The 230,686-nt window shown below is 40.7% G+C and carries 198 protein-coding genes and 3 tRNA genes (2 of these 201 running past the window's edge); 104 read left to right on the plus strand and 97 right to left on the minus strand.

Annotation, left to right across the window (positions count from 1 at the left end; all coding sequences use genetic code 11):
- Positions 1-771, plus strand: partial view of an FG-GAP-like repeat-containing protein gene (locus tag RIC88_RS09690; RefSeq protein ID WP_350217341.1) — the 3' end only. 6,918 nt of this gene lie to the left of the window's left edge; the window shows 771 of its 7,689 coding nt (coding positions 6,919-7,689); its start codon lies beyond the left edge, outside the window; its stop codon occupies positions 769-771.
- Positions 772-834: 63 nt separating this feature from the next.
- Here RIC88_RS09690 and kbl read toward each other — a convergent pair whose 3' ends face one another.
- Together kbl and RIC88_RS09700 are read right to left on the minus strand one after the other, a co-directional pair.
- Positions 835-2,022, minus strand: a complete 1,188-nt coding sequence (gene kbl / locus RIC88_RS09695; protein ID WP_350217342.1) for a glycine C-acetyltransferase — start codon at positions 2,020-2,022, stop codon at positions 835-837.
- 1 nt (position 2,023) lies between these two features.
- Entirely contained in the window at positions 2,024-2,278 is a 255-nt protein-coding gene (locus tag RIC88_RS09700; protein WP_350217343.1) for a hypothetical protein, read from the minus strand.
- Positions 2,279-2,361: 83 nt separating this feature from the next.
- On the opposite strand from RIC88_RS09700, the gene RIC88_RS09705 reads away from it, so the two are divergent.
- The 16 genes from RIC88_RS09705 to RIC88_RS09780 all read left to right on the plus strand — a co-directional run bounded on the left by RIC88_RS09705 (position 2,362) and on the right by RIC88_RS09780 (position 25,839).
- Complete coding sequence (locus RIC88_RS09705) at positions 2,362-3,312, plus strand: NAD-dependent epimerase/dehydratase family protein (RefSeq protein ID WP_350217344.1); 951 nt, start codon at positions 2,362-2,364, stop codon at positions 3,310-3,312.
- A 44-nt stretch (positions 3,313-3,356) separates the two neighbouring features.
- Positions 3,357-4,145, plus strand: a complete 789-nt coding sequence (locus RIC88_RS09710; protein ID WP_350217345.1) for an enoyl-CoA hydratase/isomerase family protein — start codon at positions 3,357-3,359, stop codon at positions 4,143-4,145.
- 3 nt (positions 4,146-4,148) lie between these two features.
- Positions 4,149-5,621 carry a lipopolysaccharide biosynthesis protein gene (locus tag RIC88_RS09715; protein WP_350217346.1) on the plus strand — a complete coding sequence of 491 codons (1,473 nt, stop codon included), beginning with the start codon at positions 4,149-4,151 and terminating at the stop codon, positions 5,619-5,621.
- A 25-nt stretch (positions 5,622-5,646) separates the two neighbouring features.
- The gene (locus RIC88_RS09720; RefSeq protein WP_350217347.1) at positions 5,647-6,645 is read left to right on the plus strand and encodes a sugar phosphate nucleotidyltransferase; all 999 of its coding nucleotides are present in this window, start codon (positions 5,647-5,649) and stop codon (positions 6,643-6,645) included.
- A 5-nt stretch (positions 6,646-6,650) separates the two neighbouring features.
- Positions 6,651-8,360, plus strand: a complete 1,710-nt coding sequence (locus RIC88_RS09725; protein WP_350217348.1) for a tetratricopeptide repeat protein — start codon at positions 6,651-6,653, stop codon at positions 8,358-8,360.
- Positions 8,353-9,093, plus strand: a complete 741-nt coding sequence (gene lolB1 / locus RIC88_RS09730; RefSeq protein ID WP_350217349.1) for a lipoprotein insertase outer membrane protein LolB1 — start codon at positions 8,353-8,355, stop codon at positions 9,091-9,093. The genes RIC88_RS09725 and lolB1 overlap by 8 nt, the downstream gene beginning before the upstream one ends.
- The gene (locus RIC88_RS09735) at positions 9,080-10,273 is read left to right on the plus strand and encodes a murein hydrolase activator EnvC family protein (RefSeq protein WP_350217350.1); all 1,194 of its coding nucleotides are present in this window, start codon (positions 9,080-9,082) and stop codon (positions 10,271-10,273) included. Before lolB1 ends, RIC88_RS09735 begins: the two co-directional genes overlap by 14 nt.
- Positions 10,274-10,372: 99 nt before the next feature.
- Positions 10,373-10,573, plus strand: coding sequence for a twin-arginine translocase TatA/TatE family subunit (tatA, locus tag RIC88_RS09740; RefSeq protein ID WP_350217351.1), 201 nt, complete (start codon positions 10,373-10,375; stop codon positions 10,571-10,573).
- A gap of 4 nt (positions 10,574-10,577) precedes the next feature.
- Positions 10,578-12,011: an Asp-tRNA(Asn)/Glu-tRNA(Gln) amidotransferase subunit GatA gene (gene gatA, locus RIC88_RS09745; protein ID WP_350217352.1), complete on the plus strand. Its 1,434-nt coding sequence runs from the start codon at positions 10,578-10,580 to the stop codon at positions 12,009-12,011.
- A 3-nt stretch (positions 12,012-12,014) separates the two neighbouring features.
- The gene (locus tag RIC88_RS09750) at positions 12,015-13,373 is read left to right on the plus strand and encodes a lytic transglycosylase domain-containing protein (RefSeq protein ID WP_350217353.1); all 1,359 of its coding nucleotides are present in this window, start codon (positions 12,015-12,017) and stop codon (positions 13,371-13,373) included.
- An 88-nt stretch (positions 13,374-13,461) separates the two neighbouring features.
- The gene (locus tag RIC88_RS09755) at positions 13,462-14,544 is read left to right on the plus strand and encodes a DUF4837 family protein (protein WP_350217354.1); all 1,083 of its coding nucleotides are present in this window, start codon (positions 13,462-13,464) and stop codon (positions 14,542-14,544) included.
- 84 nt (positions 14,545-14,628) lie between these two features.
- Entirely contained in the window at positions 14,629-16,911 is a 2,283-nt protein-coding gene (locus RIC88_RS09760) for an NADP-dependent malic enzyme (protein WP_350217355.1), read from the plus strand.
- Positions 16,908-17,501 (plus strand): Holliday junction branch migration protein RuvA, encoded by a 594-nt coding sequence (gene ruvA / locus RIC88_RS09765; protein WP_350217356.1) that lies wholly within the window; start codon positions 16,908-16,910, stop codon positions 17,499-17,501. Before RIC88_RS09760 ends, ruvA begins: the two co-directional genes overlap by 4 nt.
- Positions 17,502-17,527: 26 nt before the next feature.
- Entirely contained in the window at positions 17,528-24,625 is a 7,098-nt protein-coding gene (gene sov, locus RIC88_RS09770) for a T9SS outer membrane translocon Sov/SprA (RefSeq protein ID WP_350217357.1), read from the plus strand.
- A 54-nt stretch (positions 24,626-24,679) separates the two neighbouring features.
- On the plus strand, positions 24,680-25,054 hold the full coding sequence (gene gcvH, locus RIC88_RS09775) for a glycine cleavage system protein GcvH (protein WP_350217358.1): 375 nt from the start codon (positions 24,680-24,682) through the stop codon (positions 25,052-25,054).
- A 107-nt stretch (positions 25,055-25,161) separates the two neighbouring features.
- On the plus strand, positions 25,162-25,839 hold the full coding sequence (locus RIC88_RS09780) for an energy transducer TonB (RefSeq protein ID WP_350217359.1): 678 nt from the start codon (positions 25,162-25,164) through the stop codon (positions 25,837-25,839).
- A gap of 64 nt (positions 25,840-25,903) precedes the next feature.
- On the opposite strand, the gene RIC88_RS09785 is transcribed toward RIC88_RS09780, so the two are convergent.
- Genes RIC88_RS09785 through RIC88_RS09795 form a run of 3 tightly spaced genes read right to left on the minus strand, consistent with a single transcriptional unit; the run spans position 25,904 to position 29,523 of the window.
- Positions 25,904-28,486: a tetratricopeptide repeat protein gene (locus tag RIC88_RS09785; protein ID WP_350217360.1), complete on the minus strand. Its 2,583-nt coding sequence runs from the start codon at positions 28,484-28,486 to the stop codon at positions 25,904-25,906.
- 2 nt (positions 28,487-28,488) lie between these two features.
- Positions 28,489-28,776, minus strand: a complete 288-nt coding sequence (gatC, locus tag RIC88_RS09790; protein WP_350217361.1) for an Asp-tRNA(Asn)/Glu-tRNA(Gln) amidotransferase subunit GatC — start codon at positions 28,774-28,776, stop codon at positions 28,489-28,491.
- A gap of 24 nt (positions 28,777-28,800) precedes the next feature.
- The gene (locus tag RIC88_RS09795; protein WP_350217362.1) at positions 28,801-29,523 is read right to left on the minus strand and encodes a lysophospholipid acyltransferase family protein; all 723 of its coding nucleotides are present in this window, start codon (positions 29,521-29,523) and stop codon (positions 28,801-28,803) included.
- A gap of 124 nt (positions 29,524-29,647) precedes the next feature.
- Between RIC88_RS09795 and RIC88_RS09800 the strand changes: the two genes are divergently transcribed.
- The 3 genes from RIC88_RS09800 to RIC88_RS09810 all read left to right on the plus strand — a co-directional run bounded on the left by RIC88_RS09800 (position 29,648) and on the right by RIC88_RS09810 (position 33,201).
- Positions 29,648-30,574: an ABC transporter ATP-binding protein gene (locus RIC88_RS09800; protein ID WP_350217363.1), complete on the plus strand. Its 927-nt coding sequence runs from the start codon at positions 29,648-29,650 to the stop codon at positions 30,572-30,574.
- 24 nt (positions 30,575-30,598) lie between these two features.
- On the plus strand, positions 30,599-31,915 hold the full coding sequence (locus tag RIC88_RS09805) for an ABC transporter permease (protein ID WP_350217364.1): 1,317 nt from the start codon (positions 30,599-30,601) through the stop codon (positions 31,913-31,915).
- Positions 31,916-31,983: 68 nt separating this feature from the next.
- Entirely contained in the window at positions 31,984-33,201 is a 1,218-nt protein-coding gene (locus RIC88_RS09810) for a sensor histidine kinase (protein WP_350217365.1), read from the plus strand.
- Here the strand turns inward: RIC88_RS09810 and RIC88_RS09815 are convergent, their stop codons facing one another.
- Positions 33,202-35,202, minus strand: a complete 2,001-nt coding sequence (locus RIC88_RS09815) for an amidohydrolase family protein (protein ID WP_350217366.1) — start codon at positions 35,200-35,202, stop codon at positions 33,202-33,204. It abuts the gene before it with no gap.
- A gap of 149 nt (positions 35,203-35,351) precedes the next feature.
- On the opposite strand from RIC88_RS09815, the gene atpD reads away from it, so the two are divergent.
- The 8 genes from atpD to RIC88_RS09855 all read left to right on the plus strand — a co-directional run bounded on the left by atpD (position 35,352) and on the right by RIC88_RS09855 (position 44,390).
- A complete protein-coding gene (gene atpD / locus RIC88_RS09820; protein WP_350217367.1) occupies positions 35,352-36,860 on the plus strand; it encodes a F0F1 ATP synthase subunit beta in 1,509 nt (502 codons plus the stop codon).
- 51 nt (positions 36,861-36,911) lie between these two features.
- The gene (gene atpC, locus RIC88_RS09825; protein WP_350217368.1) at positions 36,912-37,163 is read left to right on the plus strand and encodes an ATP synthase F1 subunit epsilon; all 252 of its coding nucleotides are present in this window, start codon (positions 36,912-36,914) and stop codon (positions 37,161-37,163) included.
- A 215-nt stretch (positions 37,164-37,378) separates the two neighbouring features.
- A complete protein-coding gene (locus RIC88_RS09830) occupies positions 37,379-38,119 on the plus strand; it encodes a GLPGLI family protein (RefSeq protein ID WP_350217369.1) in 741 nt (246 codons plus the stop codon).
- A 15-nt stretch (positions 38,120-38,134) separates the two neighbouring features.
- Positions 38,135-40,864 (plus strand): outer membrane beta-barrel protein, encoded by a 2,730-nt coding sequence (locus tag RIC88_RS09835; protein ID WP_350217370.1) that lies wholly within the window; start codon positions 38,135-38,137, stop codon positions 40,862-40,864.
- Between the two features lie 105 nt (positions 40,865-40,969).
- Complete coding sequence (locus tag RIC88_RS09840; RefSeq protein ID WP_350217371.1) at positions 40,970-41,512, plus strand: RNA polymerase sigma factor; 543 nt, start codon at positions 40,970-40,972, stop codon at positions 41,510-41,512.
- Complete coding sequence (locus RIC88_RS09845; protein ID WP_350217372.1) at positions 41,502-42,080, plus strand: hypothetical protein; 579 nt, start codon at positions 41,502-41,504, stop codon at positions 42,078-42,080. The genes RIC88_RS09840 and RIC88_RS09845 overlap by 11 nt, the downstream gene beginning before the upstream one ends.
- Complete coding sequence (locus tag RIC88_RS09850; protein WP_350217373.1) at positions 42,064-43,080, plus strand: hypothetical protein; 1,017 nt, start codon at positions 42,064-42,066, stop codon at positions 43,078-43,080. Before RIC88_RS09845 ends, RIC88_RS09850 begins: the two co-directional genes overlap by 17 nt.
- 53 nt (positions 43,081-43,133) lie before the next feature.
- On the plus strand, positions 43,134-44,390 hold the full coding sequence (locus tag RIC88_RS09855; RefSeq protein WP_350217374.1) for a CHASE2 domain-containing protein: 1,257 nt from the start codon (positions 43,134-43,136) through the stop codon (positions 44,388-44,390).
- On the opposite strand, the gene RIC88_RS09860 is transcribed toward RIC88_RS09855, so the two are convergent.
- Positions 44,362-44,973, minus strand: coding sequence for an aminotransferase class IV (locus RIC88_RS09860; RefSeq protein ID WP_350217375.1), 612 nt, complete (start codon positions 44,971-44,973; stop codon positions 44,362-44,364). The two genes, RIC88_RS09855 and RIC88_RS09860, sit on opposite strands and share 29 nt — an antisense overlap.
- Positions 44,974-45,028: 55 nt before the next feature.
- Between RIC88_RS09860 and RIC88_RS09865 the strand changes: the two genes are divergently transcribed.
- Positions 45,029-47,950, plus strand: a complete 2,922-nt coding sequence (locus tag RIC88_RS09865) for a CHAT domain-containing tetratricopeptide repeat protein (RefSeq protein WP_350217376.1) — start codon at positions 45,029-45,031, stop codon at positions 47,948-47,950.
- A gap of 144 nt (positions 47,951-48,094) precedes the next feature.
- Here the strand turns inward: RIC88_RS09865 and RIC88_RS09870 are convergent, their stop codons facing one another.
- Complete coding sequence (locus RIC88_RS09870) at positions 48,095-49,192, minus strand: fatty acid desaturase family protein (protein ID WP_350217377.1); 1,098 nt, start codon at positions 49,190-49,192, stop codon at positions 48,095-48,097.
- Positions 49,193-49,435: 243 nt separating this feature from the next.
- Here RIC88_RS09870 and RIC88_RS09875 point away from each other — a divergent pair, with 243 nt between their 5' ends.
- Positions 49,436-52,690 carry a WD40/YVTN/BNR-like repeat-containing protein gene (locus RIC88_RS09875; RefSeq protein ID WP_350217378.1) on the plus strand — a complete coding sequence of 1,085 codons (3,255 nt, stop codon included), beginning with the start codon at positions 49,436-49,438 and terminating at the stop codon, positions 52,688-52,690.
- Positions 52,691-52,843: 153 nt separating this feature from the next.
- Positions 52,844-53,308, plus strand: coding sequence for a hypothetical protein (locus tag RIC88_RS09880; protein WP_350217379.1), 465 nt, complete (start codon positions 52,844-52,846; stop codon positions 53,306-53,308).
- A 165-nt stretch (positions 53,309-53,473) separates the two neighbouring features.
- Here RIC88_RS09880 and RIC88_RS09885 read toward each other — a convergent pair whose 3' ends face one another.
- Genes RIC88_RS09885 through RIC88_RS09905 form a run of 5 tightly spaced genes read right to left on the minus strand, consistent with a single transcriptional unit; the run spans position 53,474 to position 56,017 of the window.
- Positions 53,474-53,761: a HigA family addiction module antitoxin gene (locus RIC88_RS09885; RefSeq protein ID WP_350217380.1), complete on the minus strand. Its 288-nt coding sequence runs from the start codon at positions 53,759-53,761 to the stop codon at positions 53,474-53,476.
- A gap of 1 nt (position 53,762) precedes the next feature.
- Positions 53,763-54,044 (minus strand): type II toxin-antitoxin system RelE/ParE family toxin, encoded by a 282-nt coding sequence (locus RIC88_RS09890; protein WP_350217381.1) that lies wholly within the window; start codon positions 54,042-54,044, stop codon positions 53,763-53,765.
- Between the two features lie 42 nt (positions 54,045-54,086).
- Positions 54,087-55,052: an aminodeoxychorismate synthase component I gene (locus RIC88_RS09895; RefSeq protein ID WP_350217382.1), complete on the minus strand. Its 966-nt coding sequence runs from the start codon at positions 55,050-55,052 to the stop codon at positions 54,087-54,089.
- Positions 55,036-55,347 carry a DUF6787 family protein gene (locus tag RIC88_RS09900; protein ID WP_350217383.1) on the minus strand — a complete coding sequence of 104 codons (312 nt, stop codon included), beginning with the start codon at positions 55,345-55,347 and terminating at the stop codon, positions 55,036-55,038. The genes RIC88_RS09895 and RIC88_RS09900 overlap by 17 nt, the downstream gene beginning before the upstream one ends.
- Positions 55,334-56,017, minus strand: coding sequence for an RluA family pseudouridine synthase (locus RIC88_RS09905; protein ID WP_350217384.1), 684 nt, complete (start codon positions 56,015-56,017; stop codon positions 55,334-55,336). The genes RIC88_RS09900 and RIC88_RS09905 overlap by 14 nt, the downstream gene beginning before the upstream one ends.
- 138 nt (positions 56,018-56,155) lie before the next feature.
- On the opposite strand from RIC88_RS09905, the gene RIC88_RS09910 reads away from it, so the two are divergent.
- Entirely contained in the window at positions 56,156-57,190 is a 1,035-nt protein-coding gene (locus tag RIC88_RS09910; protein WP_350217385.1) for a hypothetical protein, read from the plus strand.
- A 307-nt stretch (positions 57,191-57,497) separates the two neighbouring features.
- Here RIC88_RS09910 and RIC88_RS09915 read toward each other — a convergent pair whose 3' ends face one another.
- The 3 genes from RIC88_RS09915 to RIC88_RS09925 are packed head-to-tail and all read right to left on the minus strand — an operon-like array spanning position 57,498 to position 61,589.
- Positions 57,498-58,190, minus strand: a complete 693-nt coding sequence (locus tag RIC88_RS09915; RefSeq protein WP_350217386.1) for a LytR/AlgR family response regulator transcription factor — start codon at positions 58,188-58,190, stop codon at positions 57,498-57,500.
- Complete coding sequence (locus RIC88_RS09920; protein ID WP_350217387.1) at positions 58,190-59,953, minus strand: sensor histidine kinase; 1,764 nt, start codon at positions 59,951-59,953, stop codon at positions 58,190-58,192. Before RIC88_RS09920 ends, RIC88_RS09915 begins: the two co-directional genes overlap by 1 nt.
- A gap of 55 nt (positions 59,954-60,008) precedes the next feature.
- Positions 60,009-61,589 (minus strand): peptide chain release factor 3, encoded by a 1,581-nt coding sequence (locus tag RIC88_RS09925; protein ID WP_350217388.1) that lies wholly within the window; start codon positions 61,587-61,589, stop codon positions 60,009-60,011.
- Positions 61,590-61,704: 115 nt separating this feature from the next.
- On the opposite strand from RIC88_RS09925, the gene RIC88_RS09930 reads away from it, so the two are divergent.
- Together RIC88_RS09930 and RIC88_RS09935 are read left to right on the plus strand one after the other, a co-directional pair.
- Positions 61,705-63,309, plus strand: coding sequence for an AprA-related methyltransferase (locus RIC88_RS09930; protein WP_350217389.1), 1,605 nt, complete (start codon positions 61,705-61,707; stop codon positions 63,307-63,309).
- The gene (locus RIC88_RS09935) at positions 63,309-63,506 is read left to right on the plus strand and encodes a hypothetical protein (RefSeq protein ID WP_350217390.1); all 198 of its coding nucleotides are present in this window, start codon (positions 63,309-63,311) and stop codon (positions 63,504-63,506) included. The genes RIC88_RS09930 and RIC88_RS09935 overlap by 1 nt, the downstream gene beginning before the upstream one ends.
- A gap of 22 nt (positions 63,507-63,528) precedes the next feature.
- Here RIC88_RS09935 and RIC88_RS09940 read toward each other — a convergent pair whose 3' ends face one another.
- A complete protein-coding gene (locus RIC88_RS09940; RefSeq protein WP_350217391.1) occupies positions 63,529-63,780 on the minus strand; it encodes a hypothetical protein in 252 nt (83 codons plus the stop codon).
- Positions 63,781-63,917: 137 nt separating this feature from the next.
- Here RIC88_RS09940 and dnaK point away from each other — a divergent pair, with 137 nt between their 5' ends.
- Together dnaK and RIC88_RS09950 are read left to right on the plus strand one after the other, a co-directional pair.
- Positions 63,918-65,840, plus strand: a complete 1,923-nt coding sequence (dnaK, locus tag RIC88_RS09945; protein ID WP_350217392.1) for a molecular chaperone DnaK — start codon at positions 63,918-63,920, stop codon at positions 65,838-65,840.
- Between the two features lie 227 nt (positions 65,841-66,067).
- Entirely contained in the window at positions 66,068-66,226 is a 159-nt protein-coding gene (locus tag RIC88_RS09950; protein WP_350217393.1) for a hypothetical protein, read from the plus strand.
- Positions 66,227-66,767: 541 nt separating this feature from the next.
- Here RIC88_RS09950 and RIC88_RS09955 read toward each other — a convergent pair.
- Positions 66,768-68,213, minus strand: coding sequence for a flotillin family protein (locus tag RIC88_RS09955; RefSeq protein WP_350217394.1), 1,446 nt, complete (start codon positions 68,211-68,213; stop codon positions 66,768-66,770).
- Positions 68,214-68,798: a hypothetical protein gene (locus tag RIC88_RS09960; protein WP_350217395.1), complete on the minus strand. Its 585-nt coding sequence runs from the start codon at positions 68,796-68,798 to the stop codon at positions 68,214-68,216. It lies immediately after the preceding gene.
- 68 nt (positions 68,799-68,866) lie between these two features.
- Between RIC88_RS09960 and RIC88_RS09965 the strand changes: the two genes are divergently transcribed.
- Positions 68,867-69,979: a THUMP domain-containing class I SAM-dependent RNA methyltransferase gene (locus RIC88_RS09965; protein ID WP_350217396.1), complete on the plus strand. Its 1,113-nt coding sequence runs from the start codon at positions 68,867-68,869 to the stop codon at positions 69,977-69,979.
- 106 nt (positions 69,980-70,085) lie between these two features.
- Here the strand turns inward: RIC88_RS09965 and RIC88_RS09970 are convergent, their stop codons facing one another.
- The 5 genes from RIC88_RS09970 to queG form a co-directional block, all read right to left on the minus strand.
- Positions 70,086-70,580: a SixA phosphatase family protein gene (locus tag RIC88_RS09970; RefSeq protein WP_350217397.1), complete on the minus strand. Its 495-nt coding sequence runs from the start codon at positions 70,578-70,580 to the stop codon at positions 70,086-70,088.
- 103 nt (positions 70,581-70,683) lie between these two features.
- On the minus strand, positions 70,684-72,798 hold the full coding sequence (locus tag RIC88_RS09975) for a M3 family metallopeptidase (protein WP_350217398.1): 2,115 nt from the start codon (positions 72,796-72,798) through the stop codon (positions 70,684-70,686).
- Positions 72,799-72,846: 48 nt separating this feature from the next.
- Positions 72,847-73,449, minus strand: a complete 603-nt coding sequence (locus tag RIC88_RS09980) for a trimeric intracellular cation channel family protein (protein WP_350217399.1) — start codon at positions 73,447-73,449, stop codon at positions 72,847-72,849.
- A gap of 43 nt (positions 73,450-73,492) precedes the next feature.
- Positions 73,493-73,852: a VOC family protein gene (locus RIC88_RS09985; RefSeq protein WP_350217400.1), complete on the minus strand. Its 360-nt coding sequence runs from the start codon at positions 73,850-73,852 to the stop codon at positions 73,493-73,495.
- Positions 73,853-74,111: 259 nt separating this feature from the next.
- On the minus strand, positions 74,112-75,032 hold the full coding sequence (queG, locus tag RIC88_RS09990; RefSeq protein ID WP_350217401.1) for a tRNA epoxyqueuosine(34) reductase QueG: 921 nt from the start codon (positions 75,030-75,032) through the stop codon (positions 74,112-74,114).
- A 131-nt stretch (positions 75,033-75,163) separates the two neighbouring features.
- Here queG and RIC88_RS09995 point away from each other — a divergent pair, with 131 nt between their 5' ends.
- On the plus strand, positions 75,164-75,301 hold the full coding sequence (locus tag RIC88_RS09995; protein ID WP_350217402.1) for a hypothetical protein: 138 nt from the start codon (positions 75,164-75,166) through the stop codon (positions 75,299-75,301).
- A 136-nt stretch (positions 75,302-75,437) separates the two neighbouring features.
- Here RIC88_RS09995 and RIC88_RS10000 read toward each other — a convergent pair whose 3' ends face one another.
- The 4 genes from RIC88_RS10000 to ruvB all read right to left on the minus strand — a co-directional run bounded on the left by RIC88_RS10000 (position 75,438) and on the right by ruvB (position 82,719).
- Positions 75,438-77,402: a response regulator gene (locus RIC88_RS10000; RefSeq protein WP_350217403.1), complete on the minus strand. Its 1,965-nt coding sequence runs from the start codon at positions 77,400-77,402 to the stop codon at positions 75,438-75,440.
- A complete protein-coding gene (locus tag RIC88_RS10005) occupies positions 77,389-80,844 on the minus strand; it encodes a ligand-binding sensor domain-containing protein (RefSeq protein ID WP_350217404.1) in 3,456 nt (1,151 codons plus the stop codon). Before RIC88_RS10005 ends, RIC88_RS10000 begins: the two co-directional genes overlap by 14 nt.
- Positions 80,845-81,071: 227 nt before the next feature.
- The gene (locus tag RIC88_RS10010; protein WP_350217405.1) at positions 81,072-81,653 is read right to left on the minus strand and encodes a superoxide dismutase family protein; all 582 of its coding nucleotides are present in this window, start codon (positions 81,651-81,653) and stop codon (positions 81,072-81,074) included.
- A gap of 40 nt (positions 81,654-81,693) precedes the next feature.
- Positions 81,694-82,719, minus strand: coding sequence for a Holliday junction branch migration DNA helicase RuvB (gene ruvB / locus RIC88_RS10015; protein WP_350217406.1), 1,026 nt, complete (start codon positions 82,717-82,719; stop codon positions 81,694-81,696).
- Between the two features lie 71 nt (positions 82,720-82,790).
- Between ruvB and RIC88_RS10020 the strand changes: the two genes are divergently transcribed.
- From RIC88_RS10020 to RIC88_RS10030, 3 genes are all read left to right on the plus strand, one after another.
- Positions 82,791-83,819 (plus strand): FAD:protein FMN transferase, encoded by a 1,029-nt coding sequence (locus RIC88_RS10020; RefSeq protein ID WP_350217407.1) that lies wholly within the window; start codon positions 82,791-82,793, stop codon positions 83,817-83,819.
- 122 nt (positions 83,820-83,941) lie between these two features.
- Entirely contained in the window at positions 83,942-84,580 is a 639-nt protein-coding gene (locus tag RIC88_RS10025) for a ZIP family metal transporter (RefSeq protein ID WP_350217408.1), read from the plus strand.
- 58 nt (positions 84,581-84,638) lie between these two features.
- On the plus strand, positions 84,639-85,592 hold the full coding sequence (locus tag RIC88_RS10030) for a zinc dependent phospholipase C family protein (RefSeq protein WP_350217409.1): 954 nt from the start codon (positions 84,639-84,641) through the stop codon (positions 85,590-85,592).
- An 89-nt stretch (positions 85,593-85,681) separates the two neighbouring features.
- Here RIC88_RS10030 and RIC88_RS10035 read toward each other — a convergent pair whose 3' ends face one another.
- From RIC88_RS10035 to RIC88_RS10075, 9 genes are all read right to left on the minus strand, one after another.
- The gene (locus tag RIC88_RS10035; RefSeq protein ID WP_350217410.1) at positions 85,682-85,807 is read right to left on the minus strand and encodes a hypothetical protein; all 126 of its coding nucleotides are present in this window, start codon (positions 85,805-85,807) and stop codon (positions 85,682-85,684) included.
- Positions 85,808-86,275: 468 nt separating this feature from the next.
- On the minus strand, positions 86,276-87,106 hold the full coding sequence (gene tsf / locus RIC88_RS10040) for a translation elongation factor Ts (RefSeq protein ID WP_350217411.1): 831 nt from the start codon (positions 87,104-87,106) through the stop codon (positions 86,276-86,278).
- 102 nt (positions 87,107-87,208) lie between these two features.
- Positions 87,209-87,976: a 30S ribosomal protein S2 gene (rpsB, locus tag RIC88_RS10045; RefSeq protein WP_350217412.1), complete on the minus strand. Its 768-nt coding sequence runs from the start codon at positions 87,974-87,976 to the stop codon at positions 87,209-87,211.
- 6 nt (positions 87,977-87,982) lie between these two features.
- Positions 87,983-88,369, minus strand: a complete 387-nt coding sequence (gene rpsI, locus RIC88_RS10050) for a 30S ribosomal protein S9 (RefSeq protein ID WP_350217413.1) — start codon at positions 88,367-88,369, stop codon at positions 87,983-87,985.
- A gap of 6 nt (positions 88,370-88,375) precedes the next feature.
- Entirely contained in the window at positions 88,376-88,819 is a 444-nt protein-coding gene (gene rplM, locus RIC88_RS10055) for a 50S ribosomal protein L13 (RefSeq protein WP_350217414.1), read from the minus strand.
- A gap of 90 nt (positions 88,820-88,909) precedes the next feature.
- Positions 88,910-89,632 carry an RluA family pseudouridine synthase gene (locus tag RIC88_RS10060; RefSeq protein WP_350217415.1) on the minus strand — a complete coding sequence of 241 codons (723 nt, stop codon included), beginning with the start codon at positions 89,630-89,632 and terminating at the stop codon, positions 88,910-88,912.
- Positions 89,625-90,704, minus strand: coding sequence for a sensor histidine kinase (locus RIC88_RS10065; RefSeq protein ID WP_350217416.1), 1,080 nt, complete (start codon positions 90,702-90,704; stop codon positions 89,625-89,627). Before RIC88_RS10065 ends, RIC88_RS10060 begins: the two co-directional genes overlap by 8 nt.
- 13 nt (positions 90,705-90,717) lie before the next feature.
- The gene (locus tag RIC88_RS10070; RefSeq protein ID WP_350217417.1) at positions 90,718-91,404 is read right to left on the minus strand and encodes a response regulator transcription factor; all 687 of its coding nucleotides are present in this window, start codon (positions 91,402-91,404) and stop codon (positions 90,718-90,720) included.
- 176 nt (positions 91,405-91,580) lie between these two features.
- Positions 91,581-92,600 carry an aminopeptidase gene (locus RIC88_RS10075; protein WP_350217418.1) on the minus strand — a complete coding sequence of 340 codons (1,020 nt, stop codon included), beginning with the start codon at positions 92,598-92,600 and terminating at the stop codon, positions 91,581-91,583.
- A gap of 72 nt (positions 92,601-92,672) precedes the next feature.
- Between RIC88_RS10075 and RIC88_RS10080 the strand changes: the two genes are divergently transcribed.
- Positions 92,673-93,086: a hypothetical protein gene (locus RIC88_RS10080; protein ID WP_350217419.1), complete on the plus strand. Its 414-nt coding sequence runs from the start codon at positions 92,673-92,675 to the stop codon at positions 93,084-93,086.
- On the opposite strand, the gene RIC88_RS10085 is transcribed toward RIC88_RS10080, so the two are convergent.
- The 4 genes from RIC88_RS10085 to RIC88_RS10100 form a co-directional block, all read right to left on the minus strand.
- Positions 93,083-93,694, minus strand: a complete 612-nt coding sequence (locus tag RIC88_RS10085) for a SiaB family protein kinase (protein ID WP_350217420.1) — start codon at positions 93,692-93,694, stop codon at positions 93,083-93,085. The genes RIC88_RS10080 and RIC88_RS10085 overlap by 4 nt on opposite strands.
- A gap of 135 nt (positions 93,695-93,829) precedes the next feature.
- Entirely contained in the window at positions 93,830-96,439 is a 2,610-nt protein-coding gene (locus RIC88_RS10090; protein ID WP_350217421.1) for an ABC transporter permease, read from the minus strand.
- Positions 96,436-96,771, minus strand: a complete 336-nt coding sequence (locus RIC88_RS10095) for a PadR family transcriptional regulator (RefSeq protein WP_350217422.1) — start codon at positions 96,769-96,771, stop codon at positions 96,436-96,438. The genes RIC88_RS10090 and RIC88_RS10095 overlap by 4 nt, the downstream gene beginning before the upstream one ends.
- 226 nt (positions 96,772-96,997) lie before the next feature.
- Positions 96,998-97,222 (minus strand): hypothetical protein, encoded by a 225-nt coding sequence (locus RIC88_RS10100; protein ID WP_350217423.1) that lies wholly within the window; start codon positions 97,220-97,222, stop codon positions 96,998-97,000.
- A gap of 307 nt (positions 97,223-97,529) precedes the next feature.
- On the opposite strand from RIC88_RS10100, the gene recA reads away from it, so the two are divergent.
- Positions 97,530-98,525: a recombinase RecA gene (gene recA, locus RIC88_RS10105; RefSeq protein WP_350217424.1), complete on the plus strand. Its 996-nt coding sequence runs from the start codon at positions 97,530-97,532 to the stop codon at positions 98,523-98,525.
- A 57-nt stretch (positions 98,526-98,582) separates the two neighbouring features.
- Here the strand turns inward: recA and RIC88_RS10110 are convergent, their stop codons facing one another.
- Positions 98,583-99,842 (minus strand): ABC transporter permease, encoded by a 1,260-nt coding sequence (locus tag RIC88_RS10110; protein WP_350217425.1) that lies wholly within the window; start codon positions 99,840-99,842, stop codon positions 98,583-98,585.
- Between the two features lie 199 nt (positions 99,843-100,041).
- Here RIC88_RS10110 and queA point away from each other — a divergent pair, with 199 nt between their 5' ends.
- Together queA and ispD are read left to right on the plus strand one after the other, a co-directional pair.
- Positions 100,042-101,088, plus strand: a complete 1,047-nt coding sequence (queA, locus tag RIC88_RS10115) for a tRNA preQ1(34) S-adenosylmethionine ribosyltransferase-isomerase QueA (protein ID WP_350217426.1) — start codon at positions 100,042-100,044, stop codon at positions 101,086-101,088.
- Positions 101,089-101,093: 5 nt separating this feature from the next.
- Positions 101,094-101,735, plus strand: coding sequence for a 2-C-methyl-D-erythritol 4-phosphate cytidylyltransferase (gene ispD, locus RIC88_RS10120; protein ID WP_350217427.1), 642 nt, complete (start codon positions 101,094-101,096; stop codon positions 101,733-101,735).
- 28 nt (positions 101,736-101,763) lie between these two features.
- Here ispD and RIC88_RS10125 read toward each other — a convergent pair whose 3' ends face one another.
- The 4 genes from RIC88_RS10125 to RIC88_RS10140 form a co-directional block, all read right to left on the minus strand.
- A complete protein-coding gene (locus tag RIC88_RS10125) occupies positions 101,764-105,816 on the minus strand; it encodes an FG-GAP-like repeat-containing protein (protein ID WP_350217428.1) in 4,053 nt (1,350 codons plus the stop codon).
- Positions 105,813-106,901: a TIGR03032 family protein gene (locus RIC88_RS10130; RefSeq protein WP_350217429.1), complete on the minus strand. Its 1,089-nt coding sequence runs from the start codon at positions 106,899-106,901 to the stop codon at positions 105,813-105,815. The genes RIC88_RS10125 and RIC88_RS10130 overlap by 4 nt, the downstream gene beginning before the upstream one ends.
- A gap of 126 nt (positions 106,902-107,027) precedes the next feature.
- Positions 107,028-108,212: a T9SS type A sorting domain-containing protein gene (locus RIC88_RS10135; protein ID WP_350217430.1), complete on the minus strand. Its 1,185-nt coding sequence runs from the start codon at positions 108,210-108,212 to the stop codon at positions 107,028-107,030.
- Positions 108,209-111,529: a tail fiber domain-containing protein gene (locus RIC88_RS10140; protein ID WP_350217431.1), complete on the minus strand. Its 3,321-nt coding sequence runs from the start codon at positions 111,527-111,529 to the stop codon at positions 108,209-108,211. The genes RIC88_RS10135 and RIC88_RS10140 overlap by 4 nt, the downstream gene beginning before the upstream one ends.
- A gap of 128 nt (positions 111,530-111,657) precedes the next feature.
- Here RIC88_RS10140 and RIC88_RS10145 point away from each other — a divergent pair, with 128 nt between their 5' ends.
- Entirely contained in the window at positions 111,658-112,434 is a 777-nt protein-coding gene (locus tag RIC88_RS10145) for a response regulator transcription factor (RefSeq protein WP_350217432.1), read from the plus strand.
- Between the two features lie 60 nt (positions 112,435-112,494).
- On the opposite strand, the gene RIC88_RS10150 is transcribed toward RIC88_RS10145, so the two are convergent.
- Both RIC88_RS10150 and RIC88_RS10155 read right to left on the minus strand, forming a co-directional pair.
- On the minus strand, positions 112,495-112,716 hold the full coding sequence (locus RIC88_RS10150) for a DUF2795 domain-containing protein (RefSeq protein ID WP_089356648.1): 222 nt from the start codon (positions 112,714-112,716) through the stop codon (positions 112,495-112,497).
- 142 nt (positions 112,717-112,858) lie between these two features.
- Positions 112,859-114,058 (minus strand): DUF349 domain-containing protein, encoded by a 1,200-nt coding sequence (locus tag RIC88_RS10155; protein WP_350217433.1) that lies wholly within the window; start codon positions 114,056-114,058, stop codon positions 112,859-112,861.
- A 56-nt stretch (positions 114,059-114,114) separates the two neighbouring features.
- Between RIC88_RS10155 and ettA the strand changes: the two genes are divergently transcribed.
- On the plus strand, positions 114,115-115,797 hold the full coding sequence (ettA, locus tag RIC88_RS10160) for an energy-dependent translational throttle protein EttA (RefSeq protein ID WP_350217434.1): 1,683 nt from the start codon (positions 114,115-114,117) through the stop codon (positions 115,795-115,797).
- Between the two features lie 215 nt (positions 115,798-116,012).
- Here ettA and RIC88_RS10165 read toward each other — a convergent pair whose 3' ends face one another.
- The 4 genes from RIC88_RS10165 to RIC88_RS10180 all read right to left on the minus strand — a co-directional run bounded on the left by RIC88_RS10165 (position 116,013) and on the right by RIC88_RS10180 (position 119,407).
- Positions 116,013-117,200: a hypothetical protein gene (locus RIC88_RS10165; protein WP_350217435.1), complete on the minus strand. Its 1,188-nt coding sequence runs from the start codon at positions 117,198-117,200 to the stop codon at positions 116,013-116,015.
- A 103-nt stretch (positions 117,201-117,303) separates the two neighbouring features.
- Positions 117,304-117,993: a head GIN domain-containing protein gene (locus RIC88_RS10170; protein WP_350217436.1), complete on the minus strand. Its 690-nt coding sequence runs from the start codon at positions 117,991-117,993 to the stop codon at positions 117,304-117,306.
- Positions 117,994-118,235: 242 nt separating this feature from the next.
- Entirely contained in the window at positions 118,236-118,733 is a 498-nt protein-coding gene (locus RIC88_RS10175; RefSeq protein ID WP_350217437.1) for a CAP domain-containing protein, read from the minus strand.
- Positions 118,730-119,407, minus strand: a complete 678-nt coding sequence (locus RIC88_RS10180) for a hypothetical protein (RefSeq protein WP_350217438.1) — start codon at positions 119,405-119,407, stop codon at positions 118,730-118,732. Before RIC88_RS10180 ends, RIC88_RS10175 begins: the two co-directional genes overlap by 4 nt.
- Before the next feature lie 221 nt (positions 119,408-119,628).
- Between RIC88_RS10180 and egtB the strand changes: the two genes are divergently transcribed.
- From egtB to RIC88_RS10205, 5 genes are all read left to right on the plus strand, one after another.
- Positions 119,629-120,885, plus strand: coding sequence for an ergothioneine biosynthesis protein EgtB (egtB, locus tag RIC88_RS10185; RefSeq protein WP_350217439.1), 1,257 nt, complete (start codon positions 119,629-119,631; stop codon positions 120,883-120,885).
- Between the two features lie 7 nt (positions 120,886-120,892).
- Positions 120,893-121,849, plus strand: a complete 957-nt coding sequence (egtD, locus tag RIC88_RS10190; RefSeq protein WP_350217440.1) for an L-histidine N(alpha)-methyltransferase — start codon at positions 120,893-120,895, stop codon at positions 121,847-121,849.
- A gap of 64 nt (positions 121,850-121,913) precedes the next feature.
- Positions 121,914-122,693: a YHYH protein gene (locus RIC88_RS10195; protein WP_350217441.1), complete on the plus strand. Its 780-nt coding sequence runs from the start codon at positions 121,914-121,916 to the stop codon at positions 122,691-122,693.
- A 49-nt stretch (positions 122,694-122,742) separates the two neighbouring features.
- Positions 122,743-123,369 (plus strand): toxin-antitoxin system YwqK family antitoxin, encoded by a 627-nt coding sequence (locus RIC88_RS10200; RefSeq protein WP_350217442.1) that lies wholly within the window; start codon positions 122,743-122,745, stop codon positions 123,367-123,369.
- Positions 123,369-124,013 (plus strand): SCO family protein, encoded by a 645-nt coding sequence (locus tag RIC88_RS10205; RefSeq protein ID WP_350217443.1) that lies wholly within the window; start codon positions 123,369-123,371, stop codon positions 124,011-124,013. Before RIC88_RS10200 ends, RIC88_RS10205 begins: the two co-directional genes overlap by 1 nt.
- Before the next feature lie 61 nt (positions 124,014-124,074).
- On the opposite strand, the gene RIC88_RS10210 is transcribed toward RIC88_RS10205, so the two are convergent.
- The 4 genes from RIC88_RS10210 to RIC88_RS10225 form a co-directional block, all read right to left on the minus strand.
- On the minus strand, positions 124,075-124,347 hold the full coding sequence (locus RIC88_RS10210; protein ID WP_350217922.1) for a GIY-YIG nuclease family protein: 273 nt from the start codon (positions 124,345-124,347) through the stop codon (positions 124,075-124,077).
- A 17-nt stretch (positions 124,348-124,364) separates the two neighbouring features.
- Positions 124,365-124,448: transfer RNA gene (locus tag RIC88_RS10215), tRNA-Leu, on the minus strand.
- Between the two features lie 95 nt (positions 124,449-124,543).
- Positions 124,544-125,134 (minus strand): TIGR00645 family protein, encoded by a 591-nt coding sequence (locus tag RIC88_RS10220; RefSeq protein WP_350217444.1) that lies wholly within the window; start codon positions 125,132-125,134, stop codon positions 124,544-124,546.
- 76 nt (positions 125,135-125,210) lie between these two features.
- Positions 125,211-125,606, minus strand: a complete 396-nt coding sequence (locus RIC88_RS10225) for an RDD family protein (RefSeq protein WP_350217445.1) — start codon at positions 125,604-125,606, stop codon at positions 125,211-125,213.
- A 42-nt stretch (positions 125,607-125,648) separates the two neighbouring features.
- Here RIC88_RS10225 and RIC88_RS10230 point away from each other — a divergent pair, with 42 nt between their 5' ends.
- From RIC88_RS10230 to RIC88_RS10255, 6 genes are all read left to right on the plus strand, one after another.
- Positions 125,649-126,656, plus strand: coding sequence for an SRPBCC family protein (locus RIC88_RS10230; protein WP_350217446.1), 1,008 nt, complete (start codon positions 125,649-125,651; stop codon positions 126,654-126,656).
- 206 nt (positions 126,657-126,862) lie between these two features.
- Positions 126,863-128,815 (plus strand): OmpA family protein, encoded by a 1,953-nt coding sequence (locus tag RIC88_RS10235; protein WP_350217447.1) that lies wholly within the window; start codon positions 126,863-126,865, stop codon positions 128,813-128,815.
- A gap of 1 nt (position 128,816) precedes the next feature.
- Positions 128,817-130,880 carry a hypothetical protein gene (locus tag RIC88_RS10240; protein WP_350217448.1) on the plus strand — a complete coding sequence of 688 codons (2,064 nt, stop codon included), beginning with the start codon at positions 128,817-128,819 and terminating at the stop codon, positions 130,878-130,880.
- Positions 130,864-134,322, plus strand: a complete 3,459-nt coding sequence (locus tag RIC88_RS10245) for a CHAT domain-containing protein (RefSeq protein ID WP_350217449.1) — start codon at positions 130,864-130,866, stop codon at positions 134,320-134,322. Before RIC88_RS10240 ends, RIC88_RS10245 begins: the two co-directional genes overlap by 17 nt.
- Before the next feature lie 263 nt (positions 134,323-134,585).
- Positions 134,586-134,667, plus strand: a tRNA-Leu gene (locus tag RIC88_RS10250).
- A 314-nt stretch (positions 134,668-134,981) separates the two neighbouring features.
- Entirely contained in the window at positions 134,982-137,159 is a 2,178-nt protein-coding gene (locus tag RIC88_RS10255; protein WP_350217450.1) for a bifunctional alpha,alpha-trehalose-phosphate synthase (UDP-forming)/trehalose-phosphatase, read from the plus strand.
- Here the strand turns inward: RIC88_RS10255 and RIC88_RS10260 are convergent.
- Positions 137,149-138,933, minus strand: coding sequence for a glycoside hydrolase family 15 protein (locus RIC88_RS10260; protein ID WP_350217451.1), 1,785 nt, complete (start codon positions 138,931-138,933; stop codon positions 137,149-137,151). The two genes, RIC88_RS10255 and RIC88_RS10260, sit on opposite strands and share 11 nt — an antisense overlap.
- 283 nt (positions 138,934-139,216) lie before the next feature.
- On the opposite strand from RIC88_RS10260, the gene RIC88_RS10265 reads away from it, so the two are divergent.
- The 13 genes from RIC88_RS10265 (at position 139,217) to RIC88_RS10325 (ending at position 157,483) form a co-directional block, all read left to right on the plus strand.
- On the plus strand, positions 139,217-139,960 hold the full coding sequence (locus tag RIC88_RS10265; RefSeq protein WP_350217452.1) for a FadR/GntR family transcriptional regulator: 744 nt from the start codon (positions 139,217-139,219) through the stop codon (positions 139,958-139,960).
- 255 nt (positions 139,961-140,215) lie between these two features.
- Complete coding sequence (locus RIC88_RS10270) at positions 140,216-143,344, plus strand: SusC/RagA family TonB-linked outer membrane protein (protein ID WP_350217453.1); 3,129 nt, start codon at positions 140,216-140,218, stop codon at positions 143,342-143,344.
- Between the two features lie 19 nt (positions 143,345-143,363).
- On the plus strand, positions 143,364-144,818 hold the full coding sequence (locus tag RIC88_RS10275; RefSeq protein ID WP_350217454.1) for a RagB/SusD family nutrient uptake outer membrane protein: 1,455 nt from the start codon (positions 143,364-143,366) through the stop codon (positions 144,816-144,818).
- Positions 144,819-144,836: 18 nt separating this feature from the next.
- Positions 144,837-145,838 (plus strand): hypothetical protein, encoded by a 1,002-nt coding sequence (locus tag RIC88_RS10280; RefSeq protein WP_350217455.1) that lies wholly within the window; start codon positions 144,837-144,839, stop codon positions 145,836-145,838.
- Positions 145,839-145,881: 43 nt separating this feature from the next.
- The gene (locus tag RIC88_RS10285; RefSeq protein WP_350217456.1) at positions 145,882-148,281 is read left to right on the plus strand and encodes a PKD domain-containing protein; all 2,400 of its coding nucleotides are present in this window, start codon (positions 145,882-145,884) and stop codon (positions 148,279-148,281) included.
- Between the two features lie 112 nt (positions 148,282-148,393).
- Entirely contained in the window at positions 148,394-148,768 is a 375-nt protein-coding gene (locus RIC88_RS10290; RefSeq protein ID WP_350217457.1) for a cupin domain-containing protein, read from the plus strand.
- 20 nt (positions 148,769-148,788) lie between these two features.
- Positions 148,789-150,051 (plus strand): MFS transporter, encoded by a 1,263-nt coding sequence (locus RIC88_RS10295; RefSeq protein WP_350217458.1) that lies wholly within the window; start codon positions 148,789-148,791, stop codon positions 150,049-150,051.
- A gap of 26 nt (positions 150,052-150,077) precedes the next feature.
- Entirely contained in the window at positions 150,078-150,845 is a 768-nt protein-coding gene (locus RIC88_RS10300) for an SDR family NAD(P)-dependent oxidoreductase (RefSeq protein WP_350217459.1), read from the plus strand.
- A gap of 88 nt (positions 150,846-150,933) precedes the next feature.
- Positions 150,934-152,016, plus strand: a complete 1,083-nt coding sequence (locus RIC88_RS10305) for a polysaccharide lyase family 7 protein (RefSeq protein ID WP_350217460.1) — start codon at positions 150,934-150,936, stop codon at positions 152,014-152,016.
- Between the two features lie 11 nt (positions 152,017-152,027).
- Positions 152,028-153,065, plus strand: coding sequence for a polysaccharide lyase family 7 protein (locus RIC88_RS10310; protein WP_350217461.1), 1,038 nt, complete (start codon positions 152,028-152,030; stop codon positions 153,063-153,065).
- 11 nt (positions 153,066-153,076) lie between these two features.
- Positions 153,077-155,377 (plus strand): chondroitinase-B domain-containing protein, encoded by a 2,301-nt coding sequence (locus RIC88_RS10315; protein WP_350217462.1) that lies wholly within the window; start codon positions 153,077-153,079, stop codon positions 155,375-155,377.
- An 18-nt stretch (positions 155,378-155,395) separates the two neighbouring features.
- Positions 155,396-156,634, plus strand: coding sequence for an alginate lyase family protein (locus tag RIC88_RS10320; RefSeq protein ID WP_350217463.1), 1,239 nt, complete (start codon positions 155,396-155,398; stop codon positions 156,632-156,634).
- Positions 156,635-156,649: 15 nt separating this feature from the next.
- Positions 156,650-157,483 carry a hypothetical protein gene (locus RIC88_RS10325; protein ID WP_350217464.1) on the plus strand — a complete coding sequence of 278 codons (834 nt, stop codon included), beginning with the start codon at positions 156,650-156,652 and terminating at the stop codon, positions 157,481-157,483.
- On the opposite strand, the gene RIC88_RS10330 is transcribed toward RIC88_RS10325, so the two are convergent.
- Entirely contained in the window at positions 157,480-160,329 is a 2,850-nt protein-coding gene (locus RIC88_RS10330; RefSeq protein ID WP_350217465.1) for a polysaccharide lyase family 7 protein, read from the minus strand. The two genes, RIC88_RS10325 and RIC88_RS10330, sit on opposite strands and share 4 nt — an antisense overlap.
- A gap of 111 nt (positions 160,330-160,440) precedes the next feature.
- On the opposite strand from RIC88_RS10330, the gene RIC88_RS10335 reads away from it, so the two are divergent.
- From RIC88_RS10335 to RIC88_RS10360, 6 genes are all read left to right on the plus strand, one after another.
- Positions 160,441-162,675, plus strand: a complete 2,235-nt coding sequence (locus tag RIC88_RS10335; protein WP_350217466.1) for a heparinase II/III family protein — start codon at positions 160,441-160,443, stop codon at positions 162,673-162,675.
- Between the two features lie 69 nt (positions 162,676-162,744).
- Positions 162,745-163,410 carry an NUDIX hydrolase gene (locus tag RIC88_RS10340; protein WP_350217467.1) on the plus strand — a complete coding sequence of 222 codons (666 nt, stop codon included), beginning with the start codon at positions 162,745-162,747 and terminating at the stop codon, positions 163,408-163,410.
- Positions 163,411-163,486: 76 nt separating this feature from the next.
- Entirely contained in the window at positions 163,487-164,515 is a 1,029-nt protein-coding gene (locus tag RIC88_RS10345; RefSeq protein WP_350217468.1) for a PfkB family carbohydrate kinase, read from the plus strand.
- A 2-nt stretch (positions 164,516-164,517) separates the two neighbouring features.
- Complete coding sequence (locus RIC88_RS10350; protein ID WP_350217469.1) at positions 164,518-165,177, plus strand: bifunctional 4-hydroxy-2-oxoglutarate aldolase/2-dehydro-3-deoxy-phosphogluconate aldolase; 660 nt, start codon at positions 164,518-164,520, stop codon at positions 165,175-165,177.
- 2 nt (positions 165,178-165,179) lie between these two features.
- Entirely contained in the window at positions 165,180-165,548 is a 369-nt protein-coding gene (locus RIC88_RS10355; RefSeq protein ID WP_350217470.1) for a methylglyoxal synthase, read from the plus strand.
- A 112-nt stretch (positions 165,549-165,660) separates the two neighbouring features.
- Positions 165,661-166,764: an AI-2E family transporter gene (locus RIC88_RS10360; RefSeq protein WP_350217471.1), complete on the plus strand. Its 1,104-nt coding sequence runs from the start codon at positions 165,661-165,663 to the stop codon at positions 166,762-166,764.
- Between the two features lie 3 nt (positions 166,765-166,767).
- Here the strand turns inward: RIC88_RS10360 and RIC88_RS10365 are convergent, their stop codons facing one another.
- The gene (locus RIC88_RS10365) at positions 166,768-167,235 is read right to left on the minus strand and encodes a hypothetical protein (protein WP_350217472.1); all 468 of its coding nucleotides are present in this window, start codon (positions 167,233-167,235) and stop codon (positions 166,768-166,770) included.
- Positions 167,236-167,377: 142 nt separating this feature from the next.
- Here RIC88_RS10365 and RIC88_RS10370 point away from each other — a divergent pair, with 142 nt between their 5' ends.
- From RIC88_RS10370 to RIC88_RS10380, 3 genes are all read left to right on the plus strand, one after another.
- Positions 167,378-167,752 (plus strand): LytR/AlgR family response regulator transcription factor, encoded by a 375-nt coding sequence (locus tag RIC88_RS10370; protein ID WP_350217473.1) that lies wholly within the window; start codon positions 167,378-167,380, stop codon positions 167,750-167,752.
- 23 nt (positions 167,753-167,775) lie between these two features.
- Positions 167,776-169,419: a sensor histidine kinase gene (locus RIC88_RS10375; RefSeq protein WP_350217474.1), complete on the plus strand. Its 1,644-nt coding sequence runs from the start codon at positions 167,776-167,778 to the stop codon at positions 169,417-169,419.
- A gap of 105 nt (positions 169,420-169,524) precedes the next feature.
- Positions 169,525-171,171 (plus strand): PAS domain S-box protein, encoded by a 1,647-nt coding sequence (locus RIC88_RS10380; protein WP_350217475.1) that lies wholly within the window; start codon positions 169,525-169,527, stop codon positions 171,169-171,171.
- Between the two features lie 170 nt (positions 171,172-171,341).
- On the opposite strand, the gene RIC88_RS10385 is transcribed toward RIC88_RS10380, so the two are convergent.
- Positions 171,342-171,414, minus strand: a tRNA-Lys gene (locus RIC88_RS10385).
- Positions 171,415-171,509: 95 nt separating this feature from the next.
- Between RIC88_RS10385 and RIC88_RS10390 the strand changes: the two genes are divergently transcribed.
- Positions 171,510-172,226 carry an SH3 domain-containing protein gene (locus RIC88_RS10390; protein ID WP_350217476.1) on the plus strand — a complete coding sequence of 239 codons (717 nt, stop codon included), beginning with the start codon at positions 171,510-171,512 and terminating at the stop codon, positions 172,224-172,226.
- On the opposite strand, the gene RIC88_RS10395 is transcribed toward RIC88_RS10390, so the two are convergent.
- On the minus strand, positions 172,219-173,016 hold the full coding sequence (locus tag RIC88_RS10395) for an SDR family oxidoreductase (RefSeq protein WP_350217477.1): 798 nt from the start codon (positions 173,014-173,016) through the stop codon (positions 172,219-172,221). The two genes, RIC88_RS10390 and RIC88_RS10395, sit on opposite strands and share 8 nt — an antisense overlap.
- Positions 173,017-173,147: 131 nt before the next feature.
- Between RIC88_RS10395 and RIC88_RS10400 the strand changes: the two genes are divergently transcribed.
- The 8 genes from RIC88_RS10400 to RIC88_RS10435 all read left to right on the plus strand — a co-directional run bounded on the left by RIC88_RS10400 (position 173,148) and on the right by RIC88_RS10435 (position 182,608).
- Positions 173,148-175,640: a DUF5686 and carboxypeptidase regulatory-like domain-containing protein gene (locus tag RIC88_RS10400; RefSeq protein WP_350217478.1), complete on the plus strand. Its 2,493-nt coding sequence runs from the start codon at positions 173,148-173,150 to the stop codon at positions 175,638-175,640.
- A gap of 284 nt (positions 175,641-175,924) precedes the next feature.
- Positions 175,925-177,322, plus strand: a complete 1,398-nt coding sequence (gene rlmD / locus RIC88_RS10405) for a 23S rRNA (uracil(1939)-C(5))-methyltransferase RlmD (RefSeq protein WP_350217479.1) — start codon at positions 175,925-175,927, stop codon at positions 177,320-177,322.
- Between the two features lie 288 nt (positions 177,323-177,610).
- Positions 177,611-177,973, plus strand: coding sequence for a hypothetical protein (locus RIC88_RS10410; RefSeq protein WP_350217480.1), 363 nt, complete (start codon positions 177,611-177,613; stop codon positions 177,971-177,973).
- A gap of 126 nt (positions 177,974-178,099) precedes the next feature.
- Positions 178,100-180,136, plus strand: a complete 2,037-nt coding sequence (locus RIC88_RS10415; protein WP_350217481.1) for a tetratricopeptide repeat-containing sensor histidine kinase — start codon at positions 178,100-178,102, stop codon at positions 180,134-180,136.
- Positions 180,136-180,765: a response regulator gene (locus RIC88_RS10420; RefSeq protein ID WP_350217482.1), complete on the plus strand. Its 630-nt coding sequence runs from the start codon at positions 180,136-180,138 to the stop codon at positions 180,763-180,765. Before RIC88_RS10415 ends, RIC88_RS10420 begins: the two co-directional genes overlap by 1 nt.
- A gap of 113 nt (positions 180,766-180,878) precedes the next feature.
- On the plus strand, positions 180,879-181,088 hold the full coding sequence (locus RIC88_RS10425) for a LuxR C-terminal-related transcriptional regulator (RefSeq protein WP_350217483.1): 210 nt from the start codon (positions 180,879-180,881) through the stop codon (positions 181,086-181,088).
- Positions 181,085-182,026, plus strand: coding sequence for a hypothetical protein (locus RIC88_RS10430; protein WP_350217484.1), 942 nt, complete (start codon positions 181,085-181,087; stop codon positions 182,024-182,026). The genes RIC88_RS10425 and RIC88_RS10430 overlap by 4 nt, the downstream gene beginning before the upstream one ends.
- A gap of 168 nt (positions 182,027-182,194) precedes the next feature.
- On the plus strand, positions 182,195-182,608 hold the full coding sequence (locus RIC88_RS10435; RefSeq protein ID WP_350217485.1) for a hypothetical protein: 414 nt from the start codon (positions 182,195-182,197) through the stop codon (positions 182,606-182,608).
- Between the two features lie 163 nt (positions 182,609-182,771).
- Here the strand turns inward: RIC88_RS10435 and RIC88_RS10440 are convergent, their stop codons facing one another.
- From RIC88_RS10440 to RIC88_RS10505, 13 genes are all read right to left on the minus strand, one after another.
- Complete coding sequence (locus RIC88_RS10440) at positions 182,772-183,515, minus strand: DUF4382 domain-containing protein (protein WP_350217486.1); 744 nt, start codon at positions 183,513-183,515, stop codon at positions 182,772-182,774.
- Positions 183,516-183,624: 109 nt separating this feature from the next.
- Positions 183,625-184,206 carry a bifunctional phosphoribosyl-AMP cyclohydrolase/phosphoribosyl-ATP diphosphatase HisIE gene (gene hisIE, locus RIC88_RS10445; protein WP_350217487.1) on the minus strand — a complete coding sequence of 194 codons (582 nt, stop codon included), beginning with the start codon at positions 184,204-184,206 and terminating at the stop codon, positions 183,625-183,627.
- Positions 184,196-184,732, minus strand: a complete 537-nt coding sequence (locus RIC88_RS10450) for a GrpB family protein (protein WP_350217488.1) — start codon at positions 184,730-184,732, stop codon at positions 184,196-184,198. Before RIC88_RS10450 ends, hisIE begins: the two co-directional genes overlap by 11 nt.
- A gap of 11 nt (positions 184,733-184,743) precedes the next feature.
- The gene (hisF, locus tag RIC88_RS10455; protein WP_350217489.1) at positions 184,744-185,502 is read right to left on the minus strand and encodes an imidazole glycerol phosphate synthase subunit HisF; all 759 of its coding nucleotides are present in this window, start codon (positions 185,500-185,502) and stop codon (positions 184,744-184,746) included.
- Positions 185,499-186,206 carry a hypothetical protein gene (locus RIC88_RS10460; RefSeq protein WP_350217490.1) on the minus strand — a complete coding sequence of 236 codons (708 nt, stop codon included), beginning with the start codon at positions 186,204-186,206 and terminating at the stop codon, positions 185,499-185,501. Before RIC88_RS10460 ends, hisF begins: the two co-directional genes overlap by 4 nt.
- 7 nt (positions 186,207-186,213) lie before the next feature.
- The gene (hisA, locus tag RIC88_RS10465) at positions 186,214-186,933 is read right to left on the minus strand and encodes a 1-(5-phosphoribosyl)-5-[(5-phosphoribosylamino)methylideneamino]imidazole-4-carboxamide isomerase (RefSeq protein ID WP_350217491.1); all 720 of its coding nucleotides are present in this window, start codon (positions 186,931-186,933) and stop codon (positions 186,214-186,216) included.
- A 98-nt stretch (positions 186,934-187,031) separates the two neighbouring features.
- On the minus strand, positions 187,032-187,610 hold the full coding sequence (gene hisH, locus RIC88_RS10470) for an imidazole glycerol phosphate synthase subunit HisH (RefSeq protein WP_350217492.1): 579 nt from the start codon (positions 187,608-187,610) through the stop codon (positions 187,032-187,034).
- Positions 187,611-187,640: 30 nt separating this feature from the next.
- Complete coding sequence (hisC, locus tag RIC88_RS19775; RefSeq protein ID WP_502880000.1) at positions 187,641-189,248, minus strand: histidinol-phosphate transaminase; 1,608 nt, start codon at positions 189,246-189,248, stop codon at positions 187,641-187,643.
- 178 nt (positions 189,249-189,426) lie between these two features.
- Entirely contained in the window at positions 189,427-190,707 is a 1,281-nt protein-coding gene (gene hisD, locus RIC88_RS10485; RefSeq protein ID WP_350217493.1) for a histidinol dehydrogenase, read from the minus strand.
- A gap of 68 nt (positions 190,708-190,775) precedes the next feature.
- Positions 190,776-191,633, minus strand: a complete 858-nt coding sequence (gene hisG / locus RIC88_RS10490; RefSeq protein WP_350217494.1) for an ATP phosphoribosyltransferase — start codon at positions 191,631-191,633, stop codon at positions 190,776-190,778.
- A 207-nt stretch (positions 191,634-191,840) separates the two neighbouring features.
- Entirely contained in the window at positions 191,841-192,440 is a 600-nt protein-coding gene (locus RIC88_RS10495; protein WP_350217495.1) for a superoxide dismutase, read from the minus strand.
- Between the two features lie 302 nt (positions 192,441-192,742).
- Positions 192,743-193,195, minus strand: a complete 453-nt coding sequence (locus RIC88_RS10500) for a nucleoside deaminase (protein WP_350217496.1) — start codon at positions 193,193-193,195, stop codon at positions 192,743-192,745.
- Complete coding sequence (locus tag RIC88_RS10505; RefSeq protein WP_350217497.1) at positions 193,195-193,746, minus strand: hypothetical protein; 552 nt, start codon at positions 193,744-193,746, stop codon at positions 193,195-193,197. The genes RIC88_RS10500 and RIC88_RS10505 overlap by 1 nt, the downstream gene beginning before the upstream one ends.
- A 176-nt stretch (positions 193,747-193,922) precedes the next feature.
- Here RIC88_RS10505 and aspS point away from each other — a divergent pair, with 176 nt between their 5' ends.
- Positions 193,923-195,701 carry an aspartate--tRNA ligase gene (gene aspS / locus RIC88_RS10510; RefSeq protein ID WP_350217498.1) on the plus strand — a complete coding sequence of 593 codons (1,779 nt, stop codon included), beginning with the start codon at positions 193,923-193,925 and terminating at the stop codon, positions 195,699-195,701.
- A 50-nt stretch (positions 195,702-195,751) separates the two neighbouring features.
- Positions 195,752-196,687, plus strand: a complete 936-nt coding sequence (locus RIC88_RS10515; RefSeq protein WP_350217499.1) for a glycerophosphodiester phosphodiesterase — start codon at positions 195,752-195,754, stop codon at positions 196,685-196,687.
- Here the strand turns inward: RIC88_RS10515 and RIC88_RS10520 are convergent.
- Together RIC88_RS10520 and RIC88_RS10525 are read right to left on the minus strand one after the other, a co-directional pair.
- Complete coding sequence (locus tag RIC88_RS10520; protein WP_350217500.1) at positions 196,656-197,636, minus strand: tetratricopeptide repeat protein; 981 nt, start codon at positions 197,634-197,636, stop codon at positions 196,656-196,658. The two genes, RIC88_RS10515 and RIC88_RS10520, sit on opposite strands and share 32 nt — an antisense overlap.
- Before the next feature lie 5 nt (positions 197,637-197,641).
- Positions 197,642-199,288 (minus strand): amidohydrolase family protein, encoded by a 1,647-nt coding sequence (locus tag RIC88_RS10525; protein WP_350217501.1) that lies wholly within the window; start codon positions 199,286-199,288, stop codon positions 197,642-197,644.
- A gap of 54 nt (positions 199,289-199,342) precedes the next feature.
- Here RIC88_RS10525 and RIC88_RS10530 point away from each other — a divergent pair, with 54 nt between their 5' ends.
- On the plus strand, positions 199,343-199,900 hold the full coding sequence (locus RIC88_RS10530; RefSeq protein WP_350217502.1) for a thioredoxin family protein: 558 nt from the start codon (positions 199,343-199,345) through the stop codon (positions 199,898-199,900).
- A gap of 16 nt (positions 199,901-199,916) precedes the next feature.
- Here RIC88_RS10530 and RIC88_RS10535 read toward each other — a convergent pair whose 3' ends face one another.
- Positions 199,917-200,363 (minus strand): hypothetical protein, encoded by a 447-nt coding sequence (locus RIC88_RS10535; RefSeq protein WP_350217503.1) that lies wholly within the window; start codon positions 200,361-200,363, stop codon positions 199,917-199,919.
- A gap of 109 nt (positions 200,364-200,472) precedes the next feature.
- Here RIC88_RS10535 and panB point away from each other — a divergent pair, with 109 nt between their 5' ends.
- The gene (gene panB / locus RIC88_RS10540; RefSeq protein ID WP_350217504.1) at positions 200,473-201,288 is read left to right on the plus strand and encodes a 3-methyl-2-oxobutanoate hydroxymethyltransferase; all 816 of its coding nucleotides are present in this window, start codon (positions 200,473-200,475) and stop codon (positions 201,286-201,288) included.
- Positions 201,289-201,314: 26 nt separating this feature from the next.
- A complete protein-coding gene (locus RIC88_RS10545; protein WP_350217505.1) occupies positions 201,315-203,531 on the plus strand; it encodes an NADP-dependent isocitrate dehydrogenase in 2,217 nt (738 codons plus the stop codon).
- 53 nt (positions 203,532-203,584) lie between these two features.
- On the opposite strand, the gene RIC88_RS10550 is transcribed toward RIC88_RS10545, so the two are convergent.
- Together RIC88_RS10550 and RIC88_RS10555 are read right to left on the minus strand one after the other, a co-directional pair.
- Entirely contained in the window at positions 203,585-204,259 is a 675-nt protein-coding gene (locus RIC88_RS10550) for a hypothetical protein (protein WP_350217506.1), read from the minus strand.
- A 248-nt stretch (positions 204,260-204,507) separates the two neighbouring features.
- A complete protein-coding gene (locus RIC88_RS10555) occupies positions 204,508-205,035 on the minus strand; it encodes a TetR/AcrR family transcriptional regulator (protein ID WP_350217507.1) in 528 nt (175 codons plus the stop codon).
- 57 nt (positions 205,036-205,092) lie between these two features.
- Between RIC88_RS10555 and RIC88_RS10560 the strand changes: the two genes are divergently transcribed.
- From RIC88_RS10560 to RIC88_RS10570, 3 genes are read left to right on the plus strand one after another with little or no spacing between them, the layout of a single operon-like run.
- Positions 205,093-206,226 (plus strand): MBL fold metallo-hydrolase, encoded by a 1,134-nt coding sequence (locus tag RIC88_RS10560; protein ID WP_350217508.1) that lies wholly within the window; start codon positions 205,093-205,095, stop codon positions 206,224-206,226.
- A 42-nt stretch (positions 206,227-206,268) separates the two neighbouring features.
- The gene (locus tag RIC88_RS10565) at positions 206,269-207,543 is read left to right on the plus strand and encodes an aminotransferase class V-fold PLP-dependent enzyme (protein ID WP_350217509.1); all 1,275 of its coding nucleotides are present in this window, start codon (positions 206,269-206,271) and stop codon (positions 207,541-207,543) included.
- A complete protein-coding gene (locus RIC88_RS10570; RefSeq protein ID WP_350217510.1) occupies positions 207,540-209,186 on the plus strand; it encodes a DUF885 domain-containing protein in 1,647 nt (548 codons plus the stop codon). The genes RIC88_RS10565 and RIC88_RS10570 overlap by 4 nt, the downstream gene beginning before the upstream one ends.
- On the opposite strand, the gene RIC88_RS10575 is transcribed toward RIC88_RS10570, so the two are convergent.
- The 5 genes from RIC88_RS10575 to RIC88_RS10595 all read right to left on the minus strand — a co-directional run bounded on the left by RIC88_RS10575 (position 209,183) and on the right by RIC88_RS10595 (position 214,704).
- Positions 209,183-209,614 carry a hypothetical protein gene (locus RIC88_RS10575; RefSeq protein ID WP_350217511.1) on the minus strand — a complete coding sequence of 144 codons (432 nt, stop codon included), beginning with the start codon at positions 209,612-209,614 and terminating at the stop codon, positions 209,183-209,185. The two genes, RIC88_RS10570 and RIC88_RS10575, sit on opposite strands and share 4 nt — an antisense overlap.
- A gap of 163 nt (positions 209,615-209,777) precedes the next feature.
- The gene (locus RIC88_RS10580; RefSeq protein WP_350217512.1) at positions 209,778-212,057 is read right to left on the minus strand and encodes a Tex family protein; all 2,280 of its coding nucleotides are present in this window, start codon (positions 212,055-212,057) and stop codon (positions 209,778-209,780) included.
- A 119-nt stretch (positions 212,058-212,176) separates the two neighbouring features.
- On the minus strand, positions 212,177-213,022 hold the full coding sequence (locus tag RIC88_RS10585) for an LSm family protein (RefSeq protein ID WP_350217513.1): 846 nt from the start codon (positions 213,020-213,022) through the stop codon (positions 212,177-212,179).
- Positions 213,023-213,231: 209 nt separating this feature from the next.
- Positions 213,232-213,864 (minus strand): SET domain-containing protein, encoded by a 633-nt coding sequence (locus RIC88_RS10590; RefSeq protein ID WP_350217514.1) that lies wholly within the window; start codon positions 213,862-213,864, stop codon positions 213,232-213,234.
- 540 nt (positions 213,865-214,404) lie between these two features.
- On the minus strand, positions 214,405-214,704 hold the full coding sequence (locus RIC88_RS10595) for a GIY-YIG nuclease family protein (RefSeq protein WP_350217515.1): 300 nt from the start codon (positions 214,702-214,704) through the stop codon (positions 214,405-214,407).
- Positions 214,705-215,019: 315 nt separating this feature from the next.
- Here RIC88_RS10595 and hrpB point away from each other — a divergent pair, with 315 nt between their 5' ends.
- Entirely contained in the window at positions 215,020-217,500 is a 2,481-nt protein-coding gene (gene hrpB / locus RIC88_RS10600; RefSeq protein WP_350217516.1) for an ATP-dependent helicase HrpB, read from the plus strand.
- A gap of 287 nt (positions 217,501-217,787) precedes the next feature.
- Here hrpB and RIC88_RS10605 read toward each other — a convergent pair whose 3' ends face one another.
- From RIC88_RS10605 to RIC88_RS10665, 13 genes are all read right to left on the minus strand, one after another.
- A complete protein-coding gene (locus RIC88_RS10605; protein WP_350217517.1) occupies positions 217,788-218,183 on the minus strand; it encodes a DUF1761 domain-containing protein in 396 nt (131 codons plus the stop codon).
- 317 nt (positions 218,184-218,500) lie between these two features.
- Positions 218,501-219,592, minus strand: a complete 1,092-nt coding sequence (gene hisC, locus RIC88_RS10610) for a histidinol-phosphate transaminase (RefSeq protein WP_350217518.1) — start codon at positions 219,590-219,592, stop codon at positions 218,501-218,503.
- Between the two features lie 120 nt (positions 219,593-219,712).
- A complete protein-coding gene (gene paaI, locus RIC88_RS10615) occupies positions 219,713-220,126 on the minus strand; it encodes a hydroxyphenylacetyl-CoA thioesterase PaaI (RefSeq protein ID WP_350217519.1) in 414 nt (137 codons plus the stop codon).
- Positions 220,127-220,196: 70 nt separating this feature from the next.
- Positions 220,197-221,354 carry a 3-hydroxyacyl-CoA dehydrogenase NAD-binding domain-containing protein gene (locus RIC88_RS10620; protein ID WP_350217520.1) on the minus strand — a complete coding sequence of 386 codons (1,158 nt, stop codon included), beginning with the start codon at positions 221,352-221,354 and terminating at the stop codon, positions 220,197-220,199.
- The gene (locus RIC88_RS10625; RefSeq protein WP_350217521.1) at positions 221,354-222,133 is read right to left on the minus strand and encodes an enoyl-CoA hydratase-related protein; all 780 of its coding nucleotides are present in this window, start codon (positions 222,131-222,133) and stop codon (positions 221,354-221,356) included. Before RIC88_RS10625 ends, RIC88_RS10620 begins: the two co-directional genes overlap by 1 nt.
- 160 nt (positions 222,134-222,293) lie before the next feature.
- Complete coding sequence (gene paaD / locus RIC88_RS10630) at positions 222,294-222,755, minus strand: 1,2-phenylacetyl-CoA epoxidase subunit PaaD (protein WP_350217522.1); 462 nt, start codon at positions 222,753-222,755, stop codon at positions 222,294-222,296.
- A gap of 2 nt (positions 222,756-222,757) precedes the next feature.
- On the minus strand, positions 222,758-223,090 hold the full coding sequence (locus RIC88_RS10635) for a DUF5615 family PIN-like protein (protein ID WP_350217523.1): 333 nt from the start codon (positions 223,088-223,090) through the stop codon (positions 222,758-222,760).
- A gap of 1 nt (position 223,091) precedes the next feature.
- A complete protein-coding gene (locus tag RIC88_RS10640) occupies positions 223,092-223,316 on the minus strand; it encodes a DUF433 domain-containing protein (RefSeq protein WP_350217524.1) in 225 nt (74 codons plus the stop codon).
- Between the two features lie 34 nt (positions 223,317-223,350).
- Entirely contained in the window at positions 223,351-224,106 is a 756-nt protein-coding gene (paaC, locus tag RIC88_RS10645; RefSeq protein WP_350217525.1) for a 1,2-phenylacetyl-CoA epoxidase subunit PaaC, read from the minus strand.
- A gap of 67 nt (positions 224,107-224,173) precedes the next feature.
- Positions 224,174-224,455, minus strand: a complete 282-nt coding sequence (paaB, locus tag RIC88_RS10650; RefSeq protein WP_350217526.1) for a 1,2-phenylacetyl-CoA epoxidase subunit PaaB — start codon at positions 224,453-224,455, stop codon at positions 224,174-224,176.
- Between the two features lie 87 nt (positions 224,456-224,542).
- Complete coding sequence (gene paaA, locus RIC88_RS10655) at positions 224,543-225,484, minus strand: 1,2-phenylacetyl-CoA epoxidase subunit PaaA (RefSeq protein ID WP_350217527.1); 942 nt, start codon at positions 225,482-225,484, stop codon at positions 224,543-224,545.
- A 60-nt stretch (positions 225,485-225,544) separates the two neighbouring features.
- Entirely contained in the window at positions 225,545-226,609 is a 1,065-nt protein-coding gene (gene paaE / locus RIC88_RS10660; protein ID WP_350217528.1) for a 1,2-phenylacetyl-CoA epoxidase subunit PaaE, read from the minus strand.
- Between the two features lie 49 nt (positions 226,610-226,658).
- Positions 226,659-227,129, minus strand: coding sequence for a hypothetical protein (locus tag RIC88_RS10665; RefSeq protein WP_350217529.1), 471 nt, complete (start codon positions 227,127-227,129; stop codon positions 226,659-226,661).
- Positions 227,130-227,178: 49 nt separating this feature from the next.
- On the opposite strand from RIC88_RS10665, the gene RIC88_RS10670 reads away from it, so the two are divergent.
- From RIC88_RS10670 to RIC88_RS10695, 6 genes are all read left to right on the plus strand, one after another.
- Positions 227,179-227,805 carry an LON peptidase substrate-binding domain-containing protein gene (locus RIC88_RS10670; RefSeq protein WP_350217530.1) on the plus strand — a complete coding sequence of 209 codons (627 nt, stop codon included), beginning with the start codon at positions 227,179-227,181 and terminating at the stop codon, positions 227,803-227,805.
- A gap of 62 nt (positions 227,806-227,867) precedes the next feature.
- Positions 227,868-228,326 carry an NADH-quinone oxidoreductase subunit A gene (locus tag RIC88_RS10675; protein ID WP_350217531.1) on the plus strand — a complete coding sequence of 153 codons (459 nt, stop codon included), beginning with the start codon at positions 227,868-227,870 and terminating at the stop codon, positions 228,324-228,326.
- The gene (locus RIC88_RS10680) at positions 228,323-228,862 is read left to right on the plus strand and encodes an NADH-quinone oxidoreductase subunit B (RefSeq protein ID WP_089356732.1); all 540 of its coding nucleotides are present in this window, start codon (positions 228,323-228,325) and stop codon (positions 228,860-228,862) included. The genes RIC88_RS10675 and RIC88_RS10680 overlap by 4 nt, the downstream gene beginning before the upstream one ends.
- Positions 228,852-229,334 carry an NADH-quinone oxidoreductase subunit C gene (locus RIC88_RS10685; RefSeq protein WP_350217532.1) on the plus strand — a complete coding sequence of 161 codons (483 nt, stop codon included), beginning with the start codon at positions 228,852-228,854 and terminating at the stop codon, positions 229,332-229,334. Before RIC88_RS10680 ends, RIC88_RS10685 begins: the two co-directional genes overlap by 11 nt.
- 3 nt (positions 229,335-229,337) lie before the next feature.
- Positions 229,338-230,531: an NADH-quinone oxidoreductase subunit D gene (locus RIC88_RS10690; protein WP_502880001.1), complete on the plus strand. Its 1,194-nt coding sequence runs from the start codon at positions 229,338-229,340 to the stop codon at positions 230,529-230,531.
- Positions 230,532-230,536: 5 nt separating this feature from the next.
- Positions 230,537-230,686, plus strand: partial view of an NAD(P)H-hydrate dehydratase gene (locus RIC88_RS10695; RefSeq protein ID WP_350217533.1) — the start only. 1,341 nt of this gene lie beyond the right edge of the window; 150 of the gene's 1,491 nt are visible here — the first part of the coding sequence; the start codon lies at positions 230,537-230,539; its stop codon lies off the right edge, out of view.

Consider the following 230,686-nt stretch of genomic DNA (forward strand, 5'->3'; position numbering starts at 1 on the left):
GCTGCTGAGAATGTAAGTCAATCATTGCTTATCCATAAGGCAACTCAGACTATCACTTTTGATGCAATCGAAGATAAAGTGTTTGGAGACGCACCTTTTTCTTTATCAGCCACAACTTCATCAGGCTTGGCGATATCATTTGTAAGTTCTGATGAATCAGTTGCCACTATAACTGGAGATCAGGTCTCGATTTTGGCTGCAGGAAATGTTACGATTACTGCTACTCAAGAAGGAAATGCAAATTATGAGGCTGCATCAGATGTTGCACATGAATTTCTAATTGCTAAAGCAAACCAAACCATCACTTTTGAGACGATTGAAGATTTTTCCGTTGGTGGAACAATCAAACTTTCAGCTACTGCCTCCAGCGGATTGGATGTTTCGTTTGAGGTTGAAGGTCCTGCATCCCTGGATGGCAATAGTCTTACTATTCTAGATGAAGGGACAGTAACAATCACCGCCTCACAATCCGGAGATGAAAATTGGAATGCTGCCGAGTCAGTTAGTCAGATACTGGAAATTACAGAAACAACGCTTGGAATATCAAATGAGGTAATCTCAGTATACCCTAATCCTTTTATGAATGTCTTATATCTGGACTATCCGGAACCAGTAGACATTCGAATTTATTCTTTGAATGGATCTGAAGTAATATCCAAAAAAGCAGTTAAAGTTCAACTGGATTTGAGCTCGCTTGATGAAGGAATGTATGTTTTGGAGATAGAAAGCCCCAATGAAATTACACGAATGCGAATAAAGAAAGTAAACTAAGGCAGCTCCTACTTACTTGTTGAGTAGGACAAAAAAACGGCTCCAAGGGAGCCGTTTTGTTTTTTATATCACCCCTAGTTCTTTACCAACTTCAGTAAACGCTTTGATAGCTTTATCTAAATGTACTCGATCATGTACCGCTGAAATCTGTACTCGTATTCGTGCTTCACCTTTAGGTACTACAGGGAAGTAAAATCCAATCACATAAATCCCCTTTTCTAACAGCTTAGCAGCCATTTCTTGCGAAAGCTTAGCGTCATACAACATAATCGGAACGATTGGATGCTCACCTGGTTTGATGTCAAATCCAGCCTGAGTCATTTTTTCTCTGAAATACTTAGTGTTGTCCTCCAGCTTATCTCGAAGTTCTGTGGTCTCACTCAACATGTCAATTACCGCTATTGAAGCTCCTGTAATGGATGGTGCAAGTGTGTTGGAAAACAAATACGGCCTGGATCGCTGACGAAGAATATCTACGATTTCTTTTTTAGCCGCGGTAAATCCGCCGGATGCTCCCCCTAAAGCTTTACCCAACGTACCTGTGATAATGTCCACACGATCCATGCAATTCCTATATTCATGGACACCCCTTCCTGTTTTGCCAATGAAGCCAGTAGAATGACATTCATCTGTCATCACAAGTGCATCATATTTATCCGCCAGGTCACAAATTTTATCCAGCTGAGCAATGGTACCATCCATAGAGAATACACCGTCTGTAACAATGATTTTAACTTTTGCATCGGAAGCTGCCTTCAGCTGTTCTTCCAGATCAGCCATGTCATTGTTCTTGTATCGATAGCGAGCAGCCTTGCATAATCTCACACCATCGATAATGGATGCATGATTTAATGAGTCTGAAATGATTGCATCCTCCGGGCCTAAGAGTGGCTCGAAAACCCCGCCATTCGCATCAAATGCAGCAGCATATAGAATGGTATCTTCCATACCAAGAAACTCGGAAATCTTTTTTTCCAATTCCTTATGAATATCTTGAGTGCCACAGATAAATCGTACAGATGACATCCCGAACCCGTGTGAGTCTATGCTTGCCTTAGCTGCTTCAATCACCTTTGGATGAGACGAAAGTCCCAAATAATTATTTGCGCAGAAATTGATCACTTCAGAGCCATCTTGCAATTTTATATCCGCTCCTTGTGGTGAGGCAATGATTCGCTCTTGTTTATAAAGTCCTGCCTCTTTTATCTCTTCAATTTCATTTTCCAGTCTTGGCTTCAGTGATTTGTACATATTAGCTTGTTTTCGGTTTTAAAGGTTTCATTTTCGGTCGCATGGCTGGTTTAGAAGTGCTTTTTACAGCTTCTTCTGTATTCTCCAGTTTATAGATCCTGCGGATTTTATTAATCAAAAAAAGTTTTTGTTGGGTGAAGCTTTCCGGGTGGACCTGATCAAAGAGCTTCTTAAATTCAGCATATTGAGCACCTTCACCCTGCTTAAATTTTTCGGGATCAATCTTCTTTCCTTTCAGGTATTCATCAAACTTCATCGATGGCAAATTTAATAGAAGCAAGTTTTCTCATGACGTGTAAATTTGCAATCCCAAAAACAAAATAGACAACAAAATTACCCATGGATAAAATCCTGATTATTGGAGCTTGCGGACAGCTGGGAACGGAGCTGACATTAAAACTGAGAGAATTAAAGGGAACTGAAAATGTAATAGCATCGGATCTGAGGGATGAACCGATAGAATTGCTCACTGAAGGGCCCTATGAGAAGCTAAACATTATGAACAAAGAGGCTTTTCAAATCATTCTTGAAAAACACGAAATTAATCAGGTTTATCATCTAGCTGCTGTGTTATCGGCTAAAGGAGAGCAAAATCCACATTTCGCCTGGCAGCTCAACATGGAAAGCTTGCTTACGGTTCTGGAAGCGGGAAAAGACAAATTGAATAAGATTTACTGGCCTAGTTCTATTGCTGTTTTTGGACCGGACACGCCGAAAGAAAACACCCCTCAAAACACGGTGATGAGCCCAAACACAGTTTATGGGATTTCCAAGCTGGCTGGCGAGCGCTGGTGTGAGTATTATTTCGAAAAGTACGGAGTGGACGTGAGAAGCCTCAGGTATCCGGGACTCATAGGTTATAAAGCTATGCCGGGAGGAGGAACTACGGATTATGCAGTGGACATTTTTCACAAGGCAATAGCAGGAGAAAACTATGAGTGCTTTCTCTCAGAAAACTCCATGTTGCCGATGATGTATATGGATGATGCAGTGAAAGCGACCATTGATCTGATGGAAACCGATGCAGAAAATGTAAAAGTGCGGAGCTCTTACAATTTGGCTGCAATGAGCTTCACACCAAAAGAAATAGCTGCGGAAATTAGAAATCACTACCCGGATTTTAAGATCACTTACAATCCTGATTTCCGCCAAAAAATAGCCGATAGCTGGCCTGGAAGTATAGATGATAGTGCCGCAAGAAACAACTGGGGATGGCAGCATGCGTTTGGTTTGAAGGAGTTGGTGGACACGATGATCACTAATTTGAAAAACACAATTGTTTTTGATTAAGGCATTTTTCCCTTTTCTTTCCGTCTGAAATAATCAATCAACCAATGGAATCGTACGAAAATCTGGCCTTAGACTTAGTTGATGGTATTCTTACCATTACGATCAACCGGGAAAGTAAAATGAATGCATTGAACCGAGCCACCATGCTTGAATTGAGGGATGCATTTCAATACGTGCAGGATAATCCAAAGGACATCAGAGGAGTTATCTTGACAGGAGCCGGTGAAAAGGCTTTCGTGGCGGGTGCCGACATAACCGAATTTACAGGACTCAGTGAGATGCATGCGCGTAAGTTTGCCGAAGAAGGACAGGAAATATTCCAATCGATTGAAAATAGCCATACTCCGGTTATCGCCGTAGTTAATGGGTTTGCATTGGGAGGAGGCTGTGAACTGGCCATGGCAGCTCATATGAGAATTGCCGTATCAGCTGCCAAGTTTGGTCAGCCGGAAGTGAATTTGGGTTTGATTCCTGGGTATGGGGGTACGCAACGACTGACGCAGCTTATTGGTAAAGGGAAAGCCTATGAGTACCTGATGAGTGCGGATATGATTTCTGCTGAACAGGCGATGGCCATGGGGTTAGCCAATCATGTAGAAGCTGATAAAGAAGCTGCATTAACAAAGGCAAAAGAAATTCTTCAAAAGATAGCTACAAAAGCGCCAATAGCGATTGGGCTGGTGATTGATTCGGTCAATGCTCACTATGAAACAGGCGTAAATGGCTACCAAACTGAAGCGAATGCCTTTGCCGGGTGTTTCGGAACTGAAGATTTCAAAGAAGGCGTAGCTGCATTCCTGGAAAAACGAAAAGCCGATTTTAAAGGCGAATAATCCTTGTCGATACTTAAGAAGCTTGTAAGTCAGACGGCCGTCTATGGTCTGAGTAGTGTACTCGGACGGATGCTCAATTACTTGCTTGTTCCACTCTATACTTCCGTTTTCCTACCGGCCGAATATGGAATTGTCACAGAGCTTTACGCGTATGTAGCTTTTCTTAATATCCTATTCATATACGGACTTGAAACGGCCTACTTTCGATTTTCATCACAAGAAAAAGGGTACAATTACTTTAATCTCGCTTTTTCGAGTATCCTTATTTCATCTATTGTTTTTTCAGGTGTTATCTGGTTACTATCTGATTCAATTGCCCAGATGCTTGATTACCCAGATAAAGCACACTTTATTCAATGGTTGGCTGCTATTCTAGCTATTGATGCGATTGTAGCTATTCCTTTTGCTCGATTGCGGCAAGATGGAAAAGCGTATCATTTTGCGGTTTTCAAGCTTTCCAATATAGGGATCAATATCTTTTTAAACATCTTTTTTATTGTCCTGTGTCCACTCATTTTGGCAGATCATCCGGATAGCTTCATTCAACATATTTACAATCCTGATCTAGGTGTTGGCTATGTGTTTCTTTCTAACCTGATAGCAAACGGACTGTATCTACTCTTTTTCTATAAAGGTTGGCTGAAAGTAAAACTCACATTCAATACTGCCGAATGGAAGCGAATGATGAAATATGCCTGGCCGGTATTGATCATTGGGTTTGCCGGGGTTACAAACGAAATGCTGAGCAGGGCAATTTTAAAATATCGATTGCCTGAAGGATTCTATGAAGGGTATTCCAATCTGGAAATTTTAGGAATTTTTGGAGCATGTTATAAACTTTCAGTGTTTATGACCCTGGCGGTTCAGGCATTTCGATATGCTTTTGAGCCGTTCTTTTTTGCTCAGGCAAAGGAAAAAAATTCACCTCATTTGTTCAGCAGGGTTATGACCATGTTTGTTTTATTCACCTCTTTCAGCTGGTTGGTTCTGAGTGTTTTTATGCCGTATTACGCTCCTATATTTTTAAGACAAGAAAGCTATTTAATGGCATTAGACGCTGTGCCGTGGCTGTTGGGTGGAGGGCTTTTTCTGGGAGTATTTTACAATCTTTCTTTGTGGTACAAACTGACGGATAAAACACTTTATGGTGCATATATCAGTTTGATTGGGGCTTTTGCTACGTTCATCCTGAATTGGGCCTTGATCCCGGTGATGGGTTATATGGGCAGTGCATTTGCAACATTCGGCTCTTATTTCCTCATGGTGATCATTTCTTATTTGTGGGGCATCAAGCACTACCCTGTTCCTTATCAGGTTGGTAAAACATTATCCTATGTAGTTTTTGCGGGGGCAGGAATTTTGATAAATAGCCAATTCGAACAATCTGCTCTAAAGGCCACTTTGATCGTTTTAATCTTTCTAACTTTGCCGATCATTTTTGAACGACAATCTTTATTTAGAAAGAGAGCTAATTAGCTAGTAATCAATACGATTTCATTTTATGAACTTAATCATTCCGATGGCCGGAAAAGGGAAGAGACTCAGGCCACATACATTAACCACCCCCAAACCATTAATTCCTATTGCTGGAAAGCCTATAGTTCAACGCTTGGTTGAGGATATCGCAAATGTTACCCCGGAAAAAATTGAAAAGATCGGATTTGTGATTGGTGATTTTGAGGAAGAAATCAAAGATAAACTGAGAGAAATAGCAGCAGCAGTTGGAGCAAAAGCGTATTTTTTCATGCAAGAGACTGCTGAGGGTACAGCTCATGCCATTGCGTGTGCTAATGAAATTCTTGAAGGAAAAGTGACTGTGGCATTTTCTGATACACTTTTCAGAGCTGATTTTAAGCTCAATCCGGAAGATGACGGGATCATTTGGACCAAACAAATTGAAGATCCTAGCGCTTTCGGTGTTGTGAAAGCAAATGATGATGGAATCATTACGGATTTTATTGAGAAGCCAAAAAACTTTGTCTCGGATCAAGCCATAATCGGAATTTATTATTTTAAGAAAGGTGAAGACCTAAGGGATGAGATCAATTATTTGATTGAAAACAACATTCGTGCGGGTGGAGAATTTCAGCTAACCATGGCGTTGGAATCACTAAAAAACAAAGGCACCAACTTTACAATTGGAACTGTAAACGATTGGCTTGATTGTGGAAATAAAGAAATTACTGTTGAATCAAATTCGAGATATCTGGGGTTTTTAAAAGGACAAAACTTAATTTCTGATAAAGCGAAAATTCAAAACTGCGAGATCATCGAACCTGTTTTCATAGGTGACGGAAGTGAAATATCGAACGCAACCATTGGCCCGAATGTTTCTATAGGTAAAAATTGTAAAATCAGTAACGTTAAGCTCTCCGAAGCACTCATTCAAAATAACACCACGTTGGAAGACGTTGAATTAACCAACTCAATGATTGGAAACTTCGTTAATTTGAAAGGCAACCCAAAATCGGTGAGTTTGGGAGACTACAGTGAATGGTAAAATCGATGCGGTTACTTCTAATTTCCATCCTTATTTTAGGCACTTTTTCTTCTTTTTCTCAAAAAAGTAAGAAAGAAAAAGATGTGATCGTACCGCTGACTCAAGAGGATTCTTTGAAGTTAGAAGGCGTGCTTGTGGAAGCTGAGAAGCAATTGATTTTGGAGAATTACGCCAAGGCACTTGAAAACTTCCATGTTGCCATGGAAATGAATACGGAAAGTGCAGCTATCCACTTCAAAATAGCAGAAGTACTGGCAAAAAGTGATGAAGGACAAAAAGCACTTCCGTATGGTTTGGCGGCAATAGAGCTGGATCCTACCAATAAATACTATCGGTTAGGACTGGCACGCATTTATCAATCCATAGGATTTTACATAGATGCTGCAAAGACATACGAGGAGCTTTTAGAGCGATTTCCTTCTGAAGAAAATGCCTTGTACGAATTGGCGGAATTATACCAGTTGACAGGACGAAGAGAAGATATGTTTCGAATCTTTGACAAGATTGAAGCGCAGCTGGGAGTGAAAGAGGAGATCACGCGAGAGAAACAGCGCATTTACATGAAGGAAGGAAAGTTGGATCAGGTCATTTTAGAGTTCGAAAAACTCATTGATGCCTATCCAAATGAATCCTCATACAAGGCTGAACTGATAAATTTTTTGATTCAGAACAGGCGGCTTGAAAAGGCTGAAGAAGTGATAGCAGACTATGAGGAATCAGAAGCTGTTTCTTCCAGAATTACACTAATGAAGAGTGAACTGACCTGGATGAAAGGAGACAGAGCCAGATCCCTGGAATTATTGGACGAAGCGTTTGAAAATAGCTCCATTGATTTTCAATCTAAATTCCAGATTCTTTCTAATTATTTGGTCATGGATCCTTCCCCGGAGGAGCGAAGTAAACTGACTCAAATAGCAGTAAAGCTGGCCGATAAGCATCCGGATGAGTTTAAGGCTCAGGCATTTGTAGGAGATTTGCTTTATCAGGATGAACGAAGCAATGATGCCATTCGCTATTATCTCAAATCTGTCAAGCTAAGACCGGCCAATTATTCAGTGTGGCAAAACATCCTGAATATAGAAGCTGACTTGAATCAATACGACAGTTTGGTGGCTCACTCGGAAAGAGCATTAGAATATTTCCCTAATCAGGCTCTTTTATACTACTTCTCGGGTACGGGTCACCTAATCAAAAACAATTATAAGAAAGCGGTCAGGATGCTTGAGCAAGGAAAAAAGTACACTGTAGATCCTAATCTCTTAACCGTGTTTTACGGACAGATTGGTGATGCGTACAATGGCTTAAAGGAGCAGGAAAAATCTTTCAAGGCCTATGAAAAAGCTTTAGAAAATGGTCCCAACAACGACCATGTTCTCAATAATTACAGCTATTTCCTTTCCCTGGCAAACAAGGATTTAGACAAAGCCTTAGAAATGTCTACGAGACTTGTGGAGCAGCACCCAAACAACCCAACTTACTTAGATACCCATGGATGGGTCCTTTATTCCAACAGAAAATTTAAAGAATCCAGGAAGTTCCTCGAGAAAGCTGCAATGATGGATGAAGATGGCACAGTCATTGAACACTACGGGGATGTGCTGTACCAACTTGGCGAAGTGGAGGAAGCGATTAAGCAGTGGGAGAAAGCCAGGGACCTTGGGAATGCGTCTGAATTAATTGAAAAGAAAATTGCGGATCGAAAGCTGTATGAATAAGCTGATATTAGTGCTGGCTGGGGCAATAATGCTCACCTCCTGTAACAGGCAGGTAGGAGCTATTTTTGGTCGGAAAAGTGATAAGCTGGAGGTAGTAGATCCTGAGTTTGAATACTTTTCAGCAAAAGCAAAATTCAAATTCGATGACGGAGAGAAAGGCGTTTCCGCGACTGCTAATTTTCGCATAAAAAAAGACTCCATTATTTGGCTTAGTATAACGCCAGGGCTCGGCATTGAAGTAGCTCGTGTGCTCATCGACACTGAAAATGTATTTGTTTTGGACAAGTTGAATAAGCAATATTATGAATATACCTTCGAGGAGCTTTCCAAAGAATACGACTTTGATTTTAATTTCAAAATGATTCAGTCGGTCATTTTAGGAAACCTTGTAGAACCGTATAAAAAGGAGCGTGTTGAAAAAAGTGACAACTATTTCTCTTACACAGCTTCAAAAGGAGTGTATTTGTTCCATAATTTCATTGGTACCAAAAGTATGAAGCTTGAAAAAGTTAAAGTGTTTCATGGAGGTACAAGAAACACGATTTCAGTAAATTACGGTGATTTTATCTTGGTAGATGGTCAGATATTCCCGAATGAGATATCTGCAGTGATAGACTATGAAGCTGAAACAAAACCTAATACGGAGATCAGTATTTCCTACAACAAAATGGTCATTGAAGACAATCCTATTAGCTTTCCATATGCTGTTCCGAGCAAGTATGAAAAGAAATAGCCTCAGTTTCTTTCTGTATTTTTTTCTTGTTAGCCTTTCCTGCTTTAGTGTGGTTGGACAGACCAAAAACCAGCTAGAACAAGAAAAAAAGGAAAATCTAAGGAAAATTGCAGAAGCGGAGAGAATTCTCAATGAGACGGCCGATGAAAAGAAAGCTACACTTGGGCAGCTACAAGCACTTAATCAGCAGATAAATGCGAGGGAGGATTTGATCCGATCCATTGGTTCGGAAATTAGGATTCTGGATAGTGAAATAACTGATCTAAAAATTGTCGTTTCTTCACTTCAGAGTGACTTAATACATTTAAAAGAAGAGTATGCGATGCAAATCTACTCTTCCTATAAAGCCAATAGAGGCAACAGTAAATTGATGTTTTTATTTTCTGCCAGTGACTTTAATCAACTATTACAAAGGCTAAAGTATTTAGAGCAATATGCCAGTGCACGTAGACTTCAGGCAGAGCAAATTGAAGTTGTGGCTAAAGAATTGAATGATCAAAGAAGTAAAGTTGAGGCGAAAAGAGCCGAACAGCAACGATTGTTAAATCAGCAGGTGCGTGAAAGCAGAAAGTTGGCTAATTCAAAAAAGAAGCAGTCTGAATTGGTGGCCCAGCTAACAAAAAAAGAGCGACAACTAAGAAAAGAGCTGGAGGAGAGAAAAGAGGCAAACAGAAAGTTGAATACCCTGATTGCCAAAATTATTGAAGATGAAGCGAAAAAATCTTCTACAGTCTCTACAGCCGAAGCAGCCAGTGCGGCAGAGCTAACCCGCCTTTTTGAATCTAAGAAAAATAACCTCACCTGGCCCGTTGGTTCCGGTTTCATTGCTTCTAAATTTGGCCAGCAGCCTCACCCTGTCCTGAAGCGTATTATGGTTGTTAATGACGGTGTGGGCATACAAACGGAGAAAAACTCGCCCGTCCGAGCGGTTTTCGATGGAGAAGTGACCCTGATCGGGACCATTCAGGGAAAAAATAATATTGTTGTAATCCGTCATGGTGACTATCTAACAGTATATGCCCGATTGAAAACAATCAATGTAAAGAAAGGCCAGCGAGTGAGGGCCAATGATATTATCGGTGAAGTGTTTACCGATAGGGATGGGATTTCTGAACTTGAATTTCAGGTATATAAAGGCACAACTAAGCTAAATCCAGAAAACTGGTTGGCTATGAAATAGCATGTCCAACTATTTGTATACTGTTAGAATAAATTGTGTCATATAATTGAATGCTCCTTCGTTTAATTCTTATCTTTGTAATCTAAAAATTTAAAAGCAATGCATACATCATTATTATTTGCAATGCCAGGGTGGACGGAGATGTTGATCATCGCGCTGTTTATTATCATCTTTTTCGGAGCGAAAAAAATCCCTGAAATAGCACGAGGCATGGGAAAAGGCATCAGAGAGTTTAAAGATGCCACCAAGGAAATCAAGAACGAAATAAAGGAAAGTTCTAGCGAAGAGAAAAAGGCGTAAGACCTTGAAGACTTTTCAATCTCTCTCTGAAATTCAATCAGAGATCAGTTCAGGGAAGCTAACTGTTTCCTCACTGGTAGATTACCATTTGAAGCAGATTAAAGAAAAAAACGGAAGGCTCAATGCCTTCCTTTCTGTTTATGAAGATGAAGCCATCAATCAATCAAAAATTGTAGATAGCAAAATCCAGAACAAGTCTGCTGGAAAGTTGGCAGGGATGGTGATTGGCATTAAAGATGTTTTTGCCTATAAAGATCATCCACTTCAATGTGCTAGCACAATCCTTGAGGGCTTTGAATCTCAATACACAGCGACCTGCATTCAAAGATTAATTGATGAAGATGCCATCATCATTGGACGTCAAAACTGTGATGAATTTGCCATGGGCTCGTCCAATGAAAACTCGGCATTTGGTCCAACAAGAAATCCGATGGATGAAAGTCGCGTTCCGGGAGGTTCATCCGGGGGATCAGCAGCTGCTGTAGCTGCGGATATGTGCCAGGTTTCTATTGGTTCCGACACAGGAGGATCTGTACGACAACCAGCGGCTTTTTGTGGGCTGGTTGGTTTAAAGCCTACATATTCAAGAATTTCTCGTTATGGATTAGCCGCATATGCAAGCTCGTTTGATACCGTAGGGATCATATCAAAAAGTACTGAGGATGCTGCTTTGGTATTAGAAGTGATGGCTGGGAAAGATGATTTCGACAGCACTGTTTCACAGATGGAAGTTCCACAATTCTCCAGCTTCGAGTTAAACAAAAAATATAAAATCGGATTCATAGCGGAAACCTTACTTCACGATGGTCTCGATGAAGAAATTAAAAGCGCTGTTAGAGAAGTCATAGAGCATTTAAAAAGCAATAGTCACACTGTAGAAGAGGTACATTTCTCACATCTGGATTATGTACTTCCAACTTATTATGTGTTGACTGCTGCTGAAGCAAGCTCAAATTTGTCTCGATATGATGGAGTACGATACGGTATCAGGGCCAAAAGTGATGATTTGGAGGAAATGTATAAAGTGACAAGATCCGAAGGGTTTGGTGAAGAAGTGAAGCGAAGAATTATGACAGGAACTTTTGTGCTGAGTGCCAGCTACTATGATGCGTATTATACGAAAGCTCAAAAAGTGCGACGATTAATAAGGGACGAAACCGAAAAGCTATTTGAAGAATTTGATATTCTCATTTCACCCACAACACCTTCAACTGCTTTTAAAATTGGTGATATAAAAAATGATCCCATACAGATGTACTTAGAAGATTTATTCACCGTTCAGGCTAATGTGGTTGGAATTCCGGCGATTTCTATACCATGGGGAGTTGACAACCAAGGGCTGCCAATGGGCGTTCAATTGATGTCGAAAAGCTTTAATGAGTTAGAATTGCTGGATATTTCAAATCAAATCATTACTTTCAAAGATCAAAATAGATAGGATATGACACGAAAATGGTTCCTTTTAGGGATTATATTCATTTCATTAGCAGGGAAAGGACAGGAATTTCAACTCACAGAAGTTATCCCCGATAATACATATGATGAGATTGCAGATCGGATGACCTGCATAGAAAATGAAGTGCCACTGGTCTTCAATGAGCGCGTAATGGCCTTCATTGACTATTTCGCGATTAAAGACCGGGAGTACACCAAAGACATTATTCAAAAAAAAGAACTCTACTTTCCGCTTTTTTCAGAAACACTGGCTCGGCACAATATGCCTGATGAGCTTAAATACCTGGCTATCGTGGAGTCCGGTTTGCGTCCCAATGCCATTTCCCGAGCCAATGCAGTGGGTTTATGGCAGTTTATAAGCTCAACAGGTAAAATGTATGGGCTTACCAGTGATTGGTATGTAGATGACCGCATGGATCCGGAGGAAGCTACTGATGCAGCCGCCAGGCATTTAAAGGATTTATATCGCATGTTTGACAGTTGGGAGCTGGCACTGGCAGCCTATAACTGTGGACCGGGAAATGTTAGAAAAGCGATTAGAAGAAGCGGATACAAAAAAGAATTCTGGGAAATTTATAGATACCTCCCAAGGGAGACCAGATCTTACGTTCCACAATTTGTGGCCATTACCTATTTGTTCAATCATCTCGAAGAGCATGGATTCGATCCACAACCGGAATATTTTTATCCAGAAATGGATACAATTATGATTTCACAATATTTCCATATGGAGACATTTTGTAATCAATTAGGACTTTGTTTGGATGATATGCTTTTTTGGAATCCACAAATTAAAAGAGGTGCACTTCCAGAAGGCACTCAAAATTTCGCATTAAAGGTGCCAACAGAATGGAAGGAAGAGATTGTTGCTAATCGTGTTTCGCTTTATGACACAGCCTCTAAGGTAGGAAAAGAGCATCTGGATTATCTGGCAAGGAATACACCTGGTAGCACCTATGGTCGGGAAAGATTGTATTACAGAGTTAGAAGTGGGGATGTACTCGGAACTATAGCTCAGCAATACGGTGTGAGGGTTTCGGATATTCGCGAATGGAATGGGATAAGAGGAAATCTTATTCGTGTGGGTCAGCGATTAAGTATTTGGGTATTGCCAGCTTATAATTCCAGCAATAAAAACCTGTATACAGCATCGGCTTCATCAGCGCCATCGACCCCTAAACCCACGGTTCCACTTGCCGGAGGATCAGTTTACACTGTAAAATCGGGAGATTCTTTGTGGAGTATAAGCCGAAATAATAATACGAGCATTGAAAAGCTAAAACAGGCAAATCGACTTACTACGAATACGATTAAGCCCGGGCAATCGCTGGTGATCCCAAATTAATCTTACGTCTTTTCTCTTAAAGCCCTAAGTTTGGGATTCAAGGAACAGTTTTTGCTTTTTAATGAAGCAAAAGTGAAACGGGATTTTTATGCATAAATACATACTTCTTTTAATAGCTATATCATTTGGTTGCAGTGAAAGCGCAAGGGAAAGAAATAGAAAAGATATGCTTCCTACTGCGCGTGGTGAAGCAGATGAAATTATTCTGGTTGTGGACTCAACACAATGGGCCGATACGCTCGGCCTGGGAGCAGAACTGAGAAAAACATTCATGGCGCCTATGTTGGGGTTGCCGCAAGATGAATCACTTTTCAATGTAAGCAAGGTGAATCCAAGAAGGCTCAACTCAGTGCTTAAGTCAGCTAAGAATATGGTTTTTGTGATGACCCTCGATAGCAGAACATCAGATAGTCGGGTACTACAACAATTTTTCACTGATCAGTCTCTGAACCAAATAAAAAGGGACTCCTCAATCTTTATGCGGACACAACGAGATGTTTTCGCGAAAGGTCAAACGGTGATGTTTTTGTTCGGGGCAACTCAGGAACAACTTGCGAAAAAAATCAACTACAACAGATCTGAAATCCGAGAGTTTTTTGAAGCTTCTGCCCGGGAAACCATCAAAGGTCAAATCTTTAATAGCGCACAAAAACAATTGGCTGAAAGAATCAAAGAGAATCACAATGTCTCATTAACAATTCCCTTTGGATGGGAAAAAGCAAGAGACCTTAAAAACTTTGTTTGGTTAAGGAAGATGGATGCGGAGACTGAGCAAAGCGTTTTCATTTATTATGAACCTTATACTGATCAGGGCATTTTCAATGAGATTGGTGAATTCAGGGATAAGATCACTCAAAAAAACTTATTCGATGGTGAGAATCAGGATGTATATATCCAGCGACAAGAAATCATTCCGGTTTTTACCGAGCGGGTAAACTTCAATGGCCACTTTGCTGTAGAAGCACGCGGACTTTGGAAAATCAGTGACAATTCCCGTGGAGGACCCTTTGTGAGTTACTCCATTGTGGATGAAGAAGAGGGGTTGATCTATTATGTGGAAGGCTATGTGGATTCGCCCGGTACTCGTAAGAAAAATCTTGTTCGTGAGCTGGAGGCAATTCTTTCCACTTTCAAAACCAAAAGTGATCTTGAACCAAAAGATGCTTCTTAATCCAATCGAATAATTGCTTATTCCTTTTTAGTTGGTGACCTTTGAAGGTTGGACGTCTGTCCAGCCAACTTTAACCAACAAAGGATGAGTACAACGAAGATTAGGCCTAAGGAGGCATTAGATTACCATTCAAACAAACCTGCCGGAAAAATCGAGGTAAACTCGACCAAACCAGTCAGCTCCCAACATGATCTTGCACTCGCATATTCACCGGGTGTGGCAGAGCCCTGCAAAGAGATAGCTGCAAATCCTGAAGATGTTTATAAATACACAGCAAAGGGAAATCTTGTTGGTGTAATCTCAAATGGAACTGCAGTTTTAGGTCTCGGTAATATTGGACCTGCTGCATCGAAACCGGTTATGGAAGGCAAGGGGGTTCTCTTCAAAAAGTTTGCCGGGATAGACGTTTTTGATATTGAAATCAATGAAGAAGATCCGGACAAATTCATTGAAATCGTAAAATCGCTGGAGCCCACCTTCGGCGGAATCAACCTGGAGGATATAAAAGCGCCAGAGAGCTTCAAGATAGAACAGACGCTGAGGGAGCAGATGAATATCCCTATCATGCATGACGATCAGCACGGAACAGCGATCATTTCAAGTGCCGCGCTTCTCAATGCTTTGGAGGTTGTTGATAAAAAGATTGAAGATTTAAAAATCGTTGTGAGTGGGGCTGGAGCTGCGGCAATCGCTTGTACGAACCTATATGTTTCCCTTGGGGCCAAAAAGGAAAATATCCTCATGGCGGACAGTAAAGGGATTTTAAATGAGAGCAGAACTGGCTTGGACGAGATAAAGTCACAATATGTGACTAAGCGGAAGATTGAAACTTTAGAAGAGGCTATGAAAGGAGCGGATATGTTCCTTGGGTTATCTATTGCCGATGTAGTTACTCCTGAAATGCTGAAGGCAATGGCAGACAATCCGATTGTATTTGCATTAGCAAATCCTGATCCTGAGATTGCGTATGACCTGGCTATGAATACCCGCGAAGATGTGCTGATGGCAACCGGTCGATCTGATCATCCGAATCAGGTAAACAATGTTTTAGGCTTTCCATACATTTTTCGGGGTGCGTTAGATGTGCGATCCACTGCTATTAATGAAGAGATGAAGCTTGCTGCCGTTAAAGCAATTGCGGAGTTGGCCAAAGAGCAGGTTCCTGATATCGTTTTGAAAGCTTACGGAAAAGCGAGTATCAAATTCGGGAGCGAGTACCTGATCCCAAAACCAATGGATCCCCGATTAATCACGACTATTTCTCCGGCAGTGGCTAAAGCTGCTATGGATACCGGAGTAGCACGTATTCAAATAAAAGACTGGAAAAAATATGAGGACGAGTTGCTTGAGCGTGTTGGTTTAGATCAGCGTCTGATTTCTCGTTTTGTTTACAGAGCTCGTCAGAATCCGAAAAAAGTCGTTTTTGCGGAAGCTGATCATGTGAACATTTTGAAAGCTGCACAGATGACACTCGATTCAGGAATTGGAACGCCGATACTGATGGGTAAGCAAAAAATCATCAAGGGATTAATAGAAGAGCATGAACTCGAAGCAATAAAAGATTGCGATATCATTGATCCATATGAGCACATGGATAAGGTGGAAAAATTTGCCAAGGAATACACTGACATTCGCCAGCGAAAGGGAATGACATTTCACCTGGCCAAAAAAGCGATGCTCAGTAGGACCTATTTTGGAATGATGATGGTAGAAAAAGGAGAAGCTGATGTACTTATCTCCGGACTTTCCAATGATTATCCAAAAACTGTGCTTCCGGCTTTACAGATTGTGGGGATGGAAGAAGGAGTAAACCGTGTCGCAGGTATGTACATTATGAATACTCAACGCGGAAATTACTTTTTTGCCGACACGACGGTAAACATGAATCCTACCGCCGAAGAATTGGTAGAGATTATAGGCCTTACACATCGTGCTGTTCGGTTCTTTGATTATGAGCCTAAGATTGCCGGGCTATCATTCTCTAACTTCGGATCCGCTAAAGGGGATGTTCCTGAAAAAATGGCTAAAGCAGTTAAGCTTGCCAAGAAGCGTTGGCCGGAAATGATCATCGATGGTGAGATTCAAGCGAATGTAGCTTTGAATAAACATTTGATGGAAGAGCTATATCCTTTCAGTGACCTCAATGGTCATAACGTCAACACCTTGATTTTCCCTGATCTTCAATCCGGAAATATTGCATACAAGACTCTGATGGAAATTGGCGGTGCTGAAGTAATTGGCCCAATTCTGATGGGAATGAAAAAATCGGTGCAGGTATTACAACTGGGTAGCTCGGTTCGTGAAATTTACAATATGGTTGCGATAGCAGTTGTGGATGCAGGAGTTGAAAATCGGGAAGGTCTATGATTACATATTTGAAGGGGCGCCTGGCCTTTAAGGATCCAACCCATTTGGTTGTTGATGTTGGTGGTGTGGGTTATGAGGTAAAAATTAGCCTGATTACTTACTCACAGGTAAAGGACAAAGAGGATATTCTCATCCAAACATACCTTCATGTAAAAGAAGACTCTCATACGCTCTTCGGGTTTTTTGAACAATCTGAAAAGAAACGATTTCTGGATTTACTTTCCATAAATGGGGTTGGTCCAAGCACCGCACTGATGATTTTATCTTCATTGGATGCTAAAGAGTTGCAGGCCGCAATTGTTCAGGAAGATGTGAAAACCATTCAGTCTGTGAAAGGAATTGGAGGGAAAACAGCACAGCGAATTATCCTTGAGCTGAAGGATAAAATGAAAAAAGAGGGTTTACTGGACAAATCTGTAGAAATTCAGCCTCGATTTGATAATACACTGCGTTCTGAGGCGTTATCTGCCTTGACAACTTTGGGTATAAATAAGTCGACAGCCGAAAAAACTGTCGATAAGATTTTGAAAGAATACGGAGAGGAGATTAAACTTGAAGAATTGATCAAGCAAGCACTTAAGCGGTCATAACCTAATCTAATACTAAGCGCCTTTTTTTGAGAGTAAATCTGCATATACGATTCCTTTTTGCGTTTCTAATTTTGGGCAGCTGGTTGCAAACCAGTGCACATTTTTTTCAGGAACAGGACACGGTAAAAAATGATACGGTAGGTCCATATGAGCCTAGTAAAAAACCGACTTTTCAGCCAAGTTATCGGTTTGGAGATCCATTCTCCTTTAGAAGTTCGAGATCTCCACTGTTTTTAAGGGATCCTTCTCAGATAAATATGCAGGTGCAGTTTAATCCCGATACCACCTCTGAGGATGCTGGGGTTACTTATTCCGTATATGAAAACATTGGAGCACTGGATTTCCGGCCAGCCTCTTTCATGACTTTTAGTGAATTTAACCAATACAACAATTCACAGCTCAACAGGGAGTACTTCAAGGAACGTTCTGCAGGCCTGGATGGTGAAAGTGCGGTAAGTGGAAGAAGTTTGATTCCAAGATTATATATCAGTCCTGTCTTCGATAGAATCTTCGGTGGTAGCTATGTCGATATTCAGCCCAATGGATTTGTAAACCTTGATTTTGGCGCACGTTTCCAACGTATCGATAATCCAGCTATCCCTCTGCGACAGCAAAAGAACGGTTCATTCAACTTTAATCAGCAGATTAGTATGAATGTGGTGGGTAAAGTCGGGGAGAAGCTGGAGATCACCGCCAATTTTGATAACAACAACACTTTTGACTTTCAGAATAACTTGAAAGTCGTCTATACCGGTTATGAAGAAGACATCATCAAGAAGATTGAGATTGGTAATGTGAGCATGCCGGTTACCAACTCTTTGATGTCTGGTGCTCAATCGCTCTTTGGTATCAAAACAGAGTTGCAGTTTGGAAAACTCTATGTCACCACTATTCTGTCCCAGCAACGAGGACGAAATGAGACGCTGACAATCGAGAGTGGGTTTCAGGGCAGAGAGTTTGAGGTGCAAGCTTCCGATTACGAAGAAAATCGACACTTTTTCTTAGGACATTTCTTTAGAGACAATTATGAACAATGGTTATCTGCTCTTCCTCAGATTACCTCTGGAGTGAATGTGACCAGGGCTGAAGTATATGTGCTTAATCGAAACAACGATACGCAGACTACCAGGAATATTATGGGTTTTATGGACCTTGGTGAAGGTACTGTTATTCATCGACCCGAGGAGGTGGGAAATGGAAACGGAGGCCCAACCCGAAACAATGCCAATGATTTATTTCGAAACTTGACAGTTCAATCTGCAGATGCTGTAGATGCATTTATTCAATCCACATTCCCAACTTTTGAAAATTCAACAGACTATGTAAAAGTGACAACAGCTCGAAAGCTGGATGATTCTGAATATAGAATTAACAGAGAGTTGGGATACGTTACGCTAACCAGGAGTTTGGCCAGCGATGAAATCCTTGCTGTGGCGTATGAGTATACATTTAATGGAACAGCTTATAAAGTTGGTGAGCTCACAGAAGATTATCAAGGAAGATCGGATGACAAGATCATCTATTTGAAATTATTAAGACCCAATAAGATTAACACAGATGTACCTACCTGGGACTTGATGATGAAAAACATTTATAATCTGAATGCTGCTCAGGTAGGTCAGGAAGGATTTCAGCTGAGAATCATTTATCGGGATGATAATACGGGGCAGGATAATCCTTCGCTTCATGAAGGGCAGGCCTTGAAAGATCGACCATTAGTTGAGGTGTTTGATCTGGACAGGCTTAACCCAACAGGGGACCGCCAGCCGGACGGTAATTTCGATTTCATTGAAGGTATCACAATTGATCCACGAAATGGAAATATCATTTTTCCGGTGCTGGAACCATTCGGAAAAAATTTGGAGGAACAATTTCAGCCAAGCGAAGGCAGGCTGGTGGAAAAGTACGTGTATAACGAACTCTATGAAGAGCCTAAAGCAACCGCTGAGTTAGATGCAACCAAAAATAAGTTTGTGATAGCTGGTAGGTTGATGGCTGGTTCATCGAGTGAAATTACACTTCCGGGAATCAATATTGCAGAGGGATCAGTGATTGTAATGGCAGGAAATACCCCTTTAACGGAAGGTCTTGACTATACGGTGGACTACAATTTAGGCAGGGTTAGAATACTTAATGAAGGAATTCTGAGTTCAGGAAAAACCATTCAAGTGTCATACGAAAAAGCTGACCTATTCAATTTCCAAACAAGAACATTAACAGGAGCCCGTTTTGATTATCGCTTCGATGAAAATTTCAACATTGGAGCCACCGTGCTTCATTTGAATGAACGACCGGGTGGAATTTCAAGGTTTGCAGTAGGGAATGAGCCTACCAGTAACACGAAATATGGATTCGATATTAATTATCAAAATGAATCACGATTTCTTACCAAAATGGTTGATAAGCTACCATTGGTTAATACAAAAGCTCCGTCAACGATTACTTTCAATGCCGAATTTGCACAGCTGGTGCCTGGAACCAGTAACAAAGTAAATGGGGAGGGCACCTCATACATTGACGATTTTGAAAATGCAATCACACCAATTAACATCATGGGTTGGCAGGCTTGGAATCTTGCTGCAACACCCCGTGTGTTTCCTGAAGCTCAGAGTGGGAACCAAGAGCTAAACTATAATTACCGAAAAGCTAAGATTGCCTGGTATACAGTAGATAATAGTATTTTCTACCGTGCTGGAGGGAATAATCGACCGGGTAATATTTCTGATACCGACCTTGAAAATCATTACGAGAGAGCGGTGCTTCCTCAGGAAATTTTTAGACAGAGGGATCAAACGATTGTAAATTTCAATGAGCCGATTTTTGATGTGGCCTATTTTCCGCAGGAAAGAGGACAATATAACTACAACCCTGCCACAAGTCCGGACAACATTCTTCCAAACCCCGAACAAAACTGGGGCGGCATCACGCGCGCAATTACCAATGAAGTAAACTTCAATAAGACGAATATTGAATATCTCGAATTTTGGTTAATGGATCCATTTATAGAGGGTGAAAACGGAATTGTAAAAGATGGAAGAGTGAACGGAAATGCTCGTGAAGATCAGGATGGGGGCAAACTTTACTTTAACCTTGGAAGTGTCTCTGAGGACATTGCGCCCGATGATATGCATGCCTTTGAAAATGGGCTACCTGCCAACGGAGAAATCGAATCCATAAGCACCTGGGGACAAATAACTCAGGAACAATATTTGACGAACTTCTTTGAAAATTCACCGGGTGCCAGGGATAATCAAGATGTTGGGATTGATGGGTTGAAGGATGAAGATGAGGCTAGGATTCTTCAACAAAACAATATAAACCTTAACATTAATGATGATGACATTTCAGCAGACAATTTCCGGTATATTCTTGATCCAACTTATGATCAGGTGGATGCTAAAATTGTGCAGCGGTACAAGAATTGGAATGGGATGGAAAACAATTCACCCATTGCATCAGGAGGAGGATCATTTATCCCAGCATCTACAACCTTACCTGATAATGAAGATTTGAATCAAGATAATACGATTTCAGATTTAGAAGAATATTTTGAATATGAGGTTGATTTAAACCTTAGGGCTGGCGGATCAAACGAAGAAGGAAACCTCGAACTGAATGATTATATAGTCGATCAAATTGCAAGTGGGAATGATGAGTCTAACTGGTATCTATTTAGAATTCCCATTAAAAACGTAGGTAGACCAATTGGTAATCCAACTTTCGAAAACATCAAATATGTGAGGATGTATTTGACGGGTTGGAGTCAGCCTGTGGTTTTACGTTTTGCGCAAATGAGATTCGTTGGTAGCCAATGGAGGAAATTTGAAAAGGCACTCAATGAGCCAGGTTTAGATGCAATTCCGAACATTGAAACTTCTGATTTTTCAGTTTCTGTGGTAAACATTGAAGACAATAGTACTTCGACAACCGGTGGGACAAGGTATGTTCTGCCACCAGGCATTGATCGCGACATTGATAATACTACTGCGCAGAACAGGCGATTCAACGAGCAATCGCTGCAAATATGTGTAGAAGATCTGGACGATAAGGATGCAAGAGCGGTCTATAAAAATGTCTCGTATGATTTAATCAATTACGGCAGAATGAAGATGTTCTTTCATGCCGAGTCATATAATAATGACATGGTTATGGATGAAGATGTTTCAGCTTTTATTAGACTGGGAACAGATTTTGATCAGAACTATTATGAAATTGAAGTACCTCTTATCATAACTCCTGAGGATGTATCAGGTACTGAGGAACAAATAAGGAGGCTTGTTTGGCCTCTGGAAAATGAAATTGATGTTTCCATCAAAGAACTTCTTGGAATAAAATCAGAAAGAAACAGAGCTAACCTCGAGGAGAATATTCCTTATTCAGTACCATCCAATGATGAAAGATACATTTTCACCGTAAAAGGACGGCCGGACATAAGCGCTGTAAAAGTGATGATGATCGGTATAAAAAACCCCGGGGATGAATCCAACTCACAAAAGTCCATTTGTTTATGGGCAAATGAATTTCGGGTTACAGACTTTGACACCAATGCCGGATGGGCAGCCAATGCCAGGGTTAGTACCAAACTGGCAGATTTGGGAACTATATCTGCATCAACCCGATATACTTCCATTGGGTTTGGAAACATTCAACAGCGTATTTCCGAACGTTCAAGAGCAGAGACAACACAATATGACGTATCAGCCAACATGAATCTCGAAAAATTCCTTCGCCCGGATAAGACAGGATTGGTTGTGCCAATGTTCGTTTCATTTGAAAAGACCACTATCACTCCTCAGTTTGACCCACTGGATCCGGATGTTCCACTTGAAGCCTCACTTGAAGCGTTTGACAATATTGCAGAAAGAGAAAGGTATCGTCGGATTGTGGAGGATCGCACAACTCGACGGAGTATCAATTTCACAAATGTCAGGAAAGAAAAAGTGAATCCGGATGCCCGAAAAAGGATTTACGACATTGAAAACTTTTCTTTTAGCTATGCTTACAGTGATCGTGTTTCGAGCAATGTCAATACACAATCTTTGCTAAACAAAACAGTAAGCGGCGGCATTAACTACAATTACTCACCAGCTGCCTGGAGTTTGGAGCCTTTCAGTGAATCGGAGAAACTTTCATCTCCATATCTGGCCTTAATTAAAGATATCAACCTGTCACCTATCCCAACCAACTTTTCATTTTCTACTAACCTTAGGCGGGACTTTAGACTCACCCAATATTATAATGATGACCTTACTACTGAGGGTGTAAACCCACTCTACGAGCGGACATTCACATTTGCTCGTAATTATGGCCTCAGGTGGGACATTACTAAAAGTCTTGGACTGACCTACAGCGCTACTGCAAATGCTGTAATAGATGAACCGGAAGGAATTATTGAAGGTGATATAAACACAAAGCAGGAAAGGGAATACATCTGGGATCAGATATTTACACTGGGTCGAATGAAAAATTTCAATCAGAGCATCGCTTTGAACTATAAACTTCCTCTGGATAAAATTCCTTTTACCGATTGGCTTTCATCAGATGCCAGATACACAGTAGGATACGGATGGATTGCCGGTGCAATAAACAGGACAAGTAGCGATACATTGGATCGTGCCGATGACGACCTTTTCTTTGGAAACTTTATTAGTAACCAACGAACCATTGGATTAAATGCTCGTGTGGATATGAATAAACTTTATGATAAAGTGACTTTTCTGAAAAATGCAAATACACCAGTGGGTAGGGGAGAATCCATCAGTCCCGGGAATAAGGCTTTACGGTTTATGATGATGCTAAAATCTATAAATGGGTCGTACAACATCAATGAAAGCACCTCACTTCCGGGCTTTAAGCCCACCGCTTTTTTGTTTGGACTGGATAGCGGATTCAATGCCCCGGGGATTGAGTTCATTTTGGGTAGTCAGGATGCCGGAATAAAACAAAAAGCAGTCAGAAATGACTGGCTGGTTAAAAATGAGAACTTAAACTCTCCATTTCAGCAAACTTACGGAACCGACATAGACATAAAAGCTGATCTGGAGCCCTTAAAAGATTTGAGAGTTCAGCTCACCTGGAATCGAGGATTGAATAATCAATATCAGGAAATTTTCAGATTTGATACCGTGTCAAATGGTTTCGAAACACTGACCCCATCTCGAAGTGGAAGCTATTCTATTTCATTTCTATCCATCAAAACAGCCTTCCAAAAGGATGCAGCTGATGGTTCTTCAGATGCATTTTCACAATTTGAGGAGAACTTGGTTCAAGTCAGAGAAAGATTAAGTCGTTCAAATCCAAATGGAGACTATGATGCTATTTCGCAAGATGTTTTGATTCCTGCATTTTTGGCAGCTTATGCTGGTAAAGATGTGAATAGCATGGATTTAACACCTTTGCCGAAAACACCACTCCCGAATTGGCGAGTCGATTATGCCGGACTCACAAAAATTCCAGCAATATCTGAGTTGTTCTCTTCATTCACCATTTCGCATGGGTATAATTCTACCTATAGCGTGTCAAGCTTTACAAACTCCTTGAATTATGGAGTTGATGTAATCGGACTTCAAAATGATATTTTGGATTATCCACAAGCACAAGATGATAGCACTGGTAGGTTAGTCCCGGTCTACATCATTAACCAAGTGATGATTTCAGAGCAGTTTGTTCCTCTGATTGGTTTCAACGTCCGAACAAAAAATAATATTTCCACACGTCTGGAATTTAGAAAAAGCAGGAACCTTGCATTAAACATGTCCAATGCACAGGTGACAGAAACAGTCAATAATGATGTCACTTTGGATGTTGGTTATTCAAAAGTTGGTTTCAAACTCCCATGGAAATGGCAGGGAAGGACGCTTACACTAGAAAATGATTTGACCATGCGGGTGGCTGCTTCTGTACGCGATAGTAAGACTGTACAGCGAAAAATCAACGACAGAAGTCAAATCACCAATGGTAATCTTACCTGGCAGGTTCGCCCAACTATTACCTACAAAATCAATAACCAACTGGACTTTACATTCTACATGGAAAGAAACGTGACAGACCCGAAAGTTCTGAGCTCATATAAGCGTGCCACAACTGCTTTTGGAGTTCAGCTAAGATTTGGTCTTGCACAGTAGGGCAGTTCAAATCAAAACCTTATTTTTGACGCCCGTTATAAAACCAGAATTAAAATGAATATTCCTTCAGATTTACTTTATACCAAAGATCACGAATGGGTGAAAATAGACGGTGATATTGCAACCGTTGGTGTAACTGATTTCGCCCAGGGCGAATTAGGAGATATTGTTTATGTTGAAATTGAAACTGAAGGCGAATCATTGGATGCCGGTGAGGTGTTTGGTTCAGTAGAGGCAGTGAAAACTGTTTCGGATCTGTTCATGCCCTTATCAGGTGAGGTGATTGAAGTCAATGAAGGACTGGAATCAAATCCAGAGGCTGTAAACTCTGATCCGTATGGTGAAGGCTGGATGATTAAGATCAAAATTTCTGACAAAGGAGACCACCTGATTTCTGCCGAAGATTATAAGGCAGAAGTAGGGGGATAAGAAATTTTGGAATGTTTTTTGCAAGATATTACTAAATACCTTCGTCCTTTTGGTATATAAAAATTGAAGGACATATATTTGATGTTCAACTTCATAAAAGAAGGAATATGGAACCGAAAAAAAATCCAAAAATAGACCTTTCCAGACAATCAGGAATGTTCCTGAATATAGGAATGGCTGTAAGTTTATTACTTATTATAGTTGCCTTCGAGTGGAGGACCTATGATGACTCAGGTTTGATGGATCTGGGTAACGTGGATGATGATTTTGAAGATATCATCGACATTCCACCAACAGAGCAACCACCTCCCCCGCCTCCAAAAGTTCAGATTCCTGAAATCATAGAGGTTCCTGATGAGGAGGAAATCGAGGAAGAAATTGAGGTTGATCTGGATGTAGAGGTGACTGAGGAAACTGTGGTGGAAGACATCATATTCGAAGAAGCTCCTGAAGATGAGAATGTAGATGAGATTTTCACCATTGTGGAAGAGTCCGCAACATTCCCCGGAGGAATTCAGGCTTTCTATGAATATCTGGGAAGAGAGCTAAAGTATCCAAGACAAGCGCAGAGAATGGGTATTGAAGGTCGAGTATTCGTACAGTTCGTGGTGGAAAGAGACGGCAGACTCACTGATATCCATGTGGTAAAAGGAATTGGAGCAGGATGTGATGAGGAGGCAGTGAGAGTATTGAAAGAGTCTCCAAAGTGGAAGCCAGGTAAGCAACGAGGTAAGCCGGTACGCCAGAAAATGATTCAGAACATTCTATTCAAGTTCGCTAACTAGGAATAGAATGAATAGATATGAGAAGCCTCTTTGAGAAATCAAGAGGCTTTTTTTGTGTTCACAATTACCACTCCGTCTGTTCTAATTGCTCCTTCTTTTGCTTGTAGCTTTTTTCGAAATGCTCAAACTCCTCTTCTGAAATAAGAGCTTTCAGTTTCTCAAGTGTTTGGTCAGCGTAATCATTTAGGTTCCAATCTAGTGCAATGAGTGAATATTTCTTTAATAGTTTGACGCTGTACGGGTTTATTTCCGTGGCATCCACCAGAAGCTCATATCCACCAGAAGCTTCGCGTTGCTTCAATTCATCTACAACGGCAATCACCTGATCCTCATGGAAAGCATTACGTCTCCCAAGAGCTACCAATTCAGGATGTTTAAGCGTGTCTAAAAGCGGAACGGTTTTTTTTGGTATCGACGGAGCATCGTAGGAATCAAGATTTGAAAGAATAAGGTTTGCGCGTGTTGTCAATTCCGGATTCTTTTTTAAGCTCTTTAAAAGCTCCTCAGGTATTTGCTCCTTTTTTCCAAGCCTTGCCATGGCTTCCATCTTTCCAAAAATGGAGGAGGGATGTTTCATAACGATGGCTTGATCAAAGAAATCAATTGCCAGTTGATAAGCGTTTTGATCAATTGCCAATTTCCCCAGCGCGTCCAGATATTTTCCTTTATAATACTGATGAGCATTTGCTTGCAAATAATCTAGTGTTAAAAAAGCATCATTGATTCGACCCTTGTCATAAAGATGAAGGGCTAATGCCATTCTCAAACGTTTGTTAAAGGCAGCATCTGAGGATGCTTCTAACTCACGCCGGGCAAATGCTTCTAATGAATCATGGGCAAAAAGATACGATGCATTCATTAGATACGCTTGCCGATGTAAAGCACCCGCATTTAAAAGTTGATCATACGCAAACTGAAGCTGTGTTTCTTTTGTCTGGGTGGTAAGTATGTTGCTTTTGACCCCAAAGTTGCCATCAGCATAGTTTTTCAGAACAGATACTGAGTCCACTGCATCCATTTTCTTTAAAACATTCCATTTATTAATCAAAGGAGCATTGTTCCACTCACCTGAAGGGTCTGCCCCTTCAAAGTACTCAAGGGATTTTTCAACCTCACCTTTGTCTAAATGGATAATACCAAGGTTGTTTTCTATTTCAGAACTGGAAATATCCCTTAGAGCTTCTTCATAGATGGCTTGCACTTTATTGGGATTTATTTCAGCATCCAAATTTCCGTAATTAACGAGTGCGTAATCAGATGGATATCGTTGGGTAGCACTATAAAAGTAGGTTTTGGCTGGGTATTCTGCTCCTTTTTCTAACTCAAGTAACCCAAGTGAGTAGTTCGCATAGTGTGTATTATACCCTAAGTAGCTTGCCTGGAGTGTGTACTCCTTCGCTAATAAAGGATTTCCCTCAGTTTTGGCTTCCTCTGCCAGGTAATTGTAATAACCGGATTTTAAAAGATTGTAAGGCTCTTGCCCTGAAAGAAAATAGAAGGCTAGAACAGCAAATAAACCGCCTAAACGAGCACTCGCATAGGGAAAATTGCGCTCTTTGTAAGCAATTTTATGAACTTCAAAACCTTTAATCAGCGGATCAATGAAATTACCGATAATATACAGAAAGAAGAGTGCTCCAAATCCAATGTGGAAATAGAGAATAAAATAATGGAATGCCTGGTATACTGCATCATTCCCACGAATCATATGATACGATAGAAACGATAACGTTACAATGCCCAGGCTCACCATGATCAGATATAAGGTGTCAGCATGTAAGTACTTTGACAGAAATCCGGCCTTATGCCGGATACTCCAAAGGCTAATTATACAAGTAATAGCCAAAAGAATAAAAGGATCGAAGAAGAAAAAACTGTTTTCATAAAGCCCAGATTTATTTAGGTAGTATAAAACAAGATTCCCTAAATAAATTAACGAAAGGACAAGGAAATGAAGGTGATTGCTTTTTCCACCCTTACCGTTAGTCACCACATAAAGAATACTGAATACGACCTCTTCAGAAACGATGAAGAGAAAAATGAGTGAAAATATTGCAAATCCGAATAAAGAATGTGCAATCAGGTGATCCGTAAACAATGTCGGATTTTTGATTCCAAAAAGGAGTATCCCGCTAAGGATCATGAGAGTAATCAGCCGGATACTAAATGAAGTCGATTTTTTGTATTCATGAAAGATGACAAGCGGACTGATGAGTGCAACAAACGGAATCAGAATTATCATCTTTGAGTCCACCCCAAAAAGACCAACCTCAAATAAGTTGAGTCTGTTTAGGAACAGCGCAAATAGTGCAACAACGATGAAAAAGGCATATCGCTTAAGGTATGTGGATGCAACTAGCACCATGCATAACCCAACCCACATCAGTCCAAGAAATGCCTTGTCGATTGTCAGATTTCTATTTATCTCACTTCCGGAATAGTTTTCCTTCAGCAAATACTTCTCACCCATTATTTCATGGGTAATTAGATTCGTTTCTAACGTCCAGGCAGGAAATTCAATGATTTCGCCTGTTGTTGTTACTTCCCAGTTTATGGAACTATCGTACCCGGACTGATAAGACCATAGCATAGCTATCAGGCAGGCAATGAAAAATCCTGTTATGAATTTCAATATTGATTTACTCACAATTACTTGATCACTTTTGGGACTCTGAAATACTCAGAATCGTGTTTTGGTGCATTTTTGAATACTTCTTTGTAGGGTAGATGGGGTTTCGCTTCATCGGTACGAAAAGCATTAACTTGGAAAGACATGTTTGTAAGTGGCTCTACATGATCGGTACCTACCTCATTAAGTTTATCTACCCAGTCAACCATATTTTGCAAATCCTCAATCATTTGCTCTTCACGTGATTCTTCTATGTGAAGTCGAGCTAGATGAGCTGTCTTATGAACGATTTCTTTTGTGATTTTCATATTTGACTTAAAGATAAGTGATAGCTATTTGCACTTGATCAATTCCGTTTGGATCACACGAAAAACTTCATCTTTAAGTTGTCTGGCATGTGCATCTTCACTACCCTTTGGCCAGATCGGTTCGTGATAAATGATGCGACATTGCTTTCTACGGATGTTTAATAAATCATCATCCGGCAGAATCCGGTAGTTGTCTGGCATGGTCACGGGAATGATCGGAACGTTGTTTTCAACAGCCAGCTTGAAGGCACCATCTTTAAAGTCAACCATGTTTGGATAATTCTCAAGTCTAATGCCACCTTCCGGGAAGAAACCAAGATTATGTCCTTTTTTAATTTCTTCTCTGGCTTTCACCAAACTTTGGGCACGACTTCTGTAACTAGATCGATTTACGGTTATGTGAAGTGTGCGGTACATGTATCCAAATAAAGGAATCCTCGCCAGAGAGCTTTTACCAACAAATTTGAAAGCCACGGGAAACAAACCTAAGATTGGAATGTCCAGGTAAGAAAAATGATTAGCACATAGAATATACTGTTGTTTTTTATTGAGCTTAAACCGCCAGTCTTTTCGTACCGGGATGAATGACATCTTTAAAAAGCACCATGCCCACACGCAATTTATTTGCAGTGCTATTCTGTGCAATGGCTTAAACGGAACCATCATGATCATTGGAACAATGAGAATAAAGAAGAAGAAGGCCATGGAAAATACAGCCCAGAAGGAATAAAAACGTCTTAGAATCATTACGCCGGTTAGGTGTGCAATCGACCACTAAATTAGTCGCAAAATCCAGTCAGTAGAAAAAAATGTGTTGCTGTGGAATATTTTGATATTTTCGTGCACTAATGATCATAAAACCGAAATCACTGTGAGTCTATTAAAAGTAGAAAATGTAAGTAAATCTTATAGCGAACATCAGGCACTGACCAATGTGAGCATGGAAATCCCGGAACAAACTATTTTCGGCCTACTAGGCCCTAATGGTGCAGGAAAAACAACACTTATTAGAATTATTAATCAAATCATCGAAGCAGATCAGGGCGCGATTCTTTTTGATGAGAAACCACTCAACTTGAAGCACATTCGAAATATAGGATATCTCCCTGAAGAGCGTGGATTGTACAAGAAGATGAAGGTTGGTGAGCAACTGATCTACCTGGGACAACTGAGAGGGTTATCCTTGAAGGAGTCTTCGAAAAGAGGGAAAGCATGGTGCCAGAAACTGGACATTATGAATTGGTGGGGCAAAAAGATTGAAGATCTATCTAAGGGGATGGCGCAAAAAATTCAGTTTATTGCTACCGTTATGCACGAGCCTAAACTGATCATTTTGGATGAACCGTTTTCAGGTTTTGATCCGGTAAATGCAAATCTTATCAAAGATGAGATTTTAGAGCTTCGGAAAAAGGGAGCAACAATTATTTTTTCCACTCACCGAATGGAATCAGTAGAGCAGCTATGCGATCATGTAGCCATGATCAATAAGTCAGAAAAAATATTAGACGGCTCTAAGGTTGAGATCAAAGAGCAATTTCGAGATGGCACATATTTCGTTGAGTATAAAGAAGGTGAGGTAAAGTCCGGATCGGGCTTTGAACTTCTGCGTACAGAAGATATCGGCAGAGGATTAAAGCGATCACTTGTCCAGTATTCGCCGGATGGCAACCCAAATGAGTTGCTGAAGCAGTTAATTTCTCAGGTCGAAATTCATTCTTTCGTAGAACGTATTCCAAGTATGAATGACATTTTTATCAACCTGGTAAAAGGTGAAAATCCTGAATTAGTAGAAGCTTAATCACCAACCTAAAAAGACATCAAAATGAATAAAATATTACTAGTAATACAGCGAGAGTTCATGAGTAGAGTAAAGAAAAAATCTTTCCTGCTTGCAACAATACTGGTTCCTTTGCTCTTTCCGGCCATCATTGGTGGTATGGTTTATCTGGCTATTCAAAATGAGAAAAACAAGGAATTAGAAGTGGTCCATGTATTGGACGAGAGTGCACTTTTGAATTTTGAGGATACGGAGAGCTATGATTATCAGATGGTAGATGGTCCATTGGATTCTGCGAAGGCGAGGTTTAGTAAATCAGAGGATTTTGCTTTGATCTACATACCAAAATTTGAGATTGATAATCCAGAAGGCTTCAAATTTTATGCACACACTTCTCCGGGCGTCAATCTGGTTGATGGGTTTGAAAACAAAATTGAGGGTCAAATACGGGATGTGAAACTGACCAGGTCTGGTTTGACAGAAGAACAGCTTGATGAACTAAAAACTTCCGTTCGGATAGAGTCATTTAATCTAAGTGAAGCGGGAGATGAAAAGAAGAGCGATTCCGGAGTGACCTTCGGGATTGGTTATGTGATGGGCTTTTTGATCTACATTTTCCTGTTTGCTTATGGAGCGCAGGTGATGCAAGGTGTAATTGAGGAGAAGAACAGCAAAATTGTGGAAGTAATCGTTTCCACGGTGCGTCCATTCCATATGATGATAGGTAAAGTCGTAGGTGTAGCCTCAGTAGGTATTGTTCAGTTTGTCATCTGGATGGTATTGATGAGCGCCATTTCGTTTGCAGGAATGGCTGCTTTTGGTTTGAGCATGGATCCAACTGAAACAGCACAAATGATGCAACAAGCCGGAGACGAAGCTTCGTCGGTTCAGGCCAATGCCAAAGTACAGGAGCTCATGACCATCATCAATGACATTCCAATCACCAAGATTGTACTATTATTTGTATTCTATTTCCTGGGTGGCTACATGCTCTATGGAGCTCTTTTCGCGGCAGTTGGTTCAGCGGTGGATACACCAGCTGATGCTCAGCAATTTATGATGCCGATAATGATGCCAATCATTGTTGCTTTGATGGGCTTGATGATGTTTGTTTTCCCTGATCCACATGGCTCAATCAGTTTCTGGTTGTCAATCATACCATTTACCTCTCCTATTGTGATGATGGGAAGAATAGGGTTTGGAGTTCCGGCCTGGGAGATTGCACTAAGCATGGCCATGCTTATAGGAGGATTTATTTTCACCCTTTGGTTGGCTGGCAGAATCTATCGCATTGGAATTCTCATGCATGGTACAAAAGTGAACTATAAGGTACTGGCCAAATGGCTGATGCAGAAGAATTAAGCTGATCGTGCTTATTTTTAAACCTGACGAAAGCTTTCTTTTGTCAGGATTGACCAAACGATCACCTTTTGAAAAAAAAATTTAAAGAAGCAACAGGCAATACACTGGCCCCACTACGACCCCACTTAAAGTGGCTCGTGGTGGGGTTTGCTGTTTTTATAAGCTTTGGATCGATTTTGTACACCAATAGCCTGGTGGAACAAATCCGTGAGCGTGAGCAACGTCAAATTGAGATATACGCCAGCTCGTTGGAGTTTCTGGCCAATGAGAGTGAAAATGTAAATTTCTTTCTGATTTTGGATCAAATCGTGGCTGCAAACCACTCAATTCCTGTAATTCTTACTGACGAGAACGAGCGTCCGGAAGATTATCGAAACCTCATCGGAGCTGACAAGATCAAAGAAGGAGCTGCCCGGATGCAGTTTTTAAAAGCTGAGGTCGAGGAAATGAAGGATGCTCATCCACCAATTGAGGTAACACTTAAAGATGATCAAGATAATATTTACGGGTACAAGTACATCTTCTATAAAAACTCTTTCCTGCTCAACCAGCTCCGATACTATCCTTATATTCAACTTTCAGTAATTGCCTTATTTGGGATTGTTACCTTCATGATCCTTAATTATATCAGAAGAGTGGAACAAGACAGGGTTTGGGTAGGTCTCGCCAAAGAAACTGCGCATCAACTAGGCACTCCGTTATCCTCACTGATGGCATGGTCAGAGTACTTTAAAGGATTGTATCCTGACCAGCAGGAGCCACTTTTGGAGTTTGATAAGGATGTGGATCGTCTAAAAGTTATAACTGACCGCTTTTCAAGTATAGGAAGTGAGCCACAATTGTCCATGCTGAACCTTGCGGATGCTATTGATGAAATAATAATGTACCTCCAAAAACGGCTCTCTACCAAAATAACGATGACAGTCACTGCATTTCCAAATCGCGATATTAATGCACGGATTAATCAATCGCTGTTTGCATGGGTAATAGAAAATATTTGCAAGAATGCCGCCGATGCAATGGAGGGCAAAGGATCTATTCACATAAGCATTTTACGAGCCAATGAGGGTCGAATTGCAGTGGATATCCAGGATACAGGAAAGGGAATCCCAAAATCAAAGATCAAGAATGTTTTCCGACCCGGTTATACTACTAAGAAAAGAGGATGGGGTTTAGGGCTAACCCTTGTAAAGCGTATTGTTGAGCAATATCATGGAGGTAAAATTTTTGTTAAACAATCAGAAATAAATAAAGGAACCACATTCCGGATTTACCTGAATGGGTGATTATCGATAATGCTTTACTCCGACAGAATTGTAAAGCTTTTCCGAATCGTATAAAATTCCATCCTTTATTGTCACATCAACCTTTCGGATATCCGTGATATTCTCAAGTGGATTCCCATTGACCAGAATGAGATCTGCGATTTTACCTTCTTCTATTGAGCCCAATTCATTTTCTACTCCTGCTACCTGTGCTGATATAATTGTCGCAATTCTCAACGCTTGCTCATTTGGGATTCCAGCTCTGGCATAATTCTCCAGCTCTCTATGTAATCCGAAACCTGCCATAGCATCAGTGCCCGGAACCAATGTTATTCCACTTTCATAAAGCACACCCACCATGTCAATCAATTTCTGATATGAATTTTTATATGTCTCTCTCAAGTTATCTGGGATGGCCAATCCTACTCCATAAAAACCTCTTGAAATATTAATTGGCAGACGATCCAGTATCATGCTGAATGATGGGTCAGGGTCACTTTGACTGGAAGTTAACATTCCTTCAAAAATGGAAACCGTTGGATCCACGACTATATCGTTTTCCTTAAGTAAGGAAACGAATGATGTAAATGCCGTACCATTTAAGTCGATGTTAGCAGCACGCTCACCAACCATGGAAAATCTCAGAGGTGTTCTGGTATCCAGGGTGTCACCCAAAAAATTAAGAGCTATCATATTGATATGCTGAATTTCATCATATCCATTTTTCACTGCTTCTTCAGCAAGCATATAAGCAGGGATATGTCCACTTACTCGCATGCCAAGTTCTTTTGCCCTCTTGCTCAAGGCAGGAACCCATTCAGGTTTAATAGAACTATAGAGTTTGATTTGATTATATCCTAAATCTTTGTAAAATTCCACTGCAGCAATCCCTTCTTCAACGGAGCTAATTATTTTACCTGTTGGGCCAGCATAGGGCCCTGCACCATCTATGAATCCGGCCATTCCCACTAGCCTTGGTCCAACTAAGCTATTCGAATTGAACTGTTGAGCGAGATCCGGGAGGTCAGTTGAATTTGCTAAATCTCGAATCGAAGTTATTCCTGCTGCAATATGTAAAATCCCATCTTCTTTGCTGACGTGCGTGTGCATGTCAAATAAACCGGGCAACAAAGTTTTCCCACTTCCATCAATCACTTTGAAACCAGAACCTTCTATTTCACTAGCTGATATTTTTGAAATCCTACCATTTTCAACTAACACATTCTGATCATTGATAAGATTGCCCTCCTTGGTATTAAAGAGATTCACATTCTGGATTAGAATGCCGTTCTCTGGTTTTTCAGCTAGTCTGTCCGCTATTTGTTTTAAGTAGTTTTCTTCGTGCTTCTTCTGGATTTCCAGTAATTCCTCCTGCAAAGAATCGTATCCAGCAACAATGCATTTAAACCAAGGGCTCGTTGACGCAAACATGCGATTATCTTTTCGCATCCATAGATAAGAAGGAGTAAATGAAGCCCCCGTCATTTCCATTAATTTTAGCTCAAGTGTGTCCCCGATGGTATAATCAAACACATTGGTAAGATTGCATAAACCGCTAGGCAGTGTTGAGATTGAATTATCTGAGTCGTCTTCCAGTTTTCGAAGGATGTGTTCAAAAGTCGCGAACGAGCCATTGATGTTGTAATAGAAACTATTTCCATCAAATTTTTTTGACCCTGCTTCAGAAGGGCTCTTCCATGATGCCACTCCATCTATAACTTCAAATGTCTCCGCTATGGAATCTTTAAGATAGTTATACCCTCTTACCTGGTAATAATCAGGAACACCATTTTCATTTAGTGTGAATCTTTCCTCAAAATACGGGCCTCTTCCCCTGTCATTAAACTCGAATTCATATTTATAAACACCATCGATATCTTTTGAGGCAAACTGATATCCGGCTAAATTATCACCCATATAGATGTTGTACTTTATGGATTCGAATGAGGTGTCTTCAGGTTTAGGTGAGCAGCTTGCAAGTGCAAAAACCGCTAAGATTAGTGTCAGGTTGTAAGTTTTCATGGTTGGGATAGTTTCTATCGAATTTAACTAAAATTAAAAGAGCCTCATGTGCTAATCTTATTCCTTTAGAATTCCTTTTTTGACATATAATTTTCCCTTAATTTCGCACCAAATTTCAAACAACCCCATTAATATAACCACAAGAAGTAATGGCAAATAAAGGTAAGGTAACCCAGGTTATTGGTCCGGTAGTAGATGTAAGCTTTAGCGCTGAAGGATCAAAACTTCCTAACATCATGGACGCATTGAAAGTAGTACGTCCGGACGGCACAGTTGTAATATTAGAAGTGCAGCAGCATTTGGGAGAAGAAGCAGTGAGATCCATCGCGATGGAAGGAACAGACGGCCTGAGCCGTGGCACTGAGGTAATCGATCTTGGTTCACCAATTAAAATGCCTACCGGCGAAGCAATCAGAGGTCGCCTTTTCAACGTGGTGGGTGAGGCTATCGATGGAATGGAGCAGGTGGACAATACCAATGGTCTTCCAATTCACAGAGATGCTCCTCCATTCGAGGATTTATCTACATCTACAGAGGTACTTTTTACAGGTATCAAAGTAATTGACCTAATTGAGCCTTACGCAAAAGGAGGTAAAATTGGATTGTTCGGTGGTGCGGGTGTTGGTAAAACCGTATTGATCCAGGAGTTAATTAACAACATTGCAAAAGGGCACGGTGGTTTGTCTGTATTTGCAGGAGTAGGAGAAAGAACAAGAGAGGGTAATGACCTTCTTCGTGAGATGATCGAAGCAGGAATCGTGGATTACGGTCCGGAATTCAAGAAATCAATGGAAGCAGGTGGATGGGACCTTTCCAAAGTAGATAAAGAAAAACTTAAAGACTCTAAAGCAACATTTGTCTTTGGGCAGATGAATGAGCCTCCTGGGGCACGTGCACGTGTGGCACTTTCAGGACTGACTGTCGCAGAGCATTACAGAGATGGTGACGGTGAAGGAAAAGGAAAAGATATTCTTTTCTTCGTTGACAACATTTTCCGATTTACTCAGGCAGGATCTGAGGTATCAGCACTTTTAGGTCGTATGCCATCTGCTGTGGGTTACCAGCCTACATTGGCCACAGAGATGGGTCTTATGCAGGAGCGAATTACATCTACTAAGCGAGGGTCAATTACTTCCGTTCAGGCCGTTTACGTACCTGCGGATGATTTGACTGATCCAGCTCCAGCTACAACATTCTCTCACTTAGATGCAACAACGGTGCTTTCAAGAAAGATTGCTGAGCTTGGAATTTATCCAGCGGTAGATCCTTTGGATTCGACTTCCCGGATCTTGAGTGCAGATATTCTTGGAGCTGAGCATTATGATTGTGCTCAGCGAGTAAAAGAAATTCTGCAGCGATACAAGGAACTTCAGGATATCATCGCCATTCTTGGTATGGATGAACTTTCTGACGAGGATAAGGAAGTGGTACACAGAGCCAGAAGGGTACAGAGATTCCTTTCTCAGCCTTTCCATGTTGCAGAGCAGTTCACAGGACTTCAGGGAGTACTTGTAGATATCAAGGATACCATCAAAGGATTTAACATGATCATGGATGGTGAGCTTGATCACTTGCCGGAAGCAGCTTTCAACCTTGTTGGTACGATTGAGCAAGCGATAGAGAAAGGTGAGAAATTAATGGCTGAAGCAAGCGCCTAATTTTAAAAACGTCATTCCCGCGAATGCGGGAATCTCATTATTAGATAGTATATGTTTTTAGAAATAGTAACACCAGACGAGAAAGTATTTGAAGGAGAGGTAGAGAGCGCATCTTTTCCGGGAAGTGATGGTTCTTTTCAATTGTTGAACAATCACGCAGCGATGGTTTCAACGCTGGGAAAGGGTGACATTCGATACAAGCAGAAGAAGGAAAAGGAGGTACACATCCTCGTAGAAGGTGGGGTAGTAGAAGTGATGAATAATAAAGTAAACGTGCTCGTTGAAAAGATTATCACTGAATAGGTACTTCATAAAAAAACTTTTAAAAAGCCATCCAGACAATTCTAGTCCGGGTGGCTTTTTTCGTTTAACAAGGTTTAACGATCCGCAGACTCGTTTTAACAAATGAACAATCTAATTTGTCAGTTGCTAGTAATGGAATTCAGAATTTCCTCAAAATAAGCTCAGAATTCTGTCACATTGATCGAGTACCATTGTTAAAATAAAATGCATCAACCATGAAATTCATTTTCATTCTTTCCCTTTCTATTGTATGTGTTACGTCCGTTGTTGCCCAAAATTCGGGTGTAATCACTTACGAACAGGTCGTTAAGATTAACACAGATCGATTCCCGGAAGAAGTACGTAAGATGATCCCTCCGGAACGGAAATCGTCCAACCAGCTGATATTTAATGAAAAAGAGGCGATTTATAAGTCAATAAAAAATCAGGAAGACATCAATCAGGAAGTAACCGCTGGAAATGATCGTATGCGATTCAGAATGCGTGGAGCAAATGACAATGAATATTATACCAATCTATCTGATAATTCCTCCATCAATAAAATGGAGTTTTTTGGACGAGATTTTTTGGTTGAAGGAGGGGAAAATCAGTTGGAATGGAAAGTGTCCAGTGAAATGAAAATGGTTGGAAAATACCAGGCAATCAAGGCGACTTCCATGCGTGATACGATTCCGGTTATCGCATGGTTTACACCTCAAATTCCTGTTTCATTGGGACCTGGCAATTATAGAGGTCTTCCCGGAATGATCCTTCATTTAGATGTAAATGATGGACAGGAAACGATTACTGCCACCAATCTTGATATTCGTGCATTGACCGATGAAGAGACAATTGTGGTGCCCGATAAAGGAAAAAGAGTAACCAGGGAAGAGTTCGAAAAAATACGTGAGGAGAAAATGGAAGAAATGCGTGAGATGGGCGGTGGTAGAGGAAATAGGGTCATCATTAGAAACTAACCAACGTTGACCAAATTGAAAAAACTAATTGTAATCACGCTTCTGGGGCTTGCCTATACAGGTGCTGCGCAGCAGGTAACAGGAAAAGTTACTGATGCCGAAGGGGAAGAATTATTTGCTGCAACAATCATGTTATTGCAAAAACAAGATTCTGTTTTAGCAGCATTTGCTATGACTAAGGAGGCTGGTGATTTTTCGATTAAGAACGTGAAAGCCGGAGAATACATACTGCGAATAAACTATGTAGGATATGAGGGGCTAGATAAAGCTATTGAAGTTGTTGGTAAGGATATCGACGTTGGTATACTGACCTTAAACCCAACCGAGTTACAAGAAGTGGTAGTGGAAGGAGAAGCAATTCCGATTACCATGAAGAAAGATACAATCGAGTACAATGCGGCTGCATTTGCCACAAAAACGAATGCGGTAGTAGAAGATCTTTTGAAGAAACTCCCGGGAATGGAAGTGGAGCGTGATGGTACCATAAAATCGCAAGGAGAAACGGTAAATCAGGTGTTGGTTGATGGAAAAGAGTTTTTCGGAAATGACCCGAAAATGGCCACCAAAAACTTACCAGCCAATGCGGTTGACAAAATACAGGTCTTTGATCGGAAATCAGAATTTTCACAATTCTCCGGAGTTGATGATGGAAATGATCAGAAGACCATCAATCTAACACTAAAAGAAGACCATAAAAAAGGAACTTTTGGAAATGTAAGTGCAGGATATGGTACCGATGAACGATACACTTTGTCAGCCAACATTAATCAGTTTCGGAAGGAAAACCAGTTTTCATTTATCGGAAAACATAACAACATTAACCAACAAGGCTTTTCCACGGGTGAATATATCTCATTTATGGGGGGGCTCGGCAATCTCACAGGAGGAGGTGGAGGAGGATTCCGTCTTGGGGGTGGAGGAGCAACCATCAACAATGGATTAAGTGATGGGTTTGTCAATAGCACTTCAGCAGGTTTAAACTTCAACAGGGATTTAAATGAAAAGACGGAGGTACGTGCAAGCTACCTTTTCTCACGAATTGAAAACATAACTGCGAAAGAAACGGACCGAACAAACTTTGTAAATGATGAAACTTTTGAAACGGACGAATCTTCAAATTCCAATAGTGATGGGAATACACATTCGATTAATCTTAACGTGAAGCATGAGTTTGATAAAAGTCAAGATATCCAGATCAGAAATACACTCGGGTTTCAGCAGGGAGATGTCTTCAATATTACGAATACCATCAACAGAAGTACGAGAGACACGACTTCAAGTGTCAGCGATTATAACTCATCAGGAACCGGGCACAACATTAATTCACGACTGATTTACCGTAAGAAGTTTCCCAGGATAGGTAGAACATTTGTGGCGGAACTGAATGTAAGCTCGCAAAACAATGACTCTGAATACTTTCTAAGTACCACCATAAACAACAGGGAAACAGCTATTGATCAGGAGCAGCAGTCCCTCAACAAATCCAATACATTGGGGATTGAGGTGGCGTACACAGAGCCAATGGGTAAAAATAAATACCTGGAATTCAGGGTTGAGAGAAACCTGACGAAAGGCACTAACGATAAAGATTTTTATGATGTATCGGGAGGCGGGAGAGAATTTGATTCGTCACTTAGCTCAATCTATGAACGTGATTATGAATACAATCGAACCGGACTGAGTTTTAATTATGCCGTGGATGATTTCAGGTTGACTACCGGAGTAAATTATCAATTCAGCACCCTCTTAGGAGATCTTCCGGAGCAGGGGCAGCAGTTTGAAAATGATTTTAATCGCACGCTTCCTTTTGCACGGATGAACTACGATTTTACACAAAGTTTAGGTGTAAGTCTTGATTACAATACCCGTTTAAATACACCATCAATTACACAACTACAGCCTGTGGTAGACAACTCCAATCCTTTGAATATTTATGCAGGAAACCCCAACCTGGATGCAGAATATATTCACTCTGGCCGATTAAGTTTCCGATATTTTGATCAGTTCACATCAACTTCACTTTTCAGTTTTTTCAATGCCAGCTATACCTTGGACAATATCGTGACCAGCCGGGAGGTAGACAACCAGAACAGAACGACTTCCCGACCGGTTAATGCAGAGAACTCGTTGATGCTAACTAACTATACTTCCTTTAGTCGGCCCGTAAAATTTGCTAAGACCAGATTTAGAATCAGTAATCGGCTAACGCGAAACAAAGGTTTTGCCATTGTGAATAGCATTACCGCAGAAACCATCACAACGAACAATACGGCAAGTTTTTCATTGGAGAATATGAAGAAGAAGACGATTGACTGGTCTATTGGAACAGATTATACCATCGGCAATACCAAGGGAGCCAGTGAAAGCTCAAATCAGGATTATACCAATTGGGTTTACTATCTGGATGCTACTGTTTTCTTACCCAAGAAATGGTCTGTAGGTAGCATTTACGATTACAATATATACAAAAGTGCCTCCTTTGCCGGTGATCAGGAAGTGCAGCTTTGGGAAGCTTCCATTCAGAAGGATTTCATGAAAAATGATCGTGGGCAGCTTAAAATATCGGTTTTTGATATCCTAAATCAAAATCGCGGCGTGAACCGAACCACTGACTTTAACTATATTCAGGAAGAGCGAATTGCGAGCATCGGCACCTATTACATGCTAACATTTACGTATCGACTTTCAGCATTTGAACAGAATAGTGGCTTTTTCCGAATGGATCGAAATAATAGAAGAAGATAAATTTGATAACGTGTGTAAATTAAGAGGAACCAAAAATTATGGTTCCTTTTTTGTTTCCAGACAACCAACCAACTACAATCTGCATTCTACTAACAAATGCTTCGCTTGAACACCAAAGACCTAATCGATAAAAGCAAATCAGGAAACCGAAAGGCTCAACAACAGCTTTTTAGCCAGTTGAGTACTCCGATGATGGGTGTATGTGTTCGATATATGAAAAGTACAGAAGATGCGGAAGATGTGTTGCTAGAGGGTTTTTACAAGGTGTTTAAAAACCTTAAAGCCTTCACGTATGAAAGCGAACAAGCCTTTTTCGGATGGGTAAAGCGGATCATGGTAAACGAATCCTTGATGAAACTAAGGAAAAACAAAGAAATTCAATTACTGGCAATAAACGAGGATTTGGATCAGGAAGTGGATGTTTCGCCACTGCAAGACCTGGAAGTGGCTGACCTTTTAAAAGTAATCAGATCTATTCCGGTTGGCTATCGAACTGTTTTTAATCTGTATGAAATAGAAGGCTATTCTCATCAGGAAATAAGTGAGCAATTGGGGGTTTCGATAGGCACTTCAAAATCACAATTATTTAAAGCGAAGAAGCTACTTCGTGAAATGTTGGAATCAAAAAATGAAGGTTATGGCTCTTAATCAATTATCAAAAAAACTGGATGCGCTTACTGAGCAAGACTTAGGTTATGAGTTTGACAATGGCGCGGTTTGGTCAAAGCTGGAAGGACGACTGGATAATAGAAGAGTCTATGCTTATTGGTGGGTAGCCGCCGCTTGTTTTATCGTGGGGTTGACCTTATTGCCAATTAGTTTAATGAAAACTGCTATCACCGAAAGCCCAGTTCTTTCGAACAAAATTGAGACTAGGCCAAAGGAACCTGTCAACATTAAAGCGGAAAATGGTCTGAAGGTAATAAATGAAGAATTGAAGATTCCCATACGGAAAGGAATCGAACCGGCACAAGTTGTAGAGCTATCCAAGATAAAATTGTCGTTGGTTCCAATAGCATTACCCAACAGTCAACAAGAAATAAAAAAAACAGCTTTTGCTGCAGAAGATATTTCAATCATTCAGGCAAGTCTCGGGCAGCCCTCGATTGAAAATGGAAGAACGATGACCATCAGAGCTCAATGGCAGAATTCTACCGAGGAATTAAATGTCAATTATCAAGCATTAAAAATTAAGCTCTATGAAAAAGATGAATAAGATAGTCCTAACAATCCTGGCAATAACTATGGCATTGGTCGGGAGAGCTCAGGAACGTATAGAAAACAACTATCCGGATACAATACGAATGACTGCCGATGAAGGTACGGAAATGGTTTTCGCATTCGACCGAATAAGCAAAAAAGAAGCGTATATCTCAAATGAGTTATGGAAATCAACAATTAGTGTAATGGAAACAGCGACCAAAAACTCATCAATCGATGGAGGAAAGCTGGTTTCCTACGAAAAAATAAATGTTAATGAAAAGGAAGTTGTGAGAATTAACATTGACCCATTGATGAAGGGGGAAACGTATATAATAGGAACCGATGGAACTGAGGAGTTTGAATATAATCGTATCGAATTCTTGATCAAACTAGAGTCTCTTAGCATATCATTCATACTCAATGATTTATCTAATGTAGCTTCCATAAAAGAAGTTGATATTGAGTCCCTTTGGAGTCAAATAGATCAAAAATTTATAGATGAGGGAAAGCGGAATTTGTACTTGGGAACCGGAAAATTTAATTATGGCAATGCAAAAATTGACCAGCTAAGTGCAAAAGATATCGGAATTGATAATATCGAGATAACCTTTATAGGAATTGGCTTAGGGTATTATAGAGATAGATTTGTGCCTGATTTAGGAAGTAAGGTTTCTTTTAACCTACAGGATAGACTGGGGAATGATTGGATGAAATTCGGCATCTTATATACCCAACAATTCTTTTTTTCTCGGGGTGAAACAAACGAATATCAATTAGATCGAAATGGTTGGTTGACCGGCTTTTGGAAAATAAATACCAAAGGAGGTGATGAGTTTGGTGTAGGTATTGGTGGGCTCGTACATCGAGATGGTGGATACTTCGAAGGAAGTACTTGGAAACTCTCATTATATAATAAAGGTGTAAATTCAAAGCTCACTTTTTCACCTGAGTTGATTTTTACGAACGGATTCAAAAGTGCATTTCCAGCATTGCGGTTCGGGTTGAGCTTCTAAGAATACCCAAACAGGGGATGTTGTCACAAAAATGAATCAGCTATTTTTAGTGCATGAAACGATTCATCCGCGACACCATCTTCTGTTCTCTTTTTATTTTCGGCATCATGGGGCTGTTCGCCTCTGTCACGTTATTCAAAGTCTTTGATCTGTTTGATCCCATTGGGGATATGTTTTCTGATTTTGAACTGACGGATATTGTGTTTTCACAACTTCAGGAAGATCCCATCGCTGACGAGCGAATTGTGATGGTAAATATTGGTAATCTTCCTCGCGAAGGAATAGCTCGTCAGATTGAAATTATTAACCGATATGAACCCGCCGTTATCGGCTTGGATGTGATGTTGGATGCAGTAAAGGAATGGCCTGAAGATAGTGCTTTGACGCGTGTGCTTTCAGAAACCCCAAATATTGTGATAGGAGAAAAGTTGGTTGGACTTAATGAAGAAACCGGAGAGTTTGCAATGACTGTCAAACCGGAGGATCACATTGTTCAGGAGGCGCGCCTTGGTTATGTAAATCTGATCACCAATGCGGAAGTGCAGGAAGACCTTAAAATGTGCAGGGAGTTTACTCCCTCAGAAATCGTTCAGGGGGAGACCAGATATGCTTTTCCAGTCAGGCTTGCTTATGCATATGATTCAGCAAAAACGGAGAAGTTCCTGGCCAGGGATAACGATATAGAAACGGTTAATTACAAGGGTAATATCATCAGTTTTTCTTCTGCCAATTATGGTATGAAATATTTTGCCCTGGATGTCTATGACATATTTGACCAAAATTTCACCGCTGATCTCTTTAAGGATAAAATTGTGATTATGTGCTTTATGGGGGAGTACATAGGTGACACGGAGACCACAGAGGATTTTTACTTCACCCCGATGAATGAAAATTATGTAGGGAAGGCTAAGAATGATATGTTCGGAGGGGTTATCCATGCCAATATTATTTCTCAAATATTAGATGAAGATCCAATCGATCAAATGTCAAAAAGTACTGAAATCGTATTAGCGATTCTCTTTTGCTTGTTCAATGTATTTCTTTTCAAAATCGTTTATGGCGCCATGCCCAAGTGGTATGATGGGATAACCAAAATATTTCAACTATTTGAGGTTTTGGTTCTGGCCTCTTTGATGATCTATTTATTGTTGATCTTTAACTATAAGGCGGATTTTACACTAGCGATGATTGTAATTGCATTGTCAGGAGATTCCCTGGAGGTTTATCATGGGGTGGTAAAAAATCTCTTTTCTAAAGAGCGTCGAAAAGAAGTGTTTAAAATCAACCGACGGTTTTGGGAGACTCAATAGCTGTGATTGGTAGTTCTAATTGTCCCAAATCCAACATTGCATTAATCAAGCTCACTTTTTCAAAGGCACCCAAATCGGAAATCCGAATGGGTACTTCTTTAATTTTTCCTTCTTGCAATAATTGAGTTCTTCGAACTCCTTTCAGTAGCGGCGTATCTGGGGTCAGCCATTCTGCGCCGTTCCAAAAAGCAAGGTTGAAATAGGATCCATCTGTTATATGATTTTCAACTGCAATGATGATATCATCCGCATTTGAAGATTTTACGAGCTTGTTGATTTTAGTTCTATCCTCAAACTTCATTGAATAATTAAATGGTTTGGATGATACCACCTCAAGTGATTTGATTTTACGTGGCTGATATTCAGCAAACTCTATATCATATTCAGCATCTTCTGTATCCATATCATAAACCAAACGCACTTTGTATGTGCCCTCCATTTCAAGCTTCGGTAATATGCGATTTAGGTTGTGAGAATCATCTCGGGAACCAAAATGTTGAAAAACACCATTCATTCGTTCCTGGTGAAGGGGCAGGTTTATATATGCCCCATTCTTATAAAGTATGCTTTCAATGAATCTCATTGTTTTTCATCTCCTTACAAAACTCTAACTTTATATTAAAATATTCCTAACCGATATGAACCGTTTTATCATTCTATTCACTTTCACGCTGTTATCATTTTCCTCTTATTCGCAAAGCTTTTTCAAAAAACTCAAAGAAGCAGTAGAAGAGCAAGTCGAAGATGTTGATGCCGAATCATTAGTTAAAAAGGATGATCGGATGGCAGATTTTCGTGAACAGCAGTTGGTCAAAGATACTTCCAACTACAACTACATATTCTCTCAAGGGAATAGAGCTTCATTTTTTGCAAATAGAGAGGGGAAGGAAAGCCTGCTGTTAACTATCGCTAAAAACTATGAGGATGATGACATTGAAGCAGTTGAGTTGGAAACCTACGAGCAGGCCTTTGATGCCAACCGGAACGGTGAAATGTCTATCTACATTAACCCATATTTGGCTAATGTCAACTTTATTGAAGCATTGAGCTTGCTTACCAATGGATTAAGTGCATCTGAAGCCTTGCTGGATTCTTCATTTGTTATTGCTGATTTGGTGAATATGGACACCTTAAATCTTCCCGAGAAATACGCACTTGGTAAAACCATAGCTAATATTTCAATTGTGATCCATGCTGAAGGAAAATACAATCTTTCCGAAGCATTCATCAATGAAACGACAAAGTACTTCCAGGAAGAAATAGGCAAGGGAAGCATTGCTTTGGCATCTCTTTATAACAATCATGCAGTAATCGCTCAATCTCAGGGCAGATACACAGAAGCTGAAAATTATTTTAATCAATCAGAGGAAATCATCAAAAAGAATGATCGAACAGGTACATTATCTCATGCAATTATCACAAGTAATCGCGCACTTCTGTATAATGAAATTGGTCAATACGATGAAGCAAAATCCGCCATACAAAAGGCGATTGATCTGGCTGCTGGTGAGATCAGAGAACGGGGCAGGGACAATGTAAGTTTTCAAATCAATCAGGGGCTGATTCATTACAGTGCGGGAGAGTTTGAAACTGCCGAGCGTATTTTTAGAGACATCATCGATTTGAAAGAGAAGCGTTTTGCTAAAAATCAAACAGATGTCGGCAATGTGAAAAACTACCTGGCAGCAACGTTGATGGAGTCCGGCAAGACCGTAGAGGTGGAACAGCTGCTAAAGGATGCATTGGAAATCTTTGAAAAAAAATACAATCGTGATCATCCTGCCTATATTAAAACAACCCATAATCTGGCCAGGTATCAGCTCTTCGTTGGTAACCTAACCGAAGCAGAAAGGCTATTACAGGAGGTCAATTCCAAGTACCTAAGCTTTTTTGGTGACAAGCACCCTGACTATCTGAGTTCGTTGGAAGATATGGCAGTAGTCTCTTGGAACCAGAAGAATATAAGTGAGGCGGCAAATCGCTTTGAAAAAGTTATAAACGCAAATCTCCAATTGGTGGAAGACTACTTTGGCGCGATGAGTGAATATGAAAAAGGACAGTATTGGGCGAAGGTAAGACCTTCCATTTTAAAGTTTTATGCCTTTGCGGTAGCGAATGCTCAAACCAATCCTGCGTTGCTCACGGAGATGTACAACATCCACTTAAAAACCAAGGGCATACTTTTGAGTGCATCCACTAAAGTCAGGGAACAAATATTAAACAGCAGTGATGAGCAATTAAAAGAAACTTATCAAAAGTGGGTAGAGGCCAAGGAAAATCTGATTCATTATTACTCATTCTCAAAGGCACAGCTCGATGAGCAAAAAATTGATCTTGCATCCCTGGAAGCGGAAGCCAATCAGCTCGAGAAAAAACTAAATCAGCTTTCTGCTTCTTTCGCACAATCAAACAAATTACCGGCAACCACATTGGCTAATGTAAAAGCAAAGCTAGGTTCTGCTGATGTTGCGGTTGAGATTATAGGCTACCCGGTTTTCGAGCGTAGTTTCACAGATAAGAAGAATTATGCTTTCCTTATTGCTAGCTTAGATAATGTTCATCCGGAACTAGTAGTCCTGGATAATGGTGAAGAGCTTGACACGAAATACGCTAAAGCTTACCTGAATATGGTGAGAGTAAAAGCACAGGACCGAATCACCTATGATAAATTCTGGAAGCCGGTTGATGAGAAATTAGCTGGCAAGAAAAACGTACACCTTTCGTTGGATGGCGTTTATTTCCAGGTTAATATCGGAGCATTACAGCGATCTGATGGAACTTATGTGTCAGATGAATTTGATCTTCATTTGTACACCAGCACCAGAGATTTGGTCAAGTCCAGGAAAGGTGGTTTTGCTTCGAAGAAGGCTAATTTCATTGGATATCCGAATTTTGGTTCGAAGGGATTACTTGCACCACTTCCGGGAACAAAAGCTGAAATCGAAGCAGCTAGTCAGATCACTAGGACTAAAGGATTCGCTACTGATGTTTACATGCAAAATCAAGCAACTGAAGAGCAGTTTAAGAAGATTTCTTCTCCTTCTCTTTTGCATGTTGCCACACATGGATTCTTCCTTCCCGAAAGCCAGGCTTCAGGAGACAAGGTGTTTGGCGTGGAGGTCAACCAGGCGAAGGATAATCCTTTACTGAGATCAGGGTTGATGCTTGCAAATGCAGAGCAAACTATGGGAAGTGCAACGCAAGGCACTGAAGTAAACACTTCGAATAATGGTATTTTGACAGCTTACGAGGTGATTACATTGGATTTGAAAAATACCGATTTAGTTGTATTGAGCGCCTGTGAAACAGGGTTGGGAGAAATTAAATCAGGAGAGGGAGTATATGGACTGCAGCGTTCATTCCAGGTGGCCGGAGCAGAATCTGTCATTATGAGTTTATGGAAAGTGAGCGATGAAGCGACCAAACAACTCATGACCAACTTCTACAAAGAATGGATGGAAGGAAAACCTAAGGAGGAGGCTTTTTTTGCAGCGCAAAAATCACTAAGAAGCAATTTTCCAGAACCTTACTATTGGGGTGCTTTTGTAATGTTGAATTAGAAAATCCCCTCCTTGGAGGGGTTGGGGTGGGTCGTGAATTTAATTTTTATTCAAAATGACTGATTTATTTACCCACCTCTTCCTCCTCCCAAGAGGAGACTGTTGGCGTCATTTTGAAACAAGTGTGGGTATCTAATTAATATATTAAGCCACCTGCACCTTCAGGTCTTTCGCACTTCCCATTTCTTTCATGTGCTTGAAATGGCTGGCAACTGCTGCTCCGAAGGACGGGAAAGCATAATAAGGCAGGTTGAATTCTTTAACCGTCTGCTGTACCAATTTGGAAACGGCCGGATAGTGGACATGACAAATGTCCGGAAACAAGTGATGCTCAATCTGGAAGTTAAGCCCGCCTAAAAACCAGGAAAGCACTTTATCGTCCATGCCATAATTGCAGGTCGTTTTTAGCTGATGTGCCACCCAGCTATGTTTGATGTGTTCTGATTCTTCTTCAAAGAACTCTGCAGGTTCTACCACATGAGCTGTCTGAAAAATCATGGCCAGCATGATCCCTGTAATGCAATGAGACGCAAATATCATTAATATCGTTATCCAGGCAGGAACCGGGATTAGAATCACAGGAAGTACCAGGAATACAACCCAATAGAATACTTTTCGAAGGATCGTCTTTGTTAGTTCCATTGGGAAATCTTCCTTCTTGATCAGACCCATTCGTCTGTAATCGAACACTTTAATGAAATCTTTTGTAGTAATCCATTCTAAAAGCGGCACACAGTAAAAAATGGGCGCATAGATGTGTTGAAAACGATGAAACCACTTATGGGGCTGATTTGTAGAGTATCTGAAAACAAATCTTGGCAGGATGTCTTCGTCCGTTTCCTCAATATTCGTATAGGTATGATGCAGCACATTGTGTTGGATATGCCAAATCAGTTTATCTACTCCAACGATCGTAGCTGAGAAGGTCATCAGCTCATTTATTGATTTCTTTTTGAAATAGGAGCCGTGGATGGAGTCGTGCATGATCGTCGTTCCGATAAAAGCTTTCCCTACACCCATAATCATCCACAGACCCATTAATAAAAACAGGTTCGTTGATCCTGATAAGATCAGTATAAAATATGGAACCAGATACATGGATAAAACAGAGATGGTTTTAATGATCATCTTGCTGTTTGCATCTCGCTGGATCTTATTGTCCTGAAAGTAGGCATTCACGCGTTTACGCAATACTGCAGCGAATTCTTTATCTAGCTTATTTTCGAATTTGTACCTAATCATCCTTCCTTAGATTCAATTTCAATCAATAACCCCCAAATAATGAGAGGTTTTCTTTGAAAACGCAAAGTTACCAAGAAATAACTGAGTCTTAATGGGATATATCGGAGGATCAAAGGATTATAACGATTTTTTGCACGACAAATAACTTCTACCGCCCTTACAAAGGAAGCACCATCCATATAGGAAAGCGTTTCTATGACCTCATTCTTTACTATTTTAGAAGAAACCTTAACCTTTTCTAATATGAAACGATTATCCTCACTTTTGCTCCTCACTTTCTTATTGGGAGCTGTATTTTCACTTGATGCACAACGAAGAAGCTCGACTAGTTCAAATACATCGCCGCTCGATTCAGAGCTTTTCAAAAACCTAAAATTTAGAAACATCGGACCGGCGTTCATGTCGGGCCGTATTGCTGATATCGCCATAGACCCAACCAATGAGAATGTGTGGTATGTAGCTGTGGGCTCAAGTGGTGTTTGGAAGACAACCAATGCAGGTACCACTTTCAAACCAATTTTTGATGATCAATCGGTTTACTCGACTGGCTGTGTCACCATTGATCCAAATAACCCCTATCATATATGGGTAGGAACCGGAGAAAATGTTGGTGGGCGACATGCTGGTTTTGGAGATGGTATTTATCGTAGTACCGATGGAGGCGCAAGTTGGACCAATATGGGATTGAAAGATTCCGAGCATATTTCTAAGATCATTGTCCATCCTGATAATTCAGATGTAATCATGGTCGCTTCTCAAGGTCCTCTTTGGAGTTCTGGTGGAGATCGAGGATTCTTTAAATCAATCGATGGAGGTAAGACATGGAAAAAAACATTAGGTGATGATCAATACACCGGAGTAACAGATATGGTGTTTGATCCAAGAAATCCGGATCGGGTGTATGCAGTGACCTGGGAGCATCACCGAACCATTGCCGCCTGGATGGGTGGTGGTGAGAAATCACGCTTATATGTTAGCGATGATGCTGGTGATACCTGGACACAATTGAAAACAGGTTTACCGGAAGGAAAATGGGGGAAGACAGGTCTTGCCATTTCACCAATCAACCCGGATGTGTTGTACGCGGCAATTGAGCTCAATAGAACTAAAGGAGGCGTGTGGAGATCTGATAATCGTGGAGGTAGCTGGACAAAAATGTCGGACGCAGTGGCTGGTGCAACTGGTCCGCACTACTATCAGGAAATTTATGCTTCACCACACAAGTTCGATCGCTTGTACATGATGAATAACACGTTGATGAAATCTGAGGATGGAGGCAAGACCTTTGAAAATATGGATGAAACTGCTAAGCATGGAGATAATCACGCGGTAGCTTTCAAAGCCTCAGACCCTAACTATATAATGGTTGGAACAGATGGTGGGGTGTATGAGAGTTTCGATTTGGGAGGTAGCTGGAGATACATGGAAAACCTTCCAATTACACAGTTTTATAAAGTAGCTGTTGATGATGCTGAGCCTTTCTACAATGTATATGGAGGAACACAGGATAACAGTACACAGGGCGGTCCATCACGAACTGACAATCATCATGGTATTCGGAATGCAGATTGGAAAGTAGTGTTGAACTGGGATGGACATCAACCGGCTACCGAGCCGGGCAATCCCGATATCATGTATGGCCAACGTCAGCAAGGAACGCTTTCGAGGATAGACTTAAAAACCGGCGAGGTAACCGATGTAATGCCTCAACCTGGTGAAGATGAAGATTTTGAACGGTATAATTGGGATGCACCTATTTTGGTTTCCCCTCATGATCCGGCGACCATCTATCATGGTTCGCAAAGACTGTGGAAATCAACAAATCGTGGAGATAGCTGGACAGCACTTTCAGGTGACCTAACCAGAGATCAGGAGCGGTTGACCTTACCGATCATGGGTCGTACCCAAAGCTGGGATTCGCCTTGGGATGTAGGAGCTATGTCTAATTTTAATACCATAACATCCATCGCCGTTTCTCCTCAAAATGAGAAAGTGATATTTATCGGTACAGATGATGGACTGATTCAGGTTACTGAAAATGAAGGACAAACTTGGCGAAAAATTGAAGTAAGTGCTATGGGCGTACCAGCTCGCAGCTATGTGAATGATGTCAAAGCAGACCTCTTCGATGAAAGCACCCTATATGCTGCATTAGATAATCATAAAGAAGGAGATTACCGGCCATATCTGGTGAAGAGTACAGATAAAGGAGCCACCTGGACACGGATCGAAAACGGATTAGGTGATAAAAACCTGGTATGGCGAATTGTTCAGGATCATGTGAATAAAGATTTGCTGTTTGCAGCAACTGAGTTTGGTGTGTATTTCACCGTTGATGGAGGAAGTAGCTGGACTGAGTTGACTGGGGGAATTCCTACCATTTCATTCAGAGATTTAGCCATCCAGCGAAGAGAAAATGATTTAGTAGCGGCATCATTTGGTAGAGGGTTTTACATTTTGGATGATTATTCTGCCTTGAGAAATGTGAGTAAAAATCAAATAGCTCAGGAAGCTACCTTATTCGAGCCTCGCAAGGCATGGTGGTATATTGAGCGATCAGTATTGGATTTTGATGATAAAAGAGGGTCGCAGGGATCTCAATTATTCGTTGCTCCAAATCCTGATTTCGGGGCGGTATTTACCTATTACTTAAAAGACGGCTACAAAAGTCTGGAAGAAGAAAGGCAAGCGAATGAAAAGGGAAAGTCTGGGAACATACCTTTTCCGGGATGGGATGCTTTGGATGATGAAACCAGAGAAATGGGTCCGTTTGTATACCTGGAGATTAAAGACCAATCAGGCAAGGTGGTAAATCGAGTGAAGGCATCCAACAAAAAGGGTTTTAACCGTGTAGCATGGAATCTGAAAGTCGGTGGAACCCATGCATTGACCTTGGATGGAAATGATCAGGAGTTAGAAGGCTTTTTATGTGCTCCGGGCACATACACCGCAACTCTGAACAAATACGAACAAGGTGAATTCACCCAACTAGCAGGTTCGGTAAATGTCGAAGTAGAACCTTTGATGGAAGGAACATTGGATGGAAACCCGATGAACGAAGTGGTCGCTTTTTGGCGAAGCTACGAGGATCTAAACAGGGACGTGAATGTCTTAGGTTGGGAACTCTCACGAGCACGAAAAATGGCAGATAAGCTATTTACTGCCGCAACCAAAGCGAATGTTGGAAACGAGATACTTTCTGAGATTGTAGAAATCAGAGAAGTGTTGAATGATCTGGATACAGAGCTCAATGGCAATGCGGCCAAGAATCAGATTGGAGAGAAAAATCGTCCGACACTAGGTGATAGGGTATTTGCGCTTTACAGGGGCATTTCAACCTCTACGTATGGTCCTACAGAGACGCACGAAGAGACGATGCGAATCATTAAAAAACAATGGGCTGAGATGAAGTCGACTTTGGAAGCGCAACAAGTGAAAGAAAAAAGTATCGCTGACCGGATAATTGAGGCCGGCGGTTCCTGGGTTGAGGGGAGATAAGTCCTAGGTTTGACTGCAAGTGGCAAGAGAGCGAAGCAATATCAATATAGAGTTGCTTCGCTTTTAAAGGAATTTAGGATAAAACGTATTGATTATTCGTTCAGATTATTGCTGTCTTTTACAGCTAGGGGTATATTACTGAAAATTATCCCAATGAAACCGCTTCTATATTTTATAACATTGCTTGTTAGCCTTACTTCCTTTTCACAATCCGATCAATGTGAATTCCCAAAACTTTGGAAAGTTGATCTCACCAAGGTAATTGCAACGCAGGTTGTAAAAAATGAGAACGGGGAACGAATTTCAGACACGCTTGATATAGATAGGTTTGTGGGAAAATACAAATTGCCTGATTCTGTAATATTCAATGAAGGGAAAGCATCCGTGTTTTTCTATAAAAATGAAGAAGTGCAAAAAGAGGAAGGTTCGTATAAATTATCTGATAAGAATTTTTCATTCAAAGCCAAAGGAACAAGCTTAACGACAGTAAAATATAAGTTTAAAAAAGATAATGCATCCTGTAAACTTGTTGAGGATGGGATAAACTTTACAACGATTATTAAAGGAGATGATCAAAACTTCGTGTGGATTAGATACTATTTAATTCCAAAGAGTTAAATAGCCAAACACACCTTATCCACCATCTCCTGATATTCTTTCTCAGCTTCACTAAAAGAAGTGATGCCTCCACTACTGCAAAAAATGGGTTGATCTTTTTCTTTCTTGATGAATCAGATCATCACTCCTGTGTCTAAGACTTTTTGTTAAACTTCACTTTAACATTCAAGAGATTGGTTCAATAGCTTCCAATTCTACAGATTTAATCCTTGATTCTTCCTCAATATCATAATCATCCTGAAGGCCCAACCAAAATTTGGGAGTAGTTCCAAAATATTTACTTAACCTAAGTGCTGTATCGGTGGATATGGCTCTTTTTTTCTTGAGAATTTGACTGATTCGTGTTTGAGGGACACCAATGCTCATTGAGAGTTTATAGGCTGATATACCCATCGGTTTAAGGAATTCTTCGAGTAAAATTTCTCCGGGATGTATGTTTTTTAATCTTTCCATTTCAGTGATAATCTAATATTTGTACTTCAAGAGAATTTCCATTTTGCCATTTAAATATGATTCGCCATTGGTTGTTTATTCTTATGCTGTAAAAATCTTTCAGATCACCTTTAAGTTTCTCAAGCCTGTTAGAGGGAGGTATTCTTAAATCTTCCAGGTTCTGTGAGTTGTTTAGCATCCTAAGTTTTCTTCGTCCCGTCTGCTGAGTATCCAAGGGCCATTTTTTTACTCTCTTACCATTCCAAACGCTTTCAGTTTCTTTTGAACCAAAGGATACAGTCATACTAACGTGTAAAATTACTAACGTTAAAGATAAGTAAATGTTTCACAATGCCAAATACACCTTATCCACCATCTCCTGGTATTCTTTCTCAGCTTCGCTAAAGGATGTAATGCCGCCACCGCTACAAAAAAGGAGTTGACCCTTTTCTTTCTTGATAAATCTAATCATCACTCCTGTGTCCAATGACTCACCATCAAAATGACCGCAGATTCCGGTGTAGAAATTGCGTTTGTAAGATTCCACTTGCCGGATAATTTTGATGGTTTCGGGTTTAGGTGCTCCGGAGATTGAGCCAGCCGGAAGAAGCTTTGAAAGAATACTGCCCAGGTTTTCTTTCCAGTTGATTGGTAGTGTGCCTTTCACCTCTGAGCTTACCTGCAAGAGCTTTTTGTCGTTTGTGATTAATTCATCGATGTAACGAAATTTGGTTACTTCCACTTTTTCAGACACCTGGCTAAGGTCATTTCGAATGAGATCGACAATGGTAACATGTTCAGCAGTCTCCTTTATATCATTAAGAATTACTTTTTCTGCATTGGGAACACTTGCATCAATCGTACCTTTCATAGGGTAAGAGTAGATGTGATTTTTGTTAATTCGGACAAAAGTCTCTGGCGAGAAAACCACAAACTGATTGGGAACATGAAGCTTGTACTTCGCTTGTGAATATTGGAAGATTTCTTCCAGACTCAGGTTGGTTTCAATCAGGGTTTCAAAAGTTAGATTAGTGAGAAAAGAATTTCCGATGTTGATTTGGTGGATTACTTGATCGAACGATTGTTTGAATCTCTCCAGGCTTATTGGTTTTTTCCTAAATGTCAACGGCTTTCCGTCGACAGTCAACTGTTGACCTTTAGAAAAATCCGAATCTATCTCCAGTTTAAAATTTTGCTGTCCAGAAGGCTCGATACACCATCTCTCCCCCCAAAAATCACAATAGAAAGAAAACGGCTGACCAACCGCTCCTAGCTCATTCAATCTCGATATTGCCTCATTCTTTGTCAGCATTCACCTTAATACCGAACCTTTTGAGCATTTTTTGTTCGTACTTCCAGAAGAAGTCAAATTGACGAAAAAGGAAGCCGTAAAAAAGCAGGATGACATTGTAGATAGGCAAGATCATCACCCAGTAGGAAATCTGGAACCAGAGGGGTTTAACACCATCTTCAAAAAGTAACTGGATCAACGGCTTTTTTATCAAAACAACAGTTGTACCCGTGCATGCAAAAACCAGCATGATAATTATAAATTGCCAATTGCTTTCCAGGCCCCACTTATTTTTTAATTTTTCAATCCAACTCATTGATAAACGCCTGAAAATCCGGCCATTTTGGTTTAGAAATAACTTTGATTGGTTCTTTTTTTATTGGATGTTCAAATTCCAATTTATATGCATACAGGTCAATACTCTTATCCTGATTTGCTTTTGAAAACCCATATTTCACATCCCCTCTGATAGAGGTATTATTCTCTCGCATTTGGATACGAATCTGGTGCGGCCTCCCTGTTTCAGGTGTGACCTCTAGCAAGGAGATTTTACTATGAGTGGCTAGCATGCGATAGGATAGGATGGCCTCTTTTGCATTACCTTTTGGTTTGCTGTAAGCGTGTGCTTTGTTTTTTTCGTGATCCTTGTCCAGCCAGTGTCTTAATGTATGTTCAGGGTTTTTTGGCACCCCATCTACAATAGCTAAATATGTTTTTGTAATTGTGCGTTCTCTGAACAGCTTATTCATGCGCTCCAATCCTTTGGATGTACGAGCAAATACCACCAATCCACCCACTGGACGATCCAGCCGATGACAGGGTTGACAAAACACGTTCCCCGGCTTATTGTATTTTTTACGAATGTATTCGGTGGCCCAACCGGTGAGTGTACCATCTCCGGTCTCGTCTCCTTGCACCAGCCATCCCGTTGGTTTTTCTACAATCAACAAGTGATTGTCTTCATATTTAATAATCGGCTTTGTCATGAGGCCGCAAAATTAGTGACCTTATGCTCACTATCCTATCGTACGAATGATTCCATTGTTTAGAAAAATAATTTCATGAAAGTTTGATTGATTTAATCATGCTCAGTCTAATTTTATTACTATTTAATTTATACGCTAATGAAAAGAAAACTTAGTTTATTGATTCTGCTCCTTGGTATGTCATTCATTACAGTTTTCACAAGCTGTGGTGATGATGATGGAGTTGACGGTTCGGGAGATCTCATTGATCTCAGCGACGCAAATGCGGTTTCGAACGCAATTAAAATTACCGGAGCAACCAAAATTGACGGTGATCCTCCGTCCCCCTCAAATGATCCTAATGCCCCGGATTTGTATGATGGAGATGATGTATACAGCTCTCCTGGTGGTAAAACTGTAGTTAAGTTAGATTTATCTACAGGGGATGCAGCAGGTATCTATATGCAAGTATCCGGAGCTGACAACTATTTCAAAATCCCAGCCTCTTCATTTACCGGTGGAAGGTTTCCGTTTTCCGGAGGACGTATATCTCAGTCAAGTGGGTCGCCAAGTTTCGAGTTAGAGCTTCCGGACAATATCTCTCCGGGTGAATTCTGCATTGATTTGTGCGTCTACGATGATGAAAATCGGGTTAGTAATATTGTCACCACCTGTGTAGTTATCACTGAAATAGGAGGAGAAGATGGACAGTTTCTGGTGGGGCAGTGGAATATAACGCGAATTGAAGATAGATATGAAGGTATTACTTATACAAGAATCATTGGAGAAGAAACTGAAGAAACTTATCGCTTTGATATGCTTTGTGCTGATGGAGAGACTTATCAGGAGGTAGAAATTACTGAAACTGAGCTTTTCGAGTACATCAATCTAATATTCTCTTCTAATGGTGCCCTAAGATTTAAATCATCCTACGAAAATTCATATTTAGACTATGAAAATTCTACATGTGAAAATGTAGAGTATTATACAGAAAGTGGAATGGAGGATTATGACGGTGTGTGGAGCTATACAGTTGATGATAAGCGCCTAATTTTGGTTATAAACTTTGAGGAAGATGGTCAAATAGATCAAGAGGTCCTTGACTTGAAAATAACTGTAAATGGTGATAATATGACAGCTATTCAGGATTATGGAGGTGGTGATAAATTCACAATAACGCTTGTAAAACAATAAATTCAAAGAGGCTGTCTCAAAGGAATTTGGAATTAATTGATTTGGAAATAGCTTTTAAAAGCTACGAATTAAACATTCACACCCCCTTCAAAGGGTAATTATTCCAGTGAAGTGATTCGACATTTCGAGATTATTTGGGTTTTAATGAATGAATCCCAGTATTAATTCAAATGTATTTTTTGATGTGGCATTTTAAGAAAACACCTTTGAGAGAGCCTCTTTTTATATTACAGCCTTAAGAAGATATAGCATCCTGTCATGTCTATACAGAGGGCTATTAGGATAGAAATTGATGTGATTGATGGAATTATATGATGCTTATCCGCTTCTGGAAATCGTCTTTGTATGATCGACCTATAGGCACTTTCTCATCATTCAGATAAACGTATCCACCCTTAATCATAGTGATCTGATCAATTCGTGTCGCAAAGGATTTATGGGTTCTTACAAATTGAGCTTCCGGAAGTTTGCTCAGGATGGCCTTCAATGTTTGGCTGGCGATGATCTCTTTGGAGGGTGTTACTATTTTGGTATAGTTACTTTGAGCTTCCAGATACACAATATCATTTATTTCCAGTTGAATAGTTCCGGATTTCTCTCTTAAAAAAATAGAGACATTTTCTTTAATGTGATCGGCTTTATAGAGTGCCATTTCCACATTAATCTGGATATCATGTTTGTTAAAGGGTTTCAGCAGATAAGCAAGTGGTTGAGTAACTTTTGCACGCGCTACAGTGGAACTATTATAGTATGAGGTAATAAAAATAAACGGAATATGAACTTCACTATTAATGAAGTGCGCTAAATCAACACCGTCTTTATCATCAGATAGGTTAATGTCAAGTAACGCCAGCTCAAAATTTTTCTCTTTTAAAATCTCACGAGCATCATCATAGCTCAATGCAAGTGAAACATCTTTAATCCCTATGTCCTCTAGAATATAACTAAGGTCTTTAGCGATCAGGGGCTCATCTTCTACGATCAGAATGCGTTTCTCCATCACACGAGTTTATACTTGTTGATGTTTAGAATTGTTGAAGTGCCCTTATCTGAGGTGATTTGTAGGGTTGCTTTTAGTTTCAAAGCGAGTGAATCTATCAAGACCATGCCAAATGATTTTTCAGAAGACTCGCCACTAGAACCCACCCCATTGTCAGTGACAGCAAGATGTAGCTGTTTGTTTTCTTCTTTTAATTTGATTGAGATTGTACCTTCCGATTCATTAGGGTAAGCATGTTTCAGTGAATTACAGATGAGCTCGTTTAGGATCAGGCCAATCGGAATTATGGTGTCAACATCAATGGTCAGGTCTTCCACGTCATACTTAAACTCAATGGTTGAATCAGTGCGGTAAGAATTTTTCAATATTTCAGCTAAATCCTCAATGTACTCCTTTGCATTTACACCGGAAAGATTGTTTTCCTGATAAAGTTTCTGATGGATTAATGCCATTGATTCTACTCGGGATTGGCCTTCGTTGACGGCTCCAAGGGCATTCTTGTCAGTGATAAACCGTGACTGCATGCTCAGAAGACTGGAAACAACTTGAAGATTGTTTTTCACGCGGTGATGGATCTCTTTTAACAGGGTTTCTTTTTCAGCTAATGACTTTGAAATGATGGCATTGGCTTTTGATTTTGATCTAAATAGGATATAAAGCATAATTGCACCCATTACCACCAAAGCTGAAATCAAAAGGAGTACATTTCGTTGGTTTTTTGATTGTTGTTGCTGAATTTGAAGCTGGGCTATCTCATTTTCCTTTTGTTCAGCTTGATATTTTTCCTCAAGCTCACTCGTTATCCGAATACGCTCATTGCTGGTAATGGAGTCATTGTCTGCTAGGTATTTGGTGAGATATGAATAGGCTTTTTGATAGTCCCCTTTTTTATCAAAAAGTTCAGCTGCAATTTCATTTCTCTTTTTTCTAAGGTATTGGTCATCATAGATAGTAGCTAAATCTTCGGCTTCAATTAAATAATTCTCTGCTTTCGTATAATTACCTAGCTCCCTCCAAACGATGATCATTCCATTTAAATTTGATAAAATACTATGATTATCACCAACTTGCTTGAAAGCCCGAATTGCTTTATTTAAATAAATCAGTGCACTATCGTATTTGTATTGGTATATGTAGTTGTTTGCCAGAGCTTCGTTTATTGCTCTGATTACTTCTCCATTCTCATCTTGAAAAACAGCTATTTTTTCACCTCGTTTTAAATAGCGAAATGCTTTTTCCCACTCACCATATGTATTAGCAATAGCGGCCAGATTAATAAGCGATCTCGCAACTCCAAGTGAATCTCCCAGTGCGGCATCAATGTCAATACTCTTTTTATAATACTCAAATGATTTTTCAGTATCTCCATTATAATAAAAGAGGACCCCAAGATTGTTATAGGTTTTAGAAAGCTCAGCCTGGTTGTTATTGGTTTCATAAAATTTTGCGACATCAAGATAAAGGAGGGCTGATTCTTCAACTTTTCCTTGAATATCATATACAATAGCAAGCATGCTCTTTGCTTTAGCTATTTCGTCTGGGAGGTTTCTTTCCTTCGCTAACTCCAAGCCTCTTAGACCATAGTATTCTCCAGAGTCAATGTCCGAATAAGCAAATTCCCACGATAGATCAAGAAGCAATTGCTGTTTTTCTGCTTGAGAAGATCCCTCTAAGCTATTTCTTAAACTATCAATTAATGTTTGATTTTGTGCAAAGACCAGGCATGCGCCTATTGTAAAAAAGAAGGTATGGATATATTTCACTTTTCTCAGATAGAAATCTGAGTCAAATTAGTGAATACTAGACAATTCAGTCTGTCTAAAACTCACTAATAAAGTGAAATTCAATATCAGGGAAGTTGTCCTGTACCATTTGCAACCATGCCTTAGATTCTGCCATAAAAACCAACTTTCCTTCCTTATCCCTGGCAATATGTCTTTGCTTGTCTTTTATAAAAGAATCAAGTTTTAATTTATCAGCAGAGCTTATCCAGCATGCTTTATAGATATTGACCGGCTCAAATTTGGCATTGGCGCTGTACTCATTTAGAAGACGGTGCTGAAGTACTTCGAACTGAAGTGCACCTACCGTGCCGACCACCTTTCTTGACCCAAGTTCAAAAGTGAATAGCTGAGCTAACCCTTCATCCATTAACTGATTCAATCCTTTGTCTAGCTGCTTGGATTTCATGGCATCCATGTTGATCACCTCACGGAACATTTCCGGAGAGAATGACGGAATTCCTTTATATAGGCCTTTTTCACCTTCACTTAATGTATCACCAATTTTCAGGTTTCCGGTATCATAAAGACCTACAATATCCCCAGGAAAAGCTTCTTCCACTGTTTCCTTTTGCTGAGCCATGAATGCAGTAGCATTTGAGAACCGAATTTGCTTATCCTGTCGCACATGGTAATAGTTGCTACCTCGCTCAAATTTGCCTGAACAAACCCGAACGAAAGCAATTCGGTTTCTGTGTTTCGGGTCCATGTTTGCATGAATCTTGAAGATGAATCCGGAGAATTTTTTCTCTTCCGGGCTGATCTCACGTTCTTCGGTCTCTCGAGGCTTAGGTGGCGGGGCAATTTGGGTGAAGCAGTCAAGCAACTCGCGAACACCAAAGTTATTAACTGCACTACCGAAGAAGACAGGAGCAACTTCACCTTTTAAGTATGTTTCCGAATTGAATTTATCGTATACGCCATTCACTAACTCAATCTCCTCGCGAAGTTCTTTTACCAAACTTTCCGGCAATCTTTTATCTAATTCGGGATCATCAACCCCTTTAATCTCAACCACATCGTTTACTCGTTTTTGCTTATTCGGCTCGTACAAGTTGAGGTTGTTTTCATAGATGTTATAAACACCTCGGAGCGATTTACCCATCCCAATGGGCCAACTCATCGGGCGTACTTTGATATCCAGCTTTTCTTCTATTTCATCCAAGAGAGTGAATGCATCCTGTCCTTCCCGGTCAAGCTTATTGATGAAGCATATTACTGGTGTATTCCGCATTCTACATACTTCCATTAGCTTCTCAGTCTGCTCCTCTACGCCTTTTACACAGTCAATCACCATGATTACACTATCAACTGCAGTTAGCGTTCGATAGGTATCTTCCGCAAAGTCTTTGTGGCCAGGAGTATCCAGGATATTGATTTTCAAATCTTTGTATTCGAACCCCATTACGGATGTGGCGACTGAGATACCTCTCTGCTTCTCAATGTCCATCCAGTCGGAACGAGTACCCATGTCAATTTTGTTAGACTTCACAGCTCCGGCTGTTTGGATAGCTCCACCAAAAAGAAGGAGTTTTTCCGTGAGGGTTGTTTTACCCGCATCGGGGTGAGCGATGATCCCAAAAGTTCTACGTCTGCCTATTTCCTGCTCCAGCGTCATATTGATCGAAATTGAAGCGCAAAATTAGGCAATAGGAGGGAGCATCTGATATTCCGTAAAAAGAATGATGGGCAGCCGAAAGATTAGAGATAAATTTCAGTTAGAAAACTTACCAATGGATTCAATAAAAAAGAGAAATGCCGAATACAGAAGTGAACTATTCAAACATCTGGATGGAATAGCCATTGCTCCTGTAGCATTCGAACTTTATTCAAAAGGGGTCTTTAATCCGATATTGAAAGGTGAATCAATAGACCTTCAGGAACTCAGCGATCTTTTTAAAGCCAATGATGGATATCTGAATGTTGCACTGAGGCTTATGGCCTGTCAGGGCTGGCTTGAATACAATGTTGACAATGACACCCAGAAAGTGACGATTGGCACCAATGCTAAAAGTGAGATCGCTTTTGCTAACCTAAGTCATTATCGGGATGTAATGGAGTTGATGAAATTCTCTGCCCAATTCCATCCCCGGAAGTTTGAAAAAGAGCCATTTGAGGTTTGGAACCGGATCGCTAAAAAGTTTATGAATGGATACTTCCCGCTTGCTGAAAATTCAAATGAACAGAAGATTCAGAAACAGATATTAAAGCACATAGAAGGTGTCCTTGTAGGCCCAAGTGCCGTACAATTGGGAATGGGAGGTATGTTTCATAAATACTTTATGGAGATGTCCTTTAGCCCAGCCGAATATCATCAGGACCCTGAAAGTTTCGAACAGATACTTGATTTTTTTACCTATCTCGGTTGGTTCGAAAAGAAAAACACAACTTATAAATTCACCGAGAAGGGCTTGTTCTTTGCTAAGCGATCTTCTGCTTATGGGGTGACGGTCTCTTACATGCCTACCTTCCGAAATCTGGATGAGCTGATTTTTGGGAATCCGGAGATTCTGAAAGTAGCTGCCGGTGAAAAAGAGAAGGGAGTAGATCGTGAGATGAATGTGTGGGGCAGTGGCGGAGCACACGTCGCATACTTTGAGAAAGTCGACAATATCATCATCGATTTATTCAATAAACCTATTGCTGACCAGCCGAAGGGAATTCTGGATATGGGTTGTGGAAACGGTGCTTTTCTGATCCATATCTTCGATGTGGTTTATCACAAAACCAAGCGAGGCAAGATGCTGGAGGAGTACCCTTTATTTTTGGTTGGTGCTGATTACAATGAAGCTGCACTTAATGTAACTCGCGAGAACCTTATCAATGCAGATGTGTGGGCAAAGGTGATTTGGGGAGATATTGGGAATCCGGATCGATTAGCTGCTGATTTAAATGAAAAGTATGAAATGGATCTGGGTGACTTGCTCAATGTCCGAACTTTTCTGGATCACAACCGAATGTGGGAAGATACAGACGAGAAAATCGATATCAACAGTATTTCTACAGGGGCTTTTGCATCAAGGGGACGATTGCTAAGCAATAATCAGGTGGAGGCAAATCTGAAAGCACACCTGAATAAGTGGCAGCCTTACATTGAAAAGTTTGGTTTAATTATGATTGAGCTACATGGCCTGGACCCGAAACTTACCTCGGCTAATATTGGCAAGACGGCAAGTACCGCATATGAAGCCACACATGGATTTTCCGATCAATACATCCTGGAATTGGATAGCTTCGATAAAGTGGTAAAAGATACTGGCCTTACTGTGGATTTGCAACATCGCACCAAATTTCCTAATTCAGAATTGGCCACCGTAAGTATTAATTATTTAAAATAATGAGAAAACCATTTCGATACGTCCTATACATCATGGTTGGTTTTCTGATCTATCAGGTCATAGATTCCGGAGAAGCCGGATTCACGCATAAAGAGGTGAAGAATACTTTGGTTATTGCCATGATTGCTGTTTTTGTATTGCTTTTGATAGTCAGAGTGATCAAGAGTAGGTATGATGATAGGGATGGGGAAGAGTGAGTTTGGCCGAAGCGTTCCCCCATTATGTCAGCATATCCCATGGGAGGAGGATCAGTAGAAGTCGAGACTTGGGATCTAAATAAATTGCCAGGATATCTAGACCTGATGGAAGCGGTACCTTGTAAAGCGAACAGCCTGCCTTTGTAGGCAGACAGGCAGAGATATCAGTTGATGTGAAAAACTGCCAGTTCTCTTCTAACATCCCCCTCCAATCCCTCAATCCAACCACACCCTCGAATCGTCGAACCGTCTTCAAAGGGGGAATTGATGCCATTAATTCACCATTTTGGCAAGAAATAATAAAAAGCCACTTTGTGGCTCTGCCAATGTGTCACAATTCTTCCTTTGGCACATCCATTGATAATTCAAAGGCGAAACTTGAATTAACGAACAAATAGATAAATCATAGTAATGGGAAAAATTATTGGTATCGACTTAGGAACTACCAACTCTTGCGTGTCCGTAATGGAAGGTAATGAGCCGGTAGTAATCCAAAACAGTGAAGGAAGAAGGACAACTCCATCAATCGTTGCATTTCTTGACGGTGGAAAAGGAGAAAGAAAAGTAGGTGATTCGGCTAAAAGACAAGCCATCACCAATCCTCAGAATACGGTAAGCTCTGTGAAGCGATTCATGGGTAAGAAGTATTCTGAAGTGAAGGAAGAAATGAAAAATGTCTCTTACGGACTGGAATCAGGAAGTAATGACACTGTGCGAGTGAAGATAGGTGATAGAAAATATACTCCACAGGAGATTTCTGCAATGATTCTGCAAAAAATGAAATCTACTGCGGAAGATTTCCTTGGACAAGAAGTGAAAGAGGCGGTTATTACTGTACCGGCATACTTCAATGACTCTGAACGACATGCGACTAAAGAAGCGGGACAGATTGCAGGACTTGATGTAAAAAGAATCATTAATGAGCCAACAGCTGCGGCATTGGCTTACGGTCTTGACAAGAAAGACAGAGATATGAAAATCGCGGTGTATGACCTTGGTGGTGGTACATTCGATATTTCAATTCTTGAGCTTGGTGAAGGCGTATTTGAAGTAAAGTCAACGAATGGTGATGTGCATCTTGGTGGTGACGACTTTGATGCAGTGATCATCAACTGGTTAGCAGAAGAGTTTAAAAACGATGAGGGTATCGATCTAAGAAAAGATCCAATGGCACTTCAGCGATTGAAAGAAGCTGCGGAGAAAGCGAAGATTGAACTTTCAGGATCTACTGAGACAGAGATTAACCTTCCATATATCATGCCGGTAGACGGTGTGCCTAAGCACTTAGTAAGAAAATTGACAAGAGCAAAATTCGAGCAACTGGCTGACGATTTGGTAAAAAGATCAATGAAGCCTGTAGAGTTGGCATTGAAAGATGCGGGCATGTCTACTTCAGATATTGATGAGGTGATTTTAGTAGGTGGTTCTACTCGAATCCCTAAGATTCAGGAAGAAGTTGAGAAATTTTTCGGCAAAAAGCCTTCTAAAGGTGTGAACCCGGATGAAGTAGTAGCGATTGGTGCTGCGATCCAGGGTGGTGTATTAACCGGTGAAGTGAAAGATGTATTGCTTCTTGACGTAACTCCACTTTCTCTAGGTATCGAAACCATGGGAGGTGTGTCTACGAAACTGATCGAGTCTAACACGACCATTCCTACGAAGAAGTCTGAGACATTCTCGACTGCTGCTGACAATCAGCCGTCTGTGGAGATCCACGTACTTCAGGGTGAGCGACCAATGGCAAAAGACAACAAGTCGATCGGTAAGTTCCACCTGGATGGCATTCCGCCGGCACCAAGAGGTGTACCTCAGATTGAGGTGACCTTCGATATCGATGCGAACGGGATCCTGAATGTAAGTGCGAAAGACAAAGGAACCGGTAAAGAGCAGAAAATCAGAATCGAGGCATCATCCGGATTGACTGATGAGGAAATCGAAAAGATGAAGCAGGAAGCTGAAGCAAACGCGGAGGCGGACAAAATAGCCAAAGAAAAGGTTGAGAAAATCAACCAGGCTGACTCGCTGATCTTCCAGACTGAGAAGCAGTTGAAAGAGTTTGGTGATAAACTTTCTGAAGGCAACAAAACAGCTATCGAAGGTGGCTTGACAAAACTGAAAGAAGCACACGGTAAGCAAGACCTTGCAGCGATTGATGCGGCAATGGAAGAGCTAAACACTGCATGGCAAAATGCATCTCAGGAGATGTATGCTGCTCAGGGTGGTGCTGAAGGTGGACCGGAAGCTGGCGCAGCAGGGGCTGATGCCGGAGATGCTAAAGCTGACGATGAAGTATCAGACGTTGAGTTTGAAGAGGTAGAGGAGGAGAAGAAGTGATAAGCCGCAAGGTTTAAGCTTCAAATTCCAAGTTTACCCTGGATATAGATAAAGCCCTTCTCGAGAAATCGTGGAGGGTTTTTTATTGGGTTTGTTTAATTAGTTAACTGGTAGATTAGTGAATTAGTAATCTTAGACTTGCTGATTGAAGCTTAAACATGTATCTAACGGGTAGGGTAAAAACCTGAGTCACCGTCATAATAGTGTAATCACTTAATGACAGCCCTATGCAAATCTATTTATGGTACAATGAAGAAAAAGGAAGGTATGTAATCAGCTGGTCCAGCGAGTTTCAGCTTTCGCACGATCAGGTTTTGTATTCGTTTGATCAGCAGCAATTATCCCTTTCGCAAAAGATTGCCAATAATCTTAATCAGTTAAGATAACCTAGTTTTAATTTTAGTAATAATAATTTTTTTTTTGATCGGGTGGATTATCGTTAAACCGTCATTCCGGTTTTCGAAGAATGAGAAATACCGGAATCTTCCGTAAAGAGATGAAGATTCCTGAATCCTTCCTCCGTCAGTCTCAGGAATGACGCTAATGTAGATGAGAGATGCTTCGTGCCTCAGCATGACAGCACGGTAATAAGTTCGGAGTTCTCCGTACCTACCTACTATCGACCCACCACACACCCAAAAAAGAAATTAGCACTGCATTAAAATCGGAGGTGTCATCCTGAACCTGCCTACCTGGAAAGGCATGCGAAGTGAAGGATCTTTGTTGATTTGGATATTGTAATCTGTCGTCATTCCGGTTTTGGAGGTACGACAATACCGGAATCTATTAGGGTAAAAGAAGATTCCTGAATTCCGCTTTGCTACATCAGGAATGACGTTCTAAAGAAAACACATAGGAGTTTGAAACATCCCACTTGTTCTATCTCAAACTCAAAACCTATGAAACCAACACTACTTTTAATCGCAACTATTCTTCCGTTTTTGGTGGAGCTTGTTTTGGTTTGGAAGCGGGTTTCTTCTCCTTCACTTCTTTAGCCATCTGTTTTATTTCTTCAGGGGATTTTCCTTTAAGATACTCCGGTAGCTGCATTCCTGCCATATCAAACATTTCTTGAAGTGGAGGCACGGATTTATATAGTCCCGAAATGAAATTGGCCGTTGAGGTACGCTCACCTTCACCATTGCCACTGTCCCATACCGTCACCTTATCAATCTTAATATTCTTAATTGCTTCGGTTTGTAGACGAACAAGCTCATCCATTTTGTCCGCTATAATGAGGAGTACGGCATCTTTCGAATTCTTACCGGCAGCCTCAACAATTTGTTTGAAACCTTCCGCCTGCTTCGTCAATACCTCATAGATACCTTTCGCTTCTGCCTGTTTCTTAAATAGAATAGCATCAGCTTCTCCTTTTGCAATTCTTCTAATATTCTCTGCTCTTGCCTCTGCATCAATCTCCACTTTCTCTTTATCAATTCTGGCAGGCACTACAATGTCAGCTGTCTGGCTTGCCTGATCACGCTCCGCTCTGGCTTTCTCTGCTTGCTGTTCTGCCGCATATGCCTCTTCCAATGCTTTAGCACTTTGCACTTTCTCAGCAGCAATAGCCTGTCTTTGAGCTTCAGCTTCTCGTTCCCTTCGTGTGGCATCCGATTGAGCAATGGTGATTTTCGCAAGGTTTTCTCCTTCTACTGCGGTAGCATCTGCTGAGGCCACTTTCACGCGCTGCTCTTGTACAGCATTCGCTTCTCCAATAGATCCATCTCTGTCTTTCTCTGCAACACTCTTTCTTGCATCATTGATTGCTTTTGCAGCTGCTTCCTTCCCCAGCGCCTCAATGTAACCTGACTCGTCCTTGATATCCGTAACGTTTACGTTAATCAGCTTCAGGCCTATTTTCTTCAACTCAGCTTCTACATTGTTAGCGACATTTGCTAAAAACTTATCCCTATTGTTGTTAATTTCTTCGATATCCATGGTAGCCACTACCAATCTGAGCTGTCCGAAAATGATATCTTTTGCCAGATCATGGATGCTAGGTTGGTCCAAACCAAGTAGGCGCTCAGCCGCATTGGTCATGATTCCTTCTTCCGTGGAGATACCTACTGTAAACCGGGATGGAACATCCACCCGAATATTTTGCCTGCTTAATGCATTCGTAAGCATCACTTCAATAGAGATAGGGGTCAAATCCAAAAACTCATAGTCCTGGATGATCGGCCAGATAAAAGCAGCACCCCCGTGAATACATTTTGCGGAAAGTCCTGCATTATCAGCTCCTTTGCCCACTTTTCCATACACAACAAGTATGCGATCCGAAGGACATCTTTTATAACGCTGAAACAGTCCAATGAGGATGACAAAAATGAAGACTACAACGACTCCAATAATGATGATAAATGAACCTGACATTTATTTTGATTTAGTGATTAGTAAAACATTGTCACCGATAATATCTGTGACTTCTATGACAGTTCCAACGGGAAGATCTTCCTTATCATCGGAAATAGCCTCCAGCTCGCGTAAGGATCCCTGAACTTTTATTGAAACTCGTCCAATATTTCCTCTTTTTGCGGAGACAGGAAGGTAAACTTCACCGACCTTACCTATGGCATTTTTAAATGACATGGTGCCACTGTCTGTGAGCCGGCTGAAATAATAAAAGATGCTTCCCATGATAACCATCATCAAAATTCCGGCTGAAACTGAAATAATGAGCGTAAGTCCCAACGTATAATCAGAATCTAAACATGCTACCCCTGTCCAGGAGAAAATAGTAAAGAATGCGACGAAATTTTTTAGTGTGAAGAACTGAAACCCAGCACCGTCATCCATTTCTACATCAAAGTCAGCACCACCGTCTGTGTCAAAGTCTCCTCCGATAAAAGTGAGAATTGTTTGTATTATGAAAATAAGTGTAGATGGAATAGCGAAAGCCCAGTAAATTTGCTGGATCAGCGACATTGATTCCCACCATTCTGAAAAACTAAAATCCATAAGAAAAAATTTAGGGTTGAAATTAACGCATTTTGGCAATCTAAAGAGCAGATATAAAAAAATAGTCAATGAAACTAACCATCAAGACACTTTTCGGATTTGAAGACATACTGGCAGAGGAGGTAAAGGCTCTCGGGGGAGAAAAGATCGAAAAAATCACAAGAGGTGTCCAATGTGAAGGGAACCCTGCCTTTTTGTATCGTGCGAATCTTTCGCTGCGAACGGCCATGAAGATTCTTGTTCCGATTTACAGTTTTCAGGCAAGGAATGAAAAGCAGCTATACGATAAAATGATGGAGTTTGACTGGTCCAACTTTCTGGATGTAGATCAGACGTTTGCGATTGATCCGGTGATCTTTTCAGAAGTTTTTACCCACTCTAAATATGTGGGATTGAAGGCGAAAGATGCCATGGTTGATCAGTATAGGAACAAATACAGAAGGCGTCCTTCAATAGATACCAGCAACCCTGATGTACTTCTCAACATCCACTGTGCAAATGATTTTTTCACCGTTTCCATGGATAGTTCGGGGGCTGCATTAAATCAGCGCGGTTATCGTGAGGAGGGGCATAGAGCACCCATGAATGAGGTGCTTGCAGCCGGTATGGTTATTTTATCAGGCTGGGATAAGAAATCACCTTTGGTCGATCCCATGTGTGGAAGTGGTACAATTCTGACAGAGGCAGCCATGATCGCAATGAACATGGGTCCGAACCTGAAACGCAAAGAATTTGGCTTTAGAACCTGGCCTGAATACAGCCCTATCCTTTTTAATAATGTGAAGAATGAGGAACTGAATAAAATGCGAAAGCCAAGCTTGGATTTGACGGGAATTGATATTGATGATAGTGCGGTAACACTTGCTAGAAAAGCGCTTGGAAAGATTGGATTACGCAGGGAAGTAAAGATCAAAACCATGGATTTTCGGAATTTTAAACCGATCAATGATAAAGGCATCATCATTACAAACCCTCCGTACGGTGAACGTATTGGAGATGACATACTCGAGTTTTATAAAGCAATGGGAGATGCTTTCAAACAGAATTTTGTGGGGTATGATGCCTGGCTCATTAGTTCTAATAAACAGGCCTTAAAACAAATTGGATTGAAGGATTCGGAGCGAATCAAGCTTTACAACGGGAAGTTGGAGTGTGATTTCTGTAAGTATGAGTTGTATTGAATATTAACCACGGAGAGCGCAAAGAAAATCACAGAGAACACTGAGATTTCTTAGCAAAGTTGCTCTGCTCCCTTGGCGATTAATCTCCGTTTTCTCTGCGGTTAAGCTAAAATTTCAACCTCACCAACTTTCCTTTCCCAACCTCACTAGTTACAATGATGATTAAATTGGAATAGTCGTTATCATCAAACTGCTGAAATCTTTCTTTTCCAAGTAGTGCATTAGCAAGTTCAGGAATTGTATTGGAGTGGCCGCAAATCACAATTGTACCTCCCGCGTGTTTTTTAAGTGCACCTGAAAGCCATTTTGCTCCTGCAAAAGGATCGTAATTTTTCACCTCCATTCCTTTATCCCTTCCAATGGGTGTTAGGGTAGTTTCTGTCCTAATAAAAGGGGTGCTGTAGAGTGCATCAATCTCTTGATTGGTTAATAAAGCAGCTAAATCATTTGCTCGTTGAAGTCCGGCTTCAGTTAGTGGTGGGTTGTCGGTTCCATCATTTGCTTTCTCCGCATGGCGTACCAGAATAAATGTAGTTTGGTCTTGTGCATATATCGTGATCGCACAAGTGAGGAGGAATGTGGTTAATAACTTTTTCTTCATCGATAGCATCAGTTTAGGTGCGTCATCGCGAGTGAAACGAAGCGATCTCATAGATGGAGATTGCTACACTTGGCTCGCAATGACTCATCTTTATAAATATTATTTAATTAAATCCTCTTCGCTCCAGCAGACCTTCAAATTTTGGCTCTCTACCTCGGAAGTTTACATACATTTCCATGGCGTCTCGTGTGCCTCCTTTAGAAAGGATATGTTCGCGATATGCATTGGCGGTCTCTTTGTCAAACAGACCATTCTCTTTGAAAGCACCGAATGCATCGGCATCCATTACCTCAGAGTTTAAGTAGCTATAGTACCCTGCGGAGTATCCTTCAGGATTTGAGAACGCATGTGAAAAATATCCGGTTCGATAGCGAGGAACGATTGCATCAATCATCCCGATTTTATTCATGGCTGCCTTTTCGAATTCAGCAGCATTCATGGTAATGGGCTCGGCTACTGTGTGATATGACATATCTAAGTATGAAGCCGCCATATACTCAACCGTTCCGAATCCCTGATTGAACTGACCGGCACTCTTAATTTTTTCCACGAGCTCTGTTGGCATTACCTCACCAGTTTCATAGTGAAATGCATATAGGGCTAACATTTCCGGCTCAAACACCCAGTTTTCAAGTACTTGAGAAGGGAATTCAACAAAATCTCGCGGGGTTGATGTTCCTGAAATGGATGGATATGTACATTCTGAAAGCAATCCATGTAGGGCATGACCGAACTCATGGAACAGTGTGGTTGCCTCATCCTGTGAAAGCAATGACGGAGTGTCGCCTGATGGTTTGGTAAAATTGCCAACGTTCGTAACGATCGGAATAATTCGATTGCCATCCATGTTGCTTTGGCTTCTGTAGGTGTTCATCCAGGCCCCACCTCGTTTACTTCCACGGTAAAACCAATCAGATAGATAGATGCCAATCAGCTCACCTTTCTCATTTTTCACCGTATACGTTCGAACATCAGGATGATATTTTGGAATGTTCGTTTGCTCCTCGAAGGTCATTCCAAATAGCTTGTTTGCAAGTGTAAATGTGCCATTGATGACATTGTCTACCTTGAGATATGGACGAATCTCATTCTCATCCAGATTGTATTGTTCTTTTTTGATCTTCTCGGCATAATACCACCAATCCCAAGGCATAATGTCTATATCCATACCCTCTCCAGCAGCCATTTCCTTCATTAAGTCCCGCTCTCTTTTGGCAGCTTCAATAGCCGCAGGCCAAACTTTATCTAAAAGATTATAAACCTTGTCTGGTGTATCCAGCATTCGTTGAGTGAGCACATAGTCAGCCCATGTCTTGTATCCTAGCAAGTTGGCTTTTTGTAATCTGATGTTGGCTAATTGACGAGCAAGTTCTTTATTGTCATTTTCATCATCGTTATCGCCACGATTGATATATCCTTTCTTCAGTTGCTCTCTTAGGTCTCTTCTTGTAGAATAAGTAATGAAAGGATACAGACTTGGACGATGGGTTGTGAATACATACTTGCCTTCATAACCTCTTTCTTTTGCAGCTTCGGCACCTGCTTTGATCACGCTTTCCGGAAGACCGTCAAGGTCATCTTCTTCAAGCACCATTTCAAATTTGTTGGTCTCGGCTAGCACATTTTCTCCAAAGGAAACGGAAAGGGAAGAAAGCTGTCCATTAAGTTCTCGCATCTTGACCTGATCTTCAACACTTAGTGCTGCACCGGCACGAATAAACCTCGTATTATAATTGTCTAATAGCTTGGCCTGTTCTATGCTAAGTTTCAGATCTTCTCTTTGATCAAACAATGCCTTAACTCTTGCATAAAAGTCTGCATTGAGAAAAATGTTATCATTATGAGCAGAAAGCTTTGGGCTGATCACACGGGATATTCCCTGCAGGGAATCGTTGGTATGAGCAGAAGTAAGATTGAAAAACACATTGCTTACTTTGGTTAGCAAGTCTCCTGATTTTTCGAAGGCAGTAATGGTATTGTCGAAAGTAGGAGCTTCTTCATTGCTGATGATTGCATCTACTTCTTCCAGCTGCTGATCCATGCCATCCTCAAAGGCTTGTATGTAATGTTCATCCTTAATTTGATCAAAAGGAGGTACACCATAGGGTGTATCCCATTCCTGATAGAATGGATTATCTGTTTGCATGTCTGATTTTTCTGATTGTGTTTGGCAACTGAATAAAGCTCCAGCCACAATCACGTAAAGGAATTTTTTCATGTTTTGGTTTCTTGGTTTTAAGGTAAATGTAGTGAAAAGGCTAAGGTCTCAAGAAATATCCGGCAGCTGCCACTTAAATCTAACCGCCAGTATTCGAAAGGAGGCAATGAAAAGTACGGTCGTTAGGATATTCCATCCCTGCTCAAGGCCTAGTCTTTGCAATACAACATACAAAATACCACCGCATAAGCAGGTAAGGGCATAAATTTCTTTTCTAAAAATCAATGGGATTTCATTACACACAATATCCCTAATTACTCCACCAAAAACTGCTGAGACCATTCCCATCATAATGGCGATTATTGGATGTACTCCTATAGTAAGTGCTTTTTGTAGGCCTAAAACAGTAAACACAGCGATACCTACTGTGTCAAACATGAAGAAAGTTCTTCTAAGTTTTAGCACTGCCTTTCCGAATAGTAAAGAAATCAAAATCCCTGACCCAACCATTGCGAGGTAGATTAAGTCTTTCATCCACCCAACCGGAGTGCTGCCTAGCAGAATGTCTCTCATGGTTCCACCACCAATAGCAGTAATTAGCCCTACAGCAGAAATGCCGAAAAAGTCCAGTTTTTTGTCACGTCCAGCTAGTGCTCCGGAGATGGCAAACACCATGGTCCCAATTATATCGATGAAGTATAGGATAGTCACAGAGCGAAAGTAATGACTATTCTCTACTCAAAATGGTTCTTTTTTAATGTTGATCTATCATGATCTGATTGCCATCGGGATCTGTTAGGATGATATGCTCCGGCCCATCCGTTTTTTCATCTGCCTCTTTGATCAGATTTATCCCCCTAGCTTTTAGTTCTTTTTGGATACTTCTGACATCTTTCGGATTAAATGTCAAGATGGATTCTTCAAACATGCCCTGAAACAGGCCGATCACTACGCTACTGGATTTCAGTATACGCCATGAAGTGTTTTCTCCATCGGGGAAGCCTTCATTCATATGACCACCATCGATGATTTCAAATCCAAGCTTTTGATAGAAACCAATACTTGATTCCATTTTCTTTACAGGGAGACTTATTGAAAATTGTCCTAATTCCATAATATTCAGTTTTAAGGTTCAATGATCGGTTATAGAAAATTAAGTGAGCTCATACTATTGGGTGATTTATTCTAAAACCCCTTAATAGCTATGTCAATAAGGTAATGCACTACTCCCAACCAAATAATATCTCTACTCCTGTACGCAGTGTAAAGAATGAAGGTGGATAAGCTTCCTGTAAGAAAAAAGAATGTGATGATGTGGCTAACTGGAGCTCCTTATGTCCGTGTAAGACTGAATAAGATAAAGGGAAGATTATTCAATCTTCAAGAAACTTAATATTCCTTTTCAACCCTTCAAACTTCGTTCGTTTCACCGCAGATTTCTTGAACACTTTTTGAAATACCTCTTTGGTCATTTCCTGCCACTCCTGTTTTGAAAACTCCTCCCACCCTTGTGGTTTGAATGCTGGTTCGTTGTGTGGTTTGGAAAATCGGTTCCAAGGGCAAACATCCTGGCAGATATCGCAACCGAAAGCCCAACCTTCCATCTTGTTTTTGAATTCGGTAGGAATCTCATTCTTCAGCTCAATGGTAAGGTAAGAAATGCATCTACTTCCATCTACTACATAGGGTTCCGGTATGGCATCAGTTGGGCAGGCATCCTGACAAGCTGTACAGGTGCCACAATAGTCTTTCATCGGGCCATCGGGTTCTAATTCCAAATCAATGATTAACTCAGCTAGAAAGAAAAAACTACCCATTTCACGATTGAGTAGTAGTGAATTTTTCCCGACCCATCCGATTCCACTTTTAGTCGCCCAAGCTCGTTCGTGTACAGGAGCTGAATCTACAAATACACGTCCATAAATATCACCTATCTCTTCTTGAATTTTATACATGAAAGTCTTCAGCTTATCCTTAATTACAAAGTGATAATCCTGACCGTAAGCGTACTTGGCAATCTTTGGTTTTTTATCCGATTGGTGGGTCTTTTCCGGGGAGTAGTTGTAAACCAGCGAAACAACCGATTTTGCACCAGGTACCAATTTGGTTGGATCCAGCCTTTTGTCGAAATGATTTTCGAGGTATCCCATTTTTCCTTGATACCCTCTATTTAACCACTTTTCCAGTTTGGGTGCTTCTTCTTTCAAAAATTCAGCTTTTGATATACCGCAAAAAGAAAACCCAAGATCAGAGGCGAGTTTTTTTATTAAGTTTTTACGGTTTAAAGCGCTCACAGGACAAATGTAGTATGCAAAAAATGGTTGTTTAAAGGGTCTCTAATCTTTAATGCAAGAATTGGAAGTATGTGTGCAGGATTTGAAAATGAAAGTGGATGAAGTTTGTATAGAATTTAAATAGAAAGAAAATGAATCAAGTGTATACAAAACTTAAAGAAGCAGAAATTAATGTAAGAGAAATGGACAATGCAATTGCCACCGCAAGTGTGCTTGCGTACTATGCAATAGTGACTTATGGCCTGCATAACTTGATTCAATCAATATAATTAGACTTAGGTAGTAGTTTGTTAAGGGGTTTCCACTCCTTTGGCGCTGGAAGCATTTCTGGCGTTGAAAACAATTGTGATAGGCAAGGCTAGCCTTGCGTGATGGTGTCCCGACAGTGGTGTGTCGGGACTTTTTTTATTCAGATAAGGTGGGTTCTTTTCCCACGAATCGTTCAAATTGTTTTTTGAAATTAGTAACATTAGTCATACCGATGGCCTTCGCGGCATCTGATAATGATCCTACTTTTCGCAGCTTGATTAACTGATCTGCATATTGAAATCTTATTTCTTTGATAAACTCCAGCGGCGTAATGTCCAACGAATCTTTTAAGACTTTAAATAGTTTACGTTGGCTCACAGCTATTTCATTGGCAAGGTTCTGAATGCCCAACATCGGGTTGTCAATATTTTTAACCACCAGAGACTCTAGTTGCCTGATCATCTCTTTTCGTGTAGCCTCGGGATCAAAATGTGAGAAAGTTGTGGAAATACTACTACCTCCATCTGATCTCTCGATCAGGATTTTTACTCTTGCTCGGAGCTCTTTAGCATCAAAAGGCTTGGGCAATACAAATTCGACTCCACGATCCAGTGCTTTATGAAGCTGGTCTTTGTCAGCCCGACTTGAAACTATGAGGCATGGAATGTCTTTGTACCGAGTGTCCTGAACCTGCTCGATAAATTCAAACCCATCCATTACCGGCATGGAAAGATCTGTGATAATGAGGTCAACATTCCGTTCCTCAAGCTTCTTTATAGCTTCTATTCCGTTTCTGGCCTCATAAATTCGATACTCTTTCCTAAGCAGCTCTGAAATTAGCAGCCTGATATCCGGATTATCGTCTACAATTAAGACGGACTTCATTTCTTCGCCTTGTGGGATGGTTTCAGCTGTTTCAGTGGTCGTTTGCGGAGTGATAACCGAATGACTAAGCCATCGTTCTACAGCTTCTCCTTCTTCAGGTAGTTCTTCAGCGTCCAATGGAATGCTTATGGTAAAAGCGGCCCCCTGCGTTTTGCGATTTTCTGCCGTAAGAGATCCTCCATGTAGTATAACAATTTCTTTTGCGATGGCAAGGCCTATTCCCAGCCCTTCTCTTTTGTTGTTTAGCGTGTCACTGGAATAGAACCGATTAAACATTTGCTCAAGTTTAGCTGGGTCTATTCCTGGTCCTTCATCCAGAATGATGATGTATAGATTTTCCTGATCTTTTTTGCACGCTATTTCAATAGTGGTGCCGGCCTTAGTAAAGTCCAGGGCATTTGAAACAAGATTGTACAGGACTTTTTCAAAATGCCAGGTATCGATCAAAGCCCAATCGGACTCACTAAGAGATGTCTTTAATTCAAGCGAAACATCCTTCGCTTCAGCTACAGGGGTGAATATGGTGATGAACTCACCTATGAATTCATTGAGCGTGCATTTCGTTCGATTAAGTTGTAGCAAACCCTCATCCAACCGTATCAATTCACGAATTTCTGTAGATAAATTATTGAGGGTTTTACTAAAGCGCTGGATGGCTCTGAGCTTATCTATCGTGTCCAGAGGAAGCACATCTTCATGTTCAACCAATAACATATCTGTCAACCCTAGAATGATTGCAATGGGATTTTTTAGATCGTGCGAGACATTAGCGAAAAACGTAGATTTTGCTTTGTCCAGTTCAGATAATTTCTCATAGCTCGCTCGTAAGTTTTTTTCTGTCTCTGACAAGCGAAGAACATTTTTTATGCGTGCCTGAAACTCCAGTTTATTAAAAGGTTTTGATAAAAAATCATGAACACCTGCTTTAAAAGATTCTGATAAATCCTCTGGTTTTTTCATCACAGCGGTTACCATAATGATAGGTATATGTGCAAGAGCTTCATCAGCCTTTACCGCCTCTACTAGTGCATACCCGTCCATCTCAGGCATTTCCCAGTCCGTGAGGATTAATTTGGGAACGTATTTTTTAGCTAATTCTAATCCGATTTTGCCATTGGGAGCTGTGAGTGCATGTTTATGCAGACCCAGTTCTTTAAGCTCATCAATGATAACTTTGATATTATCCGGCTTGTCATCAATGACCAGAATGCTTGTATTTGGCTCAGTTTGACTCATGCGCTGATGTGGTGGCTAGAAATTCCGCCAACTTTTGTTTAAACGCAGCTATCCCGTTTTGATCATATTCAGTTACCAGTTGCATTAGTTGATCACATATTGATTTAGTGTTACTGCTCTTCTCTAAAAGTGAGTCGACTAAATCTGACCACTTACCCGCCTCATAAACTTCCAATTCGTTTATTTTTTCTGCCATTCCTTCCCAAACAAGATAATCTTCATCTTTAAAATTAAAGAATGTTTGATCGTTTAATTCATCACTAGTCATACTCGCGCCCTTACTTACCACAGGTAGTGTGAAAGAAAAAACACTGCCCTGGCCTTTGGTAGAATCTACCTCCATTTTTTGTCCGTGTGCATGAATGGCAAGCTTGCAAAAAGAAAGTCCCAGTCCTGTAGAAGTGGCTCCTCCGAAGGATCGAGCTTCAGATTGTTCAAATTGCTCAAATATTTTTTTTAGATCATTCGTTGGAATACCGTCACCATAATCCTTTACAGATATCCTGATTCCATCGATGGATTCACTAGTCTGTATTTCAACCGGTGAATTGAAATGAGAGTATTTTATTGCATTTGAAACCAGGTTGTTTAGCACGCGATGGATGAGTTGCTGATCGGCCTGTACTCGGTATTCCCGATTCATTTTGTTCATGATTTGGATATGCCGTTCTTCCGCAACGGGTTTTAACTCATCTATAACTTCACTGATGGTTGCTGATATCGAAAAATCGGTGATATTTAACTTCATTTTCGATTTTTCAAAGCGAAGAACATCGAGCATGTTTTCAATCAGGTTGAGCATGTGCTTACCTGAACGATCAATTTGTTTGATGTTATCATTCTTGTCTCCATCTGCTCTTCTAATAATCGAGACAAGAGGATTTTTAAGATCGTGAGCGATCATACCTACCATTGATTCCTTGAAATGCTCCAATTCCTTTTGTTTATCGTAGGCTTTTTGAAGATCCATATTCTTCTGGGCGATTGTTTTTGTTCTGTCAGCTACTTTGTTCTCAAGAATCAGCTGATTCCTCTTTAGCGCGCTAACCCGGGCTCTGTAATAAAGAATACCAGCAAGGAGGATTAACAAAATGGAGGATATCCTGAATGTCCATGTTTCGTACCATGGTGGCGGAATATAAAAACTCAATGTTAATGATTCAGGATTCCAAATTTTGTCACTGTTGGTGCTACGGACTTCAAGGGTGTGTCTTCCATGATTCAGAGCAAAAAATTCCAAACTGTTTGAATTATTGAGCTCATGCCATTCCGTGTCTTCATCTAGTTTATAACCATAGGAGATATTGGCTTTTCTGGCAGGGTTAATTGCTGCAAATTGAAAGGTTAATCTGTTATTATACGGTAGGATTATGTCATCAGATGAACTTAAATCATATGCTTCATTTTCAATCATGATTTTTCTCAAAACCAGCTTGGGAAAAGTAGATTGAATCTCTACTTCAACAGGATTGAAATATGTGATGCCGTTTTTTCCACCAAAGTAGAAGTAGCCATTTTCATCTTCCATAAAGGCTTCAAGATTATAATCATCACTTCCAAGACCATCTTTAATGCGATAGTTTTTGAAAGTGTTATCCTGTGGGTTAAAATGACTTAATCCATTATTCGTTGAAACCCAGTAGGTGCCAACTTCGGTCTTTAGCATGCCCATAGTAGAATTATTACTGAGGCCATCCGCTTCAGTAAAATGTGTGAATGTCTTTTTGTGTGGATTGAAATAATTTAACCCTCCTCCAAGAGTAGTCAGCCAGTAATTGTCTCCATCCGGAAAGAGGTGAAGTATTTTATAGTTATTAAGGCTTGAATCCTTTTCCGAGTCAGGAATAAACCTTTCAAAAGAGTTAGTCTTATAATCGTACCTATTTAAACCTCCACCGTATGTACAAACCCATAGACCACTTTCGTCTTCTAAAAATGAGGTAATATGATCATCTGATAATGAGGTAGAGTCACCGGGAATGTTTTTTAATTGTCTGAAATTATCAGTCTCAGGTTGATAAATATTGATTCCTTCCCCATAAGTACCCACCCAGATGTCTCCTTTGCTATCTTCATAGATAGCTGTGATTATATTCATACTTAGTCCGTTACCTGATAGAAATGGCGATGCTGTATATCTTTTAAAAGTGCTTTTTTCTCTATCAAATAAGTTTAGTCCTCCACCCCATGTACCGATCCAAAATCGTCCTTGTGAGTCTTCATACATAATTCGAACCCAATCATGACTGATACTTTCCGGGTTGGTCGGATCGCGTGTGTACCTTTTAAATACAACTGGATTTTTTGATTGCAGTAAGTTAAGGCCTCCACCGAAAGTCCCCATCCAAAGATTGTCAGAGCGATCTCTGTACATACTATAGACATTATTGTGAGCCAGAGATTTTTCGTTTTGAGGATCATGTTTAATTAGGTGAAAAGGGCTTTCTATTAATTTTTGAAATCCTTTCATGTAATAGCCCACGTAAGTGACACCATTCGATCCATGATGTATAGAGCTTACATCATTATCTGACAAACTCTGAGGATTGGTTGGGTTGTGATTGTAATGATGAAAATTGTTTAATTCAGGATAAAAAATTGAGATGCCTGTTGTTGCACTACCAACCCAAATTCTTCCCTTATCATCTTCAGAGATAGCATTTATCCTTCTCCCTAATTGCGTAGAATTATTGGTCGTTAAACGTTCAAATGATTCAGTATTTACTTTTTGGACCCAGAGTCCATTTTCGTCTGTCCCAATCCAAATGTTTTTGTTCGAATCAATATGAATATCCCATGCAGATTTGTTATTGGTAAGTATTCTGTCCGTTGAGTTTGTAATTGGATTCCACTTAAATACCCCTTTATCTTCAGAAGCTATCCATACAGTACCTTCAGAATCAATTTCAATATCATTGATCTTGCAATTGGGAATGCTTTCTATCTTTCGAAAGTTCTTGTCCTTAATAGTAAATTCAAAAAGGCCTTCTCCCTCAGTTCCAACCAATAAACTTTCGTTGTTAATTTGATTTACAGCCTTAATAGCAAGGGTTGACGCTCCTGCATTTAAAATGAAATTTTGAAAGTTGTTCGTTTCCTTTTTATAAAGGCTCAAACTAGCTTTAGTCCCTACCCAAAGATTGGAATCATCATCTTCAAAAAATGTCCAAACAGAGTTGTCAGGAATAGTGGTTGAATCACCAAACTGATGAATAAAGGATTCAAATTGATAGCCATCAAACCGATTTATGCCGCCAAAATTGGCTATCCAAAGCATGTCTTGGCTATCCTGGAATATAGCATTGGTACTGCTTTGATTTAGGCCGTCAGTCTTAAAGTATGTTTCATAAATGAATGCGGGGGGAGGTGCATCCCTTTGCGCAGAAATCAAATGCGTCGATAACTGGATTGCCAAAATCAATATAGCTTTAACTCTAAGCATTTTTGAGTTTATCTGCTCTTTGGGTAAAGGTTCATCAAAAAATGCGGATATTGTAAGTATTTCGACAAGAATGATAATTCCAATTGTCTGTAGTTTGTAAAAACATTTAAACAATAACATTATGGAATATCAGGAAGAGTCAAGATTTGCAAGAATTGCGTTAGCTATATTATACTCTGCTGGTCTTGGCTTATTTGTTGCAATTAACCTACTGGTCATTGGCTAAGTTACCGAAGCACTTGAGCATCTAAAACTACTGTGCCGCCGGCAATTTTCGCATTGCTGTGTTCGTGATCATGGCTGTGATTTGGATCACACTCGTTTCCGAAATCCTCGTACTTCTCATGAATAAATATCACCGTACCAGAGATATCTGAATCATCGTCTGTGCCTAAACTCCATAAGTTCGTTTGAATGGAAAAAGTACCATTCCCGTTTTCATCTATTGTGATGTTACCAATATCTCCGGCAAATGGCTTTAGCCAAAAGTTTCCTAGGCTTTTTTTATCACAATGATTTACAAAACCACCCCGATTCCAATGCCTTCCCGGTTCTTCGAGTGCACCTTGATGCAGATGCATGGCATGTTGAGTGTCTGGAGCCATACCAGAAAGACTTACCTCCAATGTTGTTACTCCATCCTGATATACAAATGAGGCATTGCCCATGAGTTCTCCTTGCTCATATATCTTACCATCTTCCGAGCTTACCCAATAAATATCAGCTGCAGCAAAAGTCTTTGGTCCCGGATCTTTTTTGTCACAGCCACCAATAAAGACAGTAATTAAAAGAAAAGTAAGTGCTCTCATCTGTTATTTTTTTATTGAACAATCCACAAAAATCAAACCACTAAAACAACGATCCGGTTTGTGATGGTGGTATAGCACCTAAATGTTTGTACGCTAGCTCGGTTGCTTCTCGTCCACGCGAGGTTCGTTTAATGTATCCCTCCTGGATAAGGAAAGGTTCATACACTTCTTCAATTGTTTCGGACTCTTCTCCGCATGCTGTAGCAATGGTGCTAAGCCCGACAGGGCCGCCCTTGAATTTGTTGATAATCGTAGATAAGATTCGATTATCCATTTCGTCCAACCCGTGATCATCTACATCCAGAGCCTTTAAAGCCACTTTGGATATTTCTAGTGTGATAGCTCCATCTCCTTTGATTTGCGCAAAATCTCGTGTTCTTCTTAATAGGTTATTTGCAATACGAGGGGTTCCTCTGCTTCTTCTCGCTATCTCAAAGGCGGCTTCTTCATCTATTATGGAATTCAAAATATCAGCTGATCGACCAACGATTTTGGTGAGCAGCTTTGAATCATAGTATTCCAAACGGGCATTGATACCAAAGCGAGCTCGTAGGGGAGAGGTGAGAAGACCTGATCGGGTGGTTGCTCCAATTAAGGTGAAAGGGTTCAGTTCTATCTGGACAGACCTTGCATTAGGGCCGGAATCCAGCATAATATCAATTCGATAATCCTCCATTGCAGAATAGAGATATTCTTCAACTACCGGGTTTAACCGATGGATTTCATCAATGAATAGTACATCATGTGGTTCAAGATTGGTAAGCAGGCCAGCCAATTCACTTGCCTTATCCAGTACAGGACCGGAGGTTACTTTAATATTTGACTGAAGCTCATTTGCAATGATAAAGGACAAGGTAGTCTTGCCTAGCCCGGGAGGCCCATGAAGTAAAACATGATCCAAAGGTTCTGTTCTTTGCCTGGCTGCCTCAACAAAAATTTTCAGGTTTTCAACTACCTTATGCTGCCCGGTAAAATCAGAAAATGAAAGAGGTCTTAATGCTTTTTCAATTTCTTTTTCCGAGGATTCCATCCCGTCTCCATCCGCTTGTAGGTAGTCTTCTCTCATCGACCTCAAATATAAGGCACAAAGCGATTGAAGCCCGATTGAATTAGTTTTGCGAGCACATTTATATCCGAATGAATAAAAAGCGACTACTCATTTTTGGTATTGGCCTTGCCATAGCTTTTGGCTTTGTTTCCTACCTGAGGAAGGACACTCCAAAGCTTCATCACGTTACCGGGCAAACGATGGGCTCAATCTGGTATAATGTCAAATATGTAGGGGCTGAGGTAGATGGGCTTGACCAGGAAATTGCTGAAGAGCTTGTGGCATTTAATCAATCACTCTCTACCTACATTCCGTCTTCAGAAATTTCAAGGCTTAATAAAAGTGGGTCCCTGACTTTTGAGTCAGATTATTTTTTTCCTGTGCTTCAAAAAAGCAAAGAAATCTATCGCAATACAGATGGAACTTTTGATCCAAGTATTGGCCCACTGGTACAGGCATGGGGATTCGGACCGGACAAAAAGATCCCAACGCTGGATTCATTGAAAGTAGATTCACTTAAGTCAATCATTGGATTTGATCAGGTGATATTTGACGAAGATGGAGTTTCCGTGCCTGAAAACTTTCAGATTGATTTCAGTGCCATAGCTAAAGGGTACGCAGTGGATGTGATAGGAGAGCTGCTTGAATCAAAAAACATTGCTAGGTACTTAGTGGAAATAGGTGGTGAAGTAAGATGCAGGGGTGAAAATGATGAGGATAAACCCTGGTCACTGGGGATTGAAGACCCAACTACAACGCCAAACGAACAGCGACTGATGGCTATTGTTCGGTTGAAAGATCTATCACTGGCCACCTCAGGGAATTACCGAAATTACTATGAGCAGAATGGCGAAATCTACGCTCACATCATTGATCCTCGAACAGGTTATACCGCCAAACATAACTTGCTAAGTGCTTCTGTTTTTGCCCCTGATTGCATGACGGCCGATGCTTACGCAACTGCTTTTATGGTGTTGGGGCTGGATTATTCCAGAGAAATAATAAAAGTCAGAGATCTGGATGCGATTTTGATCTATCGTTCAAATAATGGCATTGAAAGTTTTGTTTCAGAGGGGATTCAACCATTTTTGGAAATGAACATGGCTTCAGGGAATTAAAAGTGAGATGGAATAGTTAGATACCAGAATTTGAAGTCCAACCTAACAACATGCTACTGACAATAATCATCCTTATTGCGTGCACCTTATTTGGCGGGTTCAGTTTAAACCTGATACCGTCAATGAAGCAGAACCTTCGATTACCGTTGATTTTTGCAGGTTCATACCTCTTTGCCATCACCATTATTCATATCATTCCGGAGCTGTTTTCCATAAGCCTAAATCCTTCAAGAGTTGGCTTGTATGTATTGATCGGATTCTTCATGCAGCAATTTTTGGAGTACTTTTCATCCGGTGTGGAGCACGGCCATGTCCATACACATAAGGCGGTTTCAACCAGCGGACGTTTTTCGATTATTGTCGCCTTGATGATTCACAGTATACTGGAAGGTACGCTGCTAACACATGATTCTCCCTTTCATGAAAAGCATGAGTCATATTCATTGCTTTTGGGTATCGTGCTTCATAAGATGCCGGCTGCTTTTGCTTTAATGGCAACCATGCAGGGATTAGGAAAGAGAGCCGTCTACATTCTAATTTTATTCAGTCTGGCCTCTCCACTTGGGATGGTGCTGGGTGATTTCATCTTACTATCGGAGGACGCTGTATTAATTGTTTTTGCTATTGTTTGTGGCAGTTTTTTGCACATTTCCACTACCATTTTTGTGGAAGCAAGCCCCGAACATCATTTCGGTTTGAATAAAATACTTATCAGTTTGCTGGGAGCGGTACTAGCCATTTTGGTTGAGTTTATGATTTAGAAATTTCTACAAGTCATTAAATTGAGGAATATATCATTTTTTATACCTTAACCTTCAAATGAGGGTAGTCTTATTATTCATTTCGATACTAGTTCCAATCCTCTCTCAAAGCTGGGGCTTTTTCGCGCATCGAAAGATCAACCGATTGGCGGTATTCACCTTACCACCGGAGATGATCATTTTTTACAAGCAAAACATTCAGTACATCACAGAAAAGGCTGTTAACCCCGATATGAGAAGATATGCAGTGAAAGCTGAAGCCGCTCGTCATTATATTGACGTGGATGTATATGGAGACTCGGCTGTCTACAAGATGCCAAGATATTGGGATGAGGCAGTTGAGAAATATTCAGAGGATACGCTACGGGCTTATGGGATAGTTCCATATCACATAAATCGCATGGCCTATTGGTTAATAACAGCATTCCAAAACAAAGATGCAGATCAGATTTTAAGACTGTCCTCGGATCTTGGACACTACATCGCCGATGCTAATGTACCCTTACACACTACTGAGAATTATAATGGTCAGTTGAGTGGGCAGTATGGTATTCACGGATTTTGGGAATCCAGGCTCCCTGAATTGTTCGCAGAAAACTATGATTTACTTTCCGGTAAGGCAGAGTATGTTGAAAATATACAATTGTACACTTGGGATGCTGTGGTGAAGGCTCATGAAGCACTTGATTCCGTATTGCTGTTTGAGAAACAGTTAACCAAACGATATCCTGAGTCCAAGAAATACGGGTACGAGGAGAGGGGCCAATCCACCATACGCACATATTCTTATGATTTCTCTTCGGACTATCACAGGCGACTTAATGGGATGGTAGAACGGAGGATGCGTTCATCAATAAAGATGGTTGGTGATATATGGTTCAGCTGCTGGGTGAAGGCTGGACAGCCTGATTTGAGCGATTTACTTACAGATGAGATACTTCCGGACTCGATTTTTGTGGAAAACCCAGATGCCAAACTTAGGAACCATGAAGCGGGGATAGAAGGTGATTAACCCCGTTTAAAGCATATATAGGCATGAAATAAAAAAGCCAAGGCATAGTTTTCCTTGGCTAGGTCAGGTCTTGCTGGTTGAAAAGACCCTTATATTGACATAGCTATAATAGCGAGGTATGCAAGCGCTAGCGATGCAATTCTCACCATAGTCCCGGTCTTCACAAACTTGCGAGTTAGGATGGCGGGATCGATATAGTTTACATGTTCTTTCATAATCGTATGTAAAAATGATCATATTATGAAAAAAATAGATATGTGACTTACTCCTAGATAAGAGTAAGTATAATGCTTAGTAAAAAATGATATAAAAGAATCTAAATGGAGTAATTTCCTTATAATGACATAACTAAAATAGCAAGGTAAGCCATAGCTAAAGATGCGATTCGAACCAGGGTACCTGTTTTAATAAATCTACGAGTAAGGATTTTGTGGTCAATGTAATTAGAGTGATTCATAGCTTTTAGGGTTTAATTGAATTACCTGATTTAACCCCCTAAAAACTTACAAGTTGTATTTGATCGATGAACCAGCCAAACACTGGGTATCTGGAACGCTATTTTTTCGATGAGTTGTATGTGCTTTTTCGGTTCTTAATCCATCGAAATTGTCCAGGAAAAGCATAAAAAAAGCCACCTAATTGCTTGGGTGGCTCTTTTAAGATGTTGTTTCAGAATAAACTAATTATCCGATAGAAACTCTTTTGAATTCTGCTACTGTCAATCCCTTAGATACTGAATCCAGGTACTGAGCAATAGACTGAGAGCTGTCTTTAACGAAAGCCTGACTAAGCAAAGTATTCTCTTTGTAGAACTTGTTCAGCTTACCCATCGCGATTTTCTCGATGATATTTTCCGGCTTACCTTCTGCTCTGGCTTGCTCTTTTCCAATTTCGATTTCTTTTTCTACTACCGCAGGGTCAACACCATCTTTATCAACAGCTACCGGGTTCATTGCGGCAATTTGCATAGCCACGTCTTTTCCAGCTTCTTCTACACTTGCTCCATTCACGTTTGATAGAGAAACCATCACACCGAGCTTTCCATTCGAGTGGATGTAAGGAACAACTGCTTCACCAGTCACCACTTCAAAGGCTTTAACCTCAAGCTTCTCACCAATTTTACCAGTAAGCTCTACGATTTTCTCACCTACAGTAAGATCACCTAATTTCATTCCATTAAGTGCTTCAATGTTTGATGGCTTTTCAGCAAATGCAAGCTCAGCAATTTGATTCCCAAGCTTCATGAATTCATCATTTTTCGCAACGAAATCAGTCTCGCAAGTGAAAGCGATTAACGCACCTTCGGTTCCTGCGTCATTTGTTTTCGCAAAAACAACTCCCTCAGAAGTTTCTCTATCCGCTCTGGATGCAGACACTTTCTGTCCTTTCTTTCTCAAAAGTTCAACCGCTTTCTCAAAATCACCTTCAGCTTCTGTTAATGCCTTTTTGCAATCCATCATGCCGGCACCAGTCATTTGCCTTAATTTGTTTACGTCTTGTGCTGTAATAGCCATTTTATTTCTTGGTTTTAATATTCTACAAACAAAAATTGAACACCGTCCGCCGGCTGGCGGACAATGTTCAATCTTTGTGTTAAGATTTTATGGTCTTTAGATTTATTCTGCTACTTCTGATTTTTTATCAGCTGCTTTCTTAGCCTCTTGCTCTTCGGCTTGAGACTGCTCTTCTTTATCCTTCTTGCGCTCAGCCAATCCTTCTTCCAATACTTTACCGATGTAGCTAGTAATCAATTTGATTGATTTAAAAGCATCATCATTTCCCGGTATCGGATAATCAATTTTGCTAGGATCAGAATTTGTATCTACAATTCCGAAAACAGGAATGTTCAATTTCTGCGCTTCAGCAATCGCGATATGCTCACGCTTGATATCTACCACGAAAAGTGCAGCAGGAAGTCTATTTAAATCCGAGATACCACCTAGTACTCTTTCCAATTTGTCTTTGGCACGACTGATCATCAATCGTTCACGCTTTGCAAGGTTTTGATAAGCCTCTTCCTTCATTAGCTTCTCCATACCAGCCATTTTCTTCAATGACTTTCTTATAGTAGCAAAGTTGGTAAGCATACCACCTTGCCATCTTTCAGTCACGTACGGCATGTTTAGTCGCTGTGCTTCTTGCTCCACCACTTCTTTTGCTTGCTTTTTGGTAGCGACAAACATCACTTTTCTTCCTGATCTCACTACCGCTTTCATCGCTTCAGTAGCGTCCTCAAGACAAACCAATGTTTTGTGAAGGTCGATGATGTGGATTCCATTTTTCTCCATGAAAATGTATGGAGCCATAGCTGGATTCCACTTTCTGGTAAGGTGTCCAAAGTGTACACCTGCATCCAATAGATCTTTATGTTCTAGTTTTTGCATCTCAAATTATCGTTTACTGAACTGGAATCTTCTTCTTGCTTTTCTTCGACCTGGCTTCTTACGCTCCACCATTCTTGAGTCTCTGGTTAGGAAACCCTCTGATTTAAGTGGGCTTCTGAACTCCGCGTCTACTTCTGTAAGCGCACGAGCGATTGCCAGTCTTACTGCTTCAGCTTGTCCGGCAGGTCCGCCACCGGTCACATTCACACTAATGTCGAAATTTCCATCTTGCTCCACTTTTGCCAATGGCTGCTTCACGATGGTTTGAAGAATTTCGGTAGGGAAGTAAACGTTAAGGTCTTTATCGTTTACGGTTATTACACCTTTCCCACTCGTCATATAAATACGAGCTACTGAGGTCTTTCTCCTACCTATGGTATTAATTCTGTCCATTCAGGTTTATAGTTTTACTTCTTTTGGTTTTTGAGCTGCGTGAGGATGTTCTGTACCCTCATATACATATAAGTTTTTGAAAAGTTGTCTTCCAAGTCGGTTGATAGGAAGCATACCTTTCACTGCTTTTTCGATTAAAATCGTTGAAGACTTTGCCTTAATACTGTTAGGCGTTTCAATACGCTGACCACCAGGATATCCCGTGTGACGAACATATTGCTTGTCAGTCCACTTACTTCCTGTTAATCTGATTTTGTCAGCATTGATCACAATTACGTTATCACCACAATCTACGTGTGGTGTGTACGCCGGCTTATGCTTGCCTCGAATCATTTTAGCAACTTCACTTGCCATTCTTCCAAGTATCTGAGAATCAGCGTCTACGATCACCCAATTCTTTTCAACAGTTGCACTGTTTAATGATACAGTTTTAAAGCTGTTAGTATCCAATTTTATATTGATTTTATAATGTCAAAATCTATCCCCTTGAAAAAGGGACACAAAAATAGAAGTTTCATTTAAGAAAACAAACCAGTGGAGCTAATTAAATTTTCTTAAGAGTTTGAGTAACACGGAGAAATCTTTAGGATATTCAGCTTCCGACTCTACTACTTGACCGTCCAAATCTTTAAATGCCACCTGATAGGAGTGCAAAGCTACACGATTAATCATGGGTTTTTCCTCTTCCCACTTTTTTTGATTGTACTTTCTTTTAATCTCTGAAAGAAAGATTGCTTCCCCACCGTAGGCCGGATCATTAACAATTGGAGCTTCATGATGTGCCAGATGCGCCCGTATTTGATGCATACGTCCGGTCACAGGAAAGCATTTTACTAATGTGTGTTTCTTAAAATGTTCCAGTGAACTTATAAGTGTGAAAGCCGGTTTTCCCGCTCTGAAGTCTACCCTTGACTTGGTAGAGGTGGTGTGAAGCGGCTCATCTGCTTCAAAATCTTCAAACTGATGTAGGCCTTGAATTACTGCATGGTATACTTTTTTGACTTCCCTGTTTTCTAGCTGCATAGCGAAGTTTTTGTAAGCATCTGCATTCTTGGCAAAAACCACAATTCCGGATGTTTCTTTATCCAGGCGGTGGCAGATTTGATAATCTTCATTCAGTGCTTTCGCAAGTCCTAAAAGGTTGGTGCTTTCTACCCGATCATCCAGACTTGCTATAAAAGGAGGCTTATTTATAAGTGCATAATCCTTTGTCTCATGAATAATGAGATCTTCAAATGAAATGTTTTTTAGATTTTTATGCATAGTCTTCTTCCTCTTCCCATCCCTCGTCTACCTTATCAATGTAGTTTGCTTTTTTTAGATCAAAATAGAACTTCGAACCTACCTTAAATTCACTTTCTACAAATATCTCTGAATTGTGACTTTCGAGGATATGCTTAACAATAGATAATCCAAGTCCCGTACCCCCTTTCTCTCTGGATCTACTTTTGTCTACTCTATAAAATCGCTCGAAAATACGAGAAATATCGGATTCAGGGATTCCCCGGCCAGTATCGCTGATTGTAATGCGAATTTTATCCTCTTCTACTTCTTTGAAGCTGATTTTAGCCTGACCTCCCTTTTTGGTGTATTTGATTGCATTTGTAGTAAGATTGATCATCACCTGATATATGCGCCGATAATCTCCGCGAACAATAATAGGCTCCCGATATTTTTTTGACATTTTCAATTCAATGCCCTTTTTCTCAGCTTTTTCCTCCAGTTGTTCGAGGATTTCACTACACATTTCCCTCATGTCAAAATTTTCGAAATGCATTTTTATTTCTCCTGATTCAATTTGAGATATAGTAAGAATATCCTGAACCAAAAGATCTAAAGCGTCCAGACTCTTGGCTGCTTTTTTAAGAAACTTCTTTCTAACTTCTTTATCATGGATCGCTCCATCTAATAAAGTATGAACAAATCCCTGGGCTGCAAATAGGGGAGTTTTTAATTCATGCGATACATCTGCAATAAATTCTCTTCGGAAGTTTTCACGTTCCTTCAACTCTTCAATCTCCTTTTCCTTACTTTTTGCAAAACTCGAAATTTCGCGATTTATACGTTTCAGTGGGTTAATGGAGGATGCTCGTCCTTTGAGTGCTATCTCACTCTCCCTTATTTTCTTTAGCGATTCATAAATGGTATCAATCTGTCTGAAAAAGAGAAACTCTAATAACAAGCGAACCAATATGTATGAAGAAGAAAACGACAGGATGAAGGTAATGACAATGGCAGTTGTGGAAATGTCAGGAATCAGATATAAAAATGCAGTGGTGATTGTCCCTACGCACAGTGCCAACAATAGCGCTATCGCCCTTGAATTGAATTGCATTTAAGCTGTTTTATTAATTGGTATCAAACTTATAGCCGACACCCTTTACAGTAGTAATGTGATCGTTCCCAATCTTTTCCCTCACTTTTCTGATATGAACATCTACTGTTCTGGCTAAAACATAAACATCAGTTCCCCAAATGTTTTGTAAAAGCTCATCCCTGCTAAATACCTTGCCGGGATTTTGTGCAAGTAAATATAGTAGCTCAAATTCTTTTTTAGGAAGTGAAATTTTTTCGTCTCCATTCCTTACGGTGTAGCTGGTTCGATCAACAGTAAGGTCTCCAATTGTAATTGTATTAGATTCCTTTTTCTTTTTCGAGTCTCTTCTGAATAAAGCATTAATCCTACTGACTAATGCACGAGGCTTGATAGGCTTGGTGATGTAGTCATCTGCTCCCATATCGAAAGCTGCCACTTCTGAGTACTCTTCTGATCGGGCTGTCAGGAAAATAACGAATGTATTTGCAAGCTCAGGAATTTCACGAATCTGTCTGCAGGTTTCTACCCCATCTTGCTTAGGCATCATGATGTCCAACAATATAAGATCTGGAATGAAATTCTTGGCAACATCTACACCTTTGATACCATCACTTGCCGTTTTTACTTCATATCCTTCTTTGGAAAGATTGTACTTCAACAACTCCAGAATGTCAACTTCATCATCAACTACAAGGATTTTTTGATTGTGCTTTGTCATAGCTCTGGAGGTGGTTTAGATAACTTTTTCTTAACGTTTCTTTTACAATTCGATAAACCCACCGTGAGATATGGTTAAAATTATATCACCAACAGTGTGTTATCATTAACGTTATTCAAAATTACGCATAAATCAACCTTATGATAAAATGGTAACAATTTGGTAAAGACCTGGGATTAGTCGTGATATTCTTTCATTCCTTTAATAAATAGGTTCAAATCATTTTGATACTGAGATACGAATAAATCCTCCAATGAATCTTTTGCTGAATAATACCTGACATAAGACATGAAGTAAGCATTGTTTGGCCGACCGGACTGAAAAACCTGATAGTACCTGGAGTTGTGAAAATGAAGTGTATCAATGGAATTCATAATCTGATCAATTAGCAAATGCTTATGGAAAGATTTGAGTGAATCACTGTCTGTGTTTTTTAAAGATTCATATAGAGAATCCAGTTTGCGTGTAGCAAGTAACATTTGGTTTCTAAATGTTTTGCTGTCTTCTTCTGCCAGGATGTATTCGAAATAGGCTTCAGAATTTTTGCCATATTTATTATTGAGAAATTTCACAGTTCCTCTCTCTCCAATAAAAGATGCAAGATTTTCATTGAATTCAATATTGTCTTTGATAAAGAGTGTTGAATGAGTCAGTTCATGAATGATCAATTCAGCGAGTGACCCTTCAGGTCTTTCCAACATATTTGAAAGTATCGGATCGCTGGACCAACCCAATGTAGACCAACCACCAACCGGCCTAATCCTTACATCATAGTCTTGCTCTTTTAATTGTTCCATTTCTTGTTTTGCTCGCTCAAGGTCAAAAAACCCTTTATAAGGAAAGGAGCCTAGCAAAGGGAAAGACCAGGTATATGGTTCAAGTGCAAATGGTTTAGATGCTGATAGATTCCAAAGGGCAACCGTACCTTTTTGATCATAAAAAGTGGAGTAGTTATCTGATTTTTTTAATCCCAGGTCATTAAATGCAAATGACCTGGCCTCCTGAATAATTTTGATTTTTTGTTTGGTACTGTCAGCCACAAGTGAATCTTCCAAGACTTCATCTACATCACGAGTATTGAACGTAATAGAAAGCTGGCCTTTGGCTTGTTGAAAACCATAGGTCACCGTTTTCCAATTCAGTATCAGTAAAACAACAATGAGGATTAAAATTCCCCAGGACACTTTTTTAAACATGCTACAACTTTATTTATTGTTTATCGTAAGATACCTTGCAATACACAGTAATGAAAAATAACCTTATCACTCATGGATTTAAAAGATCACGACAACAACCTACGAATTATTGGTAAAATATTTATTGTCATTGGGCTTGTTTTAGTGCCCATATCCATTTCTACATTCTTTTTTGTAGACATGATCAGTCACAGTGACTTTTGGCTGGATGTAAAAGACTTTGATGTGTTGTTTTTAGAAGTCAGGCCTCCGGAAAATTTACTTTACATGTTTCCCATCATACAGACTGTTTCTTCACTTGTTTTCCTGATTTCAGGATATGGTTTAGCAAGTCAACAATCATGGGGAAAGAAATTTGCTATTGTTCCTGCAGTATTACTCCTGTTTAAATTCCCTATCGGTACCGCATTGGGTGGATATATGATTTATGCAATTCATTATGTGCCGAAGGAGGAGCAAATGGTTAATGGGGATGAGGTTGCTTAAGCTTCTTCCTTTGCTACGCGCATAGTGAGTATAAAAAAGCAGGAAGTTTCACTATCAGGCTCAAAGTAATACTCATACTTGGTTCCGGTCTTTTTTGCAATATCAATAAACCCCAGTCCCGCACCACCAGTCTCACCAATTTCTGAGTTCATCATTGCATCACGGTAAAGTTCTTTGATGCCATCTGCATCCAGTGAGTTTATGGTGTCAAGAGTATCTCGTAACGTGACTGCACTTTTAATATCAATATTATTACCTGTTGTAATGAAATACTCTGTCTCATTATGACCAATAAGAAAAATGCCCTTTTTCACAAGCCCTTGCTCTAATGAGTTAGATTCCTGATCAGATTGACTATCAGCATGCTTACAGATGTTCTGCAAGGATTCCATCATTACATGGTATACACGCTTAGTTACACGTCTGTTTTCATTACGAACACTCAAATCTTCTGAAATCATGTCTGTAATGCCATCGATTGTGGCCTGTGTTACATTACCCAGATACACCACATTAAGATTACTTTCCGTCATCATTTTTTTGAAATTGATGATGGTTTTGAGATGCTTTAACTGATTATAGACCTGTTCGTAACCGGAGTTGTCCATAGTTGATGATGGTATTGATCGAAGGACAAGATAGTGAAGAAGCTGTGGAGATGGAAGGACTGCATTTATTTTTGATATGGAACTGAAATTTAGCTGAAAGCTGACTGCTTTAATTGAGGTCAACTTTCAGATTCATCATTCGTCTTTAAGAACTTTAGCAGGATTAATAGCAGCCGTTCGATAAGTCTTTAATGTAACCGTAAGGATTGTTAACAATAAAGCACCAATCAAAGCAAACCCAATGAAATAGAATTTAAATTCTATATGATAGGAGAAGTTTTCGAGCCAGGAAATCATAAGGTAATATGCTACAGGGCTAGCCACTATAGTCGCAATAACAATCAATGAGACAAATTCCTTATTGATCATGGATACAATTTTAAAAGAAGAGGCGCCTAAAACCTTACGTATACCTACCTCCTTGATTCTCCTGTTGGTTGTGGCAGTAGTTAGTCCAAACAGACCCAAACAGCCTATGATTACAGAGATAATGGAGAAGCTGCTGAATATCGACTGAAAGTTGTGCTCGGAAACATACTGCTCCTTTAGATCGTCATTCATAAAACTTGCATCAAATGGAACAGTTGGTGTTAGACTATTCCAGATATCCTCCAGGTTAGCCAGTACGGTTCTTGGATCCTTCAGGTCTGCATCGATTAAAATTGCGCTATAAGCATTATTGCTTACCGGCAATATCCGTGCAGGTTCGATGCGTCTGTGTAGACCTTCGAAATGAAAGTTTTTCACTACGCCAATCACTTTTCTCATGTTAGGTTCTCGACCAAATTTTTTCCCGATTGCATCTTCCGCATTTTTCCATCCAAAATTTTCAATACATGCTTCATTCACCACAACTGATAATGAGGAATCTGTGGGATGCTGTTCTGAATAGAACCTGCCGGCTACCATTTCCAGTCCAAGTGTTTTGGCAAAAGCTTCATCAACCCTGAGTGTATAAATACTTGAGCGAACCATCGTTCCATCACCTGTTTCCACTTCCGCACCGCTGTTGCTAAGACCATCAACAGGGTACGAAAAACGCTCAAAAGAAATGTTCTTGACGGAAGGAAGTGCCTTCAGCCTATCTTTTAATACGTCAATATTTTGCCTGACTTCATCATATCCCCAGAAGTTGACCCGAATGATTCCATTAGTCTTCATACCAAGATCCTGATTTCGGATGAATGACATTTGGTCATTGATGATGAAAATAGAAATGAGCAATACCATCGTGGCACTAAACTGTAAAATAACCAGTCCTTTTCTGAGCATGTTAAATTGCATCCCACTTTTAAGATTGCCTTTTATTACTCGCAGGGGTGGGACTTTGGAGATTAGATATGCAGGCAGTGAACCGGCCATCAAGCTGAGCGCGATCACTATCCCAAAAAGAAATGATACATTCTTTAGCGTAACTAGTTGAAAGTGCTCATAGCCTGTAAGCTGCTTATAAAGTGGCAAAATTGCCCATACCATAAGCAATGCTAAACCCACAGAAAGCACAATGATCAGAAACGATTCTACGAGATACTGCGTAATGAGCTGCTTTTGCCGAACACCGATCACCTTCCGAATACCTACCTCTTTAGATCTGGAGATAGCATTGGCAGTAGCCAGGTTAATGTAGTTGATACATGCCAATAACAAAATAACCAGTGCAGCTGCTATAAACACTTGCACAGTCTGCAGGTTTCCATTGTTGAAATCATAACGGAGATCAGAGGTCAGATGGATGGAGGTGAGAGGCTGAAGAAAGTATTGATAATACATTCCATGCTCTGCCCAGTCTTTTAGCTTATCTCCGATAAAAGCGGTAATCGCCTGACCCAATTCATCGGGATTTGTTCCTTCTGTTATGAGGACATAAGTATAAAAGCTACCACCACCCCAGTTGGTGTCCATCGATTCCCATCCCCAATGCCGCTTAAAAGTTTGTGTTGGGACGAGTGCGGAAAACTGAAGCTGTGATGTTTCCGGGAGGTCTTCCAGGATTCCAGTCACCTGAAGTTCGATTTCCCCAAGTGTTATCGTTTTATTCAATGGATTCTGATTCCCGAAAAACTTGTTCGCTAGTGATTTTGTCAAAACAATCGACTGGGGGTCGTTCAATAGTTCTTTTCTGTTGCCAGATATTAGTTCAAAATCAAAGATTTCAAGAAAATTGTTGTCTACTACGCCAAGTCCGCTCTCAAAAAAATATTGATTATTGATCTGTAACCGTTCTGAAGTTCGATAAAAGCGAGTGGAGGCTTCAATTTCTGAAAAATGATCGTCTAGTTGAAGACCCAAAGCAGATCCGGAAATAGCCTGACTGAAGGTTTCGCTTTCGCTTTTAAAAGTATTGGGCACCCGGTAGATCCGATCTTTCTTTTCATGAAACGTGTCATAATTGAGCTCTTTGTTTATCCATAAAAAGATCAAAATAAAGCAGGCAAGTCCTGATGCCAGACCTACAGTATTTAGCATTGTTGATAGCTTGTGCTTGCGAATGTTCCTTACGGAAACTTTTACGTGGTTTGATAGCATAAGTCCAGAGGTTTGAGTGTTGATTTTGACTGTGTGAGGGCGAACATGCATGAGCACGTCCAGCCAGAACATCCATCGGGCTTTGCGATGGTTTCCAGCATTTACCCTTTCATGATAATATTCCAATAGAGCCCCTTCCAGATCTTCCAGAAGTTCCGGACGGCAATACCAGGATAAGAATCGGCTGGCATATTTTGGGGGCTCGGATACCTTCTTCATTGAATGGACAATATCGATTGCTGCCTAATGATTCCCCATAATTCATCGCGATGCGATTTGGCTAGTTCTAAAGCCCTCATTCCTGCAGCTGAGACTGTATACATTCTTTTGCGTCTACCACCACGCTCCGAGGTAGCTTCTCCCATTTTCGAATCAACCAGTCCTTTTTTCAGGAGTCGGGAAAGTGCAGCATGCACTACACTATGCACTACCTTTCGATTGGTCAGCTCTTCCATCTCTTTAGATATGCCTACACTATAGGCCAGATCAGGTTTTGCTACTACAAGGAGCAGCACCAGTTCTTCAAATTCTCCGAGATTTGTTCCTTTCATGGTTAAGTTGCTTATGTGCCACTGGAATTAAGCCTTTAAACTTCAGGACTCCTTTCATGGCATTAGTATCGTTTTTGTATACCTAATATACTGATAAAGGAATAATTAGTTACGTATTTGTATACATAATCTTTAGATTCTTATAAGAATCCTTAATTAAAGAGGGAGTAATAAGAGCTTATTAACTGGAATTTAACAGTTATATGGAGTTGGAAAACCTGCTAAGCTAGGCACTAATCTGAGCTGGGCTGAATTCCAGTGTTTCCAGATTTTTGGAACTTGCCCAGGATTTTAATTGATCAAGTTGATCTTCGTATATCATGACTTTATGATCAAAAGATGATCGGGTGTGTTGAATATCGGTCTCAACGAAATCAATCAGAGAAGTTCGGGAAGGAAAGGATACTGAATACATCAATCCTTCATTTTTAATTAGTAAGGCGTTTATCATACGGCAGTCCTTTGGTGGTTATGACAACTAAAATAACATCAAACCCCAAGGAAAGTTGTGCTGCTTCGATGGACGGCTCAATTCCTTAGATGATTAGGTAATAGGGCGTAGTTTCAGCTAGGCATTATGCTTATAAATTATTTTTAAGCGAGGTAGTAATTGGAGATGAATTGCAGCGGAATGAAACAAATGTGCCTTCCAATAGCAGACTATTATTGCATTCCTAATATTTTTAGCAAAACAGTCTTTTTCTTCGATGCGAAAAGACTATTTTTGTCTGATTTCAAAATAAAGACGAAAGAATAATATGGCCGACTCTCAAGAAAAAATGAAAGCACTCCAAATCACCATTGATAAGCTGGAAAAGACTTATGGTAAAGGTGCAGTGATGAAACTGAGTGATGAAAAGGTAATGGATGTGCCAACGATTTCAACAGGGTCTTTAAGCCTTGACATGGCTTTGGGTGTCGGTGGTATTCCACGGGGAAGGATAATTGAAGTTTATGGGCCGGAATCTTCTGGTAAAACCACACTTGCAATGCATTGCATTGCGGAGGCCCAAAAGGCAGGAGGAATGGCAGCTATTATAGATGCTGAGCACGCTTTTGATAAAGGGTATGCAGAGAAATTAGGTATTGATACAGAGAACCTATTGATTTCCCAGCCGGACAATGGTGAGCAGGCATTGGAGATTGCTGAACATCTTATTCGCTCAGGCGCTTTGGATATTATCGTCATTGACTCTGTGGCTGCATTGGTACCAAGAGGAGAACTGGAGGGGGAGATGGGCGATAGCAAAATGGGCCTTCAGGCCAGGTTGATGTCCCAGGCTCTGAGAAAATTGACAGGGACGATTAGCAAAACCGGATGCTCGTGTATTTTCATTAACCAGCTTCGTGAAAAGATCGGGGTAATGTTTGGAAATCCGGAGACGACTACCGGGGGTAACGCTCTGAAATTTTACGCTTCCATCCGTCTGGATATCCGAAGAATTGGCCAGATAAAAGAGTCTGCTGACAATGTGATGGGTAACCGAACCCGGGTGAAGGTGGTGAAGAATAAAGTAGCTCCTCCATTCAAAGTAGTGGAATTCGACATCATGTATGGCAAAGGGATCAGCAAGAGCGGGGAGATCATCGATATAGGCGTTGAGCTGGATGTAGTGCAGAAATCAGGCTCCTGGTTCTCCTATGATGGTAACAAGCTGGGTCAGGGACGTGACGCTGTAAAAGCACTGATCGAAGACAACCCTGAATTGATGGAGGATATCGAGAAGAAAATCAAAGAGAAATTGAAGGGGTAAAGAACAAACCCTTAATCGTAAATTGAAGGTGAGTTAGAAGACTCACCTTTTTTGTTTTTAGCCTGTCGTCCTAATCGCGATTACAGGATCAAGTCTAGCCGCCATCAATGCTGGAACAATTCCTGAAATAACTCCAATAATTCCTGCCACACCAAGTCCAAGGATCACATTTCCAAATGTGAGCACCAAGTCAAGATTCCCAAGGCTTACAAGGGATAATAGCCAAACCAGAAAGAGGCCTACCCCACCACCGATAAGGCTTAGAAAAATAGCCTCAAAGAGGAATTGGAAGAGAATAAAGAAATTCTTGGCCCCAAGAGATTTTTGAATACCGATGATATTGGTTCGTTCCCTTACAGAGACAAACATAATGTTGGCAATGCCGAATCCTCCAACAAGAATAGAGAAACCGCCGATGGCCCAACCTGCAATCCCAATTACGTCGAAAGTGGAGCCGATTATATTCATAATTGCATCTTGACGATTGACAGAGAAATTATTCTTTTCTTTTGGTTTTAGGCCTCTTTTTGTTCTTAAGAGACCGGTAATTTCCGCTTCCAGTTCCACAAGACCTACATCATCTGGTTTGCCTTTTACACTTACTAATGTTTCAACTCCTCTGTTTCGTCCGGAATAGAATATCTTTTTGAAAGACTGATACGGAAGCATAATGCTTTCATCATTACCTGTATCGCCAAAAAGGCCTTCTCCTTCTTCCTCGAAAATGGCAATCACTACATATTTTAGACCTTTTATCTTAATCTCATTTCCAATCGCGTTTCCGCGAGGAAATAGCTTTTCAGCGATCAAATGGCCAATCATCGCTACATTCTTGCCTGTATAAGATTCGGAAGCTGTGAAATACCTTCCTTTTGCTACATCACTTGCAATGTCGTATACATCTTGATGAGTATGAGCTACTCCAAAGAGTGAGACATCAGAATAGCTGCTACTTTCATATTTTACCGTCTCACCTCCAGTTACAGCAAAAATAGTGATGCCTGCAGAGTTCTTAAGATTCTTTTTTAAGAACTCATATTCTTCATAGTTGGTGTATGGTCGCTTGATATATTCCCACCAGGGAATGTCAGGGCCGAACTCATAGGGAAATCGTCTGATATCAAGGTTATTCGCATCCAAAAAACTCAAACTATCCTTGATGCTTCGCTCCAGTGAATCGACCAGGGTGAATACTGCGATAATCGCAAAAATACCAATGGTAACTCCGAGTAGGGAAAGTGTTGTCCTCAGGATATTCTGTTTCAGTGCCCCCCAGGCAAACCGAAAACTCTCGATGATTAATTTGAATATTTTCACGTGCGTAGTTTATCGTCAAAACAAAAGTAGTGAATCGAATTTCAGGATTTTAAATTAAATAGTGATCGGTAAATGCCGATTTCTAACGGTAAATTCCCTAAGTTGACGAGTTTCAGTTCATTAACGTTACAAACGTGAAACATATTTGCTAATTTTGCGCTCCTTTGATCATTAAAAATAGATCCTTTTTCCTATGGGAATGAAATTATCCGAATTCAAATTCGACTTACCATCAAGCCTTATTGCCTTACATCCTACTGAAAATCGTGATGATTCACGCCTTATGGTTGTCCATAAGGACACTGGAGAAATTGAACACAAAGTATTCAAAGATGTTGTTGATTATTTCGGAGAGAACGATGTATTCGTTACCAACGACACGAAAGTTTTCCCTGCAAGATTGTACGGAAATAAAGAAAAAACCGGTGCAAAAATCGAAGTGTTTTTGTTGAGAGAGTTGAATACAGAAATGAAACTGTGGGATGTTTTAGTGGATCCGGCAAGAAAAATTCGTGTAGGAAATAAATTATATTTCGGAGATGGAGAGCTTGTAGCAGAGGTTATTGACAACACAACCAGTAGGGGGAGAACTATCCGATTTCTATTTGATGGAGATCAGGAACAATTCTATAAGATGATTGATGCCTTGGGTGAGACCCCATTGCCTAAAGAAATAAAGAGATCAGCAGAACCTGAAGATAGGGAGCGATTTCAGACAATCTATGCAAAAAACATAGGAGCTGTTGCTGCGCCTACTGCAGGGATGCATTTTACACCCCAATTATTGAAGAGACTGGAGCTGATAGGTATTGACATTGCGCCAATTACACTTCATGTTGGGCTTGGCACTTTCCGTCCGGTGGATGTAGAGGATCTGACTAAGCACAAAATGGATTCGGAAAACTATTGGGTGGAAAAAACTACTGCTGATAGGGTAAATCGTGCATTAAGCGAGAAGTCGAAGATTTGTGCAGTAGGAACAACTGCTATGAAGACGCTTGAATCGTCTGTTTCTGCAAACGGACTCCTAAAAGACAACTCTGGCTGGACCGATAAATTCATTTTCCCTCCGTACGAGTTTAAGATTTGCGATGCGCTTATCACAAACTTCCATTTGCCGGAATCAACGCTATTGATGATGGCATCCGCTTTTGGAGGATATGAGCTGATCCAGGAAGCCTACCAAACTGCAATCAAAGAGAAGTATCGTTTCTTTAGCTACGGTGATGCGATGCTAATCATCTAGAAATTTTGAAAAAATATGCCATCATAGTGGCCGGGGGTATTGGCACACGCATGAAAAGCAAAGTGCCAAAGCAATTTCTTCGGATTGATGGAGAGCCCATCATCGTTAAGTCCATCAAGAAATTCTTAGCATTCGATCAAAAGCTAAGTGTTATTGTAGTTCTTCCTGAGTCACATCTAAAAGAATGGGAGGCCATCAAATTTCAATATTTTCCTGACACAGATATAAAATCAACTTCAGGGGGCATTACCAGAAGCGCATCAGTTCTCTCAGGGCTTGCCTTAATTGAAGGAGATGGACTGGTGGCTATACATGATGCAGTTCGTCCATTTGTCACGATTGCTACTATCAAAGATTCATTTGAATCAGCTGGCAATAAAGGGTCTGGCGTTAGCGTAGTTCCTTTGAAAGATTCAATCAGGGAGTTGGAAAATAGTTCATCTATTGCCAGAGATAGATCTAACTATGTGCTTGTTCAGACCCCACAAACCTTTAAAGTCAAAGAGATAAAGGATGCTTATGAAAAAGCAGGTGCTGGTTTATTTACAGATGACGCCAGTGTGTATGAAGCTGCAGGGTATATTGTCAGCTTAGTTAACGGCACTTACGATAACATCAAGATTACCACGCAAGGAGATTTAAAGTAGCTTTAACAATTTTGTGAGAGCTACTGTATTACTTTTTGATCACCTTATAAAGAACGGCATTTCGATCATTTTCATCAAAAATTCTGATTAGATACTGACCAGCACCAAGCTCTGATAAATCAATACTCAATTGCTTCTCTGCCTGTTTTATAGCTTGTGTCATTAACACTTTGCCATGAAGGTCAAGAACTTGTACGGAAAGTTGTTCAGTTCTCGACTGATCGTAATTGATGTTGATGTGATCTAAAGTTGGATTCGGGTAGATGTGAAAGACGTTAAAATAAGGAGAAGATGCTCCCAAAATCACTTCAATGGATATCCCATCTTCAGAAGCAAAAACGGCTAGTTTGAAGTCATTGTCACCCACTCCAGCAGGACCAACCTCAAATTCTACAAATGCAGATTCATCTAAAGGAATACCCGGGTATTCAACGAAGAACCTGTAAGTGCCTTGAGGTAAGAATCCATATTCAAATTCCCCATCTGCATTCGTTTCACCATAAGCGATTAGCTCAAACTGATCGTCATCCTGACCAATACGTCCGCCTCCGGTTTTTCTTCTGAGTCCGCATTTTCTTTTTGCAGCTCTTCTCCTCGCATCAAAACGCGCTTCGTCTTCATCAAAATCTTCTTCAATTGTTCCACTAACTACTCCATCTCCAGTGGACGAGTTTCTTTCCGGTGGTACTTCTGTTATTATTATTTGAATGGTTGTATCTCCAACTAACTTAAGTGTATCTGCTTCATCCCAAAGGAATGCATTTGAATAGTAAGTTGGCACATACAGTTCAGGATCGGAACCAACGCTAATGAGAAAATCACCAAGGATGATAGATGGAAACACAATCTCACTTGAAACCGCAATCTGATTTGCGAAATCAAGCGTATCGAACAATGCCTGTCCTTCTTTTATTTCAAGAATGTAACCATCAACGTCTTCCATGAGTGAAACACCACTGGCATCTGTCACATTTGCTGTAATAATTGCCGTTGCAAACACTTCAATTGGTGTAGAGGAAATAGTGGTTTCAGTAGCAATGGTATTTCTAATGTTTACACCATAAGCGCCCATATTATCCCGGCCAATATCTGTTATAGTATATGTGTCTTCTGTAGCTCCAGCTATATCATTCCCTTCATAGACCCATTGATAGGTATTGGCCGTTCCATTAACATTAGTAGTTAATACCTGCTGATTGCCCTGAGGCACTTCTATTGGCCCGGATTCTACTATTGCATTTATATCCTGCTGATTGTTGTAACTTAATGGTCCAACTCCAGCGACTGCTTCCAGATCGCCAAAATCCAGCCGATTCCCATCCAGATTTATTGTAGTAGCACTTGTTAACCCACTGAAATCGGTCGCTAAACCGTCAATATCATTATCGGACAAATCCAATTCTTCTAATGCGTCAAGTTGATTAATGGAAGCTGGTAAAGTTCCAACTAAACCATTATTCGGTAGTTCCAGATTAAGGACCCTATCTCCATCGTTATTTAAGATTACCCCAAACCAGCTATCAACAGGTCCGGTACCCCAGTTGGTAGCAGTTGTCCAATCTTCGCCACCCATCGTATCATAAATATCATTTAATACGAGTGAGTCGGCCTCTAGTGCATTTGATATTCCCGAATTGAAAAAGAGTTTGATGCCACCATAATAGTCACCAACAACCATATCCGGATTACCATCAGCATCCAGATCCCCAAAAAGGACCTTTCCATATTCAGTCACTATTGTTGGAATTTCATGGTCGAAAGTGAAGTTTCCTGCACCATCATTCACCCAAAGTTGAGGATAGGAGATGTACCCACCTATCACAAGGTCATGATCACCATCACTATCTATATCGCCAAGGAAGCTATTGTAAGTGGATCCACTTTGAACATTTTGACCACTGTCAGTGAACACTCCGGACCCATTGTTTAAGAATACATAGCTATTCGTTGTAGGGGATTCATAAGCATTACTAGCAAAAACATCTAAATCACCATCACCATCTAAATCCGCTAAATCAACATCGGTAATATGAAAATTTGAGCCAGCTGGAGTAATGGAAGTTCCAGCGTTTATCAAGCCAGAATTATTGATAAGTGTCGACATTCCATTTACTTCAGTAGCTATAATAATGTCTTCGTCTGAATCACCATCAATATCACCCAAAGCCATTCTAGCACTATAATTATCCAAATAAGAGGAAGTTTCACTGAACGTAAGTGTACCTGTATTGTCAAAGATTCTTATATAATTATTACTAATGCCATCAAGTCTGGCGACAATATCTAAATCCCCATCTTGATCCATATCAGCCAGTTCTACTTGATCGACCTCATAACCTGAAGCCAAATTAGAGTGATAGCTTAAAATGCCCCCTGCATTTGTATAGATGATCATACCAGGATATTCGCCACCATCACCTTCCAATGCCACTACCATATCCGGATCACCATCCCCGTCTAAGTCTCCAAAAGCCAATTGATAAACATTGCCTGGGAATTCTTGAGAGATGGAAAAGCTACCGTTACCATCATTTAGCCAACTTCTTGAAACTTGTCCTCCACCTTCAGCCAAATCTAAATCCCCATCTCCATCAATATCGACGAGGCGAATGTCATAAGAGGCAGTAACCGTGATTAGATCAACACCTTGAACAAAATTTCCCGATCCTTGATTGTCTTGAGTAGAGACATTACCATCAAAATGGAAGAGATCATCATCTCCATCTCCATCTAAGTCTGCAGGCTTGGATTGACCGGTTAGTTTTGCCAGAAGATCAAATGAACCAGTATTTTCCTGAAACAGGAAAACTGAATCTGCGGCACCATCTTCTGTGTTGACCATAAATTCATTATTGCCATCTCCATTGAAGTTGGCTGTGAACACATCTTCAAATGATTGCCCGGGCACAAAGTTAATCTGGGTGCCTTCAGAGAAGTTGCTTGTTCCATCATTTAGAATAGTTCCATCGTTGATGAATAATCTGATATTAGGGTTGCTATAAGACATTCCTGCTACCATATCAGTGTCTCCGTCGTTATCTACATCAAGCGTGTCAGGAAGGGTCTCGAAAGAATAGGATAGCAGCATTGAATAGCCTGTATCAACAAAACTGCCCAGTCCATCACTGTTTTCTAAAATATGCAATGCACTATTGTAATTACCATCAGCGGCTAGGTATACAATGTCCAAATCCCCATCCTCATCAACATCAAAAACAGCTAGAGGTCTTGCACTTGGGGATCCAGCATTTGGTCCTGATAGTTCTGAATCTATCGAAAAATTAAAGGCATTATTTGTTAAAACTGCAATTGTTGTGTGAGTTGTATATCCTTCAGAAATAATATCGAGATCCCCATCTCCATCAATATCTGCTACATGTGTATTGTCATCATTAGAGTTAGACAAAGGGAAAGAAACGGCCTGTGATGTGAAGTTTCCACCACCGTCATTTACCCATATCTGGTTTGTAAATGCGCCATATACTCCATTAATCATGAAAAGATCTAAATCCCCATCACCATCAAAATCTGCCAGAATGGTTCTGTCAACCACCAGTAAAGGTTCAGGAGTAAGATTTGTTTGAGTAAAAGTGAATGAACCCTGATTTGTAAGAATAATAGGACTGTCCAAATAGCTCACATAAATTCCATCGATATCTCCATCTCCATCCAAATCTCCTGAGTGAAAATTGGATAGATAGGCAGATCCTAAAGCCACTTTAGGATCAAAGAATATAGATTGTGCCAGGAGTTGGTTTTTGGTTGAGGTATTTTTAGAATAGTTGTTAATTTTTGTTTTGAAGTCCTTCGGCTTTTGTTGTGCAGTTGCAGATATAACAACACCCATCGCAAGAGCTACTGCCCAATGTCTAAAAGAAATTCCTGGCTTAACTCCAACTTCATCCCCAATTACAGATATTCGTTTTTCCAGGCTTTTTAGCCTTTCAATTGCATCTCTTCTTTTTTTAAACTTTTGTCTTTGAAATTCTCCTTCTTTCACACTTTTATGAAATCTAGAGGCGAGCTTATTATGCTTGTTTTTTAGCCTGCTTAAAAGAGATTGGTACAATGAATTTTTCATATAGCAGTGGCTTTTTCTGGTTGTACTTCAGGATTGTGCCAGAATACTTCTTGCTCTGTAACCACAGAGGTTTGATGCATTCCTTTTTCCAGATTTAATATGTTTGGCCTGAGGTTTCCCTCAAGGATGACGAGATCATAAAGTTCTTCTACGCTTGTCTGATAGGTGATGTGACCGCAAGGCTGACCGGTTGGCATGTACACTACGGTTATGCCGCAGTTTACGGATCGCCTGGCAACAGGTGCCTCTTTGAACAAGGAACTGTTTGGCCTGAGTTTGGATGTTGCAATAAAAAGGTAATCTCCAATCCGATCCATCCCTCTGGCAAAACCATTTAATTTCGTAATGATATCATAGGTTCCATTATTGACATTCACTTTTATCAACTCTCCTGTGGCGGACAATAACATTAAAAGTTCATTGCCATATATGCGAGGTGTGTGTGGAACTGGTAACTCAGAGAGAACCAATTCATTGGTTTCAATATCTATCAACACTCCACCATTAAGCATTCCATTTTTCCATTCTCGATGAGAATTTCCACTTCCCAAGGCTGAAATATATTTTGGATTACCAGTCTGAGGCTCTACTGCCAGCCCGTTTAGGTGACATCTGTCTTCTGGCTTTAATTCTGAAATGAAATTTGGTTTCCAAATTGTTTTGAAACTGAATTCTTCATCAATCTCGCATAGTGATGAAAACATTGTATTTACACCTAGCAATCTTCCATTGGAAAATTGGATGTCGTGCATATCCAATGGTCCGGTATAGTAGCTGGCTCGTGGGATATAAAGGCTATCATATACGCCTGGATTTGGTGCATAATTTACTGCCAGTCCGGGAGCGTTACCAGTTATTACAACACTGTCGTTTGTAGCAATAGCCCATTTGTTTCCTTTCTTCGCCATACCCATGGGTTTTGCAAAACTTCGAGGTAGCTGAATTAATTGGTTTTCATCCTTAGCAGAGAAAATGACCACTTTTCCAGTTTGGTATGTGCTAATTGCAACAGAGCATTTTAATCCAAGAAGGAGTTCAGGAATATTTGGAGTAAAAGAATAGCTAAATGGTGGTGGTGGAGTCATACTGTTCGCATTCCTTATCAATTTAAGAAATCTTCAATATATCTTTATATTATTCAGAATACAATTAAGCATAAAAAAGCCTACTCCAATTTGAAGCAGGCTTTTACAAAGCGGTAGTATGAAGGATTATTGTTTGATTATACGGAAGGTTAAAGCTGTTTTACCTTTTGTGGAATCAATGAATTTTAAAATGTATTGCCCTCTAGGGTAGTTTTCAATATTTACCTCAACCTGACCATTTTTACCTTTTTTCAGCTCTCTTGTTAAGAGTATTTTTCCATTCATATCGAAGAGTTGCATACTCATCTCATCTGAAAGAATTTTGTCATATTTAATATTTACAATCCTGGCTGTAGGATTTGGATAGATACTGAAGTCAGTAAAGAATTCACTCGTAATTCCTAAAATCAGCTCTACGGTAATCCCTGTTTCGGTTACAACCGCTGCTAAAACAAATTCATTGTCGCCAACTCCGGCTTCACCAACATCAAACTGAACAAATGATGATTCATCTAACGGGATACCCGGATATTCAACAAAGAATCTATAAGTGCCTTGAGGAAGGAAGCCATACTCGAACTCGCCATTCGCATTTGTTTCACCATAAGCAATTAATTCGAATTGATCATTATCCTGACCTGTTCGTCCCCCACCTGTTTTTCTTCTCAGGCCACATTTTCTTTTCGCTGCACGTCTTCGAGCCAGAATACGACCTTCTTCGTCGGCAAAATTCTCCTCAATTGTACCGCTGACTTTACCATCCCCGGTTGTTTCATTCCTTTCAGGTGGGACAGCTGTCATTCTTACTCGAGCAGTGGTATCCATGTTCAAGACAAGAACGTCCGCTTCATCCCATAAGAATGCATCACTATAATATGTGGGAACATACTTTTCCGGGTCTGAATCAACAACGACCAGGTAATCGCCATGAAATACAGGCGAAAAAGTAAACGATCCACTTTCATTGCCTGGAGCAATATCAAGGGTGTCGTAATTTCCGGATTGTTTCGTCTTTAACAAATAACCGTCCGTATTATCAGATAGCACATTTCCATTTGATACGGCTCTTACGTCAATCACTGCAGACTTAAGGTTTATTGCAGGAAGACCTAAATAAAATCCGTAGTTTTCACCTTTAGGTTTTCCCCCAACCTCACCTGTGGATACCTCGGTAGAATAATTTGTACTGCTAGATACCCCGCCGGCGATTCCGGTGGAGTATCCTTGCAATGAAAGTTGGGCATTCGCTGTTGCTGCAAGACCATGCATTGCGGCAAACAGAATTAATATTTTAATATGATGTTGTATCATTTGCTTGCAGCTTTGCTACTCCCCAACATTTTCATCAGTTGATCCATCTCTTTTCGAAGTGTCTCAACTTCAGATAAAGAAGCTTTTAAGGAAGAATTTTCGCTTTCTAGTTTCTCAACTTTGGCGTTCAATTCCTTGATTGCTTCAATCAACACTGCTGTCATCTGAGCGTAGTTTACAGCTTTCATTCCTTCGTCATTGGTATGGACGAATTCAGGGTAAACTTCCTCCACTTCTTGGGCAATTACTCCAATTTGATTTTGGATGGTAATTGTTTCGTCTTTCCACTGATATGAAACTCCTCTAAGCTTTGTTGTTTTCTCAAGCGAATTCTCAAGTGAGCTAATATTCTTCTTTAGTCTCGCGTCAGAGGTTTGAACACCACCGGATGTCGACTGCAAAATATCCGCAGCTACAGTGCCACTTGCCGTTACGTCTCCATTTTGTCCGTCCATACTTATTGAAGTAATGGCAAGACTATCTCTGAGCTCTAAAAGTGAGCCGCCACTTGGGCCATTAAATGATGTCATAAAAATGGTTTCATTTACAACCCCGCCATTTGCTGTGTTATAGACAGAAATCCGACCGGATGATTCTCCAGCCTGGTCATCGGCTACTATTTCCACATTGCTACTGAAGTCTCCTGAACCGTTATCATTCTGACCGAAAACCTGAACGATACCCAGCTCGCTATTTGCCCACCATTGACCAGAAACATAGACATTTCTGGTCGTTGGGCCATTGACCATTACAAGTCCACTTTTTCCTGATGGATCCCCACCGGTTTCATCACGATTGGATCCTATGGCTGCCAAAAAGGTGCCTTCATTATCATAGTAATCTGTACCACCTCTTCGGTACCCTCCTGAGAATGGGGTTCCAAAAACAGAATTAATGGTGTTATAATTGTTGATTAACAGCGTATTTCCGTCTGCTGTAGGATTCATTCCGTATAGATTAGCGAAAGAATTTTCGCCGTTGGAAGTTGTCCCGGCAAAAAAGGTGGCTCTATTAAATGAGTTTGTGGCATCCGGGCTGCTAAGTTGGATTGTACCTCCTTCTGTGCCTCCTTGAAGATAAATAGCTTCATTCCCTGCTCCATTAAGGGCTCTTATAGAACTAGTAGTAATTGTATCAGGGGAAATATTACCACTAGCAGAAGAGATTGGAACTCCCTGTACAAGTATTTGCTGAGCATCAATGGTTCCGGAATTACCATCTATGGTTACTTGATCCACTCCAGAAGCATCCCTTACCCTTAAAACCCCTTCGTTTCCTCCGAAAAATAAAGTACCCTGATCAGCACTATTTTGGATTGATATTCCTCCACCATCTCCACCATCATGAAAAAGATTTGCAGCAGATGATCCATCGCTACGTCTAATAGATATATTATTACTGGCCCCTATAAAACCGTTTACAGCTTCCGCTACCACACTTATTGTTCCTAGGGAATCTAACAATTCCAGCCCACCGCCTCCGTTCTCAGCGTAGTTGCCAGATAAATATGCGGTAAGATTACTTGAGCCAGCTTCGTTATTATGAAGGGATAAATTACCATACTCTTGAGTTCCATCTCCAGTTCTTCTTGTGCCAAAATGAGCGGAGTTGTACCACCAACCGCCACCATCGTCGATCGATCCATAGAGGTTCATAGAAGCCAAGTCGTGATCTTCATAACCTTCCGATCCTATTTGGAAATTGATACTATTATCGCCCCATAGTTCTACAACTCCATTAGAGCCCGTAGGATCAGACCCTCCATCATCCTGAACAACAGTCATAACTGCTTGTCCACCAGCATTACTACGATTTATTTCAAGTCTTGCAGTTTCCTCAGTAGAGTTACCAAGAGGTGTTACCCGAAATCGACCTAAACCAAAATTTTCTTGCGCTGAGCCTTCCAAGTAGTATTCCGGTAAGTTACCGTCTGCGAATGACCCGATAAGAGCCGCACCTGTAAAGGTTTCTGTGTCATCATGCGAAATTAGTTGGACAAATCCATCATTGTTTAATCCGCCAAACCAGCCGACATTGGCGTGAGTTTCGTTATAAGTATATAGGTTACCTCTTCCTTTGTTTGTTACCCTAAGCTGAGCACCAATATTTCTTGTAGAGTCATATAAACCCAAGAAGCCTCCATATCCTCCTCCAGCACTGCCTAAAATAACTTTAGTAGAATCATTGGCACCATTTAATACTAAACTACCTGAGTTGTTAGTATCAAAGAAGTTTAAATCTGCCTTTACTTCGCCAGCATTACCTAATACATGAACACTTTTGGTTTTCACAGAATCCGGCTGGATGGTTCCTCCTCCTGACCCTTCAATCGGCACACCACCGATTAAAATCTGTTGCGCGTCAATAGTTCCTGAAGTTCCATCTAAAGAAATGGTCCCATTTCCAGTAGCGTCTGTTATATTTATTGATCCTCCAGAACTCACGCCATCACCACTACTTAAGGTAAGAGAGTACGTTTGCTCCCCTGTATCCTGTGAGGCAACTAAATTCATGTTACTAGTCACACTAGATCCATTTTGCTCTGAGTAAATGTTGTGGGTGAAGTTTCCATGATAGTTTTTAATATCAATACCACCTCTTCGATACCCATCCGGTATTGGGCCATCTAAATCTATATCAGCTGCATATACGTCAACGAGCAATGTAATCCCATCGTCAGTTGAGTTACCTCCATATAAGTCCATGAAACTATTAGCCCTACCTTGAACACCTCCACCAGTGGCTACTGCACTTCTCAATTCGCCTGCTGAATTTCTACCATTTAATTGAAGGTATCCGCGCATATATCCGGTTGATTCAAACCCATCTGTCTGCATAAAAGCTCCTGTGTTATTCAAAGAATCCCTTAATACAAGAACCCCTTCATACCCATTATTGGTTGTTCCAAAAGCAGCTTTGTTATCTCCATTATTTCCTATGATACTTATTTCCCTAGTTTCCAATGAGTCAATACTCACAGGATTACCTCCTGTGAATGGTAGCAGGGGTGAATGCAATATCACAGCAGATAACGCTTCTCCATTAACGGTAATGTTAAGTGGAATTTCCCTGCTCTCACTGAAAAGTGTATCAGGCAATGGAGTGCTTTCTCCTAATACCACGGAGTAGTATCCATCCGTTACTGCAACGTTATTTTTAGTTTCTGACCATGCCGGATCTGATATATTAAATTCTATAGTGGCTGTTCCGTTGAAAGGTTTCCCATTATCAAGAAGTCTCCCTTGAAACGGTATTTTTTGTGCAAAAAGTACACTGGATGCAAATAGGCATACCACCAAAATGTAAAATTTATTCATGTCTAAAAGTTTTGATTAAGTAGTCATAAAAATCAACTCCTAATCTAAACCCCGAAGAGAAATCCTACAATACCTCATTCGGGGTATTTATCAATTGATAATTATATTGCTTGTCAAACCAGTTTAATATGAGTGAGAGGATTTTTGATGCATACACAGATATATTTTCAACTTTCAAAGAGTTTAAAGGGGCCACATTAGAAAAACATGTTGAAAAGCTAAAACAGCTTGATCATCTCATTCCTCATAGTGCTACATTTTTTTGTGTTACAAATACGAGCAATCAGTCATTTGAATATGTGAGTAAAAATTTTGAGCCTACAATGATGATTTCAATTGATCAAATGATTGATGGAGGGATGAAATTTTGGTGGAGCCGGATGCATCAGGAAGAGATGAGTACATGGCTTCAATCGCTTCAAGATTTAATGACTTTTACAATGGAGAATATTGCTTTGGAAGATCGTAGGCGCATGACCTATACCTGGAATTACCGGGTTAGAGCAGGAAAGGATACATACAAGAATATAATACAGCATACTACACCCATGTTTTTTGATGATCAGGGTAAACCAATTATTGGTCTTGCTCACTATTCTGTTTTGGAGGCCAATGAAATTCTACCCATTCAGGCAACAGCTAAAATTTTAAATGCCAATGATGAATACGAGACTCTTTTCTATCAAACATATGGAGGACAAAAACTATTGGTTGAAGACATTACTCACAGGGAAAGGGACGTCTTGCGACTTTTATCCTTCGGGTATAACAACGATGATATTTCAGATAAACTCAACATAAGTGCCCATACAGTAAAAACCCATCGGAAAAATGTGATGACAAAGACGGGTTGTAAGAATACCACTCAAATAGTGGCCATGTGCATCAGGCAGGGAATTATTTAAATATAAAAGGCCCCAACCTTTCAATTGGAGCCTTTAGAATACCTTAATTTTATTCCTTAATTAATATTCATCCTCATTGAAGAAGAAATCCTCTTTTGTAGGATAATCAGGCCAAATCTCCTCGATGTTTTCAAATGGCTGCCCATCGTCCTCCAACTCTTGAAGATTCTCTACTACTTCCAAAGGAGCTCCGGATCTAATAGAATAATCGATTAGCTCATCTTTGGTGGCGGGCCAAGGGGCGTCTTCTAAATAAGATGCAAGTTCTAGTGTCCAATACATATTCTAGCCTCAGTTTTTAAGTCCTGTTTTTATAATGCGCGCAAATATATATTATTATATTTTATGCGGGCATTGTTAAAATAATCCTTTATCGAAAGGTAATTTTCTTACACCAAAACGCAAGAGAAAGTTGCTAAAAATTTTAAAATTCTCCGGAATCAACCCATTCTAGCAATTTAACCTTGGTTTCTATCTTACGCTTTTGACTCTTAATCTTATTTTCGACCATTTTGTTCATTTTTCCATCATTCGATGAAAAATTAGCTGAGTTGTCTTCAAAAATTTTAAGGTCATCACGATCTCGAGCGATTAAGTCATTAATGATACCCTTTCGGATATTCTTCTTTTTTTCCGGATCAATCTTTGCGAAATCGGGAAAACGCTTTAGGGTTAACTTCTTTATAAAGTCTCGCTCATTCAGGAGCTGGATCAACTCGATACACTGAAACTTGTCAGGACTCTTTCCTTTGTCTCTGAAAAGCTCTTTTTTTATTTTATCGAGGGAATCTTTATTGAAATCTTCTTTTCCGGCTTTTATCGCTCGAAGTTTGGCTAGCGTTTCCGAGTAGTCCACTGGAGGGATGAATTTTTTTCCTTTGAGCTGTTGATTGAATTCATTGTTCAACGGCTTGTAAAATTCAGCAGGAATACCACCGATCTCCTGCCATTGTTCTTTAAGAGCTTTTACTTTATTAAACCGCTCCTGGCCATGTAGATCGACAAGTTTCTTAGCTTCCTCTACCAGTTCTTCATATTGCCTTTTCCTGTGTTCAGTAAGTTTTTGTTTATCCTCAAAAAACTGCTTTTTACGATCAAAGAACTCTTTAATAATTGCCCAAAAACCTTCTTCCAGGCTTTCATTTTTATCATCTTCCGCACTACCCGTTTTTATCCACCTGCTTTTGAGATCATTAACCTTCTCTGTTGCCTCCTTCCAATTGATAATATCGGTTATTTGCTTTGCTTCTTCTATCAGAGCAGATTTAATCTCCGTGTTTCTAACTCGATTTTTTTGAATGATATCTCGTACAAGTGCTTCATATTTGAGGATATGGTCTTCTAAAACCTGATAATCTCCAAGTCCGTCATGTTGAGGTAAGTGCTGGCGCAGGTGAACAAGCTTCATGAGGAATGAACCCTTGTTTTCAGTATTGTCAATTTTTTCCGTCACCTCATTGATTTTCTTTTCTAAATCAGCAAAACGTTCCTGAAAAAACTGAACAGACTTGTCCCGGTCATCATCTCTTACTTCGCCTATTTCCCGATCGGGATTTTGTCCCCAGCCGATCTGATAGACTTTTCCGTCTTTTATAAATCCAAATGGTACCTGTAAGATGTCCAAGGGTGAGAGTAATTCTTAAATTGCGTAGTATATTCGATTTTTAATCAAACTTAAGCATGTCAGACGAAAAAATCATCTTCTCAATGTCGGGGGTGAACAAGATTTATCCACCGCAAAAACAAGTACTTAAGAATATCTATTTATCTTTTTTCTACGGTGCTAAAATAGGAGTCTTGGGATTAAATGGAGCAGGAAAGTCCTCATTGTTACGAATTATTGCCGGGAAAGACACGGAATATCAGGGAGATGTGGCCTTTTCTGAAGGGTATACGGTGGGAATGCTGGAGCAGGAGCCCGAATTAGATCCTGAAAAGACGGTCATAGAAGTGGTGCGAGAAGGAGCGAAGGAGATAAATGATCTGCTCAAAGAATATGAGGAAGTAAATGCGAGATTCACTGAGCCGGAAATTCTAGAAAATCCGGACAAGATGAACAAGCTGATTGAAAAACAGGGAAAAATACAGGAAAAGCTGGATGCAACGGGAGCTTGGGAAATAGATCATAAGCTGGAAAGAGCCATGGATGCGCTCCGCACACCACCTGAGAATGCTGTGATTAAAACCCTTTCTGGAGGTGAAAAAAGAAGGGTGGCTCTTTGTCGTTTGCTTTTAGAACAACCTGATGTACTGCTGCTGGATGAGCCTACCAACCACCTGGATGCAGAGTCGGTGCTTTGGCTGGAGCAGCACTTACAACAATATGAGGGCACGGTAATTGCCGTGACTCACGATAGATACTTTCTTGATAATGTGGCCGGATGGATACTGGAACTGGACAGGGGAGAGGGAATCCCGTGGAAAGGAAATTATAGTAGCTGGCTAGAGCAAAAACAAAAAAGACTGGCTCAAGAAGACAAACAAGAATCGAAGCGACAAAAGACACTTCAGCGTGAATTGGAGTGGGTACGTATGAGCCCTAAAGGCCGCCAGGCTAGAGCTAAAGCAAGGTTGAGCGCATATGATAAGCTGCTGGGAGAGGATGCAAAAGCAAAAGAAAGTCAACTTGAATTATACATTCCGCCAGGTCCGCGACTTGGCTCTAAAGTGATAGAGGCGAAGGGAGTAGCAAAAGGATACGGGGATAAATTGCTTTATGAAGACTTATCATTTAGCCTTCCGCAGGGTGGAATAGTTGGTGTGATCGGTCCAAATGGTGCCGGTAAGTCCACTCTTTTTAAAATGATTACCGGAAATGAAACGCCCGATAAAGGAAGCTTTGAGGTGGGTGAGACGGTGGTGATGAGCTATGTGGATCAGGAACATGATCAGCTGGATCCTAATAAGTCAGTATATGAGGTGATCTCTGAAGGAAATGAAATCATTGACCTGGGAGGGAAGGAAATGAATGCAAGAGCATATGTTAGCAAGTTCAATTTTGGAGGGCAAGATCAAGGAAAAAAGGTGAGTAAGCTATCAGGTGGAGAACGAAATAGAGTCCACTTGGCCCTTACCCTTAAAAGAAGTGCAAACCTGATTTTGTTGGATGAGCCAACAAATGATCTTGATATAAATACGCTCCGTTCATTGGAGGAAGCTTTGGAAAACTTTGGTGGATGTGCGGTAGTCATTAGTCACGATCGTTGGTTTTTAGATCGAATTGCCACACATATTCTGGCCTTTGAAGGAGATTCCCAAGCCTATTGGTTTGAAGGAAATTTCTCAGATTATGAAGAAAACAGGAAGAAAAGATTGGGCGATGAAGAGCCGAAACGTATTAAGTACAAGAAGTTGATGGGGTAATGATTGAAATGGAGAATTAAGAATTGAAAATTGGCCGGAGTGATCCGGCTTTTTTGTTGCTAATTACGCTAGAACGTTATGCCGGACTTGATCCGGCATCTTCCTTTATGCCCTTAGACCGGGCAGGCCCTTACTTTTTCCATTGGATGAAAAAAAAGCAAAAAATCTAGTCAAAATCAATCCAGCCATCCCGCAGGCTTCCACGTGATTTTGACCTAGTTATTCTTGAAAAAGAATCGAAATGCTGAAATAATTTGAAAAAGCATAAATCCAATTACGACTCTGCCTATATAATCCAGACTTAGAATAATTGGCTCAAATTTTTCTTTAGTTATTTGAGGAAAAACACTTTCCAATGAGTGAGTTGGGTTCAGTGAGAAAATGAAAAAACGTCCTGATAACATTTGCTCTAGTAGTGGTATAGAGTAGAAAGAAGATGCTGCAATAAAAAAAATCAATGAAGCCATCACCCATGAAATTAAAGAACGCTTAATACTAGAGCCGTTTTTATTTGTCAAATACCCAGCCCAAAGTGGAAACCAACTAAAATAATTTTGCTCTTTCCAAAGTTCTTTTCTATAACAAATCAGCTCCTGAATACCTTGTAGTTTGCCATTGATTAGATCGTTGTTCTGGATTGCGATTCTTTTCAATAAACGATGCGTGTTTCTGTTGATTAATTGGTCGGGATAAATGAGGTCGTTTATCTTAATTCCGTCATAATCTGATGTTAGAATATCAAACTGTTTAATTGTACTGAAATCTGAATTCACTATAACTACATCCTTCAAATCACATTCGGTGATTGAAATGGATTCGATATTTTTCAATTCAAGATTTCCTTTAAGCGGGATGGATTCAAATATCTCTAGAGATTTTATATTTTGTGATGATAGATGTAGTTCTTTAATAGCTGAAAGAGATATGATGAGATCATTGAAATTTTGATTTTTGATTCTTAAGAACTCAATATTTCTACATATTATTTCTTTTGTTATATTCTCATTGATCAGTACCTCTTTTGTATGAAGTAGAAACAATTTTTCTATTTCGCAATTAGATATTATACATTTTGAAATATTGAACCTCTCGACCCCTAGGCCTGTCGAGACTTCATTAATTATACAGCTTTCAAGCTCAATGGCCGCATTTGTGTCATAAGTAATCAGCTCTTGAATTTCACAGTTAGTAAACTTCAAAATACGAACTGCCCCTTTTTGAAGAGAAAATCTTTTAAATCTACAATTATGAAATCGAAGAATATTTACTGAGTCGTAATAATCGACATTGTTTTTCACAAAAAAATTCTCATGATTTTCTGACTTAAATTCAATGTGTTCAGGGTTGGAATCAACAAGAATATCCTCGTTTAGGATGCCAGCTTTTTGATATTCATTGTCCATTAAGAGTAAGTTTTTGAATGAAGTTAAATTATACAATAAAAAAAACCCGGTCTCCCGGGCTTTCAATTTAATATCTAACTTCTAAAGTCTAATAGCGCAAAAATCACATCTTCCTCACTTTACCACTTCCCGAAGAATTGCTAATAACTCTTTTTGGATCTCCAGAATAGTATACGCTACCACTACCGGAAATCCTTGCATTCACTTCCTCTGTAGCTGTGATATAGCAACTGCCGGATCCACTAATGGATGCTTCGAACACCTGCACTTTTAAATCCTCAGCTTTTACCCTTCCTGATCCGCTGATTTTAGCCTCTGCCTCTTCCGCATTACCATTTAGGCTAATACTTCCAGAGCCTGAGATTCGTATGTCCAGTTCATCACTCTCCATTTCCAGATCAATATCACCAGAGCCGCTTACAGATAAGCGGACATCTTCGGTTTGTAATTTGCCTTTGCTTTCGATGTTACCACTTCCACTAACTGATAATCCTTCAATTTCTTTCATGGTCACGTAGATGGTCACCTCAGATCTTCTCCATCCATTTCCCCAACTCCAGCTTCCTTCTTTCTTAATGACCAAGCGATCTCCTTTCATATCGAATTCGATATCTTCAAAAATATCATCATCGCACTCTATTTCTACATTGGTTTCAGAACCTTGCTTTAGATAAAGATTGGCTGCAATTCCGAGGGATAATTCAGAGAAATCATCCACATCTATTTTTCGTTTTTGACCAAGCGAAGGAAGAATTAATGCAGTGGTTAATAGCAGGGTTATAAAAGTCTTCATTTTGGTTTTTTCTTTAAAAGACACTGTTATTTGCACAAGGTTGCACTTGACACTCTATAAAGCAAAAAGCCCGAGGTTAATCGGGCTTAACAATTTATTCAGCGGTCGATAATATTATGAGAAGAATTAATAATTAGCTGCGCTGAAAGATTATTTTAAAACTACTCATGGGAGCTTGGAATCCATGATTTTTAGCTGAAAATACCTAATATTCGACTGAATTAGGTATATGGAAATAGTGACTAGTAAGGCTTTTCTCCCACCCAATTTCCGGGAGGGTCATAATTGCATACCCATATATCCATACCATCGCACTCGATTTTGGCACAACCTACCGTGGTGGTAGTATTCCATACAATCTGTGTATAATGGCCACACATCTTGCCTGGTTTACAATTATTTTTACTGTAATTGTAATCTGCTTTTTCACCAGCCCAGGCATCCACTACATAGGCGGCATCAAATGCACCGGCGGTTCCTTTGAAAAGATTTTCTCCGAATTTATTATCTGGGCGATGCTCCCAACCACATCCTTTCTGTTTGAGCTTTTTCGCCCAGTCTGCAGCCAGCTCTGCCATCTCCTCAGACCATTCCAGTTTTACCGTTACCCCTACGTCAGCTCGCCAATAGTTATGTCTATCCAAAATCATCTGAATTTCTTCCTGAGTCAGTGCGGTTTGATCTTCAACACTAGTAGGAACCAGCCACACTAGACTTAGAATAAAAAGGAAAGTTTTCATGTTTCTTTTTTTTGAAGTTCATCCATTCGGATTTTATAAAGATATTTTGCCAGATAAAACGCACCAACTCCACTAAAGATATGCCATAGAAAATGTGAACCCATGGGGATCAGCTCCGCTACTGAATAGTCTATCCTCCGAAGAATCAGGCTGGTAGATAAAAATATGATAGAAATCAGGATGGTTCGTGAGTGTCTGTAATTTTGTTTCGAAAGGTAGAAAATGATCGGGAAGAAGATTAGAAAACCAGTCACGAAATAATTCAGATTTAGTGCAAACTGACCACTATAGAAATCAAAAATCGCATATCGGATAAATGTAAATGGTACCACTATTGAAGCTACCAGCCATTTTTTCGGTAAAACTTTGTCCCAAAAATATACGCTTACAGAAAGTGTAACGATTGCGGTGGGAAACACATCCATCCAAAGTAGAAAGCGTGAAGATCGAAATGCATGGAATAGTATGCTTCCGGTACCGCCCAAGGCAAGAAGAGGGATGAGGAAATACAGAAAATTAAATTGTTTGAAACTCCATTTTAATTTGAAGGCCCAGTAAATAGCGGGAAGAACAATCGCTAATGATGAAAGCGCATTCCATGGTTCAGAGATAAAAGCGGTAAGGTCGGTTTCGGCGTAAATGGGCCCACCATCTGTGGGCAGAATGGTTTGCATAATGAATTTTTTTAAGTCGTTTAACTACGAATAACTAACTGGCAGGGATTTTGATTCCCTTACTGATAATAGCATAGAACATAAATTGTTCTAGTCTTTTTGGTTAGTTGAGGGCCCTGTCGGCTAGTTTGCTGACAGGGTTTCTTTTTTTCAATTATCGTCCAATTTTTATCGATTGTATCGTTCAAGATTTATAAATTGAAAAAAATCCCTTTTTCGTCTTGCAAACAATCGTTTCATCAAAATCGGAACTTTTAGAATCCTATCAAAAGGTCAGATCGCATACTCAATACCTGTGCGAGCCTTTGGAAATAGAGGACTTTGTGGTTCAGCCAGTTATGGATGTCAGTCCACTAAAGTGGCACCTTGGGCATACTACCTGGTTCTTTGAAACTTTTATTTTAAAGCCACACATGAAGGGTTATCAGGAGTTTCATCCCAAATACCCTATCCTTTTCAACAGCTATTATATCTCAGCAGGAGATCGCTGGAGCAGGGAAAATCGGGGACAGCTGACCCGGCCTACTGTTAATGAAGTCTTTGAGTATCGGAAATATGTAGATGAGCATGTTGAGCGATTTCTGAGTGGAGGTGATATAAATGACAGAATCGAAGAAGTGCTTATTCTGGGGTGCAATCATGAGCAGCAACACCAGGAGTTATTTCTATATGACATAAAAAGGATATTGGGGGACAACCCATTACATCCGGCATATAGAAAAGATGAAAAGAAAGTAAAAAAAGTAGAGTCCAAAGCGGAGTGGCTCAATGTAGATGAAGGGATTTATGAAATCGGATTTGAAGGAGATGGTTTTCATTTTGATAATGAGGAGGGGAGGCACAAAGTGTTTCTACATGAGTATCAGATATCCTCAGGTTTGGTGACGAATGGAGAGTATATGGAATTCATTAAAGATGGTGGATATAGAAACCATATGCTTTGGTTGTCAGAGGCCTGGGATTGGGTGAATGAAAATCAAATAAAAGCACCGAGATACTGGCATCAGGAAGGCGAAGAATGGTGGAACTACACGCTTGGTGGATATGAACAAGTCCTTGAAGATGATCCACTTTGTCACGTATCTTATTATGAGGCCGACGCATTTGCCAGATGGAGAGGTTGTCGACTTCCGACAGAGCACGAATGGGAAGTAGCTTGTAATATGTATTCACCAAATATTTTATCAGAAACAAACTTTGTAGAGAATAACCAGTTTAGGCCTGCACAAACTTCGGATTTTGATTTTTTCGGAAATGTGTGGGAATGGACCGTAAGTCCATACGTTGCATACCCATATTATAATCCTCCGGAAGGCGCTCTTGGGGAGTACAATGGAAAATTCATGGTGAACCAAATGGTGCTGAGAGGCGGTTCTTTTGGAACATCTAAAAATCATATCAGATCAACTTATCGTAATTTTTTTCATCCGCACCTGCGATGGATGTTTTCGGGCATTCGTTTAGCAAAGCACATTTAAGAACCAGATGACCAAAGAACTCACGACGCTCACACCTTTGGCCGAGGATGTTTTCAAAGGCTTGCAAGCCGAAAGCAAACATTTGCCTTCAAAGTATTTTTATGATGCACGGGGTGATGAGCTCTTCCAGCAAATCATGCATTTGGATGAGTATTACCTCACTAGGAAAGAATTGGAAATTTTCCAAACCCACAAAGAAGGAATTTTGAAAGCAATCAATAGTGATGAACCTTTCAGAATCATCGAGTTGGGTGCCGGTGATGGACTCAAAACAAAAGTGCTCCTAAAACATTTCATGGAAGCACAGGTGGACTTTACTTATACTCCGGTAGATATTTCCGGTAATGTGCTTGAAATTCTTGAAGGGAATTTAAAAGCTGAAATACCCGGATTGAAGATTGAGTCTTACGAGGGAGATTATTTCGATGCACTAGCAGAGATCGCCGAAAGTCCGGAAACGGATATTGTGTTTTTTTTGGGTTCGAATGTGGGAAATTTTAGCGAAGCTGAAGCGGTTGATTTTCTGACAAAACTTCAACATTTTCTAAAGCCCTCCGACTTATTATTTATGGGAGTAGACCTTAAGAAAGACCCCTCTATCATCCTAAATGCATACAATGATAATCAGGGAGTGACTAGAGAGTTTAACCTCAACCTTCTGGATCGAATCAACACCGAACTGGATGCAAACTTCGATCGGAATCAGTTTTTACATTATCCATATTACAATCCGCACACAGGCGAGTGTAGGAGTTATTTGATTAGTAAAATCGAACAGGTGGTCTCCATCATGGAGCAGGAGGTACATTTCAGTGCCTGGGAAGCCATTTTCATGGAGATTTCTAAAAAATATGATCGTCGGCAATTAGATAAGCTTGCAGCTGCATCTGGTTTTACTTCAAAACAAACTTTTTTAGATTCAGATGGTTGGTTTGCCGACGTAGTTTGGCAAAAAGAAAAATAATAATGCCCTCAGTGGAGGGTTTTTACAGTCTTTGCCGTCAAGTAAGCAAACAAAGATTGTAATAATGAAAAAATTGAACTTGAACCTGATTGGTTTGGCCTTCTTCTCACTTATGCTGTTCGCGTGTGGCACAGACGATGCAGATGAAATAGATGATGGAATGGATGATGATGAGACTGAAGTTGATCAAGTGGATATCAGCACCCTGGCTGCTAAATTTTATCACACGGATGCTGTGAGTGTCACTTTTGATGAGACATGGGTAACTATCACTTCATCCAACCTGCCGGATCATAAAAGCATGTATTATCCAATGAATAACCCACTTTATGAACCTTATGATGAACCGAATAATCCTGATTTTAAGAAAAACCCAGGTGAAATCGGAGCTCAAAACTATGTGTTTAAGATTCCTAGATATCCATCTGAGGCTGCTAATAAAGAATCTACCCCAATGGGGCCGATGGGTGTTTCAATTAATAGTATAGTTTTCTTTAATCAGGAGGCAGCACCAGGTGATGACATCCTAGAGGAGCTAAATACATTTGATCAATACGAAGGTCACCCGGCCGGCGATGCATACCATTATCATATTGAGCCTATCTGGTTAACAGAAAATAAGGGATCGGATGCCTTTTTAGGATTTCTTCTGGATGGGTTTCCTGTGTATGGACCAATGGAAAATGGGAAAATCATCACCAATGATGATTTGGATGATTATCATGGTCATACATCAGCAACGGCAGACTTTCCAGATGGTATTTACCACTATCACATAACCGAAGACCTTCCATGGATTAATGGAGATGGGTTTTACGGTGAAGCCGGAACAATTACTCAGTAATGAAATAATAAAGGGGGTTGACCTAACTGGTTAACCCTTGTTTTTGTCTATGAAGCGAATAGGAGTTATTGGATTTCTGATTTTGATCACTGGGTGTATGGATTCAAAAGATGTGATGACAACCCCAGTTGAAGAGACTGATATAGCTGTTCCTGAAGTAAATATTCTGGTTTCTGATGCGGATGTCACTAAGAAACAGAACGGAGATGTGTTCTATAATGATCTTCCATTTTCTGGTTATCTGATTGAAAGGTATTCCAATGGTATTCTCTCATTAAAAATCGGATATTATGACGGGAGACAAAACGGGATGATGACTTCCTATTACGAAAACGGTGACGTTCGATACATAAGACCATATCGGGACGGAGAAAAGCATGGTAAGCACATTGGATTTCATAGAAACGGAACCACATCTTTTGAATACTACTTTGTGAACGGATTTAGCGAGGGAAATCATAAGGAATGGTTTGATGATGGTCAGCCGGCTACCGATATGAATTATGTAAATGGGAAAGAATTTGGAAGACAGCAAGCCTGGAGACCAGACGGTAAGGTGAGATCTAATTATACAGTACGTGAGAATGGAAGGAGATATGGCTTGATGGGTATAAAAAGATGTACAAAACTAGATGGGGCCACCCAATCCGTAGATCCATATAAAGGAGAAGAATAATGAAAAATCTAATACATACACTATTAATCGTACTTGTGATCAGTTGTGCACCCAATAAGAATGATGGGGAGATTGATCTTCCCTTTTACAATGAAGAAACATTTACAGCTGAATGGATTGAAGAAGACGATCCACGATATGATAAAATCCACACCATCTCTGACTTTGAATTTGTAAATCAGAACGGAGAGATTGTTTCAAATAAGACATTTGATGGAAAAGTCTATGTCGCTAATTTTTTCTTTACCATGTGCCCGACTGTCTGCCCGAAAATGGAAACAAACTTATCGATGGTGCAAGATGAGTTTAAGGATAACAATCAAGTGAGAATATTGTCCCATACGGTGATGCCGTGGGCAGATAGTGTAGGGCGATTAAAAGAGTATGCCCTACAAAATGAAATTGACTCTGAGCAATGGCATTTGGTTACAGGTGAGCAAGAAGAGATTTATAAAATGGGTCGCTTGGCATATTTTGCCGACGAAGGATTTGGTAAAGGGATCACCGATCTGGATGACTTTCTACATACGGAGAATATCGTATTGATCGATCAAAAAAGAAGAATCAGAGGGATCTACAATGGTACGCTTAGGTTGGAAATGAGGAGAATGATGGAAGATATCAGGTATCTTCTAAGACAATAAAAAGTGCGCCCGCCTGACCAAGGGCGGGCAGGCACGAGAAGATTCCCCGCCTGACCGAAGTTCATTCAGGCATGGGAACTTCCACGGGATTGTAAGGGGCTAGATTTAAGGATTTCATAAACCTTCTTCCAGAGGCAGTTTTAAAATACTTTTCCCTGTTTATAGCTTCAATTCTTTTTGAGAATTTTTCATAGTAGCCCAACCTCCAAGGTATTCCATGTTTTATGCTTTTCTTTTTCCCTGAATAATGCTGATCGATTCTTTTTCTTAAGTCATTTGAATGTCCCTTACTAAAACTTTTTGGTTGACGGGCTGTACAGGATGTATGTAAAATACATTGTTATGATTAAGTGCGCACGAGAAGATTCGAACTTCCACGGGATTGCTCCCACCAGCCCCTCAAGCTGGCGCGTCTACCGGTTTCGCCACGTGCGCAGGGGAGGGCAAAAATAACTTTTTGATCATAATTACCTCCCTCTTAAAACAAAAAAGCCGGAAGAAATTCTCCGGCTCAGTGTCTTTGTTTAGGATCAATGTTCGTGATCTTCATCATCATGACCACTTTTTACATTTGGTGCATGAGCTGCATGATAACTATGTGTGATTTTCTCAGTCTGCGAAAGAAGAAGAGCAGATACAATAAAGACCATATGAATAACAATCTCAATCACAATACCTTCCGGAGAAGTTTTTTGCACCTCATTTCTGTAATCTATAAAGGTTTTCAGTAAGTAAACCCCGGAGATTGAAGCAAGGGATGTTGCCAGCTTAATTTTCAACTGACCAGCATCAAGACCCTCAAGCCATAGCGGTTTATCATCGTGCATATCCACGTCAATACGGCTGGTGAAGATGGAATATCCCCCTATGGTTACCATTACTACGAGGTTCATCACCATGGAAATATCTACAAGCCCCAGAATGCTAAGCATCATCTTGGTTTCATTCCACATGGTAGTGTATTTCACCATATACAGAAGCTCCTCAAAAAACTTATACAGATAGAAGAAAGATGCAATAATTAGTCCTGTATACAAAGGAGCCTGTACCCATCTACTCCAAAAAATGAAGCCTTCAAAGAAACTTTCAAACCGCTTGATAGTGGAATTATCGTTAGCCATGTTGTCCTAGCAATTAAAATTGAACTGAAATATAAATGATTATTTAAAGGTAATCCTTTCTGAAAACGAAATTAAGTCAATCTTCCTCAAATAATACCAATGTACCCCCAATATAGTCATGTAATCCTCTGCCTCTTTTATCCCAAATTATGACAATGAAGCCTCCAAAAAAGAGGATTAAAGACAAAATTTTCGACAAGTTTCTGACCATAGATTGACCCACACCCGGTGGCCCTTGATTTTTATTTGTCACTTTAATTTTTGTCCATCTTTTGCCGGGAGTTGCTTGCATTGAGCTAGACTCAAAAACGATATGATAGCCGAAATAAATGGAAGAAATAAGCAGGTAATCGAATCGTGTGTCTGAAATAAAGTATGATACACCATAGAACAAAAAGAGAATGGGCATCAGATCAATATTGTGAGCCAGTAGTCTTCGCCAAAAGCCAGCATACTTATTATTCCCTTCCAAATGATTTACCTTTATACTCTCACAAAAATCAACAATCTAATTATGAAAATTCTTAAAATTATTGGGATCATCGTTTTGGTGGTGATTGTCATAGGGGTTGGCGTAATCATATTTGGTCCATCAGAAGCTCACATGGAGCGTAGTATCACAATCGATGCTCCGGTAGAGGTTGTATTTAATGAAGTGAATGGATTTCAAACCTTTGATCAATTTTCAGCATGGTCTGAAGTTGATACGACAGCCAAAATTATAATCGAAGGACCAACTTCTGGAGTAGGAGCCAGCTATAGTTGGGAAAGTGAAAACTCCGATCTGGGGAGTGGGAATATAGAGATTATTGAATCAGATCAGAACATGATGGTTAAATCTAAAATGACTTTTGAAGGCTACCCGGGCGAACCTACAGCTTCATGGATTTTGACTGAAGAAAACGGAGGCACAAATGTTACTTATACCTATGATGAAACGGATATCTCAGGTATTTGGAAATTACTTTCTTTAGGAACTGAAGGTATGATTAGTCCAATGTATGAACGTACATTGGCTAAACTGAAAGAGCGAGTAGAATCAAGACCAGACTTTACTTATGATATCGAACAGGTTGAAACTTCCGCCTCACCATATATTGGAGCTCAGGCATCTTCTTCAATAGATCCTGAAATGATAGGCCAAGTGATGGGCGAAACTTATGGGAAGGTAATGTCCTATATGTCTGCCAATAATATCGAAGCAGCAGGAGCACCTATTTCTATCGTACTAAGCTACGGTGAAGAGGGCACAGAGATGATCTGTGGATTGCCGACGGTGCGTAAGTTCGAGGTTGATGGAGAAGGAATTGTGAGTGGAATGACCTACGAGGGATTGGCATTAAAAACGATACATAAAGGAGACTATGATCTGATGGAAAGTGCCTATTATGATCTACTGGATTATATGAGCTATTACAATTTTGATGAAAATGGAAATCCGTGGGAGGTCTACGTCACTGATCCGGGAGTAGTGACAGACACTGCTGAATGGGTAACCGAAATCTATTTTCCAGTCAAATAACATTTCTGTTGTGATATAGCCTCCTTTTTAGGGGGCTTTTTTTTATGTTCAATCTTTAAAAGGATTATTTAAAATACCCCTGATTAGGTAGTGGAAAATGCTGCTTGTTTTTTTACCTTTCGGTGAGAAACCTAATGCTAACCATGTCACTAACTTTTTCACCACTGAGATTGTGCGCTCTTACTTTACTAGTTTGTACGTGTGTTTTGCGCGGATATACTCAAGAGCTAAAAAACATTAATACCGGAGCTGTGGTAAAAAATGCCAAAGTGAGTTATGATGGCTCTAAGATGGTATTTATGGCCAATTATTACGGTAGCTTCAAGCCCTATATTTCTGAATTCAACACTGATTCCTCTCAATGGGCTAAACCAACTCAAATTTTTGAAGGAGATGCTATCAGTGGCTTTGAATTAAGGAATCTTCAGCTCAATTTCGACAATACAAAACTCTATTTTGCTGCGAAAACCTCTGCCAAACCTGATTACGATATTTATTATTCCGAACTAAAGAACGGAAAGTGGTCCTCGCCCATTGCTCTTGATATTGGATTAAACTCTTCGGCAGACGAACTTGGTCCTGCAATTTCTGCTGATGAAAAGAAGGTTTTATTCACACGCCCTTTACCTCCTGATGCAAAAGCGGATGAATACTGCGGCCAGCTATTCTTCACTGAACTAACTGAAGCCGGAACTTGGTCTGAACCTGAATTATTACCGCCAGCCTACAATACAGGTTGCATCTGCTCTCCTTACTATGCACGGGATAATAAGACCTTTTATTATTCCTCCTACGAGGATGTATTAGATGATGAAGGAAAACGAGTAGCGAGGAAACAGTTTTCAGTTTTTTGGGCAAAAATTGATGGTTTGTTCAGGTATAATCCCAAACCTATTCTTTCGGTGATTGGTGATCAGGATTTGGTATCTCCTTCTTTAAATCGGGATAGCACCCTCTATTACAATGCAGGTGAATATTCCAAAGGACAGGACAAGATTCAGTCCTCTCTGTTATCGAAAGCACTTGAGCGAGCTTATCATCCTTCAGAAATGGCCCTTGTTTCAGGCACGGTAAATGATGAGCTAGGAAACCCCTTATCAGCCACCATTCAGGTGATAAACCCCTATACCACCAAGGTTTTTCAGGAAGCCATAAGTGATGCTAAAGGATATTATCAGCTATTCGTTCCGATGAATGAACAGTATTCATTGCTAGCCTATAAAGATCAGTATTCTGCTCAATCAAAATTGATTGAAACAACTAACCTTTCACTAACCAATGATTTCGAGCTATTCCCAAGTGTAGATGTAACGTTCAATGTATTTGATGAGGAGTTCTATTTTCCTATTGAAGCAAGCATTTCACTTTATGATTCAGATTACACTCTTATTGAAGATATTGATGTAGGTAGAGGCGAACAGACAGCCATTTCGTTAGGACAGGAACTGAATATCATTTTTAATTCTGAAAATTACTTTGCTGATACGTTGAATTTGCCTTTTGATGAAGAGGTAATATTTGACTTTTTTGATTTTGACATTGAGCTAAAAAGAAAGCTGAAAGATGTGTCTCTTTCATTCGCTGATGAATCCGGAAATAATCTTGGCCTTGAGATCACGGTTTATAATGTTACGAGAAATGAAAAAACCAAACGGATCGTAAAGGACGGGAAGATCACACTTCAGCTACGGGATGGTGAGGTTTATGAAATCAGCACTTCTGCTGAAGGATACAGTTATTACTCAGCAGAACTGGATCTCTCGGAAGAGCAGGAAATAAAAGAAATGAGCGCTACACTTCAATCAGTGGAGAATATATCGCTTGTTTTGGATAATATCACTTTCGAATACAACTCATACGAACTCACAGCAGGCTCTTATGAAGAACTAGGAAAGCTGGTGAGTTATTTAAAAGAGAATGATCAATATAAGGTTGAAATATCTGCTCATACAGATAATGCCGGAGCTGAAAAATATAACCTTCAACTTTCAAACTTAAGAGCCAACTCAGTGCTCCAATTCCTTCAAGATAATGCGATAAATAAAGATCGATTAGTAGCTGTAGGTTATGGGGAATCCCAGCCAAGGTTCCCTAATGATACAGAAGCAAACATGGCCAAAAACCGACGAGTAGAATTTAAAATATTAGCTGATAATTAAGATGAAAAAGCAAGTTTCATTATTTATTCTAATGCTCTCCTGTGCATCGGCCTTTGCCCAGACAGGTGCTTTCAAAAAGATATTGAGTGAAAAATCTACCGTTAACAAAGAGGTGTTTTATAATCAGCTGATAGAATTCCAAAAGGAAAATGTGGAGTTTGCAAATGTGTATTATCAGCTTGCAAAGATGGAATTGGATAACTTCTCTACCCTGGATCCAATTGTTGAAAGAGTCGCCTCTCGTCAGAGAGTTTACAATGCAAAAACCAATTTCGGACTTGCTAAGAATTACCTGGATGAGAAAGAGGTTTCACGTTTTCCGGATTGGTACGATGTTCCGGATTTGAAAGACAAGGATTCGGTGACCCGAATGGGAGTAAATAAAATAGAAAGCAGTTATGAGGATGTTGAAAATTATGCTGTGAGATATGAAGAGTTAATTGAAAATTATGATCGAGCGGTTTATCACTACCTAAAAGCCAGAGAAGGGTTCATTGACATTAACACAAGTGCCGATAACCTAAGGCAGCTGTTTTTAAAAGCAGATGATTCTCTCAAAATTGCCGTAAAGTCTGTAGGTGTAAGTTTTGATTCTTCGATGTACCACATAGAACTTTATCGGGATCTCTATCAGCAGCTGCCGTATAAGAAAAAGCGAAAAGTAAATATTAATAAGCGGAAGATTGATCATTTCCGGATGAATGGAATAACTCCGGCCAACTTCTTAGCGGATAACATTGATGTCTGGGACTATAAACAATGGTCAGATCGATTTCTAAATCTTTTGAAGGTGGAGGTTGATGGATTGCAGGAAGAGATCAAAACGGCATACAAATTTTTCATGGCTACCAATGATCGAATGATCAATGGCGATGAGTGTATTCAGGCAGAGCTTGATAATCTTAAATTTCAAAGAATAATCAACCTAATTACCAAATATGATAATGAATCGGTGTTGATTGATATTTTTCAATACCTCATATCAAAATTGGAATATGGGAATAAGCTTACTTATGAACGAAACTGTAATGATCTGGATGTGCCTCCAACAGACGATTTCCTTTCCCGTAAAGGACGTATTTATCAAAACCTTTACACTTCTTTCCAGAAAGCGGACAGCCTCAATGGTTCAATTATATCTTCCGAACATGGTCAGGAAACGTTTCAGTGGTTTTTTGATGAAATGATGCCTGGAGAAAATGGAAGCGCTGTATTTGCAGGAAATCAAAAGGACGAGAACTACAAATCTTTTAAGACAGAGCTTCAGGGTTTGATAGCTAACATGAAAATTCAAACGTTTAGTACTGACTCCATTTCAGAATGCTATGAGGCAGATAGTGTGTTTTTGCTTCCCGGCGCATTTCAGGAAGGAAGTTTTTGTACATCAAAAAAACTTAACCTGAATGATAGTCTACATGTATTTATGGGACAGAGAGGCAGTGAAAATTTGCTTGTCGGAGCTATTCCTTTGGGTGAAGATTATCAGAAAGAATGGGAGATTAAACCATATAAGAATAGCACGGCATCTTATTTTAAAATAGTAGGCGATAGCTCGCTTATGATTGGAGGAACGGAAGGAAGAAGCTGGATTTCTCAATTCACTTCGAATGGCAGTGAATACTTTACCGCGGTTCTAAGATCCGGTGATCCGATACAAAATGTGCTGGTAAATCAACTGCAGGGGAGTGCGACTGTTTTGCAACAAGGAAGCACAAATTTCACCTTGTCTCAGGTAAATTTCAATGGCAAAGTTGAAGCAGTCAGCACCATAAACTTAACAGGCGAATATGCCGGAATGATCAGGCAAGAACAATCGCTTTGGATTTTCACCTATAATCGTATGGATGAAGGATCTACCATCACCGCTTCTGTCTATGACGAAAAACAGGCTAAAGTTTTAGAAGAAATAACCTATAGCTTTGATGCTGAACTGAAGGAGCCTGCCATTATTAAAAACGATAACGAGTACATGACTTTAGTGTCGCTTAACTCCTTCTCAGATGATGAAATTGTATATGCATTATTGAATTATGAAGGGGAAATCATACATGAAACAATTTTTTAGTACACTACTACTGTGGCTTTTTGTTGGAGGGCTTTTTGCCCAGCAGCAGGTTGACTTTAATTCAGAAGTAAACAGAATAGAATCCTTAATTAGCGATGGAGAATTTGAAGAAGCCAATGGTACGCTGATTGAGCTACAGGAATCATTGGCAAATACATCTCTAATTTCACAGGATACTGTCAAGCTTTTCTTTTCTTCAAAACTCGCATTTATAGCTTATCAACTGGGCGATTGTGAAAATACCATTCAGCGAAGTAAGGAAGATATAGCATTGCGGGAGGAGATTTACGGGCCAGGTGATCCAATTACACTTTCGGCTAATCGAAACCTTGGAATCTATTATTTGAATTGTGATTCTGCCGAGCAAGCCAGAAATGTACTCGAGGAAACAGTGAAAACTCATCGTGAAATTATAGGGCAGCCGGATGAACTATATGCAAGATCCCTTGACGACTTGGCTTATGTGCAGGGTAAGCTTGGAAATGTGGAAGCTGCTGAAAAAAGCTATGATGAATTGCTGGGCTTATTGGGAGAAAATAAGACCTCATTTTATTTACATGTTGCAGAAAATTACAGCGCACTTTTGATGTCTTCAGAGAAATATGAAAAAGCCGCTATTTTCTATGAAGATTTAAAACCGTACATGTCCCAAAAGGAAGAATACCCGTTTTTCCTTAAGGATTTTTATAATGTTTTTGTTCATCAAAAAAATTATGTGAAAGCACTTGAGTCAGCTTCTGAGCTGCTCTCATGGTGCGATCAAAATGTTGCGAAATGTGAAGCAACTAAACTGGACACCAAAGAATTTGTAATCAATAGTGCTCGTTTGGCTGTGCTACTTTTTAGGTATGATGTAGCAGAAAAGTATTATACCAAGGCAGAGGAAATTTATAAAGAAACCCCAACCTATATTTCGGTTTTGCTGGAGCAATCGGAGCTGTATGGAGCGACGGGAGAAAAATACAAGCAACTTAATATCCTGAGTAAATCTGTCATCACACATCGCTCTCAAAATATTACAGATAGTGCCAGTTACACAAAAACGGTATTACAGCTCGGTAAAATTCACACTGAAATGGGAAGGTTTGAAAGAGCAGATGAAGTCTTCTCAGACTACATTTCTGATCTTGAATCCAACCCAAATTCGAATCCTGAAAAATTAGCTGTTGCTTATCAGTCGCTCGGAAATCAAAGGTATTTGCTTCAAAACTTTAAAGACGCAGATAAGTATTTGTCCAAGGCCAGAGATATTTTAGTTCGAGAGGGGATGACTAGCTCCTCAGAGTATTCATCGGTGCTAAACAGTTTAGGGGCTTTATATGAAGCGCTGGCTAACTATTCGAAAGCAGAGTCCGACTACCGCGAAGCTTTGCGTATTTCTAAGGATGAGGAATCGGGGCTGAGAGTCGCATTAGCTACGAACCTGGCAAATATTCTGACTCGAACTGATTCAGAAAATGATTCTATTTTGGTTTTACTAAACCAGGCCATTAAATGGCAAAGTGAATCCTCTGGAAAAGACCATCCCGGTTATGCTAATTTGTTAAGTAACCGGGCGGTTTATTATCAGAAGAATGAAGAGTTTACCCGGGCGCTCAAGGATTATGAAGAGGCGATCAAAATCTTCAAATATACCGTTCCGGAGGACCACCCACAGTATCTCTCAGCACTGTCAAATCAAGGACTACTTTATGATCTCATGGAAAGGAATGAGGAAGCTTTGGAAGCAATGCAAAAGGCAAAGGAACTGTACGCTAAATACTACTCAGAAACGCATCCCGGATATATAAGAACAGTCAATAACCTGGCTAATTTCTATACAACCACCAATCAGTATGATCTGGCTGAGCCACTGCTAGTATCGCTTGCAGAATCCCAGGTAAAAGAGATTAATGAATCATTTACGTACTTATCTGAATCCGAGAAAAAGACATTTGTAGAGGAGAAGCAGAAGTTGCTCAACAATTTCAAGGTTTATGTGGTGGCTCGTTCTACCAATGAAGAAGGTAGCATCAAACCAGAAGTAGTAGAAGATTGGTATAACCTTGAATTGAGTACGAAAGGCATGCTTTTAAACTCGACAAAGAAAGTACGGGAGCAAATCTTTAATAGCGGCGATGAAGAACTGATAAAGCTATTTTCTGAGTGGACGGTTGCAAGGAAGCAGATAGCAGATCTTCAATCATTAAAAAGTGATTTGAAGCAAAAAAGTCAGTCAAGGCTGGATAGTCTTTTGCGGAAAACCAATGACCTTGAAAGAGAACTTTCACGACGTTCCGCAGAGTTTGATGGATCGTTTGGAGGCGAAGCACCCGCCTTTGCTCAAATCAAACAAAAATTAGTTCCGGGTGAAGCAACCGTAGAGATTATAAGAACCGAGCTAAACGGAGAAGGTATTTATACCGCTTTGATTGGAACGGCAGCTAATCAATATCCAAAGGTGATTGTGATTGGGAAAGGAACAGAATTCGAAAGTAAGGGATTCGCGACCTATAAGAATGCGATCAAATTCAAAGTAGATGATCCAAAATCCTTTGATCTCTATTGGAAGAAAATACATACTTATTTGCTCGCAAATGGGATCGAGAAGATTTACTATGCGCCGGATGGGATATATCATAAGATCAGTGTGAATACTTTGTATGATCCTTCCTCAAAAAATTACTTGATTGATGAGCTTGCCATTGTTCAGCTGAGTTCTACGAAAGACTTTTTGTCATTGAATCTGGCAGAAGATCAAAGTGATGAGATTAAGAAAGTGCTGTTAGTGGGAAGGCCGTCTTATAAAATTGGGGGTTCTACTGCGATAGCAGGAACAACCAGAAGTTTTGCCATGATTTCTAATGTTTCTGATTTACCGGGGACGGAGGAAGAGATTAAGGAAATTCAGGGATTGATTGAAAAATCTGGTGCAGAATGTCAGACGCTGCTAAAGGATGAAGCAAAAGAAGGGGCCGTAAAATCACAGCTCAATAGAGAGTTGGTGCATATTGCTACCCATGGATTTTTCATGGAAGATGAAAAAGCACCTAGCGAAGATCCGATGCTGAGTTCCGGTTTATTATTAGCCGGGGTTAGCAATGCCCAGGAAACAGCAGATGAAGAAGACGGTATCCTAACTGCATATGAAATCATGAATCTTGGATTAAACAATCTGGAAATGGTTGTGCTTTCTGCGTGTGAAACCGGTCTTGGAGAAATAGCTTCAGGAGAAGGAATTTATGGTTTACAGCGTGCATTTTTCGTGGGTGGTGCAAAATCCGTGGTGATGTCCTTGTGGAAAGTAGACGATGAGGCAACCAAAGATTTGATGACCACTTTTTATAAAGATTATCTGAAGAATGGAAATAAGCGCGAGGCATTTCTGAATGCTCAACGCAAAATCAAAAAGAAATACAAAAACCCAATCTACTGGGGTGCTTTTGTGATGCTGGGAGGTTGAGTTTTGACCTTATCAGGGTAGATATATCCCTTCCTTTGGAAGGGTCATGGGTGGGTTCCCGAAATAGACTTCTATTTGGCGATATTAAAAACATTAAGGCTTGACTCTTTATTGCAATCTTATGTTTGTTTAGATACTTTTGCCCACCGTTTACGGAAGATGCCTGAGTGGCGCCCGCCCGGATGAACCATTCGGACGGGGAACTGGTAAACTTCAGTATTTTAAGGTTTACAGTTCAAAAAGTAAATAAGCCAGTACTTAATGCCTGAGTGGCGGAACTGGTAGACGCGCACGACTCAAACTCGTGTTCCGCAAGGAGTGCCGGTTCGATTCCGGCCTCAGGTACAAATCCTTCTCAGTTTTCTGGGAAGGATTTTTTTTTGTAGTTCCCCAATGTGTACCGGTTCGCCCGTATCGACGGACCGTCCGGCCTTAGATATAAATCCTTTTCAGTTTTCTGGGAAGGATTTTTTGGTTTTGATAGTTCCTCGAGTACCGGTTCACCGTATAAACTGAACTTCTGGGCCTCAGGTACTCAAACCCTGCGCTGAAAAGAGAAGGGGTTTTGTATGATTGACTGTGCAGAGTGCTGGTTTGGCAGGCTACATTGATCAGATGGACTTCATTCATTAAAAATGCTTTTCGCTATCTTTATTCGTATGCCTAAGACTATCATTGTTTCGAATCGCCTGCCAGTAAAAATTCAACGAGTCCAGAAGAAATTTGAATTAAAACCTAGTGAGGGTGGGTTAGCTACAGGACTCGGATCTGTATATAAAGACGGGGATAACATCTGGTTGGGCTGGCCAGGACTTGCAGTAAATAAGGGTGAAGAGAGAGAAGCTATTACAGATAGCTTGATTTCTATGAATATGCGACCGGTTTTTTTGACTAAAAATGAAATTGAAGAGTATTATGAAGGATTTAGCAACGAGACACTCTGGCCCAACTTTCATTATTTCAATCAATACATTATTTATGATGATGCATTTTGGGCGGCCTACCAAAAGGTGAATAAAAAATTTGAAAAAGCGCTTGAGCAGGTCATTGAGGAAGGAGATACAGTCTGGATACATGACTATCAGCTTTTACTTCTTCCAACTTTGCTTCGCAATAAGTATCCTGATATAAGCATTGGTTTTTTTCTTCATATACCATTTCCATCCTATGAATCTTTTCGGTTATTGCCATGGAGAAGAGAGTTACTGGAGGGGATGTTGGGCTCAGATTTTATCGGATTTCATACCTATGATGATATGCGACATTTTCTTTCTTCAGTAAATCGTTTGGCTGGGATTGGCAATACAAATGGACGTATGAAAGTTGGTAATCGGCTGGTAATGGCAGATGCTTTGCCAATGGGGATCGACTATGACAAATACGCTGATGCGGCTGCTCATCCGGATACTTTATCGAGAGAAGTTAGATATCGAACGTCGTTAGGAGAAGTGCAATTGATACTTAGTATTGATCGGTTGGACTACTCAAAGGGTATTGCGCAACGCTTGGGAGCCTTTGAGAAATTCTTGGCTGAGAATCAGGAATTTGTAGGAAAAGTATCCCTATTGATGGTGGTAGTTCCTTCAAGGGATTCTGTACCAATGTATGCCAATTTAAAATCAGAGATTGAATTATTAGTAGGGCGGATCAATGGTCGGTTTGGTAGAATCAACTGGGCCCCAATCCATTATTTCTATCGAAGCTTCCCGCTACATGCTTTAAGCTCTTTTTATCGAATGGCTGATGTGGCACTGGTAACGCCACTTCGCGACGGTATGAACCTGGTTTGTAAAGAATATATTGCAAGTAAGCTCGACCAAAATGGAGTGTTGATCCTAAGTGAAATGGCTGGATCATCCAAGGAGTTATCTGATGCGATCCTAATTAACCCCAATGACGAAGGACAGATGGTCAAAGCTATGAAGGAGGCTCTGACCATGCCGCTTGCCGAAAGGAAGTCTAGAATGCAAATTATGCAGGCTTCATTACGCAGGTACAACATACACGCCTGGGTTAAGCTCTTTATGCAGCGATTGAACTATGTGAAGGAAGAGCAGGAAAATTTACAAACAAAACCACTCACTGATTTGATAAAGAATGAAATGCTTAAAGCCTATAAAAAAAGCAAAAAACGCATCATCTTTTTAGATTATGACGGGACGCTAGTTGGTTTTAAGGCCAATCCTTTGGATGCCGGACCGGACAAGGAATTGAAAGGGCTGATATATGATTTATGTCAAGATAAAAAGAATAGAGTGGTCATAATTAGCGGTAGGGACAGGCAGGTTCTTCATGGCTGGCTTTCCGATTTTCCGGTCGACTTCATCGCTGAACATGGGGTATGGAACAAAAAGCAAGGGGGCAAGTGGCGTAAGTTTGTTGAAGTAGATAATAGCTGGCAGGAAGAGTTTTATGCAATTCTTGAAAACTATGTAAACCGGACTCCAGGCTCGTTCATAGAAAGGAAAGATTACTCGCTCGTTTGGCACTATCGGAAAGTTGAAACGGGACTTGGTGAATTAAGATCACGAGAGCTCACGAGCCATCTGAAATACGTGTCCTCTGAAAGGGATATTCAGGTCCAGGAAGGCGACATGGTAATAGAAGTAAAAAATTCAAATGTGAATAAGGGTCTAGCTTCCGCTTCTTGGCTAAAGCAAGATAATTTTGACTTTTTTATGGCATGTGGTGATGATTGGACGGATGAAGATACCTTCATGGCCATGCCCGATTCAGCCCATACGGTCAAGGTGGGCGCAGCTTCTAGTTCTGCCAAGTATCGTGTAAAAGATTACAAAGAAATACGGGCCCTGCTGGAGCTCCTGGTCAATCGATAAAATCAGGTTTATCTAGCTTTCTTGAAATTCTACTCGCAGCATTTAATAACCCAACATGACTGTAAGCCTGAGGGAAATTGCCCCACATGCTACCATCTTTCGCATTTACATCTTCACTTAACAGACCCAGGTGATTCGAATAGCTGTTAAGTTGCTCAAAATAAGATAGTGCTTCATCGATTCGGCCAACACACGCCAGCGCTTCCACATACCAAAATGCGCATATCAAAAAGGTACTTTCGGGCATTCCAAAATCATCTTTGTGTTGGTATCTGTAAAATAGTCCATCTCCGGCGTGAAGTTCTTTTTCCATTGCTTTGAGATGGTTTTTTGCTTCTTCGGTATGACCGGGTAAGTAATTCATTAGAATCAATTGCAGGTTACTGGCATCCATGCGATCAACACCCACTGCCTGAGCATACGCTTTTTTCTTTTTCACATAGCACTTCTCAATCATGTTTGATGCTCTGGACTTGAGTTTTGTTGCCAATTGGCCTATTTTATCGTCTTTCAGCGTTCGAGCAATCTTTATTGCGGCGCTACTTCCGGCCCAATGAAAAAGATAAGTATAGCAATGCTGTTGAGCTAAGTTTCGAAACTCCCATAGACCTGCGTCCTTTTCATCAAAAGTTTTTTCAATCATTTTCAATGTCTTGTAGATGAGCTCCGGTGTATTGTACCGCTCATCGAAAATAATTCGCATGTCGTTAAATAATGGGAGAAGTGAGACAAGCACCTGACCATAAACATCATTTTGAATGTGAGTATAGGCATCATTCCCGACCCTTACAGGCTTATTATCGAGATAGCCGTTTAGTGGTAATTCCTGCTCGGTCAATACTTTTCTTCCATCAATACCATACAATGGCTGATACCGATCTACTTCTTCTGAAGTAGTATTTAAAATGTAGTGAAAGTACTTTTCGGACTCTTCGAAGTGGCCAATATTATTGAAAGCGTTCAAAGTGTAATAGCTGTCCCGCATCCAGCAAAATCTATAGTCCCAATTTCTGGTGCTGCCTGGACTTTCCGGAAGGCTTGTGGTCGTTGCTGCCACAATAGCACCGGTATCTTCATACTGATGGATTTTGAGAATCAGTGCTGACCGGATGGCTTTTCGCTGGTAGAAATTTACAATGTTGGCTGATTTGATCCAATTCTGCCAATATCTTGTTGTTTTGGTTAAAAAGGATTCACTGGTTTCTTCGAGGGCCGCTTCCAGTGACGGACCCCATGTTAGAACCAGATATTTGGTCTCATTTAGGACAAAACTTTGTTCGTCCATGATATGGGTCAGAGAGATATTGGTAGTCAGTCGCACAGAGGCCTCCAGCCCCAGGAACCGAATATGATTACTTCCAAAACTATGTTCTGGGGTCACATCCCCATAATTTCCCTGGGGTTTGCATGATACCACGATATTGGGAGATCCACTTAGCTTTTCTATTTTCCGAATCAGCATTAGTGGTTTGAAATATCGGTCTTGCTGAAAAAATCGCGGTGCGAAATCCGTGACTCTATATCTTCCAGTAGCACTTGTTATTTCCGTACAAAGGACATTCGTATTTTCTAAATAGTATTGGTTAGATTTTTTTACCCCTTCCGAGGGAGTGATAGAAAAGCTTCCTCCTTTTTGCGCATCCAGCATGCCACCAAAAATGAAACTACTATCAAACCTTGGCCAACACATCCATGCAATATTTGTGTCAGTCTGGATGTGTGCGGTGTATGCACAATTGCCTATTACTCCGGAGTTATAGATGTGTCTCGCCATTATTCTATTCTGATATGAGCGTTCAAATTATGGAGGATTGATGAAGAATTTTAAGATAATGGTGTAATTCTATGGGAATCTTCTTAAACCAAAGATGTAATAAATCAAACTTCGGGAATTGTTTACCAGTCCAACTAACTGATGGGTGAATCATTAAACTACGAAAACCACAATAGAATCGTTTTTAACTCCTGTTTATTAAAAATCTGATAAAAAACCAATGGATTTTTTGGAATTTTAATTGGTACACCATAAATTGGTCGACCAATTAATCAATTTATAGATGGAAATACTCAACAATTTCTCTCAAATAGAAGTCGAGTCACCGGTTGATAAAATTATCAAACAGATTAGAGATTTGATCACTTCTGGTCAATTAAATGCAGGTGATCGGTTACCTTCTGAGCGGAAGTTGAGTGAAAAACTAGGAGTTGGTCGTACACATCTCAGAGAGGCACTTCAGAAGCTTGAGTTCTATGGTATTCTAAAAACGAGACCTCAAAGTGGTACAGTAGTAGCCGGAATGGGCATACCTGCACTTGAAGGTCTCATTACTGACATGCTCGGGCTTCAAGGTCGAGATTTTAAGTCTTTAGTCGAAACAAGGGTGATACTTGAAACCAATATTGCTCAATTGGCTGCAGAAAATAGATCCGACGCAGATATTATTGAAATTGAAAATGCATTGAATGCTCATCGAGTGAAGATTGAGCACAATCAAGACGCAGTTGAAGAAGATTTGCTATTTCATCTCAAGATTGCTGAAGCAGGCAAGAATTCTGTACTCAATTCATTGATGCTCATCATCACTCCGGATATCATGCAATATTTTAAAAAGCATAATGTATGCGGAGAAGGTAGAGCTGAATTGGCGGTGAAACAACATGAGCGACTTTTACAACATATTGTAGATAGAAATCCTGACAAGGCTGGAGAAGCCTTGAAGGAGCATTTAAGAGAAATAAGTGAATATGTCAAAACGCTTAAAGACGGCATTAAGCTTAATGGAAATGGATCATTAACCTAATTAATAATAAAAGCATGAGAGTATCTAGTAAACTATAATAAAAAAAGGACCAACCAAGGGCTGATCCTTAAACTTTGAGTGGAGCAAAAAATAAGATATCAATTTGGCGATCGGTATTTATCTCAGGCTCCTTAGTTTGTTGCAAAAATACGAAAAGCACCTGCTTTAACCAATATTACTGTAACTCTCGCAAGGCCTTCATTTCCACTCGCAACCGATTAGTAATTATCAATTAATTAATTAAAAACCTTAATAATGAAAAGTATTTTACAATCTGCAGAACTTAAATTAAAGGTGAGAGTTGCTCTCATTTTGGTTTTGGTTCTTTGCACTTCGACACTATCCACGGCACAGAGTACCGTGTCTGGAACAGTTGTCGATGAAAATGGAGACGGAATACCGGGAGTGACTGTTCTTGAAAAAGGAACAGCCAATGGAACTATTACGAATGTAAATGGATCCTATACTGTATCTGTAGGGTCAAACGCTGTTTTAGTTTACACCTATGTTGGATTCGAGACTCAGGAAATTACGGTAGGAGAGCGAAGTACAATAGATGTTACTCTCTCAGAGAATCTTGAAGAACTGGAAGAAGTCGTAGTGGTGGGCTATGGTACCCAGAAGAAATCTCACCTCACAGGAGCCATTTCAAAAGTGGAGAATAAAAAGCTTGATCAGCTACCTGTTTCAAGGGTTGATGATGCCCTAATTGGGCAGGTGTCGGGGGTTAATATTCAAGCAACAAATGCGGAAGCGGGAGGTGCACCTACCATTACGATTAGAGGCGTGGGCTCAGTGACTGCTGACTCTGGTCCTGCTGTTATTGTAGATGGTATCGTTGTAAACTCTGATTTTCTTGCGAACCTGGATATGAATGATATTGCATCTTTTGAAGTGTTGAAAGATGCTGCATCGGCTGCTATATATGGTAGTGAAGGTTCCAATGGCGTAATAATGATTACCACAAAAAGTGGTAAAGCCGGTAAAACGAAGTTTAGCTACCAAACCTATCTGGGTAGAAAAGAAGCCCATGGTAGTGATGATTATAGAAAGAGTGTTTCTGACTGGCTTGCTTTCGAAAGAGCTCAAACCGGTGAGCTAAGTGAAGAATCTCTATATATGCAGCAAATTGTTGCACTTACTGGGGTTGATAGAGACTGGCAAGACGTTTTCTTCGATGGTGGATATATCCAAAGTCATTCATTATCTGCCAGAGGTGGAAACGAAAGAACAACCTTTAGTGGGTCTTTGAGATACCTCCATGATGAAGGAGTGATCATCACTGATGACTATAAGTTTTATAGCGGGAGAATTAAAATAGATTCAAAGGTTAATGACAGAGTCACTTTTGGGATTAACATGAACCCTTCATACTCAGCTCAAAGAAGTTTACCTACATCCATACACAATCCTACTCGTCAATCACCATGGTTGCCTATTTATCATACAGAAGCAACCCTACAATTAATAGATAGGGGATCATATCCGAATGTGGGAGTAGGTGATTACTTCTGGGAAAACCACTTGATTGAATTGGACTTTGACGGTGATGGAAGTGATACACGTCCTCGTACTTCAGGTGACTCAAACCCATACCAACAGTATGTAGAGAGAGAGCACTGGGAGTATGAAACAACTCTATTTGGCTCTACATATCTAAGTGTAGATATCATTAAAGGGCTTACAGCAAAAACGTCACTAGCGACAACAGTAGAGCAAAGAAAGCGTGAAAGATGGGATGGTACCAACTACCATGCAGCTGGTGCGAGTAGATCACAATACTATTTGCAAAACAGGTTCCGAACAAGAATTATATCTGATAACACCCTGAATTATAATAAGGATATTGGTGATCATGAATTCGGTGCGCTTGCTGGTGTTACCATCCAACAAAGAAGAAGCAATATTAGTGAGGGTACAGGAGTGGGTTATACAAATGATTTGCTCAAAAACTTAGAAGGAGCAACGCTGATTACTGAACCAGCCGAGATTAATAGCCTGTATAATAAGATTGGTTATTTCGCTCGAATAAACTACGTATTTGCAGGAAAATATTTATTCAATGCCTCATTCAGGCGAGATGGTAGTTCCGTGTTTGGTCCAAACTCAAAATACGGAAATTTCCCGGCTGTATCAGTGGGTTGGAATGTTGCTGATGAGGACTTTCTGGCAGGAAATAATATTGTTAGCAATTTGAAGCTTCGTGTAAGCTATGGAGAAACTGGATCTGAGAGATTTAGTGTAGGTAATGATGTCGTGAATAGATGGCCTTATCTGGCTTTATTAGATAATACCAATGCTATTATTGATGGTCAAGTCGTTAATGGAGTTGCACCACTAAACATTGCAAATTCTGTTTTGCAATGGGAAGCTTCAAGAGAATTTAATCCCGGAATAGATTTTGGATTTTTAGAAAATAGATTCTCCGGATCCTTGGATTTTTACTCAAGAACAAGTGAGAGCTTGCTTTTAGAGAATCCGGTTTCTTATGTCACAGGATTTACATCAGGAATTGTTAATCTCGGCGAGGTTCGAAATCAGGGTTGGGAATTAGAGGTGCGTACCATTAATATGAATCAAAATGGGTTTAAATGGAGCACCACTTTGATCAGCTCAACAAATCAAAATGAGTTGCTGGCATTTGGTGATTCAGATGGCGCATTGATTCAGGATACGTATGGTAGAAATTCCCAATGGATTAACAAAATCGGCAATCCTATATCTGCTTTTTATGGCTATGTAGTTGATACCGAAAAATATAATGATGCTGAATTTAGGGTAGCCTATGTTGACAAGCCATGGAACAGAATTAATGGTCAGGCAGAGGATGTAATAGTACGAGACCTAAATGGTGATGGAAGAATTACCGAGGACGATAAGACTATTCTCGGAGATCCTTATCCGGATTTATTGGCCAGCATAACCAATGAATTTACTTACAAAGATTTTGATCTATCCTTTATGGTTCAAGGGAGTTTTGGAGCTCAAGTGAATAATATAGGAGATCAATATTTCTTTAATTGGTTTGGTAACAGCACACGATCGGGGGGTGCTGAACAAGCAGTAGCTGATGGCTTGGTGCCTCATGAGTCTTTCATTCAGGAAAAAGTACTAACCAGTGAGGTTATTGCAAGCGCAGATTATGTTTCATTAAGAAATGTAACAGCTGGTTATAATATGCCGGCCAGACTGACTACAAAAATAGGAGTGCAGGGACTAAGAGTGTATGTGTCTGGACAGAATTTGATTTACAAAACAGCGTCTGACTACCATGGTTTCAACCCGGAACATATCGATGATAATAATCCAAGAGCTTATGGAGCTCAGAGAGCAGGAACGCCACTGTTTAGGACATTCACATTAGGTCTAAACGTTGACTTTTAATTAATAAAAGAATTTGATCATGAAAAAGTTAAAATATTTAGTAATTGCCGTTGCAGCTACAGCTTTCACCTCTTGTGGAGATGATTTTTTAAATCCACTGCCTGATACAGCAGTATCTGTGGAGTCATTCTTTGCATCAGATGATGACATCTTAGCTGGTATATATGGCATTTATGATGCCCTGCAAGGGACCAACGAGAGTACAGAAACGAATATTGGCAATGCTAATAGAGGCGTTCAATTTGAGCACCTTTTGACTGAGCATCGAACGGATAATACCAGAAATGCTACGTTGGAAGGTTCTAAGTCTGATTTTCACAGATATGTAGTAGAAGCGGTAAATGTAGAATCTGAAGATTATTATCAGTCTATGTATGAAGTTATTTTCAGAGCAAATAACATGCTTACTTATGTTGATGTTGCTGATGAAAGCAATCAAGCACGATACACAGCTGAAGCGAAATTTTTGAGAGCATATGCATATTTCAAATTAGTACGATTGTACGGAGATGTACCTTTAGTTACAGAACCAATCGATCCTACAAATGAGACTGCTTTATTTACCAGGATTCCAGAAGCTGAAGTTTACGCTCAAATCATTGAAGACTTACAGGAAGCTGTCAATGTCTTGGACAATTCGCATAAATCTAGAGCCTCTAAGGCAGCAGCGCAGGGAATATTAGCAAAAGTTTATTTATCTCAGGCAACACCTAATTATGCTGATGCGGAAGCTTTATGTGAAGACATTATTGCAGCTGGAGGATATAGTTTAATGTCGGATTATAATGATGTGTTTTATTCAGAATTGAATGATGAAATCATCTTTGCAATACAATATCAATCGAGCAATGCTGAGGAAAGTCAAGGTTTTTCAGCTGAGTTTACATCTTTCGTTCGGGCCGGTAGAGATGATGGCCAAAACATCGTCAATGAAAATTTGTATAATGATTTTGCTGCGATTGGGGGCAATAGAACTGCTGTTTCAATTACAGATATTAATGGGGAGCTTGATAACACCGAGAATGAGGTAGCCAAGTTTTTACCAGAAGGTACAGTCATAGAGCCAGGTAACATCGATTACGGTGTTGGACGAAATGCCGGTAACGATTACATAGCGCTTCGATATGCAGATGTATTGCTATTACATGTGGAAGCGACGATGGCCGGAGCTCCGGCTACCGTTGATCCGGATGCATTGGCGTCTTTTCAAGCAGTTAGAGATCGAGCGGGATTGACAGCTACAGTTACTTCAGTTACCAAACAAGATTTGATGACTGAAAGAAGGGTAGAGTTGGCCTTTGAAAATCAACGCTACTTTGATCTAAAGAGGTTCGGTGAATTTGAAAATGTACTTTCAGCCCATGCTGATGAAATGGGATACGTGTGGGATATAAATAACGCCAGGTTCTTACCAATTCCGCAAAGGGAAATCAACCTAAGTGGAGGCCTTCTCACTCAGAATCTTGGTTATTAAAATTTAAATAAGTGAGTTATGAAAAATATGATTATAAATATCAGTAAAACATTAAGGTTAACCTTGACGATTGCTGCCGCGGCTTTTGTGAGCTGTGAGTTTAGACCTGAGTTACCAGAGCCAGGTTCTATCCCTGACGAAACTCCTCCGTCAGCTAGTTTTGAGAGTATCCCAACTGCTGAGGATTTTAGGGTAATTAGGTTTACTAACACGTCTTCTGAGGCAACCCATTACTTATGGGACTTTGGACCCGATGGTGTGGTATGTGTTGAAGATGAAGATGGAACTATCGTTTGTGGTACAGAGACAACCACTACAGCTGAAAATACATATGCGAAATTTGAAGCTGGAGAGGGTACCTATGCAGTAAGTTTGACCGCTCTTGATGCGAATAACGCATCAAATACCATCGAGGTTGAGATCGAAATAATTGATGAATTTGTACCGCTCCCGGTAACGGTTTTGAATGGAGATTTTGAAGATGGTAGTGATAATTGGAAAATTTCATTTTCTAATGGGTGGGACAATAACGGTTTCGAGTCAAGCTCTGATGGATCTAATACACTATACGATGGATCTGACAATGGCTCCAAAACAAGAGGTGCTAAATGGAATGCAACGAGATCAGTGGGAAGCTTAGCTTCTTCTAACACAAGAGTTGCATATCAACCAGTTGTTGTGTCCCCTTCCTCAGATGAGCGTACTGTTGAATACATCCTTGAATTCGAATATGCAATTAAAGATGATGTTGCAACCGATCCGGCTGAAGGAAGAGTAGTTATCGCCGATATTGTTTCAGGTCATTATACCGATGGCTGGGAAGCTTATCAGCAAACTGATCGAGGTGGAGGAACTAGTCTCCTACACATGGAAGTGTCGGAGAGAAAAGGAAAGGGAAACTTTACGGTAGTTACCGGAGAGTTTACTGCTCCAGAAAGCGGTTTGGTATCCATTATGCTGTCGGCCATTACACCAGTTGATGTCTACGTAGATAACGTTAAAGTTTATCCGGTTAACTAACCTGTAACGTCACAATTAAACGTACAATTAAGATTTTAATATTATGAATTATATAAAAAAAGGAATCGGGGCTTTGCTTATTGCAGGACTTATAGCGGCATGTAGCGATGATGATAAGGCGAATCCATCTGGTCTTTCTAAGATCACATTTTCGAGCTTTTCTACCGAAGCATCCGGAGACGGTACAATTATTACGGTTGATCCTGTATCCATAGGCGCTTCATCTTTCGTAGTGGATTTTGGAGATCCAAGTAGCGAGGATGATGTACTCACAATTGAAGAGCAAGAAGGTACGGTCTCGTATGATTACCCAAATGTTGAAGAAGAGGTTACCTATACAATTACTGTAACCGCACAGTCTGATGAAGGGTTACCATCTGTTACGAAGACACAAGATGTAGTTGTTATGCATACAGTCATTCAGTCAATCAGTACAGTGCCGCAATCATCTACATTAAGGGATGCAAATGTTTTTGCTTTGTTTAGTGATGGGTTCGAATTCAACGGTGATTTATATAGCTGGGAGCATGGTGAAGCTGCTTCAGGAGGAATACCCATTGATGTTGATGGAAATCAAGTTGCGCAATTTTCAAGGCTAGGCATTTCTCCAGGTTCTATGGAAGTATCAACTGTCGATCCTGCAAATGCCATTATCGGTGTGGTAGCTGTTACAGATATTCATTTCGATGTATATTCTGAGTTTGCGCAAGGGATAGATCTGTTAAAAGTAACCATTGTAAATGAAGGAGGATCTTCTACCTATGTTGTAGATGGTTTAGCGCTGACAGATGGAGAGTGGATGGGTTTTGATTTGAATTTAGCAACAGGTTTCTCTGGAGCGGTTGAAGCGATAGACGAAATACGATTTGAATTGGGATCTGGTGGTACAGCAAATGATCATGCAACCATTTTCGTAGACAATGTATATCTGTATAAGACGACAGGATCAGAAGTTTTAAATGGTGATTTTGAGGCGGATAACAATATTTGGAGATTCCCTCTCTTCTCTGATGAATCTACTACGAACCCATATGGTTCTAGTTCAGATGGCTCAGATTTTGATATAAATGGAAATGATACCGGAGATAAAACAAGTGGTGCTAAATGGAGTTCGAGTCAATCTGGAGGAATAGGAGACTTTAGGACTCCAGATTCCAGATATGCCTATCAGGAGCTTGCTTTAACACCAAATACAGATTATGTTCTGGAATATCAATATGCTATTAGAGAAGGTGATGTAGCCGCTTTAGACGGAAACAAAGTAGTCGGATTGGTTATGAATGGGTTATATGTTGATGGTGTAGAAGCCGTTAATGAAATAGCTTCCAATAACCTCGGATTTCATGAAGGATTTATTGCAGAAGGTAAATTCAATGAAACAGTTAATGATTATGGCACATTTGTTCAAATACCTTTTACTTCAAATGCAACTGGAGATGTCTCTATAATGTTTTATGCTAATACTGCTGTAGATGCCTACGTTGATAATGTAAAGGTGAAAGAAGCAGCGAGCGTTACTGCACCCAATGCAGCGTTTTCTTCGGAAGCGACTGCAGGAAATCATTTAGAATATACGTTTATGAACGAATCAATAAATGCGAGTTCATTTGAATGGGATTTTGGTGATGGAAATAAGTCTACTGATAAGTCTCCAACATATACATACGCTAGTACTGGTGTCTATAATGTAGTGCTTACTGCTACGAATGCATCAGGCAGTGTAACGTCTAGTGAAACGATTACGGTCTTTGACCCTGCGGGTGGAGCTACATTTGCTGCAGTTTTACAAAATGCGGATTTTGAGACGTATCCAACTGCTGAGAATAATAGCAATGATTTGGTTGATGCCTGGACAATTGATCCGGACAACACCTTCAATGATGGATCCGATACTCCTTTTAATTTTTGGAGAAATGACGCATTAGAAGATTGGGTTTCTGATCCAGCTAATATTGCCGGAGCTTCAACAGATAAAGCAAGCTCGTCAAGTACAAATGCTCAGTCCGCAGGAGGCACATCTGGCAGGTCACTTAAGTTTGATAGCCCTGGTGAAAGAGCCTATCAGCCATTTGAAGTTGAGGAAGGTGTAGAATATTCCATTTCTGTTTTTGTAAAATCGGAAACAACACCCGTGACTGATGTAGAAGGAACATTCTACATACTACACAGTGAGCCTGCTGATGAAACGGATTTAGCTTCATTTGCAATCACCACAGTTCCTGTGACAGCAACAGCAGTTGATACCTGGCAGAATGTTTCATTTGATTTTACTGTCAATTCGACGTTTAGCTATCCTCAAAGCAGAGTAGATGAAAGTACCGCAGATATTTTGACTTCAACAGATCAAAAATTTGTCATCTTCTATTTTGTTCCTACTAATACAGTAACAACTGACAATGAGGTATGGATCACGGATGTTGTGATTGACACACCAGGGTTTTAGTAAGATTTCGAGAATAACATAGTAGGTTAATTTTCTCATATAGCAATTGTACCAGGAGTGGTGTCTAAGTGACACCACTCCAGGTCAATTTATTGAATAAACGATTGTATAAATGGACAGAAATAGCGAAAAATACATTTTGACAGAGGAGGTGGATTGGGAAGAGTTCGGAGGAGGCGTTTCCAGAAAGTTCCTTGGGTATGACAATCAAATCATGATGGTCTTAGTGAAGTTTGAGAAAGGAGCTTTGGGTTCACCTCACAGCCACTTCCACACCCAAGCGACTTATTGTGTATCTGGGAAGTTTGAATTTGAAATTGATGGAGTTAAGCAAATTGTAAAAGGAGGAGATGGTGTTTACATCGAACCCAATCTTTTGCACAGTGCAGTTTGTCTGGAAGAGGGAATGTTGATCGATACATTCAGCCCAGTAAGAGAGGATTTCCTAAGTGGGGTCGGTCCTTCATATTTCAGTGATAAAGATTAACAACAGTAACAACCTAATTAATGAAAGTACGAGGACTTAGATGGTGGATTATCGGACTGGTTTGTCTGGCTACCATTATTAACTACATCGATCGTTCAGCACTGGCCATTATGTGGCCGGATATCTCGAGTGATCTGGACATGGACAAGAACGATTATGCACTTATCCTCAACATCTTTTTGGTGGCTTATGCTGTAGGACAATCTGTGTCAGGCAAAATGTTTGACAAGATTGGAACAAAGGCTGGTTTCGTGGTTTCGATTACTGTATGGGGATTAGCTACAGCGCTACATGCATTTGCAAGAGGCGTACTTTCATTTAGTTTTTTTAGAGTTTTATTGGGACTTGGAGAGGCTGGAAACTGGCCGGGTGCTGTGAAAAGTAATGCAGAATGGTTTCCATCAAAAGAGCGAGCTCTAGCTCAAGGAATCTTCAATTCTGGTGCCGCAATGGGATCGATAGTGGCGCCACCTTTGATTGCAATTGTATGGGTAGCAATAGGATGGGAGATGACTTTCGTACTACTAGGTATGTTAGGCTTATTATGGGTAATTCCCTGGGTGATATTCAATAAAGCACTTCCATCTCAGCATAGCTGGATTACGGAAGAGGAGAGGAATTTCATAATGTCGGGAATTGAGCAAAAGAATGAACAGGCAGATAAGCCGGGGTTGAGCATGTTGAAAATTTTATCTCATCGTGAATCATGGGCAGTTTTGGCATCAAGGTTCTTTGTAGAGCCCATATGGTGGCTATTTGTAGGTTGGATGCCCATTTACCTTGCTGACGTTTACGGATTCAATGTGAAAGAGATTGGATTCTTTGCTTGGGTACCCTATGTAGGTGCGGCTATTGGAAGTCTATCAGGAGGATATTACTCTGGAAGACTCATGATTAAAGGAGCGTCTGTTGATCAGGCAAGAAAGAAGACGATTCTTGTAGGTTGCATCATCATGTTTGTCGGGATGGCAGCTACTATTTTGTATGGTAATACACCTGAAAAATTCGTAGGAATAGTCGCTCTGGTGCTTTTTGGATTTCAATTTGTAATCTCGAATATTCAAACCATTCCTAGTGACTTGTTTAGTGGTAAATCGGTTGGCTCTCTGGCCGGATTGGGAGGTACGGTTGGAATCTTTTCCGTGATCATAATGAACTTCCTGGTTCCGGTAATTACAGACAATTATTCATACACTCCAATCTTCATCATGATTGCTGTATTTGTGCCTCTGGGGTACCTATCAATCAACTTTTTTGCAAAAGAAATTAAGCCAATTGGCTAGATATAAAAATTTTAAACGAATAGAAAATGACAAATAAATCAGATAATAAAATAGCTATAGTAACAGGTGCAACCGGAGGAATTGGTTTCGAAGTAGCCAAAAGACTAGGTCATGATGGATACACTGTTATTTTAAATGGTATTGAAGACGAAGTAGGTGCTAAAAGAGTGGACGAACTTTCCAAAGAAGGTATCAATGCTGAGTACTATGGTTTTGATGTTACAAACGAAGAGGAAGTAAACCAAAACATCAAAGCCATTGGTGATAAGTATGGCAAAATTGACGTGTTGGTAAATAATGCCGGAGGTCTTGGAGGTAGATCCAGATTCGAAGAAATGACTACTGAGTTTTATAGAAAGGTCATGGCGCTTAATCTTGATTCGGTATTTTTTACCTCTAGAGCGGCTATACCATACCTCAAAAAAGGAGATGATGCAACGATCATCAATTACACTTCCAATGCAGGGTGGAATGCAGGTGGCCCGGGTGCAGGCATTTACGGAACGTCTAAAGCGGGGGTTCATGCAATCACAAGAGCACTGGCGAAAGATTTGGCAGAATATGGTATCAGAGTCAATGCGGTTTCACCCGGAACGATTGATACACCTTTCCATGCACAGATCAAACAGACCAAACCAGAAGTCTTTGCATCGTGGAAGAATAACATCTTGCTCGGAAGGTTAGGACAACCTGAGGAGGTGGCAAGTGTAGTTTCTTTCCTGGCTAGCAAGGATGCGTCCTTCATGACAGCTGAAACCGTACAGATAGGTGGAGGACAGGCGTTAGGAATATAAATGAAAAAGAGCTGAAGAATAATTACAGGGAGGCTATGAATCTAAAGTATTCAATGACCTCCCTTTTTTGATCCTTTTATAACTACTTATGAAAATATACAGCAGATTTATATCTACACTAATTCCCTTCAGTGTATTATTTTGTTTGATTAACTGCACTGCACCATCAAAAAAAGAAGAAGAAAAAGCAGCTGAGCAGAAGGTGTATGCCAGTGATTTTATCCCATTTTTCAACCATTGGAACCTGATTTTAGGAGATGGCTCAAATGCCGGTCCAGCCATCGACTTTGAGCATGAAGATTTCTTTTTCACAGCAAGTGATGAAGCGGGAGATTGGGTGGTCTTTAAAGCACCGAACGCCGGAAATACGCATGGAACTTCGAACAACACCAGAACGGAGTTGGCTCAGTTGAAGAAATGGTATCCAATGTCCAACGCAAAATTGACAGCCACACTCAAAGTCATGAACGTTTCAGCAACGGGTGATGCACGAGTGGCAGCTACTCATGCGGTAGTGGTGGGACAGATTCATAGCGCTGATGGACATGAGAATGAACCCCTTAAAATATTTTACAAGAAATTCCCCGGTCATACCAAAGGCTCTGTTTTCTGGCACTACGAAATCAACACCGAAGGTGACGACAATTCAGGAAGATGGGATTACTCACAAGCAGTTTGGGGACATGACTTTTCTGTAGTAGGAACTGAGGAAAACGTTTATCCTGAGGAACCTGAAGAAGGAATAGAGCTAGGTGAAGAATTTAGTTATGTGATCGAAGTACGGGATGGGTTGATGTACCTGACTTTTTCGAGTGAAGGACATGAAACCAAAACGTTCACTAAAAATTTGACCCAATCCGAATACACAACACCGGATGATATTCCACTGCAAACTCAAAACCTGTTTGTACCAATTGGTCAAGGAGGAGTGGAACGAGAAAATGCCTATGCTGAAGAAGGCCTATTCTTCAAACTTGGATCATATAATCAGACCAATGGAAAGTCACCGGAAGTCAACCCAATCTGGTGTTCCGGTGCGGAGACGTTTGATGGAGACATTCAAAAACAGTATGAAACCGGTAATTATGCCGAGGTTTGGTTCAAAGTAGCCACCATTCAAGTCGGTGAGGACGCTGTGTCTAATGAAGGATATTTTATAAAAAATGATTGAAAAAGAAAATGATGGATAAGCTACTAAGACTACCTTTTTTAATACTGCTTGCTTGCTGTGTAAGCTGTAATTCAAACAAAAAAACAGAGGAATCTGAGAATACAAATCAAAAATTCCCAAGCGATGTAATTGCTAACCTTGATGAATGGAAGATTCTTTTGGGAAATGGAGAATCAGTTGATAGTCTGCAGAACTTTGAACATGAAGACTACTTCTATGATGTGAATGACGGCAAGGATTGGGTCGTTTACAAAGCCCCGAATGGTGGGATTACCTCTCCTAATTCTCACAATACAAGAACGGAACTTGGGCAAAAGCACAGGTGGACACCAAAAGAGGGTGGAAGACTTACCGGCACGCTAAAAGTCATGCATGTTTCAACGTCAGGTGATGCAAGAGTCGCTGCATCCCATTCGGTAGTGGTAGGACAGATACATAGTGCAGATGGACATAAAAACGAGCCATTGAAAATCTTCTATAAGAAGTTTCCGGGTCATACCAAAGGTTCTGTTTTTTGGAACTACGAAATCAATACCGATGGCGATGATAATTCCGGAAGATGGGATTTTTCAACAGCGATATGGGGATATGAAATGTCAGTGGTTGGTTCAGATTCAGCTTCTTATCCAGCTGAGCCGGAAGAAGGGATCGAACTAGGAGAGGAGTTTAGCTATGAGATAAATGTCTTTTATGGAATGATGTACCTCACATTCATGAGCGAAGGGCATGAAACAAAAACATTCACCAAAAACCTGTTGGTATCAGATTTTCAAAGCAAAGAAGATATACCTGAGCAGACAATGAATCTATTTGTACCTATCGGTCAAGATGGTGTAGAAAGAGCGAATGCATATGCAGGTGAAACACAGTTTTTTAAGCAGGGCGCATACAATCAAACCAATGGGAGAGATCCTGAGACGAATATGGTTTGGAGCACCGGAGCAAACACGTATAATGGAGATGTGGAAGCACAGTACGCAAATGGAAGCTATACCGAAGTTTGGTTCCGCGAATCTTCCATTGGACCGGGAACACCTCCTAATCAGTAAAAATAAACATCATGAAAAAACTAATCTTATCAATCGTTATTCTGAGCTTTTTAATTAGCTGTGAAACGAAAAACAGCGTTTTTGTTTCCAATGCTGCTGAGTTAGAAGCAGCTATTTCAAATGCTCAACCCGGAACTGAAATTGTTATGGTGAATGGCGAGTGGAATGATATCAGGATCAAGTTTTTCGGAATAGGAACAGAAGCCCAGCCGATAACCCTTCGAGCTGAATCATCAGGAGAAGTGATCATTCAGGGTAAATCTGATCTGAGACTAGGAGGAAAGCACCTGGTGGTCGATGGGCTGTATTTCATGAATGGAGCTTCACCGTCTCAGGCTGTTATCCAGTTTGCAATAAATGACGACACGCTTGCTTTTAATGCGCGTGTAACCAACTGCGTGATTGAAGACTTCAATAAATCTCAGCGAAATAATCAGGATTTATGGGTGCGATTTAAAGGTCGAAACAATCAAATGGATCATTGCTACCTCGCAGGAAAATCAAATAGAGGACCGACCATACGGGTTGATTTGGAAGGAAATGAGAGCATTAAAAACTATCATAAAATCAATAACAATCATTTTGGCCCAAGGCCACCGAAAGGGGGACCTAGTGCAGAAACGATCCAGATTGGGAACAGTAGCACATCCATGACACCAAGTTACACGCAAGTGTATGACAACCTGTTTGACAGATGCAATGGTGAGGTTGAGGTGATTTCAAGCAAATCCAACTTCAACGAGTTCAGAAATAATGTTTTTTACAAAAGCGAAGGCTCTTTGGTTACACGCCATGGCAACTATTGCACGGTGGATGGTAACTATTTCATCGGAGATGAAAATTCACCGCATGTGGGTGGGATCCGTTTGATCGGAACCGGCCATTGGGTGACCAATAATTATTTCTATAACCTGAGAGGGGAGATTTTTAGATCCCCTTTAGCTGTGATGAATGGCATTCCAAAATCACCACTAAACAGATACATACAAGTAACGGATGTGGTGGTAGCCTACAATACCTGGGTCAATTGCAATTCACCCTGGCAATTTGGGGTGGGTTCAAATGTGGATCAAAAAGATGTGCTACCACCTTCAGAAATCAGATCCGAAACTCCGGAGCGTACATTGGTCGCTAATAATGTGATTTACAATACAGAAGGAGATGAACAACCGATCGTTCGACATGACAAGATTGATGGAATTGATTTCAAAAGCAATGTAATAAACAATCAAGGTGTTGAGTTTGGAGGGGTAGATGGACTTATCGAAAAAGATTTTTCCATGACGGAAATAGAAGAAAATGTGTGGGTACCATCTTCAGATTTAAGTGATGTGGATGCCTATGAGGGTTTCGAATTTGATCAAATCAAAAAGGATTTATTCGGTAATACTCGGAATCCGAATAATTCAATTGGTGCTACGACTGGTACAGGCGCACCCAATATCATGGATTTATCGAAATATGGCCCTGATTGGTTTGAAGCAAAACAAGTATTCAAAGAGCCAAAAACACATTCCGTCGGCACTTCTGATGAGCTTATTCAGGCAGTTGCCAATGCTTCCAGCGGAGACATTATAGAGCTTACTGCTGACAACTACGATATTGGCTCATCATTGAAAATTGACAAGAAACTTACTATTCAATCGGCTGATTCTGCAGCCCAAGCGACCATTTCATATTTAGGCACGGCTCAGACTCCAGCCTTTGAAATGAACCCAAAAGGTGAGCTTATTTTGAAATCAGTAATCCTAACTGGAAGCGGAGAAAATTATGCTTTTGCAAGTCTGAAGGAAAACATGTCCAGTCTGTATAATCTCAAGGTGGTTGATTCTGAAATATCAAATTTTGATTACGTCCTGAAGGCGTACAAATACTCCTTTTCGGAATACCTCAAGATTAAGAACTCAGTGATTAAAAACTGCAACAATGGACTGGAGCTTTCAGGAGAGGACGATGATCGGGGGGATTACAATGCTGAGAACGTCTTTATTCTGGATAGCCAATTCGATGGTGTAAAGAAGAATGTGCTCGACTATTACCGCGGAGGCTATGATGAATCTACGGTTGGTGGAAATCTGGTTGTTCAGGGATGTACGTTTACCAATAGCGGAGCAGCAGAAGAAAACGGCATATTGCTGAACACGTACGGCATTATCAATGTGGATATTTCGGAAAACACATTCAGTAGCAATGATGTGAAACTGGTAGCTCGACTTTGGGGAGCGAAGAATAATTCCCATGCTGACAATGTCATTAAAAACTCTGGTGAATTGATTGTTGAGCAAAACCTTCCACTGAAATTGATGTATTGATGCTAGCATAGAGTCCAAATGAAATTCTACTATTTCCTTGTTTTTCTGTCATTTTTTTTCTCCGCAAAGAGTCAAAATCAATACGATTTTGTCGTGTATGACACAGGAAGACTTTCGGCAGTAAAGAAGGGTCTAAATGCAGGGTCTATTTCCGGATGTGCTCAAAAGGCATATTACATGCTGCAGGGCAGGGCCAATGAATTGTTGGAAATGGAGAATCCAACGGTCATGGACAAAACAATTGATCCACCTTCTGGAGACAAACACGATTATTTAAGCATTAGTAGATACTGGTGGCCGGACCCACAAAAGGAGGATGGCCTTCCCTGGATTAGAAAGGATGGAGTAACCAATCCGGAAACCCAAACAGATGCAGTAGATCGAAATCGCTTAGGCCTGATGACAGAAGGCGTGAAATACCTGAGTCTTGCTTATTATTTCACGGAAGATGAGCAATATGCCAGGAAAGCTATTAGCATGCTCAACACCTGGTTTTTAGCTGAGAATACCAAAATGAATCCTCATTTGGAATATGCGCAAAGTGTTCCAGGAAACCCCAAGGGCCGACGATCCGGCATATTAGATGGCCGACTGATTGCACTGGTAATACCTGACGCCATTGTTATTTTAAGAGATTCTCCATATTGGACCGATTCCTTTGAGAATGGCATGCAGGAGTGGCTTACTGAATATCTGAACTGGCTTACAGAAAGTGACCTGGGGCGAGAAGGTGCACAACAGGTTAATAATCATGGTTCATGGTATCGCCTGCATGTGGCATCAATCGCACGTTTTGTTGGTAGGAACTCTGTGGCAGAAAACATGATCTATCAGGTAAGGGAAAGTTTGGAAGAACAAATAGATGAAAAAGGGAGGCAAATTCATGAATTAGAAAGGACACGATCATTTTTCTATAGCTGCTTCAACCTGAAGCCATTACTCATGCTTGCGAAAATTGGTGATCAATTGGGAGTGGATCTTTGGCAATACGAAACGCCAAATGGAAAGAGCCTGAAGCTCGCATTGGCGTATCTTACTCCGGTTATTGATGGGAAAGAATGGCCACATCCTTCCATATCTGAAAATAAGCTTGTTCACCTGATACCCGTTCTTCATCGTTTTAACTTGAATTCGGGCGACTTTACTCAGACACTTGATAAAGCGTTGAACCAGTTGGTGGAATTAAATCTTCCAGCATCAGAAATGTATGACTTATACGAACAGTGTCTTCTTTCAGGACTTCCGATGAAAGAGTAAAATGATTTCAATCTCATGAAAGACTTAAAAACCTGCATTCCTTTTATTTTGATACTGCTAGTAGCAATAGCCTGCAATCAGACCAGTTCTCCTTGGATCAAAATCGATGATTTTGAGTCGTCTGACCCTTTGGAAAACTGGATACTTGCCGATACGAGAAATGATACGGATCCACGAATCGAAAACCCACAGGTAACAGAAGCTCGAAGTGAAGCGGGCGAATCAAACCATTATCTAATTAAAAAGCCAGCTGCTGAAGGAGTGGTTGGAAACAGGAAAGCGCTTAGCTACTGCAAGCTTCCTGTTCCGGTTAAGGTTGGAGAAACGTACACCTTTTATTTGAAATTCAAGGTTGAGTATTTTCCGAATAATCATGTATTTGGGCTGAGTAATTTAGATCCGGAAGGGATCAATAAGCAGGATTACAGTGCCCTGGAGCCGAGCTTACGCGTAACCGACAAATTCGAATCCGATGGATTTAAGAACGATGGCACATTGATGGTTCGTAAATCGAATGGTTATGAGAAAATTACTAATCCCATTGAAAACCGAATAGCTAAGCCTTTGGAAGAAGATGAGTGGTATGAAGCTTGGATGGTGGTCAAAAATTCAAAGATCAATGATGGTGGTCAAAAGTATGATGTTTATCTGCGAGGTGGTGATGAGTTTCCACTACAGCAGAAAGTTTATACGGGTGCTGATTTTCGAATGAAGCGCGAGCTTCCGCTCATCTACTTCCTGACCAATTGCAATACAGGGCCAGCTGAGCAACCTTACGGTAATGGAGGGCTTATGTATGATGATTTGTATATGGCTGAAGGTGTACAGTTGAGTTCACCTGCTGATTAACGATCCAGGATGATTTTTAAGGATTTCGTTTCATTTCCAATGATCATCTTAGCGAAATACAGACCGTTTGGCAGATCATTTTTAGGTGTCCAATTAACCGAATAATCTCCCTGACTCTGGAATTTATTGACGAGTACTTCAATTTGCTTTCCTATCATATCATAAATACTTATATCCACATATTTTTCGGTGGACAATACGTATTCGAAAGTTGTTTTTGATTTGAGCGGATTTGGATATGCAACCAGTTCATTATTAGTTTCCTCTAAATCACCATCAACTGAAAGTGCAACACCGAAAGTCGCGGTTACAGATTTATCTGAATTCATAGTTACAGTTATTGGATTTTCTGTTCCGGATGCATCTCCCCCCCAGCTCTCCAGCTGATTGCCAGAATCAGGAATTGCAGTCAATGTTACTACTGTTCCTTCTTCATAAGTTCCACCAGAGGGACTTAATGTAATTGATCCATCTCCGACTACTGAAGTAGTAAGGGTATATATGGGAATAAAGCTTGCCTCCACGCTTTTGTCGGCATCCATCGTAATACTTACAGGATTTTGCCTTCCTGATAAATCTCCGCTCCAGCCATCAAACTGGTATCCGGATGATGGTGTAGCTGTCAAACTAACGACCGTATTTTCTGCATACGATCCACCTGAAGGATTAAGTGAGATGTTGCCCTCGCCGGTCGTTGATGTACTAAGTGTGAATTGAACACCTAAGGAAATATCAATGCCTAAAGATTTTGTGGAGGCTCCTTCATTATCTGTGGCGGTTGCAGTAAGTGTATAATCACCAACAGGAACATCATTCCAAACAATTTCATATGGCGCAGTGACATCCTCACCCAATTTTTCATTTCCCTGAAAAAACTCAACCAAACTGACAGAACCATCCGTGTCAAAAGCATCTGCGATGATTGTGATGTCACTTCCTGAATTAAAACTTTCTTCATTGGCGGGAGAGGTAATACTAACAGAGGGAGAGTGATTTACTTCAGACCCATCGCTTTCATATAGCTCATCAAAATATGCCGTAGCTTCTCCTTCATCCTGAAGGTAAACCCCAGCTTTCCAGTAGCTCGGAAAAGTCCAGTATGAAACATCCATATTCGCTTTCTCATCCCCATCAATGTCAATGATCATATTTCCGCCAACCAATCGAACATCGAACCCAAAATATCCGGTAGGAGCTTCGCCTAAATCTACATGTGTGGTATTGTCACCAGTGACATCTGTTTTTATTGCAGCCCATAGATGGTTCACCGGCGTTTTGGTCAGGTGTTTGTAAATTCTTAAAAGAGGTTTGTTTGGACCAGCTCCCGCATTGGCGTCATCATGAATTTGTACCACAGTTACCTGATCACAGGTTTGCTCCTCAATTTTTAAACGACCATGGAGTGAACGGTCTCCATCAGAAATGGACCAGTTAGTTTCATGTCTTAGCTCCGTTCGCATACTGGTGCCAGTTTGGTTAAACGCTACTTTATCACCATTTACCACATAAAAATTATCAGATGAATAGCCGTTGATTAAATCAGATGGTGTAGCTGCAGTAGAACTGGTAGGAGCCTGTAACTTACTCCCACCGATGAAAGCCTGAAATCTGGGAATATCGTATGGAGCATCGTATCCGGTAGGTTGAGAATTAACAGTGATGTTGACCTCAGATGAGGTTGTGGTCGATCCTTTATCGTCTGTTGCGATAGCTGTAAGCGAGTAGTTGCCTTCTGCTACATTCTCCCAGTCAAATGAATAGGGGGATGTGTCGTCTTCACCTAGTTTGTTACTTCCTTCAAAGAATTCCACTTTAGAAATGGTGCCATCACTATCTGATGCATTCGCGGCAATAGTAATGTTTTCACTCTCGATAAAGGAGTCATTGTTGGATGGTGTGGTAATGCTCACCGATGGAGGATTGTTAGGGGAAGAGTGAGACACATCCAGAGCAAAAAATGAAACCTGAGCGTAATCTCCCGCGTCACCTGAGTTGTTTTGATTGTAGTTGCCGGCCTTGAAATACATCCAGTCATCTTCAAACCCACTATCACTCATGTCAACTACCTGCACAACATCATCTTTGCCATCTCGCATGATGGTTACCGTCAGCGTATTTCCGACTACATCGATTTCATAGCTGAATTGTTCACCAAGTGCGATACCATCAGCGGGATCAGAGGCACTGCTACTCCTGCTGCCAATCATTTCATACCATTGCTCGGAAGAGGTGGTTGGCTCATGTGCGAAATAGATTGAGCCCTTCGTGTTGTTTGGGAGTTTTCGATAATAGATTCGACACGGTTCATCACTTGAGGCATGTATTTGTCCGATGATTACACGTCCTATTTTATTCGATTCTCCTGTAGTAGAGACATGATCTACTGCCACAGTGGCTGTCATTGTTCCATCCACTCCTCCTGAAGCTTCCTGGTTGGCAATACTCGAAGAAGAGAAAACCCAGTTATTTAAGCCAATACCTTGCGTACTGATACTTGTATTTCCAGCTCTAAGCATTTCCCGGAGCTCACTTCGAGGGTAAGAACTGCCTCCTGTTTGACCATCGTTGCGACATCTAAAAACCATGGCTCCTGTTGTTGGATCTGTGTAGAATTCATTTTCGCTTTCAAAACCATTTGAGAGCTCATTTTCAAGTACCTCAGACTGATCGGGAAGAGTCACTTTCCATTTTGATAGATCAAAATTTCCACTTGGTGGTAAATTAGGATCCTGACCGAAACAACCCGTTGTAAGGGTAAAGGCTACCAGGCCTAATAACATGAATCGAATGGAGGTCAATTTCCTTGCTGATAAAAAATAATGCATACTATCCATTCGAATCTTCATTAATTCTGTATTTTAGTAAACTGTGTACTTAGTACACAAAATAATAAATATGCATTGAATAAAACGAGACTAAAAGCATATATTTTTTTAATCGTGACAATTTTAAACAGCATGGGACCTAAAATCTTATTAATCACTCTATTCTATTTATTACTCCTCTATGGCGGAAATGCCCAATCCATTCCTTCCACCGAGGTATTACCCATAGAAGATTTAACGAAGTATTTGAATAAAGAGGTACAGGAAGAGTTGAAAGAGGCTGACCGGTCAGAATTAGCGAAATATTTCCGAGAACAATTCTCAGAACGTTTTTTCTATGACTATAAAACCTTTGATGATCGTCTTCCTCACTATAATAGCGTATTCGCGAATCAAGAGAATCATAAAAAGGGAGCACTGGATCACATGAGTAAATACAATGATTCAACCCAGTGGGTGATGCCTTTTAATTACCTAAATGGTGAGCCTGTAAATGCCTATGCGATGCGGCATTTGGCTCGTCAGCATAAGATGGTAGACATAGCGTTGCATTATTTCAACTCGGGCAAAGACCCAAAGTATATCAGGTATTTTGAGAATCAAATGCGATCTCTAAATGCTGCACTTCATGCTGGTAAATATGAAACCATCGAAGATGGTAATGGGGTCTATGAGGCATTTCGCTCCGGATATCGCATCCTCAACTGGTTATGGATTCATAACATGTTTCTAAATGAGGGAGAATATTCAGATCAAGACCAGTTGATGACCATTGCAACGCTGTTACAACATGGACAACACCTCTATGAACGGAACGGACAATTTAGTCCTGGGAATCATCAGACCAGAGGAGTTTCAGCGCTGGCTATGTTGGCGATTTTGTTGAGAGATTTTGAAGGTACGAATCTGTGGCTCGAGCGAGCCATGCAAAGGTTGGGAGAGCATCTGGATCGGGAAATTAATGACGATGGGTTCCAGTTTGAGCGATCTGTTCACTATCACATGAGTGATATCAACAACTATTTTTATGTGTATCAGCTCGCCAAAATCAATTCCATTGAAGTAGATCCGGCCTGGGAAGAAAAGCTCAGAGGGCTGTTTGCAACTCTAGTTAAAATTGCCTACCCTGATCGATCAGCACCGGTGCTTCAGGACGATACCGAAATTCCCTGGGGGGAAAAAAATGATATTTCTGAGTCTATGACTTTGGGCTATTTATTGTTTGAAGATCCGGAATTCGGCTATTTCGCTACTAATAAAGTAGATAATCGAGTGTATTGGTTTCTCAGTAATGACCAGGTCAAAATGTTGGAAGATATCAAAGAGAAGAAACCTTCTTATGGTTCGCTGGCTTTTGAAGAAACCGGCTATTATATCATGCGTGAAGGATGGGGAGCAGATGACAAGATGATGATCATCACTGCTGGTCTGGATGACGAAAAACCCGATCATCAACATGGTGATATGTTGGGTGTCCAGGCAATAGCAAATGGACATGCCATCTTACCCAATTATCAGGTTCGTTATTCACTCAGTGACTTTGAGTTTTTTAAAAACTCCATGGTCAAGAATGTTGCATTGGTGGATGACGAGCTGCAAGGCAAGCAATACACCTCCAATAAAGGAGGTAGCGGATTTGGGAAGTTTTTGGAGCTACCCAACCCAACAACGATTGCATGGGAAACCACGAGCGATTTTGACTTTTTTGCCGGAAGTCATGATGGATTTGAAAATGTAGGAGTGGGTTACACACGCCAGGTCATTTATGTGAAAGATGACTTTTGGATTGTTAAGGACAACTTCACCTCAGATGGATCACACGATTACAAACAGGTTTGGCAGGGCCATTATACACATGAAGAAGGACCTAACCTCCTAAGAGCTACTATGCCTGACGCATGTGGTCACGACATATTTCAGCTTTATGAAGCTGATGTGGTAGAAAGCGACGGAACGAGAGGTAAGCACTGGAGCATCGTTACGAAAAAGGCCCAAAAGGACTTCAGCTTTATCACGATCATTTATCCATACTGCGGATACAGCAACCGACTGGATGAGAATGCAGATGAGATGATGATTGGCAATTGGAAAGTAAACCAGTCTCAATGGATGTTAGATGGATCAAATCCAATAAGTATGAGCTCAGATGATGGTGTGTATCTTTTTAATGTGAGCGAGGTAAAAAGTGAAAAAATAATACTGAAATCATCAGGGGACACAGATCTTTTTATAAAATCAATGGATGATCAACTGATCATTCACTCAATGGGCAATCAAGATCAAGTCATTGAAGTTCAGAGGAAGAATAGCAAAAGAATGACTAAGGATTTAAAGCCTGGTGAAGTGATGATCTTGGATGTGAAATAATTGAAAGGTCTAATGCTGATCGATCGTTTTCCAATTTTTGAATTTAATTCGCAATAAAACCTTTGAAGAATGACCAAGCCTGGCCCGATGGATACTGCCGTTTCACCAGACTCTTATGAGTGTACGATAGCTGTGGAATGCTGCGTATTTGGTTTTCAGGATAATGTGTTAAAAATTCTATTGGTTAAAAGATCCATAGAACCATTTAAAGATCACTGGGTCGTTCCGGGAGGAGTGATGAGAGAGGGTACAACCTTATCGAAATCTGTAAATGACGTACTTGAAAGCCTAACCGGGATCAAAAAGATGTCACTAGAACAGGTAGCTTGTTACAGTGCGGTAAATAGACACCCGGTTAAAAGGGTTGTTTCTGTTTCCTTTTATGCTTTGGTGAAACCAGAAAATTATCCAGTGATCCCCAAAAACTATATTTCTGATATCAAATGGTATGAATTGGAAGATTTACCTAAGCTTGGATTTGATCACGACCTGCTTGTTGCAGATGCATTAAATAAGCTCCAGGACAATTTAAGAGAGCACCTGGTTTTCGGTGAATTATTGCCTGATCGATTTACGCTTACTGAACTGCAAGATTTGTACGAGAGCATCCTGGGAGAAAATTTGGATCGAAGAAATTTCAGAAAAAAAATACTTCAAATGAACCTTCTAGTAGATACCAGGGAAAAGAAGGCTGGTGTTAAGGGCGGTCCAACGCTTTACAGACTTAAGAATTGATGAAATGTAAGTGATGATATTTGCATTTTCATTTTTCTGTGTATAAATTACACAGAAACAATATACCCTACCCCCAATGAATACCCAAGTTGTAACATTTGGTGAAATACTTTTGAGACTCTCTACTAAGAATTCAGAATTATTTCAACAATCAAACGAACTGCAAACCCATTATGGAGGTTCGGAAGCCAATGTTGCAGTTAGTCTTTCCCGTATGGGTTTGTCAACAACCATCGTTTCTGCCGTACCAGATAACGAGCTATCTGAAGGTGCATTATCAACCTTTCGAAAACATGGGGTCAATACCAATGCAGTCATTAGAACTGATAAGGGTCGGTTGGGGCTTTATTTTTTAGAGCAAGGTGCAGCAATCAGAGGTAGTAAAGTGATTTACGACAGAGGAGGGTCAAGTTTTGCCTTGCTAAAAAAAGATTCAATTAATTGGAAGGAAATATTAAAAGACAGCTCCTGGTTTCATATTTCAGGGATTTCTCCAGCGGTAAGTCAAAGTGCAGCGGATGTCAGCATTGAGGCGACCAGAATTGCTAAGGAGATGGGATTAAAGGTTTCTGTTGATCTTAATTTTAGAAATCAGCTTTGGAAATACGGTAAAGCCCCAAAAGAAGTGATGCCCGAGATTGTCAAACATTCCGATGTTTTATTGGGGGATCCTGCATCCATTAATACGATGCTGGGTACATCTATTCCAACAATGGATTATTATGCATCTGCCAATGACCTGTTGCCTTCTTATGAAATACTGCAAGAGGTATTTCCTAATCTGGAACACATAGCGATGACCTTGAGAACGGTAAAGTCTACCAATCACAATGTGGTAGGTGGTGCACTCTTTCATCAAGGGAAAATGTATAATGCTAAGGCGGTAAATGTAACTGCAATTGTGGAGCGAATTGGTGGAGGTGATGCATTTATGGCTGGATTGATTTATGGACTAATTACCAATAAAAATCTAGATTATACAATCAACTATGCGACAATAGCTTCGGTGTTAAAAATGACCATTGCTGGTGATGCTAATTTCTTTTCAAACAAAGAAATAGAATCGTATATGGAAGGAGATATTCAGGGAAAAATTAAAAGATAGCCATGCAACTCAACAAAGAAGAGCTTTTAAAAAAAGTAATGGAGTCACCTATGATCCCGGTGTTTAATCATACGGACAAAGATGTAGCGGTTGAAGTTGTTAAAGCATGCTATCAGGGTGGTGCTCGTTTATTTGAGTTTACCAATCGGAGTGAGGAGGCAATAGATGTTTTCAAACACATTTTAAATAAGCAGTCTGAATACCCAGATATGATCATTGGTATTGGATCAATCTTAAATGTAGATCAATGTAAAGTTTATATTGATGCAGGAGCTGCATTCATTGTTTCTCCTATTGTGGATAAAGAGGTAGCTGACCTATGTAAGCAACATCAAATAGCATGGGTTCCAGGATGCGGGACGCTTACAGAGTTAATCACTGCAGAACGATATGGTGCAGGGCTGTTAAAAGTATTTCCAGCAGATGTTTTGGGGCCAAAGTTTATCAAAGGAGCACTTGGTCCTTGTGGTCATTTGAAATTGATGCCTACAGGTGGAGTGACTCCTGAAAGAGAAAATTTAAAAAGCTGGTTTGATGCTGGAGTTGTTTGTGTGGGGATGGGTTCGCAACTCGTATCTAAAGAGATTATAAAGAATAGGGATTTTGATGGTCTTGCGCATCGTGTAAAAAATACGTTTGAAATCATTAAAGAGTTAAACTAATAATGGAAATAGCAATCATAGCTCACGACGGTAAAAAAGCTGAAATGGTTCAGTTTTTACTTGATCATAACTCCTTATTAGCGAAAGCTAACTTAACCTCAACAGGAACTACCGGATTACACGTTGAGAAAGCTGGTCTAAAGGTAAACCGTTTGTTATCAGGTCCGATGGGAGGGGATGCCCAGATTGCCGCACTCGCAGCTGAAAAAAAGATAGATGCCGTTGTGTTTTTCCGAGACCCTTTGGATAAGCATCCTCATGAACCAGATGTTCAAATGTTGATGAGAATCTGCGACGTACATGATATTCCATTAGCCACCAATCCCGCTACAGCCAGCTTGATTTTTAAGGCGTTTGAATCAATGGATTAGTTTCCTCAATAGTTTTTATTTTATTTCAGTTAATTTTTTGCTTAAATCGATTCCTGACTTTTTCTTAAACCCCTGGGTCAGAGAGTAACTTTAGCATTTGAGACTGAATATTATGAATATCTCCTTTAGCAAGCTTTTTTATGTTGTTGCCTCCATCATCGGCATAGTAGCCATCATGTACTTTGGGAAAGTACTACTTATACCCATCTTTTTTGCCATGTTGTTTGCATTCATATTGTATCCCTTGGTAAAGTGGCTGAATAAAAAGGGGATGAAAAAAGTTTTCGGAATCATTTTCACCTTGGGAGGTGTATTCATTTTGGTCTCCGGGGTGTTGGTTCTGTTTTCGGCTCAGATCATTGATATGGCCGGACAGTATTCAAAATTCCTGGCAAAACTCAATGAGACGCTGGATAAGTCCATCACTTTTCTTAACAATAAGGTTCAGATCATCCCGGATATTGAGTCACAAGAAATTTTAGAAAAGCTCTCGAATGTCTTCTCAGATAGCAGTTTTTTGATCATTTCAGATACCGTGAGTGTAACCGGTTCATTTCTTTCTTTCGTAGTGCTAGCCACCATCTACACATTTTTAATTCTCTTTTACAGTGAACACCTCACAGAGGCTCTATCTCGATTTAACCCTAAGAATAAGCGGAAATCTTTTATTGAAATGCTTAGAGAAGTACAGCAGGTAGGCCAAAAGTATTTTACCGGAATGCTCCTCCTGATTCTTGTTTTGGGGGTTTTGAATACCGTTGGTCTTTTGATCCTTGGGATGGACTATGCTTTCTTTTTCGGATTTCTGGCTGCTTTGATGGCCATCATTCCTTATGTTGGCACCACACTTGGAGGATTAATTCCAACCATCTATGCTTTCGTCACTTTTGATAGTTATTGGTATCCGGTGGGGGTTATTGGTATATTTTGGTTTATCCAGTTTTTGGAAGGCAACTACCTCAATCCTAGAATTGTAGGTGGCAACATGCAGATCAATGCCCTTTTTTCTATTCTCTCACTAATTGCCGGTAGCGTACTTTGGGGAATAGCGGGCATGATACTATTTCTCCCTATGGTGGCCATGCTGAAAGTGGTTTGCAGCCATTTCGAGGAGCTAAAACCGGTAGCCGCACTTATTGGTGAACGGATTAAAGAAGTTCACCGAGAGCCTGAAAAAGGAGTACTGGAAAAAGTACTTGATAAAATAAAAGGCTAATTATTACACAAAGCGGTTATATGCACACTCGTACTGGCATTGCAGGTACAAAGTGGTGATCTGCCTTTCTAAATCATCCGGCAAATCCATGAAAATAATCTGCATTTGCTGCATTGCTTTTAGCGCATTTGATTCGGTGTAGAATGGTTGGGATTCCTGATGAAGGTCAACCATTATTTGAGCAAGTTTTCGTTGATACTTGCTATTTCCTTTAAACTGCCGTACCAACCTTCGTATGACGTATGATGACTCGTCTATATAAACAATCTTTCCTTCTTCTATAAAGCAATAAATTCCTTTGAAGTCAGTCAGTCTTCCAGTTCTTTTCAGAATGGTTTTCACGCCCATCCCTTTTTCAAAAAATAGATTACAGGGAATGGGATTCCCCTTAAGAACTGCTATCATTTCACTTCTTTTGGGAAGGTTTTCTTTTACAATTCTATCAAAGCGTAATGCAAGGGACTGCTTCATGAGGGTTAAAATATTCTTTTAAGATAAAAAGAATTTGTTTTTAAGTACTTTGATACCCTCTTTTGATTAGCATTGCCATCAGTTTTTTCATCAGTGAAAAAGCCCTATTTTTATCGTACCTTATAAACCTTAAACCTTACCCTTGAGTAATTCGAATTATACCTGCTTAATCATTGAAGATGATCCCGCCTTTGTAGAGATATTGAAGGTTGTTGTTAAAAAGGTTTCTGATGTTGAATTGTTGGGCTATTGTGATAATACATTAGATGCAGCGAAGCGTATTGATATGGATAAGCCTGACATTTTATTGCTCGATATAAACATCTCGGGTTTAGAAGGGCCGGAGGTACTCGAGTTAAGTGATCATAAACCTCAAACCATTGTAATCTCCAGCCACCCAGAGGAGGTAATGGAGAATTATGAGGTTGATTATGTCGCATTCATTCAAAAGCCACTTAAAAACTCTGAGCAACTGGTAAATGCCATCCATAAATGCATTAAATTAATGGATCATTAAGGGCTGGCAGGGTCACCTGCAGCATGAAGAGCATATTAAAAGAGATTAACCAAGCCGGGCTGGAGGGTCTGGTCGATCCACTAGATTACCGAAGAGTATTATTTGTAAATAATCTCTCTTTGATAAGCTGTGCGGTTTCTCTAATTGTCACAGTTATAGTTTTCGCAGAAGGTTTATTCCCACAATTTGTTGTAACACTAGCAGGAGGTATTTTATTTCTGTTAGTCGTTTATTTCAATCATCTCCGAAAATTCATACTGGCCCGCACCTATTTTCTCGGCCTATCAGTTGTAATCTTATTCTCAGCTTCATGGGTTGCTTATGGTCAAAATAGGTTCAATGAAACAGAGAATATCCTCATTGGCTTCATGGCTGTAAATTATCTGCTCTATGATGGGAAATTCCGATATGTGGGGTTTTTACTAATCTACGGGGTTCTGATCTGGCTGAAATTCATCAAACAATCATTTTTAGGGGATTCGTATGATTTGAATTTTTTCCTGGGTATTCAGAATGTCAGTATCCTTTGCCTCCTGATATTTCTCTTTGCAGATGCCTTTAGAAAGTCATTACTCAAATCATTTGTTCGGTTAAAGGAAAAAGATGAGCTGCTTTACGCCATGATTGATACTGTCCCGCTTTTTATCGCGCTGGTGGACAAAGAACTTAAATATCGGATGGTCAACATAAACTACGAGAAGGCTTTTGGAATGGATCGGGAGAAAATCATAGGTTCCTATGTGAGGGATGTGCTACCTGAAAATATTTTGGATGTTCATATACCACTTATTCAGAAAGCGCTTGGAGGTGAAAGTCCGGAGTTTTTAGAACTCACGGAGATGCCGGATGGAGGCACATTTTATGCTGGGGGCAAATACATGCCAGTGCATTCTGATGATGGAGAAGTTATTGGAGTATCGGTTTTTGTAAACGATGTAACCAAGCTGGAGGTCGCCAAGAATAAGCTTAAGGCAGCAAACTCAACAAAAGACAAACTCTTTTCCATTATTGCTCACGACATTCGTGGACCGCTTGATTTATTTGAAGGATTATTAAACTACTCTTCTGAAGGATCTTTGCCCAAAGCGGAATTTCTCAAGCATCAAGAAAATGTGAAGGAAAAACTCGGGAGTTTAAAGCAGACCGTTAATACTCTTTTGGAATGGGCAAGAACTCAGCTGGATGGTGTAAATACAGTTCCAAGATCTACCGATGTAAAGGACATTGTGAGGTCAAATCTTAATCTCTACAGTGAAATAATTGATCAGAAAAATATTAATGTGGATGTGAATATTGAGCCAAATACCCTCGCCTGGATTGATTCAAATCATTTGAAAGTTGGAATGCGGAATATGATCCACAATTCGCTAAAATTCACTGAAGATGGAGGACACTTAGCTATTAATAGTTTCCGGGTAGGTGATAAAATAATAGCGGAATTAAAGGACACAGGTGTTGGAATGAGCAAGGACAAAATTGAATCGATCCTAAAGAAGGAATTGCAAAACTCCACGGGAGGAACAGCGGGGGAATTGGGTACAGGGCTTGGGCTGAGTCTTAGTCTCGAACTACTTGAAAAGAATAATTGTAAAGTGCAAATTGAAAGCGTGCCGGGTGAAGGAACCCAGATCACTATTGAGATGCAAGCCAATGTAAACGGACATTAAAAAAATGCTACAGTTTCCTTAAAATAATTATAATAAGGGGTTACTTTTTTGGATTAACTCTTATTTAAGGGTTGGGACGTCTTTTTTTCAACCACTACTCACCCAATGAACCCCTATTCGTTCAAGAAAATTTTAAGAACAGGTATGAGTCATGCTCAAAGCCCGCTGGATAAGCGACGGGTGGCATTATTCAATTACCTTATCCTTTTCTGTATTGGGACAAGCTTGATCCTTGGGATCATAACATACATCCTGGGATTAAATTTACATGCTGCACTATGCTTAATTACAGCCATTTCCCTCTCTTTTTCTTTTTTTCTAAATAGTAAAGGAAAGCTAGGCTTTTCAAAAGGTTATTTCATATTCATGGGAGTATTGATGATAGCAGTAGCAGTTTTCTACTATGCCCAGGATGATAGGTATGTAGATGCTGAGAACATGTTATATGCAGCCATGGCTATTTCCATGTTTTTAATCGATGGAACAAGGAAACATTTTGCTTACTGGCTCATTTTCTTGTGCTTTATAGGCCTAAAAGTCTATATGTTAAACTTGCAGGGAGTGGCTTATGGGAGTGACTACAGTATGATACTGGTAAACAACCTTGTTGTTGCTGCTATTCTCTATTTATTCTTGTATGTATTCCGTTCAATTCTGGTAAAAGCATTTGATCGTTCAGATCAACAGGAACAAACACTTCGGTCATTGCTGGATAATGCACCGCTGCTAATGGCCCTGGTAGACAAAGAAGGAAACTTTATTTTGGTGAATCATAATTATGCTAGTCGTTTCGGGTATAAAAGAAGGGATTTGATTGGGAGAAATAGAAAAGAAGTCCTTCCTAAAAGCATTTTAGATAAACATGAACCGATGTTCCAGGATGTGCTTTCCAGTAAAACACAGGTATCATTTTTAGAAGAGACCAGTTTGCCCGATGGTTCCGTGATTTCAGCAAATGGTAAATATGAACCTATTCTGAATTCAGACGGAGAAATTGAGTCCGTTGCAATTTGTGTGGATGATGTAACTGAGCTTGTAAAAGCTCACCAGGCATTAAAAGTGGCCAATGAAACGAAGGATAAGCTATTCTCCATCATTGCCCATGACATAAAAAGTCCGCTAAATCTGTTTCACAGCATCTTGAATCTAAATCATGATGATGTCATCTCAAAGGAACAATTTATTGATTATCAAAATAGCCTAAAGCAAAGGCTTGAATCACTCACCGGAACTGTAGATGAACTATTGGAATGGGCACGGATGCAGTTGGGGGGCATTAGTGCGTATCCGGCTAAAGTTAATGTTAGCGCGGTGGTGAAAGAAAATGCTGATCTTTTTCACACGCTCATTCAGCGTAAGCAAATTGATTTTAAAATAGACACACCTTCAGAGCTTGAAGCCTGGATTGATGAAAATCACTTCAAGGTGGCCATTCGAAATTTGATACATAATGCTATCAAGTATACCAATGGAGGTGGACATGTACAGATAGTAAGTAATCAGAATGATCATGAAACAATCGTGAGTATAGAGGATTCCGGGGTTGGAATGACATCCGATCAAATTCGATCAATCATCAGGAAGGAAATCCAAAAGTCAAAAGCGGGAACAGATAAAGAGATGGGTGCAGGCCTGGGTCTGAGCTTAAGTCTGGGCTTACTCGAAAAAAATAATTGCAATGTTTCGGTAACCAGTGAGCCGAATAAAGGCACCAAAGTTGAAATCACGATTCCAAAGTCTTCTAAAGGATAAAACTTTATTTTCCCTTATTCCAATTACATATAGCTTGAAATATAAAAGCCCCAACTTTCGTTGAGGCTTCAGTGACTGGCCTGGGGCTCCCTTCGCTTCACTCAGGATAAACTTCTCGCCCTATATTGGTTAAATAAAAAAGCCCCAACTACAGTTGAGGCTTTGAAAAGTGACTGGCCTGGGGCTCGAACCCAGGACCCACGCCTTAAAAGGGCGTTGCTCTACCAGCTGAGCTAGCCAGTCAAGAAAATTCTCCTTTCGTATAAAAAGAAGTGCAATTCAAGACCCTTGTCTTAAATTGCGGATGCAAAAATAGAAATCTTAATCAATTTTTCCACATGATTGACAGAATAAAGGTGAGATTATTTGTAGGAATTTTATTCTCTTGCTTTTTGAGTGAATTAAGCGCACAAAATAGGTTAATAAATAATGCCGATTCACTTTTTAATCAGCAGAAATACACCGAAGCATTAAGTCTTTACAATCAAGTATATGCTGAAGGACAGGCTTCTTCAGCCATGCTGCTTAAAATGGCATTTATTGAGGATGGACTAGGTGATTATGCTGAGGCCTTGTATCACCTGGATAAGTATTATCAGCTTTCGGCAGATCGAAATGTAGTTGGGAAAATCGAAGAGTTGGCAGAATCCAATGAATTGGAAGGGTATCAATACAATGACACGCACTACTTTCTCGCTTTGTTGGGTAAGTATCGAACGCAATTATTACTGTTATTGCTTGTGATTATCGGGAGCCTGCTGGTTTATATCATGAGGAAGTCTAAAAGTGGGGACAAACCTTTTGCCGCCGGGATTATCCAAATCATGCTGACAGTATGTTTACTGGGATTAAATAATGTCAACCCGCCAATGAAAGGAATTATCGTTGCGACAGAAACGCTTCTTCGATCCGGTCCATCAGCAGGTGCCGAACCAATTGAGATAATTGCGAAAGGGCATAAAGTGAAAGTGCTGGAACGCAATGATGTCTGGACCAAAATTGAATGGGATGGTCAGGAAGTCTTTGTGCGGAACGGAAAGCTGAGGGTTATTTAAGCGGATTGTCCGGCTCTTTTTTCATCATGTTGTATATCATCTTATCCAATCGCGAAGGGATGATTTTATTTAGTAGCACTGCCATTTTTCCTTCGAAGGTTAATATCAAATCCCGCTTCTTCTTTTTCGCTGCTTTAAATGTTCGTTCAGCTACTTCGTCAGAAGTCATCATCTTTTTCTCATTTCTTGGCGATTCGCCCTGAGCTTTTCCATCGGCGGTCAACGCTGCATTTCTAATATTGGAGCTGGTAAATCCGGGACAAACAACCAGCACATTCACTCCCCGTGTCATCACTTCGGTTCGTAGTGCCTCAAAGAAGCCCTGCATGGCAAACTTGGATGAGGAGTAAGCTGTACGAGCGGGAGTAGATCGCCATCCATTGATAGAAGAAATGGCGATAATAGTTCCCCTGGATTCTAATAAATACGGGAGCGCAAATTTGGTCGCATAGATGGCGCCATAAAAATTAATATCCATGAGCTTTTTAAAAACCTCAAGATCAACATCCTCAAAAAGGGCACGCATGGATATTCCGGCATTGCAGACAAGTACATCGAGGCGGCCAAATTTCTTAATCGTTTCCTCTATCAATTTTTTATTATCGGCCATTCCGGCAGCATCCAATTCCAATCCCAGGTGAGGCCGATCACCCAATTCTGCAGCCACTTGTGCCATTCGTTCTCCATTCCTTCCGGTAAAGACCACTGCATATCCTTCATTCGCGTATTTTAGCACTAAAGACTTTCCAATTCCTGAAGAACCACCTGTTATGACTGCTACTTTTTGCATGCTTGTTTCACTCCTCTGGTATAACTTTTGCCAAGATAACGCACAATGAAAAACTTTTGCCAAAAATGAAACTCATGTGCAACCTATTGAGGCATTCGCGCATTATCACTATAATCTTTTTATAAGCCCTAATGAAAATAATCACCTACACCTTAATCACATTTCTTTCATTTTCACTTATTGGACAAACGGGTATCAAGGGGTCAACTGTAAGCACCTCTGGTGAGATACTACCATTTTCGACAGTCTATATCAAAGGAACTACCAACGGCACCACATCGAATAGTGAAGGAAAATTTTTCTTAAAAACATCCGGTGGAACTCATACCATTGTTGCACAGCATGTTGGCTATAAGGTTTTCGAAAAACAAATCACCATTAACGAGGGGCAAACGATCCGCTTTGACTTTAAAATGGAAGAACAGGCCTTGCAGCTTAGAGAGGTAGTGGTGACCGCCGGTGATGATGATCCTGCAGATCGTGTAATTCGAGAGGCGATAAAAATGCGCAAGTTTTACGAAAAAGAAGTGAGTGCTTTTAAAACAGACGCATACTTAAAAGGACTTTTTCAACTCGACAAAAGACCTGAGAAAATCTTTGGCCAAAAAGTGACCATTGATACCGGCATCCTTTACCTATCCGAATCGGTTTCAAAATTCTCATTTGAGCTACCTGATAAGGTATCGGAGCGTATGATCAGCTCTAAGATAAGTGGGAACGAGCAAGGGTTTAGTTATAACAAGGCTTCTGATTTTAATATCAATGCTTATGAAAAATTTATAGACTTAAATCAGGAGAGGGAATATGTATCTCCTATCGCGCCAAATGCATTTCTTTTTTATGATTTTGAATGGCTGGGATTTTTCGAGGAGAATGGAAAATTCATTAATAAAATAAAAGTTAAACCAAAGCGATCAACTGATCCGGTTTTTGAAGGGATCGTTTACATAGTGGAAGATGAGTGGCGGTTTCACACCATAGACTTATTTGTGACCAAAGCCAGGGGACTGGAGTTCATCGATTCGTTGAAAATCAATCAGGTGTTTGCACCTACAGAATACGATATCTGGATGCCGATCTCGCAGAAATTCTCCTTCCGGTTTGGTGCATTTGGGTTTAAAGGGAGTGGATATTATATCGGGGTATATTCCAACTATGAAGTAGAACCCAACTATGAGGCCTATAGGCAGGCTAACCTCTATGAACAAAAGTTTGGCGCAAAAGAGGAGAAGGACCTTTTTCAGGAGAAGGACTTCTCTCCTGAAGTATTGGTGGTGGAGGAAGGTTCCAACGAAAGGGATTCTACCTACTGGAAGAATATCAGACCAGTCCCTCTCACGGAATTAGAGGTTGAAGATTATCAGGTCAAGGATAGTATTCGATTGGTTAAGGAGAGTGTGCCTTACAAAGATTCAGTGGATAACGAAACCAATAAGTTGACATTGGGGAATATTTTTCTGGGTGGCTACACACACTCAAACAGCGTAAAGGAAATGTACTGGTCTTTGCCAGCGGTCATAAGCATTTTTCAATTTAATACGGTGGAGGGCTTTGTGCCTGAGATTCAACCGACGATCTGGAAGCAGATAGATGGGAGAACCAAATATTTCATCAGGCCAGCGATCAGATACGGCTTTTCCAATGAGAAGTTCAATGCTAAATTGGAAGGTGGTTACCGAAAGCTCGATAATAAATTTACCCGCTTTTATGCAGGTGGTGGAAGGTACATTTCGCAGTTTGATGAATCGGAATCTATTACACCGTTTATCAACAGCTATGTGACGCTGGTAGGAGGAGAAAACTTCATGAAAATTTTCCAAAAATCTTTTGGGTATGTTCGCTTTCAGCAGGAAGTGAAAAATGGAATTTTACTCAACGCCAAGCTTGAGTATGCTCAACGCGATACACTAACCAACACTTCAAACTTTACCTGGGCATCTGATGAAAAGACAAATTTTACCAGCAATCAACCTTCGAATATGGAGCTGGATCAAACCGGATTTAACAGACATCAGGCCATGATTCTGGAAGCCACTTTTCGTTTCCGTTTCAAGCAAACGTATGCTACCCGGCCGGACGTGAAATTTGTTTACAGTTCGAAATACCCGGAAATATTCTTCACCTATAAGAAAGGAATTAAGGCACTGGGCAGTGATGTGAATTTTGATTTCGTGCAAGTACGAGTGACGGATGATATGAAGCTAGGATTGGTGGGCACCAGCAGCTACGCGGTTGGTGTAGGTGCATTTTTAAATGATGATGCGCTGACTTTTGTGGATTTCCAACATTTTGCCGGTAACCAGACTTCACTAAGTCAGGTGGGAAAATCCATGAAGTTTGAGTTGTTGCCATTTTATCAGTTTAGTACGACCAAGCCGTACCTGGAAGCACATTATGAGCATCATTTTAATGAGTTTATCTTCAATAAGATTCCATTGGTTAAAAAACTCAATCTGCAAGCTGTAGCCTCTGCGAACTACCTGACCAACGAAACGATAGGTCAGTATGTAGAGCTAGGTGCCGGTATAGAGCACATCTTCAAATTCATGCGTGTTGATTACTACTGGGCATTCCGTAATAGCGATTTCTTCGGCAGTGGCTTTAGAGTCGGGGTTGGTTTTTAGTCACCCCAAATGAACATAGCTTAAACTATGTATTGGGAATTGGTTTCTTGAAGCGATTCTTATTGAATCAAGTTGATGGGCTATGGTAATAAATTCTATTTCGCTACTTAAGATGTGAAATGCATAGGATTTTCCTACCAAAAGGATGGAGCATCCAGCGATTACCAAGAGGATGGATAGTAATTTTGTGGCAATGAAATGAGCATTAGTATAAAATCTAAATTTTAATTAGAGAATCATCCTGATGCGAATTCCATGTGGCAATTAAAGGTTAAATAACTCACATGAAGAAAGGTGCGATAATAGATTCCCTAGAGATAACCGGTATTTCGTCAGAAGGCAAAGGAGTGGGCCGTGTCAATGGACAGGTGGTCTTTGTAAAAGAGACGGCTCCCGGGGATGTAGCAAGGGTGAAAGTTGTTGGGAAAAAGAAAAAATTCCTTGAAGGGTACGTAGAAGAATTTCATCAAAAATCGAGTGAGAGGGCAGAGCCTTTTTGTGAGCATTTTGGTTTGTGCGGAGGATGTAAATGGCAACACATGCAGTACGATGCTCAGTTGAAGTATAAGCAGGGGCATGTAGAAGAAAATTTAAGAAAACTTAGCGGGCTTGAATTGCCTGAGATTCAACCAATTCTTGGATCTGAAAAAACTGCTTTTTACAGAAATAAGCTTGAGTTTACATTTTCCAACTTCCGTTGGTTGACTAAGGACGAGATCAATTCAGATGAGGAACATGTTCGGACTGGTCTTGGTTTCCATATTCCTAAGCAGTTCAATAAAATTATCAATGTAAATAAGTGCCACCTTCAGTCTGATCCTTCAAATGAGATAAGACTAGGAGTGAAGGACTTTGCCGATAAGCATGATATCTCGTTTTTTGATGTAAAGAAGCAGGAGGGGTTCCTAAGGAATTTGGTGATTCGTACTTCAACCACAGGCGACCTGATGGTTATACTTCAGGTGTATTACCGTGATCAGGAATTGCTTGATCTGATGCTCAATTTTCTGAAAAGGGAATTTCCACAAATAACCTCGCTCATGTTCGTGGTGAATGAAAAAGGAAATGACTCATATAGTGACCTTGAGGTAGAGTTGTTTGCAGGAAAGGATCACATCATGGAGCAAATGGGTGATTTGAAGTTTAAGATTGGCCCAAAGTCATTCTATCAAACCAATTCCGAGCAAGCGCATGAATTGTACAAAGTGGCTACCGGTTTTGCTGACCTGAAAGGGGATGAACTGGTGTATGATTTGTACACAGGAACGGGCACCATCGCGAATTTTGTCGCTCGATCTGCCAAAAAAGTGGTGGGCATTGAATATGTGGAGGATGCTATAGCCGATGCGAAAATCAATAGTGAGATCAACGGAATCACCAACACAGATTTCTATGCCGGTGATATGAAAGATTTGCTTGGCAATGAATTCATCAATCAGCATGGTAAGCCGGATGTGATTATCACTGATCCGCCAAGGGCAGGAATGCATCCAAGGGTGACGCAGTTACTTGCGGATTTGAAAGTGGATCGAATCGTATATGTCAGCTGTAATCCGGCCACTCAGGCAAGAGATCTGGAAGTCTTAGGACAAGTATACGATGTAGTGAAAATTCAACCAGTAGATATGTTTCCACAAACGCAGCATGTGGAGAATGTGGTGTTACTTAAATTAAGAGATTGATTCGATTTTCGATTAATTGATTAGTAATGAATGCAGAAATACTAAAGAACAGAACTAAGAAATTAGCGATTGATATTGCTCTGTTTTGTCGAATTATTTATCCTGATCCACTTTTAAAGGCTTATGCAAATCAATTGATTAGATGCTCGAGTGATTCAGAAAAGTCTGTAAAGCCTATTTGGAACGAGGCAAACGAGATTTTATCAATAGTTGTGGCTTCACTTTCGACCGCTCGCAGAAATCAACAATCAAAAAAATCGTAAATCTTTAAATCGAAGAAATCTATTTATGCAAAACGACCCGGAATTAAGCCCTAAACAACTCGGAAGAATCTCCTCAGATTTCGTGAAGGTGTCTGAACCGTTAAAGGAAGCGGCTTATGCTATCAAAAAGCAAGGATTTTCCGAATATCCAATTTTCCCCATGTGCCAGGTTTCGCAACCAATTGGCCAGGTGTTAGTGGAGGCTTTTCAGGCAGAAAATGATTGGCATTATTATGCGTCATTTCTGGAGGAATTTACCCAGAGAGGATTGATAGCGGACGAGAAAATATTTAAAGAGAACTACAAAGATCCGGATGAATTTTGTTGCCTGTTTGTGATCGATCAGGAGTTCACCAATTTCGTTTTTGTGCCTTATCCGATTGATTAACCTAGAGGTTTTTTTTGAGGAAACTATTGATTAGGTAAATCTGACACCCTAGTGTTCCTCTATTTATTGACAATCAATGATTTTTTTAGGAAATTGAAAGACCCTAATTACCTAAATCACTAAATCATGGTTCGATTTGCCTCCCTACTCTTAATCCTTTTCATCGGAATGAATGAACTCCTGGCTCAGGCCAGCGAGCTGGAGTCTCAGCTTACGAAAGATGAAAATATCGAGAACATAGACATTCTTCATCAGCTGGTTGAAGCCCATTCAGCGAAGGATAGTATGCTTGCTTTTTCTTATGGAGAAAGAGCAATAGCAATGAGCCAATCGTTGAATGACAAAGAACGATTAGCAAGATCCTACCTTGATTATGGATATATCTATCAGGATCATTTCTTATATGATAAAGCAGAAATTTGGTACGTGAAGGCTGAAAAGATTTATGAGTCCGTTAAGTCAATCAATGGGCTTGCGCTGATAGCTGAAGCGAGAGGACTGGCCCAGGTGAAGCAGGGATATCATGATGAAAGTCTATTGTCATTTAAGAAGGCACTCAAACTCTTTAGTGAAGTTGACAATCAGGAAAGCATACTCAAAACCTATTACCATTTGGGGTACGCACATTATCGTAAACGTGAATATGATTCTACGACCTACTATTATTTCAAAGTTCTCCCCAATTGTGAAAATGAAGTCACAAAAAACTGCATTGATGTGTATAATCAATTGGGCGCCACCTACACTGAAATTAAAGAATACGGGAAGGCTAATACATATTTGAAAATGGCTTTATCAGGCAGCTTATCAAGAGGTGACTCAGTTTCAGCAGCCAATGCTACAATGAACATTGCAGGTAATTACTTTTTTCAACAAAATCTGGACTCATGTGCATTTTTTCTGAGCCAGGCGATTGATATTTATGATGCTACGGGGAACAAACAAGGGCAGCTCATAGGCCTCAATAATTTATCCATCATCTATGAGGAGAATGGTGAATTAAGAAAAGCACTAGCAACAGCAATTGAGACGGTGAGTGCTGCCAAAAAATTGAATGACCGGAATATTTTAGCAGGCAGCTATTTGCAGGCAATGGACCTAACCAGAAAGCTGGGAAACTTTAATAAATCTTTCGTTTATGGAGATTCTGCCATAGCTATCATTCGGGAATTAAAATCTAAATATCATTTTCAGCAGTATTACTTATCCCTTTCAGAAGCGTACACAGATTTGAATGATTATAAATCTGCGATGAGCCATAAAGAACTGTACTATGCTTATACGGACTCTATGGTGAACGAGCAAAAAAACAAACAGATCGCTGAGCTAGAGACCAAATATGACACAGAAAAGAAAGAGCGGGAAATCGCACTGTTGAATACTGAAAAAGAGCTTCAGGCCGCCATCATTGATAAAAACAGGGCCAGTATAACCATTCTCATTGTTGCGATAGTCGGTGTGGTGATAGCGGCGTTTTGGCTATTCAAGCGAAAAGAATACAAACAGCGAGTGGCCTTAGAGCAAGAAAAGACCCGACTAAAGGAGGAGCAAATACGAGCGGTGATTTCCTCTCAGGAAAAAGAAAGAAAGCGATTTGCAATGGATCTTCACGATGATTTCGGACAGTTGATTTCAGCCTTGAAACTGAATGTTTCTAAGACAGACGATAAGTCAGATAAAATCCTGAATTCTATGTACAACTCGTTGAAAAACATTGCTTTTGATTTGATGCCACACACGCTTTTCGAAAAAGGAATAGAGGAGGCCTTAGAAGAATTAAGAGATCAAATCAATGGAAGTAGTAAAATTCAAGTTGCTTTCCAGTCATTCGAAATAAAGAATAAGATAGATGATGAACAGAAAGTTGCCTTATATCGAATTGTTCAGGAGTTGGTGAGTAATATTATCAAATACTCCAATGCAAGTAAGTTGAATATTAGTCTGACAGATGTGGGGAATGGATTATCACTCTTAATAGAAGATGATGGCGATGGTTTTGACCTAACCAAGTTCAAAAATGGAAATGGTAATGGCTGGAAAAATATTCATTCCCGATTGGACCTACTCCACGGGTCTATGGATTTTGATACCATGCCCGGAAGAAAAAATACAACGGTTACCATAGAAGTTCCTTATCCTAAACAAGTAGCTGCAGTAGCATAATGAAAGGCCCGGTTAAAATATTCATTATAGATGATCATCAGCTGATGATAGATGGCATGATGGAGTTGCTTCAAAATCATGGCAATCACCAGATAATAGGCACCTCCACTTCTGCACGCCAGGCTTTGGATGCTTTATCAAACACCAGGGTTGACCTGATCATTTCTGATGTAAATATGCCTGAAATGAAAGGCACTGAGTTTATTGCTCAGGTAAAAAAATTATATCCGGAGGTAAGGATAATTGCAGTGAGTATGCATCAGGAAAAGCACATCATCAAGGATGTTTTGAAAGCGGGTGCAGACAGTTATGTATTGAAACACGCCACTCAAAATGAGCTGCTGGAGGCTGTAGATAAAACCTCAATTGGCGAAACATTTGTGAGTGCTGCAATAACCAAGATGTTGGTTGAGGATGTGAAGTACCCCTCCATAGAGGAACTCCTTAGTGAGCGTGAACGTGAAATCATTACATTGGTAGCCAAAGAATATACCGGCAGGCAAATCGCAGAGGAACTATTTATCAGTGAAAAAACGGTGGAGACTCACAAAAGGAACATTTTTCGCAAAACAAATACCTCCACGCTTGTTGGACTTACCAAATTCGCCATAGAGCACCAGTTGCTATAGTTTCTATTTCACTTAGTGGAATCCTTCTAAGGGAATACCCTTACAGGAAAATGCACAAACCCCCTGATGATTCCGGTTATTTCTGAATTCAACTTTGATAAAATTCAGAACAGATGTCTATTCCACTTACACCACGTGAAAAACAAGTTCTTCAATTAATACTTGACGAGAAGTCAGGCTCAGTGATCGCTCAAGAATTGAATATCAGCGAACGCACAGTAGAGACACATCGAAAGAGTATTTACTCAAAGACTGGAGTAAAGACCGTGGTGGGACTGGTCAAGCATTTCTATAACACAAACATTAAAATCAAAACATCATGAAAACATCAATTAACGGAATAAGAAAATTAATGCTCTTTTGTGCAGGGGTTATAATCTTAAACCTATCCTATTCACAAGAGATAGAGCTTAAATCCAATGGGTACGGCGAAAAGAACCTGAAAAAGTTTCCTAAGAAGGTTTATGTCAAAGAATTCAATGTGAATTTTCAGATGACTGCAGATGCCAAAGCAGTTTCAAAGACAACCACAAATTCAAGCAAAGGATCTTCCAGCGCCAGTATGAATGTTGCTGTGACAGGTATTGATGCAGCAGATCTTCAAAACATCACGAATGCGGTTTATAATGACTTTGTCAATGCATTTAAAAGTCAAGGTTTTGAAGTGCTAACTGTCAACGACATTGGAGACTTAAAATATTTTGAAGAATATGAATTAATGGGAGCAAATATCAACGAGGATCAAAACCCAGGTTATTTAAAAGTTACCCCAGAGGGATTTCAATACTATGTAAAAGGAATATCCAATTCGGGAAAAGAGAAACAGGTGGTTGGTGCTCCAATGAGGTTGCTAAAAGAAATGGACGATGTAATGGTAGTAACAGCAGATTATACGTTTTCTGCCATTGATCTGAATGCCAGTCAAAGTTCTGTTTTAGGCACTTCCAGTGTGAAGGGAAATATTGGGTTGAAAATGCCATCATGTGTATTGAATGCCTGGGCGGGCAAAATGATAGCAATTAATTACACCCCAAAGAAAATACCTGAATTTGAAGGTGTTTTTGAAAACGAAGGTGAAAAACTAAAAGCATTTTCAATGGCTACTAAGCCTACCTATAGCGGTTTCCTGACACACTCATCCAACGACTTTACTCATGAGGCGAAATGTGATAAAGACAAATATGTTGCAACCACAACCGGAACAATGAAGGAGTTCAACAATCAGGCGCTCGGTGAGATATTTGGGTACTTTAATAAATGAGGGTCATGTAAAGCATCATATTCGTAAGAATTAAATATGAATCGCGGTGATTCTATTTTAACTGAAAGGCTGCCTGAAAAGGCAGTCTTTTTATTTTAGCTTGTAGACGATATATGTTTATGCTCAATTCATTCAATAGTATGACATTTAAGCTTTTTAGATATTGTCATGAAAAGTCAAGCTGAAGTCTTCAGATCAAATACGTTGATGATCTTCATCCCGGGGCTATTTTTTGGTACTGCTTTGATTCTAAGAAATCAGAATGATTTGTACGTGTTGATGTGGATCTTAATTGGTCTTGGATTGGTGACAACCATCGCAGTAGGTTCAAGCTTCACCACTTTGACCATAATCGAACAAGAAATCAGCATAAAAAACCTGAGAAAAAGTCATCACATCTGTGTAGATGACATTGCTAAGCATCACAAAACTGTGTCTACCTCCAAAGGAATAGAATCGGTTGTTTGGAAACTACACTTAAAAAGTGGAGCGGTTGTGAAAATCTCCAGTGATCTTTTTAAAGAAAAGGAAGAATTGAAGAAGGCTCTCGATGAATTTTTGAGACAAATTCCTAAAAAATAGGTTGACTTATTTTCCACACGCCACCTGGCCAATACACGGTTTCAATATGTAGTCCGTATGAGAGGTGCCACATGCGGATTAATTATTTTGAAGGCGAGATAATGGAATATAAAAGGCCAACATTAACTGTCGACCTTTTCAATATTTCTATTTCACAGAATTTTTATTCAAATTTCAATTCTCCAGCGTCGGCAACTTCTCCCACTACCACTTCAATACCGTCGACTGAAGTAGTATCAGTTGCGTTGATCGCGACCACATTGTAGGTATTAGCTTCAAGTGCACTGATCAAGAAAAGTCCATCTGCATCACTGTAAGTTGATACACTGTCGTCATTGACAATGGCATAAACAACTACCCCGTCTTCAGCAGGTGAAATACTTCCTGAGATAGCTCCGGTTTGTGCTTCCATATTTGCTCTGATAACCGGCTTTAATTTGAATTCACCATTTCCTGTTTCTACGATCGACTTTGCTGCATCAAAATCCAGGATAAGCTTGTAAGTGACACCTGCCAGCAAATCCTGATTGATTTTAATTTTTAAACCTGATTCTGATCCTGAGGGAATGGTTAAATCTACGGATTCACCACTGATAACCAAGGAGTTGTTATCACCAAGAACCAGTCTAACCTCGCCCAATCTCCCAGCTGGGATGTCTGTATCGGCTAATACTGCCTCAGTACCATTAACCAAATCCAAAAGGTTCATCACCTGCGGGTCGAAATCGCTCACATCTGTCCAGCCAGTATCAAGTTTTACGTTGACTTCTTGAACATCTATATTCACCTGATCGTACTCGGCAGGAGCATCAACCAGCACTACCTGAAGTCGTGCGTTTTCAGGATCATCGCTACCGCATGAAGCAAGTAAAATGATCGATAATACAGTTAAAAGATAATTTTTCATGTTTTTAATAATAGCTGTTGAATAATTTTTCATAGTTCAAAATTACAATTTTTTCTATAAATAATTCAATTTAAGAATTAACGTTCGATTAAAATAAAGCATCGATCGATCAGCGATTTTTCAAATGCCGCTCCATCAATTTAGCTTCAATATCCTCCAGCTTTAGTCCCTGATCCGCTAGTAATACTAGAAAGTGATATAGTAAATCCGAAGACTCCTCGATCAGCAAATCTTTATTTCCATCCATTGCTTCAAGAATAACCTCTGTAGCTTCTTCCCCTACTTTTTGAGCGATTTTCTTCGTCCCCTTTTGGAAAAGCTCTGTGGTGTAAGACTTTTCAGATGGGTTGTCTTTTCTTGACTGGATTACCCCTTGCAACTCATGTAAGAAACCGGCCGGTTCTTTTTCTCCGAAGCAGGTATAGGAGCCTTTGTGACAGGTGTCTCCTTCCGGAATCACTTTGATCAGATAGGTATCGTTATCACAGTCTTCCTGGATGCTCGTGATATTCAGAAAATTACCTGAAGTCTCGCCCTTTGTCCAGAGTCGTTGTTTGGATCGGCTATAGAAAGTCACTTTGCCTTCTTTTTTGGTTTTCGCAAGCGATTCATCGTTCATGTAGCCAAGCATAAGTACCTGGTTGGTTTCCGCATGTTGGATGATCGCGGGGATTAGTTTTTTACTTTCCATGTTTACTTTCTTGTTTTTTAATGCACTTATTGATGAAGTCGTTAACACCTTGTTCTTTCAATAAGGCATAAATATTTTTATCCTGATATGCCTTTTCGGCTAATTCATATTTGATTTTGGCATACCTGCTTCGAGCATTCGGGTTATTTCTCAGGTAATCTCTAAAGAGCAGGTGTTTTTTTAGTTCTCGGGATTGATGATGACACACGTATAAATGATGTCTTATAGTATCAATAACCTGATGGTCATTGTTGGCTCTTCTTTTAAATACCTCTCTACCTTCAATTCCCTGATCGCCATTGTGGTAATAGCCCAGTGTTTCAAGTCTGGATTTGATTTTTTCAAAATCTGATACTTCGTAGAAAATGACATCCATGTCTATGATTGGCTTTGCTGGTAATTCCGGAACAGAAGTACTGCCAACATGCTCAATGGCAATCTTGATTCCTTGATTTGCATCGATCAAGATCTTTTTGATTTCAGTGAAATCTTTAGGCCAGTTTACTTGATATTCCTGAAGCAGCATTGTAAATAGATCTAAAGTCTAATATCTAAATTCTTCTGTCTTAGAAACGTTTTGAGTTTAGGTATCGGTATCTCGCCAAAGTGAAACACACTAGCAGCCAATGCTCCGGTGGCTTTTGTCTGTTCGAATACTTCTGCAAAATGTTCTTTGTTGCCTGCTCCACCTGATGCAATGACAGGGATATTTAAATCAGCTGCTAACTTTCCGGTCAGCTCCAAAGCAAACCCATTCTTAGTACCATCATTGGCCATGGAGGTCAATAATATTTCCCCCGCTCCTAAGGCTTCCACCTGCTTGGCCCAATCATAAACATCTAACTCTGTGGCCTCACGCCCACCTTTTACAAATACTTTCCACTCACCATCTACCAGTCCGGCATCTATGGCGACTACCACAAACTGACTCCCAAATTCATCGGCGATTTCTTTCACCAGTTCTGGTCGTTTTACAGCCGCTGAATTAATGCTCACTTTATCCGCTCCTGCTTTCACCAATACTCCTGCATCCTCTACAGATGAGATGCCACCACCTACGGTGAATGGAATGTTGATCTCATGTGCAATCTCTTCCACCAATGCTGCAAACGTCTTTCGTCCATCAACAGTCGCTGTGATGTCGAGAAACACCAATTCATCAGCACCTTCTTTCACATAGCGTTTCGCCAGCCCTATCGGGTCACCCGCACTGCGTATATCGACGAAGTTGACCCCCTTTACGGTTTGTCCGTCTTTGATGTCGAGGCAGGGAATTATTCGTTTTTTTAATGTCATTTTGATTTAATTCCTGATCTGTCAATTACTTCATTAGCGCTTATCTTAGGAAAATAAACTTGAGCCAATGCATCTGATGTAGTTCTCTCATAAAGTGATTTTTCAATTTCAGTTAACCCAAATTCATTTATTTCAAAAAATTGAGTTGACTTAACATTGAATTCAGTTGAGTATTCAACCTTAACTAATATTTTGAAATTGAAGCCGCAATGAATTTCACGCATTTCATTTTCTAAAGAATCTCTTATTTGAGCATTAAACGGGTAGCCTTGATACTTTTCAAGTGTATTTATTGAATTGTTAGTAACCCTTTGATCAATGTAATAGTCTATTACTCTTACATTGATATATTGCGTACTTCCTCCACCTACCTGCCCTCCATATTCTTCATCACAATCGTCATACGGACAATTTTCATTGCAATCTTTTGGGAGGGAATAGAACGAGAATAAATCAGATGAATAATCTTTCAGGTGGAATCCTTTGTTTGAGATGATTATACTTTCTGTATTGCCATTTTTTTCTAGCTCAATATTAATTTTTGGCAGATAATTGAGTTCATTCAATTGCAATTCCATTGAAGCAATTTTCCATTGCTGATATGAAATGAAAATAGCTGCTAAGCCTAGAAAGAGAAATGAAAATACCTCAAAGAATACTTTGTTTTTATTAAGCCACTTTCTAACAGATTTAATTTTTTTCATCTTCAAATCAAGTAAATATTTTAATTAAATCCGTTACTTGAATTCTTCCCTCGTAGAGGGCTTTCCCCACAATCGCTCCTTCCAAACCTTGCTCTTTTAACTTGACTAAATCGTCAATAGAACTAACTCCTCCACTGGCAATCAGCTTCAATCCTGGGAGTTTTTCAAGAATGGATTGATACAACTCAAACGAAGGACCCTCTAACATGCCATCTTTCGAGATATCCGTGGAAATCACATATTCAATTCCTTTGGACACATAATCTTGAATAAATGCTTCAATCTCAAGATCTGACTCTTCCTGCCAGCCGGACACGGCAATTTTGCCATCCATCGCATCTGCACCTAGGATGATTTTTCCGGCACCATACGCTGTGATCCAGGAAGTGAATTTCACCGGTTCTTTTACTGCGATGCTTCCACCAGTGATCTGTTTCGCGCCACTTTCAAAGGCAACTCTTAGGTCTTCATCGGACTTGATCCCTCCACCAAAATCAATTTTCAGCTTTGTTTTTGTTGCCAGTTTCTCCAACACCTTCCAGTTGACAATGTGCTTGGCTTTTGCTCCATCCAGGTCAACTAAATGAAGGTACTGCAAACCTGCATCTTCAAATTGCTGCGCAACTTCAAGCGGATCTTCATTGTAGATTTTTTTCGTTGCATAATCTCCCTTAGAAAGTCGTACACATTTTCCTTCGATGATGTCTATGGCTGGTATTATTCGCATGATTTTATTTTTTACCGTCATTGCGAATCAGTTGTAAGCTGATGAAGCAATCTTAATCTTGAGATCGCTTCGCAAGCTCGCGATGACGTATCTACATTTCATATTTTTAAAAAATTCTCAATCAATTTTCTCCCCACATCCGCGGACTTCTCCGGGTGGAACTGCACTCCATAAAAGTTACCCTTTTGAAGAGCTGATGTGAATGGAACCAGATAGTCCGTTTCTCCCACCGTATCTTCCCCCACTTCAGCGTAATAGCTGTGAACAAAGTACATATTATCTGTTGTTGCTATTTCTTCAAAAAGAGGCCCTTCAGCCTTGGTGAAGTCATTCCATCCCATGTGTGGCACAATTCCTTTCGGTGGGAACTTACGGACGTTCTCTTTGAAGATACCCAGACAAGTAGTGTCCTTTTCCTCCGAGTGTGAGCACATTAGCTGCATCCCTAAGCAGATTCCCAGAAAGGGTTGCTTAAGAGAAACGATGACTTCATCCAGACCTCTTTCCTTCAGATAATTCATAGCAGTTCCTGCTTCACCAACACCAGGGAAGATCACTTTCTCAGCACTATTCAGTGTCTCAGGATCATCCGTTATCACAGATTCCACTCCGATCCGATCCAGTGCATTTTTCACCGAGCGGATATTACCTGCGTTGTATTTTACGATTGCTATCAATTGTCAATTATTAATTGTTCATTATCAATTCTAAAGCACCCCCTTCGTACTAGGCATCACTCCACTATCATCCTTCCTCACTGCCATCTTAATGGCACGCGCGAATGCCTTGAATATCGACTCGATCTTATGGTGATCGTTCTCGCCCTCTGCTTTCACATTCAAATTACATCTGGCAGTATCTGAGAAAGACTTAAAGAAGTGAGAAGCCATCTCAGTTGGCATTTCGCCTACATGCGTTGCATCAAAAGAAGCATCCCATTCCAGCCATGGTCGTCCACCAAAATCTATTGCTACCTGTGCCAGGCAATCATCCATTGGAAGTAAGAACCCATATCGTTCGATTCCTTTTCGATCCTTCAATGCATCATTGAATGCTGTGCCTAATGCCAACGCTGTATCCTCAATGGTGTGGTGCGTATCGATGTGAATGTCACCTTCAGCCTCCACATGCAGGCCAATTGCTCCATGTCTTGCTATTTGATCGAGCATGTGATCAAAGAATGCTACACCTGTCGAAATGGATGTTTTGGTAGGATCGTCCAAATTGACCTCAATCTTAATTTTAGTCTCTGAGGTCGCACGAACGCATCGCCCAACACGACCTTTTTCTTCATAATTTTCTTTTTTTAGTGCAGCAATCAATTTCTGATTGTCTGTTGGTGTTCCGATTGTAATACGAAGTGTATTTGGCACCTGACCGGAACGATCACGAACCACAATCCCTTTTGCCATCAGATCCCTATAGGTTTTCTGTGCATCCTCAAAAGCAACTAATAGAAAGTTGGCATCCGAAGGATAAATCTTTTTCACTGAGGGAATGCCCTTCAGCGCTTGCTCCATCTTTTCTCGCTCTTCAATTAATATACTGACTTGTTTCTTTATTAACTCAGGTCTATTCAAAACATCAATTGCTTTTTCCTGCGTCAATGTATTGACGTTGTATGGCGGTTTGATTTTGTTCAACACATTGATCACCTCAGATGATCCAAAACCAATACCCAGTCTAGCCCCGGCCAGTCCCAGCGCTTTTGAAAATGTCTGTAGGATAAACAGGTTAGAAATATCTTCCTGCACCAAGCTTTCCCCTCCAAAATCAATATAAGCTTCATCAACAACGACTAACCCGGAAAAAGCGGCTGTGATTGATAGAATTGTTTCTTTTCTGATGCAATTGCCCGTTGGGTTGTTTGGCGAACAGATGAAAATAATCTTTAGGTCTTCGTCAGTAAGTTTGGGCTGCAGGTTTTCAAAATCAATTTGAAAATCATCAGTCAGGGGTTCGTTGATCACCTCTACATTATTTACTGCTGCTGCTACACCATACATACTGAAGGTGGGAGGGAATGTCATGATCTTATCTTTCCCAGGCTCACAAAAAGCACGGATTAGCAGATCAATCAACTCGTCACTGCCATTGCCAAAAATCAATTGATTCATTTCAACGCCACGATAATTAGCCATCTCAGTTTTTAACTCCTTCAGAGAAGCGTCCGGGTAGCGATTGAGACCAAATCCAAAAGGATTCTCGTTTGCATCTAGCGATACCTCTGCGACTCCATCAAATTCATCTCTCGCACTGGAATAGGGCTTGAGTTTCTTGACGTTTTCTCGTGTGATTTTATTTATGTCAAACATTAGATTCTATATTTGATTAGTGATAGAATTTAGACACCAACTAAACAATCTTATCTTCATTGGTTCATTTTTAATAGTTGGATACTTGATATATTTTTTAATTAAAAAATTCATAAGGCCGAAGATTCATGATAATGTTTTATTTGGAGTAATTGGTCTTATTCTAGGCCTTGTTTTTCTAATTTTCTTTTAATTTCTCCAACCTCAAACTCACCGCATGCATGTGTGCCTGCAACTGCTCCGCCTCTGCCATCTTTTCAATGGCAGGACCGAGGTTTTGAATGCCTTTCTCAGATAGCCTCTGGAACGTAATTTTCTTTACAAAACTATCCAGAGATACGCCGCTGTAGTTTCGTGCGTATCCATTGGTGGGAAGTGTGTGATTCGTTCCACTGGCATAGTCACCTGCACTTTCACAGCTCCAGTTGCCAAGAAATACGCTTCCAGCAATCGTAATCTGTTCGCCTAACTCCTCTGCATTTTCGGTTGCGATAATTAAGTGCTCAGGCGCATATTCATTACTAAATGAAACGGCCTCATCCAGATTTTTGACCAGGACAGATTGACTGTTTTTAAGTGCTTTCAAAGCAATGTTTTTTCGAGGTAGTTCATTTACCTGTTTTGTTATTTCTTCATTTACCTCTGAAATGAATTTTTCAGAATCACTCACCAAAACTACCTGACTGTCCGGGCCGTGCTCAGCTTGTGAGAGCAGATCAGCGGCAACAAACTCGGGGTAGGCCGAATTATCCGCAATTACCAGCACCTCGCTTGGTCCGGCAGGCATATCGATGGCCACTCCAAAGTTCTGTGCCAGTTGCTTTGCAGCGGTTACATACTGATTACCAGGCCCGAAAATTTTGTCCACTTTTGGAATAGACTCTGTCCCGAAGGTCATAGCAGCAACTGCTTGTGCACCTCCCGTCAAATAGATTTTTTCTATCCCAAGTAGCTGGCACGTCCAACCGATTACCTCATTGAGTTTACCTTCTTTGGTTGGGGGAGTACACACTACAATATTTTTACATCCTGCAATTTTTGCCGGTATCGCCAGCATTAATAAAGTGGAGAATAGGGGTGCTGATCCGCCTGGGATATATAATCCCACGCTTTGAATCGCTACACTTTTTCTCCAGCAATTCACTCCTGGCATGGTTTCGATAACCTTTATTTCTTCCTTTTGTGAAAAGTGAAACTTCTCAATATTGGATTTAGCCATTTTTATGGCATCTGCTAATGCAGGATCAATCTTGAATTCCTGTTTAGGAACATCAATGGTCATACTATCCAATTTCACAGCATCAAATTGTTTGCTGTAACGGAAGAGGGCCTTGTCACCATTAGACCGAACATCTGTCATGATTGCACCAATGCGTTCCTCCAATTCCGAGAAATTGAAAGTTGGTCTCTTGCAGAGTGTAGGCCAATCGGATGGTTCTGGGTATTTTATTGTCTTCATTTCAATAGTTCAACTGTCCACAGCAATTAGTCCACAGTTGACTGTCGACTAAAAGTCTGTTGACTAATTCACACAATCATTTTTTCAATTGGACACACAAGAATTCCTTCGGCACCTTTTTCTTTCAACTGGTCAATTACTTCCCAAAAGTCATCCTCATTAATCACACTGTGTACACTGCTCCAACCTTCATCAGCGAGCGGGAGCACGGTAGGACTCCTCATTCCAGGCAGCAATTGAATAATGGAATCTAGTTTTTCATTAGGGGCATTGAGAAGAATGTATTTGTTCTGTTTCGCTGACTTAGCCGCTTCGATTCTGAAAAGAAGTTTGTCCAGTATCTCTTTCTTTTCCATGCTGAGCATTGTATTGGAAATGAGCAATGCTTCACTTCGAAGAGCGACTTCAACTTCCTTAAGACCATTGGCCAAAAGTGTACTTCCTGTGCTCACGATATCAAAGACAGCATCCGCAAGGCCTATTCCCGGAGCTATTTCCACACTTCCACTAATCACCTCTACAGTAGCATCTATATTATTTTTCTGGAGGAAATTCTTTAGAATTACCGGATAGCTTGTCGCAATCCTTTTTCCTGAAAACCACTCAAGCCCCGGGTAAGCTTCTTCTCTTTTGATTGCCAGCGACAGTCGGCACTTTGAAAAGCCTGTTCTGTTGATTATTTCGACAGGCTGTTGCTTTTCCAGGTATTCGTTTTCACCCACGATCCCAATGTCAGCTACACCCTCGGCAACATACTGAGGAATGTCGTCATCGCGTAGATAGAAGATTTCTAGTGGAAAGTTGGAAGCAGTGGACATAAGCTTACCTCCATTATTTATTTTGATTCCGCACTCTTTGAGCAAGCCCATGCTTTTCTCATTGAGTCGGCCGCTTTTCTGAACTGCTATTTTTAAAATGTCTTCCATGTCGTTGAAACTGATATTTCGAATAAGTGTTAAAGTTTAGGCATAAAAAAAGCCCTGACGGTTCGTCAGGGCTTTGAGTTATTTTTAGTCAACTACAATACACCTACTACACCGTCTCTTTCGAGTGGAGCATATGATGTACATGATGATGTAGTTGTTGTGTTCTCATTTCAGGTCGCAAATATAGACGACTTTTTTAAATGGAATTTATCCAGCAAATTTTTTGCTCACAGCATCCCAGTTTACCACATTGAAAAATGCGCTGATGTAATCTGGTCTTCTATTTTGGTAATTCAGGTAATACGCATGCTCCCAAACATCTAATCCAAGGATCGGGGTACCTGAACATCCTGCTTCGGGCATCAACGGATTGTCCTGATTTGGCGTAGAGCAAACAGCAACTGTGCCATCACTGTTCTTGCAAAGCCAGGCCCAACCAGAACCAAATCTTGTTGCTGCGGCGTTGCTAAACTCTTCTTTGAATTTATCGAAAGATCCAAATGCCTTGTTGATAGCATCCGCTAAAGCGCCGGAAGGCTCACCCCCACCATTTGGAGACATTACTTCCCAGAACAGTGAGTGATTCCAGTGACCTCCACCATTGTTTCTTACCGCTCCGTTATCAGAATGATTTTTCACCAAATCTTCCAAAGATTTTCCGGCCATGTCTGTTCCATCAATGGCAGCATTCAATTTTGAAACATATCCTGCATGGTGCTTACCATGATGTATTTCCATGGTTTTCGCATCTATATGTGGTTCTAATGCATCGTGTGCATAAGGTAGGTTTGGTAATTCAAAAGCCATAATTATGTGATTTAATAGGTTCAAAAAAAATGATTTGTGAAGATAACAAGGTTGAGGGATGTTTAGTTGCCTTGTTGGGTTAATTAGTGATTAGTTAATTAGTGACTGATTAATTAGTCCTACTTTGTCAAGTTTAGATTCTGAAATAAATTCAGAATGACGATTTAGAATTATTATTTACTTTTTGGCCAAGTAAGTCATCGCTGAACTAGTTTCAGTATCTATCAAAAAGAAACTTGACAAAGCCAAGTTTGTAATTAATAATAAAGGCCCGTGAATTTTCATAGGAAAGTGCTCAACATCTATTTCTTTCTAATATTCTTAAAGAAGTCTTTTATCAAAACTTCAGATTCATTTGCCATCACGCCCAGCTTCAGATCTGTCTTCGGATGAACAATATCTTTACTGTATTTGGAGAATCCCCGCTCTTTGTCAAGCGCCCCTATGACCACTCTGCCAATCTGCGTCCAGAATAGCCCTCCTGCACACATACTACACGGCTCTAGTGTGACAAACAGTGTACACTCATTCAAATACTTGGAGCTTAGGTGGTTTTGCGCAGCGGTAATCGCCAGCATTTCTGCGTGTGCGGTGGCATCATTGAGTCGTTCTACACGGTTGTGATCCTTTGCAATGATTTTATTCTCACAAACCACCACTGCACCGATCGGAATTTCTCCCTCATCAAAAGCCTGTTGTGCCTCATTGAGTGCTTGCTTCATAAAATGCTCATCACTATAAATGCTTAGACTCATTATTTCATCTTCACTTTTACACTATTCATAATTTCATTGGCAACCGGCTGCCACTGTGTCATTAACCTCGCTTTGCAACCGAAGTTGAAAAGCAGAACCTGATCGTTATAAGAAGTGTATTGAATGTATGTATAGTTTCTGGATGATTTGCTGGAAAAGGCATTTTCACTCTTTAGAGATGAGATAAATTCAAAGACGACAAATTTCTTTCCATTGATTTCTTTTATGTCATCCTGGATGAACTCTACTTCATCAAACATGCTTTGGATACTTGCTTTATAAAAGCCGTATATCATTTTTTCATCTCCAACGATCCATTGCATAGGGTTCCAGTTCACACCAAAATCTATTTCTCTGTCCATGGATGAATGCATCGCTAACGGCTCTCTGGCAGAAACGAACTTTTGGATTCGATCTCCGCTGCTCATAAGAACGAATGATGCCGGTACCAGATAGGATATGTCGTCATTTATCTGGTGCTTCACCATCTTTTCCTGAGCAAAAAGGAAAGTTGTATTTAAAAGGATACCAAGGCAGATGATTTTTTTCATATGGCGAATTTAAGAAATACACCCCTCTAGTCCTCTCAAGGGAACATTTCTTTCTAACTCTGCTTTCAATTTCTGAGAAATCCCCCTTTGAAGGGGGTTAGGGGGTTGTTTTTAGTGATAAATAATGAGCTAATTCCTACTTTTGCGCCTCGTTTGATTTAAAACAAAAGGATTTTATGCTACGCACACATACTTGTGGAGAATTACGATCAGAACATATTGGGAGCACTGTGACCCTCACTGGCTGGGCACAAAAGCAGCGAGATAAAGGAGGCGTAGTATGGATAGATTTGAGAGATAGATATGGAATTACACAGCTGATCTTTGAAGAGGGTGTAACTGAGCAATCCATCATTAACCAGGCAAAAAAAATTGGTCGGGAATTTGTGATAAAAGCGACCGGAGAGGTAGTAGAACGTTATTCCAAGAATGACAAGATGTTTACTGGGGATGTGGAGGTTCGAGTAAGCTCATTGGAAATTCTAAACGGATCAAAAGTGCCCCCATTTACCATAGAGGACGAGACGGATGGTGGGGAAGACCTTAGAATGAAATATCGATACCTGGATATTAGAAGAAATCCGGTGCGGGAAAAACTACAACTGCGTCACACCATGATGCAGAAGGTGCGAGAGTACCTTAATAAAGAGGCGTTCGTTGAAGTAGAAACTCCTTATTTAATCAAATCTACACCTGAAGGCGCACGTGATTTTGTGGTGCCTTCCCGGATGAATGAAAACGAGTTTTATGCGCTTCCACAGTCTCCGCAAACATTCAAACAACTTTTGATGGTGGCAGGAATGGATCGCTACTTCCAAATTGTAAAATGCTTCAGAGATGAAGACTTGAGAGCTGATCGACAGCCGGAATTCACACAGATTGATTGTGAAATGGCTTTTGTGGAGCAGGAAGATGTACTTCAGACTTTTGAAGGCATGACGAAGTTCCTTTATAAAGAAATGAAAGGTATTGAGCTGGATGATTTCCAGAGGATCAGTTATGATGAAGCGATGGCGAAATATGGTTCAGACAAACCGGACCTTCGATTTGGGATGGAATTTTGTGAATTGAATGATCTTGCGCAAGGCAAAGATTTTGTGGTATTTGATAGCGCAGAATTGGTGGTTGGCATCAATGCGGAAGGCTGTGCAGATTACTCAAGAAAGCAATTGGACGCTTTGACCGATTTTGTAAAGAAACCACAAATAGGTGCCAAAGGGTTGGTGTATGTGAAGTGCCTGCCTGCCGGAGAGGCAGGCAATGAAGACGGTAGTTTCAAGTCTTCGGTAGATAAGTTCTTTGATCAAGAGGCTCTGAAAGGATGGGCTGAGAGGTTTGATGCTAAGCCCGGAGATCTACTTCTAATTTTAGCTGGAGAGAAAAATCAGACAAGAAAGGCGCTTAATGAACTTCGTCTGGAAATGGGTGAAACCTTAGGTTTAAGAGATAAAAACAAAGTTGCTGCTGCCTGGGTGCTTGATTTCCCGCTACTGGAATGGGATGAAGAGACTGAGCGATTTCATGCAATGCATCACCCGTTTACTGCACCAAAACCCGAGGATGTGGAAAAACTAAATTCCGACCCGGGAGCGGTTCGAGCAAATGCTTATGACATGGTCATAAACGGTGTTGAAGCAGGAGGAGGCTCTATTCGTATTCATGATCGAGCGATGCAAGCCAGAATGTTTGAAGTGCTTGGTTTCACCAAAGAGGAAGCTGAAGAGCAGTTTGGCTTCTTGATGGGTGCTTTTGAATACGGAGCGCCACCCCACGGAGGAATTGCTTTTGGATTTGATCGATTATGCGCGATTATGGCAGGTGAGCAGAGTATAAGGGATTTTATTGCCTTCCCTAAAAACAATGCCGGAAGAGATGTAATGATTGATTCTCCATCATCAATTTCAGACGAGCAGTTGCATGAGTTAGGCATTAAGCTGGTAAAACCAGCAGAATAGTAGTAATTGGTTCTTTTTTACTAACTTTTCCGGTTAAATAATCACACCTGATGACTAAGAAATTTCTTCTTTACTCTGCGCCATTTTTTATATTGTTTGGAGCTCTTTCATTGTTTGAGCCGTGGTTTTATAGAAATTTTTTCGCCAGCACTTCGATTGATCGTTTGGCTGGTGAGGAGTTTCAAATAATTGCACATAAGGGTGCTTCAGGACTAGCTCCGGAAAATACTATGGCAGCTTTCAAGAAAGCCCTTGAATTGGGAGTTGATCAAATCGAGCTGGATGTTCGGCATACAAAGGACGAGGAGATTGTTGTTTTTCATGATCAGCGGCTTGATCGGATTGCCCGCGACACTTTAGGAAATCCCGTTTACGGAGATGTGCATGACTACACACTGGAAGAATTAAAACAATTTGATGTAGGGTCTTGGTATGATTCACATTATAGTGATGAGCGAATTCCTACTTTGAAAGAAGTGTTGGATTTAATCAATGGTCAGGTAACAGTTTTGATTGAAATCAAGCACATGGATCATCCGCATTACCATGATTTTGCTGAAAAAATGGTTGAGGTGGTTTTAAGTGAAAAAAATGGTGAAGATTGGATCATCCTCCAGTCTTATGAGCCGGAATACCTGGATGAAGTGCATGAGCTGGATCCATATATTCAAACCAAAGCATTAATTGTGGGTGAAGATTCAGCCCCATTGATTGCCTTCTATTTAGAAACCAGGATTCACATGGGGCGGGCCAAGGAAAGCAACCGGATGAAGGCCATTAATCCCCATTGGGAGACTCTTTCACCACGACGTGTGTTTCAGATGCATGCCAAAGGGTATGAAGTGCATGCTTATCCGATAAATTCACGAGAAGACATGCTCAAAATGCTTAATGCCGGAGTGGATGGCATTATCACGGACTACCCTAACGTTGCGATTCAGCTGAGAAACGAAATCAGGAGACTGGGACAGGAAAAGCAGCAGTAAGCTCTGCCTCAGCGGCGATATAACCAAATGGAGCCCAGTTGGGGCTGTCCAAAATTTTCAGGAAAACTTCATTTGCTTTATCTGTATCACCTTGCTGCTGATACCAATTGCCAATGCCATAACCTAGAGTTGCATTGATACTCCCATCTGGTGGGAAAGCTTTACTCATAAGTTTATTTACATCTTTTTCGCCTTTAAATAGTAAAAGCAAATGCAAATAAGCATCGTTTTCAACCATATTCATTTTTCCGGATATATCCGTTAAAAGCTGATCAGCAAGCTCTATGTTTCCGATTTTTTTATAGGTCATGTAAAGCCAATAAGTTGTAGCTACCAACAAGTCATTATTATCGCTGAACTCCATACATTTCTTGTATGCAGAAATGGCTTTATCATATCTTCCATTTAAATAATGAGCCAACCCATAATGATACCAGATATTGAATTTATCGTTGCTTAGCGGTTGGTTTAGCTTATTTGGTATGCCATCAGGTTCTATTTTGTTTTCGGTATTTACACTATAAAATGCGGCCATCTCAAAGTCATCGATTGCTTTATCGAATTTGCGTGTGGTGATATATCTGTGGCCCCTATGTCTCCTCAACCGATATGATGTTGGGAATTTTTCCAATCCTTCTGTGAATGCATAGATGGCTTCCTGGTATCTACCTAAATAGGCAAGTCTTCGTCCATACCAAATGATAAGTTCCAGGCTGTCCGGATTGGCTTGAAAGCTCGTTTTTGCTTCTTCCAGGTTCTTTTCAAGCTTAATCCGATCCTCTTGCTGAATTTCAGGAGGAGTCAGCTCTTCCCCCATCAGGTTGTGAATTTTGGAAGGGTCTCTTATTACTCGCTGGGTAGCTTTGTCATTATCCGATGAGCCGGATTTTTGCTCGCATGCAATTATTAAAATGGGTAAAATGATTAATATTTTAATCTTGTTTGTCATAGTTTTTACTCTTTCCAATTTGGATATCCCGGTTGTTTTAGTTCTTCTCCATTTTTTGCTTCTTTCACCATCTCGCGAACATCTTTAAGAAGCTCTTTAGCATCATATACGACACCATCCTTAATAGTGTATTTCACACCCCCCACTCGGGTCACCTCATTATCTTCTGTCAGTTTGATCGCTCCGGTTCCATAAAGCACTTTCAGGTTGGCCAGCGGATTTTCTTCCACAATGACTAAATCAGCCATTTTCCCAACTTCAATAGTGCCAATTTCTTTTTCCATTCCTAACGCCTCAGCCCCGAGCAAAGTTGCTGACCGGATCACCTCAAGTGGGTGGAAGCCTGCTTCTCTTAACAGCTCAAGTTCCCGAATGTATGCAAACCCATAAAGCTGGAAGATGAACCCTGAATCGGATCCGGTGGTCACTCGGCCACCGCGGTTTTTGTACTCATTCACAAACGTCATCCACAGCTTATAATTCTCTTTCCAGGCTACTTCTTCTTCGGTACCCCAGAAGTGCCAGTAAGAACCATGAGAAACTTTACTTGGCTGATAGAACTTCCATAGCGAAGGAAGTGTGTAGTCATTGTGCCAGTCTGCATTTCGAGAGCGCATGAGATCACGACTGGCTTCATAAATATTAAAAGTTGGATCCAGGGTGAAATCCAATTCCAACAAACGATTCATAACAGCATTCCATTTCTCTGAATAAGGTTTTGCTGCCTGCTTCCACAATTTCCCTGCTTCACCAAAGCGATGTTGTTCATTTTGATAATTGTAATCCACCGGATAATCCTGTACTACTCGATCATCAAAAAGCGCCTCAGGTAAACCATACCAGTGCTCCATGGTGGTCAGTCCGGCCTCAGCTGAATTCAACACATTCCACCATCCAACATTTAGCTGAGCATGGTGGCAGGCAGATCCAAGTCCTAGCCGCTTATTTTCTTTTAAGGCTGCTTCCATGACTTCCGGAGATGCACCAAAGAACTTGATACCGTCTGCACCTCTGCGGTAATTGGCACGAACCCATGAGACTGCTTCCTCAGCGTTTGTTATAGGGCCTTTTAACACTTCACTATCCGGAGATCGTTCACCGGGAATGTTTCTGACAACAGCTATATCTTCCAGGTTTTGCCCGAATGAAGTGTAAGCTAAAATTCTTGGCGCAGTGATTTCATTGTTAATACTGCGATTTTTGTGCCTCAGCACCCAATCTAGTCCATTTCCTGCTGATGGATCCCGAATGGTAGTAATGCCATGAGCAAGCCAAAGCTTGAATACATACTCGGCTGGCGTTCCCTGACTGCTGCCACCAATGTGTCCATGCATGTCTATAAAACCGGGAAGGACATACATGCCTTCTGCATCTATTTCCATTCCATTACCTTCTAGTTTAGGCCTTCTTTCAGGATTAATTTCTACCCCGGGGTAGCCAACCACCTGGACATTCGTAATCTTATTCTTCTCAATGACAATATCTACCGGGCCAATTGGTGGAGCACCATTGCCATTGATAACTGTGGCACCACGGATGATGGTCATGTCGTAAGGGCCGTCACCATCTGTTCTTGAGGGTGCAGGAGTTATTTGTGCCACGGATTTAAGCAGGACTGAAATCGTGAAAATGGTTAAAAGGAATTTTTTCATGTGTTGTCTTGTATTAACTTTTAGCTCAGATTTAAAAATAATCAATTCGCAAGTATGGCCGCAGTAGAATCGAATATGATGCCGCTTGGCACAGTAGCACCGGATTTTGATCTTCCTGATGTGATTTCGGGTAAAAATAAGACGCTGGAGGATGTGAGGCTCGAGTATGGACTAGTGGTAATGTTTATTTGCGCGCACTGTCCCTTTGTAAAAAACATAGAAGAAGAGATTGCAGTTATCGCCAGGCAATATACTGACTTGAAGGTCGGATTTGTAGCTATTTCATCTAATGATGCAACAAAGTATCCGGATGATGCACCGGAAGGATTGAAAGCGCAGGCAGAAGAATTCGATTTCAATTTCCCATACTTATATGATGAGTCTCAGGAAGTAGCAAAAGCCTATCAAGCGGCATGTACACCTGATTTTTTCCTATTTGATGAAGATTTGAAGTGTATTTATAGAGGAAGGTTTGATGCAAGCACACCAGGAAATCCTGAACCTGTGACAGGTGATGATTTGGTCAATGCACTGGAAGCTCATCTGGAAGATGAACCACCGCTTAAAGATCAGAAACCAAGTATTGGGTGTAGCATTAAATGGAAGGAATAATTTTTAAACTTAGAGTTTATTCACACTCCCCTAACTGGTCATAATATTTTCTTAATTCTCCAATGAAGGATTTTACTTCTTCCGGTTCATGCCGGAATTCATAAGTTATTTTTTTTGAACCCTGTGCGGTGGTAATTTCAATCCATTCCGAACCTCCATCTGCACAATCAGGACAACCAATTATTTCTTCAAGAGAAAGAAATGCCTGGACGTTTATTGTTGAAAAAAGCTCATCTGTATTATAGAAATCACCACATGTTCTTTTCAATTGATCTTCATTTCTTGAGGTCAATTCTTTTGTGACACTTCCATTTTCAAAAGTCACCACTTTGGTACAGTACCCCAAACACATTCCGAAGCTGGTACCAAATTCAATTTTTTGTATTTCTGAACTTTGTACACCTTCCTGACAGTTAGAAACCACAGCTGCCAGCAGCACAAATGCAAGAGAAAATAAATTCATAATTTGAAAATTAGGTTTGATCAATTTACATCAAATAAAATGCCATACCTTCAAACAGGCATTTTATAGTCCATCTTCGATTATGTAAATTGCGCATCCATTTTATGTCATGAGTATACACGGAAAAGTAAAAATCGTAACGACCCATCAGCTTCAGGAAATGAAGTCGAAAGGGGAAAAAATATCCATGCTCACTGCCTATGATTTCTCCATGGCAAAGATCATAGATCAGGCAGGCGTGGATGTGATTCTGGTAGGGGATAGTGCTTCCAACGTCATGGCAGGAAATGAAACGACACTTCCCATCACTTTAGATCATATGATATGGCATGCTACTTCCGTGGTAAAGGCTGTAAATCGTGCCCTTGTGGTGGTAGATGTGCCATTTGGTAGCTATCAGGGGAGTTCATCTGAGGCCTTAAGATCATGTATCAGAATCATGAAAGAGTCAGGGGGGCATGCAGTGAAGATGGAAGGTGGCGTAGAAATAAAGGAGAGCATAACCCGAGTGCTTTCAGCAGGCATCCCGGTCATGGGGCATTTAGGGCTAACTCCTCAATCTATTTACAAATTCGGAACCTATACAGTAAGAGCTAAAGAAGAGGCAGAAGCACAGAAGCTGATTGAAGACGCCAAACTCCTGGAGTCGCTCGGTTGCTTTGCAATTGTTCTGGAGAAAATTCCATCCAAACTAGCTAAGAAAGTTTCAGAGGCTATTTCTATACCAACTATAGGCATTGGTGCCGGGCCGGATACGGACGGTCAGGTGCTCGTAGTTCATGACATGTTGGGTATTACCCAAGACTTTAAACCACGCTTTCTACGCCAATATGCAGATCTAAATAAGATTATGATGGAGGCCTTTGAAAACTACGTTTCCGACATTAAATCCCAAAAATTCCCCAACGAAAAAGAATCCTATTAATCACTAAAAAAGAGTCACAAGAATCAATGGCAAAGATCATTTACACACACACCGACGAAGCGCCAGCTTTAGCAACTAAATCTTTATTACCAATCATTCAGGCCTATGCCGGGAAATCAGGAGTGGAAGTAGAGACCAGGGATATCTCACTTGCAGGAAGAATCATTGCCTTGTTTCCTGAATTCCTCTCGGAGGATCAGCGAATTGAAGATGCGCTTTCAGAGTTAGGAAAAATTGCTAAAACACCGGAAGCGAATATTATTAAGCTACCGAACATTAGTGCCTCTATTCCACAGCTAATGGCTGCCATAAAGGAATTGCAAAAGCAAGGTTATGCGCTTCCGGATTATCCTGTGGAGCCGGCAAATGACCAGGAAAAAGATATTAAAGCTCGGTACGATAGGGTAAAAGGGAGTGCGGTAAATCCGGTGCTTCGGGAAGGAAATTCAGATAGGAGAGCTCCAAAGGCGGTTAAAAACTTTGCTAAAAAATTCCCACACTCCATGGGCAAATGGAGTGCAGATTCAAAATCCCATGTAGCTAGCATGAGTGAGGGTGATTTTTACGGAAGTGAAAAATCTGTAACTATCGCTAATGAAACGCATGTGAAAATCAAGTTTCACGGGCAGGATGGTGAGACGGTTGATTTGAAAGAAAGCTTCGCCATTCAGGCAGGAGAGGTGATTGATGCTTCAGTGATGAATATGTTCAAATTGAAGTCTTTCATTGAGCAGGAGATTGAAGACGCAAAAGCCAAGAATATCTTGTTTTCATTACACATGAAAGCAACCATGATGAAGGTCTCTGATCCGATCATCTTCGGTGCAGCAGTTGAGGTTTATTATAAGGATGTATTTGAAAAATACGCTGACCTTTTCAACGAATTAGGAGTGGATTCGACCAGCGGAATAGGGGATGTATACAGCAAAATCAAATCACTGGATGACGCAAAAAGGAAAGAAATTGAGGCTACCATTGAAAAGGTGTATGAGACACGTCCTGCATTGGCCATGGTAAATTCAGACAAAGGAATTACCAACCTCCATGTGCCTAGTGATGTAATCATTGACGCATCCATGCCGGCCATGATCAGAACATCCGGTCAGATGTGGAACAGGGACAATAAAACACAAGATACCAAAGCAGTAATCCCCGATAGATGTTATTCAGGAGTCTATCAGGCTGTGATTGATGATTGTAAAGAAAATGGAGCTTATGATCCAACTACGATGGGCAGTGTTCCAAACGTAGGTTTGATGGCACAAAAAGCTGAAGAGTATGGGTCTCATGATAAAACGTTCCAGTTTGACAAACCGGGTAAGGTACATGTGATTGATGCCGATGGCAATGTGCTATTAGAGCAGGAAGTGCAAACCGGTGACATTTTCAGAATGTGCCAGGTAAAAGATGCCCCAATTCAGGATTGGGTAAAGCTTGCTGTAAATCGGGCCAAAGCAACAGGATCACCTGCTGTATTTTGGTTAGACAAAAACAGAGCTCACGATGCTGAATTGATTAAGAAAGTTGAAAAATACCTAAAAGATCATAACACATCTGGGCTGGAAATTCACATCATGTCGCCGATAGAAGCAACGAAGTTTTCAGTTGATAGAATCCGAAAAGGACAAGATACCATCTCCGTAACAGGGAATGTCCTGAGAGATTATCTGACAGACTTATTCCCGATCCTCGAGGTTGGAACCAGCGCGAAAATGTTGTCTATTGTTCCACTAATGAATGGTGGGGGATTGTTTGAAACCGGTGCGGGTGGATCAGCTCCAAAGCATGTGCAGCAGTTTGTAGAAGAGGGTCACCTTCGATGGGACTCATTGGGTGAATTCATGGCGCTTGCCGTATCACTGGAACACCTAAGCGAAAAGTATGGCAATAAGCAAGCGAAGATTCTGGCAGATGCATTAGATAACGCCACCTCTAAATTGCTTGAAGAAAATAAGTCTCCATCGAGAAAGGTAAACGAAATCGATAATAGAGGGAGCCATTTCTACCTGGCCATGTACTGGGCTGAGATGCTGGCAAATCAAGATGAAGATGCAGGGCTGAAATCAGTATTCGAGAAAGTTGCCAGGGAGTTGTCAGCCAATGAATCTAAAATCAATGATGAGTTGATTGCTGCCCAGGGAACTCCTGTTAACATCGGCGGTTATTATAAGCCTAATGAAAAAATGGTTACTGCAGCCATGAGAGCTAGTGCGACTTTAAATCAGATTATCGATTCAATTTAGAAAGTAAAATTAAACTCAATTAACCCGGCCATGGTCGGGTTCTTTTTTTGTCTCTAATTCAGATGCGCATCTACTTTTCCACCCAGAGATCGCAAGAAAGCGTCATCCTGAAGATCTGACTTTTTAAATTTTACAGATTTCATTCCCCAATCATTCAACAGCGTCTCCAGTTCTTTCTTGGTATTGATTAAATGTAATATGTTGTTATGTTGTAAGTATGTGTCTTTGGTTTCGTAGAATATGATTGAGTTTTTTTCTTCAAAAGGTGGCTTTGCCTTAATGTCTTTTCTATCAATTGATACTTTAGTATAGATGGAGATTGATTCACCGTCATAGATATACTTCAAAAAGCCTTGCAGGGCGTTTTCGAATTGCTGAGTATTTATAAAAGTATCATCCCCCAGACCAAAGGATGCTATACGGTCAATCAGCAAAGTTTTAATCTCATTTTCCGACACCCTCCATTCTATGATATTGTGATAGATATTATACCTTAAATTAAGATCTTGCGTGGTGTCAGTGCTGTTTTTTAGCAATATCCACCCTGGTTTGAAATCTTCTGAATAGTACCAACTGCCTTTAACGATGGTTTCAGAATTATCTTTTTCCATGACATAGACGCTGGTGTTAGCCAATATTTGAGATAGTGGATGCTGATCTCGTGTAGGTTGAGCCACAATCACCAGACAGCCAAAAAGCAGACTAATCGAAATATTCAGACGTAACATAGATTTATTTATTATTGATTTAATTTAAAAGTTACGGAACTGGAATATTTAAAGCTTAGAATTGGTGTTTTTTATCTGATTCACTTGTAAAGAATTACACTAAACCTTAGAATATTCATTCATCAACTCACATCTTTTCAGAGCACCCATTGAAAATATTTATTAATGCTGTTTCTTTCACGCTTTAATAGTAAATTAAGTGAGTAATCACTTATTCTTCTAAAATTTTAATTTCAGCTTGAGCTTGTTTAAAGCTTGTATTTCTGTTTTAAAAATTCAATGGTCTCCTCCATTTCAAACTGCTCTTGAAGGATAAACCGTGTTGCCAGTCCATCCATTAAAGTAAGTAATAGGTTCGCTTCTTGTTCAGGATGATTATATCTAAGCCTGGAAAATGCCTGAATGAGCGCTTCTTCTATAGCTTCCATCTTGTGCTCGCCATAAATTTCGAGCTCCCATTTGATCTTGAATTGAAGCTTCCAAAAATCGATTGCATCCTTGTCTTTGCTTACTAAAACAAATAATTCAATATACTTTCTCAATAATTCTTTTGGATCCGGTTCCAATACAATATCTGCGAAAAGCTCTTTGGCTCTTTCTTCTCCTAATTTAATTATCGCTTCTAATAAACCTTCCTTATTCCCGAAATGACGAAAGATTAATCCTTCTGAAACCCCTGCACTTTTAGCCACCTTGCTGGTTGAGGTACTACGATAGCCTTCCTCTGCGAAGAGGGTAAGAGCAGCATTCAGGATCTTTTCTTGCTTTTCTGTCATTTAAAAAGTGAGTGATCACTTACAAAGTTAACTGAATCTGGTTACCTTGCAAATCCAATGAAAATATTTAAGAGAATTATGTTGATATTCATCTCTGTTATTCTGCTAATAGTAATAGCAGTCATGGTATTTTTTCGATTAGCACCGCAGATCGGTGGTAAGCCGGAAGGCGAGCGTTTAAATCGGATGCAAGCTACTTCTAACTATCAAGACGGAAAGTTCAGTAATACTGTAGAGACCAAAATGGATATGTCTTTTTCGGATGTGCGAAAGACGCTGGCGCATTACCTGTTTGCAGACAAGTCAACTAAATCACCAAGAAAGCAGATCGATGTGCAGCTATTCAATTCGCCTGCTTTTGAGCAAGCTCCTGATACCGGTGTTGTGATGTCTTGGTTTGGTCATTCGTCTATTCTTCTAAAAGTAGATGGAACAACTATTCTCTTTGATCCTGTTCTGGAAGGAAAAAGAGCTTCGATGTTTACTTTTATGGGACCGAAAAGGTTCCCTTATAGTGAATACCCGGAGGTAACAGATCTCCCTAAAATTGACGCAGTGATTATATCACATGATCACTATGACCATCTGGATTACCCGACCATCAAGTTGCTAAAAGAAAAAGTCAGTCGATTTTATATGCCCCTTGGTGTTGGAGCGCACTTTGAAAGTTGGGGTGTTCCGAAAGAAAACATTGTTGAGCTGGAATGGTGGCAAGAGGCAAGTCTTGCCGATCTAACTGTGGCACTTACTCCAACCCGACATTTTTCTGGCCGTGGGTTCGGTGATCGTTTTCATACACTTTGGGGATCTTGGGTCATCCTTGGGAAGAATGAACGAATTTACTTCAGTGGGGACAGTGGATACTTTCCCGGTTTTAAAGAAATCGGCGAGAAATATGGGCCGTTTGACCTGACTTTCATGGAATGTGGTGCTTACAATGAAGCCTGGAGTGAAATTCACATGTTCCCGGAACAAACCGCTCAGGCACATCTTGATCTGAAAGGCAAACTTCTAATGCCCATACATTGGGGAAAATTTGATTTAGCCTTACACCCCTGGAAAGAGTCTGTCAACAGACTAGCCAAAAAAGCGAACGAAGAAAATATCCAGCTATTCACCCCGGAAGTGGGCAAATTGGTTTCCATACAAAGCTCAGATAACACCGAAAGGTGGTGGAAAAAATATGAATAAAAATTCTTGGGTTAACTTTAGATAAACCTAAGTTCTCTAATCATGAGCAATCGCCGTGACTTTCTAAGAAAAAGTGCATTTAGTGCTCTTTCCTTACCACTTTTATCATTTTCCGGTACGTCATTCACACTTGAAGATTTGAATTCTTCTATATTGGATAATCAGGAGTACTGGAAGCTCATTCGAAAGCAGTTCGCACTAAAAGAAGGGCAAACCTACTTCAATAATGGAACCATGGGCCCCACATCCAATTATGCCCTGCAAAAGATGATGGATCACATGACCTATTATGCTAAACACGCAGCTGAGATCGACTATAAAGATGGATCTGGACCCGAATTATTGAGCGGTTATTTTCCGTGTGAGGAGCTTCGAAAAAAGCTCGGTGAAATAATCAATGCAGACTTCAAAGAAGTATCCCTTACACAGAATGCCACTTTCGGAATGAATTATGTTGCAAATGGGCTGGATTTAAAAGAAGGCGATGAATTACTAAACACCAATCAGGAGCATGGCGGTGGATTTGCTGCCTGGCAGCTACTGGCTAAAAGGAAAGGATGTGTTTATAAGCAGGCTATTATGCCGGTTCCTGCAAATGACCCGCAGGAAGTGATAGATGCCATCTTTCGTGAGGTCACAGATAAAACAAAGGTTATTGCTGTTCCGCATATTATCTCAGTCTATGGTGTAGTGATGCCGGTAAAAGAAATTTGTGCTGAAGCTCGAAAGCGTGGAATCTTTACCATCCTTGATGGCGCGCAGTGTGTTGGGCATGTTAAAGTGGATGTAAAGGAAATTGGTTGCGATGCATATTACTCAAGTTTGCACAAGTGGTTATTGGCTCCTCCGGGGAGCGGATTACTTTACGTCAATAAAGAGGTAGTAAGTGACATCTGGAGTACCATTGCCAGCTACAACTGGGAGAACGAAGAGGATCATGGTTTTCGATTGATGCAAAATGGAACCGGAAATCCGGGGCTGATCGCCGGGTATGATGCGGCGGTAGATTTTTACAATACCATTGGAGAGGACCGATGGGTTAGACGAATTAAAGAATTAGGCGATCACTTGAGGGCAGGTTTAAAGGAAATGGAACATGTGACCATTCATTCCTCTATACATCCTGATATGTGTGCAGGAATTACCACTTATTCAGTTGAAGGTCTTACCGGTCCTGAATTACAGAAAACACTTTGGGAAAAGGAAAAACTACAACCTAGGTCTGTCGGAAAAGAATTACTCAGACATTCTGTCCATATTTATAACTCGAAAGAAGAAATTGATAAAGCACTTAAAGTAGTCTCTGATTTAGCATGATTAAGATTTATAAAATAAGCCAATTAGCATTTTTACTGTTTGTCCTTTCAGCATGTACCACTGCGGTTGATGTTTCAGAAGATGCTGTTTCACAAAAAGAAGAAGCATCTTATGATGACCTGATCAGCCTGTTTGTGGAATGGCGTGATTTTGAGAATCCACCACTATATAATGGGGCTCCTGACTATAGAAAGGAAACCTTTGATGCTCGTCATTCAGAATTCCAAGAATTACAAAACAAGCTGCTCTCGATGGACACCACTGGATGGGAAGTCGCTGAAAAGATCGACTGGAAGATTGTTAGGGCGGAAATGAATGGATACGATTTTAATTATCGGATTCTAAAACCCTGGGAAAGAGATCCCGCTTTTTACAAATCCCTTTGGATGTATCGCAGCGATGTGCCTGCTCATGAAGGACCTACACATCACGGAACGGCCGAAATATGGCAGTACGAATTCCCATTGGATATCCCTGCCCGAGATCAATTGCTGTCCGATCTCAAAATTATTCCTGCGCTCAATGCCCAGGCAAAAACAAACCTAACGGGTAATGCACGAGACCTTTGGATAGCGGGGATACGCACCATAGAGTTTCAGAAAGAGAACCTAAACAACATTAAAACCTGGGAAGACATCAATAAAGATGATGCTTTGGTTTCTGCAATTGATGAAGCAATCAACTCCACAGACCAGTTTATAAGCTGGCTAAAAGATCAGGTCGCTTACAAAACCGGTCCATCAGGTATTGGAAAGGAGAATTATACCTGGTATTTGCAAAATGTGCATTTAGTACCGCTGACATGGGACGATGAAGTAATGATTTTGAAACGAGAGCTGGCACGTGCATGGTCGGCACTAAAATTAGAGGAGCATCGAAATAGAGCTTTGCCGAAATTAGAGCCAGTTGATTCGGAAGAGGCATATGAAGCCTTGGCAGATCGATCGGCTAAGAGTCTGATTAATTTTCTGGATCAGGATTCCATCGTTACGGTAAAAGATTATTTCGCTCCCGCTCTTAGGGAGCACCTGGGACAGTTTGTGCCGGAAGAAACCCGAAACTTCTTTTGGATCACTGCTCACCATGATCCAAGACCACTTTATTCTCATTTTTATCACTGGTTTGAGCTGGCTCGAATGGATACGGAACCAAATGAGAGCCCCATCCGAAAGAGCCCTTTGTTGTACAACATCTTTGATAGCAGAAATGAAGGTACCGCGACAGCTGTTGAAGAAATGTTCATGGATGCCGGGTTGTATGATGATGATCCCCGGGTACGCGAAATCGTTTATATCATGATTGCTCAGCGTGCGGCTCGTGGCTTGGGTTCATTATATGCACATGCCAATGAAATGACCATGGAAGAAGCGGGGAAAATTCATTCAGAGTATACACCGAGAGGCTGGATGAAGACCGAGAAAGAACTTCTGATTTTTGAACAGCACTTGTACTTACGTCAGCCGGGGTATGGTACCAGCTACATTACCGGAAAGTATCTGCTGGAAGACGCTATGATGGCATATGCCCATAAAAAAGAAAAGCAGAACAAACCATTTGTTCTGCGTGAATTCTTTGATGACTTAAACTCAATTGGAAATATTCCAATATCACTTACTAAGGAAGAAATGTTGAAAGCTTATTAAGCTTTTTCTTTCACTTCCTCTTTTTTGCTTGCTTCTGAAGCTACGGGTTCTTCTTGTGATTCCTCTGTCTCTTCGGTTGCTGATTCAACCTCGTGACGTGTCACTGTTAATTTGAAATGCTTGTCCATTTTAAACTCATACATGGCTTCTTCCAAAAGTTCATAAGCCGTGTTTGACTTTAGAAGTATTTCTAAAAGATCCTGAGCCACCACAGACATCTTGATGTTGTTTTGTGGTCTTCTTTTATAAGCTTCTAGCGTAAAAGCATGTCCACCACGTTCTTTTGGGTTCAAATCACGAAACTCATGAGATATGAATTGGTACTCTTGTGGAGCTTCAGCAGCATCACGCATAAGTTTTAAAAGTACCGGCTTGTACTTATTCCAAAGAAGTACATAAAGACTATGATTTACGGGATAAGAAGGCATGGTTTTTCAATTTTTTTGGTTTTAGGAAAAATATCCTTTGATCGCACGTGGAAGAAATCATTAGTTAAATGAAATGGAATTTTATCCGTACGATCAGCCCTCGCCTCTGAACATACCTCCCTTCGTAACACCTACAAAGGTAGTAGAATATATTGTGAATGCCTTATTGTCCAAATTTTCCCTTTAACATAGCCAGCTTAGCCTGCAAGTCTCCATCTGGAATTTGCTCCTCTCTGGGTTTGCTTTTCGATGGTGCAGGGCGTCTCTGTTGTGTTTTTGGGGCTTTTTTTACACTTTTCTTTACCTGAGGTGCATCACTTTTCATCGATAATGAAATACGTTTTCTGGGTACATCTACCTCCAAAACTTTTACGGTTACTTTCTGTCCAAGCTTCACTACCTGTGTCGGATCAGACACAAAGGAGTTAGATAGGTGACTGATATGTACCAATCCGTCCTGATGAACGCCTACATCTACAAATGCACCGAATTTGGTGATGTTGGTGACTACTCCCGGAAGGCTCATGCCTTCCTTCAGGTCCTTCACCTCATTTACACCTTCCTGAAACTGAATAGCCTCAAACTGATCCCTTGGATCGCGACCGGGACGGTCAAGCTCTGCAATGATGTCCTTTAAAGTTGGTAGTCCAACATCTTCATTAACATACTGATTCAGGTTGATTTGTTTTCGGAGCTCTGCCTTTGTCATCAGGTCACGAACAGTAGCTTGAGCATCCTTAGCCATTTGCTCCACTGTTTTATATCGCTCAGGGTGTACGGCACTTTTATCCAGTGGATTGTCGGCATTGAGGATCCTTAAAAATCCGGCAGCCTGCTCAAAGGCTTTATCTCCCAAACGTGGTACTTTTTTCAAAGCTTCCCTGGACTTGAACGGACCGTTCTCGTTTCGATACTTTACAATATTATCAGCGATTTGAGGGCCTAGACCAGATACATAGGTGAGCAACTGTTTGCTTGCTGTGTTCAATTCCACTCCCACACTATTCACGCAGCTCATCACCACATCATCGAGTGATTTTTTTAAAGCCGTTTGATCTACGTCATGTTGGTACTGCCCCACACCGATAGACTTAGCATCCAGTTTTACCAATTCTGCCAACGGATCCATCATTCGTCTTCCGATAGAAACAGAACCTCTCACCGTCACGTCTTCATTAGGGAATTCATCACGAGCTGCTTCAGAAGCAGAGTAGATAGATGCACCACTTTCATTCACCATCGCTACAATGACACTTGAAGGAAGGCCTAATTTTTTTACAAACGATTCGGTTTCCCTGCTTGCGGTTCCATTGCCAATGGCAATCGCTTCAATGTTATGTTTTTCGACCAGATGCTTCACCGTTTCACCAGCGCGAGTTATATCCTTTTGTGGTTCGTTAGGATAAATGGCGGTGAACTCTAATAATTTTCCCTGCTTATCGAGACACACCACCTTGCAACCTGTTCGGAAGCCCGGATCAATCGCCATTACAGCTTTTTGCCCCAAAGGTGCCGCCATCAGCAGTTGCTTCAGGTTTTCAGCAAACACGACGATTGCTTCTTCATCCGCCTTTTTCTTGGTTTCCATGCGCACCTCTGTTTCGATGCTCACACTCATCAGCCGTTTGTAGCAGTCTTTGATAGCTGTTTCTACCTGCGAGCTTGCCTCCGTATTTCCTTTTACAAATTGTCTTACTATAATATCCAGAGCTTCCTCTTCCTCAGGAGCAATATTCATGGAAAGAAAACCCTCTTTTTCACCTCTTCGAATAGCCAGTAGTCGGTGAGAAGGAATTTTAGCGATTGGCTCATCCCACTCAAAGTAGTCTTTGTATTTCTGGGCATCCGCATCCTTCTCTTTGCTCTTCAATACTTTGGAAGTGATGATCGCTTTTTTCATAAAAAGCTCCCTGATCTTCTGGCGAATCTCTGCATTTTCATTGATGGTCTCCGCAATGATGTCTCGCGCTCCTTGAAGCGCTTCTTCTATTGATTCAACACCTTTCTCTGAATCAATATAGTTGGAAGCTTCTGATGACACATCAAAGTTGGACTGCTCTAAAACCTTTATGGCTAGAGGTTCCAGACCTTTCTCTTTAGCCACACTCGCTTTCGTTTTTCTTTTAGGCTTGTAGGGTAGGTACAAATCTTCGAGAGCGGTCATGGTTTGCGCTTCATTGATCTTTTTCTCTAACTCCGGAGTGAGCTTTTCCTGCTCTTTGATTGATTTAAGAATAGCTTCTCTTCGAGCATCCAGATCACGAAGTTGCTGAATACGATCACGCACACCAGCTACTTGCAGATCATCCAAACTTCCGGTCACTTCTTTCCTATATCGGGAAATAAAGGGAACCGTGGCTCCTTCGTCCAAAAGTCCTATAGTAGCAATAACCTGTCGGGGTGCAATGTTTAATTCACTCGCTATTCGTTCTTCGTGTTTCATCTAAAATAAGTTTCTGAATGTTCTCCAAAATTAGCTTGCTGAATCATCTGGAGATAGTAAAATCGAAAAGAGTTATCCACTTTTTTGAGAAGGTCGAAAGCCAGTCCTTTTTTAAACTCTTATTTTTTGTGCAAAGGCAATGTCAACCCAAGAATTGGAATCCCTGCAACGTTAAATTCACTTGATGTTAAAAGACCATATTCCAGACTTGCACGACCTAACATGGATCTCCCTCCAATGAAAGCAAAAAGTGTATTTTCAACTACATAGGCATCAAGTAGAAGATAAAAGTTTCGACTTGCACGTAAGTTGCCGGCGAATGTCATAAATAAATCTGAGAAGTCGCCATTCACAAACCCGCTACCTGCACCGATGGTGAGGTTTGCATCTCTTGAACCAATCGTAGACATTCCATAGAGGAAGCCAAATGTCTCTCCGGCAAGTGTACCATAAACACCTCCGGCACCAACATTTAATTTGTCTTCTACAACTGGAGTAGTCAGCCGGGCAGTGAACCAGACAGGGGCTTCAGCAGCAAAGAAAAAGGTAGCTAGCACTCCGGCTCCAATAGAAAAGTTATCGGTAACTCCATACGAAAAGTTGTTGAAAAATATCCAGGTATTTTGATAGAATCCTTCTCCCTTTTTTAAACCATATGCGCTTGCAGATGCAAAATAATTGGCGGTTTGAAAGTTATATGGCCAATTACGACTATCAGTAATCGATCCGATAATTTTATTGATTTCTTTAATTTGATCAGCAGGAATCGTAATTGTTCCAATGCTTTTTGTCGCCAGAACAATGTATTCTTCATTGCGCTCCACTATAGTTCCAATATACGAGTTGCCATCTTTAGTGAAAACTTGATAAAGGGTAGTATCAGATTCGCTCGTTACATTTTGTGCTAAACAACTGTATGATTGTAAGCTTAAAAGGATAATTAAACAGTGTAGGAATGATTTCATAATTGTGAGATTAGGTGTTTGTTTTAGTAAACCGAATCGTTAAATGCCCCCAAAATCAAAGAGAACTTTTAATTGCGGTTCTATATTTCGAACAATACATCGCCAGCCAGAACTGGAATTATCAGAAAGTTCCCTCCCTTCATCTACTGCCTCATTCTCATCAGTATTGAATAAACCAAGTAGGACTGAACCTAGTCAATTTTAACCACTTAGTGCCCTATACCATTTGCTAGTATAGATGGGTGTTTTTTTAATTCTTTTTTATGCTTTAGTGAATAGACTGAACGATAGGTGGTTGGATCTTGAAAAAACTGATCCAATTGTCCTCTTGTTTCGGTATCAATCAGGGGCATCAATGGTTGATTTACCTCAAACAAATGGGCGATGGATTTTCTGATTTTTTCATCCCATACCTGATAATGTGAATCAAAATCGGTCGGACCTACTTTCTTTCGGCAATGGGATTCACTGCATATCAGCGGGATTTCTGTTTCCAAATTGAAAATGCCATACTCATCAGTGATTTGTTCGCCGGGGTGGATGTCCCTGATAGCCATTTCAAATCCATAGCCGGTACTGATCGTGTTGCAGTTACAACAGTGATTAACATACTTCGCAAAATCCCAGCTAATTATTCGGTTGCCATTTTCATCGATATAGGAATATTTCTCGATGACGTCCTGCATCTCACCGGTATACAAAAGATAGTCGGTGGGACTTACCACGATCTCCAGGCTGTCCTTTACATAGACAATCGTACCCTCAGGGATTAGTTCCGTGGCAAACACACCGTAACCAACCTCGTCACTGATGTGTTTAATTTCCGTTTTCGGATGAATCATTTGTGCAAAGTTTAATCAGGAAATCTGATATTTTATGCATCCGAAAAAAAGTAGAAGAATATTTTTTTGAAGAGAACATTCAGCTTTCCACATCTCCTGATATTCGGCCTGCCTGCCGGCAGGCAGGGTCGTCCGCTTTACTTTATGCTCGCTCCCATTCCCTGTCTGCCGGAGGTTCACTGGAGGCAGGCCGTCTAGTTTGCTGAGGGATTTGCTTCGAATAATTCCCCTTTGAAGGCGGTCCGACGTTTCGGGAGTGTGATGGAAATAAGAGAGGGAGGGGGATGTAATTATGTTTAAATACATTTCCTGACACAGTATCTTCCAATTAAATTTTCTCAGCACTTACCTGAAGATACCGCATCAAGTGCGGCATGACAGGGCTGCCGGCTTATAGTATCTTGTCATACTGGCCTATAAGACGGCATCTTGCACTATCAAAATGGAAATTAATACTACTGAAGTATCGCAACCATTGAGACAGGGATTAAGTACTTCTTTTTGTCATGCCGTGCTCCGACACGGCATCTTCAAGTCAACCTAATCACACCACTTAGAAGACAAATCTTCCCATTCGGGATTTTCCGTCTCAATTAATTCCACTTTCCATTTTCGCTTCCATTTTTTGATAAGCTTCTCTCTGCCGATAGCTTCATTTACATCATTATGAGTTTCGTACCACATCAATAGACTCGCCTGATACTTGCGTGTAAATGAATTAGGATCCAGTTTTTGTTTGTGCTCAAATACTCTACGCTCCAGATCATTCGTCATTCCAGTATAGAGGACAGTTCGGGAATAGTTAGTAAGTATGTAAACGTAGTATTCTTTGTAAGGCATGTTTTTTATAGCAATGTCATGCCGTCCTTTGAGACGGCATCCTGCACTATCAAAAAAGAAAATTAATTATTACTATAGACATCACATGATTGAAACGGAGCGTTATACCTATCAATGTTAAGCCGGCCTTGCGCTGAAGTCGCACCATCTATAAAATTATATTTTTCTAATGCTTATCTGAAGATACCGCATCAAGTGCGGTATGACATGGTCATGCCTACAATAACATGTCATGCCGTCCACTGAGACGGCATCCTCCTCGCAGTTTGGAAGATGGTGAAATAACAGAAATAGACTCACTAACTTCGCACTCTCATGCCATTCGACCCCAAAACCATAGACCTGCCAATCGTTGAAATCCTAGATGAAGTCAAGGATAAACTGGTTAATGACTCCACCCTGATTGTGCACGCACCACCCGGTGCAGGGAAGAGTACCTTGCTGCCTTTAGCTATATTCAATGAAGCCTGGCTCAAAGGACAAAAGATTATTATGCTCGAACCGAGAAGGCTGGCAGCACGATCTGTTGCGATGCGCATGTCAGAGCTGTTAGGTGAGAAAGTAGGTGAGACGGTCGGTTACCGCATCCGTTTTGAATCCAAAGTAAGTGATCAGACACAAATCGAAGTGGTCACCGAAGGAATTCTTACCCGTATGCTCCACGGCGATAACTCGCTGGAAGGAGTGGGGCTTGTCATCTTTGATGAATTCCACGAACGAAGCATTCATGCGGATGTAGCATTGGCGCTGTGCAGGGAATCTCAGCAGGTGTTGCGGCAAGACCTGAAGATACTGGTGATGTCCGCAACGCTTAACACCCCACAACTGTCAAGCCTTCTAGGCGCAAAGGTGGTAGAAAGTAAAGGGCGGCAATATCCTGTGGAGGTTTTCCATGAAGGCGATCAGGATCAGTTTATGATCCCGGAGATGACCGCCAACACCATTGTAAAGGCATCTAAAAAACACGAAGGAGACATTTTGGTCTTTTTACCTGGACAGGGAGAAATCAAGAAATGTGAAAGTATCATTCGATCAAAGTTGAGAGGGTGGTCTATACATCCACTGTACGGACAGCTTGCCTACAACAAACAAAAGGCTGCTATTCTGCCGGATCGAGAAGGACGAAGGAAAGTAGTGTTGGCCACCAACATTGCGGAGACTAGTTTAACCATTGAAGGGATCAAAGTGGTCGTGGATACAGGCTTTGGACGTACCATGAAATGGGATCCTAAATCAGGATTATCCCGACTGGAAACTGTTCAGATTTCCAAAGACTCAGCCGATCAAAGAGCCGGACGTGCCGGACGATTAAGTCCGGGTGTATGCTACCGTATGTGGTCCAAGGTGACGGACGGACGGCTGCAGGAGCATCGCACACCTGAAATCTTAGAAGTCGATCTGGCCTCCCTGGCATTGGACCTGGCAAGCTGGGGAATCACCGATCCCAACAGCCTTACCTGGCTGACACCACCACCAAGAGGTTCCTGGCTCTCAGCGATAAACACGTTGCATGAACTGGAGGCACTGGAGAATGGTCGGATTACCGCACATGGGAAAAACATGCATCGACTGCCATGCCATCCCCGCATTGCGCACATGATGCTGATGGCGGAAGACGATGATTTGGTTCCGCTGGCTGCAGATATTGCTGCTTTGCTGGAGGAACGCGATCCGCTTGGAAAAGAAGCTGGCATTGATGTCAATGTTCGAATTGAAGCCCTGCGAACGCATCGAAGAGAGCAACGAAAAGGAGGCCGACTGGATCGAATTGAAAAGGTCGCTTCATCGTATCGACAACTGTTTGATGTAGAAGAGGACAATGATCACTTCGACCCGTATGAAACAGGTCTGCTACTGACGTATGCGTTTCCTGAACGTATTGCCCACAACCGTCCCGGAAACAATGCTCAGTTTAAGCTCGCCAACGGTCGCATAGCCATGGCCGGACATAAAGACGATCTGGCACACGAATCCTGGCTGGCAGTGGCCAACCTGGATGCTCGTGATGGGATGGGAAAGATATTTCTGGCTTCTCCGCTCAACCCAAAAGACCTGGCACCTCGGGTGAAGGAAGTGGAAGTGATCGAATGGGACACGGAAGATGGTGGACTGAATGCCAGCAAAGACTTACGAATTGGGAGTATTGTGCTGAAGTCCGTTCCGCTACCCGATCCCGATCCTTCCCATTTGGTGGAGGCCATTTCTGACGCAATCAAAAAGGAAGGTCGCACCTTGCTGGATTGGAATGAACAGGTTGAGCAGCTTCAGAATAGAGTTAGGTGCCTTGGCAAATGGAGGCCTGCTGAAAACTGGCCTGACTTTAGTACGGACAATCTGATACTCACCAATAACGAATGGCTGACTCCTTATCTGGAAGGCGTTCGCAAGCCTCACGAACTGAAAAAGATCAATCTATACGAGGTGTTGTATCACTCGCTGGACTATGACAAACAGCAGCAATTGGAAAAACTGGCTCCAGCTAAAATGGAGGTACCAAGTGGCTCGGAGATCAAAATCATGTACCGTGACAATGGTGAAGCACCAGTTTTGGCTGCACGTATTCAGGAATTGTTTGGAATGGCAGAAACACCAACTGTGAATGATGGCAAGCAGCCACTATTGATTCATTTACTTTCCCCGGGATTCAAACCTGTGCAGGTGACTTCCGACCTCAAAAACTTCTGGAACGAAACCTATTTCGAGGTTCGCAAAGACCTGAAAGGCCGCTACCCCAAGCACCATTGGCCCGACGATCCCTGGACAGCCGAGGCGGTGAGGGGTGTGAAGCGGAAATAATCCCCCTTTTGAAGGCGGTTCGACGTTTCGAGGGTGCGAAGGGGTTGAGGGTAAGCAGGGGGATGTTTTTGTTCACTAAAGATCCCCGAATAAATCCGGGATAGGGATTTTAAAAACATCACCGTCACTGCGAGGAAGGAACGGACGAAGCAGTCTCATCATAGGACATGTCATGGAAGAGTGAGATCGCTTCACCTCCTTCGTCGTATCGCGATGACGGTAGCGCACAAAAAAAGCCTGAATGAAAATACATTCAGGCTAATAATGGTATTGTTAGTTACCTACTGCTATTTTCTCCCCAGCATCACACCGATCACACCACCGGTGATACCCATCATGATCATAGAAACGACTGGGTCTACAAGTGCCGATGTAAGGTTCATCATGTTGGAAGTACCATACATGGTTAGGTTCATGGCAAGCCCCAAGATAAGTCCTAGAATAGCGCCTGCTTTGAACCCGCCGCTAAACGTGGTGATGTTCGCCCATTTGCCGAAAATATAGACCAGAAAATAAGCCTGGAAAAGATTTCCCACAATTAGCGCCCACCAGATCATATCCTCTTCTGCGCGCATCACGTTAGTCGCAGAGCCGGCATTGTCTGCGTAGAAATCCATCAATAAGAATCCGTAAAAGAGCCATCCCAATAGGAAAAATACGACAAACCCAACCAGGGTTGCCAATACTCGATTTTTAGCTGTCATAATTATTTAGGTTAGTGTTACTCTATAAAGCTACTGATTTTGCAAGAAATAAGCTACACTATTATTAGCCAACCTCACGTCTAGTGAGTAGCTCTGTGGGGAGCTAGTAATTCTTATGTGTCATGGCGTGCTTGACACTGGATCTTCCATTCTTATAACCGGAAGATACCGAATCGGAATCCGGTGACAGAACCATTAGATGTCACCCTGGATCTGACTGCTGCAAGCAGGCACAGTGAAGGGTCTAACATCCCCCTCCAGCCCAGGGGAGGGAGAGATAGTGGGGAGGAGGGGGATTATAAAACCTCTCCCAATGCCTCGATGCAATGCTCGTTTTCTTCGGGGCGGCCGACGGAGATGCGGATGCAGTGTGCGATGGGGTCGTAGAGCGGACGTACGAGCACGCCACGTTTCATCAGTGCATCAAAGACGTGCATTACCTGGTCTCTGTCTTTCCAAACCGTCATGACGAAGTTGCCATAGGAGGGCACATATTTTACGCCCAGCCGGTCAAATTCCTTATAGAAGTACTTCAGTCCGCTGGTGTTGTTGTCGATGGTTTCTTTCAGGAAGTCATCGTCGTTGAGTGCGCCCATGCCTGCCGCCTGTGCCAGCGCCGTAGGCTCAAAGGTGAGCTTGGCTTTTCCCATCGCCTCGATGATCTTTTCATGGCCCACACCAAAACCGAGTCGGATGCCGGCAATGCCATAGGCTTTGCTGAAGGTTCGCAGGGTCAGAATATTGGGGTAATCCATCTCGAGCGAGTTTGGAAAGTCCGGATCGAGTGCAGTGGAGTATTCGAAGTAGGCTTCATCCACGATCACCAGGATATGGTCGGGGACGTGCTGCATGAAGTTGTCAAGCTCTGCTTTGGGGATACCTGTGCCTGTTGGGTTGTTGCAGTTGGCCAGGTAGATGACCTTGGTGTTTCGGTTGATGCGGCTTTTGATGGCCTCCAGATCAAATCCATACCCTTGCGTCATGGGCATGGCGACACAGCGCACATTGTTGATACGCGCCCAGTTGTAGATGATCACAAATCCTCCTTCGGAGGTCAGGAACTCATCTTCTCCGGTGCACAGTGCACGGATCGCAAGCATCAGCACAGACTCTGAGCCATTTCCCAGTACAATCTGGTTTTCGGGTTTGCCCAGTCTTTTGGAGAGTGCTTTTTTCAGGTCTACGCTCGCTGGATCTGGATAGTAGTTGATTGCATCGTACGCATCGATCACTGCCTGCTTGGATTTTGACGAGTAGCCAAGTGTATTCTCATTGTTCCAAAGGATAGCGACTCTGTCCCAGCCGTATTCTTCCCTTAGCTGTGGGATGGTTTTCCCGGGCTGGTAGCTTTTGATTGCGGCAATGTGATCAGGTATTTGGATGTTCATGTGGTAGTTAACTAGTGAATTGGTGAATTAGTTGACTGGTTGATTGGTGAATTGGTTATGTAGTGAGTAGTTGATTGGTTGATTCGTGTGTTCATATTTACTAATTAACTAAAATACTAATTAACCAACCTCCCAAGTTTCCTGTTTACGGAAAACCACTCCTTTAAACAAGCCGACCAATTCATCCCCTCGGGTAACTCGCACAATATACTGCCCCAGGCTTTTAGAGATGCTTTCTTTTTCAGCGGTGGCGATCAGCTCATCACCCTCGAAAATGGGTTTGATGTGATTGATCGATGTTTCAATGGAAACGGCTTTTTGCCCGTGGGAGTTCGAGGCAAATGCAAAAGCAGAATCAGCCAATGAAAATGAAATTCCTCCATGCGCTACCCTGTGGCCGTTGAGCATTTCTTCACGCACGGTCATTTGGATTTGGGCATAGCCTTCCTGTACCTCAAGCACCTCTACTCCCAGCCACTGACTGAAGGAGTCGTTGGCCATCATTTGGGATACTATTTTTTCTGCGGTTGTCATTGTTTGTCTATACTTCGACAGGCTCAGTATGACAAACGTTTTTACTTGTCACCCTGAGTTTATCGAAGGGTCAATAAAACGTTTTTCCTTCCTTTTTCATTTTCCTCAATAACGGGCTGCAACGATACCGATCTTCACGATACTCATCGTACAGCGCATCCATTTTTTCCACGCACCAGTCTATGCCTTTTTCATCGGCCCACTTGAGCAAGCCTTTCGGGTAGTTCACACCCTTAGTCATGGCCGTATCAATGTCTTCCCTGCTGGCGATATTCAGGAACAAAGCGTCTGCTGCTTCATTGATGAGCATGGCAAGCGTTCGATCCAGGATGATTTGTCCTAGTTTTTCATCTTTCTTCGGTTCCGGTTTCTCCGCACCCTCGTCATAATCGTAATAGCCTCTGCCTGACTTGCGTCCAAGAAAGCCCGCTTCAGACATGCGCTTTTGTGTGAACGATGGTTTGTATCGCGGATCATAGAAGAACGATGCAAAAACCGTTTCCGTCACCGTGTAGTTGATGTCGTTTCCAATGAAATCCATCAGCTCGAACGGTCCCATACGGAAGCCGCCCAGTTCTTTCATCGCCCAGTCAATGGTTGCGAATCCTGCTATTCCCTCTTCGTACATGCGTAGCGATTCGCCATAGAATGGTCGTGCTACACGGTTCACGATGAAGCCTGGCGTATCCTTTGCCAGCACGGTTAATTTCTTCCAGCTATCGACCCAGTCTTTGGCTTGCTTGGTGGTTTCTTCTGCTGTTTGCACTGCAGGAATGATCTCTACCAATGGCATTAAGGGGGCAGGGTTGAAGAAGTGTATGCCCACAAATCGGGAAGGATCTTTCAATGACGCTCCAATGGAAGCCAATGAAAGGGAAGAGGTGTTAGAAGCAATGATGGTGTCTTCCCGTACGATCTCTTCGACCGCCTTAAACACCTTTTGCTTGATCTCCAGATTTTCGATGATCGCCTCGATGACCAAATCGGAGTTTTCGAAGTACTGCTGGTCTTCGGTGAAGTCGATCCGTCCAAGGATCTTGTCAGCCGTTTCCTGATTGATCTTTTCTTTTTCCACCAGTCGGTTCATCACCTTCACAAGGCTGGCAGATGATTTCTCGAGGATGTCACTGTTGGTGTCATTGATCACCACATCCCATCCGGCCGTGGCGGCTACCTGCGCTATTCCGGTTCCCATGGTTCCGGCTCCTATCACACTTAATTTTGGCATTACTCTCCTTTAAAATTCGGTTTTCGTTTCTCAATAAAGGCCTGAACGCCTTCTTTGTAGTCGTTGGTTTCGGTGGCTTTGAACTGCCACTCTTTTTCCAACTCTAATTGCTGGTTTAGATCATTAGTAAATGACTGATTCAGCAAATGCTTGGTGTATGCCAGTCCTTTGGTTGGCATATTCGCCAGCTTCAATGCTATTATCTCAGCTTCCTCAGCAAAGGAATCGTCACTGAATACTTTGTAGATCATGCCCATCTGCTCCGCCTCTATTGCGGACACTTTGTCTCCCAGCATCATCAAAGCAGAGGCTTTTCCAAATCCAATGATTCTTGGAAGCGTGAATGTCCCACCACTGTCCGGTACCAATCCTATTTTGCTGAATGCCTGAATAAAGGCAGATGATTCAGTTGCCACACACACATCACAAGCCAGAGCGATATTGGCTCCTGCTCCTGCAGCTACTCCATTCACTGCAGCGATGATTGGTTTTTCAATGCTTCTTATCTGTCGGATGATCGGGTTGTAGTGCTCATCCACGATCTGCTCAATCTCCAGTCCATTGTCGGCGATGGCTTCCTGCAGGTCTTGCCCTGCACAAAAGGCTTTACCATTCCCGGTGAGCATGATAGCTCGCACGGAATTGTCTTTGGCGAATTCATCCAGCGCTTTTTGTACTGCTAATGCAAGCTCTTTATTGAAGCTATTGAAGACATCCGGCCGGTTGAAGGTCAGGATGCCGAGGGTATCTTTTTTAGTTATTTGAAGGGTGTCTGACATGTGGTTAATGTTTGGGATGCGAAGTTAAATATTATACGCTTTCTATTCCCCTCCTTGGAGGGGCGAGGGGTGGGTTTTGAAGTGATTTATTCAAAATGAGATTTTAATAGACCCACCTCATGCTCCTCCCAAGAGGAGATTTGTTTTCATTTTGAATAAATCAGTGACACTTAAAATAGTCAAATGGCTCCAGGCAGTCATTGCACTTAAAGAGGGATTTACAAGCGGTGGAGCCAAATTCACTTAGGAGTTGTGTGTTTTTGGAATCGCATTGTGGACACTCGATATCTTCCGGATTAGTGGGGTTAGGTGGGGCGATCCCGTATGCTTTGAGTTTTTGCTTGCCTTCTTCCGTCATCCATTCGGTGGTCCAGGCAGGGGAGAGGACGGTGGTGATTTTGAAATGATCGATACCTTCTTTTTTCAAGGCATTGTGTATGTCTTTTTCAATTTCCAGCATGGCCGGACAGCCGGAATAGGTAGGGGTGATGATCACTTCCACAAAATCATCGGTGATGAGTACATCACGCACAATACCCAAATCGGTAACGGAGATAACCGGTATTTCCGGATCGGTTACGTTTTCTAGAATGTCTACAATATGTTCTTTTGAAATTGTCATTTTCAATCAATAATCAGAACTCCATTTTCTTTATCCTCAATGAATGAGACCATTTTGTCGCTGTTTTCAGCTATTATGGAAGCAATTTCATCTGTGGAACAGTTCCCTCGTTTTATCCATATAACCTTTGGTGGGAATCCTTTTAACGACACCAGGTCAAAAAAATCAGTATCCTTTGTGATTATTGTGAAGTCATTTTTTAAAGCGTAATCCCAAATTGTGACATCTTCAGCTTCACTTAGATCAACCTGATAGACATGTTTGCTTTTTTCGAATCGACTGGAGATTTTATCAATCAATCTGAAAGATAAATTATGGTCGAAAAGTAACTTCATCTTAGGCGTGTAGAGCTATCCGTTCTCTGTGCGCCGCATATGCTAAAGAAGCATAAATATCGTCTTTAGTCAGGTATGGAAAATCATCCAGAATTTCATCGATACTCATGCCGGACGCAAGGTATTCCAGAATATCAGCTACAGTGATTCTCATCCCTCTGATACAGGGTTTTCCACCTCTCTTCCCCGGTTCGATTGTAATATGAGTACTGTAGTCCGATTTCATCCAAATAAAGTTAATTACTTTTTCCTAGAACAAATTACCACTCCTGACCCGGATACGCTCGTTGCAGAAACTGCAAATCTGAAAGGATATAGCCCAGGTGTTCAGTGTGTCGACCATCTTTTCCACCTTCGTGTGTGTAGGTGCTTTCAGGCGTGTCAAGCGTGGCTTCAGTAAGAACTTCTCGAATTTTCGCATCACGCTTTTCTTTCAAAGCAGCCAGGTCAACACCATACCCTTCTTCAAAAGCCTTGGTCTCAATTTCATTCGGTTTCGTTAGTTCTCCGGAATACGACCAAAGCTCATCTATCGCAGCTTTCATCCGGTTGTGGCTTTCTTCGGTTCCATCTCCCAGACGGATTACCCAGTCACCACTCCATTTCACATGATAAAGCGCTTCTTTGTGTGATTTTCCTGCAATGGCAGCTAAACGCTCATCCTTACTATTCATTAGCATTTCATAGAAATGCACGCTATAGGTATCGAATAAAAATTGTCGAAATATTGTTTGAGCAAAATCGCCGTTGGGTTGCTCCACCAATTGTACATTACGATAGTCCCATGCATCACGGAATGCCACGATTTCATCCTCACTTTTTCCTTCACCTTGTATCTCAGCGGCATACTGATACCACATTCTGCATTGCCCGATCAAATCAAGGCTGATGTTTGACATTGCGATATCCTGCTCCAGAATCGGCCCATGCCCACACCATTCTGCAAGTCGCTGACCCAGGATCAGACTACTGTCTGCGTGTTGTAAGACGTAGTTATATAGGTTTTGATCTTTCATATTTTAAGTACACAGTCTCAAGTCAACAGTCCACAGAATTTTAGCCAAAATAGCTGTTGACCAAAAATTACATATGTTTCAATTCATCAGGCAAATCGTAAAAGGTAGGATGACGGTACACCTTATCTTTTGCCGGCTCATACAATGGATCAGAATCGTCCGGGTCGGAAGCTGTGATAAATTCTGATTTAACTACCCAGATACTTACACCTTCATTTCTTCGTGTGTATACATCTCTGGCATTCTGAATTGCCATCTCCTCATCCGCCGCGTGGAGACTACCCACATGTTTGTGGTTTAGTCCTGCCTTGCTTCTGATAAATATTTCCCAAAGGGGCCAGTTTTTCATATTTCTTTTGTTTGTCATCCTGAACTTGGTTCAGGATCTTTCATAATTTCATAGTAGATGCTGAAATAAGTTCAGCATGACACTGAGTTAAGCAGCCGCCTGACGCTTTGCTTTCTTCTCGGCATGTGCCGCTGCTGCTTCTCTCACCCAGGCACCATTATCATATGCATTTCTTCGAGCGTCCACTCTTTGCTTATTGCAAGGGCCATTTCCTTTGATCACATTGAAAAACTCTTCCCAATTGATCTCACCGAAATCGTAGTGTCCACGCTCTTCATTCCACTTCAAATCTTTATCCGGAATGGTAATGCCTAATAAGTCAGCTTGTGGCTTAGAAACATCCACAAATTTTTGACGAAGCTCATCATTGGTAAATCGTTTGATTCCCCATCGCATGGATTGCTCTGTGTGAGTAGAATCCTTGTCTTGCGGACCAAACATCATGAGTGAAGGCCACCACCATCTATTCAGTGCATCCTGGGCCATTTTCTTTTGCTCCTCTGAACCACGACAAAGCGTAAGCATGATCTCAAAACCCTGGCGCTGGTGGAAAGACTCTTCTTTGCATACTCTCACCATTGCTCTGGCATAAGGTCCGTAAGAAGCTCTGCAAAGAGGTACTTGATTCATAATTGCCGCACCATCAACTAACCAGCCGATGGCACCCATATCCGCCCAGGTAAGTGTAGGATAGTTGAAAATGGATGAATATTTTGCTTTGCCGGAATGTAAATCCTGAAGGAGCTGATCTCTTTCTATTCCGAGCGTTTCGCAGGCACTGTAGAGATATAGTCCATGACCCGCTTCGTCCTGTACTTTCGCTAATGCAGCTGCTTTTCTTCTCAATGAAGGCGCTCTGGTGATCCAGTTGGCTTCAGGCAACATCCCTACAATTTCGGAATGCGCGTGCTGAGAGATTTGACGGATTAATGTCTTTCTGTAATTCTCCGGCATCCAGTCTTTTGGCTCAATCCGAATGTCCTTGTCAATCTTCTCGTTGAACCGATCTTCTAAACTCTTTATATCCATCTTCTAATCCTTTGTTTCAAAGTTACTTAACACCATTCAAAAGCGCATTGTTCGATCGCATCAAACATCAAAATTCAACTTTACCTTATCCGTCTTCGGATATGACTGGCAGCTAAGCCTTAGCCCTCTTTCCAACTCGTCAGGCTCCAGCGCATAATTTACGTCCATTTCCACCTCGCCTTCCTCTATTCGGCAAACGCATGTGCTACAAACGCCACCCTTGCATGCGTAAGGAAGATCCGCTCCATTGTCGAATGCCACATCCAATATAGACTTATCAGAATCGTATGGGAACGTCATACTGTTTCCATCCAACACGATGGTAATCTGAGCATGTGCTTTTTCATGCTTTACTTCTTTTTCTTTTCCACCCAATTTTCCGACAGGAGAAGTAAACAGTTCTAAGTGAATTCTTTCTTCCGGCACACCCAGATTTTTCAACTCACTCTGAACGGCCAGCATCATTTCTTCCGGGCCGCAGGTAAAGTAATGATCCACAGATTCAGGATCGAAGAATCGACCGGCGTACCCCTGAATTTTCTTTTCATCAATTCGTCCGTTAAACAGATCAGACTCTTGTCGCTCTTTGCTCAGCACATGGTATAAACTAAATCGACCCATGTATCTATTTTTCAATGCCTCGAGCCTTTCCTGAAAAATGATTGTGCTGGTTCGCCTGTTTCCATAAAAAAGGGTGAATTCGCTTTCCGGCTCAGTTCGTAACGTCGTTTCTATGATAGAGATGATCGGCGTAATTCCACTACCACTAGCGAATGCTACATATGAGTTGGCATTCTCAGGATCAAGAGGCACATAAAAGTGGCCGTGTGGAGGGTTTACTTCGACTTCATCACCAACTTTGAGTTCTTCATTGGCATACGTTGAAAAGGCCCCACCATCTAATTTTTTAATTGCTACCGTTAATTGTTCATCAATCGGGCAAGAGCAGATGGAGTAGGAACGACGAATATCTTCCCCGTTTATGTCTTTCTTGAGTGTTAGGTGCTGACCCTGAGTAAATGTGAATGCGTCTCTTAAGTCGTCCGGAACATCAAAAGTCACGGCAACAGATTCGTCTGTTGGTCTTGATATTGCTGCGACTTTGAGTAAATGAAATTTTGCCATGTCTATTTTTTGGGTGAGGCAAAGCTAACCATCGAAAGGAATTTTGAGGTCAATTGAGGGCAAGCTTCTCTCTGATTTTTGTCACCTTCTCTTCAGCACGCTCTTTCAGCGGATGACTAAATAAAAAATATTTATCTCCATTATCCAATTTTAGATAGGCACGATATTCGTGATTGGCGACCACATTGGCTTGATTTGAAAGTGAATACATGGTTTGCTTTGTTTTCACTTTATTGATGAAGATTTTTTCAATTGAATGATATTTTAAGGGTTTCCCTAACTTTTTCCCCATCGTCCACACACCATCAAAAATGGTTTTATGCTCTTCGTCTACTATGATAACTTTAGTAGCAAACCACAACGCAGGCAGAAATGACGAGATGGCGATGGCAATGAGAATAGACCAGGGTTCCGGCAGCATGTCCATTAATCTAATGGTGATGACAACCATAATTATGACGCTTACAAACCTGATTGGAAGATTAACAGCCTTACCTTTGTTTATTCGAATGATCCTCATGAATGATCGAAACTAGTAAACTATTTTCATTCAGTAGAGTTTTTGAAGTATGAGTGAGTTAGCACTTTTTCCTTTAAACATTGTCGCTTTCCCGGGCGAGCCTCTTAACCTGCATATTTTCGAGCCTCGGTATAAGCAGTTGGTGGCCGATTGCCTGCGAGACGGCTCCACTTTTGGTATACCATCCTATGTGTTGAATAAAATTGAATTGGGCACAGAAGTGAAAATCATGGATGTGACCAAAAAGTATAAGGATGGTAGGATGGATATCAAAACGATAGGACTGGAGACCATCAAGGTACTGGATTTTCAGAACCCATGGAAAGACAAAGAATATGCTGGTGGTGAGGTAGAATATGTTATTTCTAAAGATGTCCGGGACATTTCGCTTTTAGTTCAGTTTAAAGAAAAAGTAGCCGAGCTTTTTACCTGGCTTGGAGAGACTGATTTACCTGACGTTTCGGAGGTTCAATCTGTTTTTGATATCGGACATAAAATCGGACTAAAGCCGGAGGAAGAATACCAACTATTGGAAATGACCAGTGAAAATGAGCGGCTGAAATTTGGAATCTCTCACCTCGAGCAATTAATCCCTGCCCTGGAACGTGCCCAGCATGCACAGGATCGGATTAAGCAAAATGGTCATTTCAAGCACCTTGATCCATTGAAATTTTGACTTAAAATCAACTAGGTGCTAGTTTTTTAGCTATCTCACCGATTCCGTATTAATTTCCCATCATGATCCAAATCAGCGGTTTTGGTACGGTTCTGCTTTTCATCGTAGGAGGGATTGGGTTTCTGATGATAACCCTTTTGGTAGGTAAACTTTTACGTCCGAATAATCCAACTACTGAAAAGCAAACCACTTATGAGTCGGGAGAGGAGCCGTCTGGTACTGCCTGGGGTCAGTTCAATGTGCGGTTTTACATAGTCGCATTAATTTTCCTTCTATTCGAGGCGGAACTAATCTTCCTTTTTCCCTGGGCCACTGTTTTTGGAGACGAACAACTGATTGCAGCGTCAGATGGGCTTTGGGCCAAATTCTCCATGATCGAAACCTTCATATTTATTGGAATTCTTTTGGTGGGATTGGCGTATGTATGGGCAAAGGGAATGCTGGAATGGGTACGTCCAAAACCCAAAGCATCTGATTTCAAATCCAGGATTCCTGAAAGTGCTTATAAAGATTTTAGATGAAGCAGGAAGAAAATATATCATTAGGTGGTCTGAAAACAGGAGAAGGAGGAATCATCATCTCTAAGCTGGATGATCTGTTAAACTGGTCCAGACTGAGTAGCCTTTGGCCGGTAGGATTTGGCTTGGCATGCTGTGCCATTGAGTTTATGTCCACCGCATCTTCAGCTTACGATCTGGATCGGTTTGGAGTAATTCCCAGAAATTCTCCAAGACAAGCAGATGTGATGATTGTTTCCGGGACGGTCACCTTCAAAATGGCGGATCGGGTGAAGCGATTATATGAACAAATGGCTGATCCGAAGTATGTGATATCGATGGGATCATGCGCCAATTGCGGAGGTCCTTATTGGGAGCATGGGTACCATGTGTTGAAGGGAGTGGATCGTGTGATCCCCGTGGATGTTTATGTCCCGGGTTGTCCTCCAAGACCGGAAGCGCTAATTGGAGGGTTTCTTAAGCTTCAGGAAAAAATCAGAACAGAGTCCATAATGAGGCCAAAAGCATTGGAGAAATTAATGAAGAAAGATGCAGTTTGAAGAAATTAAATCGCTGATCGAAAAGGAACTACCAGGATCTGTTATGGGAGAGGATTTAGCATCAACTCCAAAAGCTTTGTTAGTTGACCCTACACAGATCAGAAACGTTTGTGAATTCCTTCACACTTATGAAAAAACCTACTTTGATTCGCTTTCCTGTTTGACAGGCCTGGACAATGGAGAAGAGGCAAATACAATGGAGGTGATTTATCATCTGTACAGTATTCCATTCGATCTTCATTTAACACTTCGTGTAGCACTTGACCGATCAACGCCAACAATTGATTCGGTGACTGACATTTGGAAAACTGCTGACTGGCATGAGCGGGAGGCTTATGATTTATTGGGCATTCAATTTAAAGGTCACCCGGATTTAAGGAGAATTTTATTGCCCGATGATTGGGAAGGATATCCACTAAGAAAGGATTATGTAGAGCAGGAAAAGTACCATGAAGTAAAAGTGAAATATTGAATCATGGTTGAATCATTTCTTACCAAATCTGAGCCATTAAAGTACAAGGAAGAGAATCTCAAAACAGAAGAGATGATCATCAACCTTGGTCCGCAGCATCCGTCAACTCACGGAGTACTAAGACTAGAGGTGGTGACAGATGGTGAGATTGTAGTGGATGTCATTCCTCACCTGGGATACCTGCACCGCTGCTTTGAAAAGCATGCCGAGTCATTACCATACAATCAGACAATTCCATACACAGATCGGATGGACTATGTGGCCGCCATGAATAATGAATGGGCGTTTGTGATGGGAGCTGAGCGAATGCTTGGAATCGATAAAGAGATACCGAAACGGATTGAATATATCCGAGTGTTAGTTTCTGAGCTCAACAGAATTGCAGCTCACTTCATCGCCATTGGCACCTACGGGATGGATATCGGTGCATTTACACCATTCCTCTGGATGATGCGTGATCGGGAGCATATTCTCAGGATGCTGGAATGGGCCAGTGGGGCTCGAATGTTATACAACTACATCTGGGTAGGTGGACTATTTTATGATCTTCCGGTTGGTTTTGAAGAGCGAGCAAAAGAATTTGTAGACTACCTAAAGCCAAAACTCAAAGATTCCGAAACACTCCTAATCAACAACAAGATTTTCATCGAAAGAACTGCTAATGTAGGAGTGTTGCCACGAGATTTAGCCATCAACTATGGGGTAACAGGACCGATGTTAAGAGGGTCAGGTTTACGCTTTGATCTTAGAAAAGTAGATGGATACAGCGTGTATCCGGAACTGGATTTTGAAGTCCCGGTCGGGACAGGAAAAATGGGAACGGTTGGAGATTGCTGGGATCGAAATTGGGTGAGGTATGAGGAGTGCTGGCAATCGATAAAGATTATTGAACAATGTGTGGAGAAACTCTTGGGTGAACACAAGCGCACCAAAGAATTTGATCCCCGGGCGATGGTACCTAAAAAAATCAGACCGAAAGCACAGGATTTTTATGTTCGGGCAGAAAACCCTAAAGGAGAATTGGGTTATTTCTTCCGAGCAGATGGTCGATCTGACCAACCGCTTAGATGTAAAGCACGGGCACCCAGCTTTAGTAATTTGTCAGTCATTTCCGAGATAAGTAAGGGATGTATGCTAGCTGATTTATTTGCAATTCTGGGATCGATGGATTTAAATATGGGCGAAGTTGATCGCTAATCATCATGAAAGTCCTTACTTCTGAACAAATACGAGAAGCCGATCAGTACACGATCAAGCATGAGCCGATTTCATCACTCGATCTGATGGAGCGCGCGAGCGAGGCTTTTGTCACAAAGTTTTTAGGATTACATCCCCAGAAAATCCCAACCTAC

The organism is Ekhidna sp., from assembly GCF_040220215.1.
Taxonomy (GTDB): domain Bacteria; phylum Bacteroidota; class Bacteroidia; order Cytophagales; family Cyclobacteriaceae; genus Ekhidna.

Excerpts from the sequence above, each read along its gene's own strand:
- kbl (WP_350217342.1), bottom strand. The coding sequence starts at position 2,022 with ATGTACAAATCACTGAAGCCAAGACTGGAAAATGAAATTGAAGAGATA.
- RIC88_RS09700 (WP_350217343.1), bottom strand. The coding sequence starts at position 2,278 with ATGAAGTTTGATGAATACCTGAAAGGAAAGAAGATTGATCCCGAAAAA.
- RIC88_RS09705 (WP_350217344.1), top strand. The coding sequence starts at position 2,362 with ATGGATAAAATCCTGATTATTGGAGCTTGCGGACAGCTGGGAACGGAG.
- RIC88_RS09710 (WP_350217345.1), top strand. The coding sequence starts at position 3,357 with ATGGAATCGTACGAAAATCTGGCCTTAGACTTAGTTGATGGTATTCTT.
- RIC88_RS09720 (WP_350217347.1), top strand. The coding sequence starts at position 5,647 with ATGAACTTAATCATTCCGATGGCCGGAAAAGGGAAGAGACTCAGGCCA.
- RIC88_RS09725 (WP_350217348.1), top strand. The coding sequence starts at position 6,651 with ATGCGGTTACTTCTAATTTCCATCCTTATTTTAGGCACTTTTTCTTCT.
- lolB1 (WP_350217349.1), top strand. The coding sequence starts at position 8,353 with ATGAATAAGCTGATATTAGTGCTGGCTGGGGCAATAATGCTCACCTCC.
- RIC88_RS09735 (WP_350217350.1), top strand. The coding sequence starts at position 9,080 with ATGAAAAGAAATAGCCTCAGTTTCTTTCTGTATTTTTTTCTTGTTAGC.
- tatA (WP_350217351.1), top strand. The coding sequence starts at position 10,373 with ATGCATACATCATTATTATTTGCAATGCCAGGGTGGACGGAGATGTTG.
- RIC88_RS09750 (WP_350217353.1), top strand. The coding sequence starts at position 12,015 with ATGACACGAAAATGGTTCCTTTTAGGGATTATATTCATTTCATTAGCA.
- RIC88_RS09755 (WP_350217354.1), top strand. The coding sequence starts at position 13,462 with ATGCATAAATACATACTTCTTTTAATAGCTATATCATTTGGTTGCAGT.
- RIC88_RS09760 (WP_350217355.1), top strand. The coding sequence starts at position 14,629 with ATGAGTACAACGAAGATTAGGCCTAAGGAGGCATTAGATTACCATTCA.
- ruvA (WP_350217356.1), top strand. The coding sequence starts at position 16,908 with ATGATTACATATTTGAAGGGGCGCCTGGCCTTTAAGGATCCAACCCAT.
- gcvH (WP_350217358.1), top strand. The coding sequence starts at position 24,680 with ATGAATATTCCTTCAGATTTACTTTATACCAAAGATCACGAATGGGTG.
- RIC88_RS09780 (WP_350217359.1), top strand. The coding sequence starts at position 25,162 with ATGGAACCGAAAAAAAATCCAAAAATAGACCTTTCCAGACAATCAGGA.
- gatC (WP_350217361.1), bottom strand. The coding sequence starts at position 28,776 with ATGAAAATCACAAAAGAAATCGTTCATAAGACAGCTCATCTAGCTCGA.
- RIC88_RS09795 (WP_350217362.1), bottom strand. The coding sequence starts at position 29,523 with ATGATTCTAAGACGTTTTTATTCCTTCTGGGCTGTATTTTCCATGGCC.
- RIC88_RS09805 (WP_350217364.1), top strand. The coding sequence starts at position 30,599 with ATGAATAAAATATTACTAGTAATACAGCGAGAGTTCATGAGTAGAGTA.
- RIC88_RS09815 (WP_350217366.1), bottom strand. The coding sequence starts at position 35,202 with ATGAAAACTTACAACCTGACACTAATCTTAGCGGTTTTTGCACTTGCA.
- atpD (WP_350217367.1), top strand. The coding sequence starts at position 35,352 with ATGGCAAATAAAGGTAAGGTAACCCAGGTTATTGGTCCGGTAGTAGAT.
- atpC (WP_350217368.1), top strand. The coding sequence starts at position 36,912 with ATGTTTTTAGAAATAGTAACACCAGACGAGAAAGTATTTGAAGGAGAG.
- RIC88_RS09830 (WP_350217369.1), top strand. The coding sequence starts at position 37,379 with ATGAAATTCATTTTCATTCTTTCCCTTTCTATTGTATGTGTTACGTCC.
- RIC88_RS09845 (WP_350217372.1), top strand. The coding sequence starts at position 41,502 with ATGGCTCTTAATCAATTATCAAAAAAACTGGATGCGCTTACTGAGCAA.
- RIC88_RS09850 (WP_350217373.1), top strand. The coding sequence starts at position 42,064 with ATGAAAAAGATGAATAAGATAGTCCTAACAATCCTGGCAATAACTATG.
- RIC88_RS09855 (WP_350217374.1), top strand. The coding sequence starts at position 43,134 with ATGAAACGATTCATCCGCGACACCATCTTCTGTTCTCTTTTTATTTTC.
- RIC88_RS09860 (WP_350217375.1), bottom strand. The coding sequence starts at position 44,973 with ATGAGATTCATTGAAAGCATACTTTATAAGAATGGGGCATATATAAAC.
- RIC88_RS09865 (WP_350217376.1), top strand. The coding sequence starts at position 45,029 with ATGAACCGTTTTATCATTCTATTCACTTTCACGCTGTTATCATTTTCC.
- RIC88_RS09870 (WP_350217377.1), bottom strand. The coding sequence starts at position 49,192 with ATGATTAGGTACAAATTCGAAAATAAGCTAGATAAAGAATTCGCTGCA.
- RIC88_RS09875 (WP_350217378.1), top strand. The coding sequence starts at position 49,436 with ATGAAACGATTATCCTCACTTTTGCTCCTCACTTTCTTATTGGGAGCT.
- RIC88_RS09880 (WP_350217379.1), top strand. The coding sequence starts at position 52,844 with ATGAAACCGCTTCTATATTTTATAACATTGCTTGTTAGCCTTACTTCC.
- RIC88_RS09885 (WP_350217380.1), bottom strand. The coding sequence starts at position 53,761 with ATGGAAAGATTAAAAAACATACATCCCGGAGAAATTTTACTCGAAGAA.
- RIC88_RS09890 (WP_350217381.1), bottom strand. The coding sequence starts at position 54,044 with ATGACTGTATCCTTTGGTTCAAAAGAAACTGAAAGCGTTTGGAATGGT.
- RIC88_RS09895 (WP_350217382.1), bottom strand. The coding sequence starts at position 55,052 with ATGCTGACAAAGAATGAGGCAATATCGAGATTGAATGAGCTAGGAGCG.
- RIC88_RS09900 (WP_350217383.1), bottom strand. The coding sequence starts at position 55,347 with ATGAGTTGGATTGAAAAATTAAAAAATAAGTGGGGCCTGGAAAGCAAT.
- RIC88_RS09905 (WP_350217384.1), bottom strand. The coding sequence starts at position 56,017 with ATGACAAAGCCGATTATTAAATATGAAGACAATCACTTGTTGATTGTA.
- RIC88_RS09910 (WP_350217385.1), top strand. The coding sequence starts at position 56,156 with ATGAAAAGAAAACTTAGTTTATTGATTCTGCTCCTTGGTATGTCATTC.
- RIC88_RS09915 (WP_350217386.1), bottom strand. The coding sequence starts at position 58,190 with ATGGAGAAACGCATTCTGATCGTAGAAGATGAGCCCCTGATCGCTAAA.
- RIC88_RS09925 (WP_350217388.1), bottom strand. The coding sequence starts at position 61,589 with ATGACGCTGGAGCAGGAAATAGGCAGACGTAGAACTTTTGGGATCATC.
- RIC88_RS09930 (WP_350217389.1), top strand. The coding sequence starts at position 61,705 with ATGGATTCAATAAAAAAGAGAAATGCCGAATACAGAAGTGAACTATTC.
- RIC88_RS09935 (WP_350217390.1), top strand. The coding sequence starts at position 63,309 with ATGAGAAAACCATTTCGATACGTCCTATACATCATGGTTGGTTTTCTG.
- RIC88_RS09940 (WP_350217391.1), bottom strand. The coding sequence starts at position 63,780 with ATGGCATCAATTCCCCCTTTGAAGACGGTTCGACGATTCGAGGGTGTG.
- dnaK (WP_350217392.1), top strand. The coding sequence starts at position 63,918 with ATGGGAAAAATTATTGGTATCGACTTAGGAACTACCAACTCTTGCGTG.
- RIC88_RS09950 (WP_350217393.1), top strand. The coding sequence starts at position 66,068 with ATGCAAATCTATTTATGGTACAATGAAGAAAAAGGAAGGTATGTAATC.
- RIC88_RS09955 (WP_350217394.1), bottom strand. The coding sequence starts at position 68,213 with ATGTCAGGTTCATTTATCATCATTATTGGAGTCGTTGTAGTCTTCATT.
- RIC88_RS09960 (WP_350217395.1), bottom strand. The coding sequence starts at position 68,798 with ATGGATTTTAGTTTTTCAGAATGGTGGGAATCAATGTCGCTGATCCAG.
- RIC88_RS09965 (WP_350217396.1), top strand. The coding sequence starts at position 68,867 with ATGAAACTAACCATCAAGACACTTTTCGGATTTGAAGACATACTGGCA.
- RIC88_RS09970 (WP_350217397.1), bottom strand. The coding sequence starts at position 70,580 with ATGAAGAAAAAGTTATTAACCACATTCCTCCTCACTTGTGCGATCACG.
- RIC88_RS09975 (WP_350217398.1), bottom strand. The coding sequence starts at position 72,798 with ATGAAAAAATTCCTTTACGTGATTGTGGCTGGAGCTTTATTCAGTTGC.
- RIC88_RS09985 (WP_350217400.1), bottom strand. The coding sequence starts at position 73,852 with ATGGAATTAGGACAATTTTCAATAAGTCTCCCTGTAAAGAAAATGGAA.
- RIC88_RS09995 (WP_350217402.1), top strand. The coding sequence starts at position 75,164 with ATGAATCAAGTGTATACAAAACTTAAAGAAGCAGAAATTAATGTAAGA.
- RIC88_RS10000 (WP_350217403.1), bottom strand. The coding sequence starts at position 77,402 with ATGAGTCAAACTGAGCCAAATACAAGCATTCTGGTCATTGATGACAAG.
- RIC88_RS10005 (WP_350217404.1), bottom strand. The coding sequence starts at position 80,844 with ATGCTTAGAGTTAAAGCTATATTGATTTTGGCAATCCAGTTATCGACG.
- RIC88_RS10010 (WP_350217405.1), bottom strand. The coding sequence starts at position 81,653 with ATGAGAGCACTTACTTTTCTTTTAATTACTGTCTTTATTGGTGGCTGT.
- ruvB (WP_350217406.1), bottom strand. The coding sequence starts at position 82,719 with ATGAGAGAAGACTACCTACAAGCGGATGGAGACGGGATGGAATCCTCG.
- RIC88_RS10020 (WP_350217407.1), top strand. The coding sequence starts at position 82,791 with ATGAATAAAAAGCGACTACTCATTTTTGGTATTGGCCTTGCCATAGCT.
- RIC88_RS10025 (WP_350217408.1), top strand. The coding sequence starts at position 83,942 with ATGAAGCAGAACCTTCGATTACCGTTGATTTTTGCAGGTTCATACCTC.
- RIC88_RS10030 (WP_350217409.1), top strand. The coding sequence starts at position 84,639 with ATGAGGGTAGTCTTATTATTCATTTCGATACTAGTTCCAATCCTCTCT.
- RIC88_RS10035 (WP_350217410.1), bottom strand. The coding sequence starts at position 85,807 with ATGAAAGAACATGTAAACTATATCGATCCCGCCATCCTAACTCGCAAG.
- tsf (WP_350217411.1), bottom strand. The coding sequence starts at position 87,106 with ATGGCTATTACAGCACAAGACGTAAACAAATTAAGGCAAATGACTGGT.
- rpsB (WP_350217412.1), bottom strand. The coding sequence starts at position 87,976 with ATGCAAAAACTAGAACATAAAGATCTATTGGATGCAGGTGTACACTTT.
- rpsI (WP_350217413.1), bottom strand. The coding sequence starts at position 88,369 with ATGGACAGAATTAATACCATAGGTAGGAGAAAGACCTCAGTAGCTCGT.
- RIC88_RS10060 (WP_350217415.1), bottom strand. The coding sequence starts at position 89,632 with ATGCATAAAAATCTAAAAAACATTTCATTTGAAGATCTCATTATTCAT.
- RIC88_RS10065 (WP_350217416.1), bottom strand. The coding sequence starts at position 90,704 with ATGCAATTCAATTCAAGGGCGATAGCGCTATTGTTGGCACTGTGCGTA.
- RIC88_RS10070 (WP_350217417.1), bottom strand. The coding sequence starts at position 91,404 with ATGACAAAGCACAATCAAAAAATCCTTGTAGTTGATGATGAAGTTGAC.
- RIC88_RS10075 (WP_350217418.1), bottom strand. The coding sequence starts at position 92,600 with ATGTTTAAAAAAGTGTCCTGGGGAATTTTAATCCTCATTGTTGTTTTA.
- RIC88_RS10080 (WP_350217419.1), top strand. The coding sequence starts at position 92,673 with ATGGATTTAAAAGATCACGACAACAACCTACGAATTATTGGTAAAATA.
- RIC88_RS10085 (WP_350217420.1), bottom strand. The coding sequence starts at position 93,694 with ATGGACAACTCCGGTTACGAACAGGTCTATAATCAGTTAAAGCATCTC.
- RIC88_RS10090 (WP_350217421.1), bottom strand. The coding sequence starts at position 96,439 with ATGAAGAAGGTATCCGAGCCCCCAAAATATGCCAGCCGATTCTTATCC.
- RIC88_RS10095 (WP_350217422.1), bottom strand. The coding sequence starts at position 96,771 with ATGAAAGGAACAAATCTCGGAGAATTTGAAGAACTGGTGCTGCTCCTT.
- RIC88_RS10100 (WP_350217423.1), bottom strand. The coding sequence starts at position 97,222 with ATGATAAACGCCTTACTAATTAAAAATGAAGGATTGATGTATTCAGTA.
- recA (WP_350217424.1), top strand. The coding sequence starts at position 97,530 with ATGGCCGACTCTCAAGAAAAAATGAAAGCACTCCAAATCACCATTGAT.
- queA (WP_350217426.1), top strand. The coding sequence starts at position 100,042 with ATGAAATTATCCGAATTCAAATTCGACTTACCATCAAGCCTTATTGCC.
- RIC88_RS10125 (WP_350217428.1), bottom strand. The coding sequence starts at position 105,816 with ATGAAAAATTCATTGTACCAATCTCTTTTAAGCAGGCTAAAAAACAAG.
- RIC88_RS10130 (WP_350217429.1), bottom strand. The coding sequence starts at position 106,901 with ATGACTCCACCACCACCATTTAGCTATTCTTTTACTCCAAATATTCCT.
- RIC88_RS10135 (WP_350217430.1), bottom strand. The coding sequence starts at position 108,212 with ATGATACAACATCATATTAAAATATTAATTCTGTTTGCCGCAATGCAT.
- RIC88_RS10140 (WP_350217431.1), bottom strand. The coding sequence starts at position 111,529 with ATGAATAAATTTTACATTTTGGTGGTATGCCTATTTGCATCCAGTGTA.
- RIC88_RS10145 (WP_350217432.1), top strand. The coding sequence starts at position 111,658 with ATGAGTGAGAGGATTTTTGATGCATACACAGATATATTTTCAACTTTC.
- RIC88_RS10150 (WP_089356648.1), bottom strand. The coding sequence starts at position 112,716 with ATGTATTGGACACTAGAACTTGCATCTTATTTAGAAGACGCCCCTTGG.
- ettA (WP_350217434.1), top strand. The coding sequence starts at position 114,115 with ATGTCAGACGAAAAAATCATCTTCTCAATGTCGGGGGTGAACAAGATT.
- RIC88_RS10165 (WP_350217435.1), bottom strand. The coding sequence starts at position 117,200 with ATGGACAATGAATATCAAAAAGCTGGCATCCTAAACGAGGATATTCTT.
- RIC88_RS10170 (WP_350217436.1), bottom strand. The coding sequence starts at position 117,993 with ATGAAGACTTTTATAACCCTGCTATTAACCACTGCATTAATTCTTCCT.
- RIC88_RS10175 (WP_350217437.1), bottom strand. The coding sequence starts at position 118,733 with ATGAAAACTTTCCTTTTTATTCTAAGTCTAGTGTGGCTGGTTCCTACT.
- RIC88_RS10180 (WP_350217438.1), bottom strand. The coding sequence starts at position 119,407 with ATGCAAACCATTCTGCCCACAGATGGTGGGCCCATTTACGCCGAAACC.
- egtD (WP_350217440.1), top strand. The coding sequence starts at position 120,893 with ATGACCAAAGAACTCACGACGCTCACACCTTTGGCCGAGGATGTTTTC.
- RIC88_RS10195 (WP_350217441.1), top strand. The coding sequence starts at position 121,914 with ATGAAAAAATTGAACTTGAACCTGATTGGTTTGGCCTTCTTCTCACTT.
- RIC88_RS10200 (WP_350217442.1), top strand. The coding sequence starts at position 122,743 with ATGAAGCGAATAGGAGTTATTGGATTTCTGATTTTGATCACTGGGTGT.
- RIC88_RS10205 (WP_350217443.1), top strand. The coding sequence starts at position 123,369 with ATGAAAAATCTAATACATACACTATTAATCGTACTTGTGATCAGTTGT.
- RIC88_RS10220 (WP_350217444.1), bottom strand. The coding sequence starts at position 125,134 with ATGGCTAACGATAATTCCACTATCAAGCGGTTTGAAAGTTTCTTTGAA.
- RIC88_RS10230 (WP_350217446.1), top strand. The coding sequence starts at position 125,649 with ATGAAAATTCTTAAAATTATTGGGATCATCGTTTTGGTGGTGATTGTC.
- RIC88_RS10240 (WP_350217448.1), top strand. The coding sequence starts at position 128,817 with ATGAAAAAGCAAGTTTCATTATTTATTCTAATGCTCTCCTGTGCATCG.
- RIC88_RS10245 (WP_350217449.1), top strand. The coding sequence starts at position 130,864 with ATGAAACAATTTTTTAGTACACTACTACTGTGGCTTTTTGTTGGAGGG.
- RIC88_RS10255 (WP_350217450.1), top strand. The coding sequence starts at position 134,982 with ATGCCTAAGACTATCATTGTTTCGAATCGCCTGCCAGTAAAAATTCAA.
- RIC88_RS10260 (WP_350217451.1), bottom strand. The coding sequence starts at position 138,933 with ATGGCGAGACACATCTATAACTCCGGAGTAATAGGCAATTGTGCATAC.
- RIC88_RS10265 (WP_350217452.1), top strand. The coding sequence starts at position 139,217 with ATGGAAATACTCAACAATTTCTCTCAAATAGAAGTCGAGTCACCGGTT.
- RIC88_RS10270 (WP_350217453.1), top strand. The coding sequence starts at position 140,216 with ATGAAAAGTATTTTACAATCTGCAGAACTTAAATTAAAGGTGAGAGTT.
- RIC88_RS10275 (WP_350217454.1), top strand. The coding sequence starts at position 143,364 with ATGAAAAAGTTAAAATATTTAGTAATTGCCGTTGCAGCTACAGCTTTC.
- RIC88_RS10280 (WP_350217455.1), top strand. The coding sequence starts at position 144,837 with ATGAAAAATATGATTATAAATATCAGTAAAACATTAAGGTTAACCTTG.
- RIC88_RS10285 (WP_350217456.1), top strand. The coding sequence starts at position 145,882 with ATGAATTATATAAAAAAAGGAATCGGGGCTTTGCTTATTGCAGGACTT.
- RIC88_RS10290 (WP_350217457.1), top strand. The coding sequence starts at position 148,394 with ATGGACAGAAATAGCGAAAAATACATTTTGACAGAGGAGGTGGATTGG.
- RIC88_RS10295 (WP_350217458.1), top strand. The coding sequence starts at position 148,789 with ATGAAAGTACGAGGACTTAGATGGTGGATTATCGGACTGGTTTGTCTG.
- RIC88_RS10300 (WP_350217459.1), top strand. The coding sequence starts at position 150,078 with ATGACAAATAAATCAGATAATAAAATAGCTATAGTAACAGGTGCAACC.
- RIC88_RS10305 (WP_350217460.1), top strand. The coding sequence starts at position 150,934 with ATGAAAATATACAGCAGATTTATATCTACACTAATTCCCTTCAGTGTA.
- RIC88_RS10310 (WP_350217461.1), top strand. The coding sequence starts at position 152,028 with ATGGATAAGCTACTAAGACTACCTTTTTTAATACTGCTTGCTTGCTGT.
- RIC88_RS10315 (WP_350217462.1), top strand. The coding sequence starts at position 153,077 with ATGAAAAAACTAATCTTATCAATCGTTATTCTGAGCTTTTTAATTAGC.
- RIC88_RS10320 (WP_350217463.1), top strand. The coding sequence starts at position 155,396 with ATGAAATTCTACTATTTCCTTGTTTTTCTGTCATTTTTTTTCTCCGCA.
- RIC88_RS10325 (WP_350217464.1), top strand. The coding sequence starts at position 156,650 with ATGAAAGACTTAAAAACCTGCATTCCTTTTATTTTGATACTGCTAGTA.
- RIC88_RS10330 (WP_350217465.1), bottom strand. The coding sequence starts at position 160,329 with ATGAAGATTCGAATGGATAGTATGCATTATTTTTTATCAGCAAGGAAA.
- RIC88_RS10335 (WP_350217466.1), top strand. The coding sequence starts at position 160,441 with ATGGGACCTAAAATCTTATTAATCACTCTATTCTATTTATTACTCCTC.
- RIC88_RS10340 (WP_350217467.1), top strand. The coding sequence starts at position 162,745 with ATGACCAAGCCTGGCCCGATGGATACTGCCGTTTCACCAGACTCTTAT.
- RIC88_RS10345 (WP_350217468.1), top strand. The coding sequence starts at position 163,487 with ATGAATACCCAAGTTGTAACATTTGGTGAAATACTTTTGAGACTCTCT.
- RIC88_RS10350 (WP_350217469.1), top strand. The coding sequence starts at position 164,518 with ATGCAACTCAACAAAGAAGAGCTTTTAAAAAAAGTAATGGAGTCACCT.
- RIC88_RS10355 (WP_350217470.1), top strand. The coding sequence starts at position 165,180 with ATGGAAATAGCAATCATAGCTCACGACGGTAAAAAAGCTGAAATGGTT.
- RIC88_RS10360 (WP_350217471.1), top strand. The coding sequence starts at position 165,661 with ATGAATATCTCCTTTAGCAAGCTTTTTTATGTTGTTGCCTCCATCATC.
- RIC88_RS10365 (WP_350217472.1), bottom strand. The coding sequence starts at position 167,235 with ATGAAGCAGTCCCTTGCATTACGCTTTGATAGAATTGTAAAAGAAAAC.
- RIC88_RS10375 (WP_350217474.1), top strand. The coding sequence starts at position 167,776 with ATGAAGAGCATATTAAAAGAGATTAACCAAGCCGGGCTGGAGGGTCTG.
- RIC88_RS10380 (WP_350217475.1), top strand. The coding sequence starts at position 169,525 with ATGAACCCCTATTCGTTCAAGAAAATTTTAAGAACAGGTATGAGTCAT.
- RIC88_RS10390 (WP_350217476.1), top strand. The coding sequence starts at position 171,510 with ATGATTGACAGAATAAAGGTGAGATTATTTGTAGGAATTTTATTCTCT.
- RIC88_RS10395 (WP_350217477.1), bottom strand. The coding sequence starts at position 173,016 with ATGCAAAAAGTAGCAGTCATAACAGGTGGTTCTTCAGGAATTGGAAAG.
- RIC88_RS10400 (WP_350217478.1), top strand. The coding sequence starts at position 173,148 with ATGAAAATAATCACCTACACCTTAATCACATTTCTTTCATTTTCACTT.
- rlmD (WP_350217479.1), top strand. The coding sequence starts at position 175,925 with ATGAAGAAAGGTGCGATAATAGATTCCCTAGAGATAACCGGTATTTCG.
- RIC88_RS10410 (WP_350217480.1), top strand. The coding sequence starts at position 177,611 with ATGCAAAACGACCCGGAATTAAGCCCTAAACAACTCGGAAGAATCTCC.
- RIC88_RS10415 (WP_350217481.1), top strand. The coding sequence starts at position 178,100 with ATGGTTCGATTTGCCTCCCTACTCTTAATCCTTTTCATCGGAATGAAT.
- RIC88_RS10420 (WP_350217482.1), top strand. The coding sequence starts at position 180,136 with ATGAAAGGCCCGGTTAAAATATTCATTATAGATGATCATCAGCTGATG.
- RIC88_RS10425 (WP_350217483.1), top strand. The coding sequence starts at position 180,879 with ATGTCTATTCCACTTACACCACGTGAAAAACAAGTTCTTCAATTAATA.
- RIC88_RS10430 (WP_350217484.1), top strand. The coding sequence starts at position 181,085 with ATGAAAACATCAATTAACGGAATAAGAAAATTAATGCTCTTTTGTGCA.
- RIC88_RS10435 (WP_350217485.1), top strand. The coding sequence starts at position 182,195 with ATGAAAAGTCAAGCTGAAGTCTTCAGATCAAATACGTTGATGATCTTC.
- RIC88_RS10440 (WP_350217486.1), bottom strand. The coding sequence starts at position 183,515 with ATGAAAAATTATCTTTTAACTGTATTATCGATCATTTTACTTGCTTCA.
- hisIE (WP_350217487.1), bottom strand. The coding sequence starts at position 184,206 with ATGGAAAGTAAAAAACTAATCCCCGCGATCATCCAACATGCGGAAACC.
- RIC88_RS10450 (WP_350217488.1), bottom strand. The coding sequence starts at position 184,732 with ATGCTGCTTCAGGAATATCAAGTAAACTGGCCTAAAGATTTCACTGAA.
- hisF (WP_350217489.1), bottom strand. The coding sequence starts at position 185,502 with ATGACATTAAAAAAACGAATAATTCCCTGCCTCGACATCAAAGACGGA.
- RIC88_RS10460 (WP_350217490.1), bottom strand. The coding sequence starts at position 186,206 with ATGAAAAAAATTAAATCTGTTAGAAAGTGGCTTAATAAAAACAAAGTA.
- hisA (WP_350217491.1), bottom strand. The coding sequence starts at position 186,933 with ATGCGAATAATACCAGCCATAGACATCATCGAAGGAAAATGTGTACGA.
- hisC (WP_502880000.1), bottom strand. The coding sequence starts at position 189,248 with ATGTTTGACATAAATAAAATCACACGAGAAAACGTCAAGAAACTCAAG.
- hisD (WP_350217493.1), bottom strand. The coding sequence starts at position 190,707 with ATGAAGACAATAAAATACCCAGAACCATCCGATTGGCCTACACTCTGC.
- hisG (WP_350217494.1), bottom strand. The coding sequence starts at position 191,633 with ATGGAAGACATTTTAAAAATAGCAGTTCAGAAAAGCGGCCGACTCAAT.
- RIC88_RS10495 (WP_350217495.1), bottom strand. The coding sequence starts at position 192,440 with ATGGCTTTTGAATTACCAAACCTACCTTATGCACACGATGCATTAGAA.
- RIC88_RS10500 (WP_350217496.1), bottom strand. The coding sequence starts at position 193,195 with ATGAGTCTAAGCATTTATAGTGATGAGCATTTTATGAAGCAAGCACTC.
- RIC88_RS10505 (WP_350217497.1), bottom strand. The coding sequence starts at position 193,746 with ATGAAAAAAATCATCTGCCTTGGTATCCTTTTAAATACAACTTTCCTT.
- aspS (WP_350217498.1), top strand. The coding sequence starts at position 193,923 with ATGCTACGCACACATACTTGTGGAGAATTACGATCAGAACATATTGGG.
- RIC88_RS10515 (WP_350217499.1), top strand. The coding sequence starts at position 195,752 with ATGACTAAGAAATTTCTTCTTTACTCTGCGCCATTTTTTATATTGTTT.
- RIC88_RS10520 (WP_350217500.1), bottom strand. The coding sequence starts at position 197,636 with ATGACAAACAAGATTAAAATATTAATCATTTTACCCATTTTAATAATT.
- RIC88_RS10525 (WP_350217501.1), bottom strand. The coding sequence starts at position 199,288 with ATGAAAAAATTCCTTTTAACCATTTTCACGATTTCAGTCCTGCTTAAA.
- RIC88_RS10530 (WP_350217502.1), top strand. The coding sequence starts at position 199,343 with ATGGCCGCAGTAGAATCGAATATGATGCCGCTTGGCACAGTAGCACCG.
- RIC88_RS10535 (WP_350217503.1), bottom strand. The coding sequence starts at position 200,363 with ATGAATTTATTTTCTCTTGCATTTGTGCTGCTGGCAGCTGTGGTTTCT.
- panB (WP_350217504.1), top strand. The coding sequence starts at position 200,473 with ATGAGTATACACGGAAAAGTAAAAATCGTAACGACCCATCAGCTTCAG.
- RIC88_RS10545 (WP_350217505.1), top strand. The coding sequence starts at position 201,315 with ATGGCAAAGATCATTTACACACACACCGACGAAGCGCCAGCTTTAGCA.
- RIC88_RS10550 (WP_350217506.1), bottom strand. The coding sequence starts at position 204,259 with ATGTTACGTCTGAATATTTCGATTAGTCTGCTTTTTGGCTGTCTGGTG.
- RIC88_RS10555 (WP_350217507.1), bottom strand. The coding sequence starts at position 205,035 with ATGACAGAAAAGCAAGAAAAGATCCTGAATGCTGCTCTTACCCTCTTC.
- RIC88_RS10560 (WP_350217508.1), top strand. The coding sequence starts at position 205,093 with ATGAAAATATTTAAGAGAATTATGTTGATATTCATCTCTGTTATTCTG.
- RIC88_RS10565 (WP_350217509.1), top strand. The coding sequence starts at position 206,269 with ATGAGCAATCGCCGTGACTTTCTAAGAAAAAGTGCATTTAGTGCTCTT.
- RIC88_RS10570 (WP_350217510.1), top strand. The coding sequence starts at position 207,540 with ATGATTAAGATTTATAAAATAAGCCAATTAGCATTTTTACTGTTTGTC.
- RIC88_RS10575 (WP_350217511.1), bottom strand. The coding sequence starts at position 209,614 with ATGCCTTCTTATCCCGTAAATCATAGTCTTTATGTACTTCTTTGGAAT.
- RIC88_RS10580 (WP_350217512.1), bottom strand. The coding sequence starts at position 212,057 with ATGAAACACGAAGAACGAATAGCGAGTGAATTAAACATTGCACCCCGA.
- RIC88_RS10585 (WP_350217513.1), bottom strand. The coding sequence starts at position 213,022 with ATGAAATCATTCCTACACTGTTTAATTATCCTTTTAAGCTTACAATCA.
- RIC88_RS10590 (WP_350217514.1), bottom strand. The coding sequence starts at position 213,864 with ATGATTCATCCGAAAACGGAAATTAAACACATCAGTGACGAGGTTGGT.
- RIC88_RS10595 (WP_350217515.1), bottom strand. The coding sequence starts at position 214,704 with ATGCCTTACAAAGAATACTACGTTTACATACTTACTAACTATTCCCGA.
- hrpB (WP_350217516.1), top strand. The coding sequence starts at position 215,020 with ATGCCATTCGACCCCAAAACCATAGACCTGCCAATCGTTGAAATCCTA.
- hisC (WP_350217518.1), bottom strand. The coding sequence starts at position 219,592 with ATGAACATCCAAATACCTGATCACATTGCCGCAATCAAAAGCTACCAG.
- paaI (WP_350217519.1), bottom strand. The coding sequence starts at position 220,126 with ATGACAACCGCAGAAAAAATAGTATCCCAAATGATGGCCAACGACTCC.
- RIC88_RS10620 (WP_350217520.1), bottom strand. The coding sequence starts at position 221,354 with ATGCCAAAATTAAGTGTGATAGGAGCCGGAACCATGGGAACCGGAATA.
- RIC88_RS10625 (WP_350217521.1), bottom strand. The coding sequence starts at position 222,133 with ATGTCAGACACCCTTCAAATAACTAAAAAAGATACCCTCGGCATCCTG.
- paaD (WP_350217522.1), bottom strand. The coding sequence starts at position 222,755 with ATGACAATTTCAAAAGAACATATTGTAGACATTCTAGAAAACGTAACC.
- RIC88_RS10635 (WP_350217523.1), bottom strand. The coding sequence starts at position 223,090 with ATGAAGTTACTTTTCGACCATAATTTATCTTTCAGATTGATTGATAAA.
- RIC88_RS10640 (WP_350217524.1), bottom strand. The coding sequence starts at position 223,316 with ATGAAATCGGACTACAGTACTCATATTACAATCGAACCGGGGAAGAGA.
- paaC (WP_350217525.1), bottom strand. The coding sequence starts at position 224,106 with ATGAAAGATCAAAACCTATATAACTACGTCTTACAACACGCAGACAGT.
- paaB (WP_350217526.1), bottom strand. The coding sequence starts at position 224,455 with ATGAAAAACTGGCCCCTTTGGGAAATATTTATCAGAAGCAAGGCAGGA.
- paaA (WP_350217527.1), bottom strand. The coding sequence starts at position 225,484 with ATGGATATAAAGAGTTTAGAAGATCGGTTCAACGAGAAGATTGACAAG.
- paaE (WP_350217528.1), bottom strand. The coding sequence starts at position 226,609 with ATGGCAAAATTTCATTTACTCAAAGTCGCAGCAATATCAAGACCAACA.
- RIC88_RS10665 (WP_350217529.1), bottom strand. The coding sequence starts at position 227,129 with ATGAGGATCATTCGAATAAACAAAGGTAAGGCTGTTAATCTTCCAATC.
- RIC88_RS10670 (WP_350217530.1), top strand. The coding sequence starts at position 227,179 with ATGAGTGAGTTAGCACTTTTTCCTTTAAACATTGTCGCTTTCCCGGGC.
- RIC88_RS10675 (WP_350217531.1), top strand. The coding sequence starts at position 227,868 with ATGATCCAAATCAGCGGTTTTGGTACGGTTCTGCTTTTCATCGTAGGA.
- RIC88_RS10680 (WP_089356732.1), top strand. The coding sequence starts at position 228,323 with ATGAAGCAGGAAGAAAATATATCATTAGGTGGTCTGAAAACAGGAGAA.
- RIC88_RS10685 (WP_350217532.1), top strand. The coding sequence starts at position 228,852 with ATGCAGTTTGAAGAAATTAAATCGCTGATCGAAAAGGAACTACCAGGA.
- RIC88_RS10690 (WP_502880001.1), top strand. The coding sequence starts at position 229,338 with ATGGTTGAATCATTTCTTACCAAATCTGAGCCATTAAAGTACAAGGAA.